General features: G+C 38.8%; 182 protein-coding genes, 1 tRNA gene, 1 rRNA gene, 1 pseudogene and 1 riboswitch. Of the genes and pseudogenes, 118 read left to right on the top strand and 67 right to left on the bottom strand.

Going from position 1 to position 224,656, the window contains the following annotated elements; translation table 11 throughout:
* The 5 genes from VEHSUH06_RS09385 to VEHSUH06_RS09365 form a co-directional block, all read right to left on the bottom strand.
* Positions 1 to 311: ribosomal RNA gene (locus VEHSUH06_RS09385) — 16S ribosomal RNA — on the bottom strand; the annotation flags it as partial.
* A gap of 906 nt (positions 312 to 1,217) precedes the next feature.
* The gene (locus tag VEHSUH06_RS09380) at positions 1,218 to 2,018 is read right to left on the bottom strand and encodes a hypothetical protein (protein WP_105098674.1); all 801 of its coding nucleotides are present in this window, start codon (positions 2,016 to 2,018) and stop codon (positions 1,218 to 1,220) included.
* Positions 2,019 to 2,145: 127 nt separating this feature from the next.
* Positions 2,146 to 13,548, bottom strand: a complete 11,403-nt coding sequence (locus tag VEHSUH06_RS09375; RefSeq protein ID WP_105098673.1) for an ESPR-type extended signal peptide-containing protein — start codon at positions 13,546 to 13,548, stop codon at positions 2,146 to 2,148.
* Between the two features lie 817 nt (positions 13,549 to 14,365).
* Complete coding sequence (locus tag VEHSUH06_RS09370; RefSeq protein ID WP_105098672.1) at positions 14,366 to 15,154, bottom strand: hypothetical protein; 789 nt, start codon at positions 15,152 to 15,154, stop codon at positions 14,366 to 14,368.
* A 166-nt stretch (positions 15,155 to 15,320) separates the two neighbouring features.
* Positions 15,321 to 22,244: an ESPR-type extended signal peptide-containing protein gene (locus VEHSUH06_RS09365; RefSeq protein WP_105098671.1), complete on the bottom strand. Its 6,924-nt coding sequence runs from the start codon at positions 22,242 to 22,244 to the stop codon at positions 15,321 to 15,323.
* Between the two features lie 640 nt (positions 22,245 to 22,884).
* Here VEHSUH06_RS09365 and VEHSUH06_RS09360 point away from each other — a divergent pair.
* On the top strand, positions 22,885 to 24,549 hold the full coding sequence (locus VEHSUH06_RS09360) for a class I SAM-dependent methyltransferase (protein ID WP_105098670.1): 1,665 nt from the start codon (positions 22,885 to 22,887) through the stop codon (positions 24,547 to 24,549).
* A gap of 259 nt (positions 24,550 to 24,808) precedes the next feature.
* Here VEHSUH06_RS09360 and VEHSUH06_RS09355 read toward each other — a convergent pair whose 3' ends face one another.
* Positions 24,809 to 26,692: an S-layer homology domain-containing protein gene (locus VEHSUH06_RS09355; protein ID WP_105098669.1), complete on the bottom strand. Its 1,884-nt coding sequence runs from the start codon at positions 26,690 to 26,692 to the stop codon at positions 24,809 to 24,811.
* Between the two features lie 516 nt (positions 26,693 to 27,208).
* Positions 27,209 to 28,270: an inverse autotransporter beta domain-containing protein gene (locus VEHSUH06_RS09350; RefSeq protein WP_105098668.1), complete on the bottom strand. Its 1,062-nt coding sequence runs from the start codon at positions 28,268 to 28,270 to the stop codon at positions 27,209 to 27,211.
* Between the two features lie 340 nt (positions 28,271 to 28,610).
* Between VEHSUH06_RS09350 and VEHSUH06_RS09345 the strand changes: the two genes are divergently transcribed.
* Complete coding sequence (locus tag VEHSUH06_RS09345; RefSeq protein ID WP_105098667.1) at positions 28,611 to 30,002, top strand: YadA-like family protein; 1,392 nt, start codon at positions 28,611 to 28,613, stop codon at positions 30,000 to 30,002.
* A 341-nt stretch (positions 30,003 to 30,343) separates the two neighbouring features.
* On the opposite strand, the gene VEHSUH06_RS09340 is transcribed toward VEHSUH06_RS09345, so the two are convergent.
* From VEHSUH06_RS09340 to VEHSUH06_RS09295, 11 genes and pseudogenes are all read right to left on the bottom strand, one after another.
* On the bottom strand, positions 30,344 to 30,913 hold the full coding sequence (locus tag VEHSUH06_RS09340) for a hypothetical protein (RefSeq protein ID WP_105098666.1): 570 nt from the start codon (positions 30,911 to 30,913) through the stop codon (positions 30,344 to 30,346).
* A 361-nt stretch (positions 30,914 to 31,274) separates the two neighbouring features.
* On the bottom strand, positions 31,275 to 33,473 hold the full coding sequence (locus VEHSUH06_RS09335; RefSeq protein WP_105098665.1) for an autotransporter outer membrane beta-barrel domain-containing protein: 2,199 nt from the start codon (positions 33,471 to 33,473) through the stop codon (positions 31,275 to 31,277).
* 683 nt (positions 33,474 to 34,156) lie between these two features.
* Entirely contained in the window at positions 34,157 to 36,478 is a 2,322-nt protein-coding gene (locus tag VEHSUH06_RS09330; protein ID WP_105098664.1) for an autotransporter outer membrane beta-barrel domain-containing protein, read from the bottom strand.
* 589 nt (positions 36,479 to 37,067) lie between these two features.
* Positions 37,068 to 37,394, bottom strand: a complete 327-nt coding sequence (locus VEHSUH06_RS09325; protein ID WP_105098663.1) for a Tat pathway signal protein — start codon at positions 37,392 to 37,394, stop codon at positions 37,068 to 37,070.
* Between the two features lie 65 nt (positions 37,395 to 37,459).
* Complete coding sequence (locus tag VEHSUH06_RS10870; protein WP_233187934.1) at positions 37,460 to 37,924, bottom strand: hypothetical protein; 465 nt, start codon at positions 37,922 to 37,924, stop codon at positions 37,460 to 37,462.
* Positions 37,925 to 37,995: 71 nt separating this feature from the next.
* Positions 37,996 to 38,238, bottom strand: a complete 243-nt coding sequence (locus VEHSUH06_RS10865; protein ID WP_233187933.1) for an acyltransferase family protein — start codon at positions 38,236 to 38,238, stop codon at positions 37,996 to 37,998.
* Positions 38,239 to 38,816: 578 nt separating this feature from the next.
* Complete coding sequence (locus VEHSUH06_RS09315) at positions 38,817 to 40,025, bottom strand: hypothetical protein (RefSeq protein WP_105098662.1); 1,209 nt, start codon at positions 40,023 to 40,025, stop codon at positions 38,817 to 38,819.
* Between the two features lie 526 nt (positions 40,026 to 40,551).
* A complete protein-coding gene (locus VEHSUH06_RS09310) occupies positions 40,552 to 41,244 on the bottom strand; it encodes a hypothetical protein (protein WP_233187932.1) in 693 nt (230 codons plus the stop codon).
* Entirely contained in the window at positions 41,226 to 42,656 is a 1,431-nt protein-coding gene (locus VEHSUH06_RS09305) for an AAA family ATPase (protein ID WP_105098661.1), read from the bottom strand. Before VEHSUH06_RS09305 ends, VEHSUH06_RS09310 begins: the two co-directional genes overlap by 19 nt.
* A gap of 217 nt (positions 42,657 to 42,873) precedes the next feature.
* Positions 42,874 to 43,926: pseudogene (locus VEHSUH06_RS09300) on the bottom strand (IS30 family transposase).
* Between the two features lie 152 nt (positions 43,927 to 44,078).
* Positions 44,079 to 45,590, bottom strand: coding sequence for a lipopolysaccharide biosynthesis protein (locus VEHSUH06_RS09295; protein ID WP_105098660.1), 1,512 nt, complete (start codon positions 45,588 to 45,590; stop codon positions 44,079 to 44,081).
* 121 nt (positions 45,591 to 45,711) lie between these two features.
* On the opposite strand from VEHSUH06_RS09295, the gene VEHSUH06_RS09290 reads away from it, so the two are divergent.
* Positions 45,712 to 46,410 (top strand): L-ribulose-5-phosphate 4-epimerase, encoded by a 699-nt coding sequence (locus tag VEHSUH06_RS09290; RefSeq protein WP_105098659.1) that lies wholly within the window; start codon positions 45,712 to 45,714, stop codon positions 46,408 to 46,410.
* A 186-nt stretch (positions 46,411 to 46,596) separates the two neighbouring features.
* Here VEHSUH06_RS09290 and VEHSUH06_RS09285 read toward each other — a convergent pair whose 3' ends face one another.
* The 21 genes from VEHSUH06_RS09285 to VEHSUH06_RS09185 form a co-directional block, all read right to left on the bottom strand.
* The gene (locus tag VEHSUH06_RS09285; RefSeq protein WP_105098658.1) at positions 46,597 to 48,288 is read right to left on the bottom strand and encodes a PIG-L deacetylase family protein; all 1,692 of its coding nucleotides are present in this window, start codon (positions 48,286 to 48,288) and stop codon (positions 46,597 to 46,599) included.
* Positions 48,269 to 49,573, bottom strand: a complete 1,305-nt coding sequence (locus tag VEHSUH06_RS09280; protein WP_233187931.1) for an O-antigen ligase — start codon at positions 49,571 to 49,573, stop codon at positions 48,269 to 48,271. The genes VEHSUH06_RS09285 and VEHSUH06_RS09280 overlap by 20 nt, the downstream gene beginning before the upstream one ends.
* A gap of 259 nt (positions 49,574 to 49,832) precedes the next feature.
* Positions 49,833 to 50,948 (bottom strand): glycosyltransferase family 4 protein, encoded by a 1,116-nt coding sequence (locus tag VEHSUH06_RS09275; RefSeq protein ID WP_105098656.1) that lies wholly within the window; start codon positions 50,946 to 50,948, stop codon positions 49,833 to 49,835.
* Positions 50,948 to 51,997, bottom strand: coding sequence for an NAD(P)-dependent oxidoreductase (locus VEHSUH06_RS09270; protein ID WP_105098655.1), 1,050 nt, complete (start codon positions 51,995 to 51,997; stop codon positions 50,948 to 50,950). The genes VEHSUH06_RS09275 and VEHSUH06_RS09270 overlap by 1 nt, the downstream gene beginning before the upstream one ends.
* Before the next feature lies 1 nt (position 51,998).
* Positions 51,999 to 52,709 (bottom strand): 2-C-methyl-D-erythritol 4-phosphate cytidylyltransferase, encoded by a 711-nt coding sequence (locus VEHSUH06_RS09265; protein ID WP_105098654.1) that lies wholly within the window; start codon positions 52,707 to 52,709, stop codon positions 51,999 to 52,001.
* A gap of 11 nt (positions 52,710 to 52,720) precedes the next feature.
* Positions 52,721 to 53,530 carry a phosphorylcholine transferase LicD gene (locus tag VEHSUH06_RS09260; RefSeq protein ID WP_105098653.1) on the bottom strand — a complete coding sequence of 270 codons (810 nt, stop codon included), beginning with the start codon at positions 53,528 to 53,530 and terminating at the stop codon, positions 52,721 to 52,723.
* Between the two features lie 13 nt (positions 53,531 to 53,543).
* Positions 53,544 to 54,401: a phosphorylcholine transferase LicD gene (locus VEHSUH06_RS09255; RefSeq protein ID WP_105098652.1), complete on the bottom strand. Its 858-nt coding sequence runs from the start codon at positions 54,399 to 54,401 to the stop codon at positions 53,544 to 53,546.
* 1 nt (position 54,402) lies between these two features.
* Positions 54,403 to 55,164 carry a DUF4422 domain-containing protein gene (locus VEHSUH06_RS09250; protein WP_105098651.1) on the bottom strand — a complete coding sequence of 254 codons (762 nt, stop codon included), beginning with the start codon at positions 55,162 to 55,164 and terminating at the stop codon, positions 54,403 to 54,405.
* Positions 55,165 to 55,225: 61 nt separating this feature from the next.
* On the bottom strand, positions 55,226 to 56,329 hold the full coding sequence (gene glf / locus VEHSUH06_RS09245; protein ID WP_105098650.1) for a UDP-galactopyranose mutase: 1,104 nt from the start codon (positions 56,327 to 56,329) through the stop codon (positions 55,226 to 55,228).
* Between the two features lie 10 nt (positions 56,330 to 56,339).
* Entirely contained in the window at positions 56,340 to 57,311 is a 972-nt protein-coding gene (locus VEHSUH06_RS09240; RefSeq protein ID WP_105098649.1) for an acyltransferase family protein, read from the bottom strand.
* A gap of 8 nt (positions 57,312 to 57,319) precedes the next feature.
* Positions 57,320 to 58,756: an undecaprenyl-phosphate galactose phosphotransferase WbaP gene (gene wbaP / locus VEHSUH06_RS09235; protein WP_105098648.1), complete on the bottom strand. Its 1,437-nt coding sequence runs from the start codon at positions 58,754 to 58,756 to the stop codon at positions 57,320 to 57,322.
* Positions 58,757 to 59,017: 261 nt separating this feature from the next.
* Positions 59,018 to 60,211 (bottom strand): O-antigen ligase, encoded by a 1,194-nt coding sequence (locus VEHSUH06_RS09230; protein WP_105098647.1) that lies wholly within the window; start codon positions 60,209 to 60,211, stop codon positions 59,018 to 59,020.
* 10 nt (positions 60,212 to 60,221) lie between these two features.
* Positions 60,222 to 61,250, bottom strand: a complete 1,029-nt coding sequence (locus VEHSUH06_RS09225) for an acyltransferase (protein WP_105098646.1) — start codon at positions 61,248 to 61,250, stop codon at positions 60,222 to 60,224.
* Positions 61,251 to 61,269: 19 nt separating this feature from the next.
* Positions 61,270 to 62,211 (bottom strand): DUF535 family protein, encoded by a 942-nt coding sequence (locus VEHSUH06_RS09220; protein WP_105098645.1) that lies wholly within the window; start codon positions 62,209 to 62,211, stop codon positions 61,270 to 61,272.
* A 4-nt stretch (positions 62,212 to 62,215) separates the two neighbouring features.
* Complete coding sequence (locus VEHSUH06_RS09215) at positions 62,216 to 63,286, bottom strand: glycosyltransferase family 4 protein (RefSeq protein ID WP_105098644.1); 1,071 nt, start codon at positions 63,284 to 63,286, stop codon at positions 62,216 to 62,218.
* Between the two features lie 70 nt (positions 63,287 to 63,356).
* Complete coding sequence (locus VEHSUH06_RS09210; protein WP_105098643.1) at positions 63,357 to 65,381, bottom strand: LTA synthase family protein; 2,025 nt, start codon at positions 65,379 to 65,381, stop codon at positions 63,357 to 63,359.
* A gap of 66 nt (positions 65,382 to 65,447) precedes the next feature.
* Entirely contained in the window at positions 65,448 to 66,203 is a 756-nt protein-coding gene (locus VEHSUH06_RS09205) for a glycosyltransferase family 2 protein (protein ID WP_105098642.1), read from the bottom strand.
* A 37-nt stretch (positions 66,204 to 66,240) separates the two neighbouring features.
* Entirely contained in the window at positions 66,241 to 67,302 is a 1,062-nt protein-coding gene (locus VEHSUH06_RS09200) for a glycosyltransferase family 4 protein (RefSeq protein WP_105098641.1), read from the bottom strand.
* A 1-nt stretch (position 67,303) separates the two neighbouring features.
* Positions 67,304 to 68,992, bottom strand: a complete 1,689-nt coding sequence (locus VEHSUH06_RS09195; RefSeq protein WP_105098640.1) for a PIG-L deacetylase family protein — start codon at positions 68,990 to 68,992, stop codon at positions 67,304 to 67,306.
* 160 nt (positions 68,993 to 69,152) lie between these two features.
* Positions 69,153 to 70,346, bottom strand: a complete 1,194-nt coding sequence (locus VEHSUH06_RS09190; protein WP_105098639.1) for a transcriptional regulator — start codon at positions 70,344 to 70,346, stop codon at positions 69,153 to 69,155.
* Positions 70,347 to 70,633: 287 nt separating this feature from the next.
* Positions 70,634 to 71,233 (bottom strand): class I SAM-dependent methyltransferase, encoded by a 600-nt coding sequence (locus tag VEHSUH06_RS09185; RefSeq protein WP_105098638.1) that lies wholly within the window; start codon positions 71,231 to 71,233, stop codon positions 70,634 to 70,636.
* 493 nt (positions 71,234 to 71,726) lie between these two features.
* On the opposite strand from VEHSUH06_RS09185, the gene VEHSUH06_RS09180 reads away from it, so the two are divergent.
* The 3 genes from VEHSUH06_RS09180 (at position 71,727) to VEHSUH06_RS09170 (ending at position 77,686) form a co-directional block, all read left to right on the top strand.
* Complete coding sequence (locus VEHSUH06_RS09180) at positions 71,727 to 73,082, top strand: hemolysin family protein (RefSeq protein WP_105098637.1); 1,356 nt, start codon at positions 71,727 to 71,729, stop codon at positions 73,080 to 73,082.
* A 480-nt stretch (positions 73,083 to 73,562) separates the two neighbouring features.
* Entirely contained in the window at positions 73,563 to 74,627 is a 1,065-nt protein-coding gene (locus VEHSUH06_RS09175; RefSeq protein WP_105098636.1) for an efflux RND transporter periplasmic adaptor subunit, read from the top strand.
* Positions 74,624 to 77,686 (top strand): efflux RND transporter permease subunit, encoded by a 3,063-nt coding sequence (locus VEHSUH06_RS09170; RefSeq protein WP_105098635.1) that lies wholly within the window; start codon positions 74,624 to 74,626, stop codon positions 77,684 to 77,686. Before VEHSUH06_RS09175 ends, VEHSUH06_RS09170 begins: the two co-directional genes overlap by 4 nt.
* Before the next feature lie 246 nt (positions 77,687 to 77,932).
* Here VEHSUH06_RS09170 and VEHSUH06_RS09165 read toward each other — a convergent pair whose 3' ends face one another.
* From VEHSUH06_RS09165 to dnaA, 9 genes are all read right to left on the bottom strand, one after another.
* Entirely contained in the window at positions 77,933 to 78,250 is a 318-nt protein-coding gene (locus tag VEHSUH06_RS09165; RefSeq protein ID WP_009351557.1) for a YbjQ family protein, read from the bottom strand.
* 13 nt (positions 78,251 to 78,263) lie between these two features.
* Positions 78,264 to 79,745, bottom strand: coding sequence for an amino acid permease (locus VEHSUH06_RS09160; protein ID WP_105098634.1), 1,482 nt, complete (start codon positions 79,743 to 79,745; stop codon positions 78,264 to 78,266).
* A gap of 10 nt (positions 79,746 to 79,755) precedes the next feature.
* Positions 79,756 to 81,657, bottom strand: coding sequence for a DNA topoisomerase (ATP-hydrolyzing) subunit B (gyrB, locus tag VEHSUH06_RS09155; protein WP_105098633.1), 1,902 nt, complete (start codon positions 81,655 to 81,657; stop codon positions 79,756 to 79,758).
* 73 nt (positions 81,658 to 81,730) lie between these two features.
* Entirely contained in the window at positions 81,731 to 81,979 is a 249-nt protein-coding gene (locus tag VEHSUH06_RS09150; protein ID WP_105098632.1) for a DUF370 domain-containing protein, read from the bottom strand.
* 13 nt (positions 81,980 to 81,992) lie between these two features.
* Complete coding sequence (locus VEHSUH06_RS09145; protein ID WP_105098631.1) at positions 81,993 to 82,895, bottom strand: DUF721 domain-containing protein; 903 nt, start codon at positions 82,893 to 82,895, stop codon at positions 81,993 to 81,995.
* A complete protein-coding gene (gene recF / locus VEHSUH06_RS09140; protein WP_105098630.1) occupies positions 82,882 to 83,982 on the bottom strand; it encodes a DNA replication/repair protein RecF in 1,101 nt (366 codons plus the stop codon). Before recF ends, VEHSUH06_RS09145 begins: the two co-directional genes overlap by 14 nt.
* Positions 83,983 to 83,985: 3 nt before the next feature.
* A complete protein-coding gene (locus VEHSUH06_RS09135; protein WP_004692943.1) occupies positions 83,986 to 84,219 on the bottom strand; it encodes an RNA-binding S4 domain-containing protein in 234 nt (77 codons plus the stop codon).
* A 303-nt stretch (positions 84,220 to 84,522) separates the two neighbouring features.
* Positions 84,523 to 85,635: a DNA polymerase III subunit beta gene (gene dnaN, locus VEHSUH06_RS09130; RefSeq protein WP_054747902.1), complete on the bottom strand. Its 1,113-nt coding sequence runs from the start codon at positions 85,633 to 85,635 to the stop codon at positions 84,523 to 84,525.
* A gap of 298 nt (positions 85,636 to 85,933) precedes the next feature.
* The gene (gene dnaA / locus VEHSUH06_RS09125; protein ID WP_105098629.1) at positions 85,934 to 87,511 is read right to left on the bottom strand and encodes a chromosomal replication initiator protein DnaA; all 1,578 of its coding nucleotides are present in this window, start codon (positions 87,509 to 87,511) and stop codon (positions 85,934 to 85,936) included.
* A gap of 1,349 nt (positions 87,512 to 88,860) precedes the next feature.
* Here dnaA and rpmH point away from each other — a divergent pair.
* The 7 genes from rpmH to mnmG all read left to right on the top strand — a co-directional run bounded on the left by rpmH (position 88,861) and on the right by mnmG (position 95,221).
* Complete coding sequence (gene rpmH / locus VEHSUH06_RS09120) at positions 88,861 to 88,995, top strand: 50S ribosomal protein L34 (protein WP_004692946.1); 135 nt, start codon at positions 88,861 to 88,863, stop codon at positions 88,993 to 88,995.
* 79 nt (positions 88,996 to 89,074) lie between these two features.
* Complete coding sequence (rnpA, locus tag VEHSUH06_RS09115) at positions 89,075 to 89,434, top strand: ribonuclease P protein component (RefSeq protein WP_105094806.1); 360 nt, start codon at positions 89,075 to 89,077, stop codon at positions 89,432 to 89,434.
* A 48-nt stretch (positions 89,435 to 89,482) separates the two neighbouring features.
* Positions 89,483 to 89,704 carry a membrane protein insertion efficiency factor YidD gene (gene yidD / locus VEHSUH06_RS09110; RefSeq protein ID WP_105098628.1) on the top strand — a complete coding sequence of 74 codons (222 nt, stop codon included), beginning with the start codon at positions 89,483 to 89,485 and terminating at the stop codon, positions 89,702 to 89,704.
* Between the two features lie 170 nt (positions 89,705 to 89,874).
* Positions 89,875 to 90,543, top strand: coding sequence for a YidC/Oxa1 family membrane protein insertase (locus tag VEHSUH06_RS09105; RefSeq protein WP_009351523.1), 669 nt, complete (start codon positions 89,875 to 89,877; stop codon positions 90,541 to 90,543).
* 8 nt (positions 90,544 to 90,551) lie between these two features.
* On the top strand, positions 90,552 to 91,352 hold the full coding sequence (gene jag, locus VEHSUH06_RS09100) for an RNA-binding cell elongation regulator Jag/EloR (protein ID WP_105098627.1): 801 nt from the start codon (positions 90,552 to 90,554) through the stop codon (positions 91,350 to 91,352).
* Positions 91,353 to 91,609: 257 nt separating this feature from the next.
* A complete protein-coding gene (gene mnmE, locus VEHSUH06_RS09095; protein ID WP_105098626.1) occupies positions 91,610 to 92,995 on the top strand; it encodes a tRNA uridine-5-carboxymethylaminomethyl(34) synthesis GTPase MnmE in 1,386 nt (461 codons plus the stop codon).
* A 354-nt stretch (positions 92,996 to 93,349) separates the two neighbouring features.
* Positions 93,350 to 95,221, top strand: a complete 1,872-nt coding sequence (gene mnmG / locus VEHSUH06_RS09090) for a tRNA uridine-5-carboxymethylaminomethyl(34) synthesis enzyme MnmG (RefSeq protein ID WP_105098625.1) — start codon at positions 93,350 to 93,352, stop codon at positions 95,219 to 95,221.
* A 75-nt stretch (positions 95,222 to 95,296) separates the two neighbouring features.
* Here mnmG and VEHSUH06_RS09085 read toward each other — a convergent pair whose 3' ends face one another.
* Together VEHSUH06_RS09085 and VEHSUH06_RS09080 are read right to left on the bottom strand one after the other, a co-directional pair.
* The gene (locus VEHSUH06_RS09085) at positions 95,297 to 95,707 is read right to left on the bottom strand and encodes a type II toxin-antitoxin system VapC family toxin (RefSeq protein ID WP_009351515.1); all 411 of its coding nucleotides are present in this window, start codon (positions 95,705 to 95,707) and stop codon (positions 95,297 to 95,299) included.
* The gene (locus tag VEHSUH06_RS09080; RefSeq protein ID WP_105098624.1) at positions 95,704 to 95,934 is read right to left on the bottom strand and encodes an antitoxin; all 231 of its coding nucleotides are present in this window, start codon (positions 95,932 to 95,934) and stop codon (positions 95,704 to 95,706) included. The genes VEHSUH06_RS09085 and VEHSUH06_RS09080 overlap by 4 nt, the downstream gene beginning before the upstream one ends.
* Before the next feature lie 194 nt (positions 95,935 to 96,128).
* Here VEHSUH06_RS09080 and VEHSUH06_RS10860 point away from each other — a divergent pair, with 194 nt between their 5' ends.
* Both VEHSUH06_RS10860 and rsmG read left to right on the top strand, forming a co-directional pair.
* Entirely contained in the window at positions 96,129 to 96,323 is a 195-nt protein-coding gene (locus VEHSUH06_RS10860; protein WP_146251416.1) for a hypothetical protein, read from the top strand.
* A gap of 314 nt (positions 96,324 to 96,637) precedes the next feature.
* Positions 96,638 to 97,390, top strand: a complete 753-nt coding sequence (gene rsmG, locus VEHSUH06_RS09075; protein ID WP_105098623.1) for a 16S rRNA (guanine(527)-N(7))-methyltransferase RsmG — start codon at positions 96,638 to 96,640, stop codon at positions 97,388 to 97,390.
* Positions 97,391 to 97,562: 172 nt separating this feature from the next.
* Here the strand turns inward: rsmG and VEHSUH06_RS09070 are convergent, their stop codons facing one another.
* The 3 genes from VEHSUH06_RS09070 to VEHSUH06_RS09060 are packed head-to-tail and all read right to left on the bottom strand — an operon-like array spanning position 97,563 to position 101,694.
* Positions 97,563 to 98,420, bottom strand: coding sequence for a methylenetetrahydrofolate reductase (locus VEHSUH06_RS09070; protein ID WP_105081809.1), 858 nt, complete (start codon positions 98,418 to 98,420; stop codon positions 97,563 to 97,565).
* Between the two features lie 21 nt (positions 98,421 to 98,441).
* Positions 98,442 to 100,877 (bottom strand): homocysteine S-methyltransferase family protein, encoded by a 2,436-nt coding sequence (locus VEHSUH06_RS09065; protein ID WP_105098622.1) that lies wholly within the window; start codon positions 100,875 to 100,877, stop codon positions 98,442 to 98,444.
* 49 nt (positions 100,878 to 100,926) lie between these two features.
* On the bottom strand, positions 100,927 to 101,694 hold the full coding sequence (locus tag VEHSUH06_RS09060) for a methionine synthase (RefSeq protein ID WP_105098621.1): 768 nt from the start codon (positions 101,692 to 101,694) through the stop codon (positions 100,927 to 100,929).
* Positions 101,695 to 102,684: 990 nt separating this feature from the next.
* Between VEHSUH06_RS09060 and VEHSUH06_RS09055 the strand changes: the two genes are divergently transcribed.
* The 12 genes from VEHSUH06_RS09055 to VEHSUH06_RS09000 all read left to right on the top strand — a co-directional run bounded on the left by VEHSUH06_RS09055 (position 102,685) and on the right by VEHSUH06_RS09000 (position 112,632).
* Entirely contained in the window at positions 102,685 to 103,455 is a 771-nt protein-coding gene (locus tag VEHSUH06_RS09055; protein ID WP_105098620.1) for a ParA family protein, read from the top strand.
* 32 nt (positions 103,456 to 103,487) lie between these two features.
* A complete protein-coding gene (locus VEHSUH06_RS09050; protein WP_009351540.1) occupies positions 103,488 to 104,417 on the top strand; it encodes a ParB/RepB/Spo0J family partition protein in 930 nt (309 codons plus the stop codon).
* A gap of 294 nt (positions 104,418 to 104,711) precedes the next feature.
* A complete protein-coding gene (gene hydF, locus VEHSUH06_RS09045; RefSeq protein ID WP_105098619.1) occupies positions 104,712 to 106,013 on the top strand; it encodes a [FeFe] hydrogenase H-cluster maturation GTPase HydF in 1,302 nt (433 codons plus the stop codon).
* A 119-nt stretch (positions 106,014 to 106,132) separates the two neighbouring features.
* Positions 106,133 to 106,654, top strand: a complete 522-nt coding sequence (locus VEHSUH06_RS09040) for a DUF4446 family protein (RefSeq protein ID WP_105098618.1) — start codon at positions 106,133 to 106,135, stop codon at positions 106,652 to 106,654.
* Positions 106,655 to 106,663: 9 nt separating this feature from the next.
* Entirely contained in the window at positions 106,664 to 107,620 is a 957-nt protein-coding gene (locus VEHSUH06_RS09035) for a M23 family metallopeptidase (protein WP_105098617.1), read from the top strand.
* Positions 107,621 to 107,796: 176 nt separating this feature from the next.
* A complete protein-coding gene (locus VEHSUH06_RS09030) occupies positions 107,797 to 108,375 on the top strand; it encodes a cob(I)yrinic acid a,c-diamide adenosyltransferase (protein ID WP_009351575.1) in 579 nt (192 codons plus the stop codon).
* A gap of 29 nt (positions 108,376 to 108,404) precedes the next feature.
* On the top strand, positions 108,405 to 109,541 hold the full coding sequence (locus tag VEHSUH06_RS09025) for a hypothetical protein (RefSeq protein ID WP_105098678.1): 1,137 nt from the start codon (positions 108,405 to 108,407) through the stop codon (positions 109,539 to 109,541).
* 156 nt (positions 109,542 to 109,697) lie between these two features.
* The gene (locus tag VEHSUH06_RS09020) at positions 109,698 to 110,075 is read left to right on the top strand and encodes a GerW family sporulation protein (RefSeq protein WP_009351604.1); all 378 of its coding nucleotides are present in this window, start codon (positions 109,698 to 109,700) and stop codon (positions 110,073 to 110,075) included.
* 258 nt (positions 110,076 to 110,333) lie between these two features.
* The gene (locus tag VEHSUH06_RS09015) at positions 110,334 to 110,792 is read left to right on the top strand and encodes an OmpH family outer membrane protein (protein ID WP_054747438.1); all 459 of its coding nucleotides are present in this window, start codon (positions 110,334 to 110,336) and stop codon (positions 110,790 to 110,792) included.
* 221 nt (positions 110,793 to 111,013) lie between these two features.
* Positions 111,014 to 111,400 (top strand): Imm48 family immunity protein, encoded by a 387-nt coding sequence (gene imm48 / locus VEHSUH06_RS09010; RefSeq protein WP_105098616.1) that lies wholly within the window; start codon positions 111,014 to 111,016, stop codon positions 111,398 to 111,400.
* Between the two features lie 82 nt (positions 111,401 to 111,482).
* A complete protein-coding gene (locus tag VEHSUH06_RS09005; RefSeq protein WP_105098615.1) occupies positions 111,483 to 112,004 on the top strand; it encodes a nitroreductase family protein in 522 nt (173 codons plus the stop codon).
* Between the two features lie 79 nt (positions 112,005 to 112,083).
* Positions 112,084 to 112,632, top strand: a complete 549-nt coding sequence (locus VEHSUH06_RS09000) for a hypothetical protein (protein WP_105098614.1) — start codon at positions 112,084 to 112,086, stop codon at positions 112,630 to 112,632.
* A gap of 115 nt (positions 112,633 to 112,747) precedes the next feature.
* Here VEHSUH06_RS09000 and VEHSUH06_RS08995 read toward each other — a convergent pair whose 3' ends face one another.
* On the bottom strand, positions 112,748 to 113,035 hold the full coding sequence (locus VEHSUH06_RS08995) for a cupin domain-containing protein (RefSeq protein WP_009351598.1): 288 nt from the start codon (positions 113,033 to 113,035) through the stop codon (positions 112,748 to 112,750).
* 250 nt (positions 113,036 to 113,285) lie between these two features.
* On the opposite strand from VEHSUH06_RS08995, the gene VEHSUH06_RS08990 reads away from it, so the two are divergent.
* Positions 113,286 to 114,539 carry an ATP-binding protein gene (locus tag VEHSUH06_RS08990; RefSeq protein WP_105098613.1) on the top strand — a complete coding sequence of 418 codons (1,254 nt, stop codon included), beginning with the start codon at positions 113,286 to 113,288 and terminating at the stop codon, positions 114,537 to 114,539.
* A 112-nt stretch (positions 114,540 to 114,651) separates the two neighbouring features.
* Here VEHSUH06_RS08990 and VEHSUH06_RS08985 read toward each other — a convergent pair whose 3' ends face one another.
* Positions 114,652 to 115,317, bottom strand: coding sequence for a hypothetical protein (locus VEHSUH06_RS08985; RefSeq protein ID WP_105098612.1), 666 nt, complete (start codon positions 115,315 to 115,317; stop codon positions 114,652 to 114,654).
* Position 115,318: 1 nt separating this feature from the next.
* Positions 115,319 to 116,275 carry a DUF1858 domain-containing protein gene (locus tag VEHSUH06_RS08980; RefSeq protein ID WP_105098611.1) on the bottom strand — a complete coding sequence of 319 codons (957 nt, stop codon included), beginning with the start codon at positions 116,273 to 116,275 and terminating at the stop codon, positions 115,319 to 115,321.
* 484 nt (positions 116,276 to 116,759) lie between these two features.
* On the opposite strand from VEHSUH06_RS08980, the gene VEHSUH06_RS08975 reads away from it, so the two are divergent.
* The 21 genes from VEHSUH06_RS08975 to VEHSUH06_RS08875 all read left to right on the top strand — a co-directional run bounded on the left by VEHSUH06_RS08975 (position 116,760) and on the right by VEHSUH06_RS08875 (position 141,704).
* Positions 116,760 to 117,623, top strand: coding sequence for a HigA family addiction module antitoxin (locus VEHSUH06_RS08975; RefSeq protein ID WP_105098610.1), 864 nt, complete (start codon positions 116,760 to 116,762; stop codon positions 117,621 to 117,623).
* 161 nt (positions 117,624 to 117,784) lie between these two features.
* The gene (gene sfsA, locus VEHSUH06_RS08970) at positions 117,785 to 118,942 is read left to right on the top strand and encodes a DNA/RNA nuclease SfsA (RefSeq protein ID WP_105098609.1); all 1,158 of its coding nucleotides are present in this window, start codon (positions 117,785 to 117,787) and stop codon (positions 118,940 to 118,942) included.
* A gap of 350 nt (positions 118,943 to 119,292) precedes the next feature.
* Complete coding sequence (locus VEHSUH06_RS08965; protein ID WP_105098608.1) at positions 119,293 to 120,108, top strand: hypothetical protein; 816 nt, start codon at positions 119,293 to 119,295, stop codon at positions 120,106 to 120,108.
* Between the two features lie 19 nt (positions 120,109 to 120,127).
* Entirely contained in the window at positions 120,128 to 120,931 is an 804-nt protein-coding gene (locus VEHSUH06_RS08960; RefSeq protein WP_105098607.1) for a hypothetical protein, read from the top strand.
* 223 nt (positions 120,932 to 121,154) lie between these two features.
* Positions 121,155 to 122,357, top strand: a complete 1,203-nt coding sequence (locus VEHSUH06_RS08955; RefSeq protein ID WP_105098606.1) for an ATP-binding protein — start codon at positions 121,155 to 121,157, stop codon at positions 122,355 to 122,357.
* A 106-nt stretch (positions 122,358 to 122,463) separates the two neighbouring features.
* A complete protein-coding gene (gene gyrA / locus VEHSUH06_RS08950; RefSeq protein WP_105098605.1) occupies positions 122,464 to 124,938 on the top strand; it encodes a DNA gyrase subunit A in 2,475 nt (824 codons plus the stop codon).
* Between the two features lie 85 nt (positions 124,939 to 125,023).
* Positions 125,024 to 125,395: a hypothetical protein gene (locus tag VEHSUH06_RS08945; RefSeq protein WP_105098604.1), complete on the top strand. Its 372-nt coding sequence runs from the start codon at positions 125,024 to 125,026 to the stop codon at positions 125,393 to 125,395.
* Positions 125,396 to 125,606: 211 nt separating this feature from the next.
* Positions 125,607 to 125,972: a hypothetical protein gene (locus VEHSUH06_RS08940; protein ID WP_054747409.1), complete on the top strand. Its 366-nt coding sequence runs from the start codon at positions 125,607 to 125,609 to the stop codon at positions 125,970 to 125,972.
* A gap of 529 nt (positions 125,973 to 126,501) precedes the next feature.
* Complete coding sequence (locus VEHSUH06_RS08935; RefSeq protein WP_105098603.1) at positions 126,502 to 127,545, top strand: Fic family protein; 1,044 nt, start codon at positions 126,502 to 126,504, stop codon at positions 127,543 to 127,545.
* 89 nt (positions 127,546 to 127,634) lie between these two features.
* A complete protein-coding gene (locus VEHSUH06_RS08930) occupies positions 127,635 to 128,009 on the top strand; it encodes a hypothetical protein (RefSeq protein ID WP_105081801.1) in 375 nt (124 codons plus the stop codon).
* A 371-nt stretch (positions 128,010 to 128,380) separates the two neighbouring features.
* On the top strand, positions 128,381 to 129,811 hold the full coding sequence (locus VEHSUH06_RS08925) for a [FeFe] hydrogenase, group A (protein WP_105098602.1): 1,431 nt from the start codon (positions 128,381 to 128,383) through the stop codon (positions 129,809 to 129,811).
* 518 nt (positions 129,812 to 130,329) lie between these two features.
* Positions 130,330 to 131,478 (top strand): glycoside hydrolase family 3 N-terminal domain-containing protein, encoded by a 1,149-nt coding sequence (locus tag VEHSUH06_RS08920; RefSeq protein ID WP_105098601.1) that lies wholly within the window; start codon positions 130,330 to 130,332, stop codon positions 131,476 to 131,478.
* A gap of 314 nt (positions 131,479 to 131,792) precedes the next feature.
* The gene (locus VEHSUH06_RS08915) at positions 131,793 to 132,857 is read left to right on the top strand and encodes an ATP-binding protein (protein WP_105098600.1); all 1,065 of its coding nucleotides are present in this window, start codon (positions 131,793 to 131,795) and stop codon (positions 132,855 to 132,857) included.
* Between the two features lie 375 nt (positions 132,858 to 133,232).
* Entirely contained in the window at positions 133,233 to 134,123 is an 891-nt protein-coding gene (locus VEHSUH06_RS08910) for a sigma-70 family RNA polymerase sigma factor (RefSeq protein WP_105081797.1), read from the top strand.
* Positions 134,124 to 134,474: 351 nt separating this feature from the next.
* A complete protein-coding gene (locus VEHSUH06_RS08905; protein ID WP_105098599.1) occupies positions 134,475 to 135,083 on the top strand; it encodes a hypothetical protein in 609 nt (202 codons plus the stop codon).
* A 358-nt stretch (positions 135,084 to 135,441) separates the two neighbouring features.
* The gene (locus VEHSUH06_RS08900; RefSeq protein ID WP_105098598.1) at positions 135,442 to 137,406 is read left to right on the top strand and encodes a hypothetical protein; all 1,965 of its coding nucleotides are present in this window, start codon (positions 135,442 to 135,444) and stop codon (positions 137,404 to 137,406) included.
* Complete coding sequence (locus VEHSUH06_RS08895) at positions 137,393 to 138,322, top strand: hypothetical protein (RefSeq protein ID WP_105098597.1); 930 nt, start codon at positions 137,393 to 137,395, stop codon at positions 138,320 to 138,322. Before VEHSUH06_RS08900 ends, VEHSUH06_RS08895 begins: the two co-directional genes overlap by 14 nt.
* A 10-nt stretch (positions 138,323 to 138,332) precedes the next feature.
* Positions 138,333 to 139,046 (top strand): DUF6339 family protein, encoded by a 714-nt coding sequence (locus VEHSUH06_RS08890; protein WP_233187929.1) that lies wholly within the window; start codon positions 138,333 to 138,335, stop codon positions 139,044 to 139,046.
* Positions 139,047 to 139,094: 48 nt separating this feature from the next.
* Positions 139,095 to 139,457 carry a hypothetical protein gene (locus tag VEHSUH06_RS08885; protein ID WP_105098595.1) on the top strand — a complete coding sequence of 121 codons (363 nt, stop codon included), beginning with the start codon at positions 139,095 to 139,097 and terminating at the stop codon, positions 139,455 to 139,457.
* A 98-nt stretch (positions 139,458 to 139,555) separates the two neighbouring features.
* On the top strand, positions 139,556 to 140,392 hold the full coding sequence (locus VEHSUH06_RS08880) for a DNA adenine methylase (protein ID WP_105098594.1): 837 nt from the start codon (positions 139,556 to 139,558) through the stop codon (positions 140,390 to 140,392).
* Positions 140,385 to 141,704: a transcriptional regulator gene (locus tag VEHSUH06_RS08875; protein WP_105098593.1), complete on the top strand. Its 1,320-nt coding sequence runs from the start codon at positions 140,385 to 140,387 to the stop codon at positions 141,702 to 141,704. The genes VEHSUH06_RS08880 and VEHSUH06_RS08875 overlap by 8 nt, the downstream gene beginning before the upstream one ends.
* Before the next feature lie 82 nt (positions 141,705 to 141,786).
* On the opposite strand, the gene VEHSUH06_RS10810 is transcribed toward VEHSUH06_RS08875, so the two are convergent.
* From VEHSUH06_RS10810 to VEHSUH06_RS08860, 4 genes are all read right to left on the bottom strand, one after another.
* Complete coding sequence (locus tag VEHSUH06_RS10810) at positions 141,787 to 141,951, bottom strand: hypothetical protein (RefSeq protein WP_009351567.1); 165 nt, start codon at positions 141,949 to 141,951, stop codon at positions 141,787 to 141,789.
* Between the two features lie 5 nt (positions 141,952 to 141,956).
* A complete protein-coding gene (locus VEHSUH06_RS08870; RefSeq protein ID WP_009351565.1) occupies positions 141,957 to 143,261 on the bottom strand; it encodes a cytosine permease in 1,305 nt (434 codons plus the stop codon).
* A 375-nt stretch (positions 143,262 to 143,636) separates the two neighbouring features.
* Complete coding sequence (locus VEHSUH06_RS08865; RefSeq protein WP_105098592.1) at positions 143,637 to 144,101, bottom strand: YjiG family protein; 465 nt, start codon at positions 144,099 to 144,101, stop codon at positions 143,637 to 143,639.
* Positions 144,088 to 144,768 (bottom strand): nucleoside recognition domain-containing protein, encoded by a 681-nt coding sequence (locus VEHSUH06_RS08860; RefSeq protein WP_105098591.1) that lies wholly within the window; start codon positions 144,766 to 144,768, stop codon positions 144,088 to 144,090. The genes VEHSUH06_RS08865 and VEHSUH06_RS08860 overlap by 14 nt, the downstream gene beginning before the upstream one ends.
* Positions 144,769 to 144,965: 197 nt before the next feature.
* On the opposite strand from VEHSUH06_RS08860, the gene VEHSUH06_RS08855 reads away from it, so the two are divergent.
* From VEHSUH06_RS08855 to VEHSUH06_RS08810, 10 genes are all read left to right on the top strand, one after another.
* On the top strand, positions 144,966 to 146,072 hold the full coding sequence (locus VEHSUH06_RS08855; protein ID WP_105098590.1) for an amidohydrolase: 1,107 nt from the start codon (positions 144,966 to 144,968) through the stop codon (positions 146,070 to 146,072).
* 285 nt (positions 146,073 to 146,357) lie between these two features.
* Positions 146,358 to 147,044, top strand: coding sequence for an IclR family transcriptional regulator (locus VEHSUH06_RS08850; RefSeq protein ID WP_233187928.1), 687 nt, complete (start codon positions 146,358 to 146,360; stop codon positions 147,042 to 147,044).
* A gap of 119 nt (positions 147,045 to 147,163) precedes the next feature.
* Entirely contained in the window at positions 147,164 to 148,324 is a 1,161-nt protein-coding gene (locus VEHSUH06_RS08845) for a M20 family metallopeptidase (RefSeq protein WP_233187927.1), read from the top strand.
* A gap of 29 nt (positions 148,325 to 148,353) precedes the next feature.
* Positions 148,354 to 149,715: a C4-dicarboxylate transporter DcuC gene (gene dcuC, locus VEHSUH06_RS08840; protein WP_105098587.1), complete on the top strand. Its 1,362-nt coding sequence runs from the start codon at positions 148,354 to 148,356 to the stop codon at positions 149,713 to 149,715.
* Positions 149,716 to 149,985: 270 nt separating this feature from the next.
* On the top strand, positions 149,986 to 151,722 hold the full coding sequence (locus tag VEHSUH06_RS08835; RefSeq protein ID WP_105098586.1) for a YadA-like family protein: 1,737 nt from the start codon (positions 149,986 to 149,988) through the stop codon (positions 151,720 to 151,722).
* Positions 151,723 to 151,835: 113 nt separating this feature from the next.
* Positions 151,836 to 152,837: a YadA-like family protein gene (locus tag VEHSUH06_RS08830; protein WP_105098585.1), complete on the top strand. Its 1,002-nt coding sequence runs from the start codon at positions 151,836 to 151,838 to the stop codon at positions 152,835 to 152,837.
* Positions 152,838 to 152,974: 137 nt separating this feature from the next.
* Positions 152,975 to 154,201, top strand: a complete 1,227-nt coding sequence (locus VEHSUH06_RS08825; RefSeq protein ID WP_105098584.1) for a hypothetical protein — start codon at positions 152,975 to 152,977, stop codon at positions 154,199 to 154,201.
* 518 nt (positions 154,202 to 154,719) lie between these two features.
* The gene (locus tag VEHSUH06_RS08820; protein WP_105098583.1) at positions 154,720 to 155,286 is read left to right on the top strand and encodes a hypothetical protein; all 567 of its coding nucleotides are present in this window, start codon (positions 154,720 to 154,722) and stop codon (positions 155,284 to 155,286) included.
* Between the two features lie 5 nt (positions 155,287 to 155,291).
* Entirely contained in the window at positions 155,292 to 155,885 is a 594-nt protein-coding gene (locus VEHSUH06_RS08815) for a hypothetical protein (RefSeq protein WP_233187926.1), read from the top strand.
* 126 nt (positions 155,886 to 156,011) lie between these two features.
* Complete coding sequence (locus tag VEHSUH06_RS08810) at positions 156,012 to 157,133, top strand: IS256-like element ISVat2 family transposase (protein WP_105097717.1); 1,122 nt, start codon at positions 156,012 to 156,014, stop codon at positions 157,131 to 157,133.
* 598 nt (positions 157,134 to 157,731) lie between these two features.
* On the opposite strand, the gene VEHSUH06_RS08805 is transcribed toward VEHSUH06_RS08810, so the two are convergent.
* A complete protein-coding gene (locus VEHSUH06_RS08805) occupies positions 157,732 to 159,147 on the bottom strand; it encodes a sodium:solute symporter (protein ID WP_105098582.1) in 1,416 nt (471 codons plus the stop codon).
* Positions 159,148 to 160,549: 1,402 nt separating this feature from the next.
* On the opposite strand from VEHSUH06_RS08805, the gene VEHSUH06_RS10895 reads away from it, so the two are divergent.
* The gene (locus tag VEHSUH06_RS10895; RefSeq protein WP_255404232.1) at positions 160,550 to 160,678 is read left to right on the top strand and encodes a hypothetical protein; all 129 of its coding nucleotides are present in this window, start codon (positions 160,550 to 160,552) and stop codon (positions 160,676 to 160,678) included.
* Here the strand turns inward: VEHSUH06_RS10895 and VEHSUH06_RS08790 are convergent.
* Positions 160,675 to 161,796, bottom strand: coding sequence for an IS256-like element ISVat2 family transposase (locus VEHSUH06_RS08790; RefSeq protein WP_105097717.1), 1,122 nt, complete (start codon positions 161,794 to 161,796; stop codon positions 160,675 to 160,677). The genes VEHSUH06_RS10895 and VEHSUH06_RS08790 overlap by 4 nt on opposite strands.
* Before the next feature lie 521 nt (positions 161,797 to 162,317).
* Between VEHSUH06_RS08790 and VEHSUH06_RS08785 the strand changes: the two genes are divergently transcribed.
* From VEHSUH06_RS08785 to VEHSUH06_RS08710, 15 genes are all read left to right on the top strand, one after another.
* Positions 162,318 to 162,890: a hypothetical protein gene (locus VEHSUH06_RS08785; RefSeq protein WP_105098580.1), complete on the top strand. Its 573-nt coding sequence runs from the start codon at positions 162,318 to 162,320 to the stop codon at positions 162,888 to 162,890.
* Positions 162,891 to 162,898: 8 nt separating this feature from the next.
* On the top strand, positions 162,899 to 163,468 hold the full coding sequence (locus VEHSUH06_RS08780) for a hypothetical protein (RefSeq protein ID WP_105098579.1): 570 nt from the start codon (positions 162,899 to 162,901) through the stop codon (positions 163,466 to 163,468).
* Between the two features lie 6 nt (positions 163,469 to 163,474).
* Complete coding sequence (locus VEHSUH06_RS08775; protein ID WP_233187924.1) at positions 163,475 to 163,945, top strand: hypothetical protein; 471 nt, start codon at positions 163,475 to 163,477, stop codon at positions 163,943 to 163,945.
* A 1,039-nt stretch (positions 163,946 to 164,984) separates the two neighbouring features.
* The gene (locus VEHSUH06_RS08765; RefSeq protein ID WP_105098578.1) at positions 164,985 to 166,205 is read left to right on the top strand and encodes a hypothetical protein; all 1,221 of its coding nucleotides are present in this window, start codon (positions 164,985 to 164,987) and stop codon (positions 166,203 to 166,205) included.
* Between the two features lie 55 nt (positions 166,206 to 166,260).
* On the top strand, positions 166,261 to 167,517 hold the full coding sequence (locus tag VEHSUH06_RS08760; protein WP_105098577.1) for a hypothetical protein: 1,257 nt from the start codon (positions 166,261 to 166,263) through the stop codon (positions 167,515 to 167,517).
* A gap of 668 nt (positions 167,518 to 168,185) precedes the next feature.
* Entirely contained in the window at positions 168,186 to 168,767 is a 582-nt protein-coding gene (locus VEHSUH06_RS08755) for a hypothetical protein (protein WP_105098576.1), read from the top strand.
* Between the two features lie 21 nt (positions 168,768 to 168,788).
* Positions 168,789 to 169,325: a flavin reductase gene (locus VEHSUH06_RS08750; protein WP_105098575.1), complete on the top strand. Its 537-nt coding sequence runs from the start codon at positions 168,789 to 168,791 to the stop codon at positions 169,323 to 169,325.
* 147 nt (positions 169,326 to 169,472) lie between these two features.
* Positions 169,473 to 170,792 (top strand): hypothetical protein, encoded by a 1,320-nt coding sequence (locus VEHSUH06_RS08745; protein WP_233187923.1) that lies wholly within the window; start codon positions 169,473 to 169,475, stop codon positions 170,790 to 170,792.
* Positions 170,793 to 171,371: 579 nt separating this feature from the next.
* Entirely contained in the window at positions 171,372 to 171,815 is a 444-nt protein-coding gene (locus tag VEHSUH06_RS08740; RefSeq protein ID WP_105098574.1) for a hypothetical protein, read from the top strand.
* On the top strand, positions 171,815 to 172,423 hold the full coding sequence (locus tag VEHSUH06_RS08735) for a DNA-3-methyladenine glycosylase I (RefSeq protein WP_105098573.1): 609 nt from the start codon (positions 171,815 to 171,817) through the stop codon (positions 172,421 to 172,423). Before VEHSUH06_RS08740 ends, VEHSUH06_RS08735 begins: the two co-directional genes overlap by 1 nt.
* 335 nt (positions 172,424 to 172,758) lie before the next feature.
* A complete protein-coding gene (locus tag VEHSUH06_RS08730; protein ID WP_105098572.1) occupies positions 172,759 to 173,475 on the top strand; it encodes a DUF554 domain-containing protein in 717 nt (238 codons plus the stop codon).
* A 353-nt stretch (positions 173,476 to 173,828) separates the two neighbouring features.
* Complete coding sequence (locus VEHSUH06_RS08725) at positions 173,829 to 174,113, top strand: type II toxin-antitoxin system RelE/ParE family toxin (protein ID WP_105098571.1); 285 nt, start codon at positions 173,829 to 173,831, stop codon at positions 174,111 to 174,113.
* A 12-nt stretch (positions 174,114 to 174,125) separates the two neighbouring features.
* A complete protein-coding gene (locus VEHSUH06_RS08720) occupies positions 174,126 to 174,440 on the top strand; it encodes a HigA family addiction module antitoxin (RefSeq protein WP_105098570.1) in 315 nt (104 codons plus the stop codon).
* A gap of 76 nt (positions 174,441 to 174,516) precedes the next feature.
* On the top strand, positions 174,517 to 174,870 hold the full coding sequence (locus VEHSUH06_RS08715; protein ID WP_009352301.1) for a Spx/MgsR family RNA polymerase-binding regulatory protein: 354 nt from the start codon (positions 174,517 to 174,519) through the stop codon (positions 174,868 to 174,870).
* 351 nt (positions 174,871 to 175,221) lie between these two features.
* Complete coding sequence (locus VEHSUH06_RS08710; protein ID WP_105098569.1) at positions 175,222 to 175,995, top strand: hypothetical protein; 774 nt, start codon at positions 175,222 to 175,224, stop codon at positions 175,993 to 175,995.
* Positions 175,996 to 176,136: 141 nt separating this feature from the next.
* On the opposite strand, the gene glpT is transcribed toward VEHSUH06_RS08710, so the two are convergent.
* Both glpT and VEHSUH06_RS08700 read right to left on the bottom strand, forming a co-directional pair.
* Entirely contained in the window at positions 176,137 to 177,468 is a 1,332-nt protein-coding gene (gene glpT, locus VEHSUH06_RS08705) for a glycerol-3-phosphate transporter (RefSeq protein ID WP_105098568.1), read from the bottom strand.
* 341 nt (positions 177,469 to 177,809) lie between these two features.
* A complete protein-coding gene (locus VEHSUH06_RS08700; RefSeq protein WP_105098567.1) occupies positions 177,810 to 178,400 on the bottom strand; it encodes a nitroreductase in 591 nt (196 codons plus the stop codon).
* 513 nt (positions 178,401 to 178,913) lie between these two features.
* On the opposite strand from VEHSUH06_RS08700, the gene VEHSUH06_RS08695 reads away from it, so the two are divergent.
* The 12 genes from VEHSUH06_RS08695 (at position 178,914) to VEHSUH06_RS08640 (ending at position 192,082) form a co-directional block, all read left to right on the top strand.
* Positions 178,914 to 179,432 (top strand): MarR family winged helix-turn-helix transcriptional regulator, encoded by a 519-nt coding sequence (locus VEHSUH06_RS08695; RefSeq protein ID WP_105098566.1) that lies wholly within the window; start codon positions 178,914 to 178,916, stop codon positions 179,430 to 179,432.
* 153 nt (positions 179,433 to 179,585) lie between these two features.
* The gene (locus VEHSUH06_RS08690) at positions 179,586 to 179,984 is read left to right on the top strand and encodes a hypothetical protein (RefSeq protein WP_009352527.1); all 399 of its coding nucleotides are present in this window, start codon (positions 179,586 to 179,588) and stop codon (positions 179,982 to 179,984) included.
* Between the two features lie 90 nt (positions 179,985 to 180,074).
* Positions 180,075 to 180,845 carry a carboxymuconolactone decarboxylase family protein gene (locus tag VEHSUH06_RS08685; RefSeq protein WP_105098565.1) on the top strand — a complete coding sequence of 257 codons (771 nt, stop codon included), beginning with the start codon at positions 180,075 to 180,077 and terminating at the stop codon, positions 180,843 to 180,845.
* 9 nt (positions 180,846 to 180,854) lie between these two features.
* Positions 180,855 to 181,487, top strand: coding sequence for a site-2 protease family protein (locus VEHSUH06_RS08680; protein WP_105098564.1), 633 nt, complete (start codon positions 180,855 to 180,857; stop codon positions 181,485 to 181,487).
* A 240-nt stretch (positions 181,488 to 181,727) separates the two neighbouring features.
* The gene (locus tag VEHSUH06_RS08675; RefSeq protein WP_009352375.1) at positions 181,728 to 181,961 is read left to right on the top strand and encodes a (2Fe-2S)-binding protein; all 234 of its coding nucleotides are present in this window, start codon (positions 181,728 to 181,730) and stop codon (positions 181,959 to 181,961) included.
* Positions 181,962 to 182,262: 301 nt separating this feature from the next.
* Positions 182,263 to 183,411, top strand: coding sequence for a glycoside hydrolase family 3 protein (locus VEHSUH06_RS08670; protein WP_105098563.1), 1,149 nt, complete (start codon positions 182,263 to 182,265; stop codon positions 183,409 to 183,411).
* A 205-nt stretch (positions 183,412 to 183,616) separates the two neighbouring features.
* Complete coding sequence (fucO, locus tag VEHSUH06_RS08665; RefSeq protein WP_105098562.1) at positions 183,617 to 184,768, top strand: lactaldehyde reductase; 1,152 nt, start codon at positions 183,617 to 183,619, stop codon at positions 184,766 to 184,768.
* A 313-nt stretch (positions 184,769 to 185,081) separates the two neighbouring features.
* On the top strand, positions 185,082 to 186,626 hold the full coding sequence (locus VEHSUH06_RS08660; RefSeq protein WP_105098561.1) for a ClC family H(+)/Cl(-) exchange transporter: 1,545 nt from the start codon (positions 185,082 to 185,084) through the stop codon (positions 186,624 to 186,626).
* A gap of 14 nt (positions 186,627 to 186,640) precedes the next feature.
* Positions 186,641 to 187,435 (top strand): sulfite exporter TauE/SafE family protein, encoded by a 795-nt coding sequence (locus tag VEHSUH06_RS08655; RefSeq protein ID WP_105098560.1) that lies wholly within the window; start codon positions 186,641 to 186,643, stop codon positions 187,433 to 187,435.
* Positions 187,436 to 188,000: 565 nt separating this feature from the next.
* Complete coding sequence (locus VEHSUH06_RS08650; protein WP_105098559.1) at positions 188,001 to 190,823, top strand: FAD-binding and (Fe-S)-binding domain-containing protein; 2,823 nt, start codon at positions 188,001 to 188,003, stop codon at positions 190,821 to 190,823.
* A 212-nt stretch (positions 190,824 to 191,035) separates the two neighbouring features.
* Positions 191,036 to 191,617 carry a tetratricopeptide repeat protein gene (locus tag VEHSUH06_RS08645; protein ID WP_233187922.1) on the top strand — a complete coding sequence of 194 codons (582 nt, stop codon included), beginning with the start codon at positions 191,036 to 191,038 and terminating at the stop codon, positions 191,615 to 191,617.
* Between the two features lie 51 nt (positions 191,618 to 191,668).
* Positions 191,669 to 192,082 carry a hypothetical protein gene (locus VEHSUH06_RS08640; protein ID WP_054747350.1) on the top strand — a complete coding sequence of 138 codons (414 nt, stop codon included), beginning with the start codon at positions 191,669 to 191,671 and terminating at the stop codon, positions 192,080 to 192,082.
* A 10-nt stretch (positions 192,083 to 192,092) separates the two neighbouring features.
* Here the strand turns inward: VEHSUH06_RS08640 and VEHSUH06_RS08635 are convergent, their stop codons facing one another.
* Both VEHSUH06_RS08635 and rarD read right to left on the bottom strand, forming a co-directional pair.
* Positions 192,093 to 192,470 carry a type II toxin-antitoxin system HicB family antitoxin gene (locus VEHSUH06_RS08635; RefSeq protein ID WP_105098557.1) on the bottom strand — a complete coding sequence of 126 codons (378 nt, stop codon included), beginning with the start codon at positions 192,468 to 192,470 and terminating at the stop codon, positions 192,093 to 192,095.
* Between the two features lie 35 nt (positions 192,471 to 192,505).
* On the bottom strand, positions 192,506 to 193,402 hold the full coding sequence (gene rarD, locus VEHSUH06_RS08630; RefSeq protein ID WP_105098556.1) for an EamA family transporter RarD: 897 nt from the start codon (positions 193,400 to 193,402) through the stop codon (positions 192,506 to 192,508).
* Between the two features lie 224 nt (positions 193,403 to 193,626).
* Positions 193,627 to 193,803, top strand: a riboswitch (cobalamin riboswitch).
* Positions 193,804 to 194,097: 294 nt separating this feature from the next.
* Here rarD and VEHSUH06_RS08625 point away from each other — a divergent pair.
* From VEHSUH06_RS08625 to VEHSUH06_RS08595, 7 genes are all read left to right on the top strand, one after another.
* Positions 194,098 to 196,260 carry a methylmalonyl-CoA mutase family protein gene (locus VEHSUH06_RS08625; protein WP_105098555.1) on the top strand — a complete coding sequence of 721 codons (2,163 nt, stop codon included), beginning with the start codon at positions 194,098 to 194,100 and terminating at the stop codon, positions 196,258 to 196,260.
* Between the two features lie 4 nt (positions 196,261 to 196,264).
* A complete protein-coding gene (scpA, locus tag VEHSUH06_RS08620; RefSeq protein WP_105098554.1) occupies positions 196,265 to 198,454 on the top strand; it encodes a methylmalonyl-CoA mutase in 2,190 nt (729 codons plus the stop codon).
* On the top strand, positions 198,447 to 199,589 hold the full coding sequence (gene meaB / locus VEHSUH06_RS08615) for a methylmalonyl Co-A mutase-associated GTPase MeaB (RefSeq protein ID WP_009352450.1): 1,143 nt from the start codon (positions 198,447 to 198,449) through the stop codon (positions 199,587 to 199,589). Before scpA ends, meaB begins: the two co-directional genes overlap by 8 nt.
* A 350-nt stretch (positions 199,590 to 199,939) precedes the next feature.
* A complete protein-coding gene (locus VEHSUH06_RS08610) occupies positions 199,940 to 200,197 on the top strand; it encodes a hypothetical protein (RefSeq protein ID WP_009352280.1) in 258 nt (85 codons plus the stop codon).
* 222 nt (positions 200,198 to 200,419) lie between these two features.
* Positions 200,420 to 201,025, top strand: a complete 606-nt coding sequence (locus VEHSUH06_RS08605; protein WP_105089924.1) for a MotA/TolQ/ExbB proton channel family protein — start codon at positions 200,420 to 200,422, stop codon at positions 201,023 to 201,025.
* Entirely contained in the window at positions 201,022 to 201,426 is a 405-nt protein-coding gene (locus VEHSUH06_RS08600) for a biopolymer transporter ExbD (protein WP_009352440.1), read from the top strand. Before VEHSUH06_RS08605 ends, VEHSUH06_RS08600 begins: the two co-directional genes overlap by 4 nt.
* Positions 201,427 to 201,430: 4 nt before the next feature.
* Positions 201,431 to 202,276: a hypothetical protein gene (locus VEHSUH06_RS08595; RefSeq protein WP_105098553.1), complete on the top strand. Its 846-nt coding sequence runs from the start codon at positions 201,431 to 201,433 to the stop codon at positions 202,274 to 202,276.
* A 126-nt stretch (positions 202,277 to 202,402) separates the two neighbouring features.
* Here VEHSUH06_RS08595 and VEHSUH06_RS08590 read toward each other — a convergent pair whose 3' ends face one another.
* Positions 202,403 to 202,813, bottom strand: a complete 411-nt coding sequence (locus VEHSUH06_RS08590; RefSeq protein WP_054747342.1) for a hypothetical protein — start codon at positions 202,811 to 202,813, stop codon at positions 202,403 to 202,405.
* Between the two features lie 293 nt (positions 202,814 to 203,106).
* Between VEHSUH06_RS08590 and purB the strand changes: the two genes are divergently transcribed.
* The 24 genes from purB (at position 203,107) to VEHSUH06_RS08465 (ending at position 224,369) form a co-directional block, all read left to right on the top strand.
* Positions 203,107 to 204,402, top strand: a complete 1,296-nt coding sequence (gene purB, locus VEHSUH06_RS08585; RefSeq protein WP_105098552.1) for an adenylosuccinate lyase — start codon at positions 203,107 to 203,109, stop codon at positions 204,400 to 204,402.
* Positions 204,403 to 204,612: 210 nt separating this feature from the next.
* On the top strand, positions 204,613 to 205,761 hold the full coding sequence (locus VEHSUH06_RS08580) for an MFS transporter (RefSeq protein ID WP_105098551.1): 1,149 nt from the start codon (positions 204,613 to 204,615) through the stop codon (positions 205,759 to 205,761).
* A 366-nt stretch (positions 205,762 to 206,127) separates the two neighbouring features.
* Complete coding sequence (locus tag VEHSUH06_RS08570) at positions 206,128 to 206,400, top strand: helix-turn-helix domain-containing protein (protein ID WP_105098550.1); 273 nt, start codon at positions 206,128 to 206,130, stop codon at positions 206,398 to 206,400.
* A gap of 74 nt (positions 206,401 to 206,474) precedes the next feature.
* Complete coding sequence (locus VEHSUH06_RS08565) at positions 206,475 to 207,758, top strand: adenylosuccinate synthase (protein WP_105098549.1); 1,284 nt, start codon at positions 206,475 to 206,477, stop codon at positions 207,756 to 207,758.
* A gap of 542 nt (positions 207,759 to 208,300) precedes the next feature.
* Entirely contained in the window at positions 208,301 to 208,645 is a 345-nt protein-coding gene (locus VEHSUH06_RS08560) for a helix-turn-helix transcriptional regulator (protein ID WP_009352539.1), read from the top strand.
* Positions 208,646 to 208,647: 2 nt separating this feature from the next.
* A complete protein-coding gene (gene dinB, locus VEHSUH06_RS08555; protein ID WP_233187921.1) occupies positions 208,648 to 210,129 on the top strand; it encodes a DNA polymerase IV in 1,482 nt (493 codons plus the stop codon).
* A 90-nt stretch (positions 210,130 to 210,219) separates the two neighbouring features.
* Positions 210,220 to 210,504, top strand: a complete 285-nt coding sequence (locus VEHSUH06_RS08550; RefSeq protein ID WP_105098548.1) for a hypothetical protein — start codon at positions 210,220 to 210,222, stop codon at positions 210,502 to 210,504.
* Between the two features lie 137 nt (positions 210,505 to 210,641).
* Positions 210,642 to 211,532, top strand: a complete 891-nt coding sequence (locus VEHSUH06_RS08545) for a 5'-nucleotidase, lipoprotein e(P4) family (protein WP_105098547.1) — start codon at positions 210,642 to 210,644, stop codon at positions 211,530 to 211,532.
* A 48-nt stretch (positions 211,533 to 211,580) separates the two neighbouring features.
* A tRNA-Arg gene (locus tag VEHSUH06_RS08540) sits at positions 211,581 to 211,657 on the top strand.
* A gap of 457 nt (positions 211,658 to 212,114) precedes the next feature.
* A complete protein-coding gene (locus VEHSUH06_RS08535) occupies positions 212,115 to 215,489 on the top strand; it encodes an ESPR-type extended signal peptide-containing protein (protein ID WP_105098546.1) in 3,375 nt (1,124 codons plus the stop codon).
* A 159-nt stretch (positions 215,490 to 215,648) separates the two neighbouring features.
* Entirely contained in the window at positions 215,649 to 216,491 is an 843-nt protein-coding gene (locus VEHSUH06_RS08530) for a DUF6630 family protein (protein ID WP_105098545.1), read from the top strand.
* 118 nt (positions 216,492 to 216,609) lie between these two features.
* A complete protein-coding gene (locus tag VEHSUH06_RS08525) occupies positions 216,610 to 217,425 on the top strand; it encodes a DUF2262 domain-containing protein (RefSeq protein WP_105098544.1) in 816 nt (271 codons plus the stop codon).
* A 38-nt stretch (positions 217,426 to 217,463) separates the two neighbouring features.
* The gene (locus tag VEHSUH06_RS08520) at positions 217,464 to 217,895 is read left to right on the top strand and encodes a hypothetical protein (RefSeq protein WP_105098543.1); all 432 of its coding nucleotides are present in this window, start codon (positions 217,464 to 217,466) and stop codon (positions 217,893 to 217,895) included.
* 68 nt (positions 217,896 to 217,963) lie between these two features.
* A complete protein-coding gene (locus VEHSUH06_RS08515; protein ID WP_233187920.1) occupies positions 217,964 to 218,473 on the top strand; it encodes a hypothetical protein in 510 nt (169 codons plus the stop codon).
* Positions 218,474 to 218,509: 36 nt separating this feature from the next.
* Positions 218,510 to 219,052, top strand: a complete 543-nt coding sequence (locus VEHSUH06_RS08510) for a hypothetical protein (protein ID WP_105098541.1) — start codon at positions 218,510 to 218,512, stop codon at positions 219,050 to 219,052.
* A gap of 25 nt (positions 219,053 to 219,077) precedes the next feature.
* Positions 219,078 to 219,884: a hypothetical protein gene (locus VEHSUH06_RS08505; RefSeq protein ID WP_105098540.1), complete on the top strand. Its 807-nt coding sequence runs from the start codon at positions 219,078 to 219,080 to the stop codon at positions 219,882 to 219,884.
* Positions 219,885 to 219,922: 38 nt separating this feature from the next.
* Positions 219,923 to 220,516 (top strand): hypothetical protein, encoded by a 594-nt coding sequence (locus VEHSUH06_RS08500; RefSeq protein ID WP_105098675.1) that lies wholly within the window; start codon positions 219,923 to 219,925, stop codon positions 220,514 to 220,516.
* A gap of 103 nt (positions 220,517 to 220,619) precedes the next feature.
* Positions 220,620 to 221,126: a YfbM family protein gene (locus VEHSUH06_RS08495; protein WP_105098539.1), complete on the top strand. Its 507-nt coding sequence runs from the start codon at positions 220,620 to 220,622 to the stop codon at positions 221,124 to 221,126.
* A gap of 77 nt (positions 221,127 to 221,203) precedes the next feature.
* A complete protein-coding gene (locus tag VEHSUH06_RS08490) occupies positions 221,204 to 221,968 on the top strand; it encodes a hypothetical protein (protein WP_105098538.1) in 765 nt (254 codons plus the stop codon).
* Between the two features lie 56 nt (positions 221,969 to 222,024).
* Positions 222,025 to 222,318 carry a DUF2695 domain-containing protein gene (locus tag VEHSUH06_RS08485; RefSeq protein WP_105098537.1) on the top strand — a complete coding sequence of 98 codons (294 nt, stop codon included), beginning with the start codon at positions 222,025 to 222,027 and terminating at the stop codon, positions 222,316 to 222,318.
* 108 nt (positions 222,319 to 222,426) lie between these two features.
* On the top strand, positions 222,427 to 222,924 hold the full coding sequence (locus tag VEHSUH06_RS08480; protein ID WP_105098536.1) for an ECF transporter S component: 498 nt from the start codon (positions 222,427 to 222,429) through the stop codon (positions 222,922 to 222,924).
* Between the two features lie 62 nt (positions 222,925 to 222,986).
* Entirely contained in the window at positions 222,987 to 223,268 is a 282-nt protein-coding gene (locus VEHSUH06_RS08475) for a type II toxin-antitoxin system Phd/YefM family antitoxin (protein WP_105098535.1), read from the top strand.
* A 2-nt stretch (positions 223,269 to 223,270) separates the two neighbouring features.
* Positions 223,271 to 223,597 carry a type II toxin-antitoxin system RelE/ParE family toxin gene (locus VEHSUH06_RS08470; RefSeq protein ID WP_105098534.1) on the top strand — a complete coding sequence of 109 codons (327 nt, stop codon included), beginning with the start codon at positions 223,271 to 223,273 and terminating at the stop codon, positions 223,595 to 223,597.
* A 385-nt stretch (positions 223,598 to 223,982) separates the two neighbouring features.
* On the top strand, positions 223,983 to 224,369 hold the full coding sequence (locus VEHSUH06_RS08465; RefSeq protein WP_105098533.1) for a succinylarginine dihydrolase: 387 nt from the start codon (positions 223,983 to 223,985) through the stop codon (positions 224,367 to 224,369).
* The last annotated feature ends 287 nt before the right edge of the window (positions 224,370 to 224,656 follow it).

The following is a 224,656-nucleotide window of genomic DNA, read 5'->3' as shown; positions in this document are numbered from 1 at the left end:
CGGCTACTGATCATTGCCTTGGTGGGCCGTTACCCCTCCAACTAGCTAATCAGACGCAATCCCCTCCTTCAGTGATAGCTTATAAATAGAGGCCACCTTTCATCCATCCTCGATGCCGAGATTGGATCGTATGCGGTATTAGCAGTCGTTTCCAACTGTTGTCCCCCTCTGAAGGGCAGGTTGATTACGCGTTACTCACCCGTTCGCCACTAAGATTGATAGAAGCAAGCTTCCATCGCTCTTCGTTCGACTTGCATGTGTTAAGCACGCCGCCAGCGTTCGTCCTGAGCCAGGATCAAACTCTCCAAGATATCTTGAAGCTATTTGAATAGCTCATTTATTTTTGTTGTCGTTACATTTAAGTAACTTTGAATTATGGTTGGTTTTGACTTTGTCAAAACCCGCACTCTGGCATATGTTCAATCATATTGATTGATTACCTATCATTGTTCAGTTTTCAAAGATCTGTACCAGTCAGACTAGATTTTATCTAGCTTCGAAGCACTTTCTTAAGAAGTGTTTCGTCAACTGGCGACTAGATTATAATAACATGTTGTCATGTTCATGTCAACACCTTTTTATAATCTTTTTTAGAATTTTGTAATTTCTGTTTCAACCAGGAATTACATTTTTATTCTAAAACGATTATCAACAAACATAGATTTTATCTAGTGTTTGCTAACTAATAAACAGTCGCTTCGAACGACTGTATAGCTATTATAGTACAAAGAACCGAGAGGCGCAACCCCTAATTTTAAAATTTTGCAAACTTTTTTCTGACTTAGCTTATATGGTATATCTAGATACTTTATATACCATATACAGTAGTTATCAATAATATATATAATCAGCTTAACTCTATTAATCTATCAGTATGACTACTTAATCCTTTATTATGGTTTATTCCTTTATATAGCCTATATAGCTACATAAAGCACATAATAACTCTTTAATAGTATATATAAAGAAACAAAAACAACGCCATCCAAACGGATGGCGTTGTTCAATAAGGATTTGTGTTCCCTAGTCGGGGGGTGCAGGGTACGTGTTAGGGCCCTTATAAACCCTTTATAAGGGCCATTGTGTTTTTGTTTTGTAGATATACGGATATATGGCGGACATATATCCGTATACCACATGTATTAGAGATCAACTAAGCCTTTAAGATGAGAGAAGGAGAAAAGGCTTTTTGATATCTATATCAATATAGAAATCAATTATTGTTGAATTGCGCTACGCAAGTCAACTTTATTGTAGTCGTTGCTACCCATTGGTTCGTTAATTGCTTTGCGAAGGTCTACTACGTGCTCATCAGCAGCAGTTGGTTCTTCGCTTGCTTTGTTTTTAACGGTTTGTTTAGCAGCGAACCAAATTGTTTCGTTCATGTAGTGACGAAGTTCTTCGTTAGATACATGTTCTTGCTCTTGAGCAAGGATATCCAAGATTGCATCTTCTAATGCTTGTGCTTCGTCGTCAGTCATAGGACCGCCAACTTGTTTTTGATGTTGTACAACTTCGTTAATACGATCTACCATACCGCGCAATACGTTGTAACCATAGCTATTTACGAAGCCATCTTTTTCATTGTATTTAGGCGTTTCAAAGTATTCGTATTCGTTTTTGTTGCGGTTTTCACCGTTCCAATTTAAAGCTGTTTCAAAGCCATGTACGCGACCAAGGGAGTGCGTACGGAAGTAATCAGCATAGTTATGTTTATCTTTGGAATGTAACCAGATTTTATCTGCTTTAGTTAATTGCTCATGATTGTCGCGTTTAGCTTCTGCTAAAGCGATTTTTTGTTCAGCATTTTCCCATGCTTTCACGTAATCATGAAGGGATTGTACTACTTGTGGGCTAGCCACAGGTACTAATATAACATTGCTCAAACCAGGTGCGGATGTAGGGTTTGGCAAGATCAAGTTGTCATCATATGTTGGTGCGCTTGCTGCGTGACCAGTGATGGATGCTGCGCTCATTAAAAGTGCCGCTGTGAAAGCAAGCATTGTAGATTTTTTCATATCTATTCCTCTTTTCATAGTCGAATTAATGTGCTGGTTCAGGGCTCCCGAAGGAACCCATACCAGTTGTATCCATACCTAGGATTAGATTCCTAGTTTTTTGAAAGTTTTCTGAAAGTGTAACTAATTACATACCCATTTTCGCCATCATTGCAGCCATTTGAGCTTTCAATACTTCTACTTCACTTTGTAGACCAGCGTTTTGAGCTTTAATTTGTTCGTTTTCATATTTCAAGTCAGATACTTCACCTTTTAATCCGGCGTTTTGAGCTTTCATTGCTGCCATTTCAGTTTGTACTGCGTATGCAGAGCTGATAGGGCCTTTGCGGTAGCGATCTGCTACAGCTGCTTCAGCATCTTTGTTACCAACTTTCCAAGTTACACCAGCGTTTGCCATCATGTGGCTAGAACCGCCAGCCCAGGACAAGCCGCCATGGAACATTGTGGACTCGTTTTTGTAATGAGCTACGCCCACTGCAATCGCGGAGTTACCACGGTAGTTACCGTAACCAGCCATGATTTGAGTTGGTTCCAATGGATCATATTGCATAGGTTTCAATGCGGACAATGCTGCACCTTGAGCACCTACACGGCCGATTTCTTCGTTCAATTGATCAACGCGAGGGTCAACTGCGCCTTTTACAGAAAGGTCGTAGTTCAAGCCGCCATCAGCAGTTTCAGTTTTCTTCAATACTACGGATTGGTCATCAGATGTCAATGTAGTACGGGAATCTTTCAACTGTTTAACGTTTACTGCATCGTTATCATCAGTGCCACGTTGAACATTAGTAACTTTATTGCCACCCATGTTGAGGTTGCCACCAGTGATATTTACAGTGTCTCCACCGAAGGATAATTTCGGACCATTGGAGTTGTTAGAGATGGAAGTGATGTTAGTGAGGTCACCTTTCACGTCGAAGGATACTTTACCGTTCGCATCAGTATGAGCAGTAGTATTTACGCCGTTAGAGAAGTCTAAACCTTCAGATAACATTACTGTTCTAGCGTTGCCACCATTTTCTTTATAAGTCAATGGAATTTGTTTAGCTGCTTCTTTACCATTGAAGTTAACTTGGTAGTTAGTTGTATGGTTAGTAGCATTTGGTTGAACGTCTACAGTGATCGCTTTGTTGTCACCTGTTACAGTAACTGCTTCACGAGCTGCATCTTTAACGTCATTTTTATCTACAGATACTTCGTATGTTGCACCAGCTGCACCGAATGTATCGCCAGCTTTAGGAGCTACTTTAGCGATGTTATTAGCATCAGCTTTAGCTTGTACTTTTTCAGTAGATTTCTTAGCTGCTTCTTCATGAACAAGTTTCAATTGTTCTTCAGTTGCCGCACGACCTTTAGTTGCGAAGTCAGCGGAATCAAGAGTTTTGTTAGTTAAGCCAGTGATGTCACCAGTTTTACCATCAAGCTTAATTGTGTTGTCGCCAGCTACGTTAACTACTTGGTCACCTTTGAATTCTAATTTGCCGTCGCCTTCGTTGTTAGTGATGGAAGTGATTTTGTTCAAATCGCCTTCAACATTAACTTTGTAAGGGTTAGCTTTAGAACCGTCGCCAGTCACTTTAGTATTTTGACCGTCAACAAGGTTAGTTTTAGCTGCTTTCAATTGACGTACGTTAACCGCATCAGTGTCGTTTACACCGTCTTCAACGTTAGTAATTTGTTTATTACCAGCATTGATGCCGTCTTTAGTTACGGATGGGCCGTTGTTGATTACCAAGCCACCATCAGTGATCTTAGTATCGCCAATTGTTACGGAACCTTTATTAGTAAGATCTACATTGTTGTTCAATGCATATTCTACTTTAGCACCGTTAGCGTCGCTAGTTTGTTTTACAGTGAGGTTTTTACCGCCGGAGAATTCAACAGTTTTACCATCAGTAATTTTCTTAGCTGCTGTTTCAGAATCAGCAGTAGTATTACCAGAAGATTTAACGTTGAAGCTGTTCATTGTACCAAGGCCAGCACCGCTAATTGTCATTTCGCCATTAGCAGATTTGGATACTGTGATACCGTCAGCACCTTTAACATTTACTTTACCGCCGTTAGCTGGAACATCTGTGCCATTAGCTTGGATTGTCCAGATATCGTCAGTGTTAGCGAATGTTTTGTCGCCGTATTTAATGCGGTCTCCATCTTTCTTAATTGTTGTGTAGTTATCAGGTGTACCTAAGTGGATTTCCTTAGTTTGGATGGAGTCGATACCTTTGATGTTTTTATTCAAGCGAATGTTCAAAGTATCGTTACCATCAGCAGTTACAGCGATGTTACCTGCGGCAGATTCAAATGTTTTTTCTTGCTCTTCAGTAACGCCTTCACCTTTAACTTTAACTGTGGAGTTAAGTTTATTTTTGTTTACAACGCTTTCGTTGTTACCAGTGAATTTCAAGCCGTCATCAGTAGTAGCAACTTCGTGTTTATTTTTATTGCTATCTTCGTAAACGATACGAGTCATACCGTTAGTACCGTTTTTACCGTCTACGCCGTCTTGACCGTTAGCACCTTTGAAAGTAAGACCATCTTTACCGTCTTTACCATTCAAGCCGATAGAGCCGTCTTTACCGTTGATTACAACAGCAGAACCGTCTTTACCGTTTACACCGATCTTACCGTCAACACCTGGTTTACCGTCTTTACCATCATTACCAACTTTGATATCGTCGGACAATGCATAGTTGTAAGTATGGTTGCCAGTTACTTTATCAACGATTTGTTCAACAGTTAAGTTTTTACCTGCACCGAAGTTTACAGTTGTACCAGGTTTTACGATTGTTGCACTGTGATCACCTACTGTGTTACCAGTAACGTCACCTTTCCAACCGGAGTTGTTGATTGTATCTACTACAGTTTTAACTGTTGCGATACCATTTTCACCATCTACGCCTGGTTTGCCGTCAACGCCATCTTTCACTTTACCAAGTGTTACGTCGTATTTAACAACACCATTTGCATCAACGGAAGCTTTAGTGTAGTTACCGTCAACGAAGTTCAAGCCTTCAGACAATTTAACTTTTTGTTTAGCACCGCCGTTAGCTGTGTAGTTAAGTTCAGCATCGCCAAGGTTAGTTGCTTTTGCATTTACTGTGTAAATGTTTTGACCATCAGCACCAATTGTTTTATCAACTGTTACGTTGTCACCAGCTTTAACTTCTGTCTTAGCGGATTTCAATTGTTTTACGTTAACTGCATCAGTATCATTTACGCCAGCTTTCACATTAGTGATGTTCAAGTCACCAGCATTGATGCCACCTTTAGTAATGGATGGACCATTGTTGATTACCAAACCACCGTCAGTGATCTTAGTATCGCCAATTGTTAAGGAACCGGATGGAGTCAAGTTAACTTCTTTGGACAATTGAACTTTCAATTTGCCATCTACGTTGTTCACGCCGATGTTGTTTTCAGTCAATTTAGTGCTGTCCGCACCACCAGTGATATCCAATGTTTGGTTCAATTTCTTAGCGATAACTTTAGTGGAGTCAGTTTGACCATTGTCGCCAGCATATTTCATGCCGTCGTCAGTAGTTGCCACTTCGTGTTTATTGTTGTTTTTGTCTTCGTATACGATACGAGTCATGCCGTCTTTGCCGTTTTTACCGTCAACGCCGTCTTGACCGTTAGCACCTTTAATAGTAAGACCGTCTTTGCCATCTTTACCATTGAGGCCGATGGAACCATCTTTACCGTTGATTACAACAGCGGAACCATCTTTACCGTTTACGCCGATTTTACCATCAACACCGTCTTTACCATCTTTGCCGTCGTTACCAACTTTGATGTCATTAGACAATGCATATGTATAAGTTTGTTCACCAGTTGCATTATCGATATTTTGAGTAATTGTCAAATTATCGCCTGCTGCGTAGGATACAGTTTTACCGTTGCCTACAGCTGTTACAGCGTGGTTACCAACTACATTACCTTTCGCATCTGTGGAGAAGGAGTAGCCATCTTTGATTTGATCTGCCAAACCAGACAAGTCGATTTTCGCGATTGTACCAGCTTGGTTAGCACCATTGCCATCGTTGTATTTCAATGTAACGGATTTGTCTGCTGCATCATAGGAGTAAGATGTAGTAGCTTCACCTGCACGGTTGGATTGAGTTGGTGCAATGTGTAAGTCGTTAGCTTTAGAAATACGAGTTACGTCGCCAATGTTAGCTGCGTTATCGATTACATCGCCGCCAGATTTAAGGTTAGTGATGTTGTTGCCACCCATGTTCACGTTGCCGCCATCGAATTTGAATTCGTTGCCGCCAATTGTCATAGTTGCAGGGCCATCGTTCTTAATGGAAGTGATGTTTTTCAAATCTTTGTTCAATTGAACTTCGAGAGTATCAGTGCCATCAGCTTTTACGTTGATGTTACCAGAAGCACTCTTGAAGGATGCAGAAGTTGTTTTATCTACGCCTTCACCTTGAACTTTAACAAGACTGTTCAATTTGTTTTTGTTTACAACGTCAGTGTTATTACCAGTGAATTTCAAGCCGTCATCAGTAGTAGCCACTTCGTGTTTGTTGTTGTTTTTGTCTTCGTATACGATACGAGTGATACCATTAGTACCATTTTTACCGTCTACGCCGTCTTGACCGTTAGCGCCTTTAATAGTAAGACCATCTTTACCGTCTTTACCATTCAAGCCGATAGAACCGTCTTTACCGTTAATCACAACAGCAGAGCCATCTTTACCGTTTACGCCGATTTTGCCGTCAACGCCGTCTTTTCCATCTTTACCGTCGTTACCAACTTTGATGTCATCGGACAATGCGTATTCAACTTTAGCGCCATCGTTGTTGCTAGTTTGTTTTACAGTCAAGTTTTTACCTGCTACCATTTCAACTGTTTTACCATCAGAGATAGTTTTTGCAGCTGTTTCGGAATCAGCAGTTGTATTACCAGAGGATTTTACATTCCATACGGATTGTGCAGCACCTGGAGCTACATGCAAGTCGTAAGTAACTTGGTTGCCGTTTTCTGTTTTGTTAATTGTTACAGAGTTATCGTTAGAAGTTACTACTGTACGGGAGTCTTTCAACTGTTTAACGTTAACTGCATCAGTATCGTTCACGCCTGCTTTCACATTAGTAATGTTCAAGTTACCAGCATTAATACCAGTTTTAAGAACAGATGGGCCACCGGAAATAGTTAAGCCACCGTTATTAACAACAGTATCACCAATAGTTAAGGAACCAGATGGAGTCAAGTTTACGTTGTTATTAAGATCGTATTTAACTACGCCATCAGCAGCTACGGAAGCTGTTGTGTTGGAACCATTAGTGAAGTTCAAACCTTTATCCAATGTAACTTTTTGGTCGTTGGAGCCATTCGCTTTGTATGTCAAAGGAATTTGTTTAGCAGCTTTATCGCCATCGAATGTTACTTGGTAAGTTGTGTTATGGTTTGCTTCATCTTGAACAGGTGTAACAGTGATAGGGTTGTTGTTATTGTTTGCATTATTTACAGTAACTGCTTCACGAGCTGCATCTTTAACAGCATTACGGGAAACATTTACTTCGTATTTAGCATTCGCATCACCAGTTTGTTTGCCGTCAGCTACAGTGATGTCAGCGATGTTAGTGTCGCCTGCAGCAGCAGATTTTTTAACTACGCTTTCAACAGCAGCTTTATCGCCTGTTGGCAAGTTGCTCAAGTCGATCTTAGCTGTTTTATTCACTGCATTATCATTGCCATCAACATATTCCAATGTAACTGTTTTATCAGCGTTCACTGTGTATGTTTTGTCTTTGATATGAATGTCGTTAGCTTTGGAGATACGGTTAACGTCGCCAATGTTAGCTGCGTTATTGATCACATCGCCACCAGATTTAAGGTTAGTGATGTTGTTATCACCCATATTCACATTACCGCCATCGAATTTGAATTCGTTGCCGCCAATTGTGAAAGTAGCAGGACCTTCGTTTTTAATAGTCTTGATGTTAGTCAAGTCGCCAGCTAAACCGTATTCAACTTTAGCGCCGTCTTCATTGCTAGTTTGTTTTACAGTCAAGTTTTTGCCTGCTGCCAATTCAACTGTTTTACCATCAGTGATAGTTTTTGCAGCTGCTTCGGAGTCAGCAGTTGTATTACCAGTAGATTTCACATTCCATACGGATTGTGCAGCACCTGGAGCTACATGCAAGTCATAAGTAACTTGGTTGCCGTTTTCTGTTTTATTAACTGTTACGGATTTATCATTAGATGTAACTACTGTACGGGAATCTTTCAACTGTTTAACGTTAACTGCATCAGTATCGTTTACGCCAGCTTTTACATTAGTAATATTCAAGTTACCAGCGTTGATACCAGTTTTAGTAACAGATGGACCACCAGTGATAGTCAAGCCACCATTGTTGATCATTGTATCGCCAATAGTTAAGGAACCTGCTGGAGTCAAGTTGATGTTTTGAGCCAATTGAACGTTCAATTTACCATCTACGTTGTTTACGCCGATGTTGTTGTCAGTCAATTTAGTTTTATCTGCACCACCAACGATATCCAATGTTTGGTTCAATTTCTTAGCGATTACTTTAGATTTGTCTGCACCTTGTGCATCATCGCCAGCATATTTCATACCGTCATCAGTAGTAGCCACTTCGTGTTTGTTGTTGTTTTTGTCTTCGTATACGATACGAGTGATACCGTTAGTACCGTTTGTACCATTTACGCCGTCTTGACCGTTAGCACCGCGGATAGTAAGACCGTCTTTACCGTCTTTACCATTGAGGCCGATGGAACCGTCTTTACCATTGATTACAACAGCAGAGCCGTCTTTACCGTTTACGCCGATTTTGCCATCAACGCCGTCTTTGCCATCTTTACCGTCGTTACCAACTTTGATGTCATCGGACAATGCATATTCAACTTTAGCACCATCATTGTTGCTAGTTTGTTTTACAGTCAAGTTTTTGCCTGCTGCCATTTCAACTGTTTTACCATCAGTGATAGTCTTTGCAGCTGCTTCGGAATCAGCAGTTGTATTACCAGTGGATTTCACATTCCATACGGATTGTGCAGCACCTGGAGCTACATGCAAGTCATAAGTAACTTGGTTGCCGTTTTCTGTTTTGTTGATCGTTACAGATTTATCGTTAGAAGTTACTACTGTACGAGCATCTTTTAATTGTTTTACGTTAACTGCATCGTTATCGTTTACGCCTGCTTTCACATTAGTAATGTTCAAGTTACCAGCGTTGATACCAGTTTTAGTAACGGATGGACCATTTTTAATTGTTAAGCCACCATCGTTAACAATAGTGTCACCAATTTTCAAGGAACCATTTGGAGTCAAATCAATGTTGTTGGACAATGCATATGTGTAAGTATGTTCACCAGTTGCAGCATTGATATCTTGTTTTACAGTTACATTATCGCCTGCAGCGTAGGAAACAGTTTTACCATTGCCAACAGCTGTAACAGCGTGATTACCAACTACATTGCCTTTAGCGTCTGTGGAGAAGGAGTAACCGTCTTTGATTTGATCAGCTAAGCCGGACAAGTCGATTTTCGCAACTGTACCAGCTTGGTTAGCACCGTTACCATCGTTGTATTTCAATGTTACAGATTTGCTTGCTGCATCGTAAGCGTAAGATGTAGTAGTTTCACCTTGACGGTTGGATGTTGTAGGAGCAATGTGCAAGTCGTTAGCTTTGGAAATACGAGTTACGTCGCCAATATTAGCAGCGTTATTCACTACATCGCCACCAGATTTAAGGTTAGTGATGTTTTGGTCACCCATGTTGATAGGGCCATTAGTGATGTTGATGGAGTTAGGACCGAATTCCATTTTTGGACCATTTGTAGTGTTAGAAATGGAATTGATATTAACTAAGTCTTTATTCACATCGTATTTAACAACGCCTTCAGCATCTACGGAAGCTGTTGTGTTTCTACCGTTTGTGAAGTTCAAACCTTTATCCAATGTAACTTTTTGATCGTTTGTGCCATTCGCTTTGTATGTCAAAGGAATTTGTTTAGCAGCTTTATCACCATCGAATGTTATTTGGTATGTAGTATTGTGGTTTGCTTCATCTTGTACAGGTGTAACAGTGATTGGGTTGTTGTTATTATTTGCATTGTTTACAGTAACTGCTTCACGAGCTGCATCTTTAACGTCGTTACGGGATACGTTTACTTCGTAAGTTGCACCAGCTTCGCCGAATTGATCACCTGCTTTAGGAGCAACTTTAGCGATATTTTTGTCGTTAGAGCCAGTTACGTCTGCTTTAGCTTGTACTTTTTCAGTAGAAGCTGCAGTAGGTGTTACGTTGTTAACATCTACAGTGTAGATAGTTTTTGTGCTACCGTCTGCATTTTGAACTACGTTGCTTGTTACTTTCGCAGCATTTTTACCTTGAACTTCAACAGTGCTGTTCAATTTGTTTTTAGCCCTGTCGGACAAGTCAGCTACTACATTGCTACCGGATGCAGTTGTTTTAATGTACTCGCCATTGTTAGCACCTACAACGCCGAAGCTCAAGCCACCTTGTTTGTTCAATTTTTGTAATTCAGTAGCGCCTGTGTTACCAGTCAAACCAACTGTGTTATTGAAACCGTTGTTAACGATGCTCAATTGTTCTTCAGTTGCAGCACGACCTTTTTTACCGAAGTCAGGAGCATCCAAAGTGATGTTAGTCAAACCAGTGATGTCACCAGTTTTAGCATTCAAGCTAATGTTGTGATCGCCTGCTACGTTTACAGTTTGGTTACCACCAAATACAACTTTGCCGTCGCCAGCTTTGTTAGTAATGGATGTAATGTCTGTTAAATCACCTTCAACGTCTACTTTGAAAGTTTTAACGCCATTTACGTCACGGTGAGAAGCAGTTGTGTTCTTACCGTTTTCCATGTCGATAGCTTCTTTAGCAAGGTTTTTAATGACAGTCTTACCACCATTGTTGATGTTGGAAAGATCTTGTTTAGCAATACCTGTGATAACAGCAGTTTCGTTAGGAACATCTTTGTTGTTACCATCAACGTATGTCATTGTTACTTTGCCGTTGTTATCAACTGCGTATTCACCAGGTTTGATGTGACGTTCATCAGCACGAACTTGTTTCAATTGGCTTACGTTAACTGCATCGTTGTCGTTTACGCCAGCTTTCACATTAGTAATGTTCAAACCACCAGCATTGATACCAGTTTTTGTAATGGATGGACCACCGTTAATAGTCAAGCCATTGTCAGTGATGTTAGTGTCACCAATTTTGATAGACCCATCTGGAGTCAAATCGATGTCTTTGTTCAATGCAAATTCAACAGCTGCATTACCATTATTATTAGTTTGTTTAATGGTCATGTTTTTGCCGGCTTGCATTTCCACAGTTTTTCCGTCACGGATTTCTTGAACGCCAGCAGAACCTTGTGCCACTTTACCTTCTGTAGCAGTAGATTTCACGTTGAAAGAGCTCATGTCGCCAGTTTTCAAACCGCTCAAGTCGATAACTGCTTTAGGGCCGTTAACAGTTTTACCATTACCATCTTGGTAAGTTAATGTAACCTTTTTGTTAGCATCTACAGTGTATTCAGCCACATTGTTATTAGTGCCTGCTGTAGGAGCTACATGCAAGTCATTAGCTTTGGAAATACGAGTTACGTCGCCAATGTTAGCTGCGTTGTTGATTACATCGCCACCAGATTTAAGGTTAGTGATATTGTTATCACCAAGATTCAAGTTACCACCAGTGATGCTGATGTTGTTAGGACCAAAGTTCATTGTAGGACCACCATTGTTAGTGATGGATGTAATTTCTTTAAGGTCCTTATTCAAGGAATATGTATATGTTTGTTGACCAAGAGATGTTTCAATATCTTGTTTAACTGTTAAGTTCTTACCAGCTGCGTAGTTAACTGTAGTACCGCTTTGAACTTTTGTAGGTGTTGCTTCACCGTCAAGTTTACCACCGTTAGCTGTAGCATTTGTTAAGAAGTCATATTTAGCAGCAGTATCAGCAGCGTTGATTGTGTATGTAGTACGACCATTTACAGTATTTTCATCAACTGTAACGTTTTTACCAGCTCTCACCATGCCTTTGTCATCAAAGCTTACAGTGATTTTGGAATCTTTTTGACCATCATGAGCCGCTACAGTAGATACACGACCTTCGCCAATCACGTTTAATTTACCGCCATCAGCTAAGAAATCACTTTTACCAGTATTACCAGTTACAGCAACGCCAACGTTTTTCAATTGAGCCACGTTAACAGCGTCAGTGTCTGCAGTACCTGCAGCAAGACCAGTCAATTGACGAGTCAAAGTGCTACCATTACCGATAGATACAGCAGCTGTAGTAGCTGTTTTTACATTACCAGTTAAAGGATTATATTTACGTTCATGAGGATCGGATGGGTTGTAGCCAAGAACGCCTTTGTCTGTTGTAGTAACAGAGGAGGAACCAAGAGCTACGCCATTAGCAATGTTAGCTTCTGCAGCATTACCTAACGCAGTAGTAGCTTCAGCATTTGCTTTAGATGTACGACCTAATGCAACGCCGTATTTACCACCTGCACGAGAGCCAGCACCTTCAGCGATACCAGCTTCACCAGTTGCTTGAGATTGCATACCAATAGCAATGGAGTTAACACCAGATGCAATAACTTTAGGGGATGTTTTACCACTTTGACCGATAGCAATAGAATTGTCACCAGATGCTTCAGCACGTGCACCAACTACAGTAGCACCAGAGCCAGTAGCTTTAGTTTCACGACCAATAGCAATTGTATCTAAGTGAGTAGCAACATTGTCACGACCAATTGCGATTTGTGAATTCTCATCGCGAGTCGCAGCAAAGTTAGTACCACCATTTGTAGAGTCAGTTAAGTTGTTTTTACCGATGGAGATACCACCCATAGTCTTGGCTTCATTGTTTTGACCGATTGTAACTGTGTCAGCTACGTGGGATGTATTCATGGAACCAACGGAAACAGAATTATCACCCAAAGCCGCATTGTAAGAACCTACTGCTGTAGAGTAGTTACCTGCTTGTTTAGGTGTTGTTTGCCAAGTACCTTTTGTGTAATTTTGGTTATTATAGTTACCAACTGCAACAGCAGATGTTGCATTAGCATTATTTTTATTACCTAATGCTACAGTTGCAGCAGCACGTGCTTCATTACCAGCACCAATTGCTGTAGCTGCACCACCGTTAGCATAGTTTTGATTACCAACGGCTAAGCCAGAGTTACCATAGGCTTGGTTATTAGCGCCAAGTGCTGTAGTACCTTCTTCGTTATCAGTTGTATTTTGGTAACCAACAACGATGGAGTTAACACCAACACTGTTATTAGGTGTAGCATTAGCCGCAATATTGATTCTGCTACCTTCTGTATTTACACTACCATCTGGACTTCTGTACGCTTCAACAGGTGTACCCATATGAGCACCTGCACCAACAAGTGCCAAACCAGCTAATACGCTAGCCAAAACTTTTTTCTTGCCGTTATTATTTTTTGCAGTTTCAGGAACTACTACATAGCAACCTTTAGATTTGCTATAAACGACTTTAAAGACTTTATTCATAGAAACTATGAACCCCTTTCTCTCTTATAAAGAAAACACTAAATGCCTTATTTATACACTTTCTTTCGTTTCATGAATTGTTTATGACACACGTTCACATACTCTTCATTAAGATATTTATATAATACCAATTTATAAACTAAATGTAAATAGAAATTCTTGAAAACGTTAAAATAAATTTTAGAATTATAAAATAAATAAACTAGAGTTTATTTTACGTGTATTTATATTCTCACGCCTCATAAATACAGCTATTATAATATAGTTATTATATACAATATAATTCATTTATATAAAATTGCCACTATTCCGAGCACTACAAAAGTGCTATTAGTTTATATTATGTTAAACTCTATAGAAACAACCATGTAATCTTCATATTATATTTTATAAATAATATAAATCGAATATAATCAATAATTCAGTATATAAAGTATTTAATGGACATAACAAGACTTAACAAAAATAAATAAATATTAGAATATATACGATTCTATTTATATTTGTTTATAAAAAGGGCTGTAACAGAATACTGTTTTACCGCATTCTGTTACAGCCCTTTGGGGTATCTAAGTGCTTTGTAGATCGTTAAGAGATAGTATTAAGTCCATAATATAAAAACAACGCCATCCCAAGGATGGCGTTGTTTTGCATAAGGATTGTGTACCTAGTCGGGGTTCTAGGGTACATCAAGGCCCTTATATGTCCTATATAAGGGCCATATGTAGTTATTATTATGTTACAGATATTGCATCTGTACACACAGCTAGAACTTCTTAGGGGGTATTAGCCTAAGAGTTATATGCTTACAGTAAAATTATTGAATCGCAGCGCGCAAGTCTACTTTTTTAACTTCTTGGTTAGCTGGACGATTAATAGCTTCGCGAAGATCTACTACGTGCTCATCTTGAACTGTAGGTTCTTCACTTGCTTTATTTTTTACAGTTTGTTTAGCTGCGAACCAAATTGTTTCGTTCATGTAGTGACGAAGTTCTTCGTTAGAAACGTTTTCTTGGTCTTTAGCCATTACATCCAAAATAGCATCTTCCAATGCTTGTGCTTCGTCATCAGTCATAGGACCGCCAACTTCTTTTTGTTTTTGGATGATTTCGTTGATACGATCTGTCATGCCGCGCAATACATTGTAACCATAGCTATTAGTGAAGCCATCTTTTTCATTGTATTTAGGCATTTCGAAATATTCGTATTCGTTTTTATTGCGGTTTTCACCATTCCAGTTCAAGAACACTTCTTGACCATGTACACGACCGATGGAATGTGTACGGAAGTAGTCAGCATAGTTGTGTTTGTCGTAGGAATGTAACCAGATTTTTTCAGCTTTTGTCATACGTTCATGGTTTTCGTATTTCACTTTAGCTTTTGCGATGTTGATTTCTGCATTTTGCCAAGCTTTTACATAGTCATGAACAGCAGCCACTGTTTGTGGGCTAGCCACAGGAACCAATACTACGTTGCTCAATGCAGGTGCAGATACTGGGTTACGCAAAATTAAGTTATCGTCATATGTTGGAGCGGATTGTGCACCTACAACACCTGTAGAAATAACAAGAGCCGCTGCACAAGCAAGTAATGTAGATTTTTTCATTCTATATTCCTCTTTTCTATCGTTAGATTATGGTGAAAGTATCTTTCACACCTATTTTACATTCATATCTGAAAGCAATGCTTTCACAAATAATATGGGGAGATACGCGCTACGCTAGGCAGCGCATATCATCCATCATGTATTTAATTCGTGTACTCACAAATGATTACATACCAAGTTTTGCCATCATAGCAGCAATTTGAGCTTTCATTTGTTCGTTTTCAGCTTTCAAATCAGATACTTCAGTTTTTAATCCAGCGTTTTGTGCTTTAACGGATGCCATTTCTTGTTGCATTGCATAAGCAGAGCTGATAGGACCTTTGCGGTAACGATCTGCTACAGCAGCTTCGCTATCACGGTTACCAACTTTCCAAGTTACACCAGCGTTCGCCATCATGTGACGGGAACCACCAGCCCAGGATACGCCAGCATGCATCAATGTGGACTCATTTTTGTAATGAGCAACGCCCATTGCAATAGCGGAGTTACCACGGTAGTTACCATAACCAGCCATGATTTGAGTTGGTTCTAATGGATCGTATTGGATAGGTTTCAATGCTGCAAGAGCTGCACCTTGTGCACCTACACGACCGATTTCTTCACCCAATTGATCAACGCGTGGGTCACGACCACCGCCTTGTACGGAAAGATCATAAACTGGAGCGCCATCAGCATCAGTAGTTTTGTTGATTGCTACAGTGTTATCGTTGGATGTAACTTTAGTCAATTGACCTACAGTTGCAACGTCGGATTTGTCTGTACCATTTTTAACATTAGTGATTTTGTTACCACCCATGTTGAGGTTACCACCAGTGATGGAAACTTCGCTAGGACCGAAGTTCATAGTAGCACCACCATTGTTAGTAATGGAAGTAATACCTTTAAGGTCGCTATTCAATGCGTAAGTTACTTGGTGATCGTAGTTTGCATCGCCATTGATACCATCGTGACGGATGGACAAGTTGTTACCAGCTACGAATTTAGTACCTTTTTCTACGGAAGGAGTAGCCGCTGCAGTTTGAGCGTTTTCTACTTTACCAGTACCTTCTTTGTTTACATCAAGGTTGAACGCTTTACCTTGGATGCCAGTAGTATCAACTTTGAAGTTAACTTTACCATCAGCACCAGTAGTAATAGCTACAGAGTTGTCATCAGATGTGAAGTTCAAGCCTTTAGCCAATGTAGTTTTTTGAGCTGTACCATTGTTAGCTTTATAGGAAATTTCAGCGTTATTTTCTACATCATCTTTAGTAACAGCAACTTCATAAGTTTCGCCTTTAGCAGTACCTGTTTTACCAGTTACTTTAGCCAAATTGCCTGCTACTGCTTTAGCTTCTACTTTTTCAGTAGATACTTCAGCATTGATTTTTACAATTGGATTGCCGTTTGCATCCACACCGTTGTTTGTGAAAGTAACGTTGTCGCCAGCTTGGTAGTTATTAGTATTAATACCTTTAATAACTACGTCTTTACCAGTTACTAGGTTACCGTCTTTATCAACAGTGTTCAATGTTACAGAACCATTTGTAGCAGTGTAGTTACCTTCTTTGATACGCATATCTGTATCTTTATCGCCTACAGGCAAGCCAGACAAGTCGATGATTGCTTTTTTACCAGCTACATCAGTACCATTACCATCTACATATGTTAATGTTACTTTTTTGTTACCATCTACAGTGTATGTAGTATCTTTGATGTGCATTTCATCATCAAGAGTTGCTACTGTTTTATTAGTTGTACCACCCTCATTAGTGTATGTAATGCGGTCGCCATCTTTCTTGATTGTAGTAGTATTACCAGCTGCATCTTTTAAGCCGATTTCTTTTGTAGTTACTTTATCAGTAGTTACGCTTGTAAGATCTTTAAGGTCTTTATTTAACTTAACTGTTAATTTGTCAGCACCATCAGCTACAACTGCGATATTACCAGCTGCAGATTGGAAGCTATTAGCTTGTGCTTCTGTAACGCCTTCACCTTCAACTTTAACTAAGGAACCAAGTTTTTGTTTGTTTTCAGTGGACGTATTATTGCCAGTGAAGCGTAAGCCATCATCCATAGTTGCTACTTCACGTTTAATATCGTTGTTATCAGCATCTTTCAATGGGTTACCATTAGCATCTTTTGGTACGTATACGATACGTTGAGATTGATCATTGTTGTTTGCTTCTGGTTTAACTAATGTTTTTGTACCATTTTCAGTAGAGATATCTACAGATTTGCCGTTTGTACCAGCAGGACCTTGAGGACCTGTTAAGCCGATTGTACCAACGCCATCTTTACCAGCAATGGATACAGCGTCTTTACCGTCTTTACCAGTGATACCAACTTTACCATCGATACCATTTGTACCTGGAATACCAGTAGCGCCAGTAGCACCTTGAGGGCCAACGATAGTTACACCATCTTTACCTGCTACGCCATCTTTACCATTTACTACAACTTTATCCAAGTTAGTTAAATCTTTGTCTAAGCTGTATGTATATGTATGAGTTTTGTTAGTAGCATCAATATCTTGTTTTACAGTCAAGTTTTTGCCTGCTGCGTAGTTAATAGTACCACCGTTTTCAACAGCTGTTGCTGTTGCAGGAGTTGCCGTATCATTAGCTACTGTACCACCATTTGCAGTTGCATTAGCTTTGAAACCGTAGTTATTGCCACCTGCCGGAACATTCAAGTCGGAGAAGTCAATAACGGCTTTTGTATCAGTAACAGCTTTACCGTTACCATCGTTGTAAGTCAATGTAACTTTCTTAGTAGCTGCATCGTATTTGTATACGTTTTCAGTACCCTTTACTTCGCCACCTTTAGCTTCAGTGCTACCAGTTTTAACTGCTGTAGGAGCGATATGCAATTCGGATGCTTTCAATGCATCTGCAGTAGATTTAAGATCTCTTACGTTAACTGCAGCGAATGGATTATCAGTAGCAGCATTATTAAGGTTAGTTAAGAATGTATCACCAGTAGATGTGCCAGCTTTGTCGATAGCAGAACCAACGTTATTTACGATGGAGTTACCACCAATTGTGTTACCAGCTGCATCTTGGAAAGATACGATAACGTCACTTGCAGGAACATCATTACCAGCAGAACCGTCAATGTTTGTTGTGAAAGTACCATCTGGACGTTTAACTACTTTAGTGCCATCAGCTTTAGTGTAAACTGCTGGAGTTACAGCATTTACAGTGTAAGTTTTTTGGCCTGTTGTAGCATCAGATGCTTCAGTAACAGTTACGTTGTCACCAGCTTTAACAACTGTACCAAGACCAGTGATTACTTGTTTACCTGCATTATCGATGTTGGAAAGATCTTGTTTAGCAATACCAGTGATTTTAGCTGTTTCAGTTTGTTCAGTGCCATTACCATCAACATATTTTAATGTTACAGAACCATCATTTGCTACTGTATATGTATCAGGTTTGATGTGTTTTTCAGTATCTTTTAATTGTTTTACGTTTACTGCATCAGTATCAGCTGTACCTGTTGTAACATTAGTGATTTTTTTATTACCAGCGTCAATACCAGTTTTAGTTACAGATGGGCCACCAGTAATTGTAAGACCATCATTATTAACTTTAGTATCACCAACAGTCAAGGAACCAGCATTAGTAAGAGCTACATTGTCATTCAAGTTGAATTTAACAACGCCATCATTACCGATTTCTGCTGTAGTGTTTGTACCATTAGTGAAGTCTAAACCTTTATCTAATTTAACTGTTTTATCACCAGTACCATTAGCTTTGTAAGTCAATGGAATTTGTTTAGCTGCTTTATCACCATCGAATGTTACTGCATAAGAAGTATTATGGTTAGTTGCATCATCAGTTGGTGTTACAGTAATAGGATTATCAGTGTTACCACCGTTATTTACTGTTACTGCTTCACGAGCTGCATCTTTAACAGCATTTTTAGAAACATTAACTTCATATTGAGCATCTGGGTCACCAGAGTTTTTACCATTACCAACAGTTACATCAGCAATATTAGTGTCGCCAGCTGCATCAGCTTTTTTAACTACACTTTCAGTGGAAGCTGCACCAGTAGTAGTGTTAGCAACTGCTACTTTATAAACTGTTTTATTAGGATCAGTTGTATCAGTAGTTACTGTTACATTATTAGAACCAGGTGCTACTTCAACGGTATGGTTTAATTTAGCTTTTGCGTCATCGGACAAGTCAGCTACTACATCTGTACCAGAAGCAGTTGTTTTGATGTATTGACCGTTGTTAGCACCAACTACACCGAAGCTCAAACCACCAGCTTGGCTCAATTTTTGAGTATCTGTATTACCAGTGTTACCAGCTAATTTAACAGTGTTGTTGAAACCATCGCTTACTGTTTTCAATTGGTCTTCAGTTGCTGCACGACCGGATACAATAGTTGGGTTAGTAATATCCCAATCTTTGTTTTGTAAGCCAGTTACATAGCCATCTTTACCGTTTAAGGAAATAGCATGGTCACCTTCAACGTTTACAACTTGATTACCAGCGAAGGAGATTTTACCAGAACCTGCACCATTTGTGATGGAGGAGATATTTGCTAAATCACCTTTTACGTTTACTTTATAAGTTACGCTGTTATCAGTTGCATCTGTACCTTCTTCAACAGTTGTGTTTTCGCCATTGACAACTTTTGACTTCTTAGCAATGCCAGTAATTTTAGCTGTTTCAGTTTGTTCAGTGCCATTACCATCAACATATTTTAATGTTACAGAGCCATCATTTGCTACTGTATATGTATCAGGTTTGATGTGTTTTTCAGTATCTTTTAATTGTTTTACGTTTACTGCATCAGTATCAGCTGTACCTGTTGTAACATTAGTGATTTTTTTATTACCAGCGTCAATACCAGTTTTAGTTACAGATGGGCCACCAGTAATTGTAAGACCATCGTTATTAACTTTAGTATCACCAACAGTCAAGGAACCAGCATTAGTAAGAGCTACATTGTCTTTCAAATTGAATTTAACAACGCCATCGTTACCGATTTCTGCTGTAGTATTTGTACCATTAGTAAAGTCTAAACCTTTATCTAATGTAACTGTTTTATCACCAGTGCCATTAGCTTTGTAAGTCAACGGAATTTGTTTAGCTGCTTTATTACCATCGAATGTTACTGCATAAGTAGTATTATGGTTAGTTGCATCATCAGTAGGTGTTACAGTAATAGGATTATCAGTGTTACCACCATTATTTACTGTTACTGCTTCACGAGCTGCATCTTTAACAGCATTTTTAGAAACGGATACTTCGTATTGAGCACCAGGATCATTTACATTTTTACCGCCTGCAACAGAAACATCAGCAATGTTTTTATCGCCAGCTGCAGCTGCTTTTTTAACTACGCTTTCAGTAGAAGCTGCACCACCTGTTGCATTAGCAGATACTGTGTAGATATCATGACCATCAGTACCTTTGCTTGGAGTTACAGTTACACCAGCACCAGCTTTAACTTCAGTTCTTAAACCTTTAATTTGGCTGTAGTTAACTGCATCAGTATCATTTGTACCAGGAGCTACGTTAGTGATTTTATTACCATCTACGCTCAAGTTACCGCCGGAAATAGTTGTACCACCACCATTGTTCAATGTGATTTTAGTAGCACCATTTTGAATGCTTTCAATGTCTTTAAGCGTAGAGCTCAATCCATATGTATATTGTTGAGTATTAGTGCCTAATGTTTGTTCTACTGTAAGGTTTTTACCTGCACTGAAAGTTACTGTATCACCAGGAACTACTTTAGTTGCAGTAGCAGAACCAGTTAACGTACCACCATTAGCAGATGCATTTGCATTCCAACCAGCTTTATTAATAGCTTGTACCACATTATCAGTTGTAGCAACACCATTAGGTGCAGGAGCTACAGCTTTACCATTATTATTAGTAATAGTATCACCTGTTGTAAGTTTAACAGTAACACCACTAGCATCAGCAGTTGTAGAAATCAGGCCTTCACCTTTAAGGTTTAATGTACCATTATTCAACAACACATCGCCACTGCCACTATTACCAGCATATTTTAAGTTAACGTTTTTTAATTGAGCTACGTTAACTGCATCAGTATCTTCTTTACCTGCTGCAAGGCCTGTAATTTGACGAGTCGCAATAGAACCATCACCTACAGAAACAGCTGCTAATGTAGATGTTTTTGCATTACCAGATAAACCAGCATATGTATTTGTACGGCTATCAGCAGGATTATAACCATCCACACCTGCTGCAGTAGTTGCTTTGGAATTAGAACCAAGAGCTACGCCATCAACAACACCAGCATCAGCTTTATAACCTAATGCAGTCGCTCTTTCAGCGGTTGCTTTAGCGCCCCCACCATGAGCAACAGAACGAGCACCTGTTGCTTGTGCTTGAGTACCAATAGCTATAGCATAATCTGCCGCTTTTATTTTTGTAGATGTTGAACCACCACCAATGGCAATTGCATAGTCACCAGAAGCTTCAGCACGAGAACCTAAACCAATTGCAGCAGTACCACTAGATGTCACCTCTCGACCAATTGCAGTTGTATCAATATGTGTTGCTTTATTATCTCGACCAATAGCAATTTGAGAGTTTTGATCTCCACGATTACCATCAGTTTTACTACCATTGTTTGTTGAATCTGCCAAGTTTCCTTTACCGATAGCAATACCACCACCAGTATTAGAGTTATTCTTGTTACCAATAGCAATAGTATCTTCTTTTTTAGCGTGAACTTCTTCACCAAAAGCTACAGCACGATCACCTAAAGCAGTAGATAATCTACCAACAGCTACAGCTCCTGTACCTGTTGTTAATTGTTGACCAATAGTAACAGAGTTATCACCTGCAGTATTTTGTGTATTTGTATTTGTTACACCAGGGCCACCTGGAACAGGTGTATCAACTCTTTGATTGGACCAAACATTAATATTATTACCATTCGTGTTAGAGCCCGCTTGTACAGGTGTACCCATTTGTGCAGCAGCACCCATGATTGCCAAACCAGCTAATACGCTAGCTAAAGCTTTTTTCTTACCACCATTGTTTTTTGCAACTTCGGAAACTACTACGTAGCATTCTTTAGATTTGCTCCAAACTACTTTAAAGATCTTATTCATATTTCTATGAACCCCTTTCTTAAACTAGACACAATTACAATCCTTATAAATAATTAATAATCATTAAATACAAAAGACTAAAAGACCAAATATCCCATAATTAATGGCTTTCTGAGTGTCTTTCATATTGTTTTCATTTTGTGTCATGAACAGAATATCATATATCGAAAATCTTGTAAATAGTTTCCTTCATGTTTTTATCATAATTCATAAGGTTTATTGTTAGAACCTTTATTTTATTAAACAAAATTTAATATACGAGTGTTTTTTTACTCATTTTTTGTGTGTTTTAATTCTATTTTATAAAGCTTAATCTATTTTTCTCTATGCAGTACAGCTTTTTTCAATATTCACATTAACGTAAGTTATAAATAAACGATTAATAGATTTAATCTCATTGATTTTTATCGATTTAAAAACGTATTTATATATTATCTATAAAATATGGTTCATAGAAGAATTTCTATTTTATAATCTTATAGCTTTTTGTACACTATTTCACTAATTTTTCATTTATTATTTTATATATGAAGTAGTTGTGAAATATTTATCGATTTATAGCCTATATATAATAGAAGTTATGATATACTTAACTATAATGAGGTAAAATTAGACCATATAGTAACGATGAGGATTTACCATGGATACACAACCAAAAGAAACATATAAAGGTATATATAAAGAAAATACAGAAGGCATACTAAAAGGCAATAGCAACGAAGGGCAATCTATTTGCCCTCCACCGCATCAAGCGTCTACTGACCAAGCGGATATTGAAGCGTTAAAAGACTCTTATGATGATTTCCTCTATGTATCTAAAGCCTTTGCTAATTGTTCTATCAATTCATTAATTGCAACGGCGCGCATCTACGGTCTCGATCCGGCACCAATAAAGGGGGCTCGTGTGCTTGAACTAGGCTCCTCTTGTGGGGGCAATATCATTCCACAAGCGCTGTACTATCCAGAGGCAACTTTCACAGGCATCGACCTATCATCTGTACAAATTAAACACGGTAATGAATTAATCGAATCCATGGGGCTCACCAATGTGACCTTGTTAGAAAAAGATATTATGGACATCGGTGATGACTTTGGCACCTTCGATTACATTATTGTTCACGGCATCTGGTCTTGGGTGCCTGACAGCGTTAAGGATAAAATCCTCAGCATTTGTAATCGCAATCTATCTAACCGCGGTATTGCTTATGTGTCCTACAACACGTATCCTGGTTGGAAGAGATTAGAGCAAATGCGCGATATTATGCTCTACTCTGAAAAGCAATGTAAGTATCAATCACTGCAAGAACGCACTGCATACACTAAAAATGTGTTAAAGCTGATTGGCGAAACAATGAACATGGATCAACGTTCCCAAGAGCAGTCTGGTTATAAAATCGACAATATTAATCGCGTCTTACAGGCTAATGATTATTATGTAGGCCATGAATATTTAGAAACCTTTAACGATCCTGTGTATGTGTCTGAGTTTATCGAGCGCGCTGAACATCAGGGCTGCGTATATATCGGTGATAAAAGCATCGAAAAATCCTTTATCACGTGGCTCGATGATAAGGTAGTAGATAATATTAAAGCCCTTGCTAACGATAACCACAAGGACAAAGAACAGTATTACGACTTTGTCTATGATACACAGTTTCGCATGTCTTTATTAACAAAAGCATGTAACAAAGACAAAATCGTGCGAGATGAAACGGTTCAAAAAAACATCCTTGATACGCTGTACTTTGCAGCGCCTTTTGAAGACCGCTCAGGAACGCCTACAGATTGGACAGATGCGCTACGCATTACGCTCAAACAATTTATGCGCACGTTCCAGCAATTTAATGTGCAAGATATTGTGGACTACATGGCTAAGCATCATCCAAACGAGGAATACAATAAGGACACATTATACGTACAGCTATTTTTGTTAACCATTTTGGGCCATCTCAATGCGTATAGTGAAAAATATGAAAAATTACCATTTGTAGAAAATGTGAGTTACATCCCAGAGCGATTCATTAGATATGTGGCTACCCTCATCGAAGGTAACGGCAAACAATATATGACCTTAGGCAATATGTTTAACCAAGAGGATCCTACTGTAGATGAAGGTCTATTGTACGTCATGAAACAAATGGCACAGCCAACGACTCGTGACGAACTCATTAAGATTTTAGATGAAACACTAACCATCACTCGTACAAAAGCAGATGGTGAAAAATTTATTGTACCAAGTGAACAATACCTCGATGAGTCTATTAAACATTTAGTGGAACTAGGCTATTTCAGACACCAATCTTAGAACACCATTTTTATTTTGATACGTCACTACTTAAGTTATTACATTACTTCTAATTAAGGTATGACATAGTTGCGACTTGATAAGAGAAAAAGTAAGCCTTAGTTTCACTTTCAAAATTTAATCACACAAAAATTAAAGCGTAACTGGTATAGAGTGCAATTCAATCTATATCAGTTACGCTTATTTAATTTGGCTACTACATAATGTATCTAGAAGTGTTAATCTACGTAGTAGCCAATTGTTATGTAAATAACCTATTTTATTTTTTGTTTACACGAACGCGTTCAATTGTTGGTTCATCTTGAGCATTTTTTGCTACTGTGTCCACACGGAACAATGCCATTTCTGGGCTGAATTCAGTAACGAGGCGATCATCTACTGTTACGCCGTCTTGGATTGCACGGTATACGATTTGTGCGAATTCATAACGAGTTAACAAGCGGTCACCACCAAATGTGCCATCTGGATAACCTTCAACGAGACCACGGCGAGATAAATCGCTTACTGCTTCATATGCCCAGTGGTTTGCAGCCACGTCTGGGAACAATGTAGTATGGTCAGCTTTCATCTTAGTACCAGCTACGCCGTTCAATAATGCAGTCAATTTTTGGATTTGTGCATTTTGTTCAGCTACAGTTTTCTTAAGAGCCAATACCTCTTTGCCGATAGCTACACGAGAACGAGATACACCACTATGAGCGCCTACTTTCACAGACAAGCCAGCATTAAATACTGTTTCATCGCCGCCCACTGTGGAACCGATGCTAAGTTGTACATCTTCGTTAGGACGGTAGAAAGCACCGATAGCTGCCGCATCACCACTGCGATAGTGACCATAACCTACAGCAAAGTCCCATTTAGCGTCTGGATCGAAATCAAGTGGATGTAAAGCTGTCAACGCTACAGCACCTGCTACAGATTTATCGATACGTTTATCCATCTTGGAAAGATCGCCTTTGAAGGAGTTCATATTGTTATTGATGTTTGTAATATTGTTTTGAATATCTGTTACATTGCCTTTAATGTTTTTGATATCCTCTGTATTCTTAGCGATGTTTCCTGCATTTTTGTCAATATTCGTAGTATTATTGTTGATTTGGTCCGTAATATCTTTAGACAAAGATACTTTATAATCACGGCTATTACCATTGATTGTTGGTGTTACCGTAATGTGGTCACCTGCCGTTACTGTTGTAGTACCTGTAGCAGCAGTGATTTCGTCTTTCACCTTTTTAAGTTGTGCTACGTTTACTGCATCAGTATCAGCTTCACCGTTAGATACGCCATGAATTTGCTGACCTCCTACATCAACTTTACTAACAGAGAATGACATTTCTCTTAGTTCAGTAGTATCATCATTTTTGTGACCCCATACATCAATACCACCAGCATATGCGCTCATACCCTGATCATAATGCAATGTAGAAATACCATCTACATCCACAGAAGTTTTATAGTCACCAGATTTATTAAAACTGATGTGCTTACCGTCGATAGCAGTCAATTGCTCATCTTCACCATTTACTGCTTTATTATGAAGCTCAATAACACTACCATCAATCTTAGTTTCACCACGTTTATCTAAGTGAGACATTGTAGGGATAGATGTTAAGTGATCAAATCCACTATAATTTTTAGAAATGTCTTCAGCTTTTATACCATCCATTCCAGGGGCAATTCTAATACTTTTACTATCCTGAAACATACTAATTAAATCAGCTCTAAATGTGCTAGATGCTGATAGATTTGGATGATTACGGTTATCTGTTCGAAAATATAAATCATGTGCATTGAGATAGGATGTACCAGAATTGCTATTATCAACATTTGATTTAGTATATACGAGAATATCAGAGTTGATATCTAGATTAGATTTTTCACCAAAAGGACCAACATTCTCTTTAAATTTTGCAGATCTAATTTCTTTTAGATCCTCATTTAATGATACAATATATTCTAAATCAGTACCGATTTTTACTCGTGCACCAGTCGACGTATCCCATCTATATACATCTCTATAACCGAATGCAGTGGCAATATTTTTACCATCCCCTGAAATAATATTTACAGGATTAGATGCGAATGCTGAGGTAGCAATAGAAGTTAGCACCATAGTAGTTAATAAGATTTTAGTTGCTTTCATAATTATCTTCTCTCCTTACAAAAATACTTCCCTATAGGAGTATTACCAGCTCTCTTACAAATAATATCTAAATAATTCACAATATTTTCATGAGTATTATATGAGCATTGTAGCATGAATATCTAAAAAGTGGGTAGTTAATCAATAGAGATTAACTACCCACTTTTAATTTGGAGATAAGGTGGTTTCTGATACTTGCCGTATGATATAAGTTTGTTATTGAGAGAGAGATTTAAAGTTATACTTTAATATAGTTATTAACGTAACTGGAGAGTAACTAGTTATGAACAATAATCATACGACATAATGTAGGGGGGCTACATATTAAGAGAATAGCTTTTAATAAAAGCTATTCTCTTCGAAGAACAGATAATACCAACACTCACCTTCCTCTATTTGAGTATATCATCTAATAAGCTCAGATAATAGATGGTTTTTCATTAAATTTTCATTAAAAAACAATGAGCCGAATGACTCGCAGTCCTATTCGCTTTATGAGTTGTATTATAAAAATTATTACTCAACCCAGATTGTATGATGACGTCTTACAAGGCTTAGCATTTTGGAACGAACGCTCATAGCGCCCTCTACTCTATGCTTACCACCATACCAAGCTACAGAAGATCCCGCTAAACGGAATGTAATCTTACCATACGCCCCACCTGAGTTATTCTCAGGCTTGTTATAGCCCATATCGACAGACACACGCGGTGTGAGCTGCAACTCGGAACCAACGCGCAAACCATTCTTATCGGCCTGACGTTCTTGATTCCAATGGTATCCTTCTACATAGACTCTCGCCCAACGAGCATTTTTGAAAGTCTTGCCATATTCGAGGGTATAACCATTTGCTACACGCTCCAAGTTATGAAGGTTCGCATCGAGGACGCGCTCATCAGAGGCAGAACCGTACCAGTTGAAGCGGAACTCGCTTTCACCAGACATATATTCAAGGCCCGCACTGAGGCGATCGTGATGACGCAAGAAGCGATGGTCATAGAAGAGATGAGCACCATAAAGGCGACGATCATCCTTCGAGATACGTCGGTACCCAACGCCTACGTTAAGGGTTGTCCCAATATCGGAAGCCCGAGAAATGCGCTGCTGCGTAAACCATACGTCGCGCGACTTATCATCGTAATGGCCTAAAGGCTGAACAGTCTCCACAGAGTACAATGGTTTCCATCCCTCTTGGAACTGGAAGCTCAGCGTAGTGCGTCTCATCCACGGTTTACCTTTGGCGCCATACATCGCATTGAATACATTAGACATAGCCACCGCATTGATAGCGCGGTTTACTGCATCTACGTCGCTGTACTGCACCGTCTTGCTCTCTTGGCGATCCATCACGAGAGGGCCACCTTCACCAATCACATGGTCTGGTGTGGCCGCAGGTGTAATATGAAAGTCCTCAGCTACCGCTTTGACGTGCTCCTCACGAGGACTCGTTGTCACTGCAACGGTATGCTCCCTTTGGACTGACTGGTCTGCCCCCTTATGCAATTGTTGCTTCTCTGCCTCTGCGGAACCCACACAACACAAAAGGGCACTCAAGGCTACACATATAATACGTTTCATGACGCTCTACAACGTTTTATTATTCTCTACACATAAACTTCATGAACAACAAATGAAATATATATTAGTGTAACGAATAATGGGCACCACTGTCAAGAAATTAGAACCATATATAGCCAAAACTATAAAGAAATTTTTCTATGTAGATTAACCTTTTCCGTTTCGACTTAAACGTTTTTATACCATTGCATAAACATTCTCTAAAATATCCGTTTATGGTGTATTTTATACCCATAATATACAAAATATTCATTTACAACATGATTTTCATGTATTATTATGAATCTATAAGTTATATGAAAGTTTTGTGAAGTCATAATATGCAAAGGAGTGTATTGCGATGAGTAAGAAACGTTTTGTATTAACAGGTATTGTGTTTTCTGCATTATCTATGGGGATTGTATCGGCTGCGCCTGTAGCACCTGTAAACATTGTAGAAAACAACGGCAACGTAGGGGCTGTAGGAACCACGTTCACTAATGATGGCAATATTACGCTCGGTAGAGGTGCCGGTGCCGCAACTAGTAACCACCAAGTAGTAAACAATGCTAATGCCAACGGCAACAATGTAGCCATCGGTGCCTTCGCCGGTAACCAATCTAAAGGGGGCGGCAATATTACCTTAGGTGGTAAAAGCTTCCAAAAAGGTACAGGTGATTTAAATGTCATTGCCGGTGCAATGGCAGCAAACAATGCAAAACTATCGACGTCCATTATCATGGGTACCCAATCTGGTGAAAAATCTGAAGGGGAAAAAAATGTTTGGCTCGGTCATTACCAAGGGGCGAATAGCACGGCTAACAATTCCGTCCTCATTGGTTCTGGTTCCTCTGTGAAAGCTGATTTTACCCTCGGCATCGGTCATTATACGAATATCAATGCCAAGAAGGGCCTCGCTATCGGTTCTTATAATACCTTATCCGATAAGGCCACTGAGTCTGGCGTATTCGGTCAAGGTCAATATGGAAAAAATGCCATCGATGCGAGTGGTTCCTATAGCATTGGTAACTATAATCACATTTCTGGAAACAACACCTTTGTCATGGGTAATAATGTAACTACAGCATTAGAGAACGCTGTTATCCTCGGCAACGATTCTACGGATGGCGATGTGGTAGGCACATCGAGCTATACTTTTAACAATGGTAAGACTGTAAATTATGCAGGCACTACGCCTATCTCTACTGTATCAATAGGCGCTAAAGACAAGGAGCGAACTATTACAAACGTAGCAGCTGGTCGCGTAAGTGCTACCTCTACAGATGCTATCAACGGCTCCCAATTATATGGGGTTCACCAAATGATCGATACCCTTAACCAAAGTACAAATGCACAACTACACGACTCTATTAATCGTGTAGAACAGAATGTACAACGTATTGAATCCGAATCCAATAAAGGCGATGCTCGCACTGCAGCGTTAGCAGCCCTACATCCTATGGGCTACGATCCAGACAACCGCATTCAATATATGGCAGGCTATGGCCATTATAAAAATGCCAATGCCCTTGCCCTCGGTGTTGGTTACTACCATCGAGACAATCTATTATTAACTACAGGTGTAACACTCAATAGCCATCTTATGGCTAATGTAGGTATTACCTATAAACCTGGTAAGTCTAACATGACGAACCATCCACAAAACCTTGAAACTCGCGTACAAGCGTTAGAAATACAAAATAGAGAACTTCAAGAAACAGTACGTCAGCTCATGTCTAAATTAGACAAATAGTACTAGCTAGCCAGCTAGGTAACAAACAAGCCCCCGTAGGAAAACCTACGGGGGCTATTTGTTTAACAACGGCCATATAGCTAAAAGAGAGAGAATACGGTATCCAAAAGGATTGTAATTGCTGTGTATCTAGGAGTAATTGCATATATTTGGATACCTATGTGTAAATTTATCTATAATACGTAAGGGTTGTCTATATATAAATCGCTATACGGTCATGGGTATAGTATAGACCTAATAAAACTACTATTATATGATTTTCTGCACATTTCTATGAAAAATAAAGAGGCAACGGCTAATACCGTTACCTCTTTATTTATTTTTACAATTATATCTACTGTTTAGCGAATGCGTTTAACGCGATTATTATTGTCACGCATAGCTTGTTTCAAGCTGTGAATTACCATTTCGTTCATGTAGAAACGCAATTCGTTGTTATTTATATTTTCAGTATTCTTTTCAAGAATAGCTAAGATTTGGCGTTCATATTCAGCTTGATTCATTTTAGATACTGTAGTGTTATTCGTGAAGAATTCTTTGTAATCCAAGTACAAGCGATCTAATGCTACACGAGCATAGCTATCTTTTTTATAGCGATGGCTTGTAATGTACCAGCTGCGACGAACATTCATATAGTACAACACATTATTAGTATAACGTTGTTGACCAGACATGACGCGATTGTCGTCTTTAATCAAGGCATCGCGCATACCCAATTGGAACGCTACGAATTCAGAAACAACTTCTTTTACCTCTTCGCTAGGAACTGCAAGAGAAACCTCTCGTTCGCTCACAGTCATAGGAGCAGATACTTGTTCAGGCATCATCAATGGATCTTGAGCTGCATTAGCTTGACCACAAACACATACGCCGGCAATTGCCATCATAGGTAATAATTTTACTAATTTCATAAGTTCTCCTCTCTTAAAGCGCCCTCCCCAGAGCTACTTCATGTATCATACACTAGATATTATCTCTTTAAGAGCTATTAGCCCCATAGAGATCCCCATACTAAGCATGGTAAATTTATTAATACAGTAAGCATCTATCAATAATGATTCTGGTATCTTGCAGTTTTATTAGTATACTCGATACATAGTATTTCGTCTATATAATTTTGCCTTAAATTTAGAAGAAAAATTAAGAGGTGCTATGTGCTTAACTCTATGAAAGATACTATAAAAGCCTCCTAATAATAAAGTCATGACTCTACTATTAGGAGGCTTGATATATGTTAGCTATTGTACAAAGAATTATTTAATAAATCTATACTTAGAACTTATGTGTAAAGCCAGCATTCACACCCCAGTCTGCTTGGTAGTCACCAGACAAACCAGTAGCAACGTCAGCAAACACGCTATTGTTGCTATTAAAGCCATAACGACCACCGAAAGCAAGTTCAGTCCAAGTACCTTTAAGGTCTTGCTCTGTTAATTTCGCAACACTGCCACTAGCAAATGCAGTTTTTACATTGCCTGTGAAAGCATGACCTGCTGCAAAACGTGTATAAAGGTTAGCATTGCCAAATTGTTTACCCAATTCAAGGCCGATTTTACCAGAAGTGCTGTTTACACTAGATTGGTTAACAAATACATTACCGACATTAAAGTTACGGCCACCGAAGTGTGTAAAGTTCAATTGTGCTTGTGGTTCTACATAGAAACCATTAGCATATTTCAATGTTTTGCCATAGCGAACACCGATGCTGTACGCATTAGATTTTGTATCACCAGACATAGCTTCACCGATTTCATTACGCGCTGTGAAATCATTAGATACGCGACCAACTTGAGTTTCTACATGAACATATTGGTTTTTACCAAGGTCTTTCAAACCATAGGCACCAACGGAGAAGGATTTCACCTTACCAGAACCATCGAATACATATTCTTCAGAACCACGAAGATAGGACACTTGACCACCTACAGTCCAGCCACGGCTGATTTTAGCATCATAACCGCCTTGGATGCGTGTATAATCTGTAGCTGTGTCGATACCGCTGCCAGAGTAGCTGTATTTACCGCCACCGATGCGAGCCCAAATACCAGTTGGTTCACCTTGTTGCAATACACGAGGACGATACATATCATCAGCTAATGTACGCCAAGCGTTGATATTTCCTACTACAGCGGAACGAATACCACGCATATGAGGTGTATCATAAGCACCACGAACAACAGGATTAGGGTTTACTGGTTTTGGATCTGGAGTCACAGGCGTAATTGGTTTTGGATCTGAAGTTACAGGTGTAACTGGTTTAGGATCTGGAGTCACAGGTGTAACTGGTTTAGGTTCTGGAGTCGGTGTAGGTTTTGGTTCTGGCACTACATAAGAGCCTTGACCATTACCGTCTTTCCAAGTAATATCCCCTTCTTTTTTATCTGTAGTCAACGCTTTTTTGTAGCTAGACACGATGCCTTTAGAAGCGATGGATACAGTACTAGAAAGGTTTCTTTCACCTTTTACATAGTTTTCATAATAGAACTTGTGGGCTAAGTTATCTAAAATCTTGTTTACATTGCTTTCAGAAGATGTATCAAGATTGTCACCTGTTACATAGCCATGTACACCAGAGCCAGCTGTAGCAGATTTCACGATGAAGTTACCCCCCTCGATGTCAGCCGCATCAAGACCAGTTTTTTGAGAAGCTGGTTTACCAAAGTTTAGACCAGTACCTGCGCTCATATCATAAATAACATTGATATGTCCATCTAGCTTGTTAACATGAATATCGCTGCGAGAATCTTGGGAAATACGGCTGAAACCTTCGCGCGTACGAGTACCTGTGAGATTGTTAATACTACTACGTTCTGTTTTACCATCAATTTTGAAAGATTCCAAGCCGCCCATGCTATCATGGCTCCACATGCCACCATCAAAGGTCATGTTGATTTCGCCACCTTTATCCTCTAAGGTGTTCACAGCTTTACCGGAGAACTGGTTAGGACTGTTATGTGCACGACCGAGACCGATATTAATCACAGATGGTTGCTGTTCTTGATGAGGAGGCATCATTTTATCAGATACCAGCACATCACCTTGCATATTAAACACTTTGTGTTTTACAGTACCCGCATCATCGATACCAAGATTAATTTTACTATTATACGCAAAAGCTAATGGATATGGAGACGTCCATGGCGCAGTAGTCACGTCCATAACACCGCCATCTACTTGGATAGAACTATTATCTAGCATGCCTGTAATGAAAGCTGGTTGACGATAGCGTTTAGGTAATTTATCTGCATTAGGAGTATCCAAGGAACCAATTGTAACTTGACCACCATTAGACGCTACTACACCATTCACAGTCGCATTCCCAGTACTTTTAAATTTACTATCTGCAGTAGTTGCAAAAATGCGTCCCTCAGAATTAAGACCTGCTGCAGCCCATGTACTAGGCATAGCCATCGTAGATGACAATAAAGTCATCATAACAGCAGATAATAAAAATTTATTTCTTGCTCTCATCCTCTTACACCTCAACTATAAATACAATTACAATCACATTTGTGAAAGTTGCTTCATAAAAGAATATACATCTGTAGTTTCATTTATTAGTCTAAATAGACAGAAAAGATAGATATATACTCACTTTATTAAGAACTCACATTCAACACTTTTAAAATATGTTTAAAATATTACACTATTCTTTGTGAATTGTAAATGAATTTCTCAAATTTTATTTAAAATAATTTAAAATATTAATAGATGAGTTATAAAACTAGAGTATAAAATAAATAGGCAGTGACTAGATCACTGCCTGTTATTAGTAAATTCTATATAGTATGTATCCGTATTTGACGATATATGATATAAACCCTATAATATAAACAGATAGCCAAGCGAGTGGTTCCGTCGGGCTCATCTCAAAACTATAGTTAATTGATGAAATGGCCTTTCAGTTATCCAGTTACTGGTAACGAAGGGCTATTTGTCTTTTCCAAGACAAATAAGTGCCACAAGTGCTCCAAAGGCAATGGCGAACATATAAGCGAATCAATAAGAATCTATTAATAGAAATATACGAAATATATTATAAAGACCCCATGTATTAGATCGTTACATCCAATACATGGGACTCTTTTATTTTATGAGTACTATATATTTATATAGTACTTATCACCATATACTTTTATATAGTAACTATTATATTAGAATTTATGTGTAAATCCTGTATTTACAGACCAGCCAGCTTTATAGTCGCCAGATAGACCTGTGCTAATATCAGCGAAGATACTGTTATTTGCGTTGAAGCCATAGCGGCCACCGAATGCTAGATCAGTCCACGTACCTTTCATGTCTTCGGATGTGTATTTAGTAGTAGCACCACTTGTATACGCAGTTTTCACTGTACCAGAGAAGGCATGGTTCACACCAACACGAGTATAGATGTTACCTGCCCCGAAGTTTTTACCAATTTCAAGGCCAAGGCCACCTGCTGTACTACTCACACCAGATTGCTCTACATGCATGCTGCCTGCATTGAAGCTGTCACCACCGAAGTGAGTGTAGCTCAATTGTGCTTGTGGTTCAATGTATGTACCATTTGAAAGTTTCACAGTTTTACCATAGCGTACACCGATAGAGTATGCATTAGCTTTAGTCTCGCCAGACAGTCTTTCACCAATTTCATTACGAACTGTAAAGTCGTTAGAAGCACGACCTACTTGAGACTCGATATGGATGTATTGGTTGTTACCAAGATCTTTCAAGCCGTACGCATCAACAGCAAAGGCTTTTTCTTTGCCAGTACCATTGAATACGTAATCATCGTTGCCACGAAGGTAAGAAACTTGACCACCTACAGTCCAACCGCTGCTAGTTTTAGCATCGTAACCGCCTTGAATGCGTGTATATGTTGTATCTGTATCGATACCTTTTGCGGTATAGCTATACTTACCACCCCCAACGCGAGCCCAAATACCTGTTGGTTCGCCTTGTTGCAATACACGTGGACGATACATATTATCTGTCAATGTTCTCCAACCATTGATATTACTCATGATGGCAGAACGAGCGCCACGCATATGAGGTGTATCAAAATCACCTAACACAACATGAATATGACCGTTGTTCTCAGGTTTAGGAGCTGGAGCTGGCTCTGGTTTTGGAGCTGGCGTCGGTGTTGGTTTCACCTCTGGTTTAGGAGCTGGAGCTGGTGTAGGTTTTACCTCTGGTTTTGGTGTTGGAGCCGGTGCTGGTGCTGGTTTTACCTCTGGTTTTGGTGCCGGCGCCGGTGTAGGTTTTACCTCTGGTTTTGGTGTTGGCTTAGGTTGAGGCTTAGGCTCAGGTTTTGGAGTTGGTTTTACTTCTGATTTCGGAGCCGGAGCTGGTTTATTTTCACCATATACGTATTTACCTTGACCATTTTTATCTGCTTGCCAAGTAATAGCGCCTTCCTTAGCATACCCTTCAGTCAACACCTTAAAGCGTGCAGACTCAGCACCATTAGAAGCAATACCTACAGTACCTTGAAGGTTTCTTTCACCATTTACATAGTTATGATAGTAAATCTTGTGAGCCAAGTTATCTAAAATTTTATTTACATTATCCTCAGAGGATACATCAAGCCCTTTTTGACTAGAGAATACATGGGCGTACGCATTAGGTGCCGCACTTGTAATATGAATATCTCCACTCCAGAAGGACTCTGGCGTTAAACCATTATAGATTTTTGTTGGTGTTGCATTTGCTGGATCTTCTGGAGTACCATACTCATCATTTATATCGTAAAAGAAATTTACATGACCTTCTAACTTATCGATATGAATTTCATTATACTCATCTTGAATTACTGCATTCGCATAGTTACGATTCTTGGAGCCTACAAGTCTATGTACATGGCTAGGTTGCGTACTACCACTTAAATTTCCTTCATGCAAACCAGCTTGGTAGAAATGATCCCAATAACCATAATCGCCAAGAAATACATTAATATGGCTTGGATGTTTAGCATCTTTATCTGCTAAATTAAATGCTAAACCGTCCCATAGTGACAATTTACCATCAATACCAATATTAATCTCAGACGCATGATTTGGATCACTTTTAACAATAACATCACCTACTAAAGATAAGTCCTTGCCGATAAAATTGCCTGTATTACCATCTACGCCAATATTAACAGTACCACCTTGAGCTACTGCAATAGGAGTACTCATAGTATGAACATCATAAACACCTTCCTTAAGAGTAACAGTACTGCCACCTTTACTGCTAATAAAAGGCTTATTATTATCGCCAATATTAGCCACTGCTCTATCAATAGTAACTGTACTACCAGTATCTGCCTCAATCGTAGATACTTTGTTTGTCATTGCACCAGCCGTGAACTTCCCACCGTTATTTGCAGTAATATGTGCACCAGTAGGTGAAGTAACTAATGTACTCCCCGCCATTGCATACTGACCTACAGAACTAGCAATCGTCAGGGCAATTGCCAAAGATAAGTTCGTTTTACTCACACGTTTCATAAGAACCCTCTCTCTACATGATATAAACTATTATTAAATAATTTAATTATAATTTACAATTATATATTTGTAAATATGAAGTAAATTTTCCACATATCATGTATAACAATATAAAACGCAGTAACTATAGTTACTACTAACGTATACGTATATATATTTTTGTATATTTCTATTTATAGATTCTTATTGATTCGATTATATGTTCGCCATATAATGGATTTAAGATAGTCAGGCGAGGTTGGGCCTCTCTTCGTTAATGAAGGGAGGGTTGTCTATGAGTGATTATGAGTTGATCATGATAATTCTAGAGGTAATGACGGTTGTCATTGCCTTTGGTGCACTTGTGGCGCTTATTTGTCTTGGAAAAGACAAATAGCCCTTCGTTATCCCTAGATAATTAGGTAACTGAAAGGCCATTTCATCAATTATTTATTCTCTTGAGATGAGCCCGACGGATCTACTCGCTTGGCTATCTGTTTATATTATAGGGTTTATATTATATATCGTCAAATACAGATAAACAATACTAATATGTTGTATTATAAACCAAGAGGCAGCGACTGAGTCACTGCCTCTTATCTTTTTATCTTTATCTACGTGCCACACGCATAGCGGCCATCATTCCTGGAGATTTCCAGACGGATTGACCATTGTCTGAAACGAGTTTGTTGTTATAGTAGAATACATCTGCATTGTAATAATTACTATCGCTAGATGTTACCTTATAGCTAAGACCAGATGTCGTATATACTGTGAAATTAAGTACATCCCCTACTCTCTTTACAGAGTCTTGGTCTACATACCAGCTATTACCATTATAGGTCGTAGCATATACATCGGTACGAGCTTCTACATCATGTGTATTAATGCCAATCAACACGAGCAGAGCCACTAACATATATAAGAATTTACTCATTAGAATTACCTCCGTTTTATCGTTGGAATACTTGTTTATTATACCAAAAAACGGTGAGATTCGCATTAAAAGGGCACCTTCTTCTCCATCCACGATTGACTACTTTCAATGTACAACGTAATGCGTTTCATAATAGGTTTTTCTATGAAAGCTAACCGCATATAGTCTACCACCATGCCAACTATGAAAATGAGTGCCACTACAAGAATTGCATATAATGGTAATAAGACAGAATCGTAATACTGATAAGTACTGAATATATTGTCCCACATATGGTGAAGGAACAGCTTATTATCGTACAGTAAGTAAATACCAAAGGTAGTCGATGCTACCGTATTAATCCAAGGACGATAGGTAATCTTTGCTTTCAAGAAAATAATAAATAAACCTATGCCAAGTAGTAGCTGGAAGAAACCATAGTCATTTTGGGTAAAATAGAAAATCTGTTTCATATACGCTGGGTCGGTCGTAGCCAGTATATCTACGAGAATATCCCCTGCGAAGGCGCCTAAGATGCCAACAGCACTCAAGATAATACCCGTTTTTTGTGTTATATGAGATCCAAACCCATAGCCACGCCGAGCATAGCTATACTATAAAACTATATCTGCCCTACTAGCTTCCCAAACTTATGTAGCTTGAAGCTACTAGAAACCATGAAATGTCCCGTTATCATAACGAAGGCCACTACACCGGCCTTGCCTCCAACCCCAAAGACCTGGAGGAATACCTTGTTAAATGTTAACTCCTGCGTAAAGGGAAATGTTCCATGCACAGTGAAATGGTGCATAATAATCAGCACCATCGAAACAATGCGCAATAACTCAATATTGCTTTCTCTCATGCGCTCAACCTCTCATTCTATAAACCTCAAATATCTCTCAAAACTATAAAATTGGATACTACCAAACTCTGATAACAAGATGATAAAGCCCAATACCTATATAATAGAGAAGTTATATGCATCTTCATCTATAACTTCATTTATGATAATTTCAATAACTATATTAGAACTGAATATAATATATAGCAGATACATACCCCATAAAATACAAGATATATATGAGAATGTTGTGACATAATTTACGCATATATATATTCATGCCCAAAAGAATATAAGTATACGAAAAGAATCTAGACATATTAACAGAATCTAGGCAAACTAACAGAATCTGGGCATATAAAAGGACAGTTGATTCTCATCAACTGTCCTTTTAGTTTGTAAATTAGAATTGATATGTAAGGTCTACACGATAGTAGTTTGGAAGTTTAGGGTTATAGGACAAAAATTAGTACAACCCTGTAGTAATTTAAAATCCCCTTGATCAGTACCAAGATACTCATCAAAGGGATTATATTAATTATGAAAAAAACAAATAGCCCTTCGTTATCCTAGGATCGCTATTAAATTCAAGTCACATCTTAGGCTTTAAATATAACACCATTATGCTCTAGTTGTTCCACTGTTTTTTTACCAATGCCCGGTAGCATCAATACTTCTTGTTTAGTAATTGTTTTAAAATCATCTACTGTGTATAGGCCGGCTTGTGAAAGTGTAATTTGTGCACCGAACCGTATATTGTCATATACCGGATTTCCACGCAAAGCCCCACCTTTAGCAACCTCTACGGGACTCATATGAGCGGACTCGCGTTTTCCCATATAACTATCATTAGAGTACCGATTTATAACAGTTCGACCGGTAACACGTTCATACGCATCATATAGAGTCTGCCATAGTGGACTTTCAAAATCCACTAATTGAGTTGGTAAAAATGAGATAGCAGTATATAAGCTTATTAATTCTCGTGGGTCAGAATCTATGTTGCTCACTTGGTCTACCATATACATAATAGCCTCTAAATGATCTTCTACAAAATCGTTCCAGCGCGTTGCATCTTGTAATAACCAATCAATATCTTCATATTCATCAACAAGATCTACTAATACATCATGGGCTATCTTGCTTTCACCACACTGCAAAGCCAATAGAATATACAGCATATGCATAGGCAACATGATATCCGGAGCCTGATTAAATGCATTTTGTATATCATCGCAACATGCAAGATATCGCTGATATACCTTGCGGCCGCGATCCCAGTTGGCAGCGCCACAACAAGCAACCATCATATACACAAGAAATCCCGAATGATCTTGCTTGTCTCCGTGAAAAACTGGCGTAAAGCAGGCAATCGCATCATTATACATATTATATTCTAAATATATCATCCCCATGTCGATGAGGCAACGCATATAAGGACGCGTCTCTATTATATTCCAATCTATTTTCTTTGGTTTTTTCAACGATTCTACTAGCTGTTTCAACTGATAAATTTGAAAGCTTGGATGTAACTCAAGAGCTATGAGTTCTCGTTTAGCATCTACTTCATCAGGACATAATACAAGGATTTCATTGTATAACTTCCTTGATTTCTCATTCGTATCAGCCTCTTCTGCAGCCTCATATAAATCACGTAATTTCATTTCTATCGTATTATTAAAATCACCACGATTATATTGAGTCATAAATGCTTCTAACAAATCCTCAATAGATTTGAAATCAGATTCATGTTCGGATACAAATTGTTTCTGTAAACGTAATAATAACTCACTATAAAAGTTAAACATAGAGTATCTCCTTATACATATGAACGTAAAAATACTACTCATATGTAATATAGCACGAGGGAATATATTAATTCTAGAGGTAATACCTCGACCTATTAATATCTCATCTGAAAATGGGTTGGCAACTAGACGATAAAAATGAGACACCGATTATAGTCGATGCCTCATTCTTTTGGGGGTCTATCAATATTATGTTTATGTTGCAATACATTAGTACACTAATTGACCAGCAAATAACGGTATGTATCGCATGTTTGTAGCAAGTCTTTTACGTATATACGAGATGCTGTATCATCTAATTTCATTTATATATTCATTATACAAAATCGATATATTGAGGAGAAATAAACTGAATATAAACTTTATTAGATTTTTCAATGAAAACATGTATCAATTTTGCTCATCTAATGGCTTAGAATCGATGCGTATACCCTGCATTAATCGCCCAGCTTTGCTTGTATGTGCCAGATAGACCCGTGCTGATATCCGCATATAGACTATTATTTGTATTTATACCAAAGCACCACTAATTAGAGTGTAAAAAACAAAGTCCTAAATTACTATAACGTTCTAATGAGTGCTTACCACCCTTAATGAATTTCCAAGAATCTTCATAAGAGTCACAACAAGAAAAATCAGAATTACAAAGAAATGATATAAAATCATCAATATTATCTATATATTTCTCTGAAAACTCTAATGCATAATCTTCCTTTTCTTTATCACTAGCATTTTGAAGATTATATAATACATGATCTAAATTACAAGACATATAATATACCTTATAAGGAATACCATTGTAAATACCACTTGTATTAGTACTCAATGTATCTACATTTTCTCTCTTTTGGACATTTCTAAGACGAATATTCTCTACATTTGAGGTTTTTATAGATACAGGTGAATAAAATGGATCTTTACATGATTCATCAAATCGGATGAGTTTATCATCTATATAAGCACCATCCATATCAACAATATGAATAATCCTATCTATGTCTGACTTCTTAAATTTATCTTTTGTAATCCATGATTTAACCTTGTTTCCCAAATGTGCTTTTATTTTTGATTGATCAATATTTTTATCAGTAGTAATATCACCATGTATTATCTTTGTTACAATACGATCACTATCAAAATATTTAACAAAATACCGTTCTAATGCAGAAGCGTCTGATGGACCTTCCACGATTACTAGCACTATTTTTTTTCGTGCCACTTATATACACCAGCTTTCTTGAAAGCATATGAAATTTCAGCATTTTGTGTTGGTTTATAGACTTCTTCTGCTTGCTCACCTAATGTAATATCCCGATAATAAAAATCTCTTAAATTATTAGATGACTTCACATTTTTAGGACGAATATAACGATTATTAGGATTTGTTGTGGTAAAAGCTATGCATCCTTTATCCAATGTCTCTAAAGGACGCAAATTATGTGAAGTAAAAATCAATTGACCTTTACCTTTTTCAGCTATAATTCGAAGTAACTCCCCTAATAAATACTCAAAAATACCAGCATCCAATTCATCAACTGCAATAGTAACAGATGGACGATTATATACAGCAATTAATAAACTCAAAATAGATATAATTTTGCGTATACCTTCTGATTCATATTTTAAAGGTATACTTTTATCATTTTTATTAGAAACCAGCATTAAACGTTTACCGTTTTCACCATTTTCTAATAATTCAACGCCTAAATCAGATGCTGAAATCCGTAAGCCTGGAATAATTTCAGATAAAACTAAATTCATCATGCTGATAATATTATGAATTTCATCAACAATAGGTATAGGTAAAGTAACTGGTTTATCTAAAGGTAATGTAATTGTACCGATTCGTCCCATATCATCTTGTTGTACATTTATTTCTAACGGTAATACATTAAGACTGTGTAAACCACTATGAGAGGTTAATACGACAAATAAATCATGATTACCATATTTTACTAACATATGTATAATCATAAAAATATAATTATACTCACTAGTATTTTCAATAAATTCTTGTCTAGAATTAAGACGTTTCAAAAATAGTGAAGAAAATAAAAAAGATCTGGATGTAGCTTGGCAAAGACGTTTATCTACAAGAAAATCAGTCATATCATCATAGTGTTTACCAAATAAAATTTCAAATTTGCTTTTAGGTACAAACACTTCTGTAGTATCTGTATTAGCAATTATATTCTTCCTAATCGATGTAGTACTGTTTTCCATTCTATACTGTAATACTTCTTTTTTTACAATAGGTATAGTTTTTATAGAATCTATATTGTCTGTATTACTATCACTTGTAACCTTATTTCTAGCTAATTCTATATCGTAATATACATGTATATTATCATCATCAATTTGTAAAGAAAATTCAAAAGAGAGTTCTGCCAAATCACTATTGATATTAATATAATCAACTAAATGATCTGGTAGTCTCTGCCCCATCAATAACTGTTTTAATATATCAATCGCATTAATTAAAACCGTTTTTCCTGAGCCATTTTGCCCGTATAAACCTAATAAATTTGATGAAGAACATTTCTTATCTACGTTCAATTTAATATGACCATATTCAACATTCTTTAGATTTTTAATTGTAATCTCTTCTAAACGAACAATAGGCGTATTCATAGTTGATTCTCCTTTTCTTGTCAATAGTGTATCACAAACTTGACAAACAAAAAAGAAGAACTGTAAAAACAGAATAAAAAATTCCGTTTTTACAGTTCATGCATAGATATTTATTATAGAGCCACTAATAATAAGGATTATATAAGAAGCAGTTATTAATATTGAAAATTGTCGCAAATTACAATAACAAGTTGAACATTGACAGTTGAATAGTCTGTCAGGCGACACAGGAATAAATCCGATCCAGTTCATTCTCGAAGAGATCATCCGGAGTACGGTAGCCCAGTAGTTTTCTTGGAAGGCTATTACACCATGTCTCGATTTGAGAAATCTGCTCATCAGAGTAGCTATCGATGCGTTTCCCCTTGGGGATGAATCTGCGGATCAAGCCATTGTGGCGTTCTACGGATCCCTTTTCGCAAGAGGTATAGGGATGGGCAAAGTAAACCAGCGTTTTGCTTAAGTCCTCCAGCTCGGACAACATCGAGAACTCGGATCCGTTGTCTGTCGTAATCGTCTTGAAGATGGTATCCCAGTGTTAACTGTACTGTGAACGGATGGTTGTTAAAGCAGCCATGACACCGTTTGGATTCCGACCCGGAACACGAATCATCCAGTACTCGCGAGTTTTGCGTTCAAGCATGGTGAGCAGAGCGTCGTCATCCTTCTTCTTTGAACCGATGACAAGGTCTGCCTCCCAGTGCGCAAACTCACTGCGGTCATTTGCTTCCGATGATCGTTCTTCGATGCTGCGTCCAAGAACCCTTTTGTTTTTACGGACTTTCACCCTTTTTGAAGATCTACGGAGTTTCTCGGGAAGATGGATGTTCTTGATGCCTAGCAGTCCGAGGTCAGCATAGCTATATAGTGTCTTAGTACAGACAATCTGCCCTCTGGTGAACAAGCCTTCTTTCAGGGCATAGCCAACACAAGCATCCAGTGACCATCCGTCTTCGAAAAACTTTTTCTCAACAAACGAGATGAAATCGACTTTCTCGAGGAAGTCGTAGTGCCTACAGCACACTTGACGGTTCTGTTCGTAGGTAGCTTGTCCGGCGGTGGCTTTGTAGCGGAGAATATTTCCTTTGTACAGTACCACTGTTCCTCGCTTAATCTCGTTGCGAACGGTGTTTGGTGCACATCCGATTTCCTTGGCGATTTTGTTGGGACTCCAACCATCCTTAAGGCGTATTTGAATCAAAACCCGGTGCTCAAATGAAAAATGTTGTCCCTTTCTGTGCTCAGTTGTAGTAGAATATAAGTAGTCCATAGGGATTTCCTCCTTGTGAATGAAGCTTTTGACACTTACATTCTACCAAAGAGAGAGCCTTATGGACTTTTTGTGTTACTTGTTCAACTTGATTTTACAATCGACGAAGTTTTATTTTCTTATGATCTTTTAAATTATAACGTCAATGCAAGTTACAATAACTTTTTAACTATCTTTTCTCTAAAAGACATAAAATATGTATTTCTCCACCATACGGCACACCATATCCCTATGCAGATTATATTGATCACAATGAGTCGAATCGCAAGGGTTAATACATCGTTATTCAAATCAAACTGCATGAGTCCATATTGGATTAGCGAACCTACAGCTATTAAAAGGATAACGTGTTTTAAATAAGTTACATAATAGGTAACAAGGGACCCTCGCAAGCCATGTTTAAATAGTATGTACGGTTCTACGATGAACGGCATGCACAAGGTAGTTAAGATCATGGCTAAAAGTATACCTATAATCTCATACTGTTGGACTAAGAAAATACCACTCGATATGATGAGTGTAGCCTCACAGATAGGCATAAACTTGTTATGAATGAATAGTCCCATGGAATCTATAAATACGAGTGCGCTTTTTCGCATGTAAGTCAGATAAAAATTGATAGCCATCAATAATACAATCGTATTAGATAGAACATACGCTTTACCGAGCCATAGTTCGATAAATGGATTGATAAAGAAATATAGATTCAAACTAATAATGTATGCTAACGTCCCTGTTATAAAGAAGAGTTGATGGAATACATCTAACTTGCGGTCGTTATCTGCTAAAGCATTGAGGTTACCAACGCTAGCCTTAAGGGAATTGAACACTTGATCGGATAGACGCATGACAGCGTTGATGAGTAAATAATAGTTACTAAAGAAACCAACTGCTGTAAGGCCTACAAACTTTGAAAGTATAATATTGGCACTGCTAAATACGGCGATACCTCCAATTTTATGAAGAACTAAGGCTTTTACATTTCCTATAATTTGACCCTTAATTTCAGTGGCAAGAGGTTCTATACCGCTCTCAGTGATATACGGATAGATACGCTGCGTACGGCGTGTGACAATAATATTTTCTGTTAAGGTCATACCGATACGGATCAAGATATAAGACCAGAAACTTTGGAATAGTACCAAGGAGATAACTTGTAACAGGCCCCCTACTACTTGTACTAAACCGCGTACATTATTGATGATATATTGCTTTTGGTCCGCAATTAATAGATTTCTATTGTAAGAATAGAAATAGCTAATCCCTGTATCGATGACGAAGAACAAATAGAACCACGTCAAATCTGGAATATTAGGCGGTGACTTGATGAAACTATAAAGCCAAGGCGATATGGAAAAACCTATGGCTATGATAAGTACACCTATGATGATATAAGCCCGTTTAAAGACTTTCATAATGGACTGAACAGCCTTGATATCATTCCTAGCTAATGGTCCATATAAGGTACACACAATAGCGGGCCCGATCCCCAATTCGGTGAGCGATAAAACAGATAAGATATTATCAAAGAGTCCATTGAGACCTACATATTCAATTGTTAAGTAGTATAAGAAGGTTAAGCGAATACAAAACTGCAATAGCATATTAATGCCATAAACGAGCAGTGTAGATTTCGCATTTCTTATAGCCGATTCAATCCTCATGTAACCACTCCTTAGATATCTATATTTTACCATATATTAGTAGCTCAATAACCTTGCTACACTCATATTTCTCTGCTACACTTAGGGTAAATATTCGTAGTCGCATATAAAGGGGAACTATATGTTAGAAGAATTAAAATTAGAAGTTTATAAAGCCAATATGATGTTGCCAAAATATAACATTGTAACATTCACATGGGGTAATGTGTCCGGCATCGATAGAGAATCCGGGTTACTTGTTATTAAACCATCTGGCGTAGAATACGAAGTAATGAAACCAGAGGATATGGTCGTAGTAGATCTCGAAACAGGTAAAACTGTGGAAGGCAATCTCAATCCATCTTCTGATACAGAAACACATCGTCAATTGTACTTAGCTTGTGATGGTATCGGCGGTGTTGTTCACACCCACTCCTCCTTCGCTACAGGTTGGGCACAAGCTCATATGGACATTCCTGCATTGGGTACCACACATAGTGATGACTTTTATGGGACCATTCCATGCACACGTCCTATGACAACTGAGGAAATCAAAAATGATTACGAATGGAATACGGGCGCTGTCATTGTAGATACCTTTAAAAGCAGAGATATTTCCATGACCGATGTGCCAGGCGTACTCGTTCACTCACATGGTCCTTTTGCGTGGGATACAACACCTACCAAGGCCGTAAAAAAGGCTGTTATCCTTGAAGAAGTAGCTAAAATCGCATACTACACGAAAACTTTGGCTCCTAATATCTCCAACATCCAACAAGATTTATTAGATAAGCATTTCTTACGTAAACACGGTAAAGATGCTTATTATGGGCAAAAATAACTATACTAAAACCCCCTACCATAAAATATATAGTCCCTGATAAGGTCTATATAAACAGAACTAATGGTAGGGGGTATTTCTATGCCAATATATATGGAATGCATATGTTCAATGTATATAGCCATTGTATATACACATGGGTATGCAGTCTTGTATATACACATTAATATGCGGTCTTGTATACGCCTATTGTTTTTGGAACAGATGATACCATTTCCGTCTCAACCGCAAGAAGAAGAGATTTGCATACTTGTCGAGTTGTTGTAGACCTTTACGCATACTGAGAGCCTCTTTAGAGACCCTATGAATGACAACTTGATCATAGCAATCAGCATGTCCTTTGAGGGTAGCCTTTACGGTAATCCTTGTTTCCTTTGGATGGAAATGAATTGTATAATCACTACCATTCCTCTCGATGGAGCTTTCACCATCAACATAGAGTGTAATATCCTTCGCCTCAGTCATATAGGTATATAACGATAAGTCTAGAGACTGTTTTCGATCATCCACATAATACTCATAGATAAAATCGTCAGCTTTCACGATTTTAATGAAAGGTTGAAGTGGATTATCTTGCATAGCCGTTGCATATACCTCTAGTTCTGCCAACGCTATAGGTCCATCAAATACTAGGCACAACTGATTTCCATGATACGTCGTATCTAGAGAAAGTACTAATGGATGCCCCTTTGGTAGCACTATACCAGCACCTACCTGTTGATCATCTATATATACAGTACATTCTCTACATGACTCATCAAAATCGATAGCGCTATATAGCACGATTTGGCGAATATCTTGAGCCTTATTCCAAGTTAATTGAAGAGACGGCTGAGTGTCTTCATCACTCGATGTCCAAGCTAACGGATTGAGCACAGGTTCAAGGCTATTGATGTCTAAAATATCAAAGAGCTTGAAATCAACGAGTCGATCCTTTGTATCTGAGTTAGAGGAAACCTCTATCTCTGCATCATAAGCGATAGAGTCCGTTCTCCGCTGCCAGAATACGATATCACTATTTATAACCGCCGATGCTTTAAAGCCAAAGGACTGAGAAGTATGTGCTTTAATAGCGTTAAATAGCGAACTATTCCATAAGAATGGACCACGGTTTCCTTCATTTACAGGGAATCTTACCCGATTTTTCCACTCATAGATGGACGAACCATACACATCGCGTTCACCAAAATAGTGATAGATTGCAGGTTCTTGCGGTTCTTTAATAGATTCTAAGTTAAGGGAATTGTAAAAATCAGGATAACTATGGAATGCCGTAACATAGGCAAAGCCTTTGTAAACTATAGGCTTATAAGTAGGATAATGGGCTTGCACATTACACAATGCTGTATCTAAGCCCAAGGATAACATCCTATGATCAGGGTGCGTATCGTAATCAATACCAAAGATAATAGCTGGATTAATGTGTTGCAATAGTAACTCCATATCAGCTATATAGTTATCCTTGAGATACTCGTGATGATGCCCCTTAACTTGATATATGAGCTCCTTAATACCTTCTGCTCCATAGGTTTCACTATAACCAGCATTAGATACAGATGGCTCCGAATCAGCATAAAAAATATGTCGATTCGGAGCAGTATTGAAGGAGTCCCCATAGCCTAAAAATATGATTTGTTCTTTAGGAATCCCTAATATTCTTAATGACTCGATAGCTTCTTGATATCGCACATTGGCAGGTACTGAATAGTCACCATTTGTGGTGTATGCTACGTATACAGTAGCCTTACAGTTCTGTAATGATACAAGCAAATCCCGCATCAAGTTGATTTCATCATCTTGATGCGGCACTAATACCAATACATTTGTATTTGCTAATAATTGATGAAAGAAGCTATTATCACACATTTTGTTGTTCATGTTCGTCTGAACCTTTACAAATTGCAAATCCTAACCCTAATAGTAACCAATAGGCATAGGTGATATCGATATTATCTCCTACCGCAGAAATTAACAGCCCCGTAGTCGATATACATAGGGTAATATAAATTAAATCGTTCTTGTTAGCCTTAGCTCGTTTGAACAAACCCCATAGGAGCATGCCTGCAGGAACTACAAATAAGAGAACACCTATAATCCCTTGCTCTGCAAATCGCGTAACATATTCACCTAGGGCAGGATAACCACTTTTTAAAATGCCCATATCTCGTTGTTCTATTACCCAATTGCGAATCTCGTTGATTTTCTTATCTTCATCGGTCAAATAATCAGTAACATATGCATTCTTAAGGCCCTTACCAACGCCGAGAACGGGATGATCTTTACCGATATTAAAGGAAGCTTTCATAATAGCAAAACGAGACCGATTGCTACGACCGGATGCAGAAGCAACAGACGTAACATTATTATCTACATAGGACTTAGTCATGCTTTCGATAGATGCCTGCTTAGCCGGTGCCTTGGCCGGCATAACATAGTTAATAAACCCTACCGAACCAATGAAGCCAACCACAGTGAGTAGTAAGATAGCGCCACCTTTATAGATATACTCCTTGTGTCTCGTATATAGCATATAGGCAGTCAAAAGTACTAATTCAGATAAGAATAGTACAGTGGCTGTTCTCGCCTTTGTCAAAAAGATGCCAAATGTAAATAAGCAAATAATGAGTCCCATTATGTATGGGTTCTTCAATTTTTTGATGAAAGCATACCACAAGAATGGTAATGCAAAGGTAGCATAAATCCCATAGTAAGAAGGCTCTGCAAAGAGGGATCGCATTTGGTTCTTCCATAGCAATGGAGGATACCAAGTTCCGCCATTTTTAATCTCATGGATATACGGATTGATAGCAGATAAAACCTTTTCACCCCATGGCATATGACCTAAGTAAGCCAGTTCAATGCAGTTATAGCCTAGTATCAATAGTACAGAAACTAGCACTGACTGCACGACTAAGGACACACCCTTACGCCACTCCTTAAAGTACCAATTGAATACCATATAGGCAGCACCAAAGGTAAATACATATTCTAATATTGTATTTTTGATAAACCGTACAATCATCCAAGCGCCAACGACGAAGGACTGACTTAGCTGTATATTATGTGCTTGTAACCAATCCATAAGGGCTGGCAACTTCTCAATTTGTTGAACGGGACCATTAATAACCGCATCATAATAGGGATATTGATATAGTCCATACATAAGTGAAACTAAAATATATAGCAAATACACTATGGAAAAACGCTTAAAGGTCTGAAAATGATGGAACTCCATTTTCTTCTTAATAGCTAAATATACGGTGTACAGCAAACCAATACACACAAAGACAACTGTCAATCTTCTGCTAAAGCTGCCAAAGAGGAAATTGATTTGCATAAACTTAGGTATATTTGTAAACAATATAGTGACTACCATACAGGCGAATAAGCTGTCTCTGACTTTAGTATTCATGTATACCCTCTTAACGAGAAGATAAACTATTAATTAGGTTAACCCATTTATCTATAATAGCCTCTTCAGAAAATTCAACTATATAATCATGCGCCTCATCATGCATACGCATACGCAACTCTCTATCATTTATTAATGTTTCTACATGACTCGCCATAGCATCTACATCAAATGGTGCTACGAGATAGCCATTTTTTCCATTATGAATCATATCAGATGGGCCTGAATATATATCAAAACTTACTAAAGGTAAGCCTTTTAGCATAGCCTCTAATAGAACTAGTCCAAATCCTTCAAATCTAGATGTAAACACTAGGAAGGAGTACTGACTATATATATCTAGAATATGATTATGGCTGCCCTTTAAGATGACTTGTTTCGTCAAACCTAAATCATCGATTGTTTGCTGCAAGGAGGCCATATAATTTCTATTACCCGTCCCATAGATATGCCATTGCCAATCTAAATGATTTGGCATAACACGGCTCGCCACCTCAATGAGATACTCATAGCCCTTTGCATAATCAATGCGGCCTACGCTAATGATTTCTCTCGAATCACTGGCATACGCTGGCAAGGGCTGATTTGTATTAATAAAATTATAAATGGATACAACCTTATCCTTTGTTTCACTGAACTTTTGGCCATAATTGATGCGCTCCTTATCCGTTAAGGTAACGATTACATCGGAACGATAATTAATACATTTTTGTTGAAAGCTACCAAAAAGCTTCTTTTTTAAGGTATTTCTCACATACTGTGCAGCTTCAAGGGTTCCTTGTTCCCAGAATACTACCTTCACAGGTAAGCCTAATGTACTCAACATGGCAATAATAGGCCAAGAGAACTTGCCTACCACAATTAATACATCAAGATGTAAGGCTTTGATCAAGGACCTCAATTTAGAAGCGTACCTAAAAAACTTATGGCGCAGCTTTCCCTTTATCTTATCTACATAATAGGTCTGTATGGTAGGTGACACAGGATAAACCGACTCGTTTTCATAAAACTGGATGAGACGTATATCAAAAATAGGCTCTAATGCATTACATAGATTAACAGCAACTCGTTCTCCACCGCCCAGTGTTTCAAGGGATTGAACGAGTACACCTACTGTTTGTGTCATTACGCATCGCTCCCCTTACAACTACTAGTAATATTAAAGGTATGTTCTAAACCATATGGCACTGTAAACTGTGGTGACCAACCTAAGCCCTTAAGTTTACTATTATCTAGTACGGCATAAGAAAATGGACTCGCTTGAGAATTCGTAATATTGTACGTCACATTTACATTGGCAATACGACCTATCTCTTCCGCTAACTCACTGATAGATATTTCGCTACCGTTCGAAATATTATAAGCATTGGCGCTTTCACCAGCAGTTAAAACAGAGAGAATACCAGAGACAGAATCGGAAATATACGAATACGATCGAATGGCACCGCCCGTACTATTTAAGACGATATCCTCCCCTTGGATAGCCTTTTTCATGAACTGTGCCGATGCACGGGAATCTCTCTCTAAATTATTAGCCCCAAAGGTGTGGCATAATCTAGCAATCACCGTATCTACTTGATATTGTTCATAATAGGAAACACAGAGGTTTTCCGCACATCGTTTACTTATAGGATAACAAGATCTAGAACTCGTAATATCAATGTAGCCTGCATAGTCCTCTGTAAAAGGATCACCATTACCTACCCCATAGATTTCACCAGATGAGATGAATAATAGGCGACAAGATGTAAATCGTTTCGCTAAATCTAGTAAGTATTTAGTACCTTGTACATTAGCTGTAATGGTACCTACTGGATCATTGTAAATTGTGGCTGGATGGGCATTGCTCGCTGCATGAATAATGTAATCCAAAGATGCTATATCCAAGTCACTGCAATCGCGATTTACATCGTATTCTATGAATCGTAAACAATCGCCACCATATGGAAACTGCTGCTCCAAAGCTGATACATTTCTACCACATCCATAGATGGTCATACCTAGTTGATACGTTTCATTTGCATACAGCAAGGTATCAATTATGTAAGACCCAACAAGGCCTGAAGCACCTGTGATGAGTATAGATGTATCTTTTAGTCGTTCAAGGTGAACAATATTTGATGCAGTTGTCTCTAAATCTTGCTGGTAAGCAGCAGAGTTCCATAGTGTATTCATATTATCTCAACCATTCAGAGCGTTTTAATGTTAATAAAGCCTTGAAGATATCTAAATCTTCAACAGTTGTTAATTTTACGTTCTTTTCAGAACCTTTAGAGAAGTATACTTCTTTGCCAAGTTCTACCATCAATGTACAAGAAGCTACGGAGTTTAAGATACCCTTTTCAATAGCCTCTCTGTGTAAATCACAGATGTCTTTAATGTAAAAAGCTTGCGGAGTTTGCGTTCTTTTTAAGTGATCGCGGTTATAAATTTCTGTAGAGTCTGTTTGGCTTTCAGATACAAGCATTGCTTCAGCACAAGGAATGACGGTAATAGCGTTCCCTTTTTCCTTCGTAACGCGAATACAATCAGAAATGATTTCTTCAGATACCATTGGACGGATCGCATCGTGAATCAACACGATATCGTCAGGGCCGAAGTGTTTTTCCAGTTCATACACACCATTACGAATGGATCCTTGGCCGTTTTCACCGCCAGAAACGATATATTTTAATTTAGTGATATTAAACTGTTTCGCATATACATCTAGTACATGGTGCCAACCATCTAAACATACAACGGCAATGGCATCGATATCTGGATGGTTTTGGAATGCTTCCAAAGTATAGATAATAACAGGTTTATCGTTAATATTAATAAATTGCTTTGGAATTTCTTGACCCATACGTTGGCCAATGCCACCAGCAATTAATAAGCCAATGTTCATAAATTTCCCCTCTATTCGTTAATGGTAACTGTTAAATCATGAGTTACCCGTTTTTCCTCTGGCGGCAATGTCATATAATCACCGTATATACCAGATAAATAAGTATCCCAACAAGAAAATGTAGGATACTGTTTTCCTTCAAATTCAACCATAACGGATTGTTCAAACTCGGACTTCAACATCCGTTCACCTACGCCATATAAGCCGTTTGTAACGATTCCCACATACGTTGATGCTTCATAAGTATGTTCAGCTGCTACAGCTTCAATGTTATTCACACATCGTTTTTGCCCATATAAATTGGCCATAGGCTTTAAAATATATTTCAAATATGCTTTAAGCTTGCTCTTCCCTTCCCCAGGAATGCAGTCCGTCAATTTTAAAATAGACCGATATCGATTGCATCTCTTATAGATATTGGCTACCTCTTCTATACTGTCAGGCAAACCATCTACAGGAAAGATATCAATCCATAAATGTTTCGTCCGATCGCTATCACTATATACGCGAGATACGTCTGTACGAGTATCCACAAGCTTTGCAAAGGGAGCGCTAAAATTATGTAATTGGTTAGACCTAACGCTATAAATATTATCGTCTAACTGGCTATATAGCTTTATAAACTTATCATAATCCGCTCGAGGCATACATACATCTATATCGTCATCCCAAGGAATAAAGCCTTTATGGCGGATGGCGCCTAGTAAGGTGCCACCACATAGGTAATATGTAAGATTGTGAGTTTCACAAAACTCACTAAATACGGATAACATTTGAAGTTCTAGCTCTTTTATTTCAGCTAGACTCAATACTCGACTCATACTATCTACCTTCTTAGTTATCTTTCCAATACGCTTCAAAATCGTGGTGTGTTACACGACTACTTTCAGGCGGTAACTTCATATAATCACCGTATAGATTTTGTAAGTACAATTTATAATTGCCCATAGCCCAGAATTCATCATCCTCAAATGGTACTTTTACAGCATCTTCAAAGCCTTCTTTAGGCAACATTTCACGAGCTGCACCGTAGTGGCAATCTACAATGGTGCCTACATAAGTAGCACCTTCGTAATCTGTTTGTTGTGCATTACGATTGATTATTTTGATTAAAGAATAGGTATTCAATGGTCGCAGTACGGTAACTGCAATATATTTCAAATAGGTTCTAATTAAACCTTTAATCTTAGCGAATTTACTAAAGGAGTCCGCATACTTATAGCTCTTTGTATATGTCCATGCAGAGCCATGATACAAGAAATTCAAAAACTCTTGGCTTTTAAATAAGATAGTACGTTTAATCTTATTCGTTGTAATACCATCCACAGGGAATATATCTATAAATACGCCATTATCAGGCTTATCAAGATAAATAGCAGGTTCCTCTAAATGTGTAGCTGTATCAAATACCTTCGCAAAAGTACGCCAATATGTCTCGTCATTTTCAATGGCCTTCACCACATAACGAGGATTGGTGCCATTATATAGTTCTAGAAATCGCAGATAATCTGGTCTAGGCATCATGATATCAATATCATCATCCCAAGGGATAAAACCTTTATGGCGAACAGCGCCTAATAAGGTTCCTCCACAAAGATAATATTTAATATTATGGTCATCACAAAACTTAGCTACATCTTTAAGCATCGTGAGCGCCAAGGCCTTCATATCTTCATCAGATATCTTTCTCATATTATCTCCCAAACAATTTACGTTTTAAGAATAAGCCACCTTTTTTCAACCAGTTTTGTGGCTCCATAAAGGATACGTTTTGTTCTTTATAGTCGATGTTATTAGCTTCAATCCATACGTCGAGCAAGATTTCGCTTACAAAACCATAGATACGCGCTTCGTATGTATCGTAATTGGAAATATCGACGCGATGTTCAATCTCTTCCAAGATGGAGAACATCCACTGGCAGTATTGATCAAATAGGTCGCGACGCATAACAAACATGTTGAACATGTGCGCCCATGTGCGGTTGCAAACCTTTGTGAAAGCAGCGCTATATTCTGGATATTTTTCAGCGATGATTTGCTCTGCCGCATCAAGGCCATCGCTGTGATGGGCATGATTATAGTGAGAACGGTTAGATTCAATATAATATTTACGCTTATCTGCTACCACAACAGGATACTCTGAAAGTAGTTTTTCCCATTCTGGGCCTGTAAGAATTTGATTCTTTTTGTCCTCTACGGAACGCACCTCTTTGCGTGTAAAATATCGTCTGTAATGAACAAGACCGATATAGTCCGCATCAAGGTTTTTCCAAGCCCAATAAAGGCCTGTTAACTCACAATAATTCGCATTTTTTGAGGAGATATTATCTCCTGTATGATCGCCGGTATAACCAATATCAGCTTTGCCTTCTCGACCTACATGGATTGGCATGTACACGGAGTCCTCTGGCATCCAATATTGCTTATGTGTAGCTACTAAAATCTTAATATTCACTAGTACTCTCCTACATGAGTGTTGTCTCTCAAGTCTATCTACTTACCATATGAAAACTTGGTTAGGCTAACTCTTTTTCTACTAATGCCAAAGCGCTAGCAATAACCTTATCCATATCGTAATATTTATATTCCCCTAAACGACCACCAAAGATAACATTGGAAATCGTTTCAGCCTTTTTAACATATTTTGCGTAAAGATCTAAATTCTTTACATCATTCACTGGATAATAGGCCTCTTCGCCAATTTTCCAGTCCTTTGGATATTCCTTAGTTACATATGTAACAGGTTGTGTACCAAATTCAAAGTGTTTATGCTCAATGATGCGAGTATACAGAATGTCGCCTTCCGTATAGTTCACAACGGCCACACCTTGATGATTTTCTTCTTCAAGACGTTCTGTTTCAAAGTGAAGACCCCGATATTCTAGTACACCTTCAGAGTAATCAAAATACTCATCAATAGGACCTGTATAGATGATTGTATCTGCCAAGGCTTCATATTCATCACGATGTTTAAGGAAGTCTACACCTAAACGGACTTCAATGCCCTCTAACATGCGCTCAATCATCTTCGTATAACCGCCCATAGGAATGCCTTGGAAACGGTCATTAAAATAATTGTTATCGTATGTATAACGGACAGGTAAACGTTTAATAATGAAAGCTGGCAATTCTGTACATTTACGGCCCCATTGTTTTTCCGTATAGCCTTTGATGAGCTTTTCGTAAATATCTGTACCTACGAGACTAATAGCTTGCTCTTCTAGGTTCTTAGGTTCACTTGTAATAGCAGATCGTTGTTTGGTAATGATGTCCTGTGCCTCTTTAGGAGTTCGAATATTCCACATTTTGGAGAAGGTATTCATATTAAAAGGCAAATTATACATTTCACCTTTATAGTTCGCTACAGGGCTATTTACATAATGATTGAACTCAGCAAATTGATTCACATAATCCCACACATGCTTCAAAGACGTATGGAAAATATGGGCTCCATACACATGAATATTAATATCGTCTTTGCTTTCACAGTACAAATTACCTGCTATATGATTACGGCGATCGATAACAAGTACAGATTTACCACGCTTGTGTGCCTCATGAGCAAAAACAGCACCGAATGGGCCTGCCCCAACTACTAAATAATCAAATTGTTTTTTCATATCTATATCCTTATTTTTTCATACCAAGACATAGCAATCGTGAATAATGATTTTTTCTTAAAATATAACCTATCAAGATAGATAGAATTGTAGATGCTAAGAAGCAAACAATAAAAGCTTCATAATACCATCCTAGTTTAGACCAAAGTACAATTCTAAATGGAATTTTAACAATATCACTAAAGATATAAATATCCATGGAGACTGTACCTAAAAAGACCAAAAGTGTTTTATATAAGCCAATTCTAGATGAAATTTGATTAGCTATATAATATGTAATAGTAATCCCCGATACTGCTGTTATAAGGGTAAGTATTTTAAACACATTAATATCATGTAGTAATGCATAATTACCTACACTGAAAATCACCATAGATGTAAAAGCTATTCCTGTAGATTTCATATAATCCAATAGTCCATATTTTTTTATGTATAATCCTAAGATATAGAAGAATTGGAAGTACAATATCTTAGATACCATAGCTACAGAAAAGATATTCAATACATCAGATAGCATTCCAATGATAAAAGATACAATAAGTAAACCTAAATGTACACGTTTAACCAATAAGGCAATAATGATTGAAATAAAGAACAAACAATATAAGAACCATAATTCTCCATCAGGATTAATACCTATTAATATTTTCCATATATCTTGTGGATTTATTTGCTGATTTGCAAACTTTGATAAAGCTAATTTGAAGGGAAAATACAATAAACCAACAGTGAAATAAGGAACCATTAACCGTATACTTTTATCTTTTATAAATTTATGATATCCCTCTTTCAAAGGTATATGCATAAAATAGCCTGCTACAAAGAAAAAGACAGGCATATGGAAGCTATAAATTATAGTGCGCATCAAATATAAAGGATAACTAGCAATGCCACTAGCACTTGCTTGGTCTGGAACAGAATGTCCCAAAACAACAAGTAAAATTGCAATTCCCTTCATAATATCAAAACTACTATCCCTCATAATATCAACTAATAGGCCCCTTTCGATTTAACGACAGCCAACACAGTTTTCAAAAGATATACAATATCAATCCACACGGACCAGTTATGAACATACCAAGAGTCCATTAATACACGCTCTTCATAGGTAGTATCGCTACGACCGCTAACTTGCCATACACCAGTAATTCCTGGTGGTACAAGGTAAAAGTCGTTGATATAGTCGCCGTATTTTACGATTTCATCACGCACGATAGGACGAGGACCTACGAGGCTCATATCACCAACGAGAACATTCCACAATTGTGGCAATTCATCAAGGCTTGTTTTGCGAAGGAATTTACCAATACGAGTAACACGAGGATCATCTTTTAATTTGAAATCTCGTTCCCATTCCTCACGGGCTGCAGGGTTTTCTTTCAAATATACCTCTAATGCCTCTTGTGCATTCGGCACCATGGAGCGGAATTTATAGCATGGGAATTCTTTCCCACCTTGGCCAACGCGCTTGTGACCAAATACAACTGGTCCTGGAGAATCTAGATAAATCAATAGAGCTACAATGGCTAGAATAGGCAAAATTAAGATGCCTCCACATACGGTAGCTACAATATCAAAGATGCGCTTCATAATACGATTAGACTTGCGAGCCAAGTTATTTTGTACACGCAATACAACGGCTTGCTCTTCCATCATGCCACGAGCCGTAATATTGCTTGTAGGTAAGCCAAATAACTCAGGCACAAAGGCTACTCGTTTTACCAATAATTGTAATCGATTGATCAAAGATACTAACTTTTTAGGTTCTAACCCTGGTGCACATATAAGGACTGTTTGTACACCTGTATCTTTAATAACTCTTTCAACATCAGAAAAAACTCCAAGACATGGATATTCTTTAGCAATAGTAGAGGATTTAGGATTATCATCTACATAACCAATAATCTTGTACGTAGCAATCGGCATACGATCTAACGATTTCTTAACGAGCTCTGCTGTTTTACCTGCACCAACTAAGAGAACTGGTATCGTTAAGTATCCTACCTTAGAAAGAATCTTGCCTACAATAAAACGACCGCTAAAGATAAAGAGTAGCATAAATATATAAGCAAAGGCTACAAATAGACGGGATACATCATTAATTACATGTCCTGTGTACATGAGCACAATAGATACAACTACACCAATAGTAATACTACGGAATAAATTTTTCATTGTATCCCAATATGGTGCTACGATTGAATACGCATTATTAAGTAACAATATAGATAAAAAGACAATGGGTACAATACCATATACGTAAATTTCATCGACTTTGAAGTGTTCACTTACTGGTAAGATTTGTAAATTTACTCGTAGATAATAAGCTGCTAATGTCCCCAAAACAATCGCAATATAATCTGCTATAAGTACTATAATCTTACTAATGAGTAACTTATTGTTATTATTACATTCAGAACGATTCATACTAATACCCCAATTTTAAAAAAAGAGGTTGTTTTCTCAATTACTTTTAAAGAAAACAACCTCTCTATCATACGAATACAATGTACCAATAATTACTTATATTGTATCATATTCAAATGTCTAAAACTATGAAAAAACATAGATTTTAACTATCTTTTATGTAGTTTTATATATTTTCAATCTTAGTTAAACGAGGAATAAATTTCTCATAAAAACTAATTAAACACACCTTTAAATCTCAATAGAATACTCATATAATTCTCAATTATCTCTCAATTGAATCATAATCCCCATAACAATCCAAAATATGCGAATTCCAGATGAATTTCCCCACGTATAGTCAACAGACCCAAATAGGAATAAGTAACTTATAAAACCTACAAGAATTAATAAATCATAAGTGTTTCTCGTTCTAATATAATTTTTCAGAGATTTACAGATTACAAAAATAGAGAATCCCAAAAAACCAATGAGACCTAATATGCCAGATTCAGAAGCTATTTGTAGCATATTATTATGGGAATGGCCTAAGTTTTGCGTTTCCTCTTTTAATTGATATTGTTCTACATATTTTTTGCCCCATAAGCCAGGACCAACACCTATAATTGGATTATCCAAAATCATTTGCTTATCGGATTCCCATACATAAATACGGCCTAAATTTGATCCATCAGTAGTTATATTAAAAGTACTTTCTAAACGCTCCATATAAGATTGATTACTAGTAAACACATAGCCTATACCTATAACAGCTACAAGCAATACCAATATATAGCGAATATTAATAAAGCAATAGCGCAATGTTATGAGTATACCGCTAAGACCATTAAATAACCAAGAACCACGGCTTTGATTTCCCCACATCCCCAATAACATACCAAATAAAGAGAATACAGCTGATTTTCTTACATATGAAGGAAATGCTTTATCATAAGCAGCAATTAAAGCCAATGGAAAGGCCAATGTTAACAACATGGCTAGCCCCATCATAGAGCCATTGATGACACCACCTGCACGACCTCCTGGACCTAAATTATAGCCCAATAGATACTGTGCGAAAGCAGATAAAGCATCGATACCCATATATACAAAGAATACTGATAATATGGCGTATAATTTGTGGGAACTTTTAATAAATAACAGAATTGGTACGATAACTAATACCTTCCAAACCCAAATATTAAAGAAATATTTAGTAGTCACCGCTATATCATTGCTGATTAATGCTGACGGTAATACGCATAGTAACATGCCTACATAGGCCCATCCATATTGGCGTATGGACTGTGGTACAGAGATTTCATGTCGTCTATACCAACAAGTTACTAAGGTCATCAAAATAATGAGACTATACATCAAGTTGCCAAAAGCCATAGACGATCGTGTCGTACAAATCATAACTGAAATCAATATGGTCAGTATCAATTCAGAATATTTAATAATCCAAGATTTCATACTTTCAACCTTACCTCAACATAATATTATTGTAGTATTTAGCTATTCTCAATCGTATTAATTCAAGAATAGCACATACTCCAAATATTAATGTTGTTACCCCTAACATATGTAAAAGAAAGAATGATGATTCAAGATACTTGTCAGCACACACTACAGTATTCCAAAGCCAATCGCTAATTATAGGATTATTATGAATCAAATACACAGCAAATGTAGTCGATGCCAAGATATTAATCCACCTATTATATTTACATGTTAAGTTCTTGAAAAACGTAAATATACCGATAGCAGCAAGTAATCCTACAATAGAATTTCCCTTATGGGCTAGATACATAATATCTACTTGTGCAGATATATGATAGTCATTCCATATAATAGATCCTATGATAAGAAAAAAACTAGCAATACCAACATATATAGATATCTTATCTAATTTAAAATTACCGTATTTTTGAATATATGCACCAATCATATACATAGTGGCGAATGTAAAATACGATGTTAAATATCCACCACCACTTATAAAGGTACTAATTAAAGTAGGTATTGTATAAAACAATGTTGTTAACCCTACTATAATGAGACCTAGTTGTATTTGATTAACCTTAACAATCAATTTATTAAATAATGGTATTGATATATAAAGCAATAAATAAGACCGAGCAAACCAGTTTAATGGTGTTAGTGGAAACAAAGACTTATAAATATAATCTGTTTTTACCGATATGCCTAAACATAAGGCAAAAATTAAAACAGCAATCCCCCAAAAATATGTACAAGATAATAATTTTAAAACTTTGTTCCACCTGAAGTTTTGATTAACAAGAAAGTACCCTGTAATAATAACAAAGATATCAACTGCTACCTTACTCCACGCACCTAAAAACTGCATTCCTATCCAGTTAAAAGATATAGTATCTACCGTTGAATACTCACTTAATACGTAATAGTGCCCCAATAATACCCAAAACATACTAATCACTCTTAACAACTCAATATTAGATTGACGTTGTGTGACAATATCCCCTTTATTCATATTTTCCCCTATATGTCCCCTACTTTAGATATGGTTTTAAATTTTCTTGTACTTCCTCTTGATATTGATCTAACAAATCGTATCGCTTTCGGTATTGACTTCGCTTCTGTGATTTAATTTCCTCAATTGGTTTACGGTATTCTTCTAATGGAATTTTGAAGAACCGCTTATCACTGCATACAACACCACCAGACTCCTCCCATAATGGATTTAACTCAGCAACTTTAGCACGATGACCGCGAACTAAATGTGTATTAGCATAAAAACCTTCATCAGATACAGCATAGATAGATTCTACCTTACAAATAACTGCTATATGACGCAAGAGGAACATTATAAAGTTTTTTGGTCGATACCCAAACATTTTCTTAGTAACTGTTTTAGCATTATCAAGGCCATCTTTATAACCTTGAACAGTACCTATCCACATGGCAGGCTCCCCATTAAAGCCTTTCCCAAAGCGGAAGTTAGCGTGATATACACCTTGATTTTCCAAAGTTAATAATAATGTTAGTAGACCTTCTTTACGCTGCCCTGCACCATAATATAATTGAGCTTTCATATCGAGCTCTTCCGATTGCCATACAACAATACCCCGTTTAATGCGACTAACATCATCTAATAAATTGTCTTTATCGATGGAATACATAGACTGAATAGCTTCATCAGTAAATATATTTTGTATGTAATCAAAGTGATTAATAATGCCATCTAGTCGTTCTGTAGCTGTAGAATCTTTATAGAAAAATATACGCGTCATCAATTCATATAAACCAATTTGACGATGTAATAGCTCTGGATCTGACTTATAATTAGCAAAATAGTTTTCTAAGCGATTCATTTGCTGACGACGCACCATAGAGCGAACTGTATGTAATACGACGCGACGAGTTTCTCTCCAACTACGCTTACCATATATCTTTCGACCTTTCGCCCATTGATTTTGTATATACTGTAACACCTTATCACCTCAAATTACGAACTATCTTATCTATAGAATCAACCATCTTAGAAATAGTGAAAGTAGACTCCACACGTGTATACCCCTGTTCAATTATTGATGTTCGAACCGCATCATTATTCATAAGGCCTTGAATAGCCCTAACAATAGATTCACTATTAATCGTTTCTATAAGAACACCAGATATACCATTCTCAATAATTTCTGCTTGCGCCCCCGATGTACTTGTTATAACGGGAACCTTACAATACATAGACTCACATAATACGAGACCAAAGGCCTCCTGCACCTTAGATGGTGCTACTAAACAATGGATAGAACGATACCATTTATTCATATCCTTTTGAAAGCCCACATACTGCACATATTCTGCCATCTGATGCTGATTGATATACTGATTCATTCGTTCAATATCTGAGGGCTTACCATCACCACATATAACTAAACGAATATCATCCATGTTGGTATGAATCACTCTAATAGCATCTAATAATTCAAAAATACCTTTATTTTCAATGATTCGCCCCGCATAACCAACGATAAATGGCTTATTAGAAATACCGCTATTACTATCAGAAAGTACCGGAAAACGATGTGTATTAATGCCATTATAAATAAGATGATACTTACTAGCTATGCTTGGAATAATTTGAGCATCATACACCTTTTTAGACACGCATATAAAAGCATCAACTTGAGACTGTATCCAACGATGATACAGATCAGTTTTCGCTTTCACCACATTGTGTTTATAGAATACAAGTTTAGCACCCGTTAAACGCTTTAATGCAATACATAATAAAATATATTTTCCAGAGTGACATTGAATAACGGTAATGCCCTGTTCTTTTATTTTTCTAGCAATAGATAAAATCGATGTAAATCCTTTACAGGAATAAAGATTCCCTGTTAAAACATCTGCTACTTGCTCAAATCGTTCTTGTAATTCATGATTAGAATTATCAAGCAAAACAAAAGAGGGTATATGTCGTCTATGTAGTTCGTCGCACATATCATATACATATTGCTCTCCGCCGCCCCAAACTTTGGCGCCTACTACATTCAGTATCGACATAGATACCCTCCTTTAAATATATACTGTAATTAACTATATATATTTAATCATATATGCAGTTATTTTTCATCTATTTTTTAGAAAACAATGTCTTTTCGTGGTTAATGAACCACATGGTCAACATTGTCCAATCTCGCGCATCATCTCCATGATTATTAATAGGGCGAATTGGCTCAACCGGTTTATAGGACGGTATGTTACTTTCACCATAATTCATACGAACATCGCCCATCATATGAGGCGTAATCCATTGATATGGTGTAACTAATGTATCTGGCTGTTCATCAAACAAGGACGGTACGATGGAATAATATTCGAAACCCTTTGGTGCAATGGATTCAATAATGGTAGGCATGAGGCTCATATGCGTGCCAATTGGCGCCGTAATCATATCCTTGGTAAAAGCAGGGTGTTGTAACAGCCCTACCGTACAGAATGTATCGCGCAAAGTATAGTCTCGTTGAATTAAGGATGTATTATTCAAAGAGCCAAATAGATTAGAGTGGTCACCAGTGACAACGAATAAACTATCAGGAAATACCTCTTTCATAGCATTAACAAAGTTAAAAATCGCCTTATCACTATAGCGATAGGTAGCCAATTCCTTATTTCGTTTCTTGTTGGATTTTAAATCATCTCCAAGGTTTGGCATCACCTGTTCAGGATCATAATCTAATAAGGAATCCTCCATTTTATAAGGACCATGATTGGATGTAGTATAAATAAAATGGAATGTAGGATATTCTAAAGATTTGATTTTCTTTTCAATATGTTCTAAAAATACATGGTCATAAACGCCTACCCAAGTCTTAGGTGCATCGGGGCCACAAAAAACAGAAGCACTTTCTACGCGGTCAAAACCTTGAGCCTTACCAAAGTGATTAAAGTTACCATACGATGCATTGCCACCATACCAATAAATCGTATCATAACCTAAACGCTTCATTTGAAATGCCAAAGAAGTCGGCAATGGTTCATGCCAAAATGCTTCCCGTTCATTGATTTCCATACCCGCATCATAGACACCAGATAACAAACTCACAATAGATGGACGAGATACATTACCGGCAGGCAAGAAATTAGGTACTTGTGTCGTATGTGGATTATCTTTAAAATCCCATAAACCAGGACATATATTAAGTTCCTTATAAGGTTTATCAAGAGACCATTGTGGGATACTTTCACCAACAATAAAGAATATATGTTGTGGTTTATCAATACGAGGACCTGAGGCAACGCGCTTGAATGCATGAAGCGGTGTATTCAAATCCTGCCAAGAATCTTTATATTCCTTAGGAACAATACGGTGAATCGCGTCCTCAATGTCCTCAGCAGATGCGGTATATTCATCACGAAGGGGATGTTTTAGCACCGTTTCTAAGGCACATAGATCTGGCACTGTAGCACGAGCAAAGAATATATCCTCTTTTACCACTGTAGGAATCGTATCCCATTCTGGTTTATCATCATGAGATAAGGTTCCACCATAGCGGAACCAATAAAACCCCAAAACAGAGGCAGCCACAAGACCTATATTCCAAGCTACAGTAGGCCAAGTTCCTTCAATAGTTGGATAAGGTATAGATGGCAAGGATAAGAAGAAATCTCCCATGTACCAAGATATAAACGTAATAGGAATCAATCCTAAAATGACGAGAATTCCTCGATCTTGATTAAAGAATACATCAATCAAATTACGTTTCTCTGCATGATTTCCATAATGAACCATATAGTTATACGTATCATGGAAATGCTTATAAAAAATCATTTTCCCTGCAAAAGCTGCGTAAAGTATACAGGAATAAATGGTTAATCCCACTAACCGTACAGTATCTTCTATTTGATGATACCCATCAAATAATAATGCAGGGAGCGTCACCAATACTAAGGGTAGTAAGAATACATAAGCATCAAAATCCATGCCCCACCAAAAGCCGTAACGCAATGAACCTAATACAGATTTCCAGCGTCCCTTCCATGTAGGGTAAGGATTATACACAATCATGAATATGATTCGAAAGATGGTGCTCAATATAGGAGCCCAAAGCATTAGTTTTATATTTTGTTGTAGGGATAGAAAAAATTGTTCACTCATTCATACTTCCATATCTACGTCAAGAACAATAATTCCCCATAGTAATCTACTATACTAAATTACTGATTATAATTGCCCATTAGATTTGTTTAAATAATATAATTTTACATATTTCGTCATGGTGTACATCATATGGTAGATAGATAATAGAAAACCTATTTTTCCATCTAATATGCCACCTTGCAAAATATATATCTTAAAAAATGCCCATGTTGGACGCAATATAATATCCCCTAAAAAACTACAAGATTTCCCTTGTTCCTTGTACTTGTTGGCCGCTGCTGTAGTGTATTTATTGAACTTTTCAAAGAACTGATGCCAGTTATCATAAGTGTAATGATACAATTTACCTTCTAATGTAGCTTGAGGATAAGGACTAATAAAAGTCTCATGGACTGCCCCCTCCACTGTAGCCCCTTCACGAGGCATTAATCTCAAAACCTTATCAGGTCTTACTACGCCATGCGTAGCTGGATTGTGATGGAATAAATTATATCTTCGTAGCCAATAGGCCTTTGGCTCTCCTTTAATAGATTCTTGAATTGATTTTGCTAATTGAGGAGATACACGCTCATCCGAATCTATAAATAGAATCCATTCACAATGTGCTTGAGATATACCAAATCTCCGTTGTTGTGACCAATCTCCATTCAGAGGATGTGGTATAACTTTAGCCCCCAAGTTAGTAGCAAGAGGTACCGTTTGATCTGTACTTCCATCATCAATAACTAATATTTCATCAGCAAATTGAATACTTTTAATACAATCTACAATATGTTTTTCTTCGTTGCGAGCTAAGATAATAGCCGTAATTGTACTCATAAATTCCCTTCAAATTATTAGATATTTCTTTATATGGCTATAAACTTTTAATAGATGATACCATGTTTTCAATAGTAAAAGTAGATTCTACACGATGATAACCCTTTTTTCTAATTTTTTCGTATTCTGCTGGATTATCCATTAAATATACAATAGCATTAGCAATAGTCGTATCTGTTACGGTATCTAACAATAAACCATCTTCACCATGGGTGATAATTTCCTCTTGAGCACCAGATGTACTTGTAATAACAGGTGTATTACAGTACATAGCTTCACAAATAACGAGACCAAATGCCTCCTGGATCTTTGATGGAACCACTAAACAGTCAATGAATCGATAGAACTGATTTACATCTTTTTTAAAGCCCAAATTCTTTACATAGGTTTTCATATGGTTAGATTTGATATATTCATCAATTTGGCTCAACGTATTCTCCGATACACCACCACACATATGCAATTCTACATTTTTACCTTGTTCATGAAGAATTTTAATAGCACCTAATAATTCCATTATACCTTTATCAATAGAAATTCTACCTGCATAACCAACTATAAAAATACCATTCTGAGACTGTTCTACTTCAACTTTTGGGAACCTATGTGTATTAATGCCATTATACACAAGATGATACTTTTCTTGCTTTTCCTTCACTACTTGTGCATCATACACACATTTAGATACACAAACAAAGCTATCTACTTGATTTTGAATCCATCTATGATATATATCAGTTTTAGCAGGAAGCACATTATGTTTAAAGAATAAAACCTTAACTCCTGTTAATTTTTTCAATAATAGCGCAAATAATATAAATTTACCTGTATGACATAAAATAGTATCTATATTATTTTCATGTATATATTTTGCCACTGTATTAGCATACAAATATCTGCTATTTTTACTTAATTTAATAGTTAAAACAGTAGCTACTTCGCCATATCTATTAATAAAATTTGGATTTCCCATATCAGTTAATACAAAAGGGGCGACACCTTGTCGTTGTAGCTCTTCACTCATATCATATACATATTGCTCCATCCCACCCCACACGGAACTATCCATAATATTGAGAAAGCCTTTATTTTCAGTCATTCTAAAACCCTTTATATCTATACTTTTGAGCTAAATTAAAACCAATTCTATATTTTGATTTATGTAAAAAATAAGAGATTTTATTATATATGTTTATACATTTTCTAATTATATAGTCCCAATGATTGCCTTGTTTTAATACTATCTCATGATATATCTGATAATTACCATAACGGATAATAATAGATTTATTTTTAATAAGTGTAGGTAATATTTCTATCATTAATTTATAATCTATATTTTTACCATCTATAGAAAATTTAAAATCTTTATTATCCATAACAGAATCACAATACACGCTGATAGATGGCAATCTTTCACCAGAATACACAATCCAATCATAAGCAAATTGCTCATTACATACTATATGGCAATAAGTTGGAAACTGATTATTAGGAGGATAGATTTCTATTTCACTAATACCAGCCATTACACCTTTTGGCTTCATAACGGTAAAAGAAATCCAATCTATCGTGATAGGTTGCTCAAATACATATTTTTTTATATATGGGAATGCTTCAAAGTGAGGATAATAGTATGGAGGTATATTAATTTCTAACCCTGTACTCGTTTTAATAGTAGTACCTTGCAAAGCATGTCCTATATCATTTGAAAACCATACATTTTCAAACCAGTTAATGTATTTAATTTCTGTGGGCTCATCAAAACGAATAGTAACCGTCGATTCCTGATCTGTATCATCTGGAATCCATGTATAATCCTCTGGATTTGCAATTTTTTTAGTCACATCATATGAATCATAGCGCAAAAAATCATTAATTTTACTAATATTCCCCGATGTAGCCGTTACCGTTGCATGTAACACTAAATTATCTGTCCTACGCTGCCAAAATATTTGATCCCCATTAATTAATTTAGGACCATGTTTATATGACGACTGTGACATATGCGCACCTAATGCTCTAAACATAGGATTTCCAACCAATGATAAAGAACGACAATCAGGAGGTACAGGAATCCTAATCCTATCCTCCCATAACAACATTGGATTATTTGTGCTAAGAAAATCAGCAACTATCCAAGCTCTATTTTGAACAGTAGATTGTAAATGCATAGCATAATAATCATTGATAGATTCAAAATCAGTATCATAGGCAAAGGATTTTAGTACCTTTGGTGTATAATTACTATTTTCTTTGACAACTTTACAAATTGATTCTTCTACAGCGATAGATGTTAATTGATGATCAACATGTACATCCTCATCAATAGCAATAATAGTACTTGGTTTAAATCGTTCTATAATATCTTTTATAGCCAAAACCAAATTATTGTAAGTATATGATAAAGGTCCTCCCATATACTGTGTAGGATAATCAATAATACCATAGGAACCATGAGTTTCACTAAAACCAGCATGATTTACGAAAACCCTATCTCTAGTAGCTAATAATTCTTTACCACTATTATCGGGAAACCCCAAAAAATGAATATTTTCCATTGGTAAACTCATTATACTAGCCATTCTTTTGACCTCTTTATAACGAATATCTGCCTTATATTGAAAATCTCCATTTGTAACATACACTAAAAAGACATGTAAGCCCTCTTTAATAGCCCCATATATGGTCGCTCCAGCCACATTAATTTCATCATCTTCATGAGGGACTATAACCATAACGGTATCGCCATTAAAAAAATCTCTATACTTAAAACTAGAACTAGACATTTTAATTAACCCTTTTGCTATTTCTAATACTTTTTACACTTAGGTCCCTTACATCGCTTGCATTTACCACATCCGCGGTCGATAGTCCCAGCACTGGCTGATTTTTCAGCATTAGTACTCTCCTGAGCCTTTTTATGGGCCTTACTATTCCATACGGAAACTATCGTTTCTGCTTTTTTTCGGATCTATCCTTTTCAGACTTTTTATCCTTTTTCTTATCTTTCTTCTTATCTTTTTTCTTGAAAGTATCCGCCAAAAATACTGTTTTTAACTTATCATTCAAGACTTTAAGCTTCTTTTCAGCCTTATCTTTCTTTTTCTTTAACTTTTCTTCGTCCTTAGCCTGTTTTTCTTCCTTGGACTTTTTCTGTTTTTTCTCTTTTTTATCTTCCTTGGACTTTTTATCCTCTTTAGACTTTTTATCTTCTTTAAATTTCTTATCTTCTTTAGATTTCTTATCTTCTTTAGATTTTTTTTCGTCCTTGGATTTCTTTACGTCAGAGCCGTTAATCCGCGCCCATTCATCATCAACGCGTTTCAATTGCTTTTTAAGAATCTTTTCTAGCTTCTTATTTGCTTTATCAGACTCTAAACCAGCTTTACCAAATAACAATGCATTTACCGCTGTATATGGATCAATAGAGGACATATCCTCTTCATCCAATACATCTTCTTCCTCTAATTTCTTATCTTTTTTAGATTTTTTATCTTTGTTCTTAGATGATAAAATTGCTTCTAAATCATCATTATCAAAAGGATTTTCCTCGTCTAAATGATGAACTTCTAAGCTTTCAACGCCGTCTAGTGGATTTACATCAAGGTGCTCAATAGTCGCATCCTCAAGATCAACGATTTCCTTAACGGAGCTTTCACCAGAGCCTGTGAAAAGGCCACCCATAGAGTTCAATTCGTTCAATTTAATGTGGTTCATGCCCACTGTGGAATCATGTTGCACTGGCACATCGGATAATTGCACCTGTTCCATAGCGTACACGTCGTCGTTATGACTAGCACCCTTGCCAAGATACGACGTATCGGACAGAATGATATCTTCCTTATCGTCGCCAAGTACATCACCAAACAAATCTTGCTCAAGAGATTCGTAGGTATGCAACAAGGACATCCGTTTTTGAACCTCTTCTATTTGGTTCCACAAATCAACGAGAGTAGATGTATAGTATACTCGTTCCTTTACCTCTAAATAGGCTTGGTAAACGATAGCCAGTTCAGACTCATTAAGGCCTTCTTCGGCGCCGATTTCTTCAATCATTTGTTGAATTTGTTGATCTCGGTCGTAACGTTTAATTAAGGCCTTGCGAATGCGTTCAATCAATACTGTATCGATGAGTTCCATGCGTACCTCCTGTATTCAATACACTCATCCCTACCCGCTACTATAGCGCATACGAATCAATGTATAGAACTGTAAAAAATGAATTGATTTTATAATCTCTAATATATTATTATAGCAGAATTTATAGGCTTTTTCCTTAATAATATAGGTGAAAGCCCCATAAAATTAGAATAAAAATTAAAATAAAAACCTCGATTCAAACAATCCTTGGTACTGTAAATTAGTACTATTAAAGGGTCATTCAAATCGAGGTTTACTAAAGAATCATTAAATCTAGGTGTAGTTATTTAAAATAGATTAACCGAATAGACGAGAATTCGCTCCTTTACATCCTTATCTTCAAAAAGATCGCTGCAATCGATAGGTTCTTCTTGTTCGAGTCGCACATGGTTATTTAAGAAGTTTTCTACCTCTTCGTTAACATAGTAGAAAAATAATTTGATTTCACGCGGATGATGATACAGAGAATCAAAGATATTTCCTAATACACGCTTAATCGTATGGAGCGCAAAGGGATTAAAGAAAAAGCATCGATCTGCTTGAGCTGGCAATTCATAGAGCGCCGCATCACCGTGTACAAAACTCACCCGATTGCGCGCTGCTAGGCTTTCACTATTGATAAGAGCCTTTTCATATAATCGTTCATCATATTCGATACCGATGGAATGACAGCCCGTTTGGTAAGCCATAAAAATGCTAACACGACCCTTGCCACTGCCATAATCGATGAGAGTATGTTTCTTGCGAATATGACCGCTGTTCGCCAACCGCTCTAGAACGCAATAATCGGTCGGCTCGTACGGATGATGCTCCGTATCAGACCGACTATCATCGCGGCCTGCTGTTTTTATTTGTAAAACCTGTTCCCATTCCTGTTCACTTGTCATATGTCTATTTTCTACCTTATATCAATCGTAATATATTAAGTAATATTAAGTAATATCTAGTTATATCAACTATTGTATATGCATATAATACTATTTACAAATAATACTAAATTGTGTAATATAATTATAGATAAAGGAAATAAATATTTTGCTAGCATTTTAATGCATGCAAAACAAAAGAGGAGGGTGGCAGCCCTCCTCTTTTTGTGCTAGTTACCGGCCTAATATCTATCTAGCCACTTGCAAATATAATATCCAATTATACTTGCTACGATAGATACTGTGAAGGAAATAAATATTTCGAGCATTTTAATACACCCCCTTCCTGTTACCAGTTTGGGGCGGTAACACCTATAGTATATACCAAAAGCACCCTTTTGGGTGCTTTTATTGTGTCAAACATTTATTGATGTTAATATGGTATACTAAAGAGTAATATTTCAATATTCTCATGTGCAGAATGATATGTCATTAAAAAGGAGTGTCTACTTACATGGACAGTGATCTGACCTTAGATTTTATAATTATCGTCGTATTAATCATCGCCAATGGCTTATTCTCCATGACGGAATTAGCCATCGTCAATGCTAAAAAACGTAAACTCGAAGAAATGGCAGAGGCAGGCAACGAGCGTGCTAAAAAGGCCTTTGAATTAGCAGAAAATCCTAATAATATGTTTTCTACTATTCAAATTGGTATTACCCTCGTTGGTATTTTAACTGGTTTGTATTCTGGTGCGACCTTCTCTGGTCCATTAGAAGAGATTTTAGTAGCTAATATTCCAAGTATTGAGCCCTATGCAGCATCTATTAGCTCCTTACTCATCGTTACGGTTATCACCTATTTATCCCTCGTTATTGGCGAGCTCGTACCGAAACGTTTGGCCTTAAATAGTCCTGAAAATATCGCCGTAGTCGTAGCAAAACCGATTTATTGGTTGTCTGTAGCCTTAAAGCCAATCGTTAGCTTCCTCGGCGTTTCCACAGAATTCCTCTTAAAATTACTAGGCGTGACTGTGAAAGAAGAGGCTCCTGTTACAGAGTCTGAAATCAACAAGATGCTCACCGAAGGCGTTGCTATGGGTGCTTACGAAGAAGAGGAACCCATTCTCGTAGAAAATATCTTCCACCTTGCAGATATGAACGCTGGCGACGTGATGACGCCGCGTACACAGCTCAAATGGATCGACCTAAACGGCACTGAGGACGAAATCATGGATGTCCTTAAAAATGCCAACCATTATCGCATTCCTGTTGGCACCGATTCCTTGGACGAACTCAATGGTCTCGTTACCGTATCTGACGTATTAGTTCAAATTATGCAACGTCCTAGTGAAAGTTCCATTCAAGATATTATCAAGTCTTGTCTCAAGGAACCTGTCCTCGTTCCAGAATCCATTCCACTCATGAAGTTATTGAACGTACTTCGTACTGAAGGCGTTCACGAGTCCATTATCCTCGATGAGTACGGCGGTTTCACTGGTCTCGTAACCTTGCATGACATCATGGAGGAAATCGTAGGCCTCATGCCTTCTGGTGAAGACGAAATCAAAGAAGAAGAAAATAAAATCATCGAACGCGATGGTGCATGGCTCGTAGACGGTCTACTCGACGTAGATGAATTTAAAGAATTCTTCCACATCGATGAAGAATTACCAGGCGAAGAAGATGACTTGTACAAAACTATGGGCGGTCTTTTGAATCTGCTCTTCGGTCGCATTCCAAAAGAACTAGACAAGGCAAAATGGAATGGCTATACCTTTGAAGTCATCGATATGGACAATACCCGTATCGACAAAATCCTTGTTACCTATGAAGAACCTATTGTAGAACAAGAAGAAGAAAAATAATAAGATCTACTAGCTTACTATTATTAACGATTAAACCTTAATAATTAAGGGTATTTAAAGATAATTAAGCCTTAATAATTTAGGGTAATAAGATAACAAACAGTATATAAAAGCTTATAAACATGTGTAAAAGAGTGAGTTCTCTAAAGAGGACTCACTTTTTTATTACTAACAACCTAACAACCTAACAACCTAACAACCTATGATTTTAAAATAAAAAGGCATATGTTCAAAATATACTAATAAATATGTCAAATAAGTATATAATTCTTTTATATTCCGCATAAAGGGTAGAATTATATATTTAAATATAGTATTATTAAATTGTATAAAATATATAAGTAGAATAGTATTTCTATTTCCTTATCTTGTGTATGTATTTAGAAATATGCTAACAATAAAAGTCCTATGATGTTTAGTTGTAACGAATATGTTGCAGCTTTCATAGGGCTTATGTGTGGTAGTAAAAGGAGAGATTCTATGAATCCAAGAGTCATAGCAACCATAGGGGCCCTATTAATAGGAACTGCCGTCATAAGTGGTTGTGGATCAGAAAAGTCACCTGAGGATACAAGCCTCAAGGTGCGCACCATCACCATCGGTGAAGAATCAGGCACTACCAGTGCTGGTTATGCAGGCACCATCCACAATAAGACGGAAACTAAACTAGCCTTTCAAATTGGAGGCCGCGTTATCAACAAATTTGTTAATGTTGGTGATGTAGTAGAAGCAGGACAAGTGATTGCTCAAATCAACGGTTCTGATACGGTAGCACAAATGCAAAATGCAGAAGGCGCCGTAAAAGCAGCTCAATCGGCTTACGAATTAGCAGAAACCAATGCTAACAGATACCGCGAACTCTATGCACAACAAGCAATTAGTAAATTGCAACTAGACCAAGCGGAAAACCAATTGAATGCGACAGCTGCTCAACTACAACAGGCTCAAGCAAGCCTCAATTTGAGTAGCAATCAAAATAGCTATACCAACTTAACGGCTCCAGATACAGGCATTATAACGGCTCTCAATCTTGAATCAGGCCAAGTGGTCGCAGCAGGTCAAAGCATTGGTACCTTAGCGGCTGGTCACGATCCAGAAGCAGTTATCGCTTTACCGGAACAAGAATTGAGTAAAATTCACGTAGGTAGCCCTGCTACTATTACCTTCTGGGCGTTGCCAGATGTAAAGGTGCAAGGCGTTGTACGTGAGATTTCACCAATTCCGGATCCTGTGGCGAGAACGTATACCGTAAAAATCGCCTTACAAAATGCACCTAGTGAAGTACAACTAGGTATGACTGTTAACGTAAATCTAACTACAACAGATACTAGCAATATCACCATTCCGTTGACGGCTCTTGTGAAAGACTCGAACGGCAATAATGCAGTCTATATCATCCGCGACAAAAAGGCTCATCTCGTATCTATTAAAACAGGCGATTTTGGTCAAAACTCAGTTATCGTCACATCTGGCTTAGCTAAAGGCGACATTGTCATCACCGCAGGTACCCAACAGTTACAAGAAGGGACGGCGGTTAGTCAATGAAACAATTTAACTTAGCCGAATGGGCTCTCAAACACAAGTCCATTATCTACTACTTCATGGCTGTGCTCCTCACCTTTGGTATCTTCTCGTACTCCCAAATGGGCCGTATGGAGGACCCGGACTTTACGATGCGCACCATGGTGGTCGGCGTTGCTTGGCCAGGGGCTTCCCCGCAAGAAATGTCGGACCAGGTAACGGACAAACTAGAAGAAAAATTGCGCGATCTACCTGGCGTGGATTATACGAAATCTTTCACAGACGGCAGCAAATCGGTAATTTATATTAATCTGAAAGAAGATTTGCCATCTGATAAAATTCGTCCCGCTTGGGAAGAAGCGCGGAATATGATCAACGACGAATGGAAATCACTGCCGCAAGGCGTTCAAGGTCCTACCATCAACGATCGATTCGACGATGTATACGGCATCATTTACGCTATCAGTGGTGATGAATATTCGTACGAAGAAAAGCGGCAACAAGCAGAAGACCTAAAGCGTCAGCTTTTATCAGTTCCTAATGTTAAGAAAATCAGCCTCATTGGGGTACAACAACAAACCCTTAATGTAACGATCAACAAGGATAAGCTAGCATCTTATCAAGTCAGCACGCAACAGCTATTAACGGCTATCAAACAGCAAAGTATGATGGTTCCAGCTGGTATGATTACGACAGATACAAACAATGTATATCTCCGCGTTAATGGCCTATTTGATAGCCCTCAAGCGGTACAAGATATGCCAATCCGCATCAATAATCAAACGTTGCGACTCGGCGACATGGCTGATGTAACTATGACCTATCAAGATCCTAGCAATCCTCAATTCTACTTTGAAGGTAAGCCAGCTATTGGCATTGCCATCTCTATGGATGCAGGGGGCAATAATATCGAATTCGGTGAAGCTATCGATAAAAAACTGGCGGAATTAAAGAAAACCATTCCTGCAGGCCTCGAACTCAGTCAAGTATCGAATCAGCCTCACATTGTTAAAGAATCCATTGGCGATTTTTCTCAATCCTTATTTGAAGCCATCGCCATCGTATTGCTCGTAAGCTTTGCATCCCTTGGCTTGCGAACAGGTGTCGTAGTAGCCCTCACCATTCCAGTCGTTGTGTCTACGACATTCATCTTGATGTATGAAAACGGTATTTACTTACACAAGGTTAGCCTAGGTGCCCTCATCTTAGCACTAGGCCTACTCGTAGACGACGCCATCATCGTTGTAGAAATGATGAGCGTTAAACTCGAAGAAGGTTGGGGACACTTTAAAGCGGCCACCTTTGCTTACCAATCGACGGCGTTCCCTATGCTATCTGGTACTCTTATTACCTGTGCAGGCTTCTTGCCATTAGCACTAGCAGAAGGGATGGTAGCAGAATTTACAAAATCTCTATCCATCGTTGTATTTATGGCGCTCATCCTATCATGGTTTGCTTCTGTTCTCGTCAGCCCTGTTCTCGGTTATAAAATCATCGAAAACAAAGAACCAAAACCTGAATCAGAATGGACTAAACGAGACCATATCATGCACAAGCTAAGCGTGACCTTCTATGAAAAGTTTGAAAAGCTTTTACATTGGGCACTAGGTCACCACAAAGCAGTATTACTAGCTACTTTAATCATATTCGTACTCTCTCTACTTTCACTACCATTGATTAAACAGGAATTCTTCCCGTCATCAACGCGTAATGAAATTATCGTGTCCATGCAGTTCCCTCAAAGCTCATCCATTGAGTACACCGCTAACCAAGCAAAGATCATCGATGAACATTTGCAAGGGGACGAACGCATTGCAACGTTCTCATCCAATATTGGACAAGGTTCTCCTCGTTTCGTACTCACCTTGGAACCTGAATTGCAACGAAACAATTTCTTACAATATATAATCGTTACAAAATCCTTAGAGGACCGAGATAACCTATATAATGAATTAACGTCTTACTTAAATACAGAATTCCCATCAGCTCTTGTAAATGCTCAGTTTGTACAAATCGGGCCTCCATCTAAGTATCCTGTTATGCTCCGCGTAGCAGGTCCTGATCAAAAGGTGGTAAAAGACATTGCAAACCAAGTAAAAAGCAAAATGCAAGGTGACAAGGATTTACAGAATATAGCCTTTGACTGGCCAGATACAGAACCAGTAGCTAACATTCACATCGATCCTAACAAGGCTCGCCTACTCGGCATCGATAGCTATGCGGTATCCTTACACTTGCAAAGTTTATTGTCTGGCACTAAATCTGGGGAATACTATGAAGGTAATCAAACAATTCCTGTTACATTCCGTTTAGGAGATAATGAGCAACATAACTTAAGTGCTCTATCCTCCTTACCGATTCAAACAGGCAATGGTTCCTACGTACCACTTAACCAAATTGCAACCATTACCATGACGCAAGAGGATGGTATTATTTGGCACCGTAACATGATGCCTACCATCAGTGTGTATGCTAATGTAAAACCTGGCGTCTTAGGCAATGCGAAAACGAAAGAGGTTTATAAATCCTTACAAGACATTCGCGATTCCTTGCCTACAGGCTATACCATTGAGCTAGACGGTGCTGCTGAAAAGAGCGTAACAGCAGTACAAAGATTATTAAAACCAATGCCGATTATGCTCTTTGTAATCATGACAATCCTCATGTTCCAATTGAAGCGTATCGCCCTCATGATAATGGCTTTACTCACAGCCCCACTAGGCCTCATCGGTGTCGTATTAGCACTGAATATTACGAGAACGCCATTAGGCTTTATGGCCATACTAGGTATCATCGCCCTATCGGGTATGATCATTCGTAACTCCATTATCTTGTTAGACCAAATCGAAATCCACAAGGCAGAAGGCCAAAAACCTCGTGAAGCGATTATCAACTCCGCTACACTTCGTTTCCGCCCTATCATGCTCACCGCTCTCGCAGCGATTTTAGGCATGATTCCTCTCATGGGATCTGTATTCTGGAGCCCACTAGCCATCGCCTTCAGCGGTGGCCTACTAGTGGCAACGGTGCTAACACTTATCGTACTACCAGTCATGTACGCTAGCTGGTACAAGATTAAATAATTACAAATATACCTACATTTGTAAAATCTAATATGTACTAGGAACTTCATTTCCTTAACAAAAATCCCCTGATCTTTGTAAAAGCTATATAGCTTATACATTGATTAGGGGATTTAATTATAAATAAGTAACATAAAAAACAGCAGGACTAAAGCCTGCTGTTTTTTAGTCACAAGAATACATTGCAACTTACTTATTTCCCTTAGGATTATATTAACAGTTATATCTAACGTAGTCTACCATCTATTAAACTACTACAGCTGTACCATTGCATGTAATCATGAGCATGCCGTTTTGTGCACCTACAGTGCTGTATTGGAAGGATACGCCAATAATAGCATTAGCACCCAATTTAGAAGCTCGTTGAGACATTTCATCGAGAGCTGCTTGGCGAGCACTCATCAAAGAATCTTCATAGCTGCCACTACGGCCACCAACGATGTCACGAATACCAGACATGAAGTCTTTAACAAAGTTACGACCTTCTACTACTTCACCAAATACAATACCTTTGTACTCTTGTACAGGTTTGTTTTCAATATGAAAAGTTGTTGTAATAATCATAATTCTCTCCTCGTTATCTATCGAAGTCACGATCTAGGTTAACTTCTTTCAACGGCACAACTTTAGTTTTGTTGATATATTTGTAACCTAGGTAAACTGCGAAGAAGATTGGCAAGCCAATGTACGCAACGGATACGCCGTACCAGTCGATTGTATCGCCTGTGAAAGCAGAGTAGTTTTGACCAGCGATGATGATGACGCAAAGAATGAACGCCAAGATTGGACCTACTGGGAATAACCATGCTTTGTAAGGCAATTCGCTAAGATCTCTGCCTTGTGCAATGAAAGCACGACGGAAGCGATAGTGAGATACTGCGATACCAACCCATGCGATGAAGCCGCAAAGACCGGAGATATTAACAATCCAAGTATACGCAGTACCTTCGCCGATGAAGCTTGTAAGGAATGCAAATAAACCAATTGCTGTAGTTAAAATTAACGCTGGCACTGGTACGCCACGGCTATTAAGCTTAGCAAAGATTTGAGGTGCTTGACCTTCTTTAGCGAGTGCGTACAGCATACGCGTAGAAGAATATAGACCAGAGTTACCAGCACTGAGTACTGCCGTTAAAATGATAGCATTGATGAAGTTAGCAGCAAAGGCAAAACCAAAGCGGTCAAATACGAGTGTAAATGGAGAAATAGAAACGTTTTCCACACTAGCATTCAAAAGATTTGGATCAGTATACGGAATCAAGAAACCGATAACTGTGAAAGCACCGATATAGAACAATAGAATACGCCAGAAGATAGAGTTAATCGCTTTTGGCACATTCTTTTCAGGGTCTTCTGCTTCACCAGCTGCTACGCCAATAAGTTCAGTACCTTGGAAGGAGAAACCAGCTACCATGAAGATAGCGAGGATGGATTCCCAGCCACCTACGAATGGCGCTTCCCCTATTGTCCAGTTCGTAAAGCCTGGAGATGTGTCACCAATGCCAAAAATGAGCATGGATCCACAGAATAGGAATACGAATACAGTAATAACCTTGATGCTAGAGAACACATATTCACTTTCACCAAAGGAACGAGTCGATAAATAGTTCAAGCCGAATAGAATGAGCAAGAACAGAGCAGACCATACGATGGCAGGCACATCAGGGAACCAATATTTCATGATGAGCGCCCCTGCTAATACTTCAGCAGCCAAGGTAATAGCCCAGTTAAACCAGTAGTTCCAACCTAAGGCAAAACCAAAGGCAGGGTCTACATAGCGTTTTGCATAAGTCCCGAAGGAACCAGGAATCGGTAAGTAAGTAGCCATTTCCCCAAGAGAAGTCATGAGGAAGTAAACCATGAGGCCAATGAGGCCGTAAGCTACAAGAGCACCACCAGGGCCTGCAGTACTTACTACTTCACCACCGGCAACGAATAAGCCAGTACCGATAGCACCGCCAAGAGCGATCATATTCATATGACGCGCTTTCAGGGTACGTTTTAGATGTTGATCTTTGTTAGACGTAAACTCTACGTTATTATTTTGATTATCAGCCATGGTGCACCTCTTACAAATCTAGATTACGCACGTATTTTGCGTTATCTTCAATAAATTTACGACGAGGTTCTACCTTATCGCCCATGAGAACGGTAAAGATTTTATCAGCTTCAATGGAATCTTCTAAGCTAACTTGTAAAATCGTACGATTTTCAGGGTTCATAGTAGTTTCCCATAATTGTTCAGGGTTCATTTCACCTAAACCTTTGTATCGTTGGATAGTGATACCATCGCGGCCTACTTCATCAAGCTTAGCAGTTAATTCCGCATCAGAGTATACATACCAATGGGATTTACCCTTCTTGATTTGGTACAAAGGAGGTTGAGCAATGTAGATATGACCTTCCTCTACCAATGGTTTCATATAGCGGTAAAAGAATGTTAATAACAAGGTACGGATATGAGCGCCGTCAACATCCGCATCGGTCATGATGATAATCTTGTTATAACGGGATTTAGTAATATCGAATTCTTCCCCAATGCCAGTACCGAAAGCGGTAATCATGGAGCGAATTTCGTTATTCGCCAAAATCTTATCAAGGCGTGCTTTTTCTACGTTAAGGATTTTACCGCGCAACGGCAAAATCGCTTGGTAACGACGGTCGCGACCTTGTTTTGCAGAACCGCCCGCAGAATCACCTTCGACTAGATAAATTTCAGTCATAGATGTATCTTTTTCGGAGCAGTCCGCCAATTTACCAGGAAGGCTAGATACTTCTAAAGCATTTTTACGGCGAGTTAAGTCGCGGGCTTTACGAGCTGCCTCACGAGCACGGCTTGCCATAGTCGCTTTTTCGATGATTTTCTTCGCATCTTGCGGATGTTCTTCAAAGAATGTTTTAAGACCATCAGATACGATAACATCTGTAATACCTTTAACTTCGCTATTGCCAAGTTTAGTTTTTGTTTGGCCTTCAAATTGAGGTTCCAATACTTTTACAGAAACAACAGCTGTCAAACCTTCACGTACGTCTTCACCAGAAAGGTTGGACTCATTTTCCTTGATCAAGCCAGATTTACGGCCATAATCATTGAGGGTACGAGTCAAAGCAGCACGGAAGCCAGAAAGATGTGTACCACCGTCAATAGTGTTGATGTTATTTACGAAGGACAACAAGTTTTCGCTGTAGCTATCATTATATTGCAAAGCTACATCTACTACTACGTCATCTTTTGTATTTTCGATGTTAATAACAGTTGGATTAACAACTTCTTTATTTTCGTTCAAGAATGTAATGAAAGAACTCAAACCACCTTCGTAGTGGAAGCTTTCAACACGAGGTTCCTCTAGGCGCAAATCGCTCAATGTAATGCGAAGGCCTTTATTAAGGAATGCCAATTCTTGTAAACGCATTTTCAAAGTATCAAAGCTGAATACTGTAGTTTCAAAGATCTCAGCATCTGGCTTGAAGATAACAGTAGTACCAGTACCTTCTACTTTACCAATTTCATGTAACTCAGAAGTCTTGTGACCACGAGCAAAAGAAATTTCTTGAATGATACCATTTTGAGCTACTTGAACCTTAGTCCATTCGCTCAACGCATTTACTACGGAAATACCTACGCCGTGAAGACCACCAGATACCTTGTAGCCGCCACCGCCAAATTTACCACCGGCATGCAATTTAGTTAATACTAACTCTACCGCAGACATACCAGATTCATGCATCCCTGTTGGGATACCACGGCCATCATCCACAACAGTAATACTGTTATCTGGATTGATGGATACTTCGATGTGTGTAGCGTAACCAGCAAGCGCTTCGTCTACAGAGTTATCTACAACTTCGTATACGAGGTGATGCAAACCGCGGGCAGACGTACTACCAATGTACATCCCCGGGCGTTTACGCACCGCGTCGAGACCCTCAAGAACCTGAATATTCTGAGCGCCATAATTTTGTTCAGGCATGAAACAAACTCCTCCTAACAATCTATCACACTGTACTCGATTGAAATGTAACAACACATGTACAGGATTAAACTTATCTCTTTATTATACTATAAAATTCATCAATTCGCCTCATTAAAGTCTTAATACTAATACCAGATCCGTAAACGCAATCATCAGTGACCACATAGGTCTTGATTTGCTCCTCTGGCACCATGGCGATATACTCTAAACTTTCATAGTGATGAATAGGACTTTTATGGGACTTTCCGCCCTTGGCATGCACCATGGTAATGATGGATTCGATAGGCACGGAAACGGTATCCCCAATATGAACGTACATAGGAATGCCTCCTCTACTTTTCTAATGTCCCATTTAATGAATCAATTTTGCGCTGTTCCTCTTCAGCAAGGAACTTTGATCGATATTTGTTGCACAAATTAATAACGTGCTGATCCGTCAACTCATCAGGCTTCTTATGAGTGATGAGCATAGCCACCATATACATATGACGGCGATTGATGGATCCTTTATAAATTTTATCTAAGTAAAAGTATATACATTCCCGCATGGCTTCTGCAAAGTCTGGGAAGGTACACTGTATAAATTGCTGACAGTCGCTGTATTTAAAGTACGGATACTTTCTAATAACTGCCTTAATGTCCTTAATATGAGCGCGATGCAATTCGTATTCGCAGGTCGGACATATATCCCGTTTAGATTGCATATGCATACCACATCGACCACAACGATGATAACCATGCTGCTCTAAATAGATTTCCCGCTTTCGAGCCGTAATTTGTACTTTTTTGAAAGCAGCTCGTAATTCTTCGTTATCCGTTTGTTCTAAAGACTTATCGATGGCTTCTACGTCTTCTTTTGAAAGCACAATATCTGCAAAATTAATCTTTTTAGATTCCCCTATTTTGTCAGGAAGAGATATAGACGTATTGGTGTCTGCTTTCACATAGCTCTGACGTTTCATAATAAAGCGAATATCTGTAATCACCTCTTGATGGTAATATTTGTTAATCGCCTCGATAATACGCCGTTTTTGCATCTGTAGTTCCTGCATCCACATGGAATTATCTGCGCTAATCACCATATCTGGAGGCTTGATAGACACAATTTTCGTATGGTCTGCAATGACATCGCCCACTACATGACGCCACTTGTGAACAAGGGTATTTAATTTATATTGTTCCAGTAAATTCAGTTCTGCTAAGGCCTTTGGTAAACAAAGATCAAGGCTGTCCATACTGAACCTTACCCCCTTCACAAGAAATAAATTGAACCGATTTCAAATCTTTAAAATCGTGAATATCTGTAGTAGTAATAAATGTTTGAATGCGTTTATGAATAAACTGCAATAAATTCGCTCGTCTCGACTCATCAAGTTCGCTCAATACATCATCTAGTAGCAGAACTGGATATTCCCCAACCTCGGACTTGATAAATTCAAGCTCACTCAACTTTAAGGATAGTACAGCCGTTCGTTGCTGTCCTTGGGATCCAAATTTCTTTAAATCCATCGCATCAGAGAAAAATCTAAGATCATCACGGTGAGGACCTACGCTAGTGGTCATCCGATGACGATCCTGTGGCAACGCTGCTTTAATGCGCTCGTAAAAGCCTTCCTTTGTATATTCTAAGGAACCATTCTCCATGTAAGGCTGTTCATAACCGATGGTTAAATTCTCGAGACCACCCGTCAATTTACGATTCATCAAATCGATAAGAAGGTTAATTTTCTTCAAGCTTTCTAACCTTTTCTTTACGATAAAGCTCGCCATATCTGCTAGCTGTAAATCCCATTCTTCAAGAGGAATGTTTTGCTTTCCTCTATATTCCTTAAGGACTGCATTTCGTTGCTGTAATAACCGATTATACTGCATCAACTGATGATAATAAGTAGCGCTAGTCTGAGAGATTTCCATATCGAGAAAGCGTCTACGCCCCGACGGTGTCCCCTTGATGAGCTGTAAATCTTCTGGACAGAAGATAACTGTATTTAATGTACCAATCAGTTCTTTTTGAGATATTTTAGTATCGTTTAAACGAATATCCTTAGGACCTTGGCGGAATAACTTAATATTTACCTTTTGAGGCGTATCCTTTTTCTCGAATTTAACAACAATACCTGCTTCCTCAGCATTGAACATGAGCATATCCGATGTATCGTTGGTCCGATGGCTTTTACCAATGGTACCTACATAAATGGATTCGAGGATATTCGTCTTACCAGCCCCATTGGTGCCGTGTAAAACGATAATCTCCGGATTGAACTGAATCTGTACATCCTTGTAATTACGAAACTGGAATAATTGCAGTGAGTCAATTCTCACCGATTATGCCTCCTCTTGAGTAATTACGAGATCTACATCGAGACCTTCGCAAGAAATCACGTCCCCAACGCGACACTTCTTGCGCTTTTCTGTCACAACTTGACCATTCAAAGTAAGGATGCCTTCATCGATAAAGGATTTAATTTGACCACCTGTTTCGATAATTCCTTCTAACTTCAACAACTGATCAATTTGAATGTACTCCGTATGAATGGGTACCTGCTGTTGCTCTTTCATAACGTCCTCCTATAGTGGACAATTTATAACTATATGGGAATTAGGTAACGATGACTTTTAATCATCATTACCTAATAAAAATATGTATATTAATTCAATAAGATATACAGAATTTTGATATTTTTATCAATATATAGATAGTAGATATCAACATTTCATATTATTAATTATTTAGTACCAGAGTACAGTTCCTCACTGTGAATTTTCTTTAGGCTACGTTGTAGCCTAGAAAATTTTACGTTCGGAACAAAGTGATGCAGTGTCCCTGTCGTCGCAAGCTCCTCCATTGACTACTGCTCTACTTTATGCATTCGTACGAACTGGTGTTACTACGTATGTATAGTTCGGATTATTGTCTTGGCGAATGACAACTGGACCGTTTTGTTTTAAGAACAAGTGGATGTTGTCGCCTGTACTGTGGCGCAAGATGTCGGAGATGTAGCGACCGTTGAAGGAGATTGTGAAAGGTGTACCTTTAAATTCAACAGCTACGTCTTCTTTAGCCATGCCGATTTCAGTATTTTGAGTAGACAATGTTACATTGCTTTCAGCCCAATCATAACGAATTACGTTATAGCTGATATCTTTAGCCAACAAGGATACACGGTCAACAGCACCAGCGAATTCGCGGCGGTCGATAACAGCGCTAGAGTCGAATTGGGAAGGAATAACCTTTTCATATTCAGGATATGTGCCTTCAATTAAACGAGAAATGATGTAAATCGATTCAAAGTTGAATACGATTTGTGTGCGATTCCAAATGATGTTGATCATCGCTGGATTATCTGTTGGTAACAAACGAGATACTTCAGCCAACGTTTTTGTAGGAATGATGGCGCGCATTGGCGTAGTTGCTGGTTCATCGATAGTAATTTTCTTAACAGCCATGCGATGTGTATCAGTAGCAACCATAGTGACTTCGTTTTCTTTAATTTCAAGAAGAGCACCAGTAAATACAGGACGATCTTCGTCTGTTGCAGCTGCATAGTTTGTTAAATCGATGAGTTCTTTCATAGCAAAGCTATCGATATTTACATGATCTTGGTCGTGAATTTGTTCAACCAAGGAGAAATCATCTGGATGTAATGTTACGAGGTTGAATTCGGAAGAACCAGATGTGATTGTTAAAGAATTGCCGTCCTCTGGTTTGTATAGTTCAATAGTATCGCCGGGTAATTTGCGGATTAACTCTTGGAAATAACGGGAACCAACTACTAATGTACCAGGTTCTTTAATGTCGCCGTCGATGGTTAAACGAATGCCGAGTTCAAAGTCGTTACCTTGCAATTCTACTTGGCCATTTTTTGTAGTCATGTAGATAGCGCCTGGTAAATTGGAACTTGTTTTATTTTGAGATACCTTTTGCAATACGTTGATTGCTTTTTGGAGATTTGCTTTTGGGAATGTAATATGCATTTATAACTCCTTTATGATTTGTATGTTTGTTTGTAATATTCTATGTTTGCTACCGTAGATGCTCTATAGATATTCTGCGATAGATCTGTTTCTACTGGTTTTTTGATTGTTTGTTAGTTTTAGTAGTAGTAATAGTAGGGGCCTGTTCATATGTGTAAAAGTAAATTGGGGCCACTAGCTGTATAATTTTTGGGTTGTGTATAACTATGTTGATAGCTTGTACCTACTTATCCACATACTCACAGGTAAGTGCGAGTTTTTGGATATCCACAAAGTTATGCACCATCTATCCACAGAGTTATCCACAGGTTGTTAATTTCTGTTTAATTTCTGCTACTATGCGTTTTGTTTCTTCGTTTTTTTCAATTTCCTTCGTTATTTTATCGTACGCATGGAGAATTGTTGTATGGTCACGAGAGAAAGCAGCTGCGATTTGCGGATAACTTTCGTTGATCATGTCGCGGCATAAATACATGGCAATTTGGCGTGGGAATGCGAATTGAGCCTTTCTCTTCTTGCCGAGTAAGTCTTGCTTTTTAATATTGAAATAAGAACTTACAAAATTCTGGATACTTTCAATATTAACCATGTTCACCTCTTCTGTGTGAACGAGGCTAGCCAAGGCTTGTTTTGTATATTCTAGGTCGATAGATTCTAAACGTTGATCGATGGATGCGGTGCCGATTAATTTGGTGAAAGCACCTTGCAACACGCGGACGTTTTCGCTAAATTGTAATGCCACGTAGTTAATAGAGTCGTTATCGATGCGGATAACACGGTTCTTTTTATATTCTCGTTCCAGCAAAGATCTAAAGATAGCAATGCGCGTTTCTAAATCTGGATTTTCCATGGTAGCAATGTAGCCAGCTTGGAAACGAGAACGAAGACGATCTTCGAATTGCTCCATATCGTTTGGCATCGTATCAGAGGTGAGGACGATTTGCTTGTTGTTATTTAATAACTCATTGAACGTATTAAATAGCTCAGTTTTCGTACTTTCACGACTTTCAAGGAACTGAATATCGTCGATCATGAGTACATCGATGTTACGGAACGTGTTGCGGAATAATTTACCTTGGTTACGCTGCAATGTTTCGACGAAAATGTTCATAAAGTTCTCGCTCGTAATGGACATAACCTTCATGTGTGGATGATTTTCCTTGATGGCATTGCCGATAGCATGCATTAAGTGCGTTTTACCTAGACCTGATGGACCGTAGATAAAGAGCGGATTATAGTCGCCGCCTGGGAACTCAGCTACATTTTGAGCAGCTCCAAAAGGAATTCGGTTCGCGTTACCCGTAACGTAGTTATCAAAACGGTACGCTGGATTAAGGTTAGATAAGGACAAATCTACAGGCACATTATCAGACTGTAATGTAGGTGTTGTAGTTTCAACTATTTTAATAGGCGCTACCATTGGCTCATCAGGAATATTCACAGGAGATGGTGTGCGGTCGATATAGACAGGCTCCTGATACACCGGTGTGTAGAACTCATCTTGTTGAGCTTTTTCCTCTACCACAGGCGGTAATGGCATCGGTGGAGCCACTACAGGAGCATCATCGATGAGACTTTCATCAACAAAGGTAGTATCTACACTCTCTTGATTGAAATCAAATAACACCATATCCCGATGGGAACCGATAACCGTAGTAATAGCATCCTGCAAAGCCTTGCTGATCTGCGGCTGCTGATCGATTAAGTTTTTAACAAATGTTTGCATGACCCCAATATGGATCGAATGACTGTCGAGAGACATGGGAATCAACGATGACGAGACGCGCAAGTACAACGCGTCAGGCAAATGTTGCATGTTCTTTTTCGCCTCTTGCAATATATGTTCCCATATATTATTCAAATCAAATGATTGCATGACGTGCCTCTTGTGTATAACTATTACGATAAATGTGTATAACTTTAGGAATAATGTGTATAACTATTGTAAAAGCTGTGGAAAACCATATTATTCCTGTGAATAACCTGTGCACAACCTGTGAATAAGTGAAAATAAAATTCTCTTCCAACCAGATAATTACTGACTTTATAGATTACACAGGTCAAAAGAGAAAAAATGTGGATAACCTTAAAAGTTATCCATCAAAAACTTATAAAAATATATACTTTTTCCTAATTTTAGTTATGATTGTACCAAAAAATCACTAGTTTGTCATTTATTCTGTGGATAACTTTTGATTATCTGAAGGAGAAATGTTAATAACTCAGTAACTACCTCATCTTTTGTTCATCAATTACTTTTGGGGGAGGACTGAAAACTACTTTTATGGAATTACAATTTGTATATGAACCATTTTTAACTAAGTAACGATGATTGATAAATCTAGTTTTTATTCATCTATTTTTATATTTGTTTCTAGATTACTTTTAGGAAGGGATTGATACTAATTTTCTTGCTCCATTCTGACGCAAGTCGCTTAAAAATTAGTATCAATCCCCTTTCTAACAATAATAGATAACCATGTTAATAAATAATAATTGTGGAAAAGTAATCTAGAAACTATCCGGTCATCGTTACTAAACAATAAACTTCTGTTCATAAAACAAATTATAATTTCATATGGCGTAGAGGGAAAAGGGAGAAAACCACATCTATTCCTCCCCTCTTTCTAACTAGAGATCAAAAGGTAAATTTCTCTTATATAAAAAGATTAGAATGTAAGTTCTTGTGTTGCTGTAAATTGATGTTACGTTTACATCGTGTAGTGGTGTGTAAGGTGATATTAGGATTTATTTAGGGAGGTAATATAGGGGCCTTTTGAGCGACTTTACGCGTCGTATGGAGCGATGAAGGAGCCCTCTTTTGGAAACGTAACATCAATTTCTCCCTTTCCCTTCAAGAGATTAAAAGGTAAGATTTGTTAAATCTTAGATCCGTATTCTGAAAGACTTTTTAGATTTGCTATAAAAACTGATACTACTTTTTATACTGGTGGTAGGTGTTATAGTAGTCATTAGAATGTGTTGGGAGCAGGAATAGATGTGGATTTTTGACCGACTTACGTCTCGTATGGAGGGAGAAAACCACATCTATTCCTCCCCCTATAAAAGTAGTATCAGTTTTAAGTTCTATCGGATTTAAGTAAAATCTATATAAAAGTCTTTCAGAATAGCCCTAAAATATTGACAAATTTACGTTTTAACTCTATAATTACCCTGTTATGGTATAAGTAAAACAATACAAAATGACGAGGAGGTGTTTTACTAATGAAACGTACTTACCAACCAAATACTCTTTGGAGAAAACGTACCCATGGTTTCCGTGAACGCATGAAAACTATCGGTGGCCGTCTCGTTTTAAAAAGAAGACGTGCAAAAGGCAGAAAACGCTTATCTGCATAATATAATAGCTGTTAGGCAGGAGAAAAAACTTGGCGCTGCTGCCAAGTTTTTCTATTCTTAGGACTTAAGGACAATGCATATGGATTATTGCCTCGATAAAGCAAGACGACTGACGCACAATAATGAATATCGCCTTGTGTATAAGCACGGTAAATACGAAGTAGGCCGTATGTGTGTACTTTATCGTATGCCCGTGGCGAAGCAATCTACTCGCATTGGTTTTGTAACAGGCAAAAAGGTTGGTTGTGCAGTGGAGCGCAACCGAGCTAGACGCCTTATGAAAGAGGTGTATCGCCTCAATCAACATTCCATTCGCGAAGGATATCATATCGTAATTGTTGGACGTGGCCCTCTGAAAAACGCTACCTACGAAAAAGCGGAAAAGGAGATTTTGTATCTCTTGCGAAAAAGCAAATTATTGGTACAAAATGATAAATAGGACCACAAGTTAGAGGCTTTGGTCCTTTTTGTATATATGGAGATTTCTATGAAACGCTATATAACAATGCTTTTACGACTTTTAATTAGGTTCTATCAGCTTGCCATATCTCCCTTAAAACCTGGATGTTGCCGTTATTATCCGACATGTTCCACATATACTCTGCAGGCCATCGAAAAATATGGTCCTTTGAAAGGTAGCTGGATGGGTTTAAAACGCATTCTTCGCTGTCATCCTTTCCATAAGGGTGGCTACGATCCAGTTCCCTAACCCACTTGGGCTTAGGCGGGTTATGCGTTGTGTGAAAGCAACTTTCACCATTACCATTTAGCACAGATTTGGAAATACCTGAGCATCTGTATGGATGAAATTTAGACCATACCATAACGATATATAGATGCGCAAAGGACGATTTCGGACTGTATGAAAAAGGAGAAACAATGGAATTTTTAAGTAGTGTATTCCAACCTATCGTAGATTTAATGAGTTCTTTGGTAACTTACGCGTTCCAATTAACTCAAATGGTAGGTTATCCAAGCTACGGTGTAGCTATTATCCTTTTAACAATCTTTATTAAAGCGATTTTAGCACCACTTACTGTTAAACAAATTAAATCCATGAAGGCTATGCAAGAGTTACAGCCTCGCATGCAAGAATTGCAGAACAAATACAAAAATGATCCTGCAAGATTGCAAGCGGAAATGGGTGCATTGTACAAAGAAATGGGCGTTAATCCACTAGCTGGATGCTTGCCTCTATTGGTTCAAATGCCATTCTTGATCGCTATCTTCTACGCTTTACAAGGCTATCCATACGATCAAAACTATGTACAATTCTTATGGCTACCTAGCCTTGGCGAACCAGATCCAATGTACATTTTGCCAGTATTGAGTGCGGCGTCCACTTGGATTATGTCTAAACAAACTGGTAGCGGTGCAACTGGTGCTGCTGCGCAACAACAAAAGATTATGACAATCTTTATGCCTCTATTCATTGGTTACATCTCCCTTAACTTCCCTTCTGGCTTAGTTATTTACTGGATCGTATCCAATGTGTTCCAATTTGTGCAACAACATTTCATTTACAAAGGCTTAGAAGCTAAAAAATAGGAGACACTATGGAATTTATCGATGTATCTGCTAAAACCATTGAAGATGCCATTGCCAAAGGTGTAGCTCAATTGGCTGAAGATGGCCAAGAATTGGTTGAAACTAAAGTTTTAGAACAACCTTCTAATGGCTTCTTGGGCATTGGTCGTAAACCAGCAGTTGTGCGCTTATTCTTCACAGCTATGGCAAAAACTGCTACTGTGGAAGAAGTAGCTCAAGCAGAAGAACAATCTGTAGCTGTTGCTTCCAAGCCGGTTGCAACGACTGAAATAGAAGTGCAAGAAACAGCAGCTGTGGAAACTTTTGATGACGAAGTAGAAGAAAAACCTTCTAAAAAGGAACTTTCAAAAGAAGATCAACAAGAAATTGCTGAAAAAGGTAAACAATTCCTCGATGATATGTTTACTCAAATGGGCCTCAAAGTAGTTATCGAAAAAATGATGACGAAAGATAAAATTACATTCCAAGTACACGGCGAAGAGCTAGGTATTTTGATCGGCAAACATGGTCAAACATTGGATGCTATCCAATACTTAACTAATCTCGTGGCTCACAAGGATGTATCCGGCCATTGCCACATCGTTGTAGATGTGGAAAATTACCGTTCTCGTCGAGAAGAAACATTGATGAATCTCGCGAAACGCTTGGCTTCTAAGGTAAAACGCAACCGTCAAAAGGTTTCCTTAGAACCGATGAATGCTTTTGAACGTAAAATCATTCACACTGCCCTTCAAGGGGACAAACATATTGTAACGAACAGCGAAGGGGACGAACCGTTCCGTCACGTTGTGATTTCTTACAAAAAATAATATAGTGGTGCAGCTTTCGAGTAACTGGGTTTTTCGGTTATTTGTGGGCTGCCCCCTTTATTCTTTAGGTTATGGTGAAAGCTAACCTAAGTTAATCTTCGCGCGGGTAAGATTAGTTTAGTTTAACTTTCACAGGCGAAGACATGAATATTGGATATATCCAAAACATATATTGTAAGCAGTAAATCAAAACGATGAATCTTGATTTCATATGTCTTATGAAATGCATAATAGATTATCGAAATACGGAGATTTTTATGTATATAGATGATACAATAGCGGCCATTGCGACGCCGCCCGGCATCGGCGGGGTTGGTATTATTCGTGTTAGCGGCAAGGATAGTTTTCCTATTGTAAATAGCCTGTTTAAGAGCGCTGGCACCGTTCCTTTGATGGACCGCCAAAATAGAACGATTCAATACGGAACCATTGTGGATCCAGCAACGAACAAGACCATCGACGAGGTTCTTGTGTTATTAATGAAAGGCCCTCATTCTTATACGGCAGAAGATGTGGTTGAAATTCAGTGTCACGGCGGTATTGTGCCGGTTCGACAAATCTTGAAATTGCTCGTAAATCACGATGTGCGCATGGCTGAAGCCGGCGAATTTACGAAGCGCGCCTTTATGAACGGACGTATCGACCTCACCCAAGCGGAGGCGATCATTGATATTATTGAAGCAAAAACAGAGGACTCCCTCTCTCTCGCTGTATCGCAGCTGGACGGCACAGTTTCTTCCTTTGTAAAAGATGTGCGTGAACAGCTCATCGCCATGATTGCTCATTTAGAGGTAACCATCGACTATCCAGAAGAGGATATCGAGGACGTAACGAGCCAAGAGGTTAGCGAACAATTGCAGCCTATTTTGAAAGCTATGGATGAACTCTTATCCACAGCGAATACGGGACGCCTCATTCGCGACGGCATTACGACGGTTATTGTAGGCCGTCCAAATGCAGGTAAATCGAGCCTTATGAATGCTCTCTTGCGCGAAAACCGCGCTATCGTAACGGATATTCCGGGGACGACGCGGGATAGTATTGAAGAATATATGACCGTAGAAGGCATCTCTCTGCGCCTCATCGATACGGCAGGTATTCGCGATACACAAGATACGGTAGAAGCCCTCGGCGTGGAGCGTGCTCGCGATTATATTAACAAAGCGGATATTGTGCTCTGTGTTATCGACGGGTCTACTCCATTAACCCCTGAAGAAATCGAAATTTTGACCTCTGTCAGCGGTTTGAACACCATCGTACTCCTCAATAAGTCCGATGTGGCACAAGTTGTTACAGACGAAAATATTAAAGAACACGGTACTTTTACAGCTATTGAACGCATCAGTGCCAAAGAAGGCGAAGGCTCTGCAGTTCTCTTTAAATGGGTGCAAGAACTCGTCTACGGCGGTCGCGTTAAACAAGACAACAGCGCCATGATCAGTAACGTGCGCCACATCAGCCTCATGGAACAAGCAAAAGCTCAAGTCGAACAAGCCCTCTCCTCTATCGACATGGGCATGCCAGTAGACTTTGTAGCTACCGACCTGCGTAGCGCCTGGGAACTACTAGGTGACATCACTGGCGATACCATCCGGGAATCCATGATCGACGAACTATTCAGCCGCTTCTGTCTAGGTAAATAAAAGTAAAAGCAGGGCAGTAGTCAATGGAGGAGCTTGCGACGACAGGGACACTGCATCGCTTTGTTCCGAACGTAAAATTTTCTAGGCTACAACGTAGCCTAAAGAAAATTCACAGTGAGGAACTGGACTCTGAGGTAGCCACACATCACTTTGGTCGGAGCGTGCAATTTTCCGAAGGAAAATGCCCAGCGAGCGACCTGGACCCTGGGTCAAAATATCCACAATGAAGGTAAAGTCGTTTTTTGAAAGCCCTCATTGCTACTCTATGGAGAATAGGGGGAACTCGGCCTACGGCCTCGTGATTTATATAAAATAAACTTTCACAATAAGTAATATATAAGGAATTCAATTGATATGTACACAGTAGATAATTATGATGTCATCGTCATCGGTGGTGGTCATGCTGGTTGTGAGGCGGCTCTTGCCGCTGCCCGCATGGGTCATCGCACGTTGATGGCGACCATCAGTTTAGATAATATTGCGCTTATGCCGTGTAACCCCGCCGTTGGCGGTCCTGGTAAAAGCCATCTTGTTTTAGAGGTTGACGCCTTAGGCGGTCAAATGGGTATCAACGCGGATGCTACGGCTATCCAAATGCGTATGCTCAATATGGGTAAAGGCCCTGCCGTGCATTCTTTGCGTTGCCAATCGGATAAAGTTAAATACCAACATTTGATGAAACAAACCGTAGAGAATACAGAGAACCTCAATGTTAAGCAAATTATGGTTACTGAGCTCAAGGTTGAGGACGGCAAGGTCACAGGTATCGTTACAGAGCTTGGCGAATTCTATGGCGCTAAGGCTGTTATTCTTTGTACAGGTACCTATTTGAAAGGTAAAATCCTCATCGGCGATATCGATTATGTAGGTGGCCCAAATGGTCAACGCGTAGCAGAACATTTCTCTCAATCTTTGCTCGATAATGGCATTGAATTGATGCGCTTTAAGACTGGTACGCCAGCTCGCGTAGATAAACGCACGCTTAACCTTGAAAATATGGAGGTTCAAGAAGGCGATGCTCACCATCACTCCTTCTCGTATATGGACGAATGGATCAACCGTAATGAAGACGTATGTTGGTTGACGTATACTAATGAGAAAACTCATGAAATCATTCATAGCAATATTCACCGCGCTCCAATGTACAGCGGTAAAATCGAAGGCGTAGGCCCTCGTTACTGCCCTTCCATCGAAGATAAAGTAGTGCGCTTTGCTGACAAAGAACGTCATCAATTATTTGTAGAACCAGAAGGTACTAGTACAAACGAAATGTACGTTCAAGGCATGAGTACATCCCTTCCTATGGACGTACAATATGCGTTCCTTCGTACCATCCCTGGTCTTGAAAATGTAGAAATCATGCGTCCTGCGTACGCTATCGAATACGATTGCTTAAACCCAACGCAATTGACACCAGCGCTTCAAGTGAAACATATTGAAGGCCTCTACTCTGCAGGTCAGGCGAATGGTACATCTGGTTATGAAGAAGCAGCGGCTCAAGGCCTTATGGCTGGTATTAACGCAGCCTTGTGGATTGAAGGCAAAGAACCTTTCATCCTTGCTCGCTCCGAAGCGTATATCGGTGTTCTCATCGATGATCTCGTAACAAAAGGTACAAATGAACCGTACCGCATGATGACAAGCCGTAGTGAATATCGCCTATTGCTTCGTCAAGATAATGCAGATATGCGTCTTACTGAAAAAGGCCGTGAAATCGGTCTTGTAAAAGACGATCGTTGGGCTAAATTTACTGCTAAAAAAGCTAATATCGAAGAAGCGATGGAGCTTTTACGAAACACACCTGTTAATCCATCTAAGGAAACACAAGCCTTGCTTGAAAGCTTAGGTACAGCACTGATTAGAACGGGCATCCACGCCTACGATTTGGTAAAACGTAACGAGCTATCCTATGCTGTCGTAGCCGATGCATTTGGTTTGAAACGCTATACACCTGATGTAGAAGAAGCTGTGGATATTTCTATTACCTACGAAGGGTACATCAAAAAACAAATGGACCAAGTCGATAAGGTTCGCAAACTAGAAGAAAAAATTCTTCCAAAAGAATGGGATTACACACAAATTAAGGGCATCTCCCTTGAAGCTCAACAAAAGCTCAATAAAATCCGCCCTCACTCCATCGGCCAAGCAAGCCGTATCTCTGGCGTATCCCCGGCGGACGTATCTGTTCTACTAATTCAATTGGAACAATATAACCGAAGCAAATAAAATATGTGATTGCATATAAAAAAGCTAGCTAATGTGTGATTAGCTAGCTTTTTTAGTAAATATTTATAGTTTTAATTAGCTTAATGGTTTAGACCAATCTTCAACTTCTAATTGGGTTACTCTTTCAAACTCTTTTGTATTATTAGTAACAATGGTAAGACCCTTTGATTTTGCGTGGCTTGCAATGAGTAGATCCATAGGACCAATAACTTTCCCTTGTGATTGTAAATCCGCTTTTATTTTTCCATATTCCTCAGCAGCGTGGCTGTCAAAATCAACAATTTGGATAGGTGATAATAAAAGTGTTAAAGCTAATCTATTTTTATCTTTTGATTGACTTTTTTCTACACCATGCATTAACTCAGCATATGTAATTGATGATATACATATATCTGAAGGATGATGCTTTAAAATTTTTTGTAGTACAACTTCTGGCTCTTGCTTAATGGCATAAATACATATATTTGTATCTAACATATACTTCATAAGGCTTCACGCTCCTGATGATCGATATCTTCCCGTCCGTTACACATAAAATCATCTGTAAATAATGATAAACCGGATACAAATCCTGCCCACTCATCATCTTTTGGCATAAGTAAAACTACATTTCCAATTTTGTTGATGATTACTTCATCACCATTAAACCGAAATTCTTTTGGTAATCGTACAGCCTGGCTGCGGCCATTTTCGAATAGCTTTGCTGTGGTCATACATATCACCTCCTTGTTAATATAAGTATATACTTTGATATATATTTTAACAAGGTATAATTTTATATACATATCATAATGGAATTTTTGTGTATATTTGTATGAATATTTATAAAACCTTTATTGTTCTATCTATAAAATATGTACACTAGAGAAGTACACCGAGTGTACATTCAGAATAGACAATTTAACCTATGTATGAAGAAAACATTCATGGTGATAAATTAGAAATAAACAGTGAAATTTGGATATACATTGAAATAGGACAAAATACACAAAAGATAAGTCAAAAAGATGGACCGTTTTCTCAATTAATTGTTTTAAATGATAATATAGGAGTAACATTTCTCCCCTACCCTATTTTGAGTTACGTAGGTTCTATATTTTGATTTGTAAATGAGAATAAATTGAGAATATGCTATAATATAAAGAAAAATGACTTAAATATTTCGCTTATATGGTTATTTTATTAGTTTTCGTATATAAATTTATATAAAATAGATTAAAACGCCGTATAACGCAAATTTTTGATTTTTTTAGCATTTGAAATTAGAAATACTATTTTGATATCTCATATATTATTAATTACATTGTTAATTACGTAGATTTATTTATATGATGAGCTATATGACATGAGTTTTATTAAATAAATGTGGATAGCTTTTACATTATATAAATATCGAATAATTTATTAGGAGTGCTTATGAAAGAGAAATACGATGTGCCTATCGCACCGGAGTCTGAATTTGTTTCATACATGATGGAGCAAATGACCAAATTTGGTCTGCCCTGTACGGAAGAACAAGCAAAAGACTTTTATGTGTATTACGCACGTATGATTGAAACAAATAAATACCTCAACCTTACGGGCATCACAGATATGAAAGAGGTTGTAGTGAAGCATATGATCGACTCTCTCTCCTGCTATGACTCAAATATCATTAAATCCGGCATGTCTATCATCGATGTAGGCACTGGTGCTGGTTTCCCTGGTATTCCGTTGGCAATCTATGACCGTAGCCTTAAGGTTACGCTCTTTGACTCTTTGAAAAAACGTCTTACCTTCCTAGAATCTGTTATGGATGAGTTAAATTTGACGAATTGTACGACCTTACATGGCCGCGCCGAGGATCTTAGTCATCAAGATTATCGTGAAAGCTTCGATATTGCTACGAGTCGTGCAGTGGCACGTTTACCTATTCTTTTAGAATGGACAGTGCCCTACGTAAAAGAAGGTGGTTACGTGGTGGCTTTAAAAGGCGCTATCTACGAAGAAGAAATGGGAGAATCCAATAAAGCCCTTAGCACATTAAAAGCAAAGATTGAAGAAGTACGTACTGTTATACTTCCAACCTTGGATGATAAACGAGCAATCCTATACATTAAGAAAACAGGTAAAACACCTAAACAATACCCACGCAAACCAAAAGACATTAAAGACAAACCGTTAGTGTAATCTTTAAAGGGTAATATAGTTGCTTGTAAGCACAATATAAACAAATACTGTCCTATATAAATAACAAGAGGATGCAAATCATAGATTTGCATCCTCTTTCTCTTTCCCTAAGGTCGACTTAGCTCACTATGGAGGCCGTGGGAAAGGTGTCCTATTTTAATTTTACAATGACTTATACGTGGTCAATGATATGTAATGTTGTATCGATATCGTTTAAAGGCATAATATGTACGCCTGCAGCGATTTTTTTGATTTGCTCTAATGTTTCGATAGCGATTTCTGTACCCGCTTCTTTACCGCCTTTTTCTACGCGGTCTAAGATCTCTTGAGTAAGGTTGATCCCAGGCACTTTTTCGTGTAGGTATGTAGCCATTTTGAAGCTTTTAAGTGGAATCAAGCCAAGCATAATAGGCACATCGAATTCAGACATTGTATCGATGTAACGTTTTGCTTGTTCTAAATCGTAAATCGGTTGTGTTTGAACAAAGTGCGCGCCATTTTGGATTTTGGCAGCCAATTTTTGGCGTTCAATTTCTAAATCTGGAGCACCAGGATTACCAGTAGCACCGATGTAGAAGCTTGTAGGTGCATCTAAGTCGTTGCCTGCAAGGTCTTTACCTGCATTTAATGTTTTAGCAATATTGAGCAAGCCCATGCAATCTACTTCGAATACGGATTGTGCAAATGGATGGTCCCCATTGTCTGGTTTGTCCCCAGTAAGGGTTAAAATGTTGTGCACGCCCAACGCTGCAGCGCCAAGCAACTCGGATTGCAAACCGATGATGTTACGATCGCGGCAAGTAAGGTGGAAAATTGTTTCGATCTCTTTGTTGTGTTGTAACAAGTAGGACAAGGAAATTGGGCTCATGCGCATTTTTGACATAGGGCTGTCAGCGATGTTGATAGCATCAACCTTCCCTTTCAAACGAGCCGCTTGTTCAAAAACTTTTTCCGCAGAACTACTTTTCGGTGGGTCTAATTCAACTGTAATAGTGAACTTTCCTTGTTGATGTTTCTCTCTTAATGTCATCATGTACCTCTTAATTAAAAATTATTTCTCTAAAGTTTCAAAGAAATCGTTAGCGTGGTTAACGGCTGCGATACCATCCTTAGCGTAGATATCTGCGCCCGCTTGGTCTGCGTAGTCTTGGGATACTACGGCGCCACCTACCATGATCTTAGTTTTGAGGCCTGCTGCACGGATTGCAGCGACAGTATTGTCGATTTGAGGCATTGTAGTAGTCATCAAGGAACAGATACCAACGAGAGCCGCCTTGTTGTCCTTAATAGCTTGAACGATGACCTCTGGATCAACGTCTTTGCCAAGGTCAACGATTTTATAACCATTGTTTTCGAGTAAGGCTGCTACGATATTTTTACCTAAATCGTGGATGTCGCCTTTAACGGTTGCTACTACGACTGTACCTTTATCTAAACTTTCACTAGCAGGAATGATTTCTTTAATGGTGTTGAAAGCAGCCTGCATTGTTTCAGCAGCAAGCATTACTTGTGGCAAGAATAATTTACCAGAACCGAATTTATCCCCTACTACGTTCATCGCTTCAGATAAGCCTTTTTTCGTAATATCCAATGGGTCCATGCCGTCTGCTAAGGCTTTTTTTACAAGCTCGACGATGGCTTCCTTCTCCCCTTGTTCTACACAAGCGCGAATATTCGCCAATGGATCATTGCTGTCGAAGGATTTTTTCTCTGGACCTTTCGGAGCGGAGTTACCAGGAGCGCTTGATTCGTCTTCGTAGCCGTATTCTTTAATGAACTGAGCAGAACCTGGATCCCAGCCTAATAGTGTTGTACTAGATACGAACGCTTTTTTAGCTGGATAATTTAATGGGTTCATAATTGGTGTTGTTAAGCCACATGCTAGAGCCATTGTTAAGAATTGGCCGTTCAAGTAAGGACGTTGAGGCATACCGAAGGAAATGTTAGACAAGCCCATTACTGTTGGGAAGCCAAATTTCTCTTTATATAACTGTAATGTACGCAATGTTTGACGTGCACTATCTTCACCGCTGGCAAGTGTTAATACCAATGGATCAAGTAATAAGTCATGTGGTTGAAGACCATAGCCGTAAGCGCGATTTACGATGCTTTCAGCTAAAGCAACGCGGTCCTCTGCTTTTTCAGGAAGGTCACCACTAGATAATGGCAAGCAAAGTAATGCTGCGCCATAACGTTTAGCCAAAGGCATAACGTGTGTGATGGACTCCTCCTCCCCATTTACGGAGTTGATTAGTGCGCGGCCTGGGTAGTTTTTAAGCGCTACTTCCATAGCTGCTGGATCCAATGTGTCGATAGACAATGGAGTTTCAACGAGCATGGATAATTCAAAGATAGCACGCTCCATCAATGGAGTTTGGTCCATGCCAGCTACACCCATGTTTACGTCGAGGATGTCTGCACCTGCTTCTACTTGGTCCAAAGCATCGCGTTTTACACGGATGAAAGAACCATCGCGTAATTCTTGAGCCAGAATTTTACGGCCTGTAGGATTGATACGTTCACCGATGATAAGTGGTTTTGTATTGTGACCTAATTCTAACAATCTAGTACGGCTTGTAATGATTGTTTTAGGTTCAATATGAGCACGTTCTTTAGGTGTATGTGCTTTCACAGCGTCGGAAATAGATTGGATATGAGCTGGTGTTGTACCACAGCAACCACCTACATAGCTTGCGCCTGCATCTACGATTGGAAGCATCAATGGACCCATTTCTTCTGCTGTAAGTGGGAATACAGTTTGTTTGTTAATTAATTGAGGCATGCCTGCATTTGGTTGGCAGCTAATTGGTAAGTTTGTAACGCTAGCGATTTCCTCGATAAGTGGTGTAATTTGTTCAGGTCCAAGGGAACAGTTGATACCGATGATATCTGCACCCATTGCCTCTACGATAGTAGTTGCAACTGCTGGCGGTGTACCTGTAATAGTACGGCCGTCTTCACTGAAAGAAAATTGACAGATGATTTGTACATCTTCCTTTGTCTTCCCTGCTGCTTCACGCGCGTCAAGAGATGCCAATAATGCGGCACGCATTTCTTGTACGTCGATAATAGTTTCAATGATAATGAAATCTACGCCACCTTCAATCAATGCATCTGCTTGTTCGCGGTACGTGTCATAAATAGAGTCAAAACTCATATTGCCTAGTGGTTGTAAAAAACGGCCTGTAGGACCTATAGAGCCAGCTACACGAGCAGATGGTTTAACCTCTGCAATAGCTTCTTTTGCTACCTTTACGGCTGCAATATTAATTTCTCTTACTCGATCTTGTAAATCGTAATCTTCTAATTTTAGACCACATGCACCGAATGTGTTGGTAGTAATTACATCACTACCATGTTGTAAGTATTGTGCGTGAATATTCTTTACAACTTCTGGTCTCTCTACATTAAATAGCTCTGGACAATAGCCCTCTTCTAAGCCTGCTGCTTGCAGCATTGTGCCCATAGCACCATCAAAAATATACATAAACATCTTCCTTTAACATCCTAAAATTCGAACTGTTTCACGTGAAACATTATTCTGTTGGTTGGCCTTTCATAGTGATACCTGATACATCAGCAGTAGTCTTACTACCATCTTCCTCTGCCTTATTTTGGTCGTTAGTAGTTGCTTTTTCAGGTAATTTACGAGATGCACAGTCCTGTTGTGAACAAGAAGTACAGCCTCGTTTTGTTTTAAGGTCTTCATTTGCTGGCATTAAACCGATAATCGCCGTTACAGATTTACGTGGGAACAATAAATAGTTCTCCGTAACTTGTAAGCCGATTAGCTCTGTTTTAATAATATTAGCTAATTGAGGTTGAATCTCTAATGGCCAGTTGCCATAACCAGGGCTAAAGCGCCATGTTGGTTTATAACCTTGTTTCTTAGCGATTGTATTGATTACTTCGTTTACTTGATCCGCTACCTGTTCTACTGCTGTAGTTGCAGCTGCGTCAAGTAATAAGCCTACTGTATAATTGCCTTGTTTAAACAATTGTTCACTACGAATTTCTACATCTTCGCCTACTGTTACGCCTAGTACATAAACTTTTGTAGATTTTTCTAAGTGTTTTTCAATGATAGAACCTTCAATTTTAAGCGGTGGATTACTTAAAATTGTTTTAGTTTCTGCATCATAATCGTATTCTTGGTATACACCTTTAGGTGTAGCTAATAACTGGATTTCCTTACATGCTTCGTCAACGTAATTTTGTGGGAAATCCTCAGCGTGACGAAGTCCTGCGTATCGTTTTACTTCTGCTTTATCGATGGCAGGAAGCATTCCGTTATAGATGGGCATGGAAACGCCTCCTCTTCAAAATAAAAAGCTCTGCGTATCCGTAGAGCGTGTTTGCTTACTATTATTTGTATAGTTAGATCATATAGTCAATTAAACTATATTAAAGATAATCAATCTAATTACTACCTAGGTAATAGTATATAGATATGATGAAAGCCTGTCAAAGCTTATGGGGCCTGTATTCTCATATAATTTAGTACTATATAGATATAGCTTAAAGCTATATCTATATGTAGTTTTATAATAAAAGTTATTAGCTCATTTACACTACATATAGTAATAGATATTTTTAATCTATAATTTAGGCTTTGAAACTATTAGAGTTTTACTATAAACATAGTTAGAGTTGCATTACTTATACACCTACACGCCTACACACTTATACATTTATATTTTTATATTTTATAGTTTTATGCTCACACACACCTATACTCTTATACTCTTATATAAAACTCTAACTTACGATATTATCGTGTTTTGAATTAGTAATGCGATCTAAGTATCAATAAAAAAATTAGTTAAGTTTCGTTATTTCGTGTATATTTATATTAAAACTATATTTTTTTACCTAATATTTTTTGATTGTTTTTCTTAAATTTTTGTTTCTACTATTTTTTGTTGTTGGTGTAATTTCCACAACTGTTTTTCCTATGATTTCTAGAGTTATATTTGTTGGTGTTAGTACTATTATAATTTCTATTTTCTTTAGGTTTCACGTGAAACATTTTTATAAAAATAATATTCTGTTTTTATTAATAGAAAGAATTATTGTTTCACGTGAAACAATTGTAATTGTAAATCAAAATAGATTATTAAATTAGTTATTAACATATAAGCTAACTGATTCTGATCAGGAATTAAGTTTTAAAATATAATTACATATATAAATAGATTAATTTTAAAGAATTTGATTTGTAATTACCATAATTACAGTTGTTTTATGTTATAATGAAAAAGAACTATTTTGAACGAATATGCGAGGTGAATTAAGTGGGCAAAGTTATAGCTATTACTAATCAAAAAGGCGGTGTTGGTAAGACTACAACATCAGTAAATTTGAGTGCTTGTTTAGCTGATGCAGGCAAGAAAGTATTACTTATTGATTTGGATCCGCAAGGTAATGCAAGCTCTGGTTTAGGCATTGAAAAGGATGATTTAGAACTCTGTGTGCACGATGTTCTAATTGATGGTGAACCTATTGCTGATATTGTTCAGCCTACAATGCTTAAAAAGCTATTTGTGGCGCCTGCAACGATTCAATTAGCTGGTGCAGAAGTAGAGTTGGTTTCCGTTGTTTCACGTGAAACAATGTTGAAAAAAGCTTTGGCACCAGTGCGTGATGAATATGATTTTATTATCATCGATTGTCCGCCATCCCTTGGTTTGCTAACTTTAAATGCTTTTACAGCAGCAGATAGTGTATTGATTCCAATTCAAAGTGAATTCTATGCACTAGAAGGGGTAAGTCAGTTAGTTAAGACTATAACTATCGTACAGCAAACTTCTAATAAAGACCTTGAAATTGAAGGTGTGTTGTTGACTATGTTTGATGGTCGTACAAATTTATCTATTCAAGTAGCTGATGAAGTTAAAAAGTTCTTTGGCAGTAAAGTATATAAAACAATTATTCCTCGTAATGTACGACTTAGTGAAGCACCAAGTTATGGGGAGCCGATTATTGTATATGATCCAAAATCTAAAGGTGCAGATGTATATACTAAATTAGCCAAAGAAGTTATTAAAGCATCTAAGTCTAAATAAATGCTATATGTAAGGTAAGAGAGGTTAGTTATATGCCTAGAGAAGTTAAAAGTAAAAAAAGCAAAGCGTCCGGATTGGGTAAGGGCCTTGGTAATTTGATGAAAGTTGACTCTGTAGAGTCTGTATTGCCTGAAAAGGAAATACATGAATTGCCGATTTCTGAATTAGTTCCGAATGCAGATCAACCTCGTAAAAGTTTTGATGAAGATAGTTTAGCTACATTAGCTGAATCTATTAAAAATCTTGGTATTTTCCAACCAATCGTAGTACGTAAACAAAAGAATAAATACCAAATCGTAGCTGGTGAACGACGTTACCGCGCAGCTATTATTGCTGGTTTAGAAACAGTTCCAGTTATTGTAAAGAAATATAATACAGAAGAGATGACTGAAGTAGCCCTCGTTGAAAACTTGCAACGTGAAGGACTAGATCCAATTGAAGAAGCTTTGGCTTACCAAGGTTTAATGGATACGTATAAACAAACGCAAGAAATGATTTCTGCTCGTCTTGGCCGCAGTCGTTCTTATATTGCCAATATGGTTCGCCTTTTAAAACTTTGTGACTCTGTACAAAAAGACCTTATTGAAGGGGATTTAACAGTAGGTCAAGCTCGTCCATTGTTGGCACTTCGTAGCGCTGCTCAACAAATCGAAGCAGCTGAACGCATTAAAGAGGGCGAATTAAGTGCTCGTCAAGCAGAGGCTCTTGTTAAGTCTATGCAAAATAAATCCCCTAAGACTAAAACAAATAAACCACAAAGTACAGCAGAAGTACGTGCCTTGATGGATCGTTTAAAATTAAGCTTAGGATCTCCTGTAAATATCAAGTTCCGTGCTGGTAAAAAGGTACAAGGTAAGATTGAAATTGCTTTCTCCTCTGAAGCTGAATTGGAAAGACTGATCGCATACATGGATGGTCAAGACCAAACTGAAGATACAGAAGTAATGGAGTTCCGCGTATAGTATACTTTACATACTAAAATTAGCATTAGCCTATGTGAAATTAGTAATGACAAGTTGATAATATTTCTGTATAATGTAAATACAATTTACAATCCACGGTAAAAGCGTAGTCTACGGGCTGCGCTTTTACTGTATTTAAGGGTTTAGTAAAAGAAAATGATTCTAGTAAAAGAAAATGATTCTAGCACAAGAAAATAATTCTAGTACAAGAAAACAATTCTAGTACAAGAAAACAATTTCAGTAATACTAGAAGGTTTTTGTAAGATATATACGTTAAGTTACAAGGATAGACTATGGAACAAACACCTAAAGCAAACCGCGTTCATATAGGCTTTTTTGGCCGTTGTAACGCTGGTAAGTCTACATTGATTAATATGTTAACTGATCAGCCTGTGTCTTTAGTATCTGATGTGGCAGGTACGACGACAGATCCCGTGAGTAAGTCTATGGAAATCTTGCCCCTAGGTCCTGTAGTTATTACTGACACAGCAGGTATTGATGATACAACTGAACTCGGTGCATTGCGCATGGAAAAGACAGAAGAGGTTGTAAAAAAGATTAACCTTGCTGTCTATGTGCTTCGTACCGATGAAGAACCAACCTCTGATGACATGCATTGGTTAGGGCTTCTAAAACAGAATAATGTGCCTGTTGCATTATTCGTAAATGAAATCAATACAGAAAATAAAGAAAAAGTTGAAATCAATACAGAAAATAAAGAAAAAGTTGAATTAAATACAGCCGATAAAGAAAAACATGAATCAAATACATCTGCTTATATTAAATCTCATAAGGGATTAAGTGATCTTGCTACCGTAATTGGTTCAGCTGATTTTACTTCTCATGAAAAACGGATTGAATTGTTAGATTTACTTGGCGGTTTAACGCCGCTTGATGTAGAAGGGGAGCAAACACTGTTACAAGGCCTTGTGGAAGAGGGGGATGCTATCATTCTTGTGTGTCCTATTGATAGTGCAGCGCCAAAGGGTCGCCTTATTTTGCCACAAGTACAAACGATTCGTGAAATCTTAGATTACAAAGGCTTAGCCTTGGTGTGTCAAACAGAAGAGTTACCGTCTATGATTAACTCTCTTACACATCCACCTAAAATGGTTATCTGTGATTCTCAAGCCTTTGATCGTGTCGATGAATTGACACCGCATACAATTCCGTTGACCTCTTTTTCTATTTTGATGGCTCGCTTTAAAGGAAAATTACAGGACTTAGTAGCTGGTGTTAATGCCATTAAGAATTTGAAACCAGGTTCTAAGGTTCTTATTAGCGAAGGTTGTACACATCGTCGTCAATGTGATGATATTGGGACTGTAAAAATTCCTAATCTCCTTAAGAAGCAAGGTCATACGGATTTACAGCTGGAATTCACCAGTGGGGGAGCTTTCCCTAAAGACGTATCACAATATGATTTGATCATCCACTGTGGCGCTTGTATGCTCACACGCCGTGAAGTATTACGACGTATTGAATGTGCCGTTGTACAAGGTACGCCAATCGTAAATTACGGTGTACTCATAGCGGCTCTACATGGTATACTAGAACGGGCAATAAGCCCATTTATTGACGAAATAAAAGGGTAGATATAATTAATCTATCATTACGCATATTAAATTAAATTGCATGCAGTCATTTAACTTTCACAATTAGAATGGTATAATTAAGTGTTGGAGTTTTGATGATTGTATAGGAAGGAATATACATGTTCGAATCGATTCAACCGTGGATTGGTATGGCCACTATTGTTCTTGTTATCGCTGTATTGGTGTATTGTGTAATCTTACACATTCGTCTAGGCAGCTTGAAAAAGAAATACGATTTCTTTATGCAAGGGGACAATGGTGCGAGCTTAGAGCGTAAATTATCTGTAGAGGTTAGCGAAATTCGCGATGCTGCGAAGGGCCTTGAGTCCTTGTTGACTGAGCAAGCGGCTATCCGCAATACGCAGAGCAATACGATACAAAAAATTGGCTTTATTAAATATAACGCCTTTGAAAATATCGGTAATGATCTGTCCTTTGCACTTACCTTGCTCGATGGTAACAATAACGGCATCTGCATTTCCAGTATTTACGGTCGTAGCGAATCCCGTATTTTTAGTAAACCAATTGTGAAAGGTAAAAGTCTTGTTAGTCTTTCACAAGAAGAATTAGAAAGTTTGAACGAAGCGTTGGGCGAACGTACTAATGAGGAAGCGTTGACGAGCGCCATCGTTTCAAAATAAGGAAGGGTTATATTGAATTTACCGGCATTCATTTCAAACAAAGTTGAAAGAAATGGTGACAACTGCATATTGACGTTAACCACAAAGCAGGCGAAGATAGCAGCTATTGTTGGCTCTATCCTAATCATCGCGGCAGTGGTACTCGGCATTTGGGGCATCGTGCGACAAGCCGAGGTGGTGCAATTACGGCAACAAACGCAATTGCAATCAGAACAACTGAAATTGTTACAACAAAAAACAGAGGTTCTAGATAAGAAAATCCAAAACTTAAATCAAATTAGCGAAGAGAATAAGCAAATGCTAAAAGGCGCTGAATCTGGCACACCGGCTCAAGGTGGCGGGGATGGTAGCGACCCAAAGGCGGTAGCCGCTGATGATAGCGAAGTAAAGACGCTAACAGCGGCACAATTATCAGCTCGCTTGTCTAAAATGGACAAAGACGCGCAAAAATTGCTCGTTAGCTTCTATACGATGCGCAACATCCTTCGCGATGGTGGTGCACAAGACTTGATGGCATTGCAATCCATCAACTTCTCCGCTGGTTCTGGTGGTGCTGTGAACAGTACGACACCAAGCATCTGGCCGAGCAAGGGCGTTATTACATCTCCATTTGGTAGCCGTGTAGACCCTGTGACAGGTGCTATTGGGGCGTTCCATGAAGGTATCGACATTGCGGATGACTATGGTTCACAAATCGTGGCGACCGCAGCTGGTGTAGTTACGTTCGCTGGTTATACTGACGGTGGTTATGGTAACCTCGTTGAAATCGATCACGGCAATGGCTTCGTAACTCGTTATGGCCACAACAGTGCTGTACTTGTGACGGTAGGGATGAGTGTAAAACAAGGTCAGACTATTGCCTTGATGGGTAGTACTGGTAAAAGTACGGGTGCTCACGTTCACTATGAGGTACGCCTAAATGGTGCCCCTGTAGACCCTATGATTTTCTTGCCAATTAGTAACTAATCGTTGCATTATTTAGGACTCGACGATGATGTAATTCTCTAATTGTTGAGTAAATAATCTAATAGACTTCATATAAAAGAACTTGTTATATGTGCAAATGCACTATAGCAAGTTCTTTTTCTTTCTTTTTGCATATATATATTGTAAAATAAAAGTATATGAACGGAGGTATATCTATGAAGGCCTATGTACAAGTTTATACCGGCGAAGGCAAGGGCAAAACGACCGCTGCTATCGGTCTAGCAATCCGTGCCATCGGCGCTGGCAAGAAAGTCCTCTTTTTGCAATTTATGAAATCTAAAGTATATAGTGAACATACTATTTTACCTACCTTAACTAATTTAACGTTAGAAACTGTGGGCAAGCCATTCTTTATCATAAAAGAAGGGATGAAGAGCAAGGACGAACTCGCTAAATGGGGCGATGAAGTCGTTGTCTTTGAATCTGGCAATCCCCCTAAGGATTATGTAGCACTCATTGAAAAAGGCTACGAACGTGCTTTAGCTGCTATCGGCAGTGGTGATTACGATCTCGTCGTTCTTGATGAGTACAACATGGCACTCTTCTTTGAACTCATTTCTTGGGATAAAACAAAGGCGTTGCTCGATGCTCGTCATCCAGAAACGGAACTCGTATTTACGGGGCGTGGGGCTCCTCAAGAATTGATCGATGAGGCAGACCTTGTAACGGAAATGAAAGAGGTTAAACATTACTACCTTCAAGGCGTAATGGCTCGAAAAGGTATTGAAAACTAATCATAGGAACACCTAAGGAGGTGATGTGGTTGAGTACAGTGGCTATTGTGGCCCTCGTTATCGTGGCCATCATTGCAGCACTCATCTTGATTATCCTACTGACACCAATCACATATAGCATCGAAGTTGACGGCCGCACGCCTTATCGTGGCGAGGTGCGCGTTAAATGGTTATGGCGTGTATTTTCACTTCATTTAGCATACTTACAGGGTAAACCATTTTTTAAGGAATTATACGTTTTGGGCATGCTCAAGATAGGTCCTGTGAAAGACTATGAAGAATGGCTTGAAAATCGCGTTGATGAAGAATACCAAAAAGTAATGGACGATGATGATATGTCACAAGCAGAGGCTTTTGCTAAAGCTATGCAAGGGGGCGGACAAGGTCCTTCTGCAAGCTCTAATGGCACTAGCTTTGAAGATTTGAAGAGCTCTCAAGGTTCTACTACAACCTTTGGTGATGAAGAGTCACCAGGAGCGGGTAGTTCCCAAAAACAAAATGAGCGCGTTGAACGTCCTGCACCAGGTTCTAAAGATATGGATGCACAGGCTCGTGCTGATCGATATGACTCCATTCAGCAAGATCCAACGGCCCATATTCAAGACGATGACGAAGTGGTAAGTCGCGTTACTTTCAACAGTGACGGCTCCATTAAGGAAAAGGTATTTACGAAGGTAAATGATATCAAAACAACTGTAAAAAGTCGTTTTGCAAAGCCAGATCCAAACGATCCGGTAGCATCATTCAAGTCTGAAATTCCTACATTCTGGTTCATGAAACATGTACGAAATACAGAATTGTGGCGTCAGCTATTCCTTGTGTCAAAACGATGTTATGACCACTCTAAACCACGGGATGTGGCCATAGAAGGTCGATTTGGTATCGGTGACCCATATCGCATGGGGATTATTGCATCTATGTTGTACAGCATTTGGCCTGAACAAGCTGAGAATATTGAACTAGATTATGTGAACTGGGCCGGCGAAGGTAGCGGTCACATCAAAGGGCGCATAATTCTCGCTGTATTAGCTTGGCATGGTACTAGATTCTTGGTATCTAAACCAATGCGTTCCCTATTGGGTGAAAGCGCTCGCGTCTTCTGGGTTAAACGGAAAGAAGCAAAACAGTTAGAAAAGCTGAAAGCCGCACAAGGCCAAACAGCGTAAGGATATATTAAGTCAAACTAAGTAAATGAGCTGTATTAAGACAATATATAAGGTCTACAAATAATGTATATGTCATATAGAAGTAAATACATAGTATGAAAACCTAAGTATTGAACGTACAGTAATGATACTTTCACAAAAAGCGGAGGTACTGTGATGGAAAACAGTAATGTAAAAGAGAATTTGGAAGTCCTATTCGAGAAATTCAGAAATATGATCAAAGTGGAAACGGTAGTAGGCGAAGCTGTACAAATCGGCGATACTACGCTCGTTCCATTCGTTGACGTAACATTTGGTTTTGGTACTGGTACAAACCACAACACGGCGAACAAAAACCACGAATGTGGCGGCGGTGGCGGCGGTGCCAAAATGGAACCAAGCGCTATCCTCGTTATCAAAGGGGACCGCATTGAGTTGTTCAACATTAAGGGCAATCCTTACAGCAGCAGCTTCGATCGTCTCATCGGTTTGGTACCTGACCTTGTGTCCAAATTGAAATCCGATAAATACATCTATATTAACGATGAACAATAATTCGTTACTGAATTATAAATAATTGGTGAAAGCCTCAATACCCACATGTGTGTTCTGAATATGTCCGTCATGACTGCCCTAAGGGCTTCAGAGCATACCTGTGGGTATTGTTTTAATTTCTATAGACATTCATAAGCATTTCATAGGGCTTTATTATGCTATTTAACAGAGTCTTGTGAAAGTTAGCGAGATTTGATATAGTAAAAATAGTACACTATTTGATTGTATAGTGACACTTTTAATCGAGGAGGATTTCAGATGAAATTATCTAAAAAATTGACTACCTTAGCTATCGTTGGTGCTATCTCTGCTACTGCTGCAGTAGCAAGTGCTGCTAACATTGGCTTAGTAAATATGAGCCAAGTAGTAAATAGCTACCCTGGCTACGGTGCATTAGATATGAAAATGCAACAAGTAGACGCTCAATACCGTCCACAAATTGAGAAAAAAGTACAAGAAATTGAAAAAATTCAAGACTCTGCACAAGCAGAAGCTGAATTCAACAAAACTGTAGCTCCATTGCTTCAAAAAGAAAACGAAGAAATCAACAAAATTGCTCAACCTATGATGCAAGCAATTCACAACGCTGTTGAATCTATTCGCGTTGAAAAACAAATGGACGTAGTATTGGATGATCCGTACACAATCCGTGCGGCTGACGCTAACAGCAAAATCGAGAACATTACTAACGAAGTAATTAGCCGTCTTAAAAAATAATATGAAATGGCCCTTGTCTGATTTCAGATAAGGGCCTTTTTGAATTAAAGGACTTTTATAGTAAGATAGAGAAATATATTAACAGAAGTAGTCTGTATAGAGATAACATATAGTAGCTTACATTTATATTGTCACGTAAACTAAGGAGAGAGACTTGTCAGTTTTATATCCAATAGCTATTGCTTGTGATAATGTGTAAGCCATTCTAGAAAGGATTTATTATGAAAGATAGTATTGTGAATGAAGTTATGGAAATGGTCGATACATTCCTTAATTTAGTTACGATAGAGGATGAGCTTGATAGACAGTTAGCGGCAGCATATATTTTTGGAATGGTAAATGGGACGGCTCAAAAGGAGTCCCTTACACAAGAGGATGTCCAAGCCTTGATGGTTCATATTGGTATTGATAAACTTACTTATTCAGAGGAAGTAGCTTATCAAATGACGCAATTCGTTATTGATGCCACAGATGAGGAGTTTCACCCAACAGTAAATGCGATTATTCATAGAGGTTTAGAAGGTTATTTTTTATATTCTGACCAAGAATTTGATGCTCTTTCAGAAGATTTTAGTGAAGTTGTTCAAGTGGTAAAAGAAGATCTATAGTAGCAAATTAATATATTGTAAGTAGTATATAGGTGTTTTCTTTAAAATAGATTAGCTTATTTCAAATAAGGAGTGAGATCTAATGAAAAATTTTAAAGCATTAGCCACAGAGCGGTATTCAGTTCGAAAATTTGATACGAAGCCCGTTGAGCAAGAGAAATTAGATATCTTGTTAGAGGCAGCGAGATTAGCACCTACGGCTCATAATTATCAGCCGCAACGCTTACTTGTGCTTAATACGACAGATAGTCTTAATAAACTAAAAGACTGCACTAATGGCCACTTCAATGCGCCGTTGGCGATTATTGTTTGTTATGATAATGCAGTGAGTTGGAAGCGGGAATATGATGATGCGGATATGGGCGTTGTAGACGCTAGTATTGTAGGTTCTCACCTCATGTTTACAGTGGCGGATATAGGTCTAGGAACAACTTGGATTGCTCATTTTGAGCCTGCAAAAGTACGAGCCGCCTATGCTTTACCTGATAACATCATACCTATAGCGATATTCCCAATCGGATATCCTCATCCAGATTGCGTACCTGCGCCAGGCCATACAAAACGCTTTGATGTAAGCGATTTTACAATCTATAATTCCTTTTAACTGATGCGGCATGGTTTTAGTGCCCTAATCATTTATATAATGTATTATTATTAAGAATAGAGTATATTAGAGAGAGAATATGTTAAAAAATTTAGTAAAAAAATTCTTTGGATCATCAGAAGCGGTGTCTACAGGTGCTGAGACATCAAATATTTTATCTTTATATACTCTACAACATGCTGAGCATTTTAAATGTGCCTCATCAACTGACGAGTCAGCGATGTTTATTGATTTAAATTCCGTACGAAGTGTGGAGCATAATCCTCCAAACTATACCTTGCAATTTAATATGTATCTTGTAGAGTATAAAAAGAAACATACTATTGAATGGGTTGTTACGGCAGACTATGATTATGAGTATTCTGTTAGTTCCATTGTAAAAAAGGAAAACCTAAAAGACTATTCTCGTGAGCAGGCTAAACCAATTATCGTTAAACATAAAGAACAAGAATCTGGTATAAAAGGGATTGCTCGAGCGACTAAGTATTATGATTTTGATGGTAACTTAGAAACAGATCTTAAGGCTATGAATGTTAATGTAAAGCATGAAGGTGCCTTTGAGTACGGTGACCCGTTTTATACAGCGGCACATTATGCATTTGATAGGGCTTATCATGTGTTCTTCTAGTTGAAAGATACCGAATAGATAATATATAGATTAGATAGTACATAGATCAAATAGTACATAGATTAGATAGTACATATAAAAAGGACAGTTGATAGCTCAACTGTCCTTTAGTATGTTATTCAGGTTTATGGATAAGGTTTACTACGAATTCGCTGTCTTCAACAAGTGTTGCTTGGATGTAGTTGTCGCCGTTGAATTCTAATACTTGGCCTGGTACGAGTACGTGTTCTTCAGTTTCGTTAAGGAATACTTGTACTTTACCTTTTACTACTGTAAAAATTACGTTTGCTTCTGGGTGGTTGTGTTTTTCAACTTGTTCACCAGCTTTGCCGCCTTTTTTTACGATTACATAGTTAGGACCTTGGAATAATAAACCTAATTCTTGATTAACTGTGCCTGCCATAATAGACCTCCTAATTCTAGCTTTTTATGTTTTGAAAGCTGACGCTATCACTTAATTAAATGAACTTATGTTATTACCTTATGTTTATATTATAAATGATATTACTTATCAATGCTGTGCCTATAGCTACAGTTTTGAAAGAAATATATATTAAATATAGATTTAAAATGGATGCAAAAACGAACGAAAATATTTGCGTTCGTTTTTGCGCCCGTTTTGTGATATAGTATATAAGAAGGTGGGTGATAATATGCGTGAAACTAAATCCTTAGAATTTAAAGAATCAGTTACTAATACATTTTTAAAAACTGTAAGTGCTTATGCAAATTACGGAACAGGAATAATCCGGTTTGGAATAAAAGATAATGGGGCTATTGTTGGGATAGATAATCCAAAAGAAGCATGTTTATCTATTGAAAACAAAATTAATGATAGTATTACACCAATTCCTAATTTTAGTTTAGATATTGATGAAACTACTAATGTTATAACTTTAACTGTGGAAAAAGGTAAGGATACACCTTATTTTTATAATGGAAAATCATATAGACGTAGTGATAGTGCTTCAATACCAGTAGATACAATTGAATTGAAGCGATTAGTTATGGAGGGCGAGAATCTTTCATTTGATAGTTTAGTTTCTAAACATCAAGATTTACAATTTACTGTGCTAGAAGATGCTTGTAAATCTATTATGGGAATATCTGCTTTAACTCGAGATTTACTTATTACCTTAGAATTGTATCGGATGAATGAAGGATATACTATTGCTGGTGAGCTATTAGCGGATGAAAATTCATTTCCTGGTATAGATATGGCTCGATTTGGTGAATCTATAAGTATTTTCTTGGAAAGAAATACGATTGAATACACATCATTATTAAATTATTATAATGAAGCATTAGTCATGTATCGACGTTACTATCAATATAGTGAAATAAAAGGATCATCTAGAAATCAATATGAACGTATACCTGAGACGGCATTTAGAGAGGCTATTGCTAATGCATTGGTTCATCGTGCTTGGGATATACCAGCTCATACTAAAATTTCTATGTTTGATGACTATATTGAAATTGTATCGCCTGGAGGTTTACCAAAAGGATTAGGAGAATCTCAATATTTAGAAGGCCAAATTTCTATCCTTAGAAATCCTATCATCGGGAATGTATTTTTTCGATTAGACATTATTGAGCGTTATGGTACTGGTATACAACGTATTCAAGAGGCTTATAGAAATAGTGTTATAAAACCACAATTTGATATTTCAGAAAACTCGATAAGAATCATTTTACCTGTCATTGAACAAAATTTAGATAAATTAACAGCTGATGAAAAGAAAATATATGATATTCTACAATTTAAGGCTTTGCCTTCAGGAAAATTAGTAGAGTATACAGGGTTTGGAAAAACGAAGGTATTACAAATTGTTAATAAATTAGTGAAATCAGGTTTTTTAAGAAAACAAGGTTTAGGACGTGGTACTACATATACTGTTAAGTAATTGTAGAATATAAATAACAAGATAAAAAGCGAACGTAAAATTTTACGTTCGCTTTTGCTCGTTTTCGTTCGTTTATAGTCTCTAAACAAACAAAATGTTATGTATTTATTATTTATTTTTTCTTAATTGTATATAAACGTGTGCCGTTTTCTTCAGTCGTTACAAGTTCAAAGGCTGGATCGATAGCTTTCACAAAAGCTTCGAACCATGTTTGGTAAGCTACAGCCATGAATTTAGGGTCAACGCCCGCTGTACGCCAGTAGCCTGCTTGTAATCTATGGTCACCCACCCATGTGAACTCATCTGGGCTTTCAGAAACCACTTGGTCACCGCCATCGCAAGGCATGCCATTTACGTAGAAGTTTTGCAACGCATTGTAAATCGCTGGAGCACTGTGTTCTTCAAGGTTGTCTTGCGCCACAACGCCACATGCTTGGCCTTGTACAGCAAAGGCATCGAGAATAGCTGTTACTACGTTCACTGCTTCGTCGCCGGAGTTAGTGTCGAGCAAATCTCTGATGAAAGCTGCTTCGCGAACGGATGCGATGTTGATTTGGTTCGCCAACCAGCCGTGGATATTGCCGTGATCGATGATATTTTCCAGAGGAATGCTTGGATTGATTGGTTCGCCGTATGTATCTACGGAGATAGAGTGTAATTCCTCTGCCAAATCATCAACAACTTTAGTTGTTTTTTCTAAAATCAAGTTTTCACGCTCTACGAGCAATTGAATTTTACGATATAACCAGTAATGGATGTGACCTAAGAATGCGGACATATTAAGCTCCTTTTCGTGCTGTTTCTAACTTCTCTACTAAATCGTATACATTAAAACCGTGAATTTCTGCGGCTTGCCATAATGGCTCAGCTGTGGCAGAAGGGCAGCCTAAGCAACCCATGCCGATGCTTTGCAATACAGGCACAACATTTGGATATGTTTCCACGATGTCGCGAATGATTGTGTCTGGAGTAATAGGAGAACCTACTTCGAGGCGAGGTGCTTCGACTTCAGGATCGTTACCTTGACCAGGCAAGAACACAGCTGGTTCTTCGGATTTGCTTTCAGCTGGAGCACCTTCAAGGTCGCCCAATACAGCTGCTTTGAAAGCCTCTAAACCAATGCGGTCAATGAATTCGCCCATGCGTTCGATTTGAGCATTTTCTTTATAGTATGCAATGATACGATCTACCAATGCAAGAGCTTCTTTTTCAGTTGTTACTTCAGCGATGAGGTCGCCAATGCGAGGGTGTGCACCGCCGCTACCGCCAGCGTATACATTCCAGCCCTCTACAGTACCGATAATACCAACATCTTTCAGGCGGCTTTCAGTACAAGAATTAAGACAACCGGACACGCCGATTTTCATTTTGTTTGGCATTTCTTGAGACAAATATTTGCGCTCGATTTGCATGCCAAGATGTACGCTATCTTGTTTAGCACGTTTACAGAATGTAGTACCTGGGCAGATTTTTACGCTGCGCACGCGGTTAGATACAGTGTACGCTGGCTCCATGCCGAGCATCTCCCAAGCTTTATCTACGTCTTCTGCTTTCAAATTCGTAATCATAATGCGTTGGCTGGCAGTCAATTTTAGAACGGCGCCGAACTCATTGGCTACGTTGATATATTTTTGTAATTGTTCAGGTTGAATGAAACCTCCAGGAATGCGAGGTGTAATTGCATAACGGCGTTGGCCGTTTTTAATGCGTTGTAAATTTGCTGCAATTTGTGCCATATTAAATCCTTTCTCGAGCCCTCTCTGCAGAGAATTGTGGCTAAAACTACTTAGTTAATCTATATGATTCTTTGTTTGTAAAATATATACGCCATTGGGTTTTGTGAAAGCTTCGCACGTATACGAACAGCGTGATGAGATCAACTAGGCGATGCCTCATCAAAACCCGGCGTAACGATCAGTACGGGTATTAAATACTGACCCGATGTTCCTAGTATAAACTATTTTAACACGTAATAATGTAACCTAGGCTACAAAATTGAAAGTTTTTAATATTAATTATTAATAGTATATATGATTTATAATACTAGATATTATAAAGTAATTTACCTAATTGGTAAATTATATGTTTACATTTATAGTTAAGAGAGTATAATAGAATTAACCTACCAGGTAAATTATTATAAATGGCCATTTATATTGTATCAACCATTCACTATGATTTGAGATATTGTTGATTTTCATTAGTATAGGAGATATACATATGAAGATATATGAGAGTAAAACTTTTATTGCTATACCGCCTGGAATGACAATAAAAGAGGTTTTAGAAGATAGACATATGTCCCAAAAAGAATTAGCTACACGAATGGATATGAGTGAGAAACACATTAGTAAGCTCATTAATGGAGAGGTGCCACTAACGCAGGATGTGGCAATGCGTCTTGAACGGGTATTTGGTGTAGAGGCAAGTTTTTGGAATGGATTAGAAGCTAATTACAGAGAAAAGATACTAAAAGTGGAGTATGAAAACTCCATTGATGAAGAAATCAACTTTGCTAAACCTTTTGGTTATGCCAAACTCGCACGTTTAGGCATTGTGCCAGAAACAAAAAAGGCAGCTGAACAGGTTAATAATCTACAAAAGTTTTTTGAGGTAGCTTCTTTAAAACATGTAGCTGATGAAATGGTTATGCCCTTAGTATATGAAAATATTAAGGATATGGAACCAGCTAAAAAGAGTGCGATTTATACACTAGTACAAATCACAAAAGGGCAGGCTCGTTTTGTAGAAGTCAATCCTTACGATGCGGAGTTACTAAGAAAATTTATACCAAAAATTAAGGACCTTTCTAGTGAACCTTTAATCGGTGTGAAAGAGCCTCTTAAGGATATGCTAGCAGCATGTGGTGTAATTATTGTGTATTTGCCAATTATTGATAACATAACCTCTACATGTATTACCTATTCCAAAGGAAACTCCATTGTTCTTGGCATACCAACGGAAGACACTGATGATTTTTGGAATTTATTAGAAGAAGCGCTACATAATTTGGTAGAACGAGACTTTCCTCACAGTAATCGGAAATATCGCAACAATGATCCTGTCACTGTGGTGAATTATTAATTCAGTTTTTGTAAATATGTAAGGTGGTACTTTTTAGGCTTTTCTTAGGTCTTTCATTATGCAATTTGTAAGGACTTTCAAAGTACAATCCGTAGGACTCTCATCCTGTAACAAAATAGCGTATAATAGACACATAGAATATTCTTGATATAGGAGTACCAATGAAAGTCCTTTACGATACAATTTTAAAAGCGAAATATACAGGTCGCCCGAACCGTTTTGTGGTGACCTTAGATTTAAATGGTAAAAGCGTGCTCGCTCATTTGCCAAATCCTGGTCGCATGTGGGAGCTTTTGTTTACAGGTGTAACGATGTATATCGTGCCTCACGATAAGCCTGATGCGAAAACAAAATATCGCGTGGTCGGCATCGAGCGCGATGGCGTAGTGATTATGCTCGATACAAACTACAGTAATGATGTAGCGCAGCATTTGATTGAAAATAAACTCATCCCTGGCTGGGAAGAGTGGCGCATTGTAAGGCGGGAGTATACAGTTAAACTACATGGCACATCATCACGTTTTGACTTGCTCCTCACCAATGATAAAGGTGATGAGTTCCTGTTAGAGGTTAAGTCTTGTACGCTATTCTCTAAGACCGGTGCTATGTTCCCTGATGCCATTACGGAGCGAGGGCGTAAGCATTTATTGCATTTGAAAGAATTGCAAAATGAAGGTTACCACACAGGGGTTCTATTCCTCGTACAATGGGATAGAGCGCAGTGGTTCTTGCCGGACTACCATACCGATTTGGAGTTTGCTAAAACCTTTAAAGAGGTAGCCCCTTCTTTAGACTGGAAAGCCGTTGCTGTGGCGTGGGATGAGACTTTCACCATGCCTACTGTAACCCGCGAATGTTCCTATCCTAGTAGTATTCTCGACACAGAGGCTCACGATAGCGGCGTGTATGTGATGGTCATGCATCTTGATCATGATCTTGACCTTGAAATCGGCTCTAAAGGGATGATGCATTTCAAGGCGGGATACTATATGTACGTAGGCTCTGCGAAGGCGAACTTAACGAAACGCATTGAACGCCATAAGCGAAAACGAAAGAAAATGCACTGGCATCTAGACTATTTCCGCGGTCACTGCGAAATGATAGCAGGTCTGCCGATTCGAACTAGCTGGGATGATGCGGAATGCGCTCTCGCTGATGCAGTCCGTGGCGTTGCCGAATGGGATGTGTCTAAATTTGGATCCTCTGACTGTGACTGTAAAAGCCACCTATTTGGGATGACGGAAAATCCTATTCATAACAAAGCGTTCATGGATGTAGTGGAACTTTATAGAATGAATATGCTAGATGAATTAATTTAAAGGAAATTATTATTGATGGGGCCCGCATGCTATATGCTTAATTAGTTAAGTGATTGTTGTTGGGGCCCCGTCACATAGTGGTTTACTAGTTAAAAAAGTTAGACACTTATTCCTTTGCTCCATAGTGACCTAAGTCGCTCATTCATAAGTGTCTAACTTTTTTACAACCCTATATGTGGACTAGTCCCAACAACAAAAGCACTTTTCCTTTCACATGGGGCGAGGCCCCTGATGGGGAAAGGGTGTGAAGTAGAGTATCAACAATCAGCTGATGTTATCAATGATTGTGTCTGCATATTTGATATGAATACTTGATACAAATGGGGAAAAGGAGAGAGGTGTGGTTGTGTATGCCTTTGTTTGTTAGGTTTGTGTTGTTGGTTTTTGTGTGTGTTTGTAGTGTTGTATTGGGTGGTTGTACTTCTTCTCGGTTAACGACGCTCGATGCGGATCCGTATATGCCAAATGATGTGAAGGAAATGGTTGAGAAGCGTTTTGCGTCGTATCATCCTCGTCTAGTTTTGCAGGCTTCTGAGGTTGTTACCACAAAGCCTTATAAGCACTATAAATATACGTTTCTTGATGAAAATAATGGCATTGTTTTTACTGCGCGTGCTTCTGTTGAGGTTCCTCAGTTGCCTATTCCTGGTGGTCAACGGGTTACGAACGCAGAGTATAGGTATGCAGAGGCTTATTTAGATCGCTTGAATAGTGAGGTAGCACTGCTTGCTGTAAAGTATAGATTTCAGGTAGCTAATAATGAGGAGCGCAAAGCGCTAATGGATGCTAAGATTATGCGTCCAGAGGGTAATAGTACAGCGCCTTTGTTTGAGGAAGGGGATTTTATATTTCTTAATCAAACATCGAATGGTGCTGGTGTAGTGGGTATGTTAACAGACATATACTCTCTATATAAACCTAATGGTGACGAGACCTTAGTAAGTAGCGTGTATGGCCGTAAGGTTAGCTTTTACTATTTACCAAATGGTGAAACAGACAAGAGCAAGGCTCTGTACCTAATAAGTTTCAAAATTAGAGGGCGGGAAGATTGGCGAGATACCTTAATGAGTGGTGTTGGTTATCAAGATAAGAGTTCTGAGCAGATTGAACGAGACATAATTACCTTTGTTGATCGGGAAATACAACAGGCTGTGCGAGGAAAATAGGTCAGGGAGAGGTGTATCTATGAAGCAGTTGATTAGGTATATATCATTAGTTGTTGTGTGTATTTGTACATTTTTATTGAGCGGTTGTTCTTTTGTGTGGACTACGGAGAACGGTGATCCTGCCACGCCAGAGGATATCAAGGCTAGTGTGGAAAAGGAGTTCAGCGTTGTTCATCCGCGTCTAGTTCTTCAATCTGCTGTGGTGGAGAAGGAGAAACCCTTCCAACGCAATGTGTATGTTTTTTATGATGAAAGCAACGGTTTTTCTTTTACCATAAATTCTGTGGTGCATCGTCCAACCTTGCCAGTGCCTGGTGGAGAGCGGGATACAAATGCGAATTTTGTTTATTCCGAAGAATATTTAATTCATTTAAACGGGAAGCTTGTGGAGGAGGCCAAGCCGTATGGATTGCGGATGGCTCCCTATGAGGAAGTCCTAGAACTATCTAAACTTAGCGCCACACGTGTAGCAGGTACTAATAAGATACCTCTATTTAGATCCAACGAGATTATCTTTGTAGATAAGTCTGTAAAGGGTGAAGATATTCTAACCTTTATGAAATCCATATATAGCGAGTATAAACCGCAAGATAACCCAGCTCTATTGCATCCTCGCGCTGAAAGACATATTGGCATTTACTATTTGCCAAACGGGGAAGCGGACAAAACGAAAGCTGAGTATTTGATAGGTTTTAGGTATATGGCAAGAAATGACTGGAAAGAAACTATGTTAACCGGAATTGGTAGCACTGGTAAAGATACCTTCGCCGTAGAACGAGACTTTGTTAAAATTTTAGATCATATGATACGTCAGTCTATTTGATTTGGCTGATAAGATGATAAAGCGATTATTTAGGGATTATAATCCTAAAATTTAGTATAGTTAAAATGAATAAGGATTGTAATCCTAAAATATGATATAATTATTATAAATAAGGATTATAATCCTTATTTAAGTTAAAAATATTAGAATTAGGATTGCTATCCTAAAATGTGTTTCTACTTAATGCAATAATAGTTAATATTGTTGAGATAAGGAGGTTATAATGCCTTTAATTCAACGAGAGCAATATTTAGCATTTTTAAGGCGTCATAAAGATCAAGATGTAATCAAAGTCGTTTCAGGTGTGCGTCGGTGCGGCAAATCTACATTATTTGAGGTGTTTAAACAAGAATTATTAGCTAGTGGTGTAAAAGCCAATCAAATCATTTCTATTAATTTTGAAGATTTAGAGTATGAACCATTACAGGAGTATCATGCCCTCCATGAGTACATAGTAGAACGATTGATACCAGATATTCCTATGTATGTATTTTTAGATGAAGTGCAGCATGTAGTACAATTTGAGAAGGTTGTAGGGAGTTTGTTTATCAAACCTAATGTGGATATTTATATTACAGGTTCAAATGCGTATTTTATGTCCTCTGACATTGCCACATTATTAACTGGCAGATATGTGCAAGTTGAGATGCTACCTCTTTCATTTAAAGAATTTCATAGTGCATATAGTCAGCAAAACTTGTCAGATATGGATATATACAACTTGTATATCGAGCATAGTTCTTTCCCTCGGCTTGTACATGTTGAAGATGATGAAAGTATTGATGAGTATTTAGATAGTATTCTTAATACGGTTGTTTTAAAAGATATTGTGACGAGATTAAAAATTACAGATGTCCCTTTATTATTGGATATTATTAAATATTTATTGGCTAATATAGGGAGTTTGATTAATCCAACGAAGATTGCGAATACGCTCACTAGTTATGGTCGCAAAACGGATAATAAAACGGTTGAGAAGTATTTACAAGGTCTTAAAGATGGTCTTTTAATCTATGAAGTTGACCGATTTGATGTAAAGGGAAAAGCGTTGTTGCAGCGAAATGCTAAATATTATGTTGTAGATAGTGCATTCCGTAAGTTTTTATTAAGTCGTACAGATTCGGATCGAGGTCATATATTAGAAAATATTGTATATTTGGAATTAGTTAGACGTGGATATCGTGTATACGTAGGGCATTTGCAAAATGGTGAAATAGATTTTGTAGCTAAAAAGCCACATCGGTTAGAATACTATCAAGTAAGCTATACCGTAATGGAAGATACTACGTTACGACGTGAATTATCACCGTTAGAGCAACTTGATGATAACTATCCTAAATATTTACTTACAATGGATGTGTTACATAAAACAGATAATCATAATGGTATAGAGCAAAAGAATGTTTTAGATTGGCTACTAGAGTAGGTGAAGTAGCTTTCACAAAAATGCCTATAATATTAGCCTTTAGCCCTTAAAAATGCTATAATATTATGATGTATTATAATCAGTGTTAGTAAAATGAGGTGAGATTGTGGCAGACCAACAATGGTCCCATGGGAATATTCATCCCGTTCAGATTGATAAAGAAATGAAGAACGCCTATATCGATTATGCGATGTCCGTAATCGTAATGCGTGCTCTTCCAGATGTGCGCGATGGCTTGAAACCAGTACATCGTCGTATTTTGTACGCGATGCACGAAACAGGCATGACGCCAAATAAACCGTACAAGAAATCCGCTCGTATCGTCGGTGACGTACTCGGTAAATATCATCCACATGGTGATAGCTCTGTTTACGATGCAACGGTTCGTTTAGCGCAAGATTTCAATACGCGCTACCTCTTAGTAGACGGCCACGGTAACTTTGGTTCCATCGACGGCGATAGTGCCGCTGCGATGCGTTATACCGAAGTACGTATGGCGAAAATTACGCAAGAAATGCTCGCTGATATCGACAAGGAAACTGTTGATTTCATGCCGAACTATGATGAAAGCCTGCAAGAACCTACAGTATTACCAGCGAAGATTCCAAATCTTCTCATCAATGGTTCTAGCGGTATCGCCGTAGGGATGGCGACAAATATTCCGCCGCACAACCTTAATGAAGTATGTAATGGCCTTACCATGCTCATCGATAATCCAGATGTAACTGTGGACGAATTGATGACGCAAATCAAAGGTCCAGACTTCCCGACTGGGGCGCTCATTTTGGGCCGGGAAGGCATTAAGAAAGCGTACTCCACAGGTCGTGGCAGCGTAAAAATGCGTGCTCGTGCAACCATTGAAGAAATGGCGAAGGGCAAGCATAAAATCGTAGTGACTGAGATTCCATACCAAGTTAACAAGGCTCGCGTTATTGAAACGATTGCAAATTTGAGCCGCGACAAGGTTATTGATGGCATCACAGCACTTCGCGACGAATCTGACCGTCAAGGTATGCGCATCGTTATCGAATTGCGCGCTGACGTGCAACCAGATATCGTACTTAACAAATTATATAAACACACTCAACTTCAAGAATCTTTTGGCGTGATTATGTTGGCTCTCGTAGACGGTCATCCTCGCGTATTGAATTTGAAAGAAGTATTGGGTTACTACTTAGATCACCGTCTCAATGTAATCGTACGCCGTACTCAATTCGAGCTTAACAAAGCCGAAGCGCGTGCTCACATCTTGGAAGGCTTGTTGATCGCCCTCGACCACATCGATGAAGTTATCGCTACAATCCGCAGTTCTCAAACTGACGAAATCGCACGTAACGCATTGATGCAAAAATTCGGGCTTTCAGAAAAACAAGCAGTAGCCATCCTCGACATGCGTTTACGCCGTTTAACAGGCTTGGAACGCGAGAAAATCGAAGACGAATACAAGGAATTGTTGGCATTGATCGAAGACTTGAAAGCTATCTTGGCTAGCGAAGCGCGTCAACGTCAAATCATCAAAGACGAACTAGAAGATATGAAGAAGAAATACGGCGACCCTCGTCGTTCTGAAATCACTATCGATACGTCCGACCTTGATGTAGAGGACCTCATCGCTGACGAAGAGATGGTTATTACCTTGACTAAACAAGGTTACATCAAGCGCATGAACGCGAACGTATATCGCAACCAACATAAAGGTGGCGCTGGCGTTATCGGCATGAAGACTAAGGAAGACGACTATGTAACGCAAATTATGCATGTTCGTACGCATAATACATTGTTGTTCTTTACGTCCACAGGCCGTACATACCGCCTCAAAGCATACGAAGTGCCAGAAGCAGGTTCTCGTAATTCTCGCGGTACTGCCATGGTTAACGTATTGCCATTAGCTGTAGGCGAATCCGTTACGACTATGATCGACCTTGAACGCGTTCAAGAAGATGTAAACTTATTCATGGTAACTGAGTTCGGCGTTGTAAAACGTACAGCTATCGAAGAATATCGCAACATCCGTCGTTCTGGTCTCAACGCTATCAACCTCGACGAAGGAGATCACTTGATTTCCGTTAACGTAACGAATGGCAGTCAAGACATCTTGCTAGGTACTAAATTGGGTATCGCTATTCGCTTCAGCGAAAATGACGTTCGTCTCATGAAACGTGCGGCTCACGGCGTGCGCGGCATTAAACTCAATGCAGGCGACGTGGTTGTAGGTGCTGGTGTTCTTAATGCTGATGAAAGCGAAGCACAAGTGTTTACTATCTCCGAAGAAGGTTTCGGTAAACGCAATGATGCGGAAGCTTACACATTGCAAAAACGCGGTGGTAAAGGCTCTAAGAACTTTAAGATTACGAACAAAACTGGCGACGTAGTATCCGTAGAGGTTGTTCATAACGATGACGAAGTTATGCTTATCTCTGAACAAGGTAAGATTATTCGTTTCAACATGAACGATATTGCTGTTAAAAAAGGCAAAGCTATTTCTGGTGTGAAAACACAAAACCTCGACGAAGGTGATAAAGTAGCTAGCATTGCTGTTATTCCAGGTTCTGAAATCGAAGAAGACGCAACTGAAGAATAATATAATTAAGTAATTAAGATACAAATATGTAAGTAACTATGGGCGGCCATCTTAGATGGTCGTCTCTAGCGTTAAGGAGTTATAAATGAAAAAATGGTTAGCTGCTATGTTTGCAGCAGGGGTTTTCTTTGTAGGTGGCTTTGGCCAAGCGAGTGCCGCTGATTGGTACTATATCGATGCTGATGCAGACGATGCAGCATGGTTTATCGACAACTCTTCTGTATATAAAACAGATGATGCGGCTACAGTACTTGTTAAAATTAACAATGTAGAAGGCTTCACATACATCTACACAGTACGCATCGATCGTAAAGAAAAAACATGGACAGAACTTGATACAACAGTATACAGTGCATCTGGCGTAGCGTTGTTGTCCAGCAAAGAAGCACAAAAACCTACGAAAATTGAAGAAGATACCATGGGCGCGGAAGTTATGCAGGCCCTATGGGGTAAATAATCCAACAATTTAATATCAGCCTTCAAATCCATTGGATTATTTAAAGCCCATAGGGGCCTCGCTAGACGTTCCTTAGGTGCTCTATATAATTTATGCATTTAATAGAGTTTTTATTAGCATTATACAATTATGGTGTTATAATGAAGTCATAGTGAATTGTATTATGCGAAATGCATAGTTGTTTAGATTTTCTAATCAGGAGAGAACGGTTATGAAAAAATGGTTTGCATGTTTAGCGGTAGCAGGTTTGTTATTCAGTGCTGGTGTAGGCGTGTCTCATGCTGAAAGTTGGTATCCTCTTAATACTGATGCGGATGGTCGTACTGGTTACATCGACAACGATACGGTAGAGAAAGACGATGCACAGGCTAAGTTGAATTTAAAGATTGTTGACCCTAGCGGTGATCACTCTATTTATACTTTACAATTCAATCGTGCTGCAAAGACTGCGAAACTGCTCGAGATGAAAGCATACAATCCAGCAGGCTATATGATCGGTGGCCAAACATACGACAATACAGAAATACAAATACAAGAAGGAAGTAATTTAGATCACGTGTATCACTTGATTTGGTAAATTTCCTCTTCGGTTATGAACGGGTGAATATATCTCTACGTCCTCCAAAGCGAGCTAAGTCGTCCTACGAGATATATTCACCCGTTTTCTCATTTCCTGATGAGGAAATGTATCCAAAACGGCGTTTTAGAAGAAAGTGACCTAAGTCGGTCTCAAAGAGATAGAACCCTTTCTGTACGTATGATTAAATTTACTCAAAACTGCGTAGGGGAATAGCGAGCTAAGTCGTCCTACGAGATATATCCCGTTTTCTTCTAATCCTAATGAGGAAACTTACGATATCTGCGTTGGGGAAAAAGCGAGCTAAGTCGTCCTACGAGATATATTCACCCGTTTTCTCATTTCCTGATGAGGAAATGTATCCAAAACGGCGTTTCAGAAGAAAGTGACCTAAGTCGGTCTCAAAGAGATAGAACCCTTTCTGTACGTATGATTAAATGTATCTAAATTATTTATTCCCTTATTTTATGGTATAATTTAAGGGAATAATTTTATTTCTAAGGGATTAGAATGGAATGGAGGTGTGTGTATGCGTCGTTTTGAGTATGGTCGGATTCAGTCTTTGTCATGGGATATGGATATGTTAAGTCTTATTGCGGGAATCTACCGGGCGAATGGCAAGGAGGAGGTTTTGCTTTCTCAGAGTCCTACGGTGTTGGAGTCTCTTGTGGAGTTGGCAAAGGTGCAGAGTACGGAGGCTTCGAATGCGATTGAAGGGATTGTGACGACGAGTACACGCCTTCGGCAGTTGGTGGCGGATAAGACGACGCCTCGAAATCGGGATGAGCAAGAGATTATGGGTTATCGTGATGCGTTGAATATCATCCATGATAGTTATGATTCTATAACGTTGTCACGAAATCATATTTTGCAGTTACATAAGATTCTCTATCAGTACCAGTTTAATGCTCGTGGAGGGCAGTTAAAGAGTGTGCAGAATTATATTAGCGCCACCTATCCAGATGGTCGTACTGAGGTTTTGTTTACTCCATTGGCCCCATATGAAACGGCGGAGGCTTTAGATCAGATTTGCACGGAATATAATCGTGTTGTCGGCAATAGTGAGGTGGAGCCGCTATTGGCGATTCCTATATTTATTCATGATTTCTTGTGCATTCACCCCTTTAACGATGGTAATGGTCGCATGAGTCGATTGTTGACGACATTGTTGTTGTATCGCAGTGGCTTTATGGTCGGTAAATATGTGTCCTTAGAGGCTAAAATCGCCGCAAACAAGGATATGTATTATGCTGCTTTGCGCGAGTCTAGTGATGATTGGTATGGTGAAAGCTCTTGTCCTACGGCTTTCATTCGGTATTGGTTACAAATGTTATTGGCCGCGTATCATGACTTTGAAGACCGCAGTTCTTTATTGGTAAATAGCACCTCTGTGATACATCAGGTGCAAACTGCCATAGACAATCATTTAGGGGCTTTCACAAAGCAACATATCCGAGAATGGTGCCCAAATCTCAGTGATAGTTCTATTGAGGGCGCAGTTCGTACGCTTGTGAAGAATGGTATAATTAGTCGTAAGGGGGGCGGACGTTCTACCTATTATGTGAAGGTATAAAGGTTGAGCACGTTTGTCTTTCATAAAATATTTAGTTTTATCGAATATACTAGATTCCATATTCTTGTATTTAATTCGAGAGGTATAATATGAAAAAAACATTAGCAGCTGTTTTGGCAGCAGGCGCTTTATTGATTGGTGGCATTGGTAGTGTTGATGCTGCTAACTGGTACACTGTAGGTACTGACAGCAACGGTATCACTTGGTCTATCGACAATGATTCCGTTAAAAAAGATGATAAAAAAGCTGTAATGGACATTAAAGCTATGGACTACGAAGGTTACCACTACATCGTGACTGAAGAGTTCAATCATAAAAAACAAGAAGTAAAAGACCTTAAGGTTACTCTTTACGATCCACAAGGTTATGTTGTGAAAGAGGAACAACCTAACAAAAACAGCCGTAAGGTTGAGCCAGGTACTCCTGCACAAGCAGTATTCCAACTTATCTGGGGCGGTAAATAATCTAATCCTATAGACGAGCACAGGGCTTAGCCGTAATACACTGTTGAACAGTCATGCCTCGTTTAGATTAATGATTATTGTGAAAGCTTCACACACGCACGTTCTCCTATGGAGGGCGTGCGTTTTTTTGTCTATTGTGTATTACTCTTTTAATTCCTTTAAAATAGGTGAATTATTTATCTATTCGTGATAAAATGTGATTTATATTATAGATTTTGTATAAAAGTGTAACAATTATACATAGTATAAACTTTCACTATAGCGTATACTATAGATACGATGAAGAAGTATGGTTAGGGCGAAGTGCTCCGTAGTTTAGCATATTTCGTCCGAAAAGGTTTAGTAGTTATAGTTTGTTAGAGGAGGTCCTCATGTCTCAATATCAATTAATCGATAAACGTGTACCGATTGCACTCAACAATCCGTCAATTACTCATGATATTGATAAATGTAAAAATTGTACGTTATGCCGTCGCGCTTGTGCGGACGTAATGAGCGTACTTGATTATTACGATCTTGATGCAAATGGTGATGTTCCTGTATGTATTCACTGTGGTCAATGTGCAGCTGCATGTCCATTCGACTCCATGCATGCTCGTTCCGAGCTTGATAAGGTGAAAGCAGCTCTTGCAGATCCTGAAAAAATCGTTGTTATCCAAACAGCTCCAGCTGTTCGTGTAGCTATCGGTGAAGGCTTCGGCTATGAACCAGGTACGTTCCTTGAAGGTAAAATGGTTGGTGCATTGCGTGCACTTGGTGCAGATTATGTAGTAGACACTAACTTTGGTGCGGACTTAACAATCATGGAAGAAGCATCTGAGCTTGTAGATCGTCTTAACAAAGGTGGTCAAATTCCTCAGTTCACAAGCTGCTGCCCAGCGTGGGTACGCTTTGCGGAAATTTACTTCCCAGAATTGCTTCCTAACTTATCTTCCACACGTTCTTGTATCGCTATGGAAGCGGCTATGATTAAAACATACTTTGCAGAGAAAAAAGGCATCGATCCTCGTAACATCGTGTCCGTATCTGTAAATCCTTGTACAGCTAAAAAAGCAGAAACAAAACGTGAAGAAGAGAATGCGGCAGCTCGTTTCTACAACGACGATTCCATTGGCATGGATACAGATATTTCCATCACAACTCGTGAGTTTATTCGTTGGATCCAAGAGGAAAACCTCGACTTCAATGCTATTGAAGATTCCCAATTCGATGACTTGATCGGTATGGAAACTGGTGCATCCATCATCTTCGGTAACACTGGTGGTGTTATGGAAGCAGCTATGCGTACAGCTTACAAACTTGTGACTGGCAATGAGCCACCTCCACACGCATTGACTCACCTTGAGGAAGTTCGTGGTATGAATGGCGTAAAAGAAGCGACTGTACAATTGGGTGATGATGTAACATTGTCCGTTGCTGTAGTTCATGGTGGTAAAAACGCTCGTGACTTCTTGAATGCTTTGAAAGAAAATGGCAAACACTATGACTTCATCGAAGTTATGGCGTGTCCTGGTGGCTGTATTGGTGGCGGCGGTCAACCGCGCACTAAATTGCCTCAAGCAGTTAAAACTAAAGAAGCTCGTATCGGTGGTCTTTACGAAGCTGATGCGAACTACAAATGGGTTGCTTCCTACGAAAACGAAGAGATCCAAGCGTTGTACAAAGATTTCCTAGGTGAGCCATTGGGCCACAAAGCACATGAACTCTTGCATACACATTACACAGACCGCAGTGCGGTTCTTGGTACTCGCAAAGACGTAACACCTGAAACGTGTCCAACATCCCCTAAATTCAAAGGCTAATCTTGAATAGCTCGTTAGCAATTGCTGAATAATTGATTATTGAACCTGCAAATGTTTTAGTAATCAAAGGAGTTAAGATTGTACTAACTCTTTAGGGTATAACAATATAAAAATAGAATCCTACGAGTCATGAGTGACTTGATACTTTAATAGCTTCGGCTATTGTAAGCATCACCTTACAAACGATTCGTAGGATTTTATTTATGTAGGGTTTAATACATTTCATTTTATACACTTAAATACGCATTGGATTATATGGAATACTTAATACTCGATATCTAGTTAAGCGTGTATAGATTATATATTTAGTTGATGAACTATTCTCACTGTATAAGCTTATTATGAGAATTCAGTATAAGAACTTGCTTTTATCATGAAAAAAAGATGAAGCATATGGTGTATAATATAGAATCATACTATTTGGATCAAAGGGAGAACTATGGGTGTGTGTGGAGAGAAATACATAGAGAGGCCCATAGCTATCATATTGCATAAGCAGTAAGGAGTTTCTAGGAGAGATGAACCAGTTTTTACGGCGTGCCCTGTGTGGCATAGCCTTGATAGTTGCTGCCGTTGGTACAACTGGATGCCAACATGAGAGTCAGGCAGAGCAAGAGGAGGTACGAACCGTATCGTACCGCGCCGTCATGGAATCGAACAAGCCCGTCCCTGAAAAGGTGAACACTTGGCTTGGAGCCATGTCGCGAGAGGACAAGGTGGGACAGCTGATGATGATCAGCCTCCATGGCAACACATTGGGGCAATCCCAAAAGGATGTAATCCGCAAATATCGTGTGAGCGGCGTTATGCTAACTAATGAAAATATACATAATAAAAACCAAGTGAAAGCTTTCAACAACGATATCATGCAAACGGCGATGACTGCCAGCATGGTGACGCCGTACATCGCGGTGAATCGCGATAAAGTGTTGCACACTAACGATAGTTTCTTGCGCTTGCCAGAACCTAATCGGTTAGGTCAATTGCCGATGGAGCGTATCATTAACTTGGCCACCCGATCTGCCATTGAAATGCGCGATATGGGCTTTAACCTTGTGATTGGGCCCAATGCAAACCTTGGTGTGCCGAATATGTCCTACACATCTGACCCGACTTGGGCAGGCTATATGGACCTAGCCATGGCGGAGCGTTACCAAATCAATCAAATGTGGTTTGGTTATAACTACTTTCCAGCGGTGACCCTTGGGGACGCATCCTTTAATACCGCTGATGAGGCGAAAAACTACCTCAACAATAATGATGTAGCCGTCTTTAAACGACTCATTGCGCAGACGACAGCCAATACCTATATGCTTGTTATGAGCCATATTCAAATTCCAGCTATTGATAACCAGCACTTGGCGAGTGCGTCAAAACCAGTTATTCAAGACTGGCTTCGCAAGGACCTTGGCTATGACGGTATCGTCATGACGGACCGTATCGATGTGGGCGCTTTGCAGGCGAACCAAAAGATAGGGGATTACGCTGTAGCCTCCGTTGTGGCTGGTAGCGATCTCATCCTCGTTGATGCGGACACAGTTCATATCGACGAAGTCCATCGGGCGTTAACACAGGCGGTGGCAAATGGAACGATCACCAATGAACGCCTTAACGAAGCAGTTAAGCGTATTCTATCCATGAAAATGCAAGCACAAATTCAGCAATAATTAAATATGAGTAAAATGCAAATGACGTGTCTTACCTTCTAGGAGGCACGTCATTTTTTATATTTGTTGACTGTAAAATACAGATTACATACCGTACCCGGTATGCTCTTTCAATACCTATATACCTATATAAATACAGTAAATATCGATGCTTTCATAATAGCATGAGTAAAAAATAAACCATAAAATAAGTATATTTTATGCGTAAAAAATTTAACATAATCAAAAGTCATGTTAATAATATGAAAATAAGTTTAAAAATGATTTAAATTTATGATATAATAATCTCCATAGACAGTTGGAGGTGAGAGTATATGAATTTTGTGGGACGTGCTGAGATTATAGAGAGTATCCAGTCCCGTATCGCTGAGGACAATATGAGCTTGTGTGTTGTGTACGGTCCTCATCGCAGTGGTAAATCCTATGTGGCTTCGCAGCTTGTACGCCGTCATAAGGCGTTATATTTGGCGGGGCGCATGGCCAATGAATCAGTCCATGTGGCTGATATGAATAGAGCTCTTGAGGCACGTTTTGTTCCTACTGATGATCAGGACAAGTTCGAGCCTGTAGATAGCTTGCATCAAGCCTTTGTAGGGCTTTTTGAAAGCAGTGTAAAAACTCCGCAAACAGTGGTGATTGATGACTATCCTTCCTTGGTGGAGGCGGTGCCGCAATTCCCCATTCACTTGCGTGATTTATTAGATACTTATAAAGATACGAGTCGTTTGAACATCATTTTGTTTGCAAATGGCTTGGAACAGTTGGATGGCCGCATCATTGGCGAACGCAGCCTCATCGGTCCGTTCGTGTCCGAATACTTTGAGGTGAAACCATTCTCCTTGGTGGATATGAAATCCTTGGGCCTTCACTATGCCAAGGACGATTTGCGCACTGTATTCGCCGTGACAGGCGGTTTGCCTGCATACGTGCAGTACTTTGATAATGGTGAAAGCATCGATACGAATATCATTAATTTGTTCTTCTCCGTATCGGGCGCTCTATTTGAAGAAACACAGAATATTTTACATCGAGATATGAAAAATATAACAGGTGCTAACGCTATCTTGTCTGGCCTTGCTACCCTTGAAAGACCATACTATGTGGAGCTTTTACAAGCAAGCCAAATTAAAAGCGGCACCTTTACATCCCGCTTGAACGATCTTATGTCCATGGGGCTCGTAGGTCGCATTCAAGCCAATAGCCGTGGACCTGCTAAATACGCAGATTACCACTTTACCAATAGCATGTTCCATTTCTGGTACCGCTATGTGTATAAATACTGGGGTGACATCGTGCGCGGTAACGGCGCTGATGTGTACCACACACATGTAAAACCGCAGCTCAAAGACTTTGTGCAAGCAGCGTGCATTGCTATCTAATCTAAGATTGTTTATATTTGCCAATCTTTGATTGAGTACTATTACCCAATGATAGCACTATATTCCTCTTATAAAATAACACCACATCATAGGATGTGGTGTTATTTTTGTATATAATATTAGTATTTACTACTATTATTCACTGGTTATTTTATCTACTAGTACTTATTACTAGTCTTTAGTAAGTAGATTCTAGTAATTTTCTATTTTCAGCAATTACTGTGTTGATCGTATAGTTATGACATAGTATGGATAGAAATTACATTATAAATACAATTAAATAAATAGGAACTCCAAAGAATTGCCGATTTGTCAAAATCCCCGTTCCGCGTTATTGTGTAGTTAAGCGCTATGCCATGGCAGGAAAGGGGATTTATGTTATACCAAAACGAAGAACCTTTAGTACAAAGAACATGTATAAAAACTGCAAGCTTACAATCTGAGGTATTAGATTCTAGAAAATCAGTATCTAATGAAACAGTATCTAAGAAACCATTGTCTGAAAAGGCACAATCTGAGGAAATATCTTCTAAGGAATCAGAGTACAAGGTGCCAGAGGAGCTGAAATTACAGACGCTCATCTGTGGGCATCAGGTATTAACATCCTTATCGGATAAGAGCCTCGTGTCGATCTGTCAAAATCCAAATATGCGGATTCAGACGGTTGGGTACCAGCCGTGGACCGTTGATGAGCTGCGCCATGATGCGGCACAAATCGAGCTCTGTCGCAGGTATCGACCACTCATTTTGCACTACACGAATCGCACGGGGAACCGCGAGTTCCGCGAGGATGTAGAGAGCTATTTATGGGCTATCCTCATGGAGTCCATCTATAGCTTTGACCTTGAGGGGCCCGTACCATTTGCTGGCTTTGTGAAAGCTGGTGTTAGATACGGTTACATGCGGTACTGGAAGCGGGAGCGATTGCGAAATCATCGTGAGATTCACATCCCAGACCGCACTACCGACGATGGAGATGTAGCGGTGGGTATGGATATCTTCGCATCTGGCGAGAATATAGCAGACATGATTATGACCGCCGATGAAGAACAAAGGCTGCGAGCCCGTCTCGTGTGGGCTTTAGGCAGACTGTCTCCCGATCAACGTGACCTATTGCGTCGCGTTTACGGAGAATGCCAAAGTTTGGTATCGGTCAGTGAAGAACTGAACTGTAGTCGCCAAGCGATCCAGCGACGCCATGAACGAGCAATACGAAAACTGCGGAGATACTTGACTACAGATTTTAACAAGATAAAAGTGCATTAGCCCTAAAGGAGGTTAGTGTAATGTACATGTGTTAATATAATTTAATTTCTTATTTATATTCCAAAACTTGTATATTTCTGTTAATCTCGATTAATAGATATACATAAAATATGCAATTCTCAATTTAAATGAGAAAATATTGACACATCAAGCTATACATAACTTTTACAAGATCATAAAGTCTTTAATTATACATAAATTTCTATAGTTTTGTGTATATATTTACAAAATATTCAACGTAGTATACAATTAAATCAGCAGCAGATTAAAGCATGCGAATCTGCTTTCACAGAACACGTGTTCATTGTATTGTTGAAAGGAATGTTCCTAATTAGAGGGGAGAGAATTCCTATGATAACACATGATGAATTAACAGATTTGATGGCCGCTCGGCTATCTAAGGGAGAGGATTTGGATTTGATCTATACAAATCCAAAGAACCACATTGTTTGTTTTATTCCTACGTATCAGCCTAGTGGTGGGGACAGTACGAAGTGCTATTTCGTAGATGGCCGTGAAGAACTGGTCCATCTGCCGATGCGCACCATTACGCGGGAGCTGGCGGTACAGGAAGGGCTGAGGCCCAATTACATTATGACCAGCGACGGTCGGCGTAGCAGCTATACATCGCCTAAGACCTATGGTCCACATCTAACCTTTGCCCATATCAAATGTCGGCGTCCTGTCGGCAAGGACGTGGTGTACGGCCTCTTTAACGTGGCTATACCTTATGAATATATCGTTAGGGAAGGTCCGGAACCCGATACGAGCTATATTCACGTGGGGAACTTCGCACCGATTCTGGTGTACCAATCCCCGCGCCATGTCAAACACAAACTGAACGAAGCCATGCTAGAACACTGTAACTACGTGCGCAAAATGCTAGCCCGCATCAAACTCAGCCAAAACCCACAAGTCGTGGCCGAACTATTTATCGCCTGGAGAGACTTAACGAGATAAAACGTTAGGGGGTGAAAGTAGGATTAAGAGGGGAGAGAAAAGGAGGACATATAGGGAGAAAATAAAATACATAAACAATTAGGTGATCATTAATATATAATATGCCTCAAACACTTAAATATATTCCAAGAAGAACCACTCCTGATAGGGGTGGTTCTTCTTTTGCCTATAATTATTTTCTGCTTAAATCTATTTATAAACCATTAATTTTTAAAGAAATATTATATAAATCTTATATTTATAAGATATAATCATAAAAGATGAAGAATTCATGATGTGTTAATGAATTCTAGTTCTGTGTTAGTGTAATATGATTACATCTTAAGTTATACCGTGTACATGTAAAGGGGTATTGATTATGTGTTTGCAATGGCGTTTTCCTGATAATGGAAATGGTATGGAGTATGGTTTAGAGACGGGCGATATTGATATTTTTAAGAAGGATCCAATTGGCTCATTGGCGCGGGAGATATGCCAAAACTCTATTGATGCTAATAGAGGTATTCATCCTACGCGTATAGAGTTTAGCACTTTTGATGTTGTTCGTAATGATATTCCAGGTATTGATGAATTATCTGAGCAAATTGAAGCTTGTTACCAATATCGTAAAGATGATAAAAAGGAAGGTGCGGCTATTCGGGCAATACACTCTATGATTAATTTGCCGATTATTCCATGTCTTCGTATTAGTGACTTTAATACTACTGGCTTAATAGGTGTCTCTACATTTGAACGTGGTGTACCTTTTTATAACCTAACTAAAACATCAGGTACTAGTTTTAAAGGTGCTGGTAGTGGTGGCTCAAAGGGCATTGGTAAGGCTGCAGCCTTTGTAGCCAGTGGAACAAGAACAGTATTCTATTCTACTTATACACAACGAGAAGAGAAGGGGTATATAGGTATTTCAAAGTTACGCTCTGTACCAATTGATGCAGATGGTTATAAGATGTCTGTTGCAGAAGGATACTATGGCTGTAAAGATGATAGCTTCCCATGTGTAGATAGTGAATTGCGCCTTGATTCTACTTTTACTAGAACCTCTGGTGACTATGGTACTGATTTATACTTAATTGGTTTTGGACATAGAGCCAATTGGAAGTCTGATTTGATGTTTAAACTATTAGACAGCTTTATGGTTGCTTTTGTTAAAGGATTATTAGAAGTTACTGTTGATAACATTACATTAAGTAAAGATACAATTAAAAAAATTATTTATGACGTTACTTCTTTCCCAGGTAAAGATGCTAGTAGTTTAAAGTCTATAATGGCACAATATGAGCTTTTAACATCTTTAGATAATGTTACTCATATTGAAAAAATAGTAAAAGGTTATGGACCTATTGATGTTTTGGTAAAAAGTTACTCTCAAGGTGAAAGTCATAGAGCTACAGGGACTTGTGATATTATCCGATATCCATATATGAAGATTACTAGTCATGGTGTAGGTCGTTTAATACCATATTCAGCTATGTGCATTATTGAAAATGGTGATTTAAATGAAGCTCTACGCCGTATGGAGAATGCAGAACATACAGCTTGGTCTTGGGAGCGTTTAGAAGGTGAAGAAGCACAATCTAATGCAAAATCTACACTTAGTAGATTAAAAAACCTTATCTCTAGAGCGATTAATGAGGCGTTAAAAACAGAAGTGGGCGATAAAACAGATATAGCTGGGGCTGGTGCTTATTTACCTGGCGTAGAGGACTCTGAACCTTTAGATGGAGAGGAGTTAGGTGGTGCTTCGAAAGAATTTACTCATATTGGTAAGATTAGACAGAATCAAGCCGATCATAAACGTGTTGAACTAGAAAATGATAAAGACGATAAAATGGAGCGTAGTGTGACTACTCCTGTATCGGGAGATGATAGCAAAAATGATGCGGAGGTTTCCAACCCAGAAGGTGATCCAGGTTCAACCGGTGTTCACGTTGGGGGCGGTACATCTGTAGATGCAGGTCATCATACTAGTACAAATAATACTGACATAGATGAATCATCTCCTAAAAAGGGATATACTCGAAAGCTCTTAGGCGGTATTCGCTCTAGAAATATGTATGATAAGTCTCAGGAGAAATTCTTACTTACATTTGTATCAAATTGTAATGAAGCGAACTGTGACATAGTTATTAAGGAGATTGGGGAGTCATCTGATACTTACGAAGTTGATATTATATCAGCTGAAATTAACGGTGAATCCTGTACTATAAAAGATGGCATAATAAAAGGAATCAGCTTAGAAACCGGTAAGAAATATACTGTTTCTTATAATGTGAGTAAAGGGAGTAGATTTGCAACAGGGGTAGAGTTTTATGCAAATAGGTAATCGATTATTTCCATATCCAGTGGTAAATAGAAATAAGGCATTGTCCGACTTTAAAGATAATGCTTGTTATAAACTTGCTTTTGGTGATCCTGACTATCCGATTAAAGATGATAGACATGATTTAGTTTTACAAGATATCTATATTGAATTAGTTGATGATACTTTGACTACTTATGTGGAAAAGGGTTTATTACAGCCTATGCTTGTAGTAGAATCTCCAGAAAGTGTTTTCCGTCAGACTTATAAGCTTTCTTTAGTGCCACAAACTATATATATACCTTTGAACAGCTTAAGTGGTAAGGTTACCGTTTCATCATATTTATATGCAACACAAAATATAGCGGATTATAGAAGTTTAAACTTCATTGAGGATTTTGAGGGCATAGATTTTGATTTAAATCAATATGATATTGTAGGCGTTGATGATGGCTTCTCAATTAATATTGAACATAATGATTTAGCAGATAATGTAGCAGAATCTATTTTTGAGGTTATACGAGGAAAAGCTACCCAAAAATATTTGCAATATGAAGCATCTAAAGGTGAGTCAAAAATATATATCTATCTGCCGTCAGATCGATTCGAAGAATATTCAAATGTTAAACATAGTCGCTATTTTATGAACATATTTATGGGCTTAATTGTTATTCCTGTATTAGTAGATATCTTTAATAATATTAAAGAAGAATTTAGAGGCTATACAGATATAACAGACGTAATTGAATCGTATCCATGGTTTAAGTCTGTTGTACGTGCCTATAATGCAGTTGAAAGAAATAAATTGACGATGGAAATATTTACCGGTTGTGGGGCGTTAGAGTTTGCACAAACTGTATTTAATAATATGAATATCAATGCGATTCAAGATGCAACAAATATGATTCTTAAGGGCGGTGAGATAGATGGGGAAGATTAATATTGGCTACATGACTGAAGCCGCATATAAAGAGCTAAAAGAAAATATTGAGACTTATAAAGACTTCTTTATTAACAATCCAAACGATTCTTCTTGGGTGGACTCACTTGCAGAGGGAAAAGCGTTTCAAGCTAAAGCCTATCAGATTGATGACTTTGTTTTAGAGATACCGGCATCAGCTACGGATATTGCTACTATCACACGAAATTCGATTTTATTATATGAAAAACTTAAGCATTTACCACGTTATATATTAAGTAATAAATACTTTTGGTTATGGTTTATGTTCAAACGATGCTATAGTGTAGCACTTGTAATGATGGAGAAAAAAGAAGTTTCATCATTTAACAATCAATGGCTATTAGGTGGTCGAAGAGGATTGTTTTTTGGTATTATCTCTCGTTGTTATTATCGCGTAGCTTTAACGGTTGATGAAGATCATAATGCAGATAGATATTATCTAACAAAGTTTACATTTGAAAGTCCTTCTAGATTTAGAGAGCTTACATGGCGAACGTTTTCTAGTGAAAAACATATTGTAATGGGATTTATGAGAGCTGTATATGACACTGTAAAATCTGGAAAAGAAAGATCATCTTGTTATGATGATTTGGCTAAAGACGTTTCTCGATTAGGAAGTGTCAAAATCTTAGATGTAATGACAGAAGATGATATATATCATTATGTATTTGATAGATATCAAGAATACTTAAGGGTCAACTAGTAGCTTTAAATTTCGTCAAATTGAATGATAAAAAGAGGTTTATATCAGATGTTGATTAATATTGATACGGGAAAACCTATTACAAAGATTCCACATAAAAAAAGTTTTGAAGCGTGGCGGAAACAAATTAGTAATGAAGATTACCAAGCTGTAATTAATGAATTGAATAAAAGGATTGATGAGAATCCAGAAGTACATACCGCAGGCTGGATTCCGGGGCACGATTGGACGGGTACTGTATTTTATCCTATTTATTTAGCGTGTAAAAAAGATACAACTGTAGCAGCGCTTTTCTTTGGAATTATCGTTTTTATAGTATTTATGGAACGGCCTGAACAATGGTCATTAGGGCGTTATAAAGTTAATGATCAAGATATTGCTAGTATGACATACTTTAGGATTGGGAGATAAAATACCTATAGAAGATGTAAATTAATCTTATAAATTAATAGATTTCCCCTACTCATATGGGTTACAATAATATGAGTATTTAGAAAGGGGTTGCATGCATGAGTAAGATTGATTTAGCATCACCTGTAGTGAAATGGGTTGGTGGAAAACGTCAATTATTAGAGCGTTTAATGCCATTATTCCCAGAGACATACACTAGCTATTGCGAGCCATTTATTGGTGGTGGTGCTGTTCTATTTGCACTGCAACCACAAAAAGCAATTATCAATGATATTAATAGCGAGTTAATAGGGGTTTATCGAGCTATTAAAGACGATGTAGAGGCATTAATTAAGCGGTTAGCACAATTCGAGAACACAAAAGAGTGCTTTTATGATGTGCGTGGTTGGGACCGTAATGCAGAACTTTATAATCAATTAACAGATATTGATAAAGCTGCGCGAGTTATATTCTTAAATAAGACTTGTTATAACGGACTATATCGTGTAAATAGTGCTGGTGAGTTTAACACACCGTTTGGTCGTTATAAAAATCCTAATATTGTTAATGAAAACACTCTTCGTGCTGTAAATGAATATTTTAATACGGCAGATGTAACAATATTAAATAAGAGCTATTCTGAAGCTGTTCAAGGCTTACCAGCGAATAGTTTTGTTTACTTAGATCCTCCATATGATCCAATATCAGTAACAGCAAGTTTTACTGGATATAATGCAGGTGGTTTTAGTAGAGAAGACCAAGTTGCTTTACGTGATTGTTGCCGTCAACTTGATGCAGCGGGCATAAAATTTATGCTTTCAAACTCTGCTACAGAATTTATACAAGATATTTATAGTGAGTTTAATATTACTATTGTTCCTGCAAAACGTGCTATTAACTCTGTAGGCTCAAAACGCGGCTGTGTTGATGAGGTTGTAGTTAGAAACTATGTGTAAAATATCAAAAGCTAGAAAAATAGATGAAACTTGGGAAAAGTTAAATAAGAAGTATAAAATAGTTGAAACCATTAATAGTATTGGTTACTATAAGATTTCTGCTGATGAGATTAAGGAATTTCAGGAGCCTCGATTAGCTGTTAAATTTGATCATTCTGATGATCGACCAAAACTATTTATGGAACATGATTTATCTATATTACCAATAACTAGAGGTGACTATTATATCTCGCGGATAAAGGCATATCATAATTTTGAATCCATTTCATCAGATATTACTTATTTAAGGCCTCCAGAGCATATTAAGAGTCTAGATATAACATCTATTAATAGTGAAAGCAAAGCTTTAAATATGGCGTATATTTCTGGTATTATTGCAGATTTTTTAAATGATAAAAAATTATTACCGACTGTCTCTGGACGTATGAGTTCAGAAGGATTTGTTTTCCAAGCGGCTGTTGAGGATAAAAAGGCCACTATTAGTTCAGTTGTACAAGTAGAAAACTCTCAAATCGAAATTGATGCGGCATATGAAGGTATTAATAGCCTTGCATTAATGGAAGCTAAACGAGATTTAGCGGAGAATTTTTTGATTCGTCAGCTATATTATCCTTTCCGTACATGGCAAAGAAAAATGGGAAATAAGCCTGTTCGTCCGATTTTCTTGATTTATTCTAACAGTATTTTTTATCTATATGAATATAGATTTAATGATTTACAACACTATAACTCTTTAGAACTAGTGAAGCATAAGAGATACTCTTTAGAAGATACAAATATTTCGGCAGATGATTTGCAAGAGGTATTGGATGAAGTTCGTTTTAATCCGGAGCCATTAATTCATTTTCCACAGGCCGATTCCTTTGAACGTGTTATTAATATCTGTGAATTACTCTATATTAATGATATGGAAAAGGATTCAATTACAGAGGAATATTCCTTTGATACACGTCAATCTTTATACTATTTAGATGCGGCACGATATTTGGGACTAGTTAAGAAAGAAATTACCTCAGATCATCGTTTTTATAGTTTAACTAAATTAGGAAATTCTCTTTTTTCTATGTCTTATAAAGAGCGACAAGCTAAATTAATAGAAACGATTTTATCTTACAAAAGTTTTTATCTAACTTATGAGGCATATCGTAATAATAATGAGATGCCATCTAAGGCTGAAATTGTATCTTATATACGTCAAGCTGGAGTTGTTGATCCAAAGACAGGATTACCATATAGTGATTCTACTAATAAAAGACGTGCTAGTACTGTAAGTGCTTGGGTTCGTTGGATTATAAATACTATTAATAATTAAATATATGGATTTTAGTTGAGTTGTAAAAATAGCTCTACCTCAGTCGAGGTAGAGCTATTTATTTTATCTAAGATTTATTAAATCAAGGCTGCCATTTAGAGTACCCAAATCCCATCATGATAATGCTGACCACAAGCATGCCATTACCAAGGGTAATGGTGCTTTCAGTTGTGGCTAGACAGGTAATAAAGGATCCGATGCCCATAATGATTGTGCCTAGTATAGCAGATAGTTTATGAATTGCCATGATAATCACCCTTTGCTTTCACTAACGACATTAGGTTTCACAATATACGTAATGAGTGCGTACAGTAGGGCACCGCTTACGATTCCGTTCAAGGATGGAAGGCCGAATGGAATGAATTTCACGCACACTAATGCGATGGCCCAAGTGATCCATGGAACTAGATTCCATTTTTTGAAAGTCGCTTTGTGGTAATCGATGTATTTTCCACGATGAACTAGGTAAAAGTCCGCTAAGATAATACCGCATAGTGGTGGAACGATGATGCCTAATGTACTTAAGAATACAAAGAGGGAGTCAATTTTATATGGTTGTGTCATTGTTGCTAATGCAGAGATTGCGATGAGCACGGCTAGCATCATATTTCTGTTTAGTTTGAAAGAGTTAGCTAGGTTCAATGATGTGGAATAGAGGTTCGCACCATTTGTGGTAAAGATATTTGTAGTTAACAATAGTAAGCTTGGGAATACGAGGCCGAAGCTTAAGAGTACGTTAATTAGGTCACCATCATTCATAGCTACGCCTGCGATAGCGCCGCAGCTGATCATCAATGTGTTGCCACCTAATAGACCGATTGTGCTGGCTGTAATAACATCTTTCTTGCTTTTACCATAGCGCATAATATCGGCGATACATGTGGCAGTAGATAAAATCCACGTGCCAATAACGATGGTAATACCTGACAGTAAATCAATAGGTTGCAATGGCACATAGTTAAATAATTCTTGCCAGCCGCCGATTGTTTGAACGGAACGAGCCGCTGTTCCTAGTGACAGGAATACGATAGACGGAATCGCAATATAGCCGAATACGGCGAGAGATTTAATACCGAGAACTGCAAAGATACCCATAATAACCGCACTGAGCATCATCGCAATGACTTCGCCTGTGTAGGAAAGGTTGAATACTTGAGCAATAAAATGTCCATATAAAGCCGCTTGAATAGTGTACCAACCTAGGTTAACGATAGGGACGAAGAGAGATGCGATTCTAGATCCTTCCTGCCCAAAGCTGTATCGAGTCAAAAGGGCGAAGGTAAGGCCTGTTTTATAGGCAATAACACTCACTAGCCCTGCAATGATACATAAGAAAATATTGCCTAGAATCATGGCTAATAGTAACTCATTGAAAGTTAGCCCCGCAGCTAAGCCGCCACCAGCCATCATACTAGTAACAAGAAAAACGAATCCAGTCCAAACAATGGTGAGAGAAAAACAGGACTTCCTTGCCCCTAACGGCACAGGCTCTCTCGAGTACTCATTATCTGTGTTTGTATCAACTGGTTCTACAAACTCTAATTTCTCCTTACTCATACATCTATACTCCTTTACGTAATAAAAAAGCTACCATGATGTGTTTAAGATTTATATAAGCATGGTAGTAAAGACCTATTATGTAGCGTAAATATAGTGAATTTTTCTAATAAAGGATAGATATTTATTGTTTTTATAATCGAATAGTATTTGCCTTCATTAAAACATACTTGGAATTAATATTCAACATATATACTATACAATTTGAGCAATGCTACTATACAAGCTTTGCTTGAGTTATGCTAACTCGTTTTGTATTAATTAATCATAAAGTTAAACGTAAAAAAGCAGTACTATCATATTTTATGGTAGTACTGCCTTTTAGTTTATGAATGATACTGTATTTGATTTAAATTATTTAGAATTGCTAATGTATTATACAAAAGCTTTCATAATAACCATGGAGATCAATGCATTTACAATACTGATTGTCATAAGCATTGGCCAGTATTTTTTAGGTACCTCAACTACACCTAAGAGGCGGCCCATATATTGAATTTGGGAGCCCATCAAGAGAAGTGCTGGAGCCAGAATAGTCACTTGTGTCATATCAAGCGTATTATTGGAAAGTAAGTTAACTGCAACGCCGATACCAGCAGAGTAGGATAGCCAAGCTGTTAATAAGATAGTTACGCTTTCACCAGGAAGACCAAATAGTGCCATTGCAGGGGCAAATAGGTTACCTAAAAATGCCATGATACCTAAGATACGTAATAGCTCGGCAAGAGTGTATGCCATCAATACATTAGGTAATAAGTTTTGAGTGGCTAATGTAAAACCTTTTCGTGCACCACGAATAAATATATCAAATGGATTGTTTGTTTCTTTATTGTTGCTCATCTTTGAAATCCCCCTTGAATACTGTATTAAGTGCGATTCGACATACGACACCACCGAAGAATTTCATAACAAATACTACGATAAGTGGTAGAATAATTGGCACTGTTAAGTACGCAAATATAGCAGATCCAATAGCTACGTAGTTGTTAATCATACCTGCACCGCTATATTGCCATGCTGTCATGATTGTTAATTCTTTGCGGTTAACTAGATTGTTGTCGTAAAGGTCTTTAGTGATCGCTGCACCTGCATCTGTACTTTGTAAGTCAGTAATCATTGCAAGGCCAGTTAATCCAGGGATACCTAAGATAGGTTTCAATAATGGCGTCATTAATTTATGGGCTGCGCGGATTGCACCATAGTGCTCTAAAATTTCAAGCACGCCTAAGGCTAACATAACTGTTGGAGCTAAGCCCAAGGCAAAGAGGAAACCTGCACGAGCACTGACACCACCTTCACCGATAAAGGTGTTTTTTGCAGGATGGGCCATGGTACCAAATTTACCAGAAATAGTCGCAAAGTCTAATGCAGAGAGCCATTTGAAGCCTTCCACATTGTTAAGTAATCCTGAGAAGAATAGGATTGCTACAACTAATGCGATATAGCAACCGATGGTTACCTTCTTGGTGAATTGAGTATAGTTTTTCTCATTGTTAGGGTCACTCATGATTTTCAACCTCCTACATAAAACACTTAGAGTTATATGACTATAAGTATATAGTAGAAATAATATGTCGCGCAAGAGTATTATTTACAAAAGTTATATATATTATTAAAAGTTTTTATTATAACCGAGTTGAAAGCAGATGTTTGTGTAGTATAATTAATGTATTAAATGGTATTCTATAGAACGAGGTATCAGCGATGAGTGAAGTATTAAATTTCTATAATTATTTACATACAATTCCTGAAGAAGGGTTCCAAGAGTTTAAAACTTCTGCTTTTTTAGCAGAAAAGTTGGAAAGTTATGGATATGATGTAACACGCAATGTAGGTGGAAAGACAGGTATTATTGGCATTTATGATAGTGGTAATCCTGGTCCTGTAGTGGCCCTTCGTGCCGACATGGATGCACTAGGTCATATTATCGATGGACAGCATGTATCTCGTCATACTTGCGGACATGATGGACATATGTCTATGTTGTTGGCTGCAGCACAAATTATTAAAGAACAGCAATTGGTAAAACGTGGTAAGTTAAAGATTTTATTCCAACCAGCTGAGGAGCTTGGTTCTGGTGCAACTAGTATGATTAAAGGCGGCGCCATTGATGATGTAGAATATATCTTTGGTGCACATGTACGTCCGTGTGAAGAGGCTGAAAATGGTCAGGCTAGTCCAGCCATTCATTATGCATCCTCCTGCCGTATGGTTATTGCCTTTCATGGTAAACCCGCCCATGGTGCACGTCCGCATTTAGGGATTAATGCTTTGGATGCGGCGGTTCAAGCGGTTAATGCAGTTAATGCCATCCATTTGAAACCGACTGATAATTATAGTGTTAAAGCGACTCGGTTCCTTTGTGACTCTGGTGTAACAAATGCAATTCCTGCTAAAGCCGTTGTTACATGGGACTTGCGTGCTCAATATAATAAAACGATGGACGAGCTTTGCGCTAAGTTTTTACCTGCTATCGAAGGCGCAGCTGCCTCTATTGGTGCAAGCGTTGAGGTTTTGGATTCATTCCGCATTCCTGCAGCAGAGCTAAATGATGAGGCTACGACTTTATTGGCCGAGTCTATCTCTGCTATTCTTGGTGAAAGCAATTGTGTTGATCCGATTTACACACCAGGCGGTGAAGATTTCTTCTTCTATACAGTAGAAAAACCAAGTCTAAAAGCTGGATTTTTTGGTCTTGGATGTAATTTGCGACCAGGCTTGCATCATCCTGATATGAGCTTTGATACTAGTGCTTTAGAAAATGGTGTTTCTATTTGGCTGAACTTAGTAGAGCGGTTATTAGGTGAATAACGTTTTTTATTAGAACCATTAACATGATTAGATAGTCTCTATTGTGCTAATGGTTCTATTTTTATTTGACTAACTTTATTTCTTACTCCTTTATCTATGCATCATAGTTATTTTTAAATTCTTCATGAATGTGTTATTGTTATATTTATAATGAGTTAAATGCAATTTATATCGTTGAGCGGTATAGGGTGCAATCGAATACATTACGTATATTGTTATTAGTTTTAATAGAATAGTGAAATGTATTAGCCCACAGTGTGCTAGTGTGTTTCTTTGGATGTGAATATGGTTCAATCAATAGAGCGTGGTATTGAGATACTCAAGTTGTTAGAGGCGGGCCCGCTTGGTGTGACTGAGTTGGCGAATGCGACGGCGTTGCCGAAGACGACGGTCCATCGGTTGCTCAAGACCTTTGAGGCGCATCATTGGGTTGAGTTCAATAGGAACAAGAAGTATCAGTTGTCTTGGGGCGTTTTGCCTATGGCAAAGTCCTTCCTTACGTCTTTGGATGTGCGTGCCATTGCGCAGCCATACATGGTGGCTATCCGCGATCAGTTGCAGCAGTCCGTGAATTTGTTCTTGGCGCAGGGCGATTATCGCATCTGTATCGAGCGCGTTGCGGCGGACAAGCCCTTGCGTAACGATATTAAGATTGGCACGGTGTACCCTATCTTTAAAGGGGCGGCCGGCAAGATTTTTGGAGCCTATCTAGGGGATTTCAAGGATACTGATATGAGTGCTAGTGAAAGCGCCCAAATTCGTCATGATGGGTATGTGGTAACACGAGGCAATCGCGTACCTGATGCGGCATCGATGGCAGTGCCTATCTTCTCCTTTGGCAATAAGCTAGAGGCGGTGATGACTATCTCTGGTCCTATAGGGGACTACACGGAAGAACGCGTCAAAGAGTATCTATCTGTTATGATGGTATTAGGTCAAACCATTTCTAAACAAATGGGGGCGACCTTGTAAATTTTTTGTCCGATATTTGGAATAGTGTTCCATAATACGGAACATTTATATCTGTTGTTATATAGGCTTGTATTTGTAGTTATAGTTAGGTTTTTATAGTGTGTATGTTGGAGGTAGAAATGAGTCAGCTTTTACAAGAGATTGAAGCATTAAGACAGCCCATGAAGGAGTTGAACGATTTCATTTTCGATCATCCAGAGCTCGGGAACGAAGAGTTCCAAGCCCATGAGTTGTTGACGAATTTATTAGAGAAGGAAGGTTTCACTGTAGACCGTGAGGTAAGTGGCCTGAAAACGGCGTTCAGAGCAGTGTACCACGTAAACGGTGGCGGTCCTAAGATCGGTTTGCTTTGCGAGTACGATGCCCTTGAGGGCCTAGGCCATGCTTGTGGTCACAATTTACAAGGTCCATCCATTTGTACGGCGGCGATTGCTTTGAAACGTACGTTGCAAGCACCTTGTACGCTAGTTGTGTACGGTACGCCTGCAGAGGAAACGGCGAGCGGCAAGCTCGTTATGGCTCGCGAAGGCGTGTTTGACGATTTAGACCTAGCTTTCATGATGCACGGCAGCGATACGACGACGGTAGACGGCAAGTCTTTGGCGTTGAATCTCGTGAATATCAAGTTCCATGGCAAGTCTGCTCATGCGGCGATTGCTCCTGAGAAGGGTATCAGTGCTCTTGATGCGGTATTGTTGTTCTTTAACGGCATGGAATATTTGCGTGAGCACGTGCCTACAGAGGTTCGCATGCACGGTATCATCACTGATGGTGGCAAGGCGGCGAACATCGTTCCAGATTATGCGTGCACTCAATGGTATATTCGTTCTTCTAGTCGGATTCGCCTCGATGAGATTGTGGAGCGTGTAAAAAATGTAGCTCAAGGTGCAGCTCTACAAGTGGGCGCTACCATGGAATGGGAAGAGGTTAAGGCATACGACAATAAAGTTAATGTACAAACCTTGAACGATATACTTTTAAAAAATGCGGAAAAGGTAGGGGCTCCAGAGATTTCTGAGCCTCGCAAGGTGACGGGATCTACCGATTTCTCTAGCGTGACGTTCCGCGTGCCAGGTGCGTGCTTGCGTGTGAAATTCGTAGGCAAGGGCGTAACGAGTCATTCTCAGGAATGGTTAGATAATGGTAGAAGCCAGCTCGCTGAGGACGCTATCATGTATGGTGCGAAGGGAATTGCTTTATCTGTTGAGGAAATCCTTGAAACACCAGGTTTGTTAGAAAAAATAAAAGAAGATTTCAAACAGGCAAAGGAAAACTTCTAAGTATTGTGTTGTGAATGGAGGGAACATGTATGAATTTGTTAGTTTGTTTATTGGTTATTGCCATAACGGGGACGCTGGTTATTAAGAAGTTTAAAGCGCAAACCGTATTGTTGTTAGGCGGTCTTATTATGATGTTCGCAGCTTATTTGTTAGGCTATACGACATCTTTCGTAGAAGCGAAGAAGGCCACAGGGGTTCTTTTCTTTGATGCTTTTGAATTCATTAACATTACGACGGCCAAAGATGCGGCAAACCTTGGTCTCATGATCATGACTTGTACAGGTTTCGCCAAGTACATGGACCACATTGGTGCCAGTTCTCGCCTCGTTGTAACAGCCATTAAACCGCTTGGTAAAATGAAATCTGCGTACCTAGTAATGGCGCTTACATTTATCCTCAATATGTTTATGTCCCTAGTTATTCCAAGTGCGTCTGGCCTTGCGATGCTCATGATGGTGACAATCTTCCCAATCCTTGTGCGCTTAGGTGTTAGCCCTGTAGGTGCTGCAGCAGCTGTTGCTACAGGTCATTTGCTCGATATCGGTCCTGCATCTGCTACTACATTACTCGTATCTAAAACAGTAAATATGCCTGTTCATGAATACTTTGTTGGCTATCAGTTGAAAGTCTATATTATCTGTGGTTTAATGGCTGCTATTGCTCATTTTGTATGGCAAAAATATTTAGATAAAAAATCTGGACATGTTCCTGCAGAATATGTGGAAGCTCATAAATCTGATGAACTTGAAGTGGGTCCATTACCTTATATTTTCTTGCCATTATTACCATTAATCTTTATCCTTGGTTTCAGTGACTATGGTATTCAAGGTGTTAAGATGAACGTAAACCTTGCAATGTTCCTTAGCTTATTCATTGCTATGGGTTGCGAACTCATTCGTCATCGTGACTTCCGTAAAATGGCGGCTAGCATCCAAACCTTCTTCAAAGGCATGGGCGACCAATTTGCAAACACTGTAACATTGATCGTTGCTGGTGAAACATTCGCCTTCGGTTTGACTTCATTGGGAATCGTAAAAGAATTCGTTGCCGCTATTCAAAGCCTTGCCATCTCCGCTGACGTAGTAGGTGTTATCGTATCTACAATTATTACAGGCTTAAGTATCGTAATGGGCTCTGGTGTTGCATCTATGTTCGCATTTGCGCCACTCGTTCCTAACTTTGCGGCTGACCTAGGTGGTAATGCAACAACTATCCTTCTTGGCATGCAAAATGCAGCCAGCGTAGGCCGTCTACTTAGCCCAATCAGTGCTGTTATGATCGCCGTAGCTGGTATCGCAAACATCTCTAGCTTCGAACTCGTAAAACGTACAAGCGTACCTGTCATTGTTACGTTCATTACAAGTACAATTGCTATCTGGATTATTCACTAATCCTACACAAGATTTTATTGGTACATAGCAATTAACATGCGAGTGTAAATAAAAATAAGTCATTAATGACAAAATATGTAAACTACTAAAGACTCTACCTTATTTTGAGGTAGAGCCTTTTTAATTATAAAATGAATTTAAAATGAAAATTTCGTTGACTAGCTGGCTTTCACTATCTATAATGAATATGAATTAATATAGATAATTTTTAACAGATTTATAAATATAAGTGTAAATGTAAATAGTATATAAGGGGAAAGAGAGAGTATTATGAAAATATATAAAGCCTTATTAATAGGTAGTGTATTAGGGACAATTAGTATGCCAGTAGTGATGGCTGATGTGTATAATAATGTCAATTTAGGGATGGATAATACCATTGTGGCTAATACATCTGCTAATGTAGCGGTAGGTAATATGAATACTACGGATATTTGGGGGATTGCCGTAGGTTCTAATAATACCGCTAAACTTGGCACTATTGCCGTTGGTCGTGATAATACGGGGGATGACAATCAGGTTATTATAGGCACGAATAATACAGCTACAGGTCCGAGACATAGACAATCGAGTGGTACGGGTAACTTTGTAGCAGGCGATCATAATGTAGTAGAAGGTGATTCATCCATTGTTATTGGCCGCTATAATAGCGCTATATCCGAATATGCACTTCAGCCGATTACAATTATTGGCAATACTTCGACTGCTAAAAGTAATGGTATCGTCATCGGTTCTAATTCAGAGGCAGATACTGGTAATATTGCGATTGGTAATCATGTTCGTGCTATTGGTAGACCTGGTAAGGTGGATCCTAATAATATATTTAAGTTCTTACATTCTGATGCTAAACGAGATTCCTATAGCTTGGTTTCTTTTGGTGGAAGACAGGTGAAAGGCGTAGAGCCAGGTGCTATGACTGAAACCTCTATGGATGCTGTAAATGGGGCTCAATTGTATAGCGTAGCCAAAGAGGCTATGCGTCATTCGACGGTGGCTGCTGAAGATTATACATATGATATTATTGTGACTGAAGGTAAGAACCCAGATGGCTCGACTAAGTACAAGCTTAAGATGGCCGATAATTATGTAACCTCTAAGATTCCTACGGTTAATAGCAGTTTTAATATTACGGTAGACAAATATCGAGAGTTCAACACGTTAAAAGATAATTATTATGTGTCTTTGAATTCAGATTTGGAGAACTTAAATTCCGCTCAGTTTGCTGAACATGAGTACCCTTATAGTGTGCCTGCAGCGGATGCAAATACATCTGAAATAAATAGTAACGAAGTACGATTTGATAATCGTCGAGCTAAATTAGGCTCCTCTTTGACTGCACAGAGTGTTCAGTTTAATGCTGAGCATAGTACGTCTTCTTTAGATAGTACGTTTTTGATTTTCAAAAATAGTATTAATGGTAATACGAGTACCTTTGGTCCGAGTGGCTTTTTTAGTGAAACAAAGGATGGCAAGCGAATCGAGTTTTCCTCTGAGTACATTACCGCAGGGAACCAGCAAATCCATGATGTGGCTAAAGGCGTTGATGATACGGATGCGGTGAATGTGGCACAGCTGAAAGATGTAGAACGAAAGATTACCAATATTGATTCTAATGTCATTAATCAAGCTCGGACGTATACAGATGGACAAGTTGCCAAAGTGGGAGCTGGTGCAGCGGCGCTAGCTGGACTCCATCCACTAGACTATAATCCAAATGATAAGTGGAGCTTTGGCATTGGTTTTGGTAATTATAAAAATGCGAAAGCAACGGCACTAGGCGCATTTTATCAACCTAATGAACATACAATGTTTAACTTAGCTACGACTCTCGGTGATAGTCGTAACATGGTGAGCTTAGGTGCGAATGTGAAAGTAGGTTATCAAGATCCAACCCTCAAAACGAGCCGCTTTGAAATGGTGAAACAAATCAAAGAACTACAAGCTGACAATGCATCACTGCGCGCTGAAGTAGAGGAAATTAAAGCAGCATTGAAAAAATTACAGTAACTATATAATTTATAATCGCTATACAAATTGCAATTCTGATAAAGCTATATAGGTTATAAGTACATAAATATAATAAAAGCTAAGGGTTTATTATGAAATCAGGGGGAGTAATTATGAATAAGAAGTTGTTAGTATTAGCTGGGATTATGTCGGTATTGAGCATTAACGTGATGGCAGAAGCAGATATGAGAACTATTGTAGGTAGTCTTAATAATATTACGGTAGACGAAACTGAAAACGAGAATGGCCAAAAGAGTTATACTGTTGGGTTGAAGGAAGATATTCATGGTCTTCGCTCTATTGAGGTGTCGGATGATCCGGCTGGCAGCAATAAATATGTTGAAATTAATGGTAATGAAATCAAAGTATCTCATACTGATGGCGTCAAATATTCTAGCTTAACCTTAGATGGATTGGTTGTTGAAAGCGATACCGATCAGATTAATAGAACAACGTATGGCCCTAATGGTATTGTTATTGAAAAAGCAGATGGGGACAATAATACTGAGACTATCGTTTCTTTAACAGACAACGGCCTCAATAACGGTAACCATAAAATCGTGAATGTGTCCAAGGGCGAGGTTTCCAAGACGTCTACTGACGCTATCAACGGTAGTCAGTTGCACGAAGTGAAAACGCAGGTGGACAATAATACGAATCGCATTTCTACGCTCGAAAATAACACAGCTAACATTGGTGACAAGGTGCTCAACAACGCCAAGTCTTATACGGATCGTCAAGTGTCCAAGGTTGGCGCTGCCTCTGCGGCGTTAGCGGGCCTCCATTATCTCGACTACAATCCAAACGATAAATGGTCCTTTGCCACTAGCTTGGGCCACTATAAACACTCCACGGCTGGCGCCATCGGCGCATCCTATCAGCCAAATGAAAACTCCATGGTTCACGCTGGCGTTACCCTTGGTGGTGAAAGCATGTTTAACATCGGTGCTTCTTTCAAAGTGGGCGAACAAGATCCGACACTCAAAACAAGCCGCTTTGAAATGGCAAAACAAATCAAAGACCTACAAGCTGACAATGCATCACTGCGCGCAGACAACGAAGAGCTACGCGCTGAAGTAAACGAAATTAAAGCAGCGTTACAAAAATTACAGTAATTGTAGTATTTATAATAGTCACATAAGTTATATAATAGCTAAGCTTTACGCTTGGACCATACATAGGCACGTTCTCGAGGATATAGTATACTTATACTAATGAGAGAACGTGCCTATTATTGTTTGAGAGGTGTTGTATGAAACTAAAAAGTATTTTGTTGAGCTTGGCTGTGACAGTTGCTTTCACCATGCCTATTGATGCGGCGCAATATACTGTGCCTGAAGGACAACCACCTGTACCAGGGGCTGATTCTAGCATTCCAGATACTGCATATCAGAACTATCGTTATGGTGAAGCTCTGAATGCTAATGCGAGTACAATTATTTTAGCGCGCAAGCATATATATGAAATGCTAGATAAGCAGGTTAAAGAGAATAAAAGGAGTGCAGAAAATGCGGAACGATGGAAAAAATCACATGATACATATATGGACATATCTTCTCATGAATCTACGGTTATCTTGCTGCACGAAGGTGACCATCGGGCTAAAATGACAGTGCCTATTGTTGTAACCAGAAGTTTTTATAAAGAAGCTCATAAGAAAAATGAGGCATCTTCTTTTGCTGCTGAAAGTAGTGTTGTTGCTGGTCTTGTTAGTTCCAGTGAAAGCTTTGTAGATGATGGAGCTTATAAATCTGCAAAACAAAAGGGTGCTTTTAATTACCCTGGTATTACGAAAGGGTATTGGAGTGTAACAGATACATATTCTAGTGATAATACACCTTTAATGATGGCTGCTGTTACATTTGATAAACAACCAAACCACAATTATGTGGCAGTTCTTGGCCATAAAAATCACCCAATTACCAATCAGCTAGAGCGTGCAATGGCTAATTTTGTAATACCATCACTACAGCCAATAGATGATGTAGATCGTACAAGTGATGCCGTTACATGGGGAAATGTTACATATCGTTTGCCAAAGGGTCTGAAGTTAAAATCAGAAACAAATAATGGTCCTAGTTTACAAGGTCGTGTTTATGTGGGGCCAGGAATGGATTTAGTTGTTACAAGAGGACCTGTAACTAGTAAATCTAACCCGATGCTTACATATCCCAACCGTATTTTGAAGAATTTTATTCATAACCCCTCTACACTATTGTTACAAAATGTACCAATCCAATCTGCGATGATATTGAATAATGGGGTCCCTACATATCTTATAGATCAATATAACCCAGGCAAACAATCACGTATATTCCATTTGATTCAAGATGATGAATATGATTATTTTATGGTGCTCAGTTATAATGATGAAAAAGCTAAATATAATCATATGGAGTTGCGAAATATGATGGAATATTTAGATTTTAAAAATGCTAAAGAGTTAAGAAGCAAAACAGAAATAAAGACAAAGAAATAAGTAAAAGCGATACATAAAAGACCGTACCTTTTGGTACGGTCTTTGCTACATTTATCTATATATTTCTATTATTCGTTCCTTGTTGTATCGTATATTAGTTCTTTCTATAATAGACTTAGGATAGTCAGATGAGGTTGGGCCTCTCTTCGTTTTGAAGGGAGGGATAAGCCTATGAGTGATTATGAAATAATCATGCTCCTTTTACAAGTACTGGCTGTTGTCATTGCTTTTGGAGCACTGGTAGCCCTTATTTGCCTTACAAAAAGCAAATAGCCCTCCGTTACCGCATGGTAGCTAAGTAAACAGAAAGGCCATTTCCTAAGTATTTTGATTTTCGAGATGCGCCCGACGTTTCCACTCGTCTGACTATCTTCTTATATTATAGGGACAAAGTTGTATATCGTCAAATTGTGATAAATGAGTATCATTGTATCAGATTTATGTAGATAATTGATCTTACATATGATGTATAATAAGTATAGTTTATATCATAGTTCATGAGGCTTAAGGAGAGATATATGTTAAAGCGATTTTTTATGATGATGGCGCTGATGGTAGCTTTCACCATAACTAGCCAAGCGATTTCGATACAGGAGCTCAAGTCATCACCGCAGTTTAAGGTAGTTGCTGAGGTAATGCCTGATGTTCCCAATGCTAATGAGCATACTACATGGTATTTAGACACGAGTTCTATTGAGGTGCTAGAGTATGCGCCGCCTATGTATAAGATTAAGGCCACTGTGTACAATGCGTATCAGTCGCCGCGGAAACATGTTATTTTTAGTGATGCCTGGACTGTGTCCTATGATACGCGTCAGTCCTTAGCAAGTCAGGTATACTGTGCGAAACAGGCAGGAACTTCATTGACGATGGTTATTGATGCGGCACAGACGAAAACTGGTATGACAGGCACAGAGGAACCATTGGGGAAATTCTCCTTTGATGGACAGTCGCTACCGATTCAGGTGAAAGCCTCGACTCGTGCTATTGTGCGCACGGCGCCTAATACGACGCGTTATGATATAGCAGATACGTTATTCTATGAAGCGTACCGTATGCATTTTGAAGATGTAGTGGTGAAATGAGGCCCATGATGAAAGTACTATATATAGCAATGGCGTTGGTGCTATCTTGTGTGGTGCCCGCGCAAAGCATGTCCATGCAGGAATTACAAAATACGAGCCACTTTGAAATGCTTCATGGCTTTGGTGAAAGCGGAAACGGTGATGGCACCTATATAGATAAGGATTCCATCAAGGCCTCTAACGGACCGAATGGAAGCAAACAAATCGCTATCACACAGTATGTGCTCATGCCTGCTGGTGACATGATTCAGGAAAAGCAGGTTTTGTACACCTTTGATACAAAGCAGTCCCTTGCTAATTTAATTAAAAATTTGGATGCTCATCAATTAGGATCGTATAAAGAGCTGTGGCTGTTTAAACAAAAGCACTCAGGCGTAACATCTAGTGTTGTTGATTTCAAAGAATATCATATAGATGGGAACCGGTATGATACACAAAGCGAAGCGCGAGACAGACGAATGGCAACTGCCCCTGTAGACTTTGGATTCGCAGGATACCTATTGGCGAACCGTTTATATGAACGTGTGGGTTATAGGACAAAACGTGTTGGTTTTATAGGGGATGGAGCCAGTAAATTACTGCTTCCATCGCCATTTTAAGTTCTTTTGATAAACTTAGAGGGTGGACAAAATGTGTTGGTAAAAAGTCCCAAACCCCTTGATTTTACTGGCTTCAATAAGGTTATATCTTCTTAGAAAATCGTGTTCTAAGTGGAGGGAATAATCATGCTGGTAAGATGTATAAATTGTGGATTTTCTTGTCAAAAATATGGGAAAACTAAAGCTGGATCACAACGATGGCATTGTAAGCAGTGTAACATCACCTTTACACAAACTATTGATAATACTACTAAATGTTTTCATCGATTTCTAAATTGGTTATTTAGTAAAGAAACACAACAGGACATGCCTGGGCAGGGCCGTACATTTCGTAGACAGATAGCTGATTTCTGGCAAATATGGCCTATGCCGCCCAAAATTGAAACCTCGAGAGATGTGGTATTCGTTGATGGTATTTACTTAGCTAAAAAAGCTTGTATTTTGATCTGTTATGATGGTGAATATGTATTAGGGTGGTATTTATGTAGGTCAGAACAGTCTCGCTCATGGCAAGCTCTTATGCAGCGAATAGCGACACCCATTGTGGTCGTTTCTGATGGTGGACCTGGTCTTAGAAAAGCATTAAAAAAAGTTTGGCGTACCGCCAAGCTTCAACGTTGTATTGTTCATGCCGTATGGCAAGTGCATCGCTACACTACTAGACGACCTAAGACGTTAGCAGGCATTATGTTAAAAGATTTAGCAAGCGATTTATATAGTGTAAAAACACAGGAAGATGCACAAATATGGATTCAACGATTATTTAATTGGAGAGTGACTTTTAAAGAGTTTCTAAGTGAAATGACACGTGATAGTAATGATAATTTAAGAGCTACGCATGAACGCTTATTAAAAGCCTATAACTCTCTAGTGGTGTTAATTAATACAGAGACAATGTTTCGATATTTAGATGAAACATTGGTGTTAGATAAAGAATGTCCGAGGACTAATAACCCTATTGAAGGTGGGGTAAACGCACAACTCAGACGTTTATTGCGGTACCATCGAGGGATGTCTGTAGAAAAACGCATAAAAGCGGTCTTTTGGTGGTGTTATTTACACTCACCAAGACCGCTTCCTGCAAAAGAAATACTTAAGGTAATGCCAACTGATGCGAGTATTTCTAAAATATATAGATCTATGAATGAAAGAGCCCAACTTCAAGGCATAATTCCAACTTGGGGGGATGCCATTTCTTGGGGTGATTTGCATAACTATGACAAATTATCTTTCAATGATTGGGATTAAAGTACCAACACGTTTTGTCCTATAACCCGAACGTGTGTATGGCGCGCAATTCGATGATATCGTTGTAAAATAAGAAAACTCCTATTGGCTTAACCGATAGGAGTTTTGTATTTATCTATATATTTCTATTATTCGTTCCTTATTGTATCGTATATTAGTTCGCTATATAATAATTGTAGGATAGTTAGACGAGGTTGGGCCTCTCTTCGTTATCGAAGGGAGGGATAAGCCTATGAGTGATTATGAAATAATCATGCTCCTGTTACAGGTGATAACTGTTGTTATTGCCTTTGGAGCATTAATAGCGCTTATTTGTCTCACAAAAGACAAATAGCCCTTCATTTCCACTAACCTGGAGATTAGTATAAAACGAAAAGGCCATTTCTCAAAATTTTATGTTTTCCGAGATGAGCCTGACGTTACGACTCGTCTGACTATCTTCTTATATTATAGTAAGGTTATGATATATCGTCAAATCATGATGAATACATGTATGGCACACAATTGGATGATGCCGTTGTAAAATAAGAAAAACTCCTATTGGTTTAACCGATAGGAGTTTTCTCTTTAGTGTATTCTTTTAGAATATTCTTTTACATTATTCTTTTAAGTTATCAGGAATTGCCGGTGGAGCCGGTGGTTTACCCATGGATCTTTCAATGAATACCACAGCCACAAAGACGATAAGGCTGACGATGGAACCGAAGATGATGGACATAATGCCATATGGGTTGCCCACGAATTCCCAGTACACGCCTGCGATAGAGCCGAGCACGATGGACCAAATGCCAGCGCCAGCTGTTGCATTTTTCCAAGTGAGGCCAAGTAGGAATGCAGCGAATGGGCCAGCGGATCTCATAGTGAAAGCAAATACGAGCATCGGAATGATGGCTTTACTTACGAGAGAGATAACGATAGCGATGATGCCAAGGAATAGCACGCATAGACGGCTATAACTTGTGAGCTGTGCATCAGTGAGGCTTTTACCAAAATGATGTTCTACAATATCCTTGGTAAATACAGTAGCGGCGCCTAATAGGTCGCCTGCGCCTGATGAAAGCGTAGCCGATACGACAGCGGCCATAACGAAGCCAGCCATAATTGGAGGCATGAGGTTAAGTGCTACCGTTGCCACCGCGTTGTTCGCTTCGATGTTCGGGAACTCAGCCAATGCTACGAGGCCCAATACGGCGGGAACGAAGGCAAATAGAGCCATGATAATACCACAAATGATGGAACCAAGAACGGCTGTTTTTTCGTCCTTCGCGGCGAAGTACCGTTGTACGGACTCTTGGCCGGTGGAGAAGGTCATGAAGTACATGATAATAAGGCCGATGATGGTTTTCCAACCTACCTTAGTGAAGCCGAGCTGTTCAGGTGGTAATTTTGTCACTACCGATTCCCAACCGCCCACATTGTGCAATACGAACGGCACAGCGAGGGAGAAGCCCCCAACGAGAACGAAGAAATGGATAACGTCCGTCATCGTTACGCTCCACATACCGCCGGACATGGTGTAAATTACGAGAACCGCGCCGCAGATGAGGATGGCGAGTTCTGTTGAAAGCCCAGTGAGAACGCTAATAATAGTTGCTGTGGCTGTAATCTGTACGCCTGCTAATGTAATCGTTGCTAGCATGGACAGAATAGACGTAATTAAATGGCTAGAGCCACCGAAGCGACGACCGATGATCTCTGGCACTGTTGTTGCCATAGCACGACGTAAAAGCGGTGCGATAAAAGCAACGAGAATAACCCCAATCCCTGCAGAGACTACGTACCAACCTGCAGATAAACCCCAAGAACCATACGCTTTCGCGGCTACACCAACGGTACTCCCGCCACCGATCTCCGTAGCTGCTAACGTGCCTGCCGTCATAAGAACCCCAATACGACGACCTGCGAGTAGATAGTCAGTACTATCTTTTACACGAATATGACAATACACGCCGACCAATAAATTCAGTAATAAATAGGCACAAACAATGATCCATATAATAGTTAAAGAATCCATATGCCACCTCCTAAACTACAAACTAGTTAGAGACACATACTAAATCACCCTTACCTACTTGTGGTGCGTACGCAAGTATAACTTTATTATCCCTAAAAACTGGGGAAATTACAACGAGGAGTTTCTCGGAGCGTTGGAGAATGTATATATAGTAGGAGCAAAAAATAGCCCGTCAATGACGGGCTTTTTTATGGTATTAGATAGGAGAGAGGCAATGAGTATACTCAAGTACATCAAAATTATATTAGTGCTTTTGTTTAAGGCTTATCTTGTTTATCTATGGATTAACTCTGTAGAGACCTTTACTCAGCTACTCTATTATATTTATGTATTGAAAGTATCTTCATTAGAGCAGTTCGGCCTATTTCTATTCTTTCTCTTTGGTAATATATGTTGTATTCTATGGCTTGTTTTATGGTGTAAGCGATTACCGCCAGCTTTTAACAAACCAAAAATATATTATAAAATTAAAGACTGGATACGATCTAAGAAACAAGAAGCACCTATCTATAAAGTCCTATTTGGCAGTTTACTGCTTTTGCTAAAACTATGTTTTGTAGTCTATATCTTAATCACTGTCTCTACTGTTTTAAGTATTCCATTGATAAATTATTAGTCTATTTTCAAAATTTAAACACACTAAAAACCGTGTTACTATTTGATTAGTAGCTCGGTTTTATTTGCCTTACAAAAAGCAAATAATAGGCACGATTCTACTTGCATAGTATACTTATGCTAATAGGATTATGCCTATTAGATTGCTTAAAAGTTGGTTTAAGATTGGTCAGATTCAGTGGGTAAACTTATATATGTCATTAACACTATACTAGTGCTGTATTTCAAGCTTTTGCTTGTGATTATGTGGGGGATTTCCGTAGGCCTTTTTTCTACGATGTCCTATAATCCTGCATTAGAGCCCTATTCACTAGGGGATTTAAAATTATATATAATTCTCTTATTGGGTAATATATGCTGTATTCCGTGGCTTGTGTTATGGTGTAAACGATTATCTCCAGCCTTTAATAAACCGAAAATATACTATAGGGCTAAAGATTGGATCCACACCAAAAAAAAAGAAGCATTTACTTATAAGGTTATTTTTCTCTGCTTAGGTATTTTAGTAAAAGCATATTTAGTAATTTATCTTGCTATTTTACTTGGCTACTGTATTGCTGTAAGCCTTCCATTTTTATTTGGGATACTGTCTCTTATTGCTTCTCTAGTCATTTAAGAATCTGAAAGCCGAGTTACTCATCGATTTGAGCAACTCGGCTTTTATTAGTTAATTCGTATATTTGTATAATGTAATGCTTATTGTATCGTATATTAGTTCGTTTTATAATAGGCTTAGGATAGTTAGACGAGGTTGGGCCTCTCTTCATTTTTGAAGGGAGGGTTGCTTATGAGTGGTTATAAAATCATTATGATTATCCTTGGGATTTTATCAGTCATGATATCCTTTGAAGCACTTGTGGCGCTTATTTGTCTAGAAATAGCAAGGGTTATAGGACAAAACGTGTTGGTACTTTAATCCCAATCATTGAAAGATAATTTGTCATAGTTATGCAAATCACCCCAAGAAATGGCATCCCCCCAAGTTGGAATTATGCCTTGAAGTTGGGCTCTTTCATTCATAGATCTATATATTTTAGAAATACTCGCATCAGTTGGCATTACCTTAAGTATTTCTTTTGCAGGAAGCGGTCTTGGTGAGTGTAAATAACACCACCAAAAGACCGCTTTTATGCGTTTTTCTACAGACATCCCTCGATGGTACCGCAATAAACGTCTGAGTTGTGCGTTTACCCCACCTTCAATAGGGTTATTAGTCCTCGGACATTCTTTATCTAACACCAATGTTTCATCTAAATATCGAAACATTGTCTCTGTATTAATTAACACCACTAGAGAGTTATAGGCTTTTAATAAGCGTTCATGCGTAGCTCTTAAATTATCATTACTATCACGTGTCATTTCACTTAGAAACTCTTTAAAAGTCACTCTCCAATTAAATAATCGTTGAATCCATATTTGTGCATCTTCCTGTGTTTTTACACTATATAAATCGCTTGCTAAATCTTTTAACATAATGCCTGCTAACGTCTTAGGTCGTCTAGTAGTGTAGCGATGCACTTGCCATACGGCATGAACAATACAACGTTGAAGCTTGGCGGTACGCCAAACTTTTTTTAATGCTTTTCTAAGACCAGGTCCACCATCAGAAACGACCACAATGGGTGTCGCTATTCGCTGCATAAGAGCTTGCCATGAGCGAGACTGTTCTGACCTACATAAATACCACCCTAATACATATTCACCATCATAACAGATCAAAATACAAGCTTTTTTAGCTAAGTAAATACCATCAACGAATACCACATCTCTCGAGGTTTCAATTTTGGGCGGCATAGGCCATATTTGCCAGAAATCAGCTATCTGTCTACGAAATGTACGGCCCTGCCCAGGCATGTCCTGTTGTGTTTCTTTACTAAATAACCAATTTAGAAATCGATGAAAACATTTAGTAGTATTATCAATAGTTTGTGTAAAGGTGATGTTACACTGCTTACAATGCCATCGTTGTGATCCAGCTTTAGTTTTCCCATATTTTTGACAAGAAAATCCACAATTTATACATCTTACCAGCATGATTATTCCCTCCACTTAGAACACGATTTTCTAAGAAGATATAACCTTATTGAAGCCAGTAAAATCAAGGGGTTTGGGACTTTTTACCAACACATTTTGTCCACCCTCTAAGTTTATCAAAAGAACTTAAAATGGCGATGGAAGCAGTAATTTACTGGCTCCATCCCCTATAAAACCAACACGTTTTGTCCTATAACCCAATAGCAAAATAGCCCTTCGTTTCTTCGGAAATTAGATAAAACGAAAAGGCCATTTCTACATGTTTCATTTAGTTTAGAGATGAGCCTGACGCAACTACTCGTCTGACTATCTACTTATATTATAGGGATAAAGATATATATCGTCAAATGGAGATAAACCTTATAAATATCAATCTTATAAATATCAATAGAAGTAAATCCTATATACTAAATTATAAAATTATTAATAATAGGCACAGCCTTGTTTGCATAGTATACTTATGCTAATAAGGTTGTGCTTATTTTATTGAGAGATAAGATTATTTTTTGAGAGAGGTTTTTATGATTCAACGTATTTTGATGCTAGCCCTTGTGTTGCTAGCTTTCACCATGCCCACAGAGGCGATTACATTACAAGAATTACAGACATCGCCACAGTTCAAATTAGTTCATATTCAGGCGATGAATCCTACGATGGAGCGCGGTGGTTTATATATCTATTTGAATACCTATTCTATTGAGGCGACTCATTATGCACCCCCACAGTATTCTTTGCGTGGTACCTATTATGTCGTGATGGATACATCCTACCAATCTACGATTGAAGAGAAACAACTTACTGTGGATTATGATACAAACTATTCTCTAGCTACCTTAATCCATTCGTCTCGTATGATGAATCCTAGCCCGTCTACGTTGGCTCTGATTGAGGCTAGTGAAAGTAAATCTGGCTTGGCTATGACAGAGGTGGATGTGGCAAAGTATGCATTTGATGGGGCGACAAAGCCAATGCATTCTGTAAACGATACGCGTAAGTTCCCACTTAATCGGAATAATACTATTATGTATGATATAGCCGATGCCATGTTTGTGTCTGTTTATCAGCAACATTTTGATGATATTGTGGTGCAGTGAGGTGGATGATGAAACGTATATATTTACTTTCACTATTATTATTAGCCTGCCTCGTATTGCCCATGAAAGGGCAAGCCGTATCACAAGCTGAGTTATTAAATTCGGATCGATATCTACATGTTAACTCTAGCGTTGACTCTGGTCGTGGTGACGGAAAATACTTGGATCTCAGTTCTATTAAAGCTATAGATGCACCCGATGGTCATCGACGTGTAGAAGCGACTATTTATGTGTTAATGCCTGCGGCTAATTTGATTCAAGGTATTCATCTTACGTATGATTACCAATTGAGACAGTCTTTGCGTCATTTAATTAATGCTCATAATCAAGCTCTAAAACAAGGCAATAAGATACCGTATATCTCTATTTGGCGTACAAAACAAGGGAACTCAGGAATCACTGGAACTGTTAATGATGGCGGTACCTATTATAATGATGGACAGATTCGCCAACAACGTGTATATAAAGAAAATCTAAATGCTATGATTCTACCCGCTGATTTTGGTGATGAAAAATATAAATTGCCGAATTTGCTCTATCAAAAAGCATATGGTATAGCTTATGACGATGAGACATAATAAATTATGGATAGTATTAGAATGGTTAAAGCCGTGGATAGACTTAAATGGCAACCTAAACTTGTTTTAGGGCTCTTGTTAAAGCTTATACTTTTGCTTATTTGGGGAGCCTCTATTTGGGGGATTTATACATTACTGTACGATCGATATGTATTAGAAGCATATCCATTAAGAGATTATCTGCCGGTATTGATTTTTTGCTTTGGGAATATTTGGGTTTTACCATGGGTGATTTTATGGTATGAGAAACTATATCCTGTGTTTGATAAACCGAAAATGTATTATAGAGTGAAAGCATGGTTTATTTCTTTAAAAGAACAATCTACCGTGGGTATGTGTATATATAGTTGTATAGATTTTTTAATAAAGTTATGTCTAATCACGTATGGCACTATGGTTGTTTTAGCTGGTTTTATTTTGGCTGGTGCTATATTAGTTCTTCCTCTGCTTATGATTCTTGGATTGATATTTCGTTAGCTCTTGAAAGCTTTTGAAAACACATATTTTATTTCTGATACGCTCTTAACTTATTTACACAATGCAAAAGCCAAGCTATTCATATCTGAAATAACTTGGCTTTTATTAGTTTATTCGTATATTCGCCTTACAAAAAGCAAATAGCCCTCCGTTACCGCATGGTAGCTAAGTAAACAGAAAGGCCATTTCCTAAGTATTTTGATTTTCGAGATGAGCCTGACGTCACTACTCGTCTGACTATCTACTTATATTATAGGGATAAAGATATATATCGTCAAATTAAGATAAACCTTATATATACTAATTAGAGAAAATACCTACACAATCTAAAATATAAATAGATAATAGATAATAGGCACAGTCTTATTTGCATAGTATACTTATGCTATTAAGTTACTTTTACTATGTATATGATTAGATAGAGAATGGCAAATGAGTACATTTAAATACATTTTTAAAATTATACTAGTGCTTTACGTTAAGTATTTGCTCGTTTCTCTATGGATAGGCTCCATAGAGGCGATTATTCATAGCTTACAGAAACCTGACTTAACGCCGTACTTATACCCCTTAGGGAGTTATGACTTAGAAATGATTTTTCTCTTTGGTAATATACTCTTTATTCCTTGGCTTGTTCTATGGTGTAAACGATTACCACTAGCCTTTAATAAACCTAAAGTATATTATAGGGCTAAAGCGTGGATACGATCTAAGAAAGAGCAGGCACTGATTTATAAAGTCATAATTAATAGTCTAGTAGTTTTACTAGCATTATGTCTTTTGATATATATTATTATCGCCATTGGAACGTTGCTTGCGTTAACTCCTTACTTTATATATGCTATATTTCATTACATATTTTATTTCCGATCTCTATTCATTTAAATATCTTACATGTCTGATTCATATGAATAGAATAAACACTTAAATATAAAATGATAAATAATAGGCACGACCTTGTTTGCATAGTATACTTATGCTAATAAGGTTGTGCTTATTTATGTTGTAAATGTGAGAGACGAAAAGAAGAGAGGGTTGTATGTTACGTAAAAGTATAATCATGATGGCATTAGCGGCTGCTTTCACCATGAATGTAAGCGCTGTACAGATCGAAGTTCCAGCTGGACAGCCACCTATGCCAGGTGCTGATGCGAGTATTCCTGCCAATGCATATGAGAATTATCGGGCCGGTAGCTTGAGTAATATAGGAACTAGTGATGTTATAAAGTTAGATTCTAAATCTGAAAAGAATAAGGAAATGTTCATAACCGACTGGGGGCTAACACGAGATGAAGCTAATGAGATAGCAAGTGGTTCTAAAAAGGTGATAGATTTAATCGCTAATGAGTCTGCAGTTGTGTTATTGCATGATGATCGTACTAACATCCGAGCATCTGTTCCTGGACTACTATTAGCAAGTAAATACTATCCAAAACTCAGTGATGGTGAACGTTTATCTATTGTAAGAGAACATTCCGTGTTTTTTGCAATCGGCACGAAACAGAATTATGATGATGCATTAGGCAAACTAAAAACAGAGCGAAAAGGGGAGTTTATATATCCCGGGATCACACATGGTAAATGGGCTATTGAAACCGAGTCTTTCGGCGAAAATAGGCCTGCTATGGTTGCCGTAGTTGGTTTAGATAATCAGCCAAATCAAGAATATATCATAGGGCTTAGCTACAAAAATCAGCCCGTTACTGACAAGCTCGAACGCGTTATGAGTAATTATGTGATTCCATCGATTCACTCTTTAGATGATATGGATCAGTATAGTGAAAGTATCAACTGGGATAATCTCATGTATCGCATTCCTAAAGGGCTTAAACTAACAGCACAAAAGTCATTAAAGGACTCTGGTGAAATAAGGGACTATCGTGGATTGGGGATGCAACTTGTTGTAGCCAAGAAACCTGTTAAAGTAGATGATAAATATATTTACTCTTTTATTAATGAAATTTCGGAGGTAAAACCGGAAAGTCAAATTATAGGTGAGGCACCTATTCAAGCAGCATCTGTTTGGAATAATGGTGTGCCTAGTTTTTTGGTAGATAACTATCAACCAGGTAAAAAATCTTTAATGTATCGATTCTTACGCGATGACAAGAATATATACATTATGAGTTTAGTTTATGCTGATGGGGCTGCGCCATATTCTCATATTCAGCTGCGTAATACCGTAGAATATTCTGACTTTGCAAATATTAAAACATTGAGAAATAAGGTAATCCGCATTAAAAGTCAAGAAAGAATGTAATACGAAAATGTAATAGAGTTGTGTGTATTTAGTTTGTAAATTTTAAGAGGGTTTTATGTTACGTAAAAGTCTAATCATGATGGCATTATCGGCTGCTTTCACCATGAATGTAAGTGCTGTGCAGATCGAAGTGCCAAAATGGCAACCACCCGTTCCAGGTGCGGATGGGAGTATTCCTGCTAATGCTTACGAAAATTATTCCCATATTAATGAAAATGCCCAAAAAGAAGCTGAAGCCTTTAGAGTGGAAGTACAGAGCTTGGAGGAGGAGCCGAAAGCAGATAACTATAAGATTTTTAAGGCAAAACCAGATATTGTTAAGCCTTATAAGCTGGCAGAATTCTCACAATCTACTGTCATCTTACTTCATGAAGGAAAGAATAATATTCGTTTATCTGTACCAAATATTAGCTTGCGGGGAGATACGGTTAAATCTAAATCGAGTGAGGGCCCTTTATTTGTAGTTCGTGGCTTTACAAGCATTTTAATGGTGGGGCCTCCACACGGCAAAGAATTTAGTAAACATATGCATAATGAAGGTGTATATACATATCCAGGGTTAGAGAATGCATCTTGGAAAATTTTTAAAGGTAAGACACATGTGATGTATACGGAGTTTACGCCAAGTAAGACAAAAACGACGTATGGTATTACGTATCTTGGTGGCGGCGATGTGAAGGATCCATACCAAGATAAATTTGCTGAAGTAGTAATGAGTAATTATATTATTCCATCTATTGAGCCTTTATCTGGGCTAGATAATTATAGCCATGTCAAGCATTGGGATAATTTCGGTTATCGTATTCCTAAAAAGGCTAAGCTGGTGAGCGAAGCTATGGAAGATAATAAATATGAGGTTCGTACTTATGAAGATGTAGGAGTTAAAATTCGTGTATTGCGCTTTCGAATAGATCCTAATATTGTTGATAAAAGCTTAGCAAAAAAACAAATTTTTACCTTTTTGAATAAATATGGTGACCTTGAGACTCCTACACAGTATGCAACAGTTTGGAATAATGGTCTTCCAGGATTCTTAATTGATCGATATAAACCTAATGGTGAGTCCTATTTGCGCCATTTTACAAAGGATTCTGAATATTATTATAGTTATCGCATTGATTATGATGAAAGCAAATCTCTATATAAACATAAACAATTGCGCGATATGGTCGAGTATGCTAGCTTTGATAATGCTGAAAGCTTACGAAAAGAAACGCAGTGGCGTATGAGTGATCACCATAAAAAGAAATTAGCTGCGAATTCAATGTTTAATCCGTGGTATATGGAGTGGATTAGAATATTAACTCAATAAGAAATTTAGTGTTAACGTTTTTATAGTATTCTGTTTTAAGCATTCCACTGCTAAACTATTAGTCTGTTTTAAACTTTAAATACACTAAAAAGCCGAGCTACTACTTGATTTGTAGCTCGGCTTTTATTTATTCATTCATATATTTGTATAATATGGTTCTTATTGTATCGTATATTAGTTCGCTATATAATAGACTTAGGATAGTTGGACGAGGTTGGGCCTCTCTTCGTCATCGAAGGGAGGGATAAGCCTATGAGTGATTATGAAATAATCATGCTCTTATTACAGGTAATAACGGTGGTTATTGCCTTTGGAGCATTAATAGCGCTTATTTGTCTCACAAAAGACAAATAGCCCTTCGTTATCTTAGATGATTCGATAACTGAAAGGCCATTTCTCAAGCTTTTTTGTTTCCAGAGATGAGCCTGACGTTACGACTCGTCTGACTATCTACTTATATTATAGAGATAAAGATATATATCGTCAAATTAAGATAAACCTTATATATACTAATTAAAGAAAACTCCTACACAATCTAAAATATAAATAGATAATAGATAATAGATAATAGATAATAGATAATAGGCACAGTCTTGTTTGCATAGTATACTTATACTTATAAGGTTGTGTTTTTTATTTTGTAAATGTTTAGAAAGATGAGAGGATATATGTTACATCGATTTTTAATGACGCTAGGGCTTATGCTAGCTTTCACCATCCCAGCCCAAGCAATCACAATTGAGGAGCTCACGTCTCAGCCGCAGTTTAAGCAGGTATCTCAGTTTGTGTCAGATATTCCTAATGTAGACGAGCGTGGCGCGTCCTATATTGACGTGAATACGGTGAAAGTAATTGGGTTTGAGCCGCCTATTTATACGATTAAGGCGACGGTATATAAAGCGTATCAGTGGAATGAAGAGAAAGTGATTACCGTTAAGGACATGACTTTCACCTATGATAGTAGTAATTCCGTAGCTAGTAAGGTCTATCGGGTGCAACAGCAAGGGACAACGGCGATTAATACTGATCCGAATATGAATGAAGATATGTGGTCTAATCCAGGTATTATGCGCGATGAAGAGGAAATCAGTCGCTTTGATTTTGACGGAACGCCTCGGCCTATCAATCGAGGGTCCTTTCTGCGCAGACCTGTTGTGAAAGATTCTCTAAATAAAGAGTTTTACGATATCGCTGATGCGGTGTATTATGAAGTATATAAAGAACATTTTGATGAGGTTGTTGTTAAGTAAATTCTATGTGCGGAGGTTATTATGAAACCATTTGAAGCGAAGGATTATAAGGCATTTACCATGTTTGAGGAACGTTGGGCTCTTGTTACGGCTGGTACGCTTGATGATTTTAATACGTGTACAGTTAGCTGGGGCAGTATGGGCAACGTATGGGGCCCTAATGGTGGCGATATTTCCACGGTGACCGTGTACATCCATCCAGCTCGTTATACACAAGAATTTATGGCGAAATACGATACCTTTACAGTTAGCTTCTTCCCTGAAAGCCATCGTAAGGCGCTTGGTTATTTAGGTTCTCATTCTGGTCGCAACGAAGATAAGGTAGCTAACTCTGGGCTAACACCAGTAGCGGCAGGAAATGGCGTGACTTTCAAAGAAGCAGATTTAACATTTGTATGTAGAAAACTGTATGAACACCAATTTGATGAAGCTCATTTGGCGGATAGCGTAAAGGAATATTATGCAGCCAATCCATCCGTGTACACCCAAGCTGGTAAAGATCGCTGGGAACCGCACTATATGTACATCGGCGAAGTAGTTGAGGCTATAGAGGGCTAGTGTGTCTTTGTTAATGTTAAATAGAGATAAACCTCATACATCCTAAAATATAAAATTATAAATAATAGGCACAACCGCATTAGCATAGTATACTTATGCTAATGCGGTTGTGCTTATTTATATTCTAAACGTAGAGAGAGGTTTTTTATGTTGCGCAAAAGTTTACTATTAATGACGGCGATAGCGGCTTTCACCATGAGTGCAAGTGCAGTGCATATTACGGTGCCCGAAGGCCAACCAGCGGTGCCAGGAGCAGATAGCAGCATTGCTGCTAATGCGTATGAAACTTATGTAACAGGTCATCTTAGTAATATCAACCCTAGTGCAGCCATCAAAGAAAAGGCTAGATTAAAAGCCGAGGCTGAAAAGATGGTGTCTGATGGTAAGTCCACTAAAGATAAGATGGATATTGCTTTACAACGGGCTTATGAACGAATTGATTTAAGAATGAATCAATCCGCTGTAGTATTATTACATAATCAAGATAATAATATTCGAGTTACTGTTCCTGCCAATTTTGTTGTGGGTTACTATAAAGAGAACCCTGATAAAAAAGAGTATGTAAGTTCGTTAGGAGATCCATCTGTAATTTTCTTTATAGGTTCTGATAAGAATGATTCCATCAAACCAGAGCAGATAAAGAAAGACAAAAATGGCGCTTTTCAGTATCCTGGATTGGCAAAGGCTCATTGGGTGATTAGCGATACCCTATTTAATCAGAATACACCACTAATGGCGGCTATTGTGAGTCTTGATAATCAGCCGAATAGGCAATATTTACTCGGTCTTAGCTATAAGGACCAACCTATTACTGAGAAACTGGAGCGGGTGATGAGTAACTACGTCATCCCGTCTATTCATTCTTTGGATGAATTAGATAATTATAGTGAAACAATTAGGTGGGATAATTTTACGTATCGTATTCCTAAAGGGATGATGCTGAAAGCTCAAAAAACATTACCCAAAGATTTATCTGAGGTGAGAGAGTATATAGGGCCTTCTATGAAAATGATTGTAATTAGGAAACCTGTAAAAGTAGAGGATATATATAATTATAATTCTTTTAGAAAATCCGTTGAGGTATTCAATGCGGCCCAGCCATTGTCTGATACAGCAGTTATTCAAGCCGCTTCTGTTTGGAATAATGGTATTCCAAGTTATTTAGTAGATAACTATCAAGCGAGTGATAAGTCACGCATTTATCGTTTTTTACGAGATGATAAGTATACCTATAATATCTTATTGTACTATACAGATGGTGCCGCACCATATTCGCATATCCAACTGCGTAATACTTTAGAATTTTCCGACTTTGGTAATGTTGCAACATTGCGTAAGAAGACAATTAAAATAAGTTCTAAGACGAATACAACTAAAGGCGATACAAAAGCGAAACAAGAGAATATTTCCAAAGATGTAAAAGCAGTAAAAAATAGTAAGCAAATAGAGAATGACAAGAAAGCTTAGCACTGCAAATAGCTAAACGATTTTGGAATACAAAAGAGGCAGTCCCCAAGGACTGCCTCTTTTGTTGCTATATTATTTCAAAAGGAGAAAGTGAGATGGTATTTACTACCTGTATTTATAATAACATAGGGTATGGGTATAAAATGCCACATAGTATTGATACGAATTCTTAGTTCTTTATTTTGGTTTTTTATGTTACATTGGATGCTGTATTTTCTAAAAGATTTATCAAAATAAGTCATAATTTTGATGAAAAATAAGCATATATGAACCATTAGTGAGGAATGGCTTATATAGTGGGTTCTTTGGTTGATAACTACTATAAATTGTATATTTTAGTAAAATTTTGTGAATTTTAACCCCACAAAAAATCCAAAATCTGATATAATAATAGTACAGAAATCGATGTATAAAAGGACTAAAAATTGTGTGTGTGAATTGATGTTTTTAGACTCACTTTTGGGCCTAAAAATATCTGTAGTTCTTATAGTTAAATCGATGCGATTGGAACATTGTATATCTGAAACGACTACGCAGATGCGTAGTTTTTATTATTTTGTGTTTGGCGTAGGTAGTCCCATGAGTGTAGTGAAGCCCTTATTATGGCTGTTAGAACCGTATATCGTATACAAAGCCTATTTGTGGGGCGCTCGTTTTGCGGCACATCCTCTCACGTGGGAAGGCGAAGTTGACTGGTTTGCTTTGATGTTAACCGTCTTGCTCATCCTTGATGCGGTGGCTTTGCCGCTAGTGATTTTCTATTGCCCTGGCTTAAACCCTAGAGTGCGCGTGCCAGATTGGATTCATCGTTTGGGTACGCCGATTTACATCGTCCATAATTGGCTCGACGGCAAGGTGGGTGGCGGTACGTCTACCCCGATTGTATGGCTCCGTAAAACCTTGCATTCTTTATTGTTATTCATCTATTATCTCGTGCCATTTTACGTAGGCGGACATCTTGTGATGGGCCTCGTGGTGGCGCTCATGTATGACGTCCTCGTATGGGCCCATGGAGGTGTATAATGAAAAAGATTACTTGTGAATGGCCGACGACACCTTTGTATCAGGCGTATCACGATCATGAGTGGGGTCGACCAATTCATGATGATAGGCTTCAATTTGAACATCTTTGTCTTGAAAGCCTCCAATGTGGCCTTAGCTGGCTTACTATTTTAAATAAACGCGACATCATTCGAGGCTGCTTTGATAACTTTGATATTGAGGCAGTCTCTTCTTATGGTGAAAGCGACATTGACAGGATTATGCAAACCGAGGGGATGCTCAAATCTCGTCCTAAAATCGCAGCGATTATAAACAATGCTTCCGCTTTTAAATGTATTCAATCTGAATTTGGTTCGTTCTGCCATTATATTTGGGCTTTCACAGATAACAAGACCATTATCTATGACAAGCATCCTGAAGGACAGGTGCCCGCTAAGAACGGCCTATCTACGCGCATTAGCAAAGACCTAAAGAAGCGGGGCTTCAAGTTTGTGGGACCTGTTACCATCTATTCGCATCTCCAAGCTAGCGGCCTTATCAACGATCACGGTAAAGACTGTCCTTGCTTTGATGAGATAAATCAAAGTGCAGATATAGTGCGACTACCTGCCGACGAAGAAGGATACTAGTATTATAAGTTAACAATAATTTTCATACATAATAGATGTTACAAAGGTGAATTTGTTATTCTATAGAATCGGGTGTACACTAAAGTCGATGAGGTAATAGCGACTCATCATATGTTAGTCCGCTTTATATACAAACACATTCTCTCTCCAAAGCGGAACTCTCATAATCTTCTCTCTCAAACGCTATAAATCTGCATAAAGCCTCTGTCCTTAAGTGGATAGAGGCTTTTTGTGTTCATTCAGTTGCATGATATGTGAATTGATTTATTTCGATGTAGTTGCTATACTAAACATGATTTAACACAGTTACTTTCACAATTAAAGAAGGGAAATATATGATTGGTTTGGGAACGGCCATTAACATTGGCCTTATTATAGCCGGCGGCCTTTGCGGCCTCGCATTTGGTCGGTTTATGAAAGAAAATTTAAAACAGACGCTCATGGTGGTGAGCGGCATTATCGTGCTACTCCTCGGTATGAGTGGCGCCATGCAGTATATGCTCGTTATCGTGAACGGTACGCTGCAAACGACGGGGCCTTTGCTGATGATTATTAGCATGGTGGTTGGCGCCATTATTGGCGAGGTCATCGACCTGAATCGCTGGATTACTGTATTTGGTGACTGGGTGAAAGCTCGCACAGGTAACGCTGGTGATCCAAAGTTTACCCACGCTTTCATTACAGCATCTCTTACCTTTACTGTAGGTGCTATGGGGGTATTAGGTTCCATTCAAGATGGTCTTACTGGTAATTACCAGACGCTATTACTAAAAGGCATCCTCGACGGTATCATCGTTATGGTTATGGTATCCTCCATGGGCAAAGGGGCGCTGTTCTCCTTTATTCCTGTAGGGATTACCCAATGGATTATCACTGCTATGGCACACATCGCAGCACCGTTGATGACACCGAGTGCTATCGATAACCTGTCCTACGTGGGATCCATCCTAATTTTCTGCGTTGGTATCGACCTCATCTGGCCTGGTAAAGTGCGTATCGCTAACCTTTTGCCAGCTATCTTCGTAGCTATGGGCCTAACATTCTTGCTGTAAATAGGCGACCTATATTCTCTAAACCTTTGATATGTACCTTGTACATGAGATGGTGGAGGATATAGGTCTTTTTATTTTCTGAAATACTTTTGTAATAAAATAACTGATGATATTTCTCAACTCAATCAAGTTAATGATATTCCTCAATTCAATTAAGTTGATAGATTTAGACCCTTACGTTCCGAAATAGGTGACCAATAGAGTCGCTACCACAGTAGGAGTTGACTGGTATTATCTAGAAATCTTTTACTGAAATCGCATGCAGAATCATTTTAATTTTCAATATACCTGTAATTCGGGTATATATTGTTGAATTATACCTGTTTAACGGGTATAATCAAAGGAGAGGTTCTATGATTATCGGATTTAAGGATAAGGAAACAGAACGCATTTTTTATCGTGGATATTCACGACGTTTGCCGACTCATATTCAAAAAATAGCATTATTAAAATTACGCATGTTACATGCTTGTCGGACTATAGATGATTTCATGGTTCCACCTGGTAATCATTTTGAGTTTTTACAAGGTGATCGACTTGGACAATGTAGCATTCGTATTAATAAGCAATATAGAATATGCTTTTGTATAGATGAAGATTTTAATTTATATGATGTGGAAATTGTAGATTATCATTAAGGAGATAAATGTATGAAGGAATTAATTCCTGTACCTAAAATGAGTGAGGTTCTACGTGAAGAATTTATGCAACCATTGGGGATAAGTGCGTACCGTGTTGCGAAGGATATTATGGTTCCTGTATCACGAATACAAGAAATTCTTCAAGATAAACGAAAAATTACGGCAGATACAGATTTGCGATTGTGTAAATATTTTGGCATGTCTAAAGGGTTTTTCTTAAGATTGCAGATGGATTTAGATTTGCTTGAAGCAGAGGATACCGAGGCATTGCAAGCTGATTTAAAAAATATTATATGTATTACAACTCAACCTACTGCTGATTGATAATTTTCGATATATTTGGTACACTTAATATATAAGTTAGTTGTTATAATATTGAATATTAATATAAGGAGAACCTATGTTATTCGTTGAATACCCTAAATGCACAACATGCAAAAAAGCAAAGAAATTCTTAGATGATCATAAAGTTAAGTACACTGCTCGTGATATTAAAGCTGAAAATCCTACTGCAGAGGAAATCGCTGCTTGGTATCCACAATCTGGTAAGGATTTGAAAGCATTCTTTAATACGTCTGGTATGATCTACCGTGAACAACAATTAAAGGATAAATTGCCAAACCTTAGCGAAGAAGAAAAAGTAGCTTTATTAGCATCTAATGGCATGTTAGTAAAACGTCCTATCTTGGTTCTAAAAGACAAAGTTCTGGTTGGTTTTAAAGAAGCAGAATGGATTGAGGCGTTGAAGCTCTAATTTCATAACCTTGGGTCAAAGCCCCTATCTCTAAAAGCCTCCATAGCGAGCTAAGTCATTTTTAGAGATAGGGGCTTTTCTTTTTATATGAAATTAGTATCTTCAACTAAGACCTATTAAAAGGTCTCCAAAGCGAGCTAAGTCGTTTTTAGGGACCTGTTCTTTCTACATCTAATAAAGAAATTTAAATCTTCAATAAAGCGTTCTTACTTATCAATAATTTTGATTTGTATATATTACATTTATTGTGTATAATATTTACATTGTAGATATACCCCTATGGGTATTGTTTTGTTTTTGTATTTTTTTCCGGAGTAAGTTTGGCCGGTTCTAGTATCTAGAGAGGTCTTTATGAAGCTTTTACAATCATTAGCAGCGCAGGTGTCGTTGCGTACGCAAGGTGCCATCTTGGCGCTAGGCATTTTGTTTATACTATTAGATTTAATCACAGAGCCTTTGTATCCAGTTATTGATTTGGCCTGGGTTACTGTTATCGTTTGTGGGTTGCCATTGTTGATTAATAGTGTGCAGAGCATTTGGGATAATTTAGAGATTCACGCTAATTTTCTTATTGTTGTAGCTATGGTAGCGCTCATCGCCATTGGTGATTATCATACAGCGGCTTATGTGGGTATCATGGTGCACGCTGGCTTCTTCTTGGAGCAGCTCATTACAGGTGAGACACATTACACCCTGGATGTTGATATGTTACCGACTATGCCAACACAGCTTGTAGCATTGCGTCAAGGCATAAACAACTATTCATCGGTTATCGTCGTAGTCGTTATGTTGCTGTCCATGGGATCTTTTGCACTAACTGGTGATTTCATGCATACGGCGACCTTGTTATTAGTGCTTTGCCCGTGTTCTTTGGAGCTCATTCTCGTGGCGCTCATGATGGGATCCCTTGTGGATGATAATTCTCCGACGGCAGAGCTTTCAAAAGAGGCAAAACAGTGTCATTTGGGCCTGCTCATCGTGTCCGTTCTATTCCACATAGGCATCATCGGTGCTGGTGTGTTCGGCTCCCTTAATCCTGTAACGGCGGTTGCCTTACATGGTTTGGTGCGACTTGGTCTCGTGTATAATTTGAAAGTATTAGACGGCTCTTTGTGCGTTGCATAACTTATAATGAGTCATATACATTAACATGAGTTGCGTAAATTACAGTAAGTCACATAAATTGAAGTATATTACATAAATTAAAATCCCCTAGTAATTAGTTTACTAGGGGATTTTTATGTTCATACAACAGCTAGTTGTAGATTATTCTTTTGCTTGGGATTTGTCTCCAAGTGTGAGAAGTAGGAATACGATAGCGAGGATACATGCACCAACAAGGGCTACGAAGCCGCCATCCCAACCATAAAGGTCAACCATGAGACCCATGAACGCACCAGCACCAGCGGAACCGATGAGGTAACCAAGTAGACCTGTAAGACCAGTAGCGCCACCTGTTGCTACGCGTGGTACCATGTCTGCCGCTTGAAGGCCAATCATCATAACTGGACCGTAGATGAGGAAGCCGATAGCGATGAGTGCTAAGTTATCGATGAGGATATTGCCTGCTGGGTTGAACCAGTAAACAAGAATTGCCAAGATAACAAATAGCATGAAGCAAATTGTTGCTGGCGCACGACGGCCGCGGAATACGCGGTCGCTCAAGTAACCACTTACGAGCATGCCTGGAATACCAGCCCATTCGTACAAGAAGTATGCCCAACGGGAACCTTCTTTAGTGAAGCCTTTCACAGCTGTTAAATAAGTCGGAGCCCAGTTAACAACGCCGTAACGGATGAAGTATACGAAGATATTTGCAATTGCAAGGTACCATAAGTATTTATTACGCAAAATGTACTTAAAGAAGATTTCTTTGAAAGTACTTTTGTCGTGATTGTCTTTATGGCTATGTGTTACTACTTCATGTTTATATTCCTCGATAGGCGGTAAGCCGCAAGATTGAGGTGTGTCTTTCAACAAGAAGAAAGTAACAATAGCTAAGATGATGGAAATAATAGCAGGGAAGAAGAAGATACTATGCCACGTACCAAATAGGTAAATACCTAACGTTGCAAGTGGCGCGATGATACCGCCACCAAGGTTATGGGATACGTTCCACCAAGACCACCATACACCGCGTTCGGAGCGGGAGAACCAAGTTACCATGTTTTTCGCATATGGAGGGTAACCCATACCTTGGAACCAGCCGTTCAATAAGGCTAGAACACACATGATAGGAATACTGCTCATAACACCTGGTAAAGTACCGAATAATAACATAACTAAAGCACTGAGCAATAAACCTACTGTGGAGAAGTATTTAGGGTTAGAGCGGTCAGACGCATTACCCATAACGAATTTACTCACACCGTAAGCTACGGATAAAATGGTCATAACTACACCAAGATCCGCTTTAGAGTAACCGTATTCAGCAATCATGTACGGAATAGCCAAACTAAAGTTTTGACGGATCAGGTAGAATGTAGCATACCCAATAAATGTACCTGCAAAGACTTCACGACGAAGACGTTTGTAGGTAGAATCGATTTGCGCCTCTGGTAAACGTTCAATATGAGGAGCAGGAGAAAAAATCGACATTGTCACACATCCTTTCTACAACATGTCGTTTGTAATCATACCATGTATGACTTTAAGTCGACTATATCTTATTTTTAATTATGATAAATAGTTATGATAAAAGCTAGAAATAGATAGTAATGTATTTACGTTGCCTTATCAAAATATATTATATGTATAAATATAAAATACCTCGCTTATATGAATGGTTATTCGTGCGTTTGTGTAATATGTTCATGCATGAATCCTATATACTAAATAAAATAGCGCTATCAATTCTGATAACAACTCTGCATGAGTAGTGGAATTGATAGCGCTTTTATTTTGCTTTATTGTGAATATGCGAAGCTATTGATGTTACATTAATCTACATATGTCACTTTGTAGCCTTTTGGCTCGATTTCACGGCGGTTAAGGCCGTTTGGCAAATCTGGATAGCCGATAGCCAAGCTAGCGTAGACTTTTTCGTCTTCTCCAAGGCCTAGTTCACGCATTTTAGCTTGAATGCGTTCGTTATCTTGAAGATGGCGGATTTGGTTAACCCAGCAGCTGCCAAGTTCTAGTTCGTTGCAAGCGAGCATCATGTTTTGCATCGCACATGACACGTCAGCAAAGTTGTTGGCATAACTTGGTTTGCTAGCCAATACGATGAGTACAGGCGCTCCATAGTTAAATACAAACTTGCCTTCAGCGGACATTTTAATGATATTCACCATATATGGCAATGTGTTTTCTGTAATCGGCATTTTGCCGTATTCTTCCTGAACGAGTGTTACTAGTTCGCTTAGCACATCTTGGTTCGTGATAACCATGAAATGTGTTAATTGTGTATTGCCACCAGACGGCGCGTGGCGACCAGCATCGAGCACTTGATCGATGAGCTCTCGAGATAATTGATCAGCTTTAAACTTACGCGTACTATGACGAGTTTTGATACATTCTAAGGTATTCATGAGGGCCTCCTATGACAAATGAGATTTGATATAGAGTTTCTTTTATTATACTACAAGGACGAACCTAGAAGAGGCTACATTTTACTAACTATCTAATTAAAACAAGCATATTGACAAAAATAGATATAGGGTTTACAATAATAATTGTATAAAATTATATTTGTAACTTTTGATTTTGTTGAGTACTCATACGTGAGTAGTTACTTAAAGTTTTAAATCTATATAGCTTATTATAGAATTAGACCATGCAAAGCGATTTGAAGAAGCGATGAAAGCGTGTAACATAGAAGTCTAATATCAAAAAAATTTATAACTAGGTTTACAGTTTTATGGTAAGATTTTTGGGCATGAATTCTATAGAAATTGGCAATTATTAACGAATAAGAAAAAAAATATTAATTAATTGACAAATTTAAAAATATCTGAACAAAGTAGGGGTTTATCGTTGACTGCTTACTGTAAAATTGTGTACAATTAATTAGGTAGATAATTGTGTGCATGTGGAGGTAGAATATGGCAGAAATCGGCGTGCTCGAAGGATATAAGCACAAACAAGATGTTCCTGATGTGGAATACTTAAAATTAGAAAATCAATTGAGCTTCCCACTTTATGTAGTGGCGAAGGAGATTGTTAATGCATATCGTAGTCACTTAGATCCTTTGAATTTGACATATACTCAATACATCGTAATGATGGCATTGTGGCAATATGGTGACTTATCCGTTAAAGAATTAGGTCAAGTATTGCGCCTTGATTCTGGTACGTTAACACCGCTTTTAAAGAAATTAGAAGCAAAAGCATTCTTGAAGCGTAAACGTAGTCGTCAAGATGAACGAGTAGTTATGGTAACCCTTACTGATACTGGTAAAGCATTACGTGACGAAGCTGTTCATATACCGCGCCGCTTGTCTGAAGCTGCAGGTCCAATTTTCGACGTAGAAGAAACGCGTCAACTGCGTCAGTTGCTTAATAAATTATTACAAGCAATCGATAACGCCAATAATAAAACGGCACAAACTTTTAAAGGCTAATTTTATAGAACCTCATATGCATTCATTCTGTAACCGAAGATATCCTATATTTTATTAAATATGTGATATACTATACATATAGCGTATTGTACAGAGGTCATGTGAGAGTATGACCTGATTGTGAGTGGCCTTCGTGGCATAAAGGAGCGCATTATGAATAAAAATTTATTAGGTGCATTTGTATTAGCAGGTACATTATTAGTGGGTGGCGTTGCAAACGCAGCAAACTGGAATGGTTTAGCTAACTACCCAGAGGTTCCAAACAGTGCAAATGGTACAGAAACGTATTTCTTCGATAAAGCATCTGAGTTCAAAGGTATCGACAGCAGCCGCAACTATGTATTTGGTATTAATGTAATTAACATGCATAATAACCAATACGGTGAAGCTACATTGTTCAAATATCTTGTACACCCAAGCTTGCATACTGTATATCGTTTCTCCCCAGATGGTCAAGTATATCAACTCCAACCTGGTAGCAACGAATTCAATATGTTCATGGCTGCTTGGAAAGAAGTATACGGCACTGACTTCTCTTTCCCAGCGTTATAATTTAGTGGCGCTTGCCGTAATAATTACATAACTATTGCTGGTGAAAGCTCCTTTTGGGCTTTCACCAGTGTTGTTTATGGAGGTTTTTCTATGTCTAAATCTGAATTTGCTCAAGCCTATACGGAGCGCATGTTCCCTGATATTGCAGCCCCAGCAGGTTATATTGATCCTGAGTTTGAAGTTTTGTTTGATAATTTTGCATTCGATGAAGTCATCACTGAAGAAGGCCGCAATGTGCCTGCAAAGGATCGCTTCTTGGCTATTCTTGCTACCTTAGTTGGTGCCTCTGCTGTTGATGAATACGCATTGATGCTACCAGCAGCGCTCAACTTTGGGTTGATTCCTGACGAAGTGGTGGAGCTCATTTATCAGGCGGTACCATATCTTGGTATTGGTCGTGTGCGCCCATTCTTTAAGGTGACGAACAAGATTTTTGACTATCGTGGAGAAACCATTACTGATCCATCTCGAAGCACGATCACTGGTGAGTCTCGTCTTGAAAAAGGCGTGGAAAAACAAGTGGAAATCTTTGGTGAAGCTGTGCGTAATTCCTATCAAGAAGGTCCTGAGGATACACGTCACATCAAGAAGTGGCTGGCCAATATGTTTGGTGATTACTATACTCGCAAAGGCCTTAGCGTAGCTCATCGCGAAATGATTACCTTCTGCTTCTTGGCCGCTCAAGGTGGCTGTGAACCTCAGCTGAAGGCTCACGTAGAAGGCAACTTGAACGTAGGGAACAGCAAACAATATTTGATTAATATCGCATCCCAATGCGTACCGTACATCGGATATCCGCGTACCTTGAATGCCCTTCGTTGCATTCAAGACGGCTACACCGCATGGGAAGCCAAAAAATAAAGGAGTTTTATGTTATTTTCTGGTATTAGTTTAACGATGATTTTAGCGTCTATTCCAGCGCTTATCATTGCAGCTGCAGGGCATGAATTTGCTCATGCCAAGGTAGCAGATATGCTCGGCGACTCTACGCCGCGCTCCATGGGCCGCTTGACCTTGAATCCCGTGGCACACCTTGATTTAATCGGCTCTATAGCCTTCCTTATCGGTGGGTTTGGATGGGCTAAGCCTGTAATGGTTGATACGTCTAACTTCCGCGATCCTCGCACAGACTATACCTTAGTATCTATTGCGGGACCGGCGTCTAATGTGTTGATGGCCTTTTTAGGCTACTTAGCACTACGTTTTCTTGGAAGCTACGGCTTGTTGACAAATGACTCATTAGAGTTAGTACTGACACTGATTGTTGTATATAATATTAACTTTGCCATTCTCAACATGATGCCCATACCACCACTTGATGGTAGTCGCATTATTACAAGCTTGTTGCCTAGGGACTTGCAATTTACATTGGAACGGTTAAGCTTTGTCAGCTTGATTGTACTTATCTTATTGCTTAATACACCAATTGCAAGTAAGATCTTTATTCCATTACAACAAACTATTTTGCAATTCTTTGAACGCATTGTGAGCATTATTTTATAGGGATTTAGTGTAAGGCTAATATGGTAAAAGCTACATGGTAATACTATGTAGCTTTTACCATATAATAAACGTTTTATGGCAAGTGCTATCTTTTAAATTTTATGTTAGATTCTTCACTATATTAAAAAGTATCGATATAATTCGTAAAATATGATATACTAAGTACAGAAATCGTAAATTTTCGATATATTAAATCGATACAGTATATAGATATTCAAGTGAATACATGAGGGATTACATATGAATTTTGAAGATAATCAAGTACCAGAGGCAATTCTGGACAAGCTTACAAAGGTGTGTACATGCCGTAGCATTACGCGCAAAACGATTAAAGAAGCCATTTTAGATGGTGCTCATACATTTCCAGAGGTAAAAGAAGCAACTCGTGCTGGCACGGGCGCTTGCGGTGGGAAAGGCTGTGGCCCTCGTATCGTAAAGCTCTTAGCTGAAATGAAAGAGCAAGGTAAAATTTAAGTTAACTATTTAATTGAAACATTTAACTTAAACAGTTAACCTAAACAGTTAACTTAAACATTAACTTATATAAAGACTATTACTTCGAACCAATACGGTATACGTAGGTTTTGGGTAATAGTCTTTTTTCGTTATAACTTATTATTTTGCAGTATTAACTAGAATTTGTGCTGATGGATGTGATAGCATATCGTACTATTCATAGTATTTAGTATTATGGAGATACTAAATATCTTGGTTTGTTGGGGCTGATTTTTTGATATACTATACATAATACTTTTTAGAGATTTTGGAGGTATATATGTTTCGACGTTTTGTAGCAGCTACGATGATTGGCGCCTTAGCGCTCACCACGGGTTGCGGTTTACATAATCCATTTACTTCAAAGGCTGAGCCTGTGACCTATGAATCCGTAGCACAGAGCGAGCTTTCACCAGAGCAAAAGGTAGATAAATTAGTGGCTAATATGTCCGATGCGGACAAGGTTGGTCAATTGATGATGATTGGTATTCACGGCAAGTCCTTGAACGATGATGCTAAATTCATGCTCAACGAGTACCGTGTGGGCGGCATTATCTTGTTTGATCGTAACATGGAATCTAAGGATCAAGTTAAGACGCTCATTACAGATATTAACAAGGCCGGTAAAAGCGCGGGCTTAACGCCATTGTTCCTCGGCATCGACCAAGAGGGTGGTGCTGTAGCGCGCATGGATGATAAGCTTATCAAGGTTCCTCCTGCGGAAGAGGTAGGTAAGGAGCCTGTAGAGCAAGCTGCAGCCTTGGCGAAAGAGGTAGGCACTGAGTTAAAAGACTTAGGTTTTAACATTAACTTTGCTCCTGTAGCGGACTTAGGATTAACCTATGGCCGCTCCTATAGTACGAACCCTGATGAAGTGGTTCGCTATGCTAGCGCTGTTGGTAAATCTTACGACGAAGCGGGCCTGTGGTATTCCTATAAACACTTCCCAGGCATTGGTAAGACTGACGTAGACTTGCACGCAGACACAAGTATCGTTCCTGTATCTAAAGAAACGCTGCTTTCAGAGGACACAAAGGTGTTCGTAGACCTCATTAAGCAGTCTAAACCGAATACATATACAATCATGGTGTCTCACGCGATGTACCCACAAATCGATCCAGACCATCCATCTAGCTTGTCTAAAGCCATCATTACGGACTGGTTGCGCAAGGATATGGGCTATAACGGCGTGGTCGTAACGGACGATATGGATATGGGTGCCCTCGCGAAGCATTACACCTTCGGCGATATGGCGGTGCAATCCATTCTCGCCGGCAGCGATATCTTGCTCGTATGCCACGAATACGAACACATGCAAGAGGCTTACAATGGCCTGATGAAAGCCGTGAAAGACGGTCGTATCTCTAAAGAGAGACTCGACGAATCGGTGAAACGAATCTTGCTTATGAAAATAAGTAGAGGTATGTAAGGGAGATATATTTATAGCCTACATTGAAGTAAGTTTACACGCTAAGGTGTGCTAAATTTATACTCTACATTCTGTATAAAAATATATAGTGTATACATAACGAGCTATCAAGGATTTTAATAAACCGACAGAGAATTAATAAGTAAAGTAATTCTCTGTCGGTTTATTTTTTATTGTATAGTTTGTTTTGTTAGGAGTGAAGTATATGGCTCGCAGAATTATGTTGAACGGCACGTCCTATTTTGGACAAGGAGCGATTCAGGAGATTGTGAACGAAATTAAGAATCGCCATTTCAAAAAAGCCCTCGTTACATCTACGCCAGATTTATTTGAATTTAAAGTGGCTACTAAGGTAACAGATTTACTTGATGCGGCAGGCATCGATTATGAAATCTATGACGGCATTAAACCAAATCCTACGATCGAAAACGTAACGGCTGGTGTTGATGCTTGTAAAGCAGCTGGCGCCGATGTTATCGTTGCTGTTGGTGGCGGTAGCCCAATCGATACAAGTAAGGCGATTGCTACTATTATTACGAACCCTGAGTTCGCCGATGTGCGCAGCCTTGAAGGTTTAGCACCTACTAAGAACCCTTGCTTGCCAATCATCGCTGTTACTACTACATCTGGTACGGCTGCAGAGGTTACCATCAACTACGTTATTACAGACGTTGAAAAGAATCGTAAATTCGTTTGCGTTGACCCTCATGATATTCCAATCGTAGCTATCGTAGATCCTGATATGTCCGCGTCTATGCCGACAGGCCTTTGTGCGGCAACAGGCATGGATGCTCTCGTGCATGCTGTAGAAGGGTATATCACAAAAGGTGCGTGGGAACTTACTGATATGCTTCATTTGAAAGCTATTGAAATCATCGGTCGCTCCTTGCGCAGTGCTGTGGCTGGTGATTACGCTGGTCGCGAAGCTATGTCCTTAGGTCAATACATTGCGGGCATGGGCTTCTCTAACGTTGGCCTCGGCATCGTTCACTCCATGGCGCATCCATTGAGTGCTGTATACGATATCCCTCATGGCAAGGCTTGTGCCATGCTTTTAACAGCCGTATTGAAATTCAATGCTCCTGCAACAGGCGAAAAATATCGTGAAATCGCTCGCGTTATGGGCGTTCCTAATGTAGACGCTATGGATGAAGCAACCTATCGTCAAGCGGCTATCGACGTAATTCAAAAATTAGCTGATGACGTAGGTATTCCTAAATCTCTTAGCGAAGCAGGCGTAAAACGGGAAGACATTCCATTCCTCGCTGAATCTGCTTTCAACGATGCATGTACACCTGGTAACCCACGTGATGTATCCTTAGAAGAAATTATTGGCATCTATGAATCCATATACTAACAACCAAATTAGATTCTACACCGCTTGCATGCCTCCGATTATGTAAAGACAACATCTATAAACACTTGCTAAACAAGACTAGACATCTCTTTTGCTGAGAGATGTCTAGTTTTGTTTTTTAGGAGCTTAGCGTCATATCTAGATTTACTTTTTGAAACGCTTACTGCGATGGACAGTTGTCTAGATTTACTTTTAATAGCGCCTTGAAAATCATAATTTACATAAGTATACTAAGGATATGAATAGATAATTGTGGTCATGATAGTAATCGGAATAGGTACATAATCGTTATATATGCTGAGGAGGAAATCTTATGAAATTATGGAAATTTAATAAGCGCAGTTCTACCTTAGCAGATATGTCCATGAATCGTGTACTCTTAACGGAGCTTATCGCAAAGGGCGCTGTCGTTGGCGTTGTAGCAGGTTTTTGCGGGGCTACATATCGCTATTTAATCTTAGAGTCCGAGCATTTACGTTGGCAGTTGATGGAGAGCATTACTCTGGAGTGGGCTTTAGGTTGGCTCGTAGCTATGGTCGTTTTTGCCTTTATCGTAGATCGATTACTGGCTTGGGCGCCGTTGTCCGGCGGTTCTGGTATTCCTCAAATCGAAGGGGAGATGCTAGGTCTCTTTGATATGAAGCCTTATCGGACGCTGGTGTCTAAGATGATTGGTGGCGTACTGACTGGATTTGCGGGCTTTTCCGTAGGTCGTGAAGGGCCAGCCGTACAAATCGGGGGCTCTGCCGGTAAAATTGTATCCTATTGGATGAATTCAGGGCTGCGTGAGCAGCGCATCTTGACTTCTGCTGGCGCAGGGGCCGGCTTAACGGCTGCCTTTAGTGCACCTGTATCGGGGGCGATGTTCGTCTTTGAAGAGGTTCATAAAAGTTTTTATCCGTACCTCGTTGTGCCAACCTTTGTGGCCACATTGATTTCTAACTATATTACAGTTAGTATCTTTGGTCTCGACCCAGCTCTTGGATTTTCGGTAACCTCAGGGGTTCCTCTTGAGTACTTTCCTGTACTGCTTATGGTGGGCGTTATCATGGGCCTCTGTGGGGTGCTCTTCTGTCGCATGATCTTTGTGTTCAAGAAATTCTTTGAGTGGCTTAAATGCTCTCGGTTCTTGAAATTAGCGCTCACCTTTGTGACTGTGGCCGTTATCGGCTATGACTCGCAACTTCTTTTAGGTGGTGGCAATGATCTCGTAGGTCAGCTCGCCTTTCAATCTCATGGCGTGTTGCTCTTGGCGGGCATCGTGCTAGGCAAGATATTGCTCACTACCTTCTGTTATGGCAGTGGTGCTCAAGGGGGCATCTTTTTGCCCATGCTTGTTATCGGTGCGTCAGCAGGTGCCTTTTGTGAAAGCCTACTTTCAACGTTAGGCCTCATTTCTCCTGATTTTGTACCTCAATTCGTCATTTGTGCCATGGGTGGTATGCTAGCAGCTGCTATGCGAACCCCGATTTTGGCGATTCTACTCGTTCTTGAAATGACGAATAGTTTTTCTAATATTTACGCTATCGGTATCGTTACATTGGTGGCCTATCTTGTGGCAGATCTTTTAAAAGAGCCACCGATTTACGATTCCTTATTACAAGCCATGAGTGGGCAAAGCAATCTAGAATCAGTACAAACCTTCTTCCAAACGAAGGTGCCCGTTGTGGCAAACTATACAGAGGTGCAGTTACAAGACTTGGCATTGCCAGATGGTACATTAATCGTAAGTATTCGCCGAAATGGTACCTACATTGTACCTCTTGGGGATGTGAAACTTGAACCAGGTGATGAACTACAAGTTTCGTGTGAACGAGGTCGATTGAAAGATGCAAAAGCATTCTTCCAGTCTAATTAAAGGGAGGGCTTACCATGTTAGATAACATAGTATTATTCTATATATTCTTTACTATAGTTGGTTTTTTAGCGGCTATGCTGGGCACTATCATTGGTGCTGGTGGAGGCATTATATTTGTACCTCTTTTTATGTACTGGTTCCCTGAATGGTCTCCGTCTATGATTGTAGGGACGTCACTCTTTTCTGTTATGTGTAATGCTATCTCCGGATCTATAGCGTATCTTAAACAGAAAAAAGTATATATCAGTGCGGCTCTCGTCTTTAGTGTTGCTACCTTCCCAGGGGCTATCTTAGGGGCTCAAATGTCGGGGTGGTTCTCTGGTAAAGGCTTTATGTTTGCCTTTGGTTGCTTTATGCTCTGTGCCTCCTTCTTGATTGGTTTCAAGAACTTCCGCAAAGGAGAGCGCAAGGAAGAATCCCTTACCTTGGATCAGCTAACCTATAGCAAGCCCGTTGGTATTAGCATTAGCATCGTTGTAGGTTTTATTTCCAGTATCTTTGGCATTGGCGGCGGGCTGATTCACGTACCGGCCTTGATTTATTTAATGGGCTTCCCTACGCATATGGCGACGGCCACTAGCCAATCCATTCTCGCCGTATCTACTACGGTTGGTGTTATTACACATTTAATAGAGAATCATATCGTCTTTAGCATTGCTATTCCTACTAGTATTGGAGCCATCTTTGGAGCTCAAGCTGGTGCGCGCATTGCCAAACGCCTCAAGGCAAAAGCAATCCTTGCCCTTATGAGCGTAGCCGTATTTGCGTTGGCCGTACGACTCATCCTTAAATCGGGGATTCTAGGATAAGGTTCATGGTATCAATCTATAATAAGATTTATGGTATTAATCTAGGATAAGGTTCATGGCATTAATTCATTAAGACGAGCCATATCTGTAATAAGCATAGTTTAATACAAGCCCTCTGGTGGTAACTCGTAAGAGTTGTATCACTAGAGGGCTTTTTAAATTTCCGATGTTTTTTAAAAGGGTATAACTAAAAGTCATAGGGCTTTGTAATTGAGAATGGAAAAATTAAAATTAGTAAATCATAATAGTTTTATGCATGGGTTTTGTAATCTATTTCCTATAGAATTATATGCAGTATAAATCATAGTTTATCTAGGTTTTCGTATATATCTATAAAATATATCGATTAATCCTTAATAAATAAGGATTCTTGATTGGATATGTGATTAAATGAGTACATGATAATGCCATTGAGATGCACTTTCAAGTAAAGAAATAAAAAAGCGATGCATATCGAGAATTATTAGAAGACATATAATTTATGCATAATTATAGTAGTGAGAATGAGAACGGCGTATACTAAAAGTAACACATGTTCCTTATGAGAGGATAGGAGGAAATACAAGTGAGTACGCTTATTAGAGATTATGAACGTTTTGCCAAGGAGGCAAAAGAGATTTGTAAAGGTCGCGTGTATACCGATCATTTACGTCGTTATGCGTATGGCGTTGATGCGTCCTGCTATAGCTATTTACCAAAGGTTGTTGTAAAAGCTGAGGACGAACGGGAGGTAAGACGCCTTATTCGTCTATGCCAACAATGCGGCACACCATTTACATTCCGTGCGGCTGGTTCTTCGTTGTCTGGTCAGTGCTCCAGTGAAGACGTGCTCATCGTATGTAATGATGGCTTCAAAAAAATGGAAGTTATCGACGATGGTAAAGCCTTAAAATGTGAGTGCGGTGTTATCGGTTCCGATGCGAACGATTTATTGAAACCGTACAATCGTAAAATTGGTCCAGATCCTGCAACGCTTGCAACGGCATTAGTAGGCGGTATTTTGAATAATAACTCCTCTGGTATGTGCTGTGGTACAGCGCAGAACTCGTATAAAACAATTCGCTCCATTCGCGTTGTTTTATTAGACGGCTCTATTCTTGATACATCCGACCAAAAGAGTATCGATCAATTCCTCAAAGAAAAACCTCAAATGGTAGAAGATCTCTTGCAATTGCGCAAAGAAATCTTAGCTGACGAAGAATTGACGCATTTGATTCACCACAAATATAAAATTAAAAATACAACAGGCTACGGATTGAACTCCCTCGTTGATTTTGAAGATATTATCGACATCATCAACCACTTGTTCATCGGTTCTGAAGGTACGCTAGGCTTCGTATCTGAAGTAGTGTACAACACGGTTGAAGACGTGCCTCATAAAGGCTGTGGCCTCATGTTCTTCAAAACATTGAACGATGCATCTCTTGCGGTTGTAGCGCTCGCTAATATGGGCCGTGAAAAGGTTATCGCCGCAGAAATGATGGACTATCAGTCCTTGCGCGCCGTTCAAAGCCTTGAAAACGTACCTGACTTCGTTCGTGAAGTGCCTGAAGGTACAAGTGCTATCTTGTTCCAAACTGAAAGCTACACGAAAGAAACAGTAGATCAAAACTTGGCTTTCATTAAAGACCAATTGAAAGATATCCCTACAGCTATCCCAAGCCTCTATTCTCAAGATCCTAAGGAATACGATTCTTGGTGGGCTATCCGTAAGGGTATCTTGCCAATCGTAGGTGGTCAACGTAGAAAAGGCACCACTGTTATTACAGAGGACGTTTGCTTCCAAATTGAAGACTTCACTAAGGGTATCGAAATGATTACGGAATTGTTCCATAAATACGATTTCGTAGACGGTGGTGTAATCTTTGGTCATGCTCTGTCTGGTAACGTTCACTTTAACATTACTCCTGACTTTAGCGATCCTAAAGATACTAAAAACTTCGGTGATTTAGTAGAAGAAATGTCTGAGCGCGTATCTGGTTTCGGTGGTTCTTTGAAAGCTGAACATGGTACAGGCCGCATGGTAGCACCATTCGTTGAAATGGAATGGGGCAAAAAAGCGTACGAAATCAATCGTCGCATTAAAGCCATCTTTGACCCTACTCGTATCTTGAACCCTGATGTAATCATCACAGATGATCCAGATGTGTATAAGAAAAACCTTAAGGCGCAATGCGCTATCGATGATGCTTTCACAATCTGTATGGAATGTGGTTTCTGTGAAAAACATTGTCCAAGCCGTAATTTAACATTGACTCCACGTCAACGTATTGCGTTGTTGCGCGAAACGAAACGCCTTGAAAACGAAGGTAACTTCACATTGGCATCTGAGCTTAGAAAGGGCTATGAATACTACGGTGTGGAAACTTGTGCAGCCTGCTCTATGTGTAAAGGTCTTTGCCCACTTAGCATCGACACTGCTCAAATCGCATTGTCCATGCGCCGCATCGATCCACCTGCACCAGAATTGGCTAAGAAGATTTACGACAACTTCTCCACAACCCTTCAAATGGCTCGTGCCGGCGTAAGCCTCGAAGGCATTGCTGGTTCTATCATTACGCAAAAAGCAATTTCCAAGATTACCGACGGTTTACATGGCGTCACAGGTATTACACCGTACTTACCTAAGACAACGCCTAAGGCTAACCATTATAGATTGAGAAATCGCATTAAGCCAACTAACTTTGAAAAGGTTGTATACTTCAGTACTTGTGCGAACCGTGCCTTCAAACCGAACCAAGGTTATGACGATGATCGCAGCTTACAACAAGTAGTGGAAAGCCTCTGCAACAAGGCTCATATCGATATTATTTACCCACAACATATCGAAAATCTCTGCTGCGGCTTGAGCTTTGAAAATTACGATGACGTTCATGAACGGGCTGTAAAAGACTTGCACGATGCATTGATGAAAGCATCTCAAAATGGTAAATACCCAATTGTAATCGACCATAGCGCATGCTTCAACCATGCTTTCAAACATATGCCAGACTTAGAAATTAACGATATTTCTGAATTCTTGTGCAAATATGTTGTGCCGCATCTCGATATTGAAAAATGCGATGAACGAGTTATCGTACATAAACAATGTAAGATTAAATCTTTGAACAAATCTCAATACATTGAAGACTTGGCGCGTCTCTGTACAGACCATGTATTCAACATTAAATCCTTCGCATGCGATGGCTTTGCTGGTCAAAAAGGTTTCTTCACACCAGAACTTAACAAATCTGCCACAAAAGACCTTGCTAGTGAAATTGCTGAATACGGTGCAACACTAGGCGTAAGCTCCAGTTCCACATGTGAAATTGGCCTTGGTGAAAACGGTGGCATCCCATTCGTAGGCGTTGCATTCCTACTAGACCGTTGCTCTAAAGCAAAAAAATAAGATTTATAACATTACCTACCATATAACGAAAAAGGACGAGTTGCGGCTCGTCCTTTTTTGTATATAGTTTTGGTATAATTGTAATGGTATTTAATAAATTATGTAATAGTACTACCTATTGTAATCATAGTAAACAATGAAGATATACGACATAATGTGGTTGTATTATATAGATAATATAGAGGTAATATATGAAATATATTCTATTATGTATGTGTTTGCTTAGTCTATTAGGTTGTGGCACAGATACTAAGACCCAACAAGACACTAAAACTACAACAACAGCTAACGAACAAGTTAAAACAGAGCAAGATGCTCATGTTATAGCCGCTAAGCAAGCTCTATCCTCTGGTGATTATGCTAAAGCCATCGAGGAGGCAACAGCTTCTATTAAGGATAATCCAAATAATGCAGACGCTTATTCTATTCGTGGCTTTGCTACGGCTTTACATGGCGATACAGCTAAAGGCTTAGTAGATACTAAAAAGGCCTATGATTTAGATCCAAACAATGTAGCTAATTACTATAACATGGCTATGGTGTATAAGCTACAAGGTCAGTTAAACGATTCTAAACAGTGGTTTGAAAAGGTATTAGAAAAGGACCCTAGTAATACTTGGTCCGTCTATGGCATTGCTACCATTTATGCAGACCAAGGGGATGATACTAAGGCCCTTGATTGGCTTGAAAAGGCGATTAATATTAATCCATCTGTAAAAGCTGTGGCCGCAGAACAAGACCATTTCGAGCGCTTTCACAATAATGCGCGATTTAAAACATTAGTTGGATTATAGGCTTATAACACTCGAAAAGACTAGATTATTGATAGTAATGGGATTGTCATAATGGATAGTAAACAAATCATTCGCCTTATTATAAAGTTAATAGGCTTCGTATATTGGCTTGGCTTTTTGTACGTAGGCAGATTAATGATCATGGACTGGTCAGGTTTTATGACTCAGTACAACATAGAAACACCAATCTTTCTTACCTATATCGTATTGGTAGGCTGTTTTGTGACGCCGTATCTAGTATTTTACTGGAAAAAACTAAATCCTAATACTAAACCGCCCTATTTAGAGCGCTGTCTCAGTTCCTACATGGAGCAGCTAGAGGACCGACATAGCGTTTGGTTTGATGTGCTCTATGTGTTGAAACTATTGCTCTATTTCGTGACCATCATGTGGATGATTTGTGTAGGCTTACTAACGCTGGCAATCATTGCATGGACCGTAGTTCTAATTTTACTAAGTAATTGATGGTGTAAATTTACATTGTTTTTTCTACTAACGCTTCTTGTAAAAGCTGAGAAAAATTAATCCCTTTAGCTAGTGCTCTATCGTTAAGCCATGCTGGAATTGTTAAGGTTTTCTTTACAGACTTACTATTTTTAGCCAGATCTATATCTGTTTGTACTAATGTAGGATAGGTTGTATCCGTGTAAGGTAAGTTGCGAATAGATGTAGGTGTAGGTAAGCTTTCTCCATCTTCTAAAGCTCCTAAAATATATAGCTCCATTGCTTCTTGAGCATTAGTTATAAGCTCTGTTAGTGTTGAGCCAGTACTGCTAGTATATTCTAAGTCTGGAAACTCAGCCCAGAAACCATCAGCGTCATCATGGATTATAGCAGGGTATATAAATTTCATAGGTCCTCCTTGTTTTAGTTGATATAGGATATACCTTACTGTTTTAGGTTAATACGGGTTGTAATTCGATTGGATAGGGAGAATAGCACGAGGGCTACCCAGATACAGCCAAAAGCGGTAAGTTGGGCTGTGCCAAAGCTTTCACCAAAGTAGAAGATAGCCAAGAAAAAGCCCATAGTTGGAGATAGGTATTGTAAAAATCCTAGTATATTCAATGGCAAAAGTTTTGCGCCGTACGAAAAGAGGATGAGCGGAATTGATGTGGTGAGCCCCGCGCCGATGAGGAGTAGTCCTGTAGATGTTACGTGTTCAAGAAAGACCCAGGAGGAGGTATCGATAGTTGCCAAATACCATAGGGCTATTGGTGTAACAAGCCACGCCTCCAAGGCAATGCTCGAAAATGGATGGATGGTGAGGCGTTTTTTGACGGCTCCATAGAGGCTGAAAGTTACGGCTAGTGCAATGGAAACGGTCGGCAACGAGCCAAGCTCATAGGTCATGATAGATACGCCTAGCACGGCGATGGCGATGCTTAATTTTTGTGACCACAGCAAGGTTTCTTTATAGATGACAATACCTAGCAATACATTGAGTAGTGGATTGATATAGTATCCGAGGCTAGTATCTAGAACGTGTTGGTTGGTAACAGCCCAAATATAGGTAAACCAATTGACGCTAATAAGGGCTGCCGCCAGTAATAATAGACCGAACTGTGAAAGATGTGTGCGTAAGTGTTGTATATCGATGCGCAGTTGTTGGCGGCCCATAGCAAGGATAATGAAGATCATCCAAACACCGGACCAGATGATGCGGTGCGATAGCACTGAAAAGGAAGAAGCTTGATTAAGTAGTGCCCAATATAGGGGGAGTAATCCCCAGATTAAGCAACAGAGTAAAGTCGCACTGAGCCCTTTTTTGCTTATTTCATTCATGATGTAACCTCCTCGTATTGATAAAATCATTATATCATGCTGATAGCATGTATAGTGTTGATAATAGTAAGTATACTTTTAACTATTTCATGAATACTTAAAATAGCATTATGTATTTTAGTTATCACACATGACTTTCAGTTATAACCTAAAATTTGTTACTTATGATTAACTGTTATGTTCATTGACTTTGTGCATAATCTTACACTATATTGGACTTAGAACAACGAATATAGAGAATAGGTGTCGCAAGACTTAATAGAGAAATCGGTACAAGCCGATGCGGTCCCGCCACTGTAAGGACGAGCCTGCTTTCATATATGTCACTGGAGAAATCTGGGAAGGCGAAAGCGAGGCGATGAGCCCGAGCCAGGAGAACTGCCTATTTGATAATCACCGTTATGTACCTACGAGCGATAGGAAGGGGATTGAGGTATGCTGGCTTCAGTGTTTTTTTGGTGTACCTTTCAATAAGAAACCTTACGTGTCACTTTTGGGTGGCACGTTTTTTGTTGCCCTTGAAAGTGGCTGTTTAGCATATGAATCAGGCTTTATAATTATTGAATTAATGGATACAGATTTGAGGTTGATGTGATCCAAGTATAGGAAAGCTCGTGTGATTCATAGATATAACATTTCGCAGGTACGGTGCGCTGTTTCTCGGTATGGTTTCGAGTTGAAAAGGAGGCACATATATGTCTGACAAAAAGACTTCGAAGGACGCAGAACGCGATCTATTAGCACCTGTATCCTTTGACGAATTTGAGAAACCTACGTATGAACAATGGCAGGCTGAAGTTGAAAAGGCGTTAAAAGGTGGCGATTTCCACAAGAAGATGTTCACTAAAACCTATGAAGGTATTACGTTGCAGCCAATTTACACACCTGCACTGCATGGAGAAAAAATTCCAAAAGGTGTATACCCTGGGGCAGGCGAGTTCCTACGTGGCACTAAGGCAAGTGGTTATATTAAAGAGTCTTGGGGCGTATCCCAGTACGTAGACGATTCCTTGCCTAAGGATGCCAATCATGCAAGTTTATACGAAATTGTAAAAGGCGGCACCATCCACAACATCCGCCTTGATGAGGCGACGCGCCATGATCAAGATGTACAAGTAGGCGCATCCGTTGGCGTTGGTGGCACATCCTTGTCCACCATGGATGACTGCAAACAATTAATCGAACGTTTCAATCTTAAAGAAAATCCTTTATACATTGAAACAGGTGCTTCTGCGGCCATCTTGCTCGGTATGTTGGCAGCTACTGTGAAAGGCTCTAAAAAACAAACGGCTGACTTGAAAGGTCTCGTTGGTGCAGATCCTGTTGGCGTTTGGGCTAAAGACGGTGCATTGCATATTTCCTTAGATACAGCCTTTGATGAAATGGCACATACTGTTGTGTGGGCTAAAGAACAAGCTCCAGAGCTTAAAACAGTACTCGTGTCTGGCGATGTATACGCTAATGGCGGCGCTAACGATGTACAGGAAGTGGCTTACGCATTGGCAACAGCTGTTTGCTACGTGCGTCAATTGGCACAACGGAACATCGATATACACACCATCGCTAAGAGCATGATGTTCACCTTCTCCATGGGCGCTAACTTCTTCATGGAAATCGCTAAATTGCGTGCATTGCGCGTACTTTGGGCGCGCATCATGGAAGCTTTTGGTGCTGAAGAAGAGGACCGTGCTGTTCATGTACACGGCAGAACATCGGCTTTCACAAAAACTGTATACGACCCATATGTAAACTTGTTGCGCAATACAACACAAGCATTCTCTGGCGTTGTAGGCGGTTTGAATAGCCTTGAAGTATCCCCATTCGACCAACCAATTCGCAAAGCGGATGACTTCTCTCGCCGTATTGCTCGTAACATTCAAGTTATGTTGCAAACTGAATTCGAGTTGCGTCAACCTGTGGACCCTGTAGGCGGTTCTTGGTACGTGGAAACATTGGCTGCTGAATTATGCGAAAAAATCTGGGCTGAGTTCCAAACAATCGAATCTAAAGGCGGCATCGTGGCTGCTTTGAAAGAAGGCTATCCACAAGCTCAAGTTAAAGCGATTCTTGATGAACGCTTCAAAAACCTTGCATACCGCAGAGATGTTGCTGTAGGTAACAACATGTATGCGAACATGACAGAAGAGCTATTAGATCCTAAACCAGAAAATCAAGAAACATTGCGTCAAAAACGTGTTGCTCACATTGAAGAATACTTGGCAAGTGCGGAGCCAGATGCTATTTCTAAAGCACAGGCTACCCTAGAAGCAAGTACGACAGAGCCAGGCGCTTTGATTGGTCTCATCGAGCTTGGGGCGTTGCAAAAATTGACGATTCGTCAAATCCGTAAGTCTTTAGACGCTGGCGATATTTCTTCTGAAACGATCGAACCAATTACGGCTCATCGCTGGACTGAACAATTTGAAGCACTTCGCATGCGCACTGAAAACTATAAACAACGTACGAAAGATAATGTGAAGGTATTCTTGGCTAATATGGGCCCAATTCCTCAACACAAACCTCGTGCGGACTTCTCCACAGGCTTCTTCGAAGTAGGTGCTTTTGAAGTGATTAAAAATGACGGCCATGAAACTACGGCTGATGCTGCGAAGGCTGCTCGTGAAAGTGGTGCTGATGTTGTCGTTATCTGTTCCACAGATGATACATATCCAGAATTAGTACCGCCACTAGCGAAAGAATTGAAAGAAACTATGCCGAATGTAACGGTTATCTTGGCAGGGGCACCGCCTAAGGATCTCGAGCCTGTATACCGTGAAGCTGGCGTAGACGACTTCATTTCTGTTCGTGCAAATTGTTACGAAATCTTGAATACATTACAAGATAAGAAAGGGATGTGAGCTCATGTTTAAAAATCCAGACTTCTCCTCTCTTGGCTTGGGAACGCAGTCACCGACATCTCGCGATGCATGGCTTGCTGAACTTCAAAAAGAAACAGGAAAAAGCTTTGAAGATTTATATAATACAACAATGGAGCAAATCCAAGTAAAACCTCTCTATACAGAGATGGATTATGAAGGGATGACACACCTTGACTATATGGCTGGTGTACCTCCATTCTTGCGTGGACCTTATTCCACAATGTACGTAACCCGTCCTTGGACAGTGCGTCAGTACGCTGGTTTCTCCACTGCGGAAGAATCCAATGCGTTCTATCGTCGTAACTTGGCAGCGGGCCAAAAAGGTTTGTCTATCGCCTTTGACCTTGCCACACACCGTGGTTATGACTCCGACCATGCTCGTGTAGTGGGCGACGTTGGTAAAGCGGGCGTTGCGGTAGACTCCATCCTCGACATGGAAATTCTATTCTCCGGTATTCCTCTTGACCAAATGTCCGTATCCATGACAATGAACGGCGCCGTATTGCCTGTTATGGCGTTCTACATCCTAGCTGGTGAAGAACAAGGCGTTGATAAAAAGGTTATGGCTGGTACGATCCAAAATGATATCTTGAAAGAGTTCATGGTACGTAATACCTATATTTACCCTCCAGCTACGTCCATGCGCATCATCGGCGATATCTTTGCGTATACATCCCAGTACATGCCTAAGTTCAATAGTATCTCCATTTCTGGCTACCATATGCAAGAAGCGGGTGCTACTGCGGACATCGAGTTAGGTTACACATTGGCCGACGGCCTTGAATACATCCGCACAGGTGTAAATGCAGGCCTTCACGTAGATAAATTCGCACCACGGTTGTCCTTCTTCTGGGCAATCGGTAAAAACTACTTCATGGAAGTGGCAAAAATGCGTGCAGCACGTATGTTGTGGGCTAAGATTATCAATAGCTTCGGCTCTGAAAATCCTAAATCCATGGCACTTCGTACACATAGCCAAACCTCTGGTTGGTCCTTAACAGAACAAGATCCATTCAACAACGTAGCTCGTACATGTATGGAAGCGATGGGTGCCGCTTTGGGCCATACTCAATCCCTACATACAAATGCGCTTGACGAAGCCATTGCGTTGCCTACGGACTTCTCTGCACGTATTGCTCGTAATACTCAGCTTTACATCCAAGACGAAACTAAAGTATGTAAAGTTATCGATCCATGGGGCGGCTCTTACTATGTAGAAGCATTGACTGATGAATTGATTCGTCGCGCTTGGGGTCATATCCAAGAAATCGAATCCCTTGGTGGTATGGCGAAAGCGATTGATACAGGTCTTCCTAAGATGCGTATCGAAGAAGCTGCGGCTCGTCGCCAAGCTCGTATTGACTCTGGTCGTGAAGCGATTATCGGTATCAACAAATACCGTCTAGATAAAGAAGATCCGTTGGATATCCTCGACGTAGATAACACAGCTGTACGGGAAGCGCAAATTCGTCGTCTCGAACAATTGCGTGCTAACCGTGACGAAGATAAGGTTCAATCCTGTCTCGAAGCGATTACAAATGCTACAGAATCTGGGGAAGGCAACTTGCTTGCTCTTGCACTTGAAGCTGCTCGTGCTCGTGCATCCTTGGGTGAAATTTCCTTTGCTGTTGAAAAAGTATGTGGCCGTCATAAAGCTGTTATCCGCTCTATTTCCGGCGTATACTCCAGCGAATATGAAGATGACGATGTGATCAAAGAAGTTCGTCAAATGGCGGATGACTTCGAAGATCTCGAAGGTCGTCGTCCTCGTATCATGATTGCTAAGATGGGCCAAGACGGTCATGACCGCGGCGCCAAAGTTATTGCTACATCCTTCGCGGACATGGGCTTTGACGTGGATATCGGACCTTTGTTCCAAACTCCAGAAGAAACAGCACAAGATGCGGTGGATAATGACGTTCACATCGTCGGCTTCAGTTCTCTTGCGGCAGGTCACAAAACATTGTTACCTCAACTTGTAGAAGAACTCAACAAGCGAGGTCGTGGAGATATTTTAGTTGCCATCGGCGGCGTAATCCCTGCTCAGGACTATGAGTTCCTACGCGAACATGGCGCAGTGGCTATCTTTGGCCCTGGTACAGTTTTGCCAGTAGCGGCGAAAAAATTACTAGAAACATTGACTAGCCACGTTCAAGACGAAGGCAATGACTGACACCTACCGTCCCGACTGGGTGCCAGAAGATGCGAAGAAGGATGATACCTTTGCGTGTCACGTGATGAAAGGCGTCAAGGAAATGCACGACGGCCTCTTGTCTAGCTCCGCTCATCTGGCTCCGTCGGTACGTCCCGTACAGCGGCGAAAGAAGTTAACTGTCGCTGATTATGTACGCGGTATCGAGCAGGGGGACCGCGTTATACTTTCACGGGCTATCACATTAGTAGAAAGTAATAATAAGGACCATTTCAAACTAGCTCAACAAGTATTGCAAGCCGTATTGCCTCGTACGGGCAAGGCGTTGCGCATCGGTATTACTGGTGTGCCTGGAGCCGGTAAAAGTACATTTATTGAAGCCTTTGGCAACATGCTCATTGAAGCTGGTTACAAGGTTGCCGTACTTGCTGTAGACCCTACAAGCCAAGTCACAAAAGGCAGTATTTTGGGCGATAAAACGCGGATGGAAACATTGACGAAACATCCTGAGGCCTATATTCGTCCATCGCCGGCTGGTGGTACACTAGGCGGTGTAGCTCGTAAAAGTAGAGAAACCATGCTGCTTTGCGAGGCTGCTGGATACGATATTATTCTCGTCGAAACCGTAGGGGTTGGGCAAAGCGAAGTTACTGTGCGCTCCATGGTAGACTTCTTTATGCTCATCGTCTTAACTGGTGCAGGCGATGAATTACAAGGCATCAAAAAAGGCGTTATGGAACTTGCTGATGCTATTGTGGTCAATAAGGCTGATGGGGACAACCTCAAGCGTGCTCTCATCGCTCGTAGCGATTATGATCGGATGCTACATTACATCCGTCCAGCTACGGAAAAATGGAAAACCCAAGCCTACACTTGTTCTGCCGTGACTAAGGATGGTCTCGACGAATTGTGGGATGTTATCCAAGAGTTTGCTGAACAAGGTAAAGAAAATGGGGTATTCTTAAAACGACGTCAAGAACAATCCCTCCGTTGGGTACGTGATATGATTGACGAACACTTGCACAACCTATTCTTTAACAATGTAGTCATTCAAGGTCGTATGGGGGAAGTTGAAAATGCTGTCTTAGACGGTGAAATGAGTGAATCACAAGCTGTAGAAGAATTGATTACCATTTTTGATAAGTCCTTACGATAAGTAGTTCCATACATATACAAGATAAGCAGGCATAACTTATCTTACTTACACACTCCTCTTTATGGACCTACTTTATGAGCTACTAATTTAGATATAACTTAAGATGTATCCATAAAAGGCATAGTACTGATGTCCCTGTTGAGTTCAGATCAATGGGCATTGTATACTATGCCTTTTTCTGTATTTTGATACTTAATTTATTAGTTTATCGATTCATTTATTTTAATGAATAATTGCTATTGGTTAGCTATTGAAAGTTAGATAATCTATAAGTTTATCTTTTTAAAATGCTAAAGTCGGTGTATAATTAAAGTATACTCACCGTTTAATGTTAAGAGGGGGACATTCAAATGAATAAAAAACTGTTATTACCAATCGGTGTAGTCGTTCTGATTATTGGTATTGCTATTTTATTGTTAAATCCAGATCCAGCGGCGGCTAATTTGGAAATTGCAAGAAATGCGACTAATGCGCAAGCAGCGGCGAAGGCTATTTCTGCGAATAACCAATCTTACACCTTGTGGTATTCTATCGGTATGTTCTGTAGCGGTTTAGGATTGGCTTTAGGTGTAGGTGGCTTCATCGTAAACATCATTAAAAAAGACTAATCACGTTCAGAGGCTAATCAAGTTCAGAGGCTAACGATTTAAAAATTTAACGATGTAAAAGGCTGTACTAGAATGTATATCATTTTAGTACAGCCTTTTTATATAATTTTAATCCTTAATTTATGTGGCTTTTACGTCGCATATCTTATTTTTTGATAGGGTAAAACGTGGTATAATTAACCCTAATAGAGCCTAAAGGGTAGAAGGCTTTTGGAGGTTAGTATGAGTAGTATAGCGCATTTATTTGTAGCTGGTGGGTTTGTTATGTATCCACTAGTGATTTTTTTGCTTTTCGCTTTGATGATCGGTATTGAGCGTATCGTGTTATATCGCAAGTTTACTAAGGACTTGCGTCGTTTTAATAAGGTGTTAGAGAAGAATCAATCTTGGGTTATGTTACCAAGTGTTCTGGAACGCGACACAGAGGAGCTTGGCTCTTTATTTGCTCGGGCTATGCGCAGTGCAAAGAACTATAATGGTCTGGAAAATCGTTTACAAGACGTAGTATCTTACGCCGATGAGCGTTTAAAACGCGGTCTTAGTTGGCTCAGCATGATTGTAACGATGGCACCGTTGTTAGGACTGTTGGGTACAGTGCTAGGGATGATTCGAGCTTTCGCAGTAGTAGGCGGCGATATTGGAGCGCCTACCATCATTACAGGCGGTGTATCTGAAGCCTTAGTGGCAACGGCTACAGGCTTGACTGTAGCTATTATTGCGCTTGGCTTTCACAGTTACTGTGCAGCAAAGGTAAACGATTCTATTACTACATTAGAGCATGAGTGCGGCAACATCCTCGATGCGTACAACGAGGAACATGATATATGAGACGACGCACATTAGGGGTTAAAAAAGAACCGACCATCATGATTATCCCCATGATCGATATCGTATTTTTCTTATTGGTATTCTTCATGGTGGGTACGTTGTACATGAATACAGAGCAACAAATTCCGCTCAATTTGCCATCTGCATCGACATCTACAGCAAAATCTATTGAGCCTATTACGATTACGCTCACCACAACGCACACGCTATATATCGACAATCAGGAAATCTCTTCCGACCGCTTGGCCGAAGAGGTACAATCTATCGTAAAACAAGCACCTCGACAAGCTTTTGTCATTCGCGCCTCTAAGGACGTTTACTATAGCGAGGTTATCGCCCTATTGGACATGCTCAAGGTAAATGGCGCTAAATATATTAGCGTCGCTACGGAACGGAAGTGATTCTATGTTTGAATCGCATTATTTAAAACCGTTTATGGTGTCCTTAGGAATCACAATTATCCTCATCTCTGGTATGGGCCTTTCTTTGCGGGGAATGGCGGGTACAGGTGCCGCCCATGATGCGGCGGAAATTAGCTTTAATTTGCCTGATGATGGTGAAAGCGATACGGGGGTTGAGGCTGTTGACACTGCACCGAAACCTGCGGAAAATCCTATGGAAAAACCACAGAATGTAACTCCAGAAGGGGCAGCGCCTAAGGTAAATCCCTCACTGGATGAGCGCAAGCAAGAGAATGAACGGACTAAAGAGTTAAGTGAAAGTACGGCAGCATCTAGTGTGCGCCGAGAATGGGCCGTTCCAAAGGCTATTGAATCGGAAACGAGCAGTAGTGAACAAGCTGTAGTTACGCACGGGGCTGATTCTAAGGATGGAAAATCTTCTAAGAATAGTAAAGCGCCTATCGGTAAAGATATAACATCGGATCCGAATGCAACTGGAAATGGATTGCTTGAATCTAGTGACTTATCCTTCTTATCTGATTTAGCATTGAGTCTATTGACGCCAGGGCAACAAGCGCTTTTACAAAAACCAGATATTAATCCTCATGACTATTTGCGAACTGTGCAAGAACAGGGGCGAGCATCTGTCGTAACAGGCAAGGTGGTAGTACGAGTTAACTTTGATGTTAACGGCAATGTCATTGTTGGCGAACATACGCCACTTATCGTGGACGATGTACCACCAGCTGTACGAGACGAAGCACTGCGCATCATCAAAAGCAGTGGGTCCATCGTTAACCGACGGGGTGAACCTGTTTACTTAGCGGTTCCCGTTATTCTAGGACAATAAAGAGGCATATCTCATACCAATGTATGTAAGATATGCCTCTTTTGTTATGCTTCCTATTTTGTTTTTGTTTTATAGAATAATTTTGAGTTCCTATACGTATGTAATTTATGTAGTACTAAATATTTGTTAGTCTTGATTAGTAAGCATTGTCTTAGTGGAGTTGAATACCGCAAGGTATACGATGGCCCCACCGATGAACAAGGTGGCCTGCATTGGTGTACTAAACTGATTTGCACGCCATAACGCTAAAGCGTAGAAGAAAATGGTAATCAACATAATGAGATAAGCGATGATAACGCGTACATTTGTATGTACCGCCAAAGAGGTAGTGATGCGGGATTTGTTCATTACTACATAAATCAAGGATACTACGATGTTTACAGCGTATATAGAGACGATAAAATTGTAATCAAGCTCGCCGAATAGTACTACCGCTAAGCCGATAAAGCTGAGTAGAAAGAATAGACGTAATATAATGCCTGCTGTATTAGATTCATTGCGCTGTGCACGACGCTCTTTTCGATTTAAATTTGCCATGAAAGCCTCCCAGTAATGATATACAAGTCCCTGTATATTTCAGATAGCTCTAGTATATCATTTTATTCGTGTAAATACATAGAGATAGTATTAATATAACTGAATTCTTATAGTTACTGCATCTGCTATAAATAATTGATTACAAACAAATAGGAAATCACCAAGAAACACGAACGATTAGCAAATTTAATATAATTATCATTCGGAAATGTGTTGGCCTTTCGTTGAATGGAGCTTTCACATATGGTACAATAATCCTATAAATCTAGCTTTTATCATGCAAAGGAGACATCATGATACCACGTTATACACGAGAAGAAATGGGCCATATTTGGAGCGAGCGCAACGAGTTCGACACAATGTTATTGGTGGAGATCCTCGCATCCGAGGCGCAAGCTGAATTGGGCATTATCCCTAAAGAAGCGGCAAAAACAATTCGCGAAAAAGCCGATTTCGACGTTGAGCGCATTCATGAAATCGAAAAAGAAACAAACCACGATATCATTTCCTTCGTAACAGCAGTAGGCGAATACGTAGGTCCTGAAGCGGCTAAATATATCCATCTTGGTCTTACATCTACAGATGTTAAAGATACAGCGCTTGGTTACATGATGAAACAAGCGTGCGACATCTTGATTGCTGACTTGAAACGCTTGCACGAAGTATTGCGTCGTCGCGCAGCTGAATTCAAATACACACCTATGATTGGTCGTACTCACGGTATCCACGGTGAACCAACTACATTTGGTTTGAAATTGGCGTTATGGATGGCTGAAGTAGAACGCGATATTGAACGCATGGAGCATGCTCGTAAAAGCGTAGCTGTTGGTAAATTGTCTGGTGCTGTTGGTACGTACTCCAATATCGATCCATTCGTAGAGCAATACGTATGTGAAAAATTAGGCCTTGAACCTGTTAAAATCGCTACGCAAGTCGTACAACGTGACCGTCACGCTGAATTATTGTCCACAATCGCTGTTGTAGGCGGCACATTAGATAAAATCGCTTTGGAAATTCGTCATTTGCAACGTACAGAAGTGCGCGAAGCGGAAGAATATTTCAGCCCTAAACAAAAGGGTTCCTCTGCGATGCCACATAAACGCAATCCTATCACTTGTGAAAGAATCTGCGGTATGGCGCGCTTGCTTCGTGGCTATGCTCAATCTGCTTACGAAGACCAAGCGTTGTGGCATGAACGCGACATTTCCCATAGTTCTGTAGAACGCGTTATTTTACCAGATGCAACAATTTCGTTGAACTACATGCTTCATTTAACAATCCGCACCATCGACAAATTGTTGGTATATCCTGAAACAATGCTTAAAAACCTTAACCTTACAGGTGGCCTTGTATTCAGCCAAACAATTTTGACTCACCTTGTAGACAAAGGTGCAGTGCGCGACGAAGCATACCGTTGGGTTCAAAAATATGCCATGGAACGATGGCTTGAAGGCAAAGATTTCGCGACAGGTCTTAAATCTGATGAAAACATCAAGAAATACATGACTGCTGAAGAAATCGATGCATGCTTCGATCCGCATAAATTATTGAAACATGTTGATACAATCATGGCTCGCTTTGGCCTATAATTGTAGGGTACTTCCCATATAACATATGAAAGACTAGGGTAGGTATAGACCAACAAGCCTATGGCACATGCATTGGGTGTTGGCTATATCTACTCTTTTTATTTTGAACGTAATCTGTCATTTACACTATTTTACTAACAACTATAAGCTAGTTTCCTCGTGAGTATCTCTGTATCTTAGGAAAAATTAGCTATCTTATTAGGAGGGTATATGAAACGTATTATACGAAAGTACGGGCCGCCTATTTTTCATTGTATTAATGACTTTGGACAAGGATCTCTAGCGGCGCTTATACCGTTTTTTATCGCTAATTTTGGGCTTAATTATTATCAATCGGCTACCATTATTTTCTGTAACACCGTGGTGGCCTCTATCGCCCAGCCTGCATTGGGCTACGTAGCCGATCGGTGGCGTGTACCTTGGTTCATTCCTGCAGGCTTTACGGTGACTCTCGTGTCTATTAGTGCTATAGCGCTAGCCACGAGCTATGAAATGATTCTAGCCTTGTCACTCTTGGCCGGCGTAGGGGCTGCACTATTCCATCCTGAGGCGGCACTCCTTGTGAATCGTACACAATCTCATGAAATCGGCAATGCCATGGGCCGCTTTGCAGTGGGCGGTAGTGCGGGCTTTGCATTGGGGCCTCTCATCGCGGGTGGTGTCTACGTCTTTGGTGCTCATTTCCTTTGGGTGTTCACCGCTATTGCTGTGCTCGGTGTATTGCTATATCTCTATGCCTTTACGGGCGAGGCTGACACGACTAATGCTGGTGAAAGTAAAAGCTCTGCTACATCTACTCATACGGGTACAAATAATTGGGCTAGCTTTGGTAAGCTATTCTTTGTAATCGCTTCACGATCTATATTGTTCTCTGTACTATCTATCTTTATTCCTATCCTGTACATTACCGTTATTAACGGCGAAGCCCGTGCCTCTAGCTTGGCTTTAACCATGTACTTTGCAATGGGCGCAGTCCTTACCTATATGGGCGGGGCTTTATCCGATAAATTAGGCTTCCTTAAAACGGTGCGCTTAGGTAATCTTATCTTCTTGCCATCTGTTTTAGTATTTATCTTTGTACCAAATATATGGGGCTTCTTTGGTGCTATGATACCGATGGCCTTTGGCGTATTCTCACAATATGGCCCCATTACCGTACTCGGTCAAAAATACCTTGCTAAAAACGCAGGCTTTGCTTCAGGCATTACATTAGGCCTTGGCATTACCCTAGGAGGACTTGTAGCACCTTATATCGGACACTTGGCAGATATCTATGATGTGCAAACTGCTTTGATGACCTTGATACCTGTAGGACTTATGGGGCTCCTAATGAGCCTATGGCTTAAAGAACCAAAATAATACTTAAGAAACAGATAAAAATTGAATATGGAATAGTATCTAGGGCAAAATAGAATATTTTGATTAGATAAAATGTCAATACATGGGAGGTGACTAATGGTCACCTCCCATTTCTTTACTTTAAGAGACTAGATACTTATATTGGATGTAGTAAGACTTTAAATTTCTATATCTCATATCTTTACTGAATATATGTTTTAACATATAATTTAAGTAAAGATTTCTTCTAGTACTAGGAGGAATATGATGGATACGTTTTCTGTTGTTTTCAAATTGTTTTAACAAATAAATCTATGAAAACACCGAAGAATGCTATTGAATTAGCAGTTAGATATAAGACTGATTATATTGAGAGGTATACATAATATGGAAACGTTAGATCAATATTTAGAGAAACAATTAAAAAATCCGAAGTTTAAAAAAGAGTGGGATGAGTTAGAGGATGAATATCAAATCATTCAGAATATTGTAGAGGCTCGTCTCGCAGCTCATATGACTCAGATGCAGTTGTCTGAATTAACAGGCATTACCCAGTCTGATATTAGTAAGATTGAAAATGGTAATGGAAATCCTTCATTGAAAACCTTGCAGAAAATAGCGCGTGCTTTTGGGAAGAAACTCAAGATTGAACTTGTATAAATACTTTCACAGAGTCCGAACATTGTTGTATAATGATAATGAATTATTTCGACTTTCACATGGAGGATATAGATATGGCAACAAGTATGGTTATCGGCACTCAATGGGGTGACGAGGGTAAAGGTAAGATCGTTGACTGGATCGCGGAACGTGCAGACGTTGTAGTGCGCAGTCAAGGTGGTAATAACGCAGGTCATACTGTTGTAGTAGATGACAAAGCATTTGCGCTTCGCTTGTTACCAAGTGGCATCTTGTACGATAACAAACAAAATATCGTTGGTACTGGTGTTGTTATCGACCCTAAAGTTTTGTTACAAGAAATTGAAGGTCTCGAAAAACAAGGTAAATCTGCTAAAACCCTTCAAATTTCTGACCGTGCGCATGTTATCATGCCATATCATATCGCTTTAGATAATGCAGAGGAAGCGTCTAAAGGTGATGCTAAAATCGGTACTACTAAAAATGGTATCGGTCCTTGCTACGCGGATAAAATCAACCGCGTTGGCATTCGTATGTGCGATTTGTACGATCTTGAAACATTCAAAGAAAAATTGGCGTACAACGTAGAATTCAAAAATAAAATTCTTACTAAAGTATACGAAGCAGAAGGCGTTAACTACGATGAAATCTTAGCTAACTACATCAAATATGCTGAAGCATTGAAACCATATGTAACAGACACTAACATTGCTGTTTTGAAAGCAGTTCAAGAGGATAAAAAAGTATTGTTCGAAGGCGCGCAAGCTACTATGCTTGACCTTGATCACGGTACATATCCATTCGTAACATCTTCTCATCCAATCGCAGGTGGTGCTTCCACAGGTGCTGGTGTAGGTCCTAACTACTTGAAAAATATCTTCGGCGTAGTAAAAGCTTATGCAACACGCGTTGGTGCAGGCCCATTCCCTACGGAGCTTCTTGATGAAACTGGCGAAAACCTTCGTAAACTTGGTCATGAGTTCGGTACTGTAACTGGTCGTCCTCGTCGTTGCGGTTGGTTAGACCTTATGGTTGTAAAATACGCTGCAGGTCTTAACAGCTTAGATTACCTCGCGATTACTCGTTTAGATATTCTTGATACGTTCAAAGAATTAAAAATCTGCGTAGGTTACAAATTGAATGGTAAAGATGTAGAAGGCTTCCCGGCTAACTTGAAAGATCTTGAAGCATGTGAAGCAGTGTACGAAACATTGCCAGGTTGGGAAACTGATATCTCTGGTATCCGTAAATACGAAGAACTTCCTGAAAATGCTCGTAAATATGTAGAACGCATTGCTGAAGTAACAGGCGTACCTCTGGGTATCGTATCCGTTGGCCCTAACCGTAGCCAAACTATCGACTTAGTAAACGTATTCTAAGCTATACTAATTTGATATAATACAAATGATTGTATTCGATAGTGTCGATGTAGCAGTATAATTGCTAAAAATTTTACTGCTATACAATCTATTTATAGAATTATACAGATAAGGCTCCTCTAAGAGGAGCCTTTTGTAATGAAATGATTTAGACTACAAAAAAAGTATAATAGATCTAATTCTTTCGGTCGTTAATGTGGTGCGGTATATCGAAGTATGCTATAAGGTTATCGGAAAATGTGTATATCGAAAATTCTATAGAAGATAATTGCACAAAACCTTTATATATACAATTTAATGTATACCTAAATAAATCTATGAGATGAAAATTTATTTAAAATATTCACGATATACAACCTGTGGCGTGCTTAAATGAGTTTATAATGTGATAAAAATTACTCATTTATTTAAAAATGATATTCATAATAAATTATTAAGATACAAATATAAAGAAAAAAATAGATTTACATTAAGAAATAGTATATAATAGATTCAAGAAAGTAGATTGACATTTTTTGATACGGATTTGAGGAGTTAAAGATATGGTTGAAGTTTCTTATGAACGTTTAGCTACGATTTTCAAGGCATTAAGCGATGAAACAAGATTACACATCATCGATATGTTGTCTTGCAATGAATTATGTGCAGCTGATATTTTAGCTAGCTTCAATTTGTCTCAATCTACGTTGAGCTACCACATGAAAATCTTAATTGATGCAGGTGTAGTTAACTCTCAACGTAATGGCTTATGGACTCGTTATTCCATTAATGAAGCTACATTTGGCGATATTTTAGAGATCATCCCTCAATTATATAAATCTAAGGATGAGTGTATTTGCGCACAAATTAAATACTGCCGTATTTCTGAGCACGAAAAAGAAGCGTAACAATGAGACGATGGATTATGCATGTTGATATGGATGCATTCTTCGCTTCCATCGAACAACTGGATCATCCAGAATATAAAGGCCACCCCGTTATCGTGGGTGGTCTTTCTTCACGTGGCGTCGTTGCTACATGTTCCTATGAGGCGCGCAAATTCGGTGTTCATTCGGCCATGCCTATTTCACGAGCTAAGAAACTCTGTCCCGATGGTATCTACGTATATCCTCGCATGGACCGCTATAAAGAGGTATCAGAACAGATTTTTTCCATTATGAAAGAATTCACTCCTTACATTGAGCCCCTATCTGTAGATGAGGCCTTCCTCGAGGTTAGCGGTATGTCTACTATGTACAGTGGACCTAAAGCACTGGGCAGAGCCATTAAAGACCGTGTATTTGAAGAAACTGGACTCATCATCTCTGCAGGTTTAGCACCGAACAAATTCCTTGCCAAATTGGCATCCGATTTAGATAAGCCCGATGGTCTTGTAGTCATACCTTATGGCCGTGAAAAAGAGATCTTAGCTCCGTTGCCGATTAAACGTATTTGGGGCGTAGGTCCTCGTACAGAAAAAATCTTGAAAACAGGGGGCTTTCACTTGATGCGTCATATTCAAGCATTGCCTGATGAAAGCAGTTTAATTCCCCTCGTGGGCAACCAGGCGCGCCGCATATGGGAACTAGCGAACGGGATTGACGATAGACCGGTGGAAACCGATCGCAAAATACAATCTATCGGAGCTGAGGAGACATACGAAGAAGATTTAACGGATGGTAGTGCCATTGAACTAGAGTTTAGATACTTTGCGAATCGCTTATCAAAACGATTGCGAAAACGTAATCTATTAGGGCATACCGTGTCCATTAAGGTTCGCTATGATGACTTCACCACCGTATCCCGCCAAAAGCGGTTAGATACGCCATCAGACCATGAGCATGTGTTTTTTGAAACTGCGCTGCTCCTGTGGAACAAGCTCATGCAAGATAAGACGAGCAAGAAACCTAAAGGAAAAGCAAAAGAGCTTGAATCTTTAGGTGCTACAACTAAGGTACAGGCTAAAGCCTTTACGTATTCTTCTGAGGAAACCCGATGGATAGATCCTCCTGGCCCTATACGACTATTAGGTCTCACCGTAAGTGGCCTCGACGAAGAGGTGCCTATGCAAGAGAGCCTCTTTGAATCGTCACAGGATAAAACAGAAGATAAGCTAGCTAGCGTGTTAGATTCGTTAGAGTCTAAATTTGGTGAAACGGCTGTTATGAGTGGTGCATTATGGCAGCGCTTTCACGGAGACAATGGAACGCGTCGAAAACGATCAGAATTGAAATCTGCAGTAGATGCTCGTGGAGATGCACCATCTAATACGGCAGATGATAAACCGGCAGATGACACACCGGCAGATGATACGCTGTCTAATACGGCAGATGATACATCCGCCAATGAGGACGCACAAGCTACTGAGCCGAAGGCCCCTAAAAAATTCTGATGAACTCATATTGAATACTTTCACTAAAGTATTTGTTCATGTTACAATATGGGTATAGTGTTAATAAATTACCGCAAGAGAGGTATAGATATGAGTTTATTTCGTGTAGCCATTCATTATGGCATCAACAGCAATGGTTTCTTGTCCTATGACACAGAAGCAAAAACAGTGTTCGTAGAATTACCTGAACAAGAGTGGGCTGATAAGGTTATCGCTTACTTAAACGAGGATCATGCCATCGAGCATGCTACAGGTCTTGATACATATGAACGGTTGAATGTAAAACCATTAGAATCTTTGGACAACTTAAAATTAGCTCTAACACGCATGTGGGAAGCTATCGACGTACAAGTCGACTGGAGCCGTCCGGCGTAAACAGAATGAAGCACCTTGTAACTACTATGGGTAGATGCAAGGTGTTTTTTATTTTTAAAAAGGATTTTAGTATAACTATGTAGAATTACATTGTGTATTGTATTTATACAGAGAGCAAATGTGGTTAGGAGGCAATTATGAAACGTAGTAGTTTGGCATGGTATGTAGCGGTGGCCTGTCTTGGTGGTACTCTTTGCATAGGTTCTGTAGTACAGGCGGACTCTCCGACGACGGTGAAAGCAAGTAGCATAGTTCCTACTACTGTTACAACTCAGGCCGAAGAGGCAGCACTTAAGCAAAAGCAGCAGTACCAAGCTGACACAGAGACAATGGGCCTGTTATGGATGCGCACCTCTGCTGAGTACAGAGCACTGGCATATCAGGGTTACAACGTGGCATTGAATACTGTTAAAATGGCTGTTGCTGATCCATCCCATCAGAGAAAGCCTTTAGCTATCGTTCTTGATGCGGATGAAACAGTAGTAGATAATACAAAACTGATGGGTGAAAGCATCACTAATGGGAATGGTCGATTTGATGCTCCTTGGTGGCGAGCAGCGGTCCATAAAGGTGAATCTCGTGCTATGCCAGGGGCGGTAGAGTTTTTAAATGAAGTACATAAACAAGGGGTAGAAATTTTCTACGTATCAAATCGCTACGCCCCAGTAAATCTTGACGTAACGATACAGAACTTTAAAGAATTAGGCTTCCCATCTGTTGATAAAGACCATGTACTACTATTCGAAAAAGACTCTGATAAACAACCTCGCTTTGATGCGATTGCTAAAAAATATGCTGTTGTTGTATACATGGGCGATAATGCTGGTGATTTCCCAATTGGCACAAAAGGTAAGACACTAGCTGAAAGAAATGATATCATCGATGCTCATAAAGAAGACTTTGGTACTACTTTTGTGGTATTCCCAAACCCTGCTTACGGATCTTGGGTAAGTGCATTAGCTAAAGGCTATCAAAACCTAAGCCCAGAAGAACAAAAACAAGTAAATAACCAATACCTACAACAATAAGGACGCCTTGCGTATACTTTATTAAAAAAGATATAATAAAGTATACATGCGTCTATAGCTCAGTAGGATAGAGCAGCAGTTTCCTAAACTGCGTGTCACTGGTTCGATTCCGGTTAGGCGCACCAGTATAAATACAGTAGGCATAAGGCTTTTGAGGGCCTTATGCCTTTTTTGTGGTTAAAAAACAAATTGGTATCATATAATATACAGTTTCAACTTAGCATAGTAGCTGAATTCCTTTCACATTTATTATTAGCTATTATTGGTTCCTCATACCATTTTTGTAGTCTTAATTCTAGTTGGTGGAGTAGATTTGGTTCATAGTTTTATTGATGGCATGGTTGAAAATATCATGTATAAAGTGGTTAATAAAATATGGGTATCTTGTTTGTGTAGAATACTTAATAGGGAAATCTTGGAATTCGTAATGGCCAGAATTATAATATAAATGTGATATTCATATTATATTCATGTTAGGAACGTGAATGGTGAAGATACTGTTCAATTTCATATTGTAATTTAAGCGTATTTTTAATTTATTGATTTGTATTTATTGTTTTTATATTTGATCAGGGGAATGGTATGAACAAAATTTTTAAAGTAATTTGGAATGAAAAAAAAGGATGCAATGTAGTTACATCTGAGAAGGGAAAAAGTACATGTCGTTTTCGAGGGTCTGCTAGATTAGCGGCAATGGCTATATTAGGTTTAACTGTAATCACTAGTGGTGTGAATACAGTAAGTGCAGAAGGGGCGACTACTACAGTTGGCACAATTGAAGTTAAGACCAAAAATAATCTTACATATGGTGGTGGTGTTTTACATCCAGGCACAGATTTAACTGCTATGGATTCTAATACATATTCAATTTCTGGTACAATTGCAAATCCTACAAGTATGGCATTTAATGGGAACGCGAATACTACTGCCTATATCTATGCAAATGGTCAGTTAGTTCCAGATACATCCTTTAAAGCAAATGGTACAGAGCAAGCAACATCTACTCGTCTTATTACTAAAACGTGGAATGATAGTGGCACTGTTGATGGTAATGGAAACTATATTCATTCTACAAGTTCAGTTGGAAAAGCTGCTCAAATTTCTCCAGTAGAAACTAAACAAACCGTAATTTCCTCACCTGGTAAAGCGCAGAAAGGTACAATCAAGACAGAGGTTCTTGGCACAAAAACAACAACTACTACGGGTAAAGTTGTAACTATTAATAAACTGTCAGACAATTTAGCATTTGCAAATATTGGAGGCCTTGCTGAAGGTGGTTCAAGTACTATGGCATCTTATGACCTAATGCTTGATGATATCACGCAAGCTGCATTAAATGAACATGCTAAAGCAATCAACACTTTAACAGAGCTAGCAGTAGATGCTCAAAATGATAAGCAAACAGCTTTTATAGATGCTAATGGTAATAAAGTTGTAAAAACAACTGACTCTACTGGCACAACAGAGGGGTATTATTTAGAAAGTAATATCGATCCTGCTACAGGTAAGGCAAGAGCTGGTGCCAGTACTGTAGCTCATTCCGATATTCATGTAAGCCTATTAGCTGCATCTGGATCTACAACTACTCCTACAAAATTGAGTAATGTTGCTGATGGCACAGTTGCTGCTAATAGTAAAGATGCAGTTAATGGTGGTCAATTATTTGATGTAAAAACAACAGCAGAAGCTGCCAATACTGCGGTTACGACAAAAGGGATCAAATTTGATGGTGATACAGGTGCAACGGTCACTCGCAAACTAGATGAAACACTAAATATTAAAGGAAATACAGCAACTAGTGCTGTATTAACAGATGGTAACATTGGTGTAGTTTCTAATGGTACAGATACACTGTTAGTTAAATTAGCACAAAAGATTAATCTTGGTACAGCTGGTTCTGTTACAATGGGCAACACCGTAATTAACAATGATGGTGTAACTTCAAAAGATGCGGCTGGTAACACAACAGTTGTCAATGGTTCTGGTGTATCTTTCAAAGATAGCACTGGTGCTGCAACTGGTCCTAGCATTACAAAAGACGGTATTAATGCGGGTAATACAACAGTTAGCAATGTAGCTACAGCCGTTAATAGTACAGATGCAGTTAATAAAGCGCAATTAGACGCAGCTATTGCAGCAATCCCTACAACTGGAGGGGCCACTACACTTAAGACAGCGGCAGATAACAGCACAACAGGAACTGTAGCATTAGGAACACAACCTCTTGCCGTTAATGGTACTGCTAACTATGTAACAACAACTGCAAATGGTAATGCCATTACCGTTGATTTAGCACAATCTATAAAAGATAAAATTAATACAGCCGCTACTGTAGCTGGCAATGGTAAAGATGGTCGAGATGGTTCTAATGGTACAGCAGGAGCATCTATTACTGGGCCAACAGGTAAAGATGGATTAAATGGTAAAGATTTAACGGATAAAACGAATGCCATTCGTAATGGTGAAGCTGGCATTATCGTGTACACGAATGATGCTGGTGAGCGTTTAGTAAAAGCCAATGATGGGAACTACTACAAAGCGGCTGAGGTAAATGCAGACGGTACAACTGTAGCGGGTGCAACGGCTGTAACTAGCCCAGTAGCAAGCCTCGTGAATCCAGATGGTACAACAACTGGTGCTACAACTAAACTCACTAATGTTGCTGATGGCACAGTTGCTGCTAATAGTAAAGATGCAGTCAATGGTGGACAATTATTTGATGTAAAACAAAATATCACTAATTTGACTAATACCGTTAATAGTGGATTGACTTTTAAAGGAGATACTGGCACACAATTCAACCGTGCATTAGGTACGACTGTTAATGTAGTTGGTGGTACAACTGGTAATGGCACAACTAACAATGTTGTGGTAACTGCAAATGGTACAGATACATTAACTGTTAAATTAGCTGAAAATATTGATCTTGGCACTAATGGTTCTGTTACAACTGGTAACACTAAAATTAGTAATGCTGGTTTAACATCTAAAGATGCTACTGGTAATACAACAGTTGTCAATGGCTCTGGTCTATCTTTCACTGATAATACTGGTGCTGCTACTGGTCCTAGCATTACAAAAGATGGTATCAATGCTGGTGGGAAAATAATTAGTAATGTAGCAACAGCGGTTAATGGTACCGATGCAGTTAACTTGACTCAAGTACAAAATATGATCTCTGGTATCGGTGGCGGCGCACAAAGTAAAGTTACCGAAGGTGACAATATCAAAGTTACGGAATCACCAGATACAGCTACAAATGGTAAAGTATTTAATGTTGCACTTAAAGACTCCATCTCTGTTACAAATGTAACAACTACAGATGCAGCTGGAAATACAACTGTAACTAATGGTAATGGTGTAACTATCACTGGTGCTTCTAGCCCTACAAATCCAGGTAAGACTGTATCCCTATCTGCTGATGGCTTGAATAATGGAGGTAATCAAATCCATAATGTAGCACCTGGAACATCTGCTAATGATGCAGCAACTGTAGGCCAAGTACAAGCTGCTTTGAGTGGTGTAAACAGTGCGTTTAATGGTTTGGATAGCAAAATAAATACAACTGGTGCAAATGCAGCAGCATTGGCTGGTTTGAAACCAATTCAATACGATCCATTGGAACCAACTCAAATCATGGCTGCATATGGTCATTATCATAATAAATCTGCTGTAGCAGTTGGTGTGGCTCATTTCACTGATGAAAGTACTATGCTCCATGCTGGTGTAACTCTTGACGATCAAAATAACATGTTCAATGTTGGGGTAACTAAAAAAGTAGGTTCATCCACAGCTAAAAAAGCAATTCCTGAACGTTATAAAGGTGGCCCAATTAGCTCTATATACGTAATGAATGATGAGATTACTGCATTGAAAGAAGAAAATGCAAGAATTAAACAAGAAAATGAAGAAACTAAAGCTAAATTGGCAATGGTTATGGAAAAATTAGGCTTATAATCCAATAAAATAGGGATGCGACATGTTCGCATCTCTATTTTTGTGTTTATATTTTGTTATTTAAAGTACTTATAAATCATGATATTTAATTTATAAACAATGATATAATTAGATAAAATAGTGTATTTGTAAAAAGTAGTTATATAAAGGTATATTCTTATGAATTTTAACAATTGGATTCAAGAAAAGCTTTTCGACAATTACGAAGAGTGGCGCATGAAGAGTCCCGATTATAATCGGAATGGTTTTAACATAGTGGGCATAGATAATACCCTCAAGGCTATGCATGATGGATTTTTCATGTATATGGAGCTATATCCTCCTCATGCTATTAATGGTTGTACTGCGATGAAGTCTCGCGTAGGGAAAACGCAGGATACCGTAGATATATTTTTAGACATCGATCATAAAACCTATCGCATGGCTGATGTAAGTTATCCTGACGCAGTGAAGATGATGCGGGCTTTTGTGAAAAAACGCAGAGTACCTGATTGTAGTTTGTGTGTAGAAGTAGCGTATCTAGATATCAATCAGATGCGATCGACATTTACAGAGTTAGCAACGTTGTTGCTAGGCGATGCTAAACAAGCCAAATCATTCATGTCCAAGGCAAAGTTACATTCCATGGAAGAACTAGAAGATAGCTGGTGGAATCTCTATGAGAAGTTGCTATCTACTGGTCGTGCTGTAGAGTTATCTTTGAAATTCGAATTAGAGGATTTTCTTTATCATGTGCAGAAGTTAATCCATAATAAAAATGTATCTACTGATGAAAATTTAACTGGAGATGTATCTATTGATACAGCCGCATTTGATGACAGTCAATGTATTGGGGACTGGTGCGCACATTTTAATTCCACGTGGAAAAACCATAAGTTAGTAGGCATGGACATCGGCACAGATAGTTTGGTGCTCATGGTACTTTCAAATGAGGAATTTAAAAGAGCCCAAGAGCTAGCGAAAGAGCTATTACATAGAATCGATGTAGCTGAACGTTTGTGATGTAACGAAAATTATGATGTAGTGGCATGATTATAATGTGGCAGTATCTATAAATGGTCGTAATTCTTAACTGTAAACAGTTTGCACTGTATAAATGTGATGAATAGGAGAGAGTCATATGAGTATTGTACGTCTACCAGAATATGAAGCCGAGTTTGAGCCGGAAGTGTTTGAAATCTATGCATTGCCGCGTAGCGATGCAAATGGGGCTAGTCCTTATTTAGATAAGTACCATAGACCACTGGTGTCTACCGATGCTATCCTAGATACTCGAACTGGCGTGCTTGACCGTAGCGAAGGCATTTTGACGTGGATTATTGAGGGCCTTGATGATCGATGGGGTTATTCTTTTGAGCCACACGGTGTCTATAAATTGTTAGTTAAGAAAGCAAAATTCTTAGAGGATTTGGGCTATATGCGTCCCTCTTGGAATAATCGCTATTATGTGCTCGAGGTGTTAGAGGAGCACGCTAAACATAGCGAATTAGAGGCGCTGTCGGCTTATTTGAAAACCCCTAAATACCTTCATACTGACAGGGGGGACTTCCTGTTAAATCGAGAGTATCAATATTACACAGCGAGAATTGATGATTATGCATTCACCCTTGATGTAGACGAGGGTTCTGATGAAAGCTGCACTGTGGCATTGGGGACTTTCAATAAAATCGATAATTTCAAAGAGTTTGAACAACGAATTAGCACATACATTAGTGAACACTTATTAGATCTTGCTAATGATTGGCTCGATAACGACGACCAAGATCCGATTACGGCAGAAATATTTGCCAAGCGTATTACTATGGGCGAATTGGCGTTCCGCAATGATGGTACCATAGAGGTCTATTATGACGATGACGATATTTTCTGGGGACACTGCATCATAGCCAATATTGATGCGGATGGGAACCCTGTTAGTGCGGATATTGCAGGATAATGAACTAGCGGAGTGTGGCGAACTAGTGGGGTATCATAATGATAAAATCTGAATTAATGACATTATGGAACGTTGAAAGCTGGACTGTAGAACTGTATGGGGTTTACTTTGTATCTCGCCGATTGGGCACTAATCGCTTAGAGAATGTAGGACAAGCCTTTCAAAACCTCAATATTAGTTGTACCGATTATACTGAGGCTGAGGTACTTTCACTACCAATGTGGGAACAATTATATGTTCAATTAGATAAATTAGACCAATTAGCACAGGAAATCATACAAAAGGAAATACCGCAAGAAGAGTCTGTTGTGCTAACACTAACGGATATAATGTTAGATAAATCAGGTTGTTACGACGCATTTGCACTAGGTTATGATATAGGTGAATCCCCAGCAGGACATCTATATGTTTTGGTTTCTTTTGATGAAAATTTTACGGCTCAACAAGATGTGATTTATGAAACCTTATAGCGTTGTATTAAAGTGGTGACGCGGGTATTGTAGACTATCTAAAAAAATAAGTGATACATAGGAGAGAGATGATGGAAAATCTGTATAAAGAATTAAGAAGCTTTTTTGCCAATGATATTGATCTAAATGATTTATTTGATTCCGAAGCTATCATCTGGATTGACTGGCACGAGTATGACGAAGATGTGGTGAATTATTTTAATGATATGATGGATGAGCCTATCGATATTCAAACCGTTAGTAATGGCAAGCCCTATGGTGACGATATTGTATTGAAGAATGGCAACAAAAAGCTGCAAATTCCTTATGACGATGAGCAAGATCGAGATGTGACCATCAAATATTTCAATGATTTCGTTAAGCCTGACTATGAGGTGCGTTGGTTTGCTGAAAGCCTTGGAAACGATACGCTCGGCTTTACCGTGCTTTCAGGGGCAGAATGGGCCAATTTAGAAGATGAATTTGGTGCAGATACAGTTCGTTACTATTTCGAGCCTATCAATCTTGAAAGTAACATGTTTAATCTCGACATGGATGAAGTTTCTGCATTATTAGAATTACGAGAAAATAATAGATGAAATAGAGAGATGAGAGAATCAATAAGAGGGAAGAATATGGATTATTTAAAACTATTGTGTGAAGATTCTAACTTGGCAGCAGATTTTGATATGCTGTTTGATTTCTGCCTATTAGACGGATTGGAAGAACGTGATACTGCTGAAGGGCGATGCACATTTTCTTTACCCGGCAAAGCCTTTGCTCGTGATGGTGCCGGTGGCGAATATCATCAATTAGAGGATGGCTCTATCGGGTATATGAGTAGCGAAGGGGAATGTGGTCGTATAGCTGAAAGTGTAGATGATTTAATCCATTTATTGGTGTATAGCATTTGCTGGCATGATTATTGTGACGCTAGCCAATATACGGACATATCAACTCTCGAAGCCTATGCCAATGAGCGACATGATGAAATCACTTCTTATACAGAAATGGATGTATGGGAAACCGTTGTTCAGGCGCTAGGCATGCCTTTAGAAGCAAATGTGGCTACTGAATTACAAAAATTTTATGACGCTGCACATCGAGCTCCTTTATATATTTGTTATTTCCATGAAGATGATGGAACCGTTACTGAATCACAAAATCTGTTTTTCTAGACGTATTGCTTAAAAGGAGAATTATATGGCTATTGATGGAGTGAAAATCATAGATAGTGATGATGGCCATGATATTTATAATTTGATTGTTGAGCGCTATAGAGATGGCACTAGTATTGATACAATTGTTTCAGAAATTTTGGCTGAAGAGCAGAATTTTTGTACTGACGAATTCTATACAGAAATTTATTGGACTGCCGTAGCCTATTCGCTGTGGAAGATAGGTCATTTATCGCAGGATATCAAAGAGAAAGCATTAGACATAATCGCGAAGGGCGCTCATGAGTTTTGGCTAGAAATTGATAGTAAGGCGCTTAAACAACGTCAAAAGGTATTAGATACATTAGCCGTACAACTACAAAGTGAAAATCCAAAGCCTCTAAAGGTTCGTAAATCTAAAACAAAGCGAGAACCTCATTTTAAGGTGGGCGACGTATTAGCTGTTAAGTTTGAAAACGAGTATGGAGCTATTTTTGTATCTGACGTGGATCAATCACCGCGGAAAATCGAGTACCATTTGGCCTGTACGCGGCTTTTACAAAAAGAAAAACCTACAATGGAGCAGTTTTTAAATAGTAAAATCGCCTGCCGGAAAGACAATACAAATTTCGGTATCGATACTGACTGTTGGTTTACGCATAAAGACCTAGGCCTATTGCTAGACCATTTAGAAATCATTGGGGCTGTTGAACTATATCCGTGTAAATTGTGGAAACTAGCACCAGCAGGCACGTTGGAAGATATCTATGAGGAGATTACAGATAATCCTAGGCTAGGAAAACTGCGTCTCATAGACACCTATGAACTGGTAAAAGAGGTTATTCAGAAATAATCTTCGGGAGGATGCGTTACTATAAAGGTGTAAATTTAATGGATACTGTGACGAAACAATATATAGAAACTGTGAAAGTCAGTGACATACCCTGGCATCGTTTGACCACAACTTACGGCCGTGCTACAGATTTTCCTGCTCATCTTGAGGTGTTGTGGGATATGAAGAACGTTGATGCTATTGATGTGGCAGGTGAAGAACTGGTCCAAAACATTGAGCATCAATCAACTTTATGGCATGCTACGCCATTTGCTATGGTTTTCTTGCTTCGTATTTTTAAGAAAGCCTTAGAAGAGAGAACTCAGAATGAAGTAGCTCATTATTTAGTAGAACAATTGGTAGATCTATTTACTGTGATTGCTGAGTGTATCAGAGATGGTCTTATCCTAGAACATGCAGATCCACTACCGAAATTTGAGGATATGCTCAACGAAGAATATCTTTGGTCTGAAGAGTACGATGAAGACGAAGATATTCTCAGATATGAGGAAGAAGAGGTATTTCCAGATGACCTATTCTTTAGTTTCTACTACTATTCTTTACAAGTGCTTCTATTATGTAAGCCATTGTTAGACAAAAATAACAAATATGAGGTTACGTTACTAGAATTGCTGACAGAGATAGAGAATTAACTATCAGTGGAGGCTTCGAATTATTCGGCATTTATGGAGATTATAGATTCCTAAGTAATTATGTAAGTTTTAGATTACTGAGTATCTAGGGAGGGTTTAGACTATGGGACTCATTGCAAATTATAATTGTATAAGTGATAAAAGCTTAAAAGAACTCAAAGGTTTAGGTTCCTCAGAGGAAGATCTTTTTGAAACCGTTGAAGCGTGGAGTGATGAGGACGATTTATTGCTCGACATCGATAAGATGTGGGATGTCCTTCACTTCGTGCTTACTGGTGTAAGCACTGACCATAAGGACGATAATAATCCTCTTAGTCAAGCTGTGCTTGGCATAACAGCTGTAGAAGAACTATCGGATTATTTGGCGTATACTGAATATGATAAATTAGCAGATATCGTGGCGGCTCTAGATCAGTTTGATATGGAAGAAGCACTAGAATCCTTTGATATGGCAGCTTGCAAAGAGGCAGAATTATATCCAAATATTTGGGACTATGACGAAGAAGAGGAGGAAATCAAAGATGAGATTCTCCACGATTTCGAGCAGATGAAGGTGTTCTATAAAAAAGTGCTAGAAGCGAAGGGGCATGTGCTTGTATCAATTTGTTAGGCCCGTTATAATCTGTTGGACATGGCCCTGGTTATAGATAAACTAATTATAGGACTGACAAAGATGAGGAATTGTAAATGGCAGTGTTAACAGAAAAGCAAATTAAATATGGATTTGACTACTATCATAAGGATGATACACGGCCTAAATCTGTTGTAGAGGTCTCTGAATATGATGGTGAAGACAAGTTGATAATCAACTGCACACAGCTCGATGAAGATTATTCTGCTAAAGATAAGAAGCGAATTTGGATGGAGTGGTGTGGTTTTCTAGTAAATAATCCAGATATCTTTACAGAGCTAATGTTTTGCACAAGAATGCCACAGGATTTATTTGATGCAGTGTGTGCCCAACGTAGACTTAAAAAATTACATATAAAATGGGGCGTCTATCCAGATATTTCAAAATTAGAGAACTTACAAGAACTAGAATATTTACACATTGGATCTGGCAGAAGTGTATCGAGCTTAGAGCCTATATCAAAATTAGAAAATTTAGTGGCTCTGTCGATTGAGAACTTTCAGAAAATTAATGATTATACGCCATTAGCTAATCTGAAACATCTTGAAAGTCTTGCCTTAGAAGGTGATTTTGCTGCGCCTAAAATTCTTAAGGTTCAATCATTGGGATTTCTACGTCATATGAAACAGCTGCGATTTTTTAGCTTTTTAACGGCAAAGGTGATTGATAAAGACTACTCTCCCGTTTTAGAACTCAATAATTTAGAACATCTTACGTTAAAATCTTGTAAAGAGGTTAAGCAGTTGTATCCTGAATTCGTTAAATTACCAAAATTAAAATATGGTACAGTCTTAGAACGACCAGAATTATATGAAATATAAGTTATAGGTCAGATATTAAAGATATAAGGCATAATATATAAAGGAAAATTATTATCATGGATAAAGCGCGTAAAAAGGAATTGTTAAAGGCTTATGCTAATGAGCAAAAGCAATCGTTTAAAGATAGTTTACCTATGGACGAAGAGTTGTTTTGGAATCTCTTTGATTATGTAGACGAGAAATTAGAAACAAATGACGGTTGCGATCATAGTCTGACTTTCACAAGAGAGTTTTTAGAAAAACAAAAGGTAGATGTTGAAAGCGTACTAGACTGGATTATCAACGAAGGTGGCGGTTGTGATTGTGAGGTTCTCTACAATGTAGAGGAACGTTTTGAAGAGTACTGTTAATAGTATTTTTATAGTTAATTCTATGTATTTGCAGGTGTTACCATAAAGGTATATAGTATAGACATGTGATGGATATAGTCACATGTCTATTTTTATAAGGAGGACGCTATGCAACACGTTCAAAACCGCAGTACTACGTCCGCGTTAGTACTCACAGCCGTATTGATTGCCCTCGCAACACTGTTTACCATGTACACGAAAATCCCAGTACCTGGTATTCGCGGCTATTTCAATGTTGGAGATGTCGTTATTATGACGTCAGCTCTATTATTAGGTCGAAAATATGGCGCCTATATTGGTGCTATCGGCCCAGCGTTAGCTGATCTATTCCTCGGCTACGCAGTCTTTGTACCAATCACCTTCGTGGTGAAAGGCATTGAAGGCTATCTTGTCGGTACTGTCTATAACAATAAGACAACTACCTCTGCCTTGGTGGCAACCATTGTAGGTGGCATTATCATCGTAGCAGGCTACTTTATCGCTGAATACTTTGTATTTGATCCAGGCGTAGCCATTGCTAGTATTGTGACTAATACCATTCAAGCCGTTATGAGCGTTATTATTAGCATGATTCTCTATGCTATCTTACGTAAACGATTAGGATAGGATTAGTGATTCACAATTCATATACAAATTATGATATAATTTGTATATGAGGAGGTGCTTTTATGGGGTTATTACGTGAAAGTATCCGGCCATCGTCGGATTTAAGAAATAAATATAATGAAATCTCTACAGTTTTGAAAACAGGGGATGAAGCTTGTATTATGACGGTAAATGGTCGTGGTGATACGGTATGTATGGGATATGAAACCTATAATAAATTGAAAGCACAGATAGAATTATTAGAGGCTATTGCCTTGGCAGAGGAAGATGAACGAAAAGGTAGAATGGGTCTTATTGAGGATACTTTTATCAGCATAGAAGAGTTGTTAGCTGAGGCCGAATAGTTATGGAAGACACTGCTTATCGTATCATTATTATGGCACAGGCCGATCAGGCATTGCATCATATTGTTCTGCATGTAAAGCAATCTTTTTCCAATGAAATTGCCAAGGCTGTTTATCAAGAGATTAAGGATAGAATTCTTTTATTAGCGGATAATCCTTATATGGGCATGATTCCAAGACATACTGTTTTACGTAATAAAAACTATCGAATGTTGATTATTAATAAAAATATTATTTTATATCGTGTCTTTGATGATGAAAAAGAAGTGCGTATATATAATATATTTAGTCAACGGCAAGATTATTTACAACTTCTGCAAGGATTGTAGATGTTTAGTTGATTTGGTATAGATGAATAAAGGGAGACTCCGTTGTGAGTCTCCCTTTTGTAGTTATTTTCTTTGGAGCATTGATAGTGCTGATTTATCGTAATAACGACAAATAGCCCTTCGTTACCAACTGGTAGCTGAAAACGAAAGGCCATTTCTACATGTTTTATAATGTTTTAGGATGAGCCTGACGGCACCACTCGTCGACTATCTATCTATTAATTAATAGATAGATTATCATATATAGTCAATTTGAACTAGATAAGTAAATATGACATCATTGTAAATTGATTGGAACTTGGACTGAATGGACATATTTTATTTGTTTTGTTAATATAAAACTCAATAATAATTTTATGTTGTGTGTTATGATTGGTGAAATTTTATGGTTAGAGTTTTATATTTATTTTTATTGCTAGTTGTTTTGAGTCCTATTAATGCTTTTGCTGATTATCAGATTGACACGTTTGATATACATCGCTCTCTTAATGAGCAGATACAGTCTCAGTTAAAGGTTCCGGCTGAAGTCCTTAGAACGAAGAATGATAAAAATTATAGTTTTGCATTACTGATAAGAACGGATTCTCAAGGACGTATTACTTCTGTTGAGTTAGATCCAAATGAGAATATATCTAATGATGAGATATATTCAAAATTAGTACAGTCTGCAAAAGATACAGTTTGGAATATAGGGTATATTGATGTTAAAGAAGATCTTGTTATTCATATTCCATTTAATTTTATAATATCCTCTAAGGACGATGTAAATTGACAGCCTCTAGAATTCAGACTATACTATAAGTACAAAAGAGCCAGTTAACGTGTTCTAGGCGTTAGGCTCATCAAAGAAACAAGAATTTGATAAACCTAACGTGTCTAAGTATTGCAGTACTTAGTCTTAAACGTTAGGTTTATTTTTTTGCTTAATTTACATTAATATTTTTGGGTTATAGGACAAAACGTGTTGGTTTTATAGGGGATGGAGCCAGTAAATTACTGCTTCCATCGCCATTTTAAGTTCTTTTGATAAACTTAGAGGGTGGACAAAATGTGTTGGTA

It is taken from the genome of Veillonella sp. S13053-19 (genome assembly GCF_002959835.1).
Classification (GTDB): Bacteria; Bacillota; Negativicutes; order Veillonellales; family Veillonellaceae; genus Veillonella; species Veillonella rogosae.
This window is presented reverse-complemented; position numbering and strand designations above follow the sequence as displayed.

Excerpts from the sequence above, each read along its gene's own strand:
- VEHSUH06_RS09380 (WP_105098674.1), bottom strand. The coding sequence starts at position 2,018 with ATGAAAAAATCTACAATGCTTGCTTTCACAGCGGCACTTTTAATGAGC.
- VEHSUH06_RS09375 (WP_105098673.1), bottom strand. The coding sequence starts at position 13,548 with ATGAATAAAGTCTTTAAAGTCGTTTATAGCAAATCTAAAGGTTGCTAT.
- VEHSUH06_RS09370 (WP_105098672.1), bottom strand. The coding sequence starts at position 15,154 with ATGAAAAAATCTACATTACTTGCTTGTGCAGCGGCTCTTGTTATTTCT.
- VEHSUH06_RS09365 (WP_105098671.1), bottom strand. The coding sequence starts at position 22,244 with ATGAATAAGATCTTTAAAGTAGTTTGGAGCAAATCTAAAGAATGCTAC.
- VEHSUH06_RS09360 (WP_105098670.1), top strand. The coding sequence starts at position 22,885 with ATGGATACACAACCAAAAGAAACATATAAAGGTATATATAAAGAAAAT.
- VEHSUH06_RS09355 (WP_105098669.1), bottom strand. The coding sequence starts at position 26,692 with ATGAAAGCAACTAAAATCTTATTAACTACTATGGTGCTAACTTCTATT.
- VEHSUH06_RS09350 (WP_105098668.1), bottom strand. The coding sequence starts at position 28,270 with ATGAAACGTATTATATGTGTAGCCTTGAGTGCCCTTTTGTGTTGTGTG.
- VEHSUH06_RS09345 (WP_105098667.1), top strand. The coding sequence starts at position 28,611 with ATGAGTAAGAAACGTTTTGTATTAACAGGTATTGTGTTTTCTGCATTA.
- VEHSUH06_RS09340 (WP_105098666.1), bottom strand. The coding sequence starts at position 30,913 with ATGAAATTAGTAAAATTATTACCTATGATGGCAATTGCCGGCGTATGT.
- VEHSUH06_RS09335 (WP_105098665.1), bottom strand. The coding sequence starts at position 33,473 with ATGAGAGCAAGAAATAAATTTTTATTATCTGCTGTTATGATGACTTTA.
- VEHSUH06_RS09330 (WP_105098664.1), bottom strand. The coding sequence starts at position 36,478 with ATGAAACGTGTGAGTAAAACGAACTTATCTTTGGCAATTGCCCTGACG.
- VEHSUH06_RS09325 (WP_105098663.1), bottom strand. The coding sequence starts at position 37,394 with ATGAGTAAATTCTTATATATGTTAGTGGCTCTGCTCGTGTTGATTGGC.
- VEHSUH06_RS10865 (WP_233187933.1), bottom strand. The coding sequence starts at position 38,238 with ATGAGAGAAAGCAATATTGAGTTATTGCGCATTGTTTCGATGGTGCTG.
- VEHSUH06_RS09315 (WP_105098662.1), bottom strand. The coding sequence starts at position 40,025 with ATGTTTAACTTTTATAGTGAGTTATTATTACGTTTACAGAAACAATTT.
- VEHSUH06_RS09305 (WP_105098661.1), bottom strand. The coding sequence starts at position 42,656 with ATGAATACGCCTATTGTTCGTTTAGAAGAGATTACAATTAAAAATCTA.
- VEHSUH06_RS09295 (WP_105098660.1), bottom strand. The coding sequence starts at position 45,590 with ATGAGGATTGAATCGGCTATAAGAAATGCGAAATCTACACTGCTCGTT.
- VEHSUH06_RS09290 (WP_105098659.1), top strand. The coding sequence starts at position 45,712 with ATGTTAGAAGAATTAAAATTAGAAGTTTATAAAGCCAATATGATGTTG.
- VEHSUH06_RS09285 (WP_105098658.1), bottom strand. The coding sequence starts at position 48,288 with ATGAACAACAAAATGTGTGATAATAGCTTCTTTCATCAATTATTAGCA.
- VEHSUH06_RS09280 (WP_233187931.1), bottom strand. The coding sequence starts at position 49,573 with ATGTATGGACTATATCAATATCCCTATTATGATGCGGTTATTAATGGT.
- VEHSUH06_RS09275 (WP_105098656.1), bottom strand. The coding sequence starts at position 50,948 with ATGACACAAACAGTAGGTGTACTCGTTCAATCCCTTGAAACACTGGGC.
- VEHSUH06_RS09270 (WP_105098655.1), bottom strand. The coding sequence starts at position 51,997 with ATGAATACACTATGGAACTCTGCTGCTTACCAGCAAGATTTAGAGACA.
- VEHSUH06_RS09265 (WP_105098654.1), bottom strand. The coding sequence starts at position 52,709 with ATGAACATTGGCTTATTAATTGCTGGTGGCATTGGCCAACGTATGGGT.
- VEHSUH06_RS09260 (WP_105098653.1), bottom strand. The coding sequence starts at position 53,530 with ATGAGTCGAGTATTGAGTCTAGCTGAAATAAAAGAGCTAGAACTTCAA.
- VEHSUH06_RS09255 (WP_105098652.1), bottom strand. The coding sequence starts at position 54,401 with ATGAGAAAGATATCTGATGAAGATATGAAGGCCTTGGCGCTCACGATG.
- glf (WP_105098650.1), bottom strand. The coding sequence starts at position 56,329 with ATGAAAAAACAATTTGATTATTTAGTAGTTGGGGCAGGCCCATTCGGT.
- VEHSUH06_RS09240 (WP_105098649.1), bottom strand. The coding sequence starts at position 57,311 with ATGAGGGATAGTAGTTTTGATATTATGAAGGGAATTGCAATTTTACTT.
- wbaP (WP_105098648.1), bottom strand. The coding sequence starts at position 58,756 with ATGAATCGTTCTGAATGTAATAATAACAATAAGTTACTCATTAGTAAG.
- VEHSUH06_RS09230 (WP_105098647.1), bottom strand. The coding sequence starts at position 60,211 with ATGAAATCTTGGATTATTAAATATTCTGAATTGATACTGACCATATTG.
- VEHSUH06_RS09225 (WP_105098646.1), bottom strand. The coding sequence starts at position 61,250 with ATGAATAAAGGGGATATTGTCACACAACGTCAATCTAATATTGAGTTG.
- VEHSUH06_RS09215 (WP_105098644.1), bottom strand. The coding sequence starts at position 63,286 with ATGTCGATACTGAATGTAGTAGGCGCCAAAGTTTGGGGCGGCGGAGAG.
- VEHSUH06_RS09210 (WP_105098643.1), bottom strand. The coding sequence starts at position 65,381 with ATGAGTGAACAATTTTTTCTATCCCTACAACAAAATATAAAACTAATG.
- VEHSUH06_RS09205 (WP_105098642.1), bottom strand. The coding sequence starts at position 66,203 with ATGAGTACAATTACGGCTATTATCTTAGCTCGCAACGAAGAAAAACAT.
- VEHSUH06_RS09200 (WP_105098641.1), bottom strand. The coding sequence starts at position 67,302 with ATGACTGAAAATAAAGGCTTTCTCAATATTATGGATAGTTCCGTGTGG.
- VEHSUH06_RS09195 (WP_105098640.1), bottom strand. The coding sequence starts at position 68,992 with ATGTCTAGTTCTAGTTTTAAGTATAGAGATTTTTTTAATGGCGATACC.
- VEHSUH06_RS09190 (WP_105098639.1), bottom strand. The coding sequence starts at position 70,346 with ATGGAACTCATCGATACAGTATTGATTGAACGCATTCGCAAGGCCTTA.
- VEHSUH06_RS09185 (WP_105098638.1), bottom strand. The coding sequence starts at position 71,233 with ATGACAAGTGAACAGGAATGGGAACAGGTTTTACAAATAAAAACAGCA.
- VEHSUH06_RS09180 (WP_105098637.1), top strand. The coding sequence starts at position 71,727 with ATGGACAGTGATCTGACCTTAGATTTTATAATTATCGTCGTATTAATC.
- VEHSUH06_RS09175 (WP_105098636.1), top strand. The coding sequence starts at position 73,563 with ATGAATCCAAGAGTCATAGCAACCATAGGGGCCCTATTAATAGGAACT.
- VEHSUH06_RS09170 (WP_105098635.1), top strand. The coding sequence starts at position 74,624 with ATGAAACAATTTAACTTAGCCGAATGGGCTCTCAAACACAAGTCCATT.
- VEHSUH06_RS09165 (WP_009351557.1), bottom strand. The coding sequence starts at position 78,250 with ATGATTATTACAACAACTTTTCATATTGAAAACAAACCTGTACAAGAG.
- VEHSUH06_RS09160 (WP_105098634.1), bottom strand. The coding sequence starts at position 79,745 with ATGGCTGATAATCAAAATAATAACGTAGAGTTTACGTCTAACAAAGAT.
- gyrB (WP_105098633.1), bottom strand. The coding sequence starts at position 81,657 with ATGCCTGAACAAAATTATGGCGCTCAGAATATTCAGGTTCTTGAGGGT.
- VEHSUH06_RS09150 (WP_105098632.1), bottom strand. The coding sequence starts at position 81,979 with ATGTACGTTCATATTGGGGATACCGTTTCCGTGCCTATCGAATCCATC.
- VEHSUH06_RS09145 (WP_105098631.1), bottom strand. The coding sequence starts at position 82,895 with ATGGACAGCCTTGATCTTTGTTTACCAAAGGCCTTAGCAGAACTGAAT.
- VEHSUH06_RS09135 (WP_004692943.1), bottom strand. The coding sequence starts at position 84,219 with ATGAAAGAGCAACAGCAGGTACCCATTCATACGGAGTACATTCAAATT.
- dnaN (WP_054747902.1), bottom strand. The coding sequence starts at position 85,635 with ATGCATATTACATTCCCAAAAGCAAATCTCCAAAAAGCAATCAACGTA.
- dnaA (WP_105098629.1), bottom strand. The coding sequence starts at position 87,511 with ATGCAATCATTTGATTTGAATAATATATGGGAACATATATTGCAAGAG.
- rpmH (WP_004692946.1), top strand. The coding sequence starts at position 88,861 with ATGAAACGTACTTACCAACCAAATACTCTTTGGAGAAAACGTACCCAT.
- rnpA (WP_105094806.1), top strand. The coding sequence starts at position 89,075 with ATGGATTATTGCCTCGATAAAGCAAGACGACTGACGCACAATAATGAA.
- yidD (WP_105098628.1), top strand. The coding sequence starts at position 89,483 with ATGAAACGCTATATAACAATGCTTTTACGACTTTTAATTAGGTTCTAT.
- VEHSUH06_RS09105 (WP_009351523.1), top strand. The coding sequence starts at position 89,875 with ATGGAATTTTTAAGTAGTGTATTCCAACCTATCGTAGATTTAATGAGT.
- jag (WP_105098627.1), top strand. The coding sequence starts at position 90,552 with ATGGAATTTATCGATGTATCTGCTAAAACCATTGAAGATGCCATTGCC.
- mnmE (WP_105098626.1), top strand. The coding sequence starts at position 91,610 with ATGTATATAGATGATACAATAGCGGCCATTGCGACGCCGCCCGGCATC.
- mnmG (WP_105098625.1), top strand. The coding sequence starts at position 93,350 with ATGTACACAGTAGATAATTATGATGTCATCGTCATCGGTGGTGGTCAT.
- VEHSUH06_RS09085 (WP_009351515.1), bottom strand. The coding sequence starts at position 95,707 with ATGAAGTATATGTTAGATACAAATATATGTATTTATGCCATTAAGCAA.
- VEHSUH06_RS09080 (WP_105098624.1), bottom strand. The coding sequence starts at position 95,934 with ATGACCACAGCAAAGCTATTCGAAAATGGCCGCAGCCAGGCTGTACGA.
- VEHSUH06_RS10860 (WP_146251416.1), top strand. The coding sequence starts at position 96,129 with ATGTATGAAGAAAACATTCATGGTGATAAATTAGAAATAAACAGTGAA.
- rsmG (WP_105098623.1), top strand. The coding sequence starts at position 96,638 with ATGAAAGAGAAATACGATGTGCCTATCGCACCGGAGTCTGAATTTGTT.
- VEHSUH06_RS09070 (WP_105081809.1), bottom strand. The coding sequence starts at position 98,420 with ATGACATTAAGAGAGAAACATCAACAAGGAAAGTTCACTATTACAGTT.
- VEHSUH06_RS09065 (WP_105098622.1), bottom strand. The coding sequence starts at position 100,877 with ATGTATATTTTTGATGGTGCTATGGGCACAATGCTGCAAGCAGCAGGC.
- VEHSUH06_RS09060 (WP_105098621.1), bottom strand. The coding sequence starts at position 101,694 with ATGCCCATCTATAACGGAATGCTTCCTGCCATCGATAAAGCAGAAGTA.
- VEHSUH06_RS09050 (WP_009351540.1), top strand. The coding sequence starts at position 103,488 with ATGCCTAGAGAAGTTAAAAGTAAAAAAAGCAAAGCGTCCGGATTGGGT.
- hydF (WP_105098619.1), top strand. The coding sequence starts at position 104,712 with ATGGAACAAACACCTAAAGCAAACCGCGTTCATATAGGCTTTTTTGGC.
- VEHSUH06_RS09040 (WP_105098618.1), top strand. The coding sequence starts at position 106,133 with ATGTTCGAATCGATTCAACCGTGGATTGGTATGGCCACTATTGTTCTT.
- VEHSUH06_RS09030 (WP_009351575.1), top strand. The coding sequence starts at position 107,797 with ATGAAGGCCTATGTACAAGTTTATACCGGCGAAGGCAAGGGCAAAACG.
- VEHSUH06_RS09020 (WP_009351604.1), top strand. The coding sequence starts at position 109,698 with ATGGAAAACAGTAATGTAAAAGAGAATTTGGAAGTCCTATTCGAGAAA.
- VEHSUH06_RS09015 (WP_054747438.1), top strand. The coding sequence starts at position 110,334 with ATGAAATTATCTAAAAAATTGACTACCTTAGCTATCGTTGGTGCTATC.
- imm48 (WP_105098616.1), top strand. The coding sequence starts at position 111,014 with ATGAAAGATAGTATTGTGAATGAAGTTATGGAAATGGTCGATACATTC.
- VEHSUH06_RS09005 (WP_105098615.1), top strand. The coding sequence starts at position 111,483 with ATGAAAAATTTTAAAGCATTAGCCACAGAGCGGTATTCAGTTCGAAAA.
- VEHSUH06_RS09000 (WP_105098614.1), top strand. The coding sequence starts at position 112,084 with ATGTTAAAAAATTTAGTAAAAAAATTCTTTGGATCATCAGAAGCGGTG.
- VEHSUH06_RS08995 (WP_009351598.1), bottom strand. The coding sequence starts at position 113,035 with ATGGCAGGCACAGTTAATCAAGAATTAGGTTTATTATTCCAAGGTCCT.
- VEHSUH06_RS08990 (WP_105098613.1), top strand. The coding sequence starts at position 113,286 with ATGCGTGAAACTAAATCCTTAGAATTTAAAGAATCAGTTACTAATACA.
- VEHSUH06_RS08985 (WP_105098612.1), bottom strand. The coding sequence starts at position 115,317 with ATGTCCGCATTCTTAGGTCACATCCATTACTGGTTATATCGTAAAATT.
- VEHSUH06_RS08980 (WP_105098611.1), bottom strand. The coding sequence starts at position 116,275 with ATGGCACAAATTGCAGCAAATTTACAACGCATTAAAAACGGCCAACGC.
- VEHSUH06_RS08975 (WP_105098610.1), top strand. The coding sequence starts at position 116,760 with ATGAAGATATATGAGAGTAAAACTTTTATTGCTATACCGCCTGGAATG.
- sfsA (WP_105098609.1), top strand. The coding sequence starts at position 117,785 with ATGAAAGTCCTTTACGATACAATTTTAAAAGCGAAATATACAGGTCGC.
- VEHSUH06_RS08965 (WP_105098608.1), top strand. The coding sequence starts at position 119,293 with ATGCCTTTGTTTGTTAGGTTTGTGTTGTTGGTTTTTGTGTGTGTTTGT.
- VEHSUH06_RS08960 (WP_105098607.1), top strand. The coding sequence starts at position 120,128 with ATGAAGCAGTTGATTAGGTATATATCATTAGTTGTTGTGTGTATTTGT.
- VEHSUH06_RS08955 (WP_105098606.1), top strand. The coding sequence starts at position 121,155 with ATGCCTTTAATTCAACGAGAGCAATATTTAGCATTTTTAAGGCGTCAT.
- VEHSUH06_RS08945 (WP_105098604.1), top strand. The coding sequence starts at position 125,024 with ATGAAAAAATGGTTAGCTGCTATGTTTGCAGCAGGGGTTTTCTTTGTA.
- VEHSUH06_RS08940 (WP_054747409.1), top strand. The coding sequence starts at position 125,607 with ATGAAAAAATGGTTTGCATGTTTAGCGGTAGCAGGTTTGTTATTCAGT.
- VEHSUH06_RS08935 (WP_105098603.1), top strand. The coding sequence starts at position 126,502 with ATGCGTCGTTTTGAGTATGGTCGGATTCAGTCTTTGTCATGGGATATG.
- VEHSUH06_RS08930 (WP_105081801.1), top strand. The coding sequence starts at position 127,635 with ATGAAAAAAACATTAGCAGCTGTTTTGGCAGCAGGCGCTTTATTGATT.
- VEHSUH06_RS08925 (WP_105098602.1), top strand. The coding sequence starts at position 128,381 with ATGTCTCAATATCAATTAATCGATAAACGTGTACCGATTGCACTCAAC.
- VEHSUH06_RS08920 (WP_105098601.1), top strand. The coding sequence starts at position 130,330 with ATGAACCAGTTTTTACGGCGTGCCCTGTGTGGCATAGCCTTGATAGTT.
- VEHSUH06_RS08915 (WP_105098600.1), top strand. The coding sequence starts at position 131,793 with ATGAATTTTGTGGGACGTGCTGAGATTATAGAGAGTATCCAGTCCCGT.
- VEHSUH06_RS08910 (WP_105081797.1), top strand. The coding sequence starts at position 133,233 with ATGTTATACCAAAACGAAGAACCTTTAGTACAAAGAACATGTATAAAA.
- VEHSUH06_RS08905 (WP_105098599.1), top strand. The coding sequence starts at position 134,475 with ATGATAACACATGATGAATTAACAGATTTGATGGCCGCTCGGCTATCT.
- VEHSUH06_RS08900 (WP_105098598.1), top strand. The coding sequence starts at position 135,442 with ATGTGTTTGCAATGGCGTTTTCCTGATAATGGAAATGGTATGGAGTAT.
- VEHSUH06_RS08895 (WP_105098597.1), top strand. The coding sequence starts at position 137,393 with ATGCAAATAGGTAATCGATTATTTCCATATCCAGTGGTAAATAGAAAT.
- VEHSUH06_RS08890 (WP_233187929.1), top strand. The coding sequence starts at position 138,333 with ATGACTGAAGCCGCATATAAAGAGCTAAAAGAAAATATTGAGACTTAT.
- VEHSUH06_RS08885 (WP_105098595.1), top strand. The coding sequence starts at position 139,095 with ATGTTGATTAATATTGATACGGGAAAACCTATTACAAAGATTCCACAT.
- VEHSUH06_RS08880 (WP_105098594.1), top strand. The coding sequence starts at position 139,556 with ATGAGTAAGATTGATTTAGCATCACCTGTAGTGAAATGGGTTGGTGGA.
- VEHSUH06_RS08875 (WP_105098593.1), top strand. The coding sequence starts at position 140,385 with ATGTGTAAAATATCAAAAGCTAGAAAAATAGATGAAACTTGGGAAAAG.
- VEHSUH06_RS10810 (WP_009351567.1), bottom strand. The coding sequence starts at position 141,951 with ATGGCAATTCATAAACTATCTGCTATACTAGGCACAATCATTATGGGC.
- VEHSUH06_RS08870 (WP_009351565.1), bottom strand. The coding sequence starts at position 143,261 with ATGAGTAAGGAGAAATTAGAGTTTGTAGAACCAGTTGATACAAACACA.
- VEHSUH06_RS08865 (WP_105098592.1), bottom strand. The coding sequence starts at position 144,101 with ATGAGCAACAATAAAGAAACAAACAATCCATTTGATATATTTATTCGT.
- VEHSUH06_RS08860 (WP_105098591.1), bottom strand. The coding sequence starts at position 144,768 with ATGAGTGACCCTAACAATGAGAAAAACTATACTCAATTCACCAAGAAG.
- VEHSUH06_RS08855 (WP_105098590.1), top strand. The coding sequence starts at position 144,966 with ATGAGTGAAGTATTAAATTTCTATAATTATTTACATACAATTCCTGAA.
- VEHSUH06_RS08850 (WP_233187928.1), top strand. The coding sequence starts at position 146,358 with ATGGTTCAATCAATAGAGCGTGGTATTGAGATACTCAAGTTGTTAGAG.
- VEHSUH06_RS08845 (WP_233187927.1), top strand. The coding sequence starts at position 147,164 with ATGAGTCAGCTTTTACAAGAGATTGAAGCATTAAGACAGCCCATGAAG.
- dcuC (WP_105098587.1), top strand. The coding sequence starts at position 148,354 with ATGAATTTGTTAGTTTGTTTATTGGTTATTGCCATAACGGGGACGCTG.
- VEHSUH06_RS08835 (WP_105098586.1), top strand. The coding sequence starts at position 149,986 with ATGAAAATATATAAAGCCTTATTAATAGGTAGTGTATTAGGGACAATT.
- VEHSUH06_RS08830 (WP_105098585.1), top strand. The coding sequence starts at position 151,836 with ATGAATAAGAAGTTGTTAGTATTAGCTGGGATTATGTCGGTATTGAGC.
- VEHSUH06_RS08825 (WP_105098584.1), top strand. The coding sequence starts at position 152,975 with ATGAAACTAAAAAGTATTTTGTTGAGCTTGGCTGTGACAGTTGCTTTC.
- VEHSUH06_RS08820 (WP_105098583.1), top strand. The coding sequence starts at position 154,720 with ATGTTAAAGCGATTTTTTATGATGATGGCGCTGATGGTAGCTTTCACC.
- VEHSUH06_RS08815 (WP_233187926.1), top strand. The coding sequence starts at position 155,292 with ATGATGAAAGTACTATATATAGCAATGGCGTTGGTGCTATCTTGTGTG.
- VEHSUH06_RS08810 (WP_105097717.1), top strand. The coding sequence starts at position 156,012 with ATGCTGGTAAGATGTATAAATTGTGGATTTTCTTGTCAAAAATATGGG.
- VEHSUH06_RS08805 (WP_105098582.1), bottom strand. The coding sequence starts at position 159,147 with ATGGATTCTTTAACTATTATATGGATCATTGTTTGTGCCTATTTATTA.
- VEHSUH06_RS10895 (WP_255404232.1), top strand. The coding sequence starts at position 160,550 with ATGAGTGGTTATAAAATCATTATGATTATCCTTGGGATTTTATCAGTC.
- VEHSUH06_RS08790 (WP_105097717.1), bottom strand. The coding sequence starts at position 161,796 with ATGCTGGTAAGATGTATAAATTGTGGATTTTCTTGTCAAAAATATGGG.
- VEHSUH06_RS08785 (WP_105098580.1), top strand. The coding sequence starts at position 162,318 with ATGATTCAACGTATTTTGATGCTAGCCCTTGTGTTGCTAGCTTTCACC.
- VEHSUH06_RS08780 (WP_105098579.1), top strand. The coding sequence starts at position 162,899 with ATGAAACGTATATATTTACTTTCACTATTATTATTAGCCTGCCTCGTA.
- VEHSUH06_RS08775 (WP_233187924.1), top strand. The coding sequence starts at position 163,475 with ATGGATAGTATTAGAATGGTTAAAGCCGTGGATAGACTTAAATGGCAA.
- VEHSUH06_RS08765 (WP_105098578.1), top strand. The coding sequence starts at position 164,985 with ATGTTACGTAAAAGTATAATCATGATGGCATTAGCGGCTGCTTTCACC.
- VEHSUH06_RS08760 (WP_105098577.1), top strand. The coding sequence starts at position 166,261 with ATGTTACGTAAAAGTCTAATCATGATGGCATTATCGGCTGCTTTCACC.
- VEHSUH06_RS08755 (WP_105098576.1), top strand. The coding sequence starts at position 168,186 with ATGTTACATCGATTTTTAATGACGCTAGGGCTTATGCTAGCTTTCACC.
- VEHSUH06_RS08750 (WP_105098575.1), top strand. The coding sequence starts at position 168,789 with ATGAAACCATTTGAAGCGAAGGATTATAAGGCATTTACCATGTTTGAG.
- VEHSUH06_RS08745 (WP_233187923.1), top strand. The coding sequence starts at position 169,473 with ATGTTGCGCAAAAGTTTACTATTAATGACGGCGATAGCGGCTTTCACC.
- VEHSUH06_RS08740 (WP_105098574.1), top strand. The coding sequence starts at position 171,372 with ATGAGTGTAGTGAAGCCCTTATTATGGCTGTTAGAACCGTATATCGTA.
- VEHSUH06_RS08735 (WP_105098573.1), top strand. The coding sequence starts at position 171,815 with ATGAAAAAGATTACTTGTGAATGGCCGACGACACCTTTGTATCAGGCG.
- VEHSUH06_RS08730 (WP_105098572.1), top strand. The coding sequence starts at position 172,759 with ATGATTGGTTTGGGAACGGCCATTAACATTGGCCTTATTATAGCCGGC.
- VEHSUH06_RS08725 (WP_105098571.1), top strand. The coding sequence starts at position 173,829 with ATGATTATCGGATTTAAGGATAAGGAAACAGAACGCATTTTTTATCGT.
- VEHSUH06_RS08720 (WP_105098570.1), top strand. The coding sequence starts at position 174,126 with ATGAAGGAATTAATTCCTGTACCTAAAATGAGTGAGGTTCTACGTGAA.
- VEHSUH06_RS08715 (WP_009352301.1), top strand. The coding sequence starts at position 174,517 with ATGTTATTCGTTGAATACCCTAAATGCACAACATGCAAAAAAGCAAAG.
- VEHSUH06_RS08710 (WP_105098569.1), top strand. The coding sequence starts at position 175,222 with ATGAAGCTTTTACAATCATTAGCAGCGCAGGTGTCGTTGCGTACGCAA.
- glpT (WP_105098568.1), bottom strand. The coding sequence starts at position 177,468 with ATGTCGATTTTTTCTCCTGCTCCTCATATTGAACGTTTACCAGAGGCG.
- VEHSUH06_RS08700 (WP_105098567.1), bottom strand. The coding sequence starts at position 178,400 with ATGAATACCTTAGAATGTATCAAAACTCGTCATAGTACGCGTAAGTTT.
- VEHSUH06_RS08695 (WP_105098566.1), top strand. The coding sequence starts at position 178,914 with ATGGCAGAAATCGGCGTGCTCGAAGGATATAAGCACAAACAAGATGTT.
- VEHSUH06_RS08690 (WP_009352527.1), top strand. The coding sequence starts at position 179,586 with ATGAATAAAAATTTATTAGGTGCATTTGTATTAGCAGGTACATTATTA.
- VEHSUH06_RS08685 (WP_105098565.1), top strand. The coding sequence starts at position 180,075 with ATGTCTAAATCTGAATTTGCTCAAGCCTATACGGAGCGCATGTTCCCT.
- VEHSUH06_RS08680 (WP_105098564.1), top strand. The coding sequence starts at position 180,855 with ATGTTATTTTCTGGTATTAGTTTAACGATGATTTTAGCGTCTATTCCA.
- VEHSUH06_RS08675 (WP_009352375.1), top strand. The coding sequence starts at position 181,728 with ATGAATTTTGAAGATAATCAAGTACCAGAGGCAATTCTGGACAAGCTT.
- VEHSUH06_RS08670 (WP_105098563.1), top strand. The coding sequence starts at position 182,263 with ATGTTTCGACGTTTTGTAGCAGCTACGATGATTGGCGCCTTAGCGCTC.
- fucO (WP_105098562.1), top strand. The coding sequence starts at position 183,617 with ATGGCTCGCAGAATTATGTTGAACGGCACGTCCTATTTTGGACAAGGA.
- VEHSUH06_RS08660 (WP_105098561.1), top strand. The coding sequence starts at position 185,082 with ATGAAATTATGGAAATTTAATAAGCGCAGTTCTACCTTAGCAGATATG.
- VEHSUH06_RS08655 (WP_105098560.1), top strand. The coding sequence starts at position 186,641 with ATGTTAGATAACATAGTATTATTCTATATATTCTTTACTATAGTTGGT.
- VEHSUH06_RS08645 (WP_233187922.1), top strand. The coding sequence starts at position 191,036 with ATGTGTTTGCTTAGTCTATTAGGTTGTGGCACAGATACTAAGACCCAA.
- VEHSUH06_RS08640 (WP_054747350.1), top strand. The coding sequence starts at position 191,669 with ATGGATAGTAAACAAATCATTCGCCTTATTATAAAGTTAATAGGCTTC.
- VEHSUH06_RS08635 (WP_105098557.1), bottom strand. The coding sequence starts at position 192,470 with ATGAAATTTATATACCCTGCTATAATCCATGATGACGCTGATGGTTTC.
- rarD (WP_105098556.1), bottom strand. The coding sequence starts at position 193,402 with ATGAATGAAATAAGCAAAAAAGGGCTCAGTGCGACTTTACTCTGTTGC.
- VEHSUH06_RS08625 (WP_105098555.1), top strand. The coding sequence starts at position 194,098 with ATGTCTGACAAAAAGACTTCGAAGGACGCAGAACGCGATCTATTAGCA.
- scpA (WP_105098554.1), top strand. The coding sequence starts at position 196,265 with ATGTTTAAAAATCCAGACTTCTCCTCTCTTGGCTTGGGAACGCAGTCA.
- meaB (WP_009352450.1), top strand. The coding sequence starts at position 198,447 with ATGACTGACACCTACCGTCCCGACTGGGTGCCAGAAGATGCGAAGAAG.
- VEHSUH06_RS08610 (WP_009352280.1), top strand. The coding sequence starts at position 199,940 with ATGAATAAAAAACTGTTATTACCAATCGGTGTAGTCGTTCTGATTATT.
- VEHSUH06_RS08605 (WP_105089924.1), top strand. The coding sequence starts at position 200,420 with ATGAGTAGTATAGCGCATTTATTTGTAGCTGGTGGGTTTGTTATGTAT.
- VEHSUH06_RS08600 (WP_009352440.1), top strand. The coding sequence starts at position 201,022 with ATGAGACGACGCACATTAGGGGTTAAAAAAGAACCGACCATCATGATT.
- VEHSUH06_RS08595 (WP_105098553.1), top strand. The coding sequence starts at position 201,431 with ATGTTTGAATCGCATTATTTAAAACCGTTTATGGTGTCCTTAGGAATC.
- VEHSUH06_RS08590 (WP_054747342.1), bottom strand. The coding sequence starts at position 202,813 with ATGGCAAATTTAAATCGAAAAGAGCGTCGTGCACAGCGCAATGAATCT.
- purB (WP_105098552.1), top strand. The coding sequence starts at position 203,107 with ATGATACCACGTTATACACGAGAAGAAATGGGCCATATTTGGAGCGAG.
- VEHSUH06_RS08580 (WP_105098551.1), top strand. The coding sequence starts at position 204,613 with ATGAAACGTATTATACGAAAGTACGGGCCGCCTATTTTTCATTGTATT.
- VEHSUH06_RS08570 (WP_105098550.1), top strand. The coding sequence starts at position 206,128 with ATGGAAACGTTAGATCAATATTTAGAGAAACAATTAAAAAATCCGAAG.
- VEHSUH06_RS08565 (WP_105098549.1), top strand. The coding sequence starts at position 206,475 with ATGGCAACAAGTATGGTTATCGGCACTCAATGGGGTGACGAGGGTAAA.
- VEHSUH06_RS08560 (WP_009352539.1), top strand. The coding sequence starts at position 208,301 with ATGGTTGAAGTTTCTTATGAACGTTTAGCTACGATTTTCAAGGCATTA.
- dinB (WP_233187921.1), top strand. The coding sequence starts at position 208,648 with ATGAGACGATGGATTATGCATGTTGATATGGATGCATTCTTCGCTTCC.
- VEHSUH06_RS08550 (WP_105098548.1), top strand. The coding sequence starts at position 210,220 with ATGAGTTTATTTCGTGTAGCCATTCATTATGGCATCAACAGCAATGGT.
- VEHSUH06_RS08545 (WP_105098547.1), top strand. The coding sequence starts at position 210,642 with ATGAAACGTAGTAGTTTGGCATGGTATGTAGCGGTGGCCTGTCTTGGT.
- VEHSUH06_RS08535 (WP_105098546.1), top strand. The coding sequence starts at position 212,115 with ATGAACAAAATTTTTAAAGTAATTTGGAATGAAAAAAAAGGATGCAAT.
- VEHSUH06_RS08530 (WP_105098545.1), top strand. The coding sequence starts at position 215,649 with ATGAATTTTAACAATTGGATTCAAGAAAAGCTTTTCGACAATTACGAA.
- VEHSUH06_RS08525 (WP_105098544.1), top strand. The coding sequence starts at position 216,610 with ATGAGTATTGTACGTCTACCAGAATATGAAGCCGAGTTTGAGCCGGAA.
- VEHSUH06_RS08520 (WP_105098543.1), top strand. The coding sequence starts at position 217,464 with ATGATAAAATCTGAATTAATGACATTATGGAACGTTGAAAGCTGGACT.
- VEHSUH06_RS08515 (WP_233187920.1), top strand. The coding sequence starts at position 217,964 with ATGATGGAAAATCTGTATAAAGAATTAAGAAGCTTTTTTGCCAATGAT.
- VEHSUH06_RS08510 (WP_105098541.1), top strand. The coding sequence starts at position 218,510 with ATGGATTATTTAAAACTATTGTGTGAAGATTCTAACTTGGCAGCAGAT.
- VEHSUH06_RS08505 (WP_105098540.1), top strand. The coding sequence starts at position 219,078 with ATGGCTATTGATGGAGTGAAAATCATAGATAGTGATGATGGCCATGAT.
- VEHSUH06_RS08500 (WP_105098675.1), top strand. The coding sequence starts at position 219,923 with ATGGATACTGTGACGAAACAATATATAGAAACTGTGAAAGTCAGTGAC.
- VEHSUH06_RS08495 (WP_105098539.1), top strand. The coding sequence starts at position 220,620 with ATGGGACTCATTGCAAATTATAATTGTATAAGTGATAAAAGCTTAAAA.
- VEHSUH06_RS08490 (WP_105098538.1), top strand. The coding sequence starts at position 221,204 with ATGGCAGTGTTAACAGAAAAGCAAATTAAATATGGATTTGACTACTAT.
- VEHSUH06_RS08485 (WP_105098537.1), top strand. The coding sequence starts at position 222,025 with ATGGATAAAGCGCGTAAAAAGGAATTGTTAAAGGCTTATGCTAATGAG.
- VEHSUH06_RS08480 (WP_105098536.1), top strand. The coding sequence starts at position 222,427 with ATGCAACACGTTCAAAACCGCAGTACTACGTCCGCGTTAGTACTCACA.
- VEHSUH06_RS08475 (WP_105098535.1), top strand. The coding sequence starts at position 222,987 with ATGGGGTTATTACGTGAAAGTATCCGGCCATCGTCGGATTTAAGAAAT.
- VEHSUH06_RS08470 (WP_105098534.1), top strand. The coding sequence starts at position 223,271 with ATGGAAGACACTGCTTATCGTATCATTATTATGGCACAGGCCGATCAG.
- VEHSUH06_RS08465 (WP_105098533.1), top strand. The coding sequence starts at position 223,983 with ATGGTTAGAGTTTTATATTTATTTTTATTGCTAGTTGTTTTGAGTCCT.